The following is a 230,686-nucleotide window of genomic DNA, read 5'->3' as shown; positions in this document are numbered from 1 at the left end:
AGTCGCCCGAGCCGACGACCGGCCTCGGCGCACTCGGCGGCGCGGTCGCGGGCGGGCTTGTCGGCAATCAGATCGGCGGCGGACGCGGCAAGATCCTGACGACGATTGCCGGCGCTGTCGGCGGCGGGCTGGCGGGCAACGGCATCGAGCATGCGGTGCGCAAGCAGACGAGCTATCAGGTGCAGGTGCGCATGCAGGACGGCAGCTACCGCAACTTCGACTATCAGACGCAGCCGCCGGTCCAGGTCGGCGAACGCGTGCATGTTTCGGGCGACCAGCTTTCGGCTTCGTGAGCGTGACGCTTAGCGTTTGACGGGCTTTCCTCGCGCGTGCCGGCGCGTGAGGAAAGCGCGTGCAGAAACCAGGACGACCGGCACTGGCAAGCACGCACTAGTGGCATCGACGCGCACCCGCGGGCATGACCGGCACCCGCGGCCACGGTTTGTAGCGATCGGCACCCCCAGCATCATCGGGCACGCACCGGCCGCACCCCGCCCAAACCCCACCGCACACCCACCGCCGACGATACAAACCCTCCGCGCGCGTTATGATCGACCGTCACGCCCAAACGGCCCAAACGGCTGATCGCGCACGATGGAGCAAGCGTACGTCCACCTCCTGCACCTGCTGGCCGGTCATCCGGAATGGCTGCTCACGGTCGTATTTCTCGCGGCCTTTCTCGAGTCGGTTGCCGTCATCGGCACATTCGTTCCCGGCAGCACCGCGATGTTTCTCGCGGGCGCGCTCACAGGCACCGGCTCGCTGAGCCTCGGCTGGGTGCTCGCGTGGGCGATCGCGGGCGCCATCGCCGGCGACGGCCTCAGCTTCTGGATCGGCAGCCGCTACAAGAGCCGGATCGTCAAGCTCTGGCCGTTCTCCCGTCATCCCGAAGTGCTGGAAGCCGGTTACCGCTTCTTCGGCAAGCACGGCGCGAAGAGCGTCGTGCTCGCGCGCTTCGCCGGACCGTTGCGCGCAATCGTGCCGGTCGTCGCCGGCATGCTCGGCATGTCGCCCGTGCGCTTTTACGCGATGAACGTGCTGTCCGCGCTGCTGTGGGCGCCCGCGCATATCCTGCCGGGCGTCGTGTTCGGCGCGTCGGTGCTGCTTGCCGGCGCGGTGTCGTTCCGGCTCGTCGTGATTCTCGCGTTGCTCGTCGCGAGCATCTGGCTCAGCTATCGCGCGGCGGCTTTTCTGCTGTCGCACGCTCACGCATGGTCGAATGCAGCCGGCCGCCATCTGGGCAGTTGGGCTTGCCGTCATCCGGGGCCGGTCGGCCGCGTCGCGCGCAGACTGCTCGATCCCGAAGCGCCGGATGCGACCAGCATTCTCGCGGCGTCGCTGATCGTGCTGGTATGCGGCGCACTGTTCTTCGGCATCCTCGAAGACGTGATCAGCGGCGACCCGCTCACACACGTCGACCAGTCCGTCTATCGCTTCATGCAATCGGTGCGCACGCCGTGGGGCGACTCGCTGCTCGCCGGCCTCGCGACGCTCGGCAGCACCGGCACGCTCGCCGCGCTGATCGTCGCCGTCGCGCTGTGGATGGCATGGGAGCGGCGCTGGCGCACCGTGGGCTACTGGCTCGCGGCCGTGCTGTTTTCGCAGCTGCTGATCTTCGCGTTGCAACTCGCGATGCAACGCGCCGCGCCGAACGCGCTGATGACCGACGCCTACGTATTCCCGAGCAATCACGTGGCGGCGACCGTCATCGTATATGGCTTTCTTGCGTTCCTGCTCGCGCGGCGGGTCGGCATGCTCGAGGGTCTGGTCGTCGTCACCGCGAGCACGCTTGTCGTCATCGTCGTCGCGCTGGCGGGCGTGTACTTCGGCCGCTACTGGGTGTCGGACGCGATCGGCGGCGCGGCGCTCGCCTATGTGTGGGTGGCGATTGTCGCGCTCACCGCGATATTGCGGCATCCGCAGCCGCCGCCAGCGCGCCGCTGGATGCCGGCCGTCATGCTCGTGACGGTGCTCGTGAGCGTGGGCGTCCAGTCCGGCGTCGGCATGAGCGGCGCGCCGGCGGGCGGCCTGACGCTGGTGCCGACGCCGCTCACGCACGTGACGCAGCAACAATGGACGGATTCGGTGTGGAAGCAACTTCCCTGCTATCGCTCGGATATGGGCGGCGACCGCAAGGAGCCGCTCACGCTGCAATGGGTGTCCGACGGCGATACGCTGCGCCGGCAATTGCGCGAGCAGGGATGGATCGAGGGCACGACGCTCTCCGTGCATAGCCTGCTTTCGCTCGCCTCGCCCGATGTGCCCGCGACCGCGTTGCCCGTGTTGCCGAAGCTGAACAACGGCGTGCCGTCGTCGCTCGTGTTCATGCGTCCCGGCGACACGCGCAATCGACGCGACGTGCTGCGCTTCTGGCCGAGCGGCTATGCGGTCGATAACGGCACGTCCGCCGTGCCGCTGTGGATCGGGTCGATCGCGCATGAACGGTTGTCGCGTGCATCGTGGCCGCTTAATCTCGTGCGGGTCGACAGGCAGTTATCTCGGGACGAGACAGGCGTGAAGCTCAATGGTAAAGAAGGCGTCGCGGTACTAGCGACAGTGAGCTGCCGCGGCGTGCCCGTATCGCTGCTCGCCGCTGCGGGAGAATGATCGGCGTCAGGCCGCGCGGATGAGATGCGATGAAATGCGATGCGAGCCTGTCGCCCGTTGCCCGCTATCGCTATTGAACGGTGTAGCCCTTGCCTTGCATGCACGCGCCGTATGCATGCCAATAAGTCGTCATCGAAGATTGCTGCGACGCTGTAGCGGACTGCGCCTGCGCCGCATGCTGCTGACGGCTGCGCACTCCGCCGGCGAGCACGCCCGCGGTCGCGCCCACCGCGGCGCCGTGTCCCGCATCATTGCCGCTCACGTCCCCGACGATCGCACCCGCGGCCGCGCCTCGCGCCGCCCCTCTGACGCGCGCGCCGGTCGGGCCCGCTGGTGGCGCGGGCGTCTGCGCGACGACAGCCGGATCGATGCCGGTGCTTTGCTTCGCCCAGGCATAGCACGCGCCGTCATCCGACATCTGCTGCTGTTGGCTTTGTCCATGCGCGGGATAGGTTGCCGGTTTCTGGGCATAAGCAAGCGCGCTCGCGCTTGCCAGAATCAATGCGGCGAATCGCTTCATTTGAAACCTTCTAGTGAGGAACACTGACGGCTCATGCATCTGCTGAACGAGGGCAGTCTGCGAGGCGCACAGCTCAACGCATCTTACGTGGCAGGCTCGCGGCAGCCGAGAGCAATGCAGCTAAACGTGAACAGCTTTGCTTAACACCGTGCGCACCGATTCATGCGCTACGATTCTCTTCACCGAATGATTCTTCCAGCTTGGAAGATAGAAAAATCCATTAGCAAATGCAAGCCTATGCTTAGATATGCCTACGTTTTTTCGGACCTGCATTAACCTGTCCAAGTGCTAATTGAACACGGCGTGTCATAGATCATCCTTTCGCCAAGTTCAACCCGAATTTATTTGGCTCGAGCATTGCAATTCCATATGGAATAGAGCTAATAATCTCGCCATTGAAACGGGGATATACCGACACGAATGCCTGACACGCTTGCCGCACACGCCCATTCCATTCCCGCATTTCGCAGTCCAATGTTCGTCACGCCGTGCCCGTCGATTCATGTGCAAGCACGAGCGCACACCACGAGCCCGCCCTCATCCACATCACAACGAGACATGCAACTTCGACACACGGAGATTCCATCGTGAAACGCTCAAGCGCAATCCAGGGGGCAACGCTAATCGCGATTGCCATACTGGCCGGCTTGCCGGTCATGCTCGATGTCGCGACTCCCGCAGCCCACGCGCAAACCGCGGCGAAGATATCCAGTCAGCAACTCGATTCGCTGACTGCGCCGATCGCGCTCTATCCCGACGCATTGCTCGCCCAGGTGCTGATGGCCACGACCTTTCCGCAGGAAGTCACGTCTGCGGCGGCATGGTCGAAGGCGAATCCGAACAGCAAGGGCGACGACGCGGTCAGAGCCGTCGCCGCAGAACCGTGGGACCCGAGCGTGCAATCGCTGGTGGCGTTTCCACAGGTGCTCGCCACGATGGCGTCGAAGCCCGACTGGGTCGCGCAACTCGGCAACGCGTTTCTCGCGCAGCCGAACGACGTGATGGACTCCGTGCAACGTCTGCGCAAACAGGCGCAAACAGCCGGCAATCTGAAGACGACCGAACAGCAGAAGGTCATCGTCGAACAGAGCACGATTCAGATCGTGCCGGTCAATCCGCAGGTCGTTTATGTGCCGACGTATAACCCGACGGTGGTGTACGGCGTGTGGCCCTACCCTGCCTATCCGCCCGTGTATGTGCCGCCGCCGCCCGGCTATGCGGTCGCGAGCGGGCTCGCCGCGGGTCTCGCGTTCGGCGTGGGTATTGCGATCACGAGCGCGTTGTGGAGCGACGTCAACTGGAACAACCACAACGTCAACATCAATGTGAACCGATACAACAACATCAACGTGAACCGGCGCCTCGACGTGAACAGCAACACCACGCGATGGAATCGCGACACGACGTTCAACCGGAACGCATCGGCGAATATCGGCGGCGGCGTGCAGCGCGACGCTTACCGCGGGCGCGACGTCTCCACGTCACGCGCGCAAGCGCAGCAGGCGCTGCAGAACCGCACTGGTCAAAATCTCGGCGGCAGCGCGAGCGAGCGTCTGCAAGGCATTCAGCATGGCGGTATGAACGCCGGCAACATTCGCGCGAGCGCGCAGAACGTCAATCGCGACAACGCGCTGCGCGGCGCGGGCAACGGCCCGGCCGCACGGCAGGACATCGAGCGCGGCCAAGCGAGCCGCCAGGCGCAAGCCGGCTCGCACAACGGCCTCGGTGCAGGCGGTGGTGGACAGGAACGCGGCGGACTCGGCGCAGGCGGCGGCGGACAGGAGCGCGGCGGCCTCGGCGCAGGTGCCGGCGGACAGGAACGCGGCGGCTTCGGTGCAGGCGGCGGTGGACATGAACGCGGCGGCTTCGGCGCGGGCGGCGGTGGACAACGCCACCTCGGCCGGCAACGTTGAACGATACCCAGGAGCCGCTCATGAACCACATTCAATCGATTCGCGCTTGTCTCGCGAGATTCACCGCAGTGCCGCTGTCGCGCCATCTTGCTCACACGACGATTGCGATCTCGTCGCTACTCGTCTGCGCGGCACCGGCGCATGCGCAAGCCGTCTATCCGACACCGGAAGCCGCCGCCGATGCATTCGCCGACGCGCTCGCCATCAACGACCACGCGGCCATGCAGCACGTGCTCGGCCAGCACTACGACCGCTTCATTCCGTCGAAGGACGTCGGCGACGAGGACATCTACGAATTCCTGGGCGCGTGGGCCGCGGGCCATCGCATCGTCGACGACGCCGCGCCGCTTCATGGCCGCCCAAGCAAGCATCTGTCGGTCGGCACCGGCGGCTGGACGCTGCCGATTCCGCTCGTGCAGGCATCAAGCGGCTGGCGTTTCGATCCTGCGGCGGGCAGCGATGAAATCCTCACGCGCAGAATCGGCCGCAACGAACGCGCGGCGATCATGACGTCGCTTGCCTATCTCGATGCGCAGCGCGACTATCGCGCATCGGCCGGCCATTACGCGCAGCGCCTCCTCAGCACACCGGGTCAGCACGACGGCCTCTATTGGCCCACCGCTCCCGGCGAGGCGGAAAGTCCGCTCGGTCCACTCGCAGCCGCGATGCCGAACACGGGGTCGGTGAGCAAGGAGGGCTATCACGGTTATCGCTTTCGCATTCTGAGCGCGCAGGGTTCGCACGCGAAGGGCGGCGCGCTCGACTATGTGGAGAACGGCACGCTGACGAAGGGCTATGGCCTCGTTGCGTGGCCCGCCGAATACGGCAAGACGGGCGTGATGAGTTTCATCGTTAATCAGGATGGCCAGGTTTACCAAAAGAACCTCGGGCCGCAGTCGGCAAGAAAAGCGCCGGCGCTCCGATCGTTCGATCCTGATGCGTCGTGGGAACCCGTAGCGCCGTGAATGCCGATACCGACGCCGATGCCCGTATGAACGAAGAAAACCTGGTTGCCTGCCACGAGTGCGACGCGCTGTTCCGCAAGCGCCGGTTGCGCGGAAAGTCGTCCGCGCATTGCCTGCGCTGCGGCGCGATCCTGTATCGCGGCTTGTCGACGAACCTCGACGGCATTTGTGCGTTGACGCTCGCGTCGCTGTTCACGTTCGTGATCGCGCTCGGCACGCCGCTCCTCGAACTCGAAACGGGCGGCATTACCTCGCACACGAGCCTGTTCGGCGCACTCGTCGCGCTATGGAACGAGGACATGCAACTGGTCGCGGCAATGGTGTTCTGCTCGACGGTGCTGTTCCCGCTGACCGAACTGGCCGCGCTGCTATATGTGCTGACTTCCATTCGCCAGGGCTACGTGCCGCCGGGCTTTAATCGCGTGCTGCGCGCCATTCAGTTCGTGCGGCCTTGGGGCATGATCGAAGTATTCATGCTCGGCGTGCTGGTCACGATCGTAAAGATGGTGAGCCTCGCGCGCGTGGTTCCGGGCGCGGCGCTGTTCGCCTTCGGCGCGCTCACGTTGATGCTGGTGCTCGTCGTCATGTTCGATCCGCGCACGCTCTGGGACTTCGCAGACGACATCCGCGCGCGCCGCGCAGCGCAGCCAGGACGCACGCGCGGCAACTGGCTGCCGGTCGCCGCGCCGCGCGGTCCGTGGCACAAACACCGGGTCACGCGATGAACACACTCACCGCATCGAAAGCGGGGCTCCTCACCTGCCACGCATGCGGACGCGTCGCGCGACGCGCAACCGCTCACGCCGCTCACATCGCGCAGTCTTGCCCGCGTTGCGGCGCGACCCTGCATCGGCGCAATCCGAACAGCCTCGCACGCACGTGGGCGCTGCTGATTTCGGCCGCGATTCTGTATATCCCGGCCAATCTGCTGCCGGTCATGCATACGTCGTCGCTGGTCGGCTCGGAAGACGACACGATCATCAGCGGCGTCATCTATTTCTGGACCTCGGGGTCGTGGCCGCTAGCCATCGTCGTATTCGTCGCGAGCATTCTCGTGCCGATGCTCAAGCTCGGCGTGCTCGTGCTGCTCGCCGCAACTGCGCAACGCCGCTCGGCATGGCGTCCGATGGAGCGCGTGAAGCTGTTCCGGCTTGTCGAGCGCATCGGCCGCTGGTCGATGCTCGACGTGTTCGTGATCACGCTGACCGTCGCACTCGTGCGCTTCGAATCGTTTGCCGTCATCACCGCCGGGCCCGGCGCGCTCGCGTTCGGTTGCGTAGTGATCCTGACAATGTTGGCGTCGATGCAATTCGACCCGCGACTGATCTGGGACAACCTCGAAGGCGGCAGCCCGCCGATTTCCCGCCCCGTTACGGAGCCGCCTCATGAATAGCCCGCAAGGCCCCGCCGCGCCGCCCGATCTGCCGGACGCGCCCGATCCCGGCATCGAGCCGCGCCGCGGCTGGCTGCCCTCTCTCGTCTGGGTGGTGCCGCTGATCGCGGCGCTCATCGGCATCGCGCTCGTCGTGAAGTCGATCACCGAACGCGGCCCCGCGGTCACCATCAGTTTCAACAACGCGGAAGGTCTCGAGCCGGGCAAGACGCAGGTCAAGTACAAGGACGTCGTGATCGGCTCGGTGAAGAGCATCACGCTGTCGAAGGATCATTCGCAGGTGCAGGTGGCGGTGCAATTGAGCAACCAGGCCGACGACTTCGCGGTGAAGGACACGCGCTTCTGGGTGGTGCGTCCGCGAATCGGCGCGAGCGGCGTAACCGGCATCGGCACGCTGCTCTCGGGGGCATATATCGGCGTGGACGCGGGCCGCTCGAAAGAGGCGCGCAGCGAGTTCGTCGGGCTTGAGGCGCCTCCGCCCGTCACCGGCGATCAGAAAGGCCGGCGCTTCACGCTGCACGGCGATTCGCTCGGCTCGATCGACATTGGCTCGCCGATTTTTTACCGGCGCGTGCAGGTCGGCCAGGTGTACGGCCTTTCGCTCGACAAGGACGGCACGGGCGTGACGATGCAGGTATTCGTGGCGGCGCCGTACGATCAGTACGTCGGCACGAATTCGCGCTGGTGGCATGCAAGCGGCGTCAATGTGCGGCTCGATTCGAACGGCTTTGTCGTGAACACGCAGTCGCTTACGTCGATCCTGATCGGCGGTCTGTCGTTCCGCGCGCCGCCGGGTCAGACGCCGGGGCCGCAGGCCGCGGACTACTCGAGCTTCCATCTCGCGTCCGACGAAGCCGATGCAATGCGCGCGCCGGACACCACGCCGGTGCGTACCGTGATGAAGTTCAACCAGTCGCTGCGCGGATTGTCGGTGGGCGCGGTGGTCGACTTCCGCGGCATCGTGCTCGGCCAGGTCACGGACATCGGCGTCGACTACGATCCCAAGACGCGCAGCTTCACGATGCCCGTCACGCTGGAGCTGTATCCCGACCGGCTGAGGCGCCGGGTGCACGGCACGGAGGTCCCCAAAGCCGGGACGGTGGAAAATCAGCGGCTGCTGCAACATCTCGTCGAGCGCGGGCTGCGCGGACAATTGCGCACCGGCAACCTGCTGACGGGTCAGTTATATGTGGCGCTCGATATTTTCCCGAAGGCCGCGCCCGTGAGCTTTGATCCCGCGCGCGATCCGCTCGAACTGCCGACCATTCCCAATTCGCTCGACGCATTGCAAACGCAGGTCGCGGAGATAGCGAAGAAGCTGGAGCGCATGCCCTTCGATCAGATCGGCGTGAACCTGAACAACTCGCTGAAGAATGCCGACAAGCTATTCGCGCAGTTGAGCACCGAGATCATGCCGCAGGCGCGCGACACGCTCGCGGCAGCCAAACAGACTTTCGGTTCCGCGGAGGCCACGCTCAGGCAGGATTCGCCGGTGCAGGCCGACATGCATCAGGCGTTGCAGGAACTGACGCGCACGCTGCAATCGCTGAACGCGTTGGCCGATTATCTGGAGCGTCATCCGGAATCGCTCGTGCGCGGCAAATCGGAGGACAAGCCATGAGCCGCTATTCGCGTCGTCCGCTCGCCGGGTTTGCCGCGCTCGCGCCATGCGCGGCGTTGATGGCATCGGTGGCATCGGTGGCTCTCGTCGCACTCGGCGCGCTCAGTGCCTGTTCGTCGCCGCCGAGCCGCTTTTATACGCTCGCCGGCGGGCTCGCATCGAGCGAAGTGCGCAGCGCCGCGCCGCCTTTGCTGATGATCGACGTCGCGGCCGTCGACGTGCCCGCGCAAGTCGCGCGGTCGGCGCTCGTCGTGCAGACCAGCGCGACTCGCGTGGACGTGCTCGAGCAAGCCCGTTGGGCGTCGTTGCCCGCCGACGAAATCCGTCTCGCGCTCTCGCAGCAACTCGCGCAACAGCTCGATGCGATCGACGTCTCGCGTTCTCCGCGCCCGGCCGGCGTGTCGGTTTATCGCGTGAAATTGAGTGTGCAGCGCTTCGAATCGTGGCCGGGCTCGCATGCGCTGATCGACGCGGTGTGGAGCGTGCGGGCGTTGTCCGAGGAAGCGGTGCTGACGTGCCGCAGCGTCGTCAGCGAGCCGGTCGGCACGGGCAACGACGCGCTCGTGGCCGGCCATCGGCAAGCGCTTCAGCAGATTGCCGCCAATGTCGCCGACGGCATTCGCGCCCTCGACGCCGCGGCGCGTGCGCATCGCCTCCTGCGTGGGCAAGCCGCGCCACCTTGCCCCGCGCAGTGAAACCCTCAATTACAAACACCCTTCAGTATTCCGGCAGGCAGACGTAAACCAGATGTACGCCTCTTCTGGATACAGGAACGGAAATGAAAAACATGAAGGTCTCCACGCGCCTGCAAACCGGCTTCGGCCTGCTGACGGCGTTGCTTCTCGTGCTGGCCGGCATCGCGCTGTTCGGCTTGTCCGAGCTGAACGATAGTCTCGACGGCATTGCCCGCGTGAATAACGAGGAGACCCGTCTCGCGAACGAATTGCGCGCGTCGATTCAGGATCGCGCCATCGCGATACGCAACCTGGCGTTGATCACCGAGCCGCGCGACCTTGCCCAGGAAGCGGACCGCATCAAGAAGCAGGATCAGAATTATGCGGACGCCTACCAGCAACTCACTCGCCTGTTCGCGCAGGAGCCGGCCACGACTTCGGTGGAGCGCTCGCTGATCGAACAGCTCAAGCAGGACGAAGCCGCGGCGATGCCGCCGCTGCGCAAGGCGATGGATCTCGCACTGTCGCAGAACGCCGCGCTTGCGACGCAGGAGCTGCTGCAAAACGCGCGGCCGCCGCAGCGAGCATGGCTTGCCCGCGCGACGGAACTCGCGCGCGTCGAAGATGAGCAGAACAAGGAAGCGCAGCTCAGCGCCTTCGCGACCTACTCGACGGTCCGCACCATGATCTCGGTCATTGCCGCGATCGCATTCCTGCTGGGCGTCGCGACTGCCGCGCTCATCTCGCGCAGCATTCTGCGGCAGTTGGGCGGCGAGCCGCGCGCCGCGCAGGAAATGGCCGCGCAGATCGCAGAAGGCAACCTGACCGTGCGCGTGCAGGTTGCAGCCGGCGACCGGAGCAGTCTGATGGCATCGCTCGAAGCAATGCGCGAGAAGCTCACCACGATCGTGTCGGGCATCAAGACGTCGGCGGAATCGATCTCGGTGGCGGCCGGCGAGATCGCGCAAGGCAACCAGGACCTGTCGCAACGCACCGAGGAACAGGCCGCGTCGCTCCAGCAAACCGCGGCGAGCATGGAAGAGTTGACGTCGACGGTGCGCAATAACACCGATAACGCGCGTCAGGGCAGCACGCTCGCCGCGGCGGCTTCCACGACCGCGGCATCCGGCGGCGAAGTGGTTCACCAGGTCGTGTCGACCATGCGCGACATTTCATCGAGTTCGACGAAGGTGACCGAAATCATTTCGGTGATCGAAGCAATTGCATTTCAGACCAATATCCTCGCACTGAACGCAGCGGTCGAAGCCGCTCGGGCAGGCGAAGACGGCCGCGGCTTCGCGGTCGTCGCGGGCGAAGTCCGCACGCTCGCCCAGCGCAGTGCGACCGCGGCGAAGGAGATCAAGGAACTGATCGAAGCCTCCGCGTCGCATGTGGCGAGCGGCTCGCAACTCGTCGAAAACGCAGGTCAGACGATGAGCGAAGTCGTGCGCTCGGTGCAGCAGGTGACCGACATCATGGGCGAGATCGCGTCGGCGTCGTCGGAGCAAACGAAGGGCATCGAGCAGGTCAACGTGGCCGTCACGCAGATGGACGAAGTCACTCAGCAAAACGCGGCGCTCGTCGAGCAGGCAACCGCCGCCGCGCAGGCCATGGCGGATCAGGCCGAAAGCCTGCGCTCGGCGGTATCGGTTTTCCGGGTGGATGCGGCCGGGCATAGTGGGCAAGGGGCAATGCGCAGCGCTGTCGCGAGGTCCGCGCGCGGCGCCACGCCGCCGAAAAAGACGGCTGTGCCGGGGGCGAAGTCGAAGGCTATTAGCGCCACGGCGCGCAAGGCGTTGCCGGCGTCTTCCTCGTCGTCTTCATCGTCCTCGCACTTCAAGGAACGCGAACTCCAGACCGCCGGCGCGGAAAACTGGGAAACGTTCTAAGTCCGTCCCTTCCCGCAAGAACCGGCGCACGAGCGCCGGTTTTTTTCTTGCAGCAAGCCAGCGCACGCGCCATGTCGCGTGCGTCTTCGCCCTTGAGAAAAAATTCTCACCGCCCCCGATGGTGCACTGCAGTGTGATCTCCCGATTCGCGCGTGCTACAAACGTACCGTACGTTTCAGGCTTCGGAGACACGCGGTGCGGTGTAGCGCAGAATGTCTCCAGCACCCAGTTCGCGCTGAGTTCGCCCGGAGGCTCGTCATGCCCTACGTTCCGTCCACGAGACATATCGACCGCATATGCAACGTCATAGAAGGACGAACCCAGCGTCCGGGCGCAGACGGCAAACGGCTTGCCTCGTCGTATAGGCGCTCGCTCGAGCAATACCATCTCGATCCCGGCGCGACCGCCGGGCCGCGCATTCTGACGGTGCCCGAATTGCGCGACGTGCAGCATCGCGAGGAATCGTTTCTGCGCGCGTCGGGCCAGTGTTTGTCGCGGCTGCACGAGATGGTGCGCGAAGCGGACTACTGCGTGATGCTCACCGACGCGAAAGGCGTGACGATCGACTATCGCGTCGACAAGGACCGCCGCCACGACTTCAAGCGTGCGGGACTCTATCTCGGCTCATGCTGGTCCGAGAGCGAGGAAGGCACGTGCGGCGTCGCGACCGTGCTGCTCGACGCGGAGCCGATTACCGTTCATCGCAGCGATCATTTTCGCGCGGCCTTCACCACGCTCACGTGCAGCGCGTCGCCGATTTTCGGTTTGCACGGCGAACTGCTCGGCGTGCTCGATGCATCGGCCGTACGTTCGCCCGACGATCGCGAAAGCCAGCGGCTCGTCAATCACATCGTGCGGCAAAGCGCGCTGCTGATCGAGGACGCTTACTTCCTGAATGCCGCAACGGATTGCTGGGTACTGCTCGCGCACCGCAACCGCCATTACGTCGAGGCGCAGCCCGAGATTCTGATTGCCATCGACGCACGCGGCCACGCAGTCGCCGCGAACCGGCGCGCACGCGAATGTCTGCCGGCGCTCAATCAGTTGCCGCGCCATGTGTCGGAGATCTTCGACGTTCCGCCCGAGCGTCTGTTCGACGCCAAGACAAGCCGCGGTCTCGTATCGCTGAGGCTCAACGATACCGGCTCGCCGCTCTATGCGCGTGTGCGCGCACCGGCCGCCGCGCGAATCTCCCGACGCACGCACGCCGCATCGCCAGAAGCAAGCACCAACAACGCAAACACCGCGCCGCACGATATGCCGCTCATGTCGGAGAGCGAAGCGCTCGAGCGCAGGCGCATCGTCGACGCGATGAACGACGCCAAGTGGCGCACGGACCTGGCCGCGCAAGCACTCGGCATATCGCGCGCGACTTTGTATCGACGCATCGCGAAGCTGCATATTCTGCCGCCGCACAAGTGCTAGCGGCGCTGCACAGATTCCCTTAGCGGGCATAGAACCCGCGTTCTCTCTGAAGTTTGACTATCCGTTTCATATGGAGGAGCAACCATGTCTGAAAACACTGCAAATCAGGCTATATCCGCTGTGCTGGAAAGCCTCGAAGCCGCGCTCAAACGCGGCGACACACAAGCCGCCGTCGACCTGTTTCAGCCCGACTGCTACTGGCGCGATCTCGTCGCTTTCACCTGGAACATCAAGACGCTCGAAGGCCGCGAGCAAATCGCGGAAATGCTGAATACACAGTTGGCTGCAATCAAACCGTCCAGGCTGCGGCTTGCGGATAACGAGCCCGCAACGGAAGCGGACGGCGTCGCGCAAGGCTGGATCACGTTCGAAACCGGCGTCGCGCGCGGCACCGGCTTCATTCGACTTAAGCAAGGCCGCATCTGGACGCTGCTCACCACGATGGCCGAATTGAAGGGCCATGAAGAGCCCAAAGGGCCGCTTCGTCCGATGGGCGCCGAGCACGGCGCACGCCGCGATCGCACGAGCTGGAAAGAGCGGCGCGAGGCCGAGCTCGACACGCTTGGCACGGCGGAGCAACCGTATTGCCTGATTGTCGGCGGCGGGCAAGGTGGCATCGGACTCGGTGCGCGGCTGCGGCAACTCGGCGTGCCGACCATCATCGTCGATAAGAACGAAAGGCCGGGCGATGCATGGCGCAAGCGCTATAAAACGCTGTGTCTGCATGACCCGGTCTGGTACGACCATATGCCCTACTTGCCCTTCCCCGACAACTGGCCCGTCTTCACGCCGAAGGACAAGATCGGCGACTGGCTCGAGATGTACACGAAGGTCATGGAGCTGAACTACTGGGGATCGACCGTCTGCAAATCGGCGCGCTACGACGAAGCGAAAGGCGAATGGATCGTCGAAGTCGAGCGAGGCGGAGAGCCCATCACATTGCGCCCGAAGCAACTCGTGCTCGCGACCGGCATGTCCGGCAAGCCGAATATTCCGAGCTTCAAGGGCATGGATGTATTCAAGGGCGAGCAGCATCATTCGTCGCAGCATCCGGGGCCGGACGCGTATCACGGCAAGAAGGTCGTCGTGATCGGCGCGAACAATTCGGCTCACGACATCTGCGCGGCGCTGTGGGAAGCAGGCGTCGACGTGACGATGGTGCAGCGCTCGTCCACGCATATCGTGAAGTCCGATTCGCTAATGGAGTTGGCGCTCGGCGATCTCTATTCGGAACGCGCGGTGGCCGCAGGCATGACGACCGCGAAAGCGGATCTGACCTTCGCATCGATACCGTATGCGATGCTTCACGAGTTTCAGATCCCGGTTTTCAACGCGATTCGCGAGCGCGATGCGGAGTTCTATGCGCGCCTGGAAAAGAGCGGCTTCATGCTCGATTTCGGCGACGACGACTCCGGCCTTTTCATGAAGTACTTGCGGCGCGGTTCCGGCTATTACATCGATGTCGGCGCATCGCAACTCGTCGCCGACGGCAAGATCAAGCTGAAAAGCGGCGTCGATGTAGTCGAACTGAAAGAGCATTCGGTGCTGCTCAGCGACGGCAGCGAACTCGAAGCGGATCTCGTCGTGTACGCAACAGGCTATGGTTCGATGAACGGTTGGGCCGCGGATCTCATCTCACGCGAAGTGGCCGACAAAGTCGGCAAAGTGTGGGGCCTCGGCTCGAACACGACGAAAGATCCAGGGCCGTGGGAAGGCGAACAGCGCAACATGTGGAAGCCCACTCAGCAAGAAGCACTCTGGTTTCATGGCGGCAATCTGCATCAGTCGCGGCATTACTCGCAGTATCTGTCACTGCAACTCAAGGCTCGCATGGAAGGCATTCCGACACCCGTGTTCGGATTGCAGGAAGTGCATCATCTTTCGTAGATGTGAGAGCATGGCGGCCGGCTTCTGCTTCGAGCCGGCCGCTCTATGCACCCTCTCTATGCACTCATTTCCGTGAGAAGAAAGTCGACCAGCGCGCGTTGATGCGCATTGAGCACGCCGCCGGAGCTGACGAGCGCAAGCTCTGTCGGCGGCAAAGGCGGTAAGCCGTTGCATAAGCGATGCTCCGGCAGTACTGCGGTAGTGGGCAGAACCGAAATGCCCAATCCGGACGACACCGCGGCCTGAATGCCAGTGAGACTATGGCTTCCGAATGCAATGCGCCAGCGCAGATGCGCTTTGTCGAGACCGCGAATCGCGCGCTGCCGGTACACGCAGCCTTGCGGAAATAGCGCGAGAGGAATGGGTTCGTCGGAAGAAGGTTCCAGCGCTTGTGCATTCGCGCCCTGCACCCACACGAGCGACTCCGGCCACGACGCGAGACACTCGCCGCTTGCCGGCTCGCGCTTGATCAGCGCGATTTCTATTTCGCCATTCGCGAGCCTGCGCTGCAAATCGGCACTCATGCCGGCCACTGTTTCGAGCCTGACGCCTGGCCTCGTTTTGACAAAGCCCGACAGCATGGCCGACATGCGGCGCGCGTCGAAATCTTCCGGAACGCCTATGCGAAGCGGCGTGACCGCAACGTCGCTCGTCAACGCATCTTGTGCTTCCTGCGCCAGCGCGAGCAGCCGTCGCGCATATTGCGCGAGCAGTTCGCCATGCTCGGTTGGCGTCACCTGATTGCCGGTGCGGTCACGCATCAGCAGCGTGCGACCGACCAGTTCTTCCAGCCGCCGAACCTGTTGGCTCACCGTGGATTGCGTGCGATGCACGCGCTCGCCGGCACGCGTGAAGCTGCCTTCATCGACAACGCAGATGAGCGTATTCAACAGGTCAAGATCAAGCATGATGGACTCGCTTCGTTATTTGCAATGCAACTGACGTCGAGAGGTTAATTTAATTTTCCAATAAGTGTCAATGCGCCTAAGCTAAACGCCATTCACAGGTCCATCACTTCGGGAACACATTCCATGTCACTGCAAAACACCGCACGCCCGCGCTGGCTGACGTTCGACTGCTACGGCACACTGATCCAGTGGGACGAAGGCTTGCAAGCCGCGGTACGCGAGATTCTTCAGAGCAAGCGCGGTCATGACGTGGACCCCGCGAAGCTGCTCGCCGTCTACGACCGGCACGAACACGCACTCGAGCAGACTCCGCCTTATCGCACGTTTCGCGAAGTCGCGGGCACGGCGCTGCGTATTGCCCTCGCCGAATTCGGCTTGCCCGGCGACGAAAGCGACGAGCGCGACGAGCGCGACATACGTACTTTGACGGGCCGCATTTCCGCGATGCCGCCGTTTCCGGAAGTGGTCGACACATTGCGGCAACTCAAGCAGGATGGTTATAGCCTGTGCATCGTGTCGAATACCGACGACGACATCATTGCCGGCAACGTCGCGCAACTGGGCGGCTTTATCGACCGTGTGATCACTGCACAGCAAGCGGGCGCGTACAAACCGAACCGGCGGCTATTCGATTACGCGCATGAACAACTCGGCGTGACACGCGATGAAGTCGTGCATATCTGCGCGAGTCCGCATCTCGATCACGCGGCCGCGCGCGACATCGGCTTTCGCTGCGTATGGATCGACCGTGCGACTGGCCGCACGCTACTGCCCGATTACACGCCCGATGCAACACTGTCCACGCTCGACCAGGTGCCGGCTCTTTTTGCATCGCTCGGTTGGTGACTTTGAGGAACGACGAACATGGCGCATACGCTTTCATCCATTGGTTCGGCGAAATCGTCGACGACATTACGACTCGATTCCGACGCTGTCATGGAGGCCCGTATCGAACTAGCGGCATGCTTTCAACTAGCGGCGCAATACGGTTTTGAAGAGGGAATCTGCAACCATTTCTCGGCGGTCGTGCCCGGACACGACCATCTCTTCTTCGTCAATCCGTATGGCTATGCGTTCTCGGAGATCACTGCATCGCGGCTTCTAATCTGCGATTTCGACGGACATGTGGTGTCGGGTGAAGGAAAGCCCGAAGCAACGGCGTTTTATATTCACGCACGATTGCATCGGTTAAAGCCGCGCGTGAAGGCCGCTTTTCATACGCATATGCCGAACGCCACGGCGTTATGTTTGCTCGACGGTCCGCCGCTGTTGTGGCTCGGGCAAACGGCCCTGAAGTTCTACGGCCGCACCGCCGTCGATGAGAACTACAACGGCCTCGCGCTCGACGACTCGGAAGGCGACCGCATTGCCGCGACCATCGGCGACGCCGATATCCTGCTCCTCAAGAATCACGGCGTGATGGTGGCCGGCGAGAGTATTGCCGAAGCGTGGGATGATCTCTATTACCTGGAGCGTGCGGCTGAAGTCCAGTTAAAGGCAATGAGCAGTAATCGTCCGCTGAAACCCATACCGCACGAAGTGGCGCAGCGTACTTATGAACAGATGCGCGCCGGCGACAAGGAAAGCGCGCACGCGCATTTGCAAAGCGCAATGCGCGAATTGCGCAGGCACGGCATCGCATTCGATCAATAGAACTATTTGCGCGTTCGATGCGCGGCGGCGACTGCATCGAGTCCCGCCATCACGAAGCGAATAAAGTCCTCCACCAGCGCATTTTTGTCTTTTGCAACGGCGGGCAGCAACGCTGCCTGCATTTGCCTGGGCGCGATCATCAGCGCGATGCAGGGCAGCACGGCGAACATCAGCGCGCGCTGCACGGCCGGCTCTTGCGGATTCAATTGCAATACCTCGCCGATCAATCCGAGTAGAACCGTTGCCTTTGGCCGCACCGCCTTTTCAATCAGCGCAGGAATAGCGGGCGACGGGGACAGTACTTCGCGCAGCATCAGCATGAATCCCCACGGCGCGCCGCTGCTGGTCGACAGACCCACGAATCGCGAGATTACCGCTCGCAACTTGTCCCGCGCATCGCCCGGCCCTTCTGTCAGCGCGGACAATTCATCGAGACTCACGACCTGGCGATGCGCTTCGACGAGCGCCGCTTCGTATAGCGCTTCCCGACTGCCGAAGTGATAGTTCACGGACGCCATCGGCGTGCCCGCGCGCTCGCATATTTCCTTGCTGGTGGCATCGGCGAAACCGCGCGCGGCGAATACCTGCCCCGCAATATCGAGCAGATGCTGGCGTGTCGCCGCACCGTCGGGACGGCTCGCGCGATTGACCGGCCGAGGCTGCTTTCCCTGTTCCGTGCGGGATTTGCGCGCCGCCGTCGTGGGTGTTTTCGTTGCGCCTGCCTGCTTGGTCCGCTCTTTCTGCTTTGCAGGAGTCGTCGCTCGTTTCGTCGGCATGGGAAAGTGCAGGCTCCGGAAATAGTTTGAATTCGAATTCAAATTCGCATATATTCATTGTACTTCATCCGTGCGGACGACACCCCATGAGGAACTTCATTACCCGGCTCTGGCGGCCCGCATTGGCACTCTTTCTCGGCGTACTGCTTGCAGGATGCACGCAGCGCGACGAGAACGCCTACCAGGGCTATGCAGAGGGCGAATATGTGTACCTGGGCTCATCGCAGGCCGGCACGCTCACGCAGTTGCAGGTCGCGCGCGGTCAAACCGTAAAAGCGGGCGCGTCTCTTTTCGCACTGGATTCAGTGGACGAAACGGCCGCGCTGCGGCAGGCGCAGCAGCAACTCGCGGCGGCCCGCTCGCAACTCGCCGACATTCAAACCGGCAAGCGCGTACCCGAAGTCAACGTCAATCGCGCGCAACTCGCCGAGGCTGCGGCGAACGCGCGCAAGGCGGCGCTGCAACTCACTCGCGACGAAGCGCAGTACAGCGCGGGCGGCATTGCAAAAGCGCAGCTCGACGATTCGCGCGCGAATGCAGAGGCGACGTCGGCGCAAGTGCGGCAGCTTACGAATCAGGTGGAAGTAGCGCGTTTGCCGGGCCGCTCGCAACAAATCGCTGCGCAGCAGGCTCAGGTCGCGGCGGCCGAAGCGGTCGTCGCACAGGCGCAGTGGAAGCTCGATCAGAAGCGCGCGAGCGCGCCCGCCGACGGGCTCGTCTACGACACGCTCTATCGCCTCGGCGAGTGGGTGCCGGCCGGCAGTCCCGTTGTGCAATTGCTGCCGCCGCAGAACATCAAGGTGCGCTTTTTCGTGCCGGAAACGCGAGTCGGCGCACTGGCGCCGGGCCGCGAAGTGTCGATCCATTACGACGGATGCGCAGTGGATTTGACCGCGAAGATTACCTACGTTGCGAATAAAGCCGAGTACACGCCGCCGGTTATCTATAGCAACGAGAGCCGCGCGAAGCTCGTTTTCATGATCGAAGCACACACGTCGGTTGCAGATGCAACGAAGCTTCATCCGGGTCAGCCGGTGACGGTGGCGCTCAAATGAGTACACCCGCGCCAGAGTATGTGATCGACGTCCACGGCCTGAACAAGCATTTCGGCGACAAGCACGTGGTCAACGACGTTTCGTTGCAGGTCGCGCGCGGCGAGATCTTCGGCTTTCTCGGCCCTAACGGCAGCGGCAAGACGACGTCGATCCGTTTGATGTGCGGACTGCTGACGCCGGACTCGGGCACCGGCACATGTCTCGGCTACGACATCCGCAGCGAGAGTGCGCAGATCAAGCGCAATGTCGGCTATATGACGCAGCGCTTCTCGTATTGGGAAGATCTGACCATTCGCGAGAACCTCGAGTTCGTCGCGCGTATCTACCAGATGCGCAACCGTCGCGATGCCGTCGACAAATCGCTCGAATCGCTCGGACTGCAAAGCCGCGCGAATCAGCTCACAGGGTCGCTATCCGGAGGCTGGAAGCAACGCCTCGCGCTCGCAGCGTGCATGCTTCACGAGCCCAGACTGCTGTTGCTCGACGAGCCGACTGCGGGCGTCGATCCCACTGCGCGCCGCGATTTCTGGGAAGAACTCCACCGGCTCGCGGCGCGCGGCATTTCCGTCCTCGTCAGCACGCATTACATGGACGAAGCCGAACGCTGTCACAAACTCGCCTATATCGCGTATGGAAAGCTGCTCGCGCAAGGCACGTCGCGAGAGGTGATCGAGTCGCAGAACCTCGCTACATGGTCGATTCAAGGCGAGCATCTGAGCGAATTGTCCGAGAAGCTGCGCGAGATGCCTGGTGTCGATCAAACCGTCGTATTCGGCGCCGCGCTGCATGCCAGCGGGCGCGATCATGCGGCATTGGAACACGCGCTCAAACAGGCCACCGCGAACACGCGTTTGCGCATGGAGCCGATCGAAACCGGACTCGAAGACGTGTTCATCTATCTGATGAGTCATTCGCGAGATAACTTCGGAGCGCGATCGTGAGCACAGGTACGGGCTTTTCGTTGATGCGCTGGTGGAGCGTGGTGCTGAAGGAGTTCCTTCAATTGCGGCGCGACCGCGTCACGTTCGCGATGATCGTCGGCATACCGATCGTTCAGCTCGCGTTGTTCGGTTTCGCGATCAACACCGACCCGAAGCATCTGCCGACTGCCGTTATCGTTCACGACCAAAGCGAGTTCTCGCGCAGCTTCATCGCGGCGATGAGGAACTCCGCGTATTTCGACATCGTAGAAACGCTGCCCGACGAAGAAGCCGGACGCCGTGCGCTCGCCCAGGGCCGCGTGCAGTTCGTGCTGAACATACCGGTCGATTTCTCGAGGAAGCTGCTGCGCGGCGAGCACCCTTCACTGCTTGTCGAGGCTGACGCCACCGACCCGACCGCGACTCACACCGCCGTCGCCGCACTGCCCAATCTCGTACAGCCCGTCGCCGACAAGGACATCACCGGACCGCTCGCGCATCTCAACGGCACGCCAGGCGCTTTCGGCGTGCAAGTCCACAACCTGTACAACCCCGAAGGAATTACGCAGTACAACGTCGTTCCCGGGCTCATGGGCGTCATTCTCACCATGACGCTCGTGATGATGACCGGCCTCGCCGTCACGCGCGAACGCGAGCGCGGCACGATGGAAAATCTGCTCGCGACGCCAGTTCTTCCCGTCGAAGTGATGACCGGCAAGATCATTCCTTATGTGGCCATTGGCCTGATTCAGGCGTCGATCATACTGATCGCCACACGCTTCGTATTTCATGTGCCCTTTGTCGGCAGTCCCATCGCAATCTATCTGGCCGCGCTGCTGTTCATTGCCGCGAACCTGACTGTGGGCATTACGCTGTCCTCGCTTGCACAGAACCAGTTGCAGGCGATGCAACTGACCATGTTCTATTTTCTGCCGAACATTCTTCTGTCCGGCTTCATGTTCCCATTCGCGGGCATGCCGAAATGGGCACAGTTCATCGGCAACTTCTTGCCGTTGACGTATTTCAACCGGCTCATTCGCGGAATCATGCTCAAGGGCGACGGATGGGCGGATCTCTGGCCCTCAGTGTGGCCCATGGCTCTTTTCACCGCCGTTGTGATGGCGATTGCGCTGCGTTTTTATCGGCGCACACTCGACTAGGAAGAACGTTCATGAAAACACTTCTTGTTGTGTGCGCACTTTCTTTGACCGGCTGCGCGGTGGGGCCGGACTTTCACGCACCCGCCGCGCCCGACACTCCAAACTACACACAGCGCGCATTACCTGAGCAGACGACCTCGTCCGAAGGGCCAGCGGGAGCCGCACAGACGTTCAACGCGGCGCCTGGTCCCATACCTATGTGGTGGCGTCAATTCCAGTCCGACGCGCTAAACCGTCTCGTGGATGAAGCACTGCGCCACAATCCGACACTCGGTCAAGCGCGCGCAAGACTGATCGAGGCGCGCGAAAACTACACCGCGCTCGCGGGCGCAACGCAATTCCCGAGCATAGACGCAACGCTTTCCGGCTCAAGGCAGAAAGTCGATCCCGCTGCGTTCGGCATTCCGCACGTCGAGAGCCCCGGACCCTTCTCGCTGTTCAGCGCGTCGGTCAGCGTCTCTTACGTGTTTGATATTTTCGGCGGCAATCGGCGCGCGCTCGAGGCAAGCATGGCGCAAGTCGATTACGAGTCGTATGAACTCGATGCAGCGCGCTTGAGTCTCGCCGGCAATATCGTGGCTACCGCGGTGCGGCGCGCGTCGTTACAGCAGCAGATTGCGCTGACGCAACGCCTGGCCGACGCACAGGCGCATCAACTGTCGATCGTTGAAGCGCGCTTCGCCGCCGGCGGCGTATCGCAACTGGATGTGCACCGTCAGCGCACCCTGCTTGCACAGACACGCGCATCGTTGCCGCCGCTTGCAAGCCAGCTCGCGGCTGCGGATCATCAACTCGCCATTTTGCTGGGCAGAGTACCGTCGCAAGCGGATTTCGACGAACTCACTTTCGATGCGCTGCATTTGCCGCTGGATATTCCACTCGCTTTGCCGTCGACACTCGCCCGCGCGCGGCCCGATATAAAAGCGGCCGAGGCATTACTGCACGAGGCAAGCGCGAATGTGGGCGTCGCAACCGCCAACCTGTACCCGCAATTTTCATTGTCCGCGGGAATCGGCTCGGAGCGCACGCGGATCGGCGACATTGTGAATGGGCTGAACGTCTGGAATATCGGCCTGAACCTGACGCAACCGATCTTTCGCGGTGGAGAATTGCATGCGAAGAAACGCGCGGCAGAAGCCGCTTATGACGCCGCATTCGAGAACTATCGGCAAACGGTTCTCCAGGCATTGCAGCAGGTCGCCGATTCGCTGACCGCCGTGCAGAACGACGCCCGCGAGTTGCAGGCGCGCACCGAAGCCGCGCAGCAAGCGCAAGCCAGTCTGGACGTCGCCACTCGGCAATATGCTGCGGGTGGAATCAGTCAGCTCGCTCTTCTCGACGCGGAACGTGATTCGCTGCAAACGGCGATAGATCGAACCCAGGCTCAAGCAAACCGCTTTTCCGACACGGCTGCGTTGTTCCAGGCGCTCGGCAGCAATCTATGACGGCTCGCGCGGCGTGTGCGAACTACAGTTGGGCTTCAATAGCCGCCTTATCGATAATCGACCAGACCCGGCCAATTTTTTCTCCGCGGAATTCGTAGAAGACATTTTCGGTGAAGGTCACTTTTCTTCCATTGACTTCGAGACCGAGAAATGTTCCTTGCGGTGTGCAATTAAAGCGCAGCCGCGCCCCGACATAAGCCGGGTCGGCAACCAGCAGATCGATGTCGAAATGAAGGTCGGGAATCTCGCGAAAGTCTCTCTCGAGCATTGCGCGATAGCCTGCCGAGCCGATCTGCTTGTCGTTGTAATAGACATCGTCATGAACGAATTGCGGCAAGTTCTTCCAGTCCTGCCGGTTCAGACAGGCGATATAGCTTCGGTAGATGTCCGAGAGATCGGGTTCGGTCATGACAATCTTCCATTTTGGCTGTCGGGCAACGAGACGTGCTGCGCGCGAGGCATATGCATTGCTCATTCTATGCAATGCGGCGCGCCCCTGCGCCGCCCAACGGATTTATTCGCGACCATGAAACATACACTCTTGTTGATTGCAGCCAGCGCGACTGCGCTGAGCGTGGCGCTTACCGGTTGCAACCGCTCCGGTCCATCGTCGGATCAGGCGGGCGCGGCCGCCGTCAGCGGCGCCGCGCAGAGTGGGCCTGCCGTCTCCGCGCCCGCCACGGCAGCAAGCGACGCGCCTGCGGGCGCAAGCCAATAGCGGTTCTTTGCGCTTCCGCGCTGTGTGAAGTGAAGCTCGCGGCGTATGCAGTCTGCGTCGTGGGGAGGAATAGGCGTTGCTTAAACACTGCCTGTTGTCAGGCATTTCCCCCACTCGCATTGATACGGAGCACCTCATGAATGCAATCGTCCCGAACCAGCCCGATGTCGGTCAGCAAAGCCATGCAATTGCCGCCTACGAACTTGCAGCTAAAGCCGTTGCGGGCTTTGAAAAAGTTGTCGAGTTGAATGTGCAGACCGTCAAGACTTCTTTGTCCGAGCAACAGGCACTGGTCGATGCCGCGCTCTCATCCGGCTCTCTCAACCAGATGATCGATCTGCAGTTTCAGCAGGTTCCGGCAGCAATAAAAAAGACGTGCGCCTATTGGGGGCACGTCGAGGACATTGCAGTGGACACGCATAATGATCTTGTGGATGCTCTACAAGACAGCGTGCAAAGTTATCTGTCCACGTTCTTCTCGTTGCTCGATAGTGCAGCCTCGATTGGCATGGTCTCAACGGGCCGCACGAACGTCACAAGTCCTCTCGTGATCGAGCAGCCGCCGGCCCCTCAGAACGACCCCGTCGTGATCGTGGACAGTTCGGGCAACGTCGTATCGTCGAGCCCCCGAATGGATCTGCACTAACCGGGTCAGGCACCGCGCGCCGTTTCGATCAGTTCTTTCACACGGCGCGCGATACTCGTCAAAATGTTCTGGGACGAAGCCGGTTGTTGCTTGCGATGCGGCATGCGCTGCAAATCTTCCCAGTCGCTTTCCACAGCACGCGCGTGACTTTCCGGCGTGAAGGGCCACTCCATCGCGACTGCTCGCACCGGCGAGTCGCGCCGCCCTTCTCCCGAGCGCTCGACATACGCATTGATAGCCAATGCCTCCTGCTCCGCCGCCTCTTTTGAAGTTGCTGCGATAAAGTCGTCAGGTCCTTCAATATGGACGCACCACAATTGTTCGCTCACGCGACGTTCCTCGCCGGGTACAGTCATAAGGGACTGGCGTTCAGCAGTTCCCATTTCAGGTCGGAAAAGCATGGGCCCTGCGTCGCCTCACTGAATTTGACGTCGTTGTGCTCGCCATTCCACTCCATCACCTGGACTTTGCCGTCGCTGTCGACTGTGACGTCCCAGCCTATGCAGCGTGCAAAAGGCACCTTGCTATGGAGTTGTAGCACCGTATCGACACAATCGTTGAATGCGGGCATCTTCAGGCCGGCAAATCTGACTTTCGAATCGGGGTGTTCTTCCGTCGCGCCCCAATCGGTCAGGAAACCCTCGCGCGCAAGTTCTCCTGTGACGAGATCCACCGGCACGCAGATTTCGTCGTCAATCCTGATGTGGGTATGACGCGCTCTGCCAAGGCGCAAGAAAGCCGCACGAAGAGAAGTGCGGCCGAGATTGTCGACAGCCGTCGTCAGGCGCGCAAGGTCGCAACCGAGTTTGGAGCAAACGTGCTGAGAAGCGGATGCTGAACGATGAACTTCTGAATCACGCCATTGCCAAGCGATTTGATCAGGCCGCAGTCAAACGATTCCCGGTCGAAGAAATGAATACCTTTGCCTTGCGCCGAGCCGTCGAGCTTGAAAACGATCTTGTCGCATTCGCGGAAGACGACGTGCTCGATCTCCTGCTCGCGCACCACCAGATTGCGGTCCGTGAAGAAGAGACCGTTCGCGAAGTAGGCCAGGTCCGGGAACGCGTCACAGCCGAAGATAACCCGCGACATCGGCTTCAGATTGGAGATTCGTCCATAGCCGCCTTTCATGCTGGGCACAACCACGCCGCCGTAGTAGTTGTCGGGAATCCAGCCTTCCTTGAAGGTCCCGCTAAACGCCGCGTAGACACGCAGCCACGGCGCATACTTTGCGTCGCCAAACACGTCCCGCGCATAGGTGTCGGCGAGCTTCAGGTTGGCCGGATCGGGAGGACCGTATTTCTTCTGCAATAGCCGAAGAACCTGTCTCGCCTGTGCGCGATGAACCTGGTGGAACGTGTATTGCCCCACCTTCTTGATTGAACGTCTGACTACTTTCTCTACGCCGTGTAGTTTCATTGTCCCCTCGTGATCAGGTTCTTGTTGACCCACTCTCATACCGCACAATCAACGACTCGATCCGACGCGGGGATCAGTAAGCGTTAGGATGATGCAGTCCCTTGAAAATGGTCGCGCAAATGATCTTGACGTCGAGTGCGAACGACCAGTTTCGAAGGTAGTACAAATCGTGTGCGACCCGGCCTTCCATCTTTTCGATGCGATCGGTCTCTCCGCGAAAGCCATTGATTTGCGCCCAGCCGGTAATGCCTGGCTTGATCCGGTAACGGTGAATATAGCCGGAGACGATGCCCTGATACAGGTCGTCGTGTTCGAGCGCGTGCGGTCTCGGACCGACCACCGACATATCGCCGCGCAGCACGTTGAAGAACTGCGGCAATTCATCGAGGCTCGTGCGCCGCAGAAAACGCCCCACCCGCGTAATGCGCGGGTCGCCGCGCGTGGCCTGTTCGAGCACCCCCTGTTTCTGTTCATGCAGACGCATGCTGCGGAACTTGTAGATCATAAAGATGCGTCCGTCCGCGCCCTTGCGGCACTGTTTGAAGAACACCGGGCCGGGCGAACTCAGCTTGACCGCTATCGCACACGCAAGAAGAATCGGCGACACGGCAATCAATGCGAGCAGTGCAAAAACGCGATCGAACAATTCCTTTTCCACCATTGCATTCGGCGGCAATGGCGAAGCGGCGAGATTGATCGTCGGAAAGCCGAGCAACTCGGTCACGCTTCCATCGAAGAGCGCCAATGCGCGCACGTCCGGCATGAAGCGCACGTTAATCAGATCGTTGCGAAACTCATCGACCAGCTCGAGAATCGCGCGTTCTTCCGATAAAGGCAGCGCGAGCCACACTTCATCCACCTGCTGTTCGCGCACATACTTCGCAAAAGCCGCGCGCTGTTCGAACGTCGGCACGGAACTCGTCGTCTTGTTGACCGGGCGCAGGTTGTAGACGGCGCTCGCGCGAAAACCCGCTGCCGGCTCCCGTTCCATTTTGCGCAGGATCTCGTCGCAATGTTCTCCGCATGCCGCAATAGCCACCTTTTGCAGATCCAGGCCAGCGTGGCGAACGCGCCCGAGCAGAACGTGCGTCATTATCCGGCCAGCGATCATTGCGCCGCCCGCTATTCCCGTCCAGTACGCGAACCATAGGCGCGACACGAAGTCGATCCGATGCAACGAGAACATCAAAGCCAGCGCGCATGCCTGGACCAGCAGCCAGCCGAGCGCGACCTGACCGACGAGTACACGTTTCGAGCGGCCGCGCCACGACTGATAGACGCCTAATGCAGGAAACACCGCGAGCGAAAACGCCGCCGCGAAAGCGACGAATGCCAGATAAAAGTTGCGTTGCGCGAAATCGTCGAAGCGGATATGAGAGGCAGCGAATGCGCCGCCGAGGATCATCGCCACATCGAACATTCTGGCCAGCAGACCGGTAATCAATCGCATAGCAGCCCCCTCGAATACGCTCTGGTTCGCCACGACCGATTAACCCGCACGGCCATATTTGTCGTCGAACCGGACGATGTCGTCTTCGCCGAGATAGGCGCCGGACTGCACCTCGATGATCTGAAGCGGAACGCAACCTGGGTTCTCGAGACGATGCGTGACACCGAGTGGGATATACGTCGACTCGTTTTCGCCAAGCAGGAATTTTTCTTCTCCGCGTGTGACGAGCGCGGTGCCGCTCACCACAATCCAGTGCTCCGCGCGGTGATGATGCATCTGCAACGACAGGCGCGCGCCCGGCATTACCACGATGCGTTTAACCTGAAAGCGGTCGCCGTGATCGATCGAATCGTAAAAGCCCCACGGACGACGCACTTTGCGGTGCGCATCCGCTTCCGGCGAATTTTCGGCCTTGATGCGCGACACGAGTCCCTTGATGTCCTGCACATGCGAGCGGTCGGCCACCAGAACCGCGTCGTCCGTTTCGACGACGATCAGGTCGTTGGTGCCGACACATGCGACGAGCCGGCCGCCTTGCGAACGCGCATACGTTGCCGTCGCGCCTTCGAAAAGAACGCGTCCATTCGACGCGTTGCCGCACTCGTCCTTTTCCATTGCCTGCCACACGGCGTCCCATGAACCGAGGTCCGACCATCCCGCTTGCAGCGGCACGACGATCCCCGCGAATTGCGATTCGGGCTTGCCGAGATGTTCCATCACCGCGTAGTCGATCGAGTCCGACGGCGATTGCAGGAAGGCCTCGGCATCGGGAACGATGCAGCCGTCGTTGACTTTGGCGCCTTCGTAAGCGCGCACGCAGGCATCGTGAATTTGCGGCTGAAATTGCTTGATGACGGCAAGCCATACGGACGCACGCACGACGAACATGCCGCTATTCCACCAGTAATTGCCGGACTCGACATACTGCGCCGCAAGTTCGGGCGCCGGCTTTTCAACGAAACGTTCGATGCGGCGCGCGCCGTCGTTCAACGCAGCACCCAGGCGGATATAGCCGAAGCCCGTATCCGCGCCGGTGGGCGGAACGCCGAGCGTCGCGATTGCGCCTGCGTCGGCATGACGCGCAGCTATTTCGATTGCCTTATGAAGCGCATCGAGATCTGCAATAGCGTGGTCCGCGGGCATCGCGACGAGAATCACGTCGTTGCCGTCCGACGCTGCAGCCAGCGCAGCAAGCGTGAGTGCAGGAGCCGTATCGCGGCGGCCAGGTTCGACGACGACCCGTGCCTTCACGCCGCTTTCGCGCGCCTGCTCGCAGGTTGCAAAGTAATGTTCGGCACCGCACACAATCACCGGTTCTGGAGCGACCGCCCAGAGAGGACTGAAGTTATTCATGCGTCCCATCGTGGCCTGCAACAGCGTCTGATCGCCGATCACGTCGATAAGCTGCTTCGGGAACTGCTCGCGTGATACGGGCCATAGACGCGTGCCTGAGCCGCCTGCGAGAATCACCTGTGCGAGCGTGGTGCATTCCTGCGACGCGGCGCTTTGCGTCTCGTTGTCGTTCTCGTGTGCGGTTGCAAAAACTTTATCCATTTTTATTGCTCCTGGACGGGCAAGCCAAAGCGCGATTAATCGCATAAGCGCCGACGAAATACGCTGCACGTCGGCACTGCTCCGGTCTCACGTGTGATCAATAACGGGGTGTGGGCATCAACGGGCTCGGCGAGCCGTTCTGTCCGCGCAAAGCTAGGGATGCGCACCGAAGTTCTCGCACCAGGCGAGCGTTAGCGGCACACATATCGGCGTGGCGCCAGAAAGCCGATGCCACTCAAGCATGACTCGATGTGATCCATCATAGTCACCTCACGCTGCACCACAGCAATGGTGGCGCGTTCAGTTGAGGTTTTGGCCAGCCTCGTCGCATTAGCCCGCACATCGGCCACTGTGGCCTTTCTTATGGCCGCTGTGTGTGCGGTAGCGCGTGGAAATCAGTGCCTAGACGTGGTACCTTCGCGAGTACCTTCATGACAGATGGGCAGTTCGTTCATCGAGACGTAGGACCCCGATTCCGTTCAGGTGCACCGCCATCGTGGTGCACCGCACCTCCAACCAGGTTGTCTTCGCACGTAATGGCACTGTCATTGCAAGCTATGCGCCATTTGTTTTCCGGGAGTCGCAATGGCTTACATTTCGCTACTTGCGCTGTTTCTAACGGTTACGAATTTCGTGCCTCTCAGCGCGGTCGGCTTCGTGCCGATCTTCGTGTACGCGTGGCGCTTTTACGGTCGCCGCTATCCGGCGTTCATTACGCCGCTCACCGCGCTGACGGTCGTGATCGTCGTCTCGACGCTGCTCTACGATCCTCAGTCTTTTGCCGAATTCGATTTCTATCGGCGCGACGGTAACTTCTTCATTTCGTATGCTCCCATTTTTGCCGGTTGCCTGTACGCGCATCGTCTCGATCTGAACAAAGTACTTCGCGCGTTTTTTATTTTCGCGGTCGGCATCAATATCCCGCCGTACGCGGTGTACATCGTCAGCACCGGACTCCTCGGCATCTTCACGAATCCGGACAAAAGCTTCGGCAGCTACTTCATCGCGCGCAATGCGGCGGGCGGATTCTTCGCCATGCTGTTCTGCCTCGGCGTGGGCTGCTACCTGCAAAAGCGCAGCAAACTGCTGCTCGGGCTACTCGCGATGAACGCACTGATGCTGTTCTCCACGTATAGCCGCGGTTCGCTGCTCGGCGCGGCTGCGGTACTGCCGTACCTTTATTTCGGCCGCAAGCGCTGGCTGCTGGCTGCGTTGATGGGCGTGCTCATAGCAGGTTCGCTTGCAATGGCGTTCTATCACACAGACGCCACCGTCGACTACATGGGCTACCCGTTCAGTATCCACAACCAGGATGCGAAGGTCGCCAATCTGAACATCCGGTATGAGTGGCTGTGGCCGCGCGCGCTCGCCTATTTCGAGCAAAGTCCGATCGTGGGTATGGGCTTCGGTTCTTTCGACGATCACATCGGCAATGTGACTTCATACTTTCACCTGTTCGGTGCGCCGTCGAACGTCCTCGTCGAACATAGCGATTCGCACGCTCACAACTCGTACCTCAATTTCCTCGCGGAAACCGGTGTCGTCGGTCTTTTCCTGCTGCTGAGCTTCTTCTGGAGACTCGTTGATTGGAGCAAGCATGGAGCGGCTGCGGGCGCGCTCGTGGGAGGCGGTCAGAACTTCGCCGCCTTCCGGTTCGTCGAGATCTCTTCTATTTGCCTGCTGGTCATGGCGGCAACGGAACATCGCCTCGTGTCGCCTTCCAATGTCCTGATCCTCTCGCTCGTGATCTCGCTACTGCTGGCCTCGCAATCGGCCAATGCAATCTCGGCGGAATTCAATCGGCGGAACTCGCTGATTCGCTCGCGCGTCTGATAGTACCTGCGCCCACTCCGGTACAGCGGGAACACAAAGATCCCGCTGTAGAGAACCCAACAACAACGAGAACCCTATGTGGACTGTATTCACTAACATAGGCGATGCGGCCGTCACGTTGCCCGTGGCCGCTGTTTGCGCCTGCTGGATCGCATTATTCGACGTCAAGCTGGCCTGCCGGTGGATCGCGATGCTCGCAGCCGGCGTCGCTATTGTCGGCGCAAGCAAGATCTTCTATGCCGGCTGGGGCATATCGTTCCCGGCGTCTGATTTCCGCGTGATTAGCGGCCACGCGATGCTCTCCACCTCCGTGTGGATGGTGGCCCTCGCATTGCAGCTCAGATGGTGGCGTCTGCCGGCGTTTCTGGGTATTGCGGCCGGTCTGGTTATCGGTGCGTTGACTGGCGTGTCGCGCCTGATGGACCTTTCGCATTCCGTACCCGAAGTCATTTCAGGCTGGATTCTGGGCGCAATCGTCGCGCTGCTCTTCTTGCGAAAGGCGCTTTCCGTGGAGTTCGAACGCCCACGGCCCGCATGGTCGGCGGCGAGCTTTCTGTGCGTCTGCGTGCTCGCCTATGGGCATCAGGCGCCGCTTCAGCGCCTCATTGAAACGCGCTCGCCGCAAATACATAGCCATGCTCATTCGATCATGGCTCTCGCCGGCCGCGTCAAATACCGCATTCAGTCTTACGAGGGCATACTCGCAAGGTGACGCTCCTCTGCCGTGCGCTCGCGCACCAGGTAGGGGCGAAGCTGTTCGATCGAGCTGCGCAAAAGCCGCGCGTCGATAAAGTCCGTCAATGCGGTCTTGAAGTTCTCAGTGGAGAACCGCTCGGCATTCTGACGGCAATTCACCGGATCGAATAAAGAGGCATTGCGCTCGAAACGTGTCACCGCTTCGAGCAATGACTCCGCCGTCTGCTCGCCGAAGAAGACACCTGTGGGCTGCTCCAGAGGCAAGCCGATAACCGACTCGAGCGCACCGCCCCTGCCGAAAGCAATCACCGGCGTGCCGCAAGCCTGCGCTTCCACGACCGAAATACCGAAGTCCTCTTCCGCCGCGAAAACGAATGCGCGGGCGCGTCGCAAATGATCGACGAGTACTTCGAGAGGCTGGTGACCGAGTATCGTCACGTTCGGCCCCGCAGTCGCTTTGATCCGCTTCATTTCCGGGCCGTCGCCGATCACGACCAGCCGGCGCTCGGGTGTCTGCGAGAAGGCCCTCACGATCAGGTCGATGCGCTTATAAGGCACCATCCGCGAGGCCGTCACGTAGAAGTTTTCTTTCTGCGTGCACATCACCATGTTGTCGAGATCGACAGGCGGATAGATAACCGTCGCGTCGCGCTGATAAGCCTTCTTGATCCGCCGCGCGATGAAGTGCGAATTCGCCAGCAGATGATCCACGCCATTCGCCGAACGCGAATCCCAGCCGCGAATGTAGTGCAGCAGCGCGCGCGCCATGATCGACTTCACGCCCTTGTTCAGATGCGATTCGCGCAAGTACTGATGCTGCAGATCCCACGCATAGCGGATCGGCGAATGCACATAGCTGATGTGAATCTGATTGGGTCCGGTCAGTACACCCTTGGCCACCGCGTGCGAACTCGAAATGACCAGATCGTACGCGGACAGGTCCAGTTGCTCGATCGCAATCGGCATCAACGGGAGATAAGCTCTGTAGCGCTTGCGCGCAAACGGCATCTTCTGAATGAACGACGTGTTGACGGGTTTCCCTTTCACGCAATCGCGATCTTCGAGAAAGTCGACAATCGAAAAGACGTCCGCTTTCGGAAAGCATTCGATAATGTTCTTCAAAACCTTCTCTGCGCCGCCCGAAACCACCAGCCAATCGTGAACAATAGCGACTTTCACTTCTCTCTCCTGTGAGATGACGCGCCGGACGCTTCACCGGCGGCAATCCGTTTCACTTGTCTTTGGCCGCGCTTGTCTGGGCTCTTACACCCCACGCCAGCCCCAGCATTCCAGCGGCGCGCCGCGCGCCCGGCACCAGTCCGATCAGTTCGAGACGGACCATGATGACCAGCAGGATCACGGCGAGCGTTGCTTCACCGAATACACGAGCCATGGCCATGCCCATTGCTCCAAAGCGCGGCGCAAGAATCAGTGCCGCGGCCAGGTTGGCGAGGCCGGAGGCGAGCCCGGCAAACGCGAGCAGCCGGTCTTTCTTGCGCGGAACGAATACGTAAAACGCGACGAATTCGTTGAACGCGACGAACGGGAACATCCATGCGAAACATTGAAGAATGCGTGCGGCAGGCTCGAACTCGGCGCCGAGAATCAACGGCAACAGGAACGGCGACAACGTCATTGCGCCGCAGAATACGAGCAGTCCATAACCGAGCAGAAGCGCCGCGCCACGGCGCGTGGTCGCGTGCGCGCCCTCTTTGTCGCCGTGTGCGAGCTGCCGCGAAATAGTCGGCACGAATACCTGCGATGCCGGCCCCATCAGGCTCAGTGCAATGGTGGCGAAACGCTCTGCCGCGCCGAAATAGCCGACCTGAGCCGGCGTCGACAAGAGCGTCAATAGATAGGTGGACGACGCCGTCAATACAACGGAGCCTGACGAGTAGCAAAAGAGCATCGTCGAGCTGCGAATGAGCGGCATCACGCCTTCCACTTTCAGTCGGGGCAGTCCCAATTGCGACGTGGTGATGCCATACGAAATGATCGACGACGCCACGCCGGCAACCAGCAGACTCGCCAGCACCCATACGGAATCCTCGGGCTTTCTCACGAGGCTCAGCACCAGAACGAGGCTCACGGCAAAGCCGAATACCTCGATCATGATCGGCGTGCGAAAACGCTGACGGCCCTGGAATAGCCAGCCGAGATTCATTGCCGACACGATGCCGAGCAGCGTACCCAGCACGCCGATCAGCGGCCGCTCGGACAAGGTGGGCGAGCACATCGTCGCAATCAGACCGATGCTTCCGCCAATCACGGCGAGCATGAGCCGCGCGCTCACATGGAGCGAATAGATTGCATTGCACTCCTTCACCGAATGGGCTTTTCGCGACTTCCCGCATGCCGACGAAGGTGAAGCCGTAACTCACGAGCATCCAGATGACGTTCATGAGCGACATCGACGCGAGCACTCGCCCATACTCGGCGACGCCGAGAATTCTTCCGTAGAACGGCACCACGATGATGAGGTATACGTACCTCATCAGATATCCGCCGTAAACAAACGCAATGACGCTTGCGTTGTCTCGTCTTTCCATTCCGTTCTCCAAATGCCTGCTCCCGGGCTTAACGCTGCGCCATGCGCCGACGCGCAAGCGGGTTCGATATGTAGCGAACCACAAAGTCAGAAAGCGGCGAGTACGGCACGAGGCACAAGCCGGAAAGAACCACAGTTCCGAATTTCTTCTTCACACTCCAGAATGGATTGGCCAGGATCGCGTGGAAATAGCCCCGCGAATCGCGCATCATCCAGCGCCAGCGGTGCGCGAACGTCGCGCGATAGACGCTCGAGCAGAAGATCGCCTTCTCGTGGCCGAAATCATGAAACGTCGGCGACAACTCGATACCGAGACGCGACCGCGCGATGTTGCGCAGAATTGCCCAGCGCATACCCAACGCTTTGGGCGCCTTGGAAATCTGCTCGGAATTGGCGAACGACACCGTGCCGCCATCGGCGTTATGCACGCGATAGCCGCCGAGCGATTTGCGCAGCGTCGCGACGGGGCCGACGAGCGCGGCGCCATAGATCGCGAAGAAGTCGGCGCCGTAGCGATTGATGCCCGGTGCGGGAACCGGAAAGACCTGCTTGAGCGCACTCACCCGATACGCATTGCCCGAGGCGGGCGGCGACGGGTACAGCCAGCCCGCTTGCAACAGCTCTCCGCAATTGGGCGGCGGCTCGGTGTTCGGCACATAAGCGCCTGTCGTTGCGCCGTTTGCGTCCATCACGTCGAGCCTGAACTGCACCTTGGCCCACGCGCCGCTGGAGAAAAGCTTCATGACTTCCGATACGGCGCTCGGATACAGAATGTCGTCCGAATCGAGCAGGATCGCGTATTCCGTTTCGAGCGCGCTGATCGCATGGTTGTAGGCGGACACCTGGCCGCCGTTCTCCTGGAAAATCGCAGTGATGCGGCTGCCGTACTTCTCGATGATCGCGCGCGAGCCATCCGTCGAGCCGTCGTCGAGCACGACGACGCGCGTGCCGGGATAGTCCTGATTGAGCGCGGAGTCGATCGCGTCCGCTAAATAGCGTTCGTAGTTGTAGTTGCAGATGACAACTGTGACCTGGTTCATGGCATTCGACGCTGTCTGATGTTTCGGTGAATCGGAATGGCTACGCAAGGGAACGGACCGCGATATACGCAAGGTGGGTCGGCGGATCGTTTCCTGCACCGTTGACCCGATCGGGTACCTTGAAGCTCAATTGCAAACCGTCGTTACTCCAGGTGGTCGTCATCGCGTCCTGTGCACTTACTGTGCCCGTCAACGCATCTATGAACTCAACCTTTACTTCGCGCGACGCGGGTCGCTTGAGTCCCGCTACTGTCACCCTTCGCCAACCCGCCGACGCGCTCACCTGCAGCACGATGTCATTGCCCGAACGCAATCCGCTGCCCGAAGCGCCTGGACCAAATTGCAAAGAGTTCGACAAACTTGCCAGCGGCCCTGAAACAGTCTGATGAAGCACGATGAGGCTCCTGCCCGACACGTTGTAAGTACGTACCGGCGGCCCCCGATGAGTCAGACGGAATGGCTCATAGCCGTCCCAGTGATAGATCATTGAGACGTATTTGTTTGGATCGTCCCAGTTGTGATCGAGCGCCCACACCGCGAAGTCGAAGAAGTACTCCGGCAGGTAATGCGGGTCCTTCATATACGCATCGCCGATCTCGGTTTGCCAAATGCCTCTCGCCGGTCCGTTCTTCACATACCGCTGATACAGCTCGTCGAGATCGCGCACACCCAGGTAGTGAGTGTCGAGATAGTCGACCCAGTCCAGCATGCGTTCGTTCGATGCAGGACTTCTGTACTCGAGCCACTTACAGTAATTGGACAGACCGCCCTGATCGGGCCACCCGCCGTAGACGATATAGGCGTTGTACTTGCGGATAATGCGGGCAGCGGGCAGATGCACTCGCTCCACGTAATCCTGCATGGCACGCTCGTACGGCTTCTCGTGCTTGCCGTCCTTGCTGAAGGTCGGACCGTGCCAGAACGTCGCCTGCTGCGCGCCGCCAGACAACGTTCCGGCCGCCTCATTCCAGATCTGGAAGTAGCGCAGGTTGAACGGCGGAGCGGAGTACTTGCGCACGGCAGCCTCGACATAGCGCGTCCACGCGCCGACATCCATCGGCGCGGAATTGCTGTCGCCGGGAACAGTGGCGTTCCACGGCGCCGTATAGCCGAGCAACAGCAGCGACTTGATGCCGTTGCGATTGTTCAGAAGCAGCGCTGTCGGAAGATCGGCGTCGAATTGCGACCCGGTCTTGTCGACACGCATGGGTGCTCTCGGCGATTCCGGCTGCCCTGGGCCCACCGAATCGCGCCCCCATGTGATACCCATTTGACGCCACATTTCGACGTCACGGCTTGCGCCTGCCCACCCGTTCGCGCCGATCAGATCTGTGATCCGGCGACCACCGCTGCTGCCCGTTTGCGGCGCGGCGCTTCCTGACGGCGATGTCTTGCCGTACGCGAGCGGTATCGCGGCGCCAAGGAGGCCCGCAATGGTTCGCAACGCCCGACGTCTGCCGGCACTCTTTCGAATGCGATACATTGGCCTGCCTACCGACATGCGTTAGCTCGCCGACGCGCGGGCCGGCACGCCCGACAACCGAACGCCCGCCTGCCCCTTGAGGATTTCGAGCACCGTCTGCGCCGTCACATCCCAGCGGAATTCGCGCGCACGCGCGAATCCCATTGTCTTGTAGCGTTGGCGGAGTGCGTCGTCCGTCATCATGAGCGAGATCTTTTTGGCAATATCGTCTGCGGACGTGGCGTCGCAATACAGCGCCGCATCTCCGCACACCTCGGGTATCGACGTCCGCGAAGAAGCGACGACCGGACATCCGCAGTACATGGCCTCGAGCGGCGGCAAGCCGAATCCTTCGTACAGCGACGGAAACACCAGACAGCCCGCGTTTTCATAGAGCGCCTTGAGTTCGCCGTCGGTCACGAAACCGGCCCACACCACTTTCTCCGACTGCGGCTTTTCCTCAGCCAGTTCGCTGTTGAAAATGCGCGCATTCTTTCCGCCGACCACGACAAACTTCACATGGTCGAGATGGCCGAGCTTCTCAATTGCTTCCAGCACGCGTTGCAGGTTCTTGCGCGGATCGAGACTCCCGACCACTACGCAATACGCGTCCTTGACGAGACTCAGGCGGTGCAATACCGCGGGCTCCGACGTCACGCGGTCGAGGTGATCCGCTGCGGGATGCACGACTGCGACTCGCGACTCATCGATTTTCAGGTGATGGCAAATACGCGATCGGGAGAACTTCGACACGGTCAGAACCGTTGGCGCCATGCGCGGCAACATGAAAAAGCACAGGCGATACCACAGCAAGAACTTCTTCGAGAATCCGCCAGGTACGTCGTACACCGCCATGTCGTGAACCATGACGACCTGGCGGCGCTTGAACAGCGGACTCATGTTGCACAGATTCAGAAGCGTGACGCCTCTCGCGGCGATGGGCAGCGTGATCTGCTCCCATAGCGTGCCGCGCAGCCACGAAAAGCGCCGTTGCCATTTCAACAGCGCCCCCGGCTCTCTCGCATTGCGCGGGACGTAGATCTCCAGCTTCTCGCCTGCGGGAACCCGCATTTGCATCGCTCTCGTCAATTCATACGCGACTCTCTGAACACCCGTGACGGGTTGCGAAGTAAATTTCCCGTTAATTGCAAACGCCATCTGCTTCTCCGTTTTGCGAATTCATCGACGACAGTGGCAACTCGCTCACGTCCGGAGAGGTGCGCTGGTCGGATCGGCATCGCCGTAATCGCTGGCGTAGTTCGTCGCATATCCATAGGTGCGAGTACTGCGCCGAAGCGGAATGCCGTTGAACACAGCGCCTGCAATACGTCCCTCGGCGCGCTCCATCTTCTTGATCGTGTCTTCGATCTCTTCCTCGCTCTGCATGCCCGAGCGCAGAACCAGCAGCGATGCACCGGCTTCGCTTGCAATGATCGACGCGTCGGTGACTGCGAGGAACGGCGGCGTATCGAAGATCACCAGATCGAATTGCGCGCTGAGGCGTTCGAGTACTTCCTTGAAACGCGGCCTTGCGAGCAATGCGGCGGGGTTGTCCGGACGCGATCCGCATGAGAGGAACGACAAGCCTTCAATACCCGTGTGACGCAGCGCATTGCGTAGCGGCATCCGGTCGGAAAGCACTTCGGAAAGCCCGCCACGATTGCTCTGATTGAAGAGCGATGCGAGATGACCGCGGCGCATATCCGCATCGATAAGAAGAACGCGTGCGCCGATCTCTGCCTGCAAGGTCGCGATATTGGCCGCGACAAAGCTCTTCCCTGCCGACGGCGTCGGTCCAATCACCATCAGGATGTTGTTGCGTGCATGCGCCAGATCGCGCGCCAGCGAAGTGCGCACTGCTCGCAGCGCCTCGACGGAGTTATCGTTCGGAAAGCGTTCGGCCAGTACCCTGTTGCCGCCGGCCGCCACCTGTATTTCGGACGCACCGCCCGCCACCGGCTGCGGCAATCCGGCCCGCGCCGCGGCACCGGGCAATGACTTGGCGCCCGGACTGGTTCTGTCGAGCAACGACTGCTGCTGACTGAACAGGATCTCGCCGAACACCGGCACACTCATTCTGCGTTCGACATAACGCGGATCGGTAACGCCCGTCAGCACATGGCGGCGCATGAACACCAGCACGATGCCCGAGACGATGCCGAGTGCGAGACCGCCTGGCAGCACGAGAATCGGCTGAGGTTTCACCGGACGATGCGGCGTGATCGCCTGGTCGACGATATGCGCGCCGCCGGTAGTACTTGCACGACGCACCTGCAATTGCTCGGCCTTTTGCACCATGCCCAGATAGATCGTCTCCGCGACTTTCTGCGCGCGCAGAAGATCGACGCTCTGGCGCTCCGAAGCGGGCATACCGTTGAAGTGGCCGCTGAAATTCGCCTTCGCGCTATTGAGCTGCGCGAGTTGCGTGTCGACACTCTGCACCCAGCGGCTTTGCGGCGTATAGCGCTCGAGAAGCTGCGTGCGCTGCAATTGCAGTGTCGCGATCTGCCGGTCGATGTCGAGACCGCCTTGCAGGTAGGCTTGCGCCTCGGCCGTCGGCTGCATCGATTGCGAATTGGCGCGGAATGACTTAAGTGCTTCTTCCGCCTTTCTCAGGTCACCGAGCAGACGCGGAAGTTCTCCGTTGATGAACGCAAGCGTCGTCGTATCGTTGAGCTGGCGGCTCGCAATTGCCGTCGCCAGGTACTGTTGACCCAACGCATTGGCGACTTCCGCAGCCTTTGCCGCACTCTTGTCGGTGTACTCGATCTGCACAAGACCCGAGTCTTTCACTTTGTCGCCGACCTTGATGAGCGCGTCGAAACGCTTGATGGCGTCCACCGCGTTCCAGCGTACGACCGTGAACTCGGTGCCGGGTCGCGCGACCAGTGCATCGACGCGCATCGAAATGCCGTTGCTCGATACCGCCTTGCCGACCGTGCCCTGGAGGAATACCTGATCCTGCGGACCGCGCAACTCGTACGTGTTGTCGTCGCGGGCAACCAGCGTCATTTTTTCTTCTTCGAGATCTTTGGGAACGTCGAGCGCGCCGATCTTTACCTGCTCGCCTCCCCACGCGTATGACTTGAGTCCGAGCCAGGGCCGCGAGGGCTCGCCAGGCGTCGCGAACTTCTCCGCGATATCGCCGAGCAGCGGCAGCTTGCGCGGCGTCACGGAGACGTCGAAGCGGAAGCGCTGAATAACCGGTTCGAGCACCGAGCGGCTGCGGATCACGCCCATTTCCGTCACAGGAGACGGAGCTGGCGGAGGCATGTTCTCCTGATTCTGGAGTGCGAGGCCGAGTGCATTCGGTTCTGGCGGATCGACGCGAATGAGTACATCCGCGGAATAGATCGGCGACGCAATCAGCAAATAGGCGGCGGCCAGGCTGAAAACGACGACCGTTGTCAGCACGATCTCCCAGATATGGTCGCGCATGAGACGGAGCATGGCGCTCGCGCTAAGCTGTCCACGCTCTGTGCTGGCAGTGCCAGGGAGCGAATTCAGAGGATAGTAGTCCACCGGTTTGATCCTTCCATGTTTGATGGGCACAGTAATGAGTCGACACCGCCTTGGCTGCACCAACGGTCCACAGTCCAGAGCCGTCTCCGGCAGGAATGCGTATGGCGTAGCGCGACGCGTGGTCGAAGCTACGTCATGGTCTTGCCAAGCCAAGTGGCTGTCCACCTGCTTGAACGATCAAAGGCTGCACCGCCAACAGCACGGCTCGCCCCGTCTCCAGACTTCGAATCCCCCAATCTCCGGACAACGGCTTTACGCCGCGCACCGCGTTTTATTTGGTTCTACAAATGGTTCGCTTGTTCAATGAAGCGCTGAGCGAATCGTCGAGTCGCCAATACGCAGTCCGGCCCCGGACTTGCGTGAGCGTTGCCTCGTCGTACTTCTTCAGTGCACGGCACTTCGGGACACGGCAATAACTACACCTCAATGGAACCATCCACGCCAAAAGGTGAAGATATTGCGCATTGCTGGCATTCCATAGCGCCTACCGCGGCAACCGCTATTTCTGCAGATGTTGCAGTGAAGCATAGCGCTCGTGCGAATGAGTGGATCATTAGCGGCATAAATTCGGGTGCTAATGGCCGATTCCGCCGAAGCGATTTCCGCGCAACACCCCATCCAGAAAGTGTTGTAGCTATGTGCAATGGATGTAACAGAGTGATACGCGTTAGCCAATTTTCTGTCACTAACATTTAGTGACACTTCAGAGGGTTGATCGCGGCATTCAATGCACGTTGCGCCCCGAGCGGCCTTGTCGGACGGGCTTCTCGGGCGAAAGAGCACTGCGACCCTTATTAGCGGCTTCTGAATTATGCGAAGCAAATCTTGCTGCTTTTCACTGCCTTTTGTATGGCTTTATTTAGCCAGGCAAGGTAACAATTTCCCCAATCATCACTATTGCGCCAAAACACCATCGATTACCGGCCAGGTTCGCAAGGGTGATTTGAGTACGTTAATCTCGTCACGTAGACAGTGATTCACCCTGTTTGGAGAACTAAGCGTGACAACTTCCACCGACTTTCTTTCGTCGTATCTTGATACGCACCGCAGCGGCCCAAGAGTGGCGACACGGAAACCTGCAAAGCACATTGGACTACTGGTGTCGCAGGAATGCTCGATGGCGACTGCTGGAGCAATCGGCGACGCGTTCCGGCTCGCAAACGAATTGTCTGAAGGCGCGACCGACGACTCACCCTATCGTCTTTCAGTACTTTCTGAAAGCGGCGGGCTCGTGACCAGTTCCTCCGGCATTTCGATCTGGACCCAAAGCATCGAGCGCAATCGGCTCGGTGACTTCCATGCATTGTTTGTCGCGTGCCGCGACGCTGCGCGGGCACTGGAGTCGAATGACCGCCTGCTCTCATGGATAGCGCGCCAAGGCTCTATTGCGTCGTTCGACATTCAGCAAGGCGCGAACCTGGTGGTCATTTGCAAGGACCCGTTGCATTCCACCGTGCCGATCTTCCTGTTCGACGATGCGCCGACCACGACCCGTCCCAACAGCGCGACGCCGACCGATCTTGCGCTCGCGCAAATCGAACGCGACCTGAGTACCGAAGTCGCGCGGAAGATCGCCGACACGCTGCAAACCACCTACGTCGAGTCGGACAAATTCGAACTGGACGATGCGAGCATTACGACGACAACGGAGAAGATCCGCGAGTCGGCGCGGTGGATCAAGGAGAACTACAGCAATCCTATTTCCGTCGCGAAAGCCGCGGAGTGCGCGGCAATGAGCAAGCGCAACTATCAGCGCCGGTTCAAGTTCGAGTTCGGCATGACGCCCCTCGAGTACTTGCTGCGCACACGCTTCGAAGTCGTCCGCGCAATGCTGCGCAATACCGATCTGCCCGTCGACAAGATCGCGCGGCGTTGTGGAATGGGCGACGGCAATCGTCTCGGCCGCCTTTTCAAGGAACGCTATGGAATGTCTCCCACGCAATTCCGCGCGCAGCAGCGCCTGGAAGTCTCGGAACGATGCGTGGCGATCGACGATTGACGATTGACGGCTAATGCCAGTGTGAGCGGGAGCCGCGCCACTCATATATAGAGCGATAGCGCGCCGTCCCCGCTGGCCCTGGCCGGCTACGCACGCCGATTGAGCGTCGAGCCGCTATTCAAAAGGGACCGGACAATGACAACAACGAAGTCTGTACAGTTCTCCAACCAGGCCGATATGCCGGAGGACGCCGCGAGCCACCACTTGGCGCCGCGCAAGGAATCTCCGGCCAGAAGGCTAAAAGAAGCGGCCAAGTCGATGCTGCCGGCACCGATATTTCTGAGCCTGCTGCATCACAAGGAAATTGGCCGCTATCCGAACCTGCTGCGCCCCACTACGTTCAACGAAAAGATCCTGCAGAAAAGCCTGCGGCCCGACCCGTGGTTCGTCGAGCTGACCGACAAGCTGACGGTCCGCGAGTATGTTGCGAGGAAAATCGGCGAACAGCACGTCATACCGTTGCTGGCTACGCCCGACGTCTTCACGAAAGAAGTATTCGACGCGCTGCCTAATGCATTCGTCATGAAGGCCAACCACGGCAGCAGTTACGTCGAGGTGGTCACGGATAAATCGGCAACATCGTTCGAGAAACTGCGGGATCTCGCGAACTACTGGCTGTCGCTCGATTTCTACAAGATCGCGCGCGAAAGACACTATCGCCAGATCAAACCACGCATCTTCTTTGAGCAACTGCTGCTCGACGAAAGCGGCAAGATTCCTGCCGACTACAAACTGCACTGCTTTGGAGGAAGAAGCGGGCGCCCGATTATCTACATTCTGGTGATTTCGGACAGATTTGGCGGGAATACGCGGGGCGACGTCTATGACGTCGACTGGAATCATCTCGACATAGCGATTGGCTACTACAAACGCAGCCCGATACCGGCGCCGCGCCCCGAGAATCTGGAGGCCATTCTGCATGCGGCCACGAGACTTTGCGAAGACTTCGACTACGTTCGCGTCGATCTATACGCGCCGGATAACCGCGTTTATTTCGGGGAGCTAACTTTCACTCCGGGCGCGGGCGTTCTGCCTTTTACGCCAGACAAGATCGACTACGAGTGGGGGAAACTGGTGCCGCAGAGCTTCTGCCGCTGATATAAACCTGGCCTCGCCCCACGAGCGAGGCGAGAACCAGGTTCATTGCAACATCATCTTTAGACGTCGTTCAGGTGTCCGCGTGGCCGGACGTGAAGCTGGTGAACGCGTTGTACGGTGCGTCGATTGCCTTACCGTCGACCATTATGCCGTACGTGTTGTTTCCGCTATCCAGAACGTAGTACATGACCGACTGGATGTTGTGGGTCTTTCGGGCATTGTAGAACGCGGCGAGTCTGTCCGAGATGTAAGTCCCGCGATAGCTCTCCGACTTCTCCGGCCCGGTGTTCCACTCGGTGACAATCAGCGGCACGCCGTAGCGGGCCTTGCAATACGTGGCCAAGTCGAAGCCCGGTCCCGCACCGTCGGTGCCGACGTTGAACAGGTCGCCGTATACTTCGTAGTTGTGCCACGTCGTGACATCCCAACGCACCGTCGGATGGCCCCCGCTGCCGTCCGGCTGCCTGCCTTCCCATAGTGCATCCGAGGCGCCCACGTCCGCCACGCAGAAATTGATCCCGCACTTCGCGGACGGCTGCGCCGACTTCACGCCGTCGATCATTCCGCGCATGACACCGCGCATGATGGGCCAGTTCTGGTTGTTGAAGTCGCTCGCCTTCGAACCCGCGTACGTGAAGTCCACCACGGTCGCGTCCTGTCGCGTCAACTCGTTGCCGCACTCGTAAATCGTCACGCCATACGGCTTCAACGCGTTAGCGACGGTTGCGCCGACCGAATAACCGCGATTGTAGGCAACGGATTCACTGCCCATCAGGCCGCCCGATTCATACACGCCCTGGTCGATCAGCACGAGCAGCGTAAGTCCTGCCGACTGAAACGCTTGCGCAAGCTTGACGACCGCATTCAGATCTTTCGGATCGTCGGTCACGCCAACGCGATAGCTCGTGCAATTCATCCCCTTCAGAATCGACACGACCTGTTCCGGCGTATACGTGTAGTCAGCGTGTCCGTTCATACCGTAGAAGCTGCCCGGAATGGGCGCCACGTCGATACGCGGGTCGCTGCAGTGGAGCCATTTTTCGGGCACATCATCCGCGTTCACATAGAACTGACCGCCGGTGCCGCAATGCCATATCTTGCCGCCATACCAGAGCACGAGCGACACGCTATACGTATTGCCGACCGTCGAGCCGTTGCGGTAAATCACGCCGTTGACGAGCGTCCACACGTCGCCGTAACCGTCAATGATCGAAGCGGCTCCCGGCATCACCGTACCGTTTGCCGAGGCGTTCGCGGCCGAGACTTTCGCCATTGGACTCGCGGAGGCTTTTGCTGTTGAACCCGTGCTGCCGTCGCCGGAGCCACCGCCGCCGCACGCGCTGAGAAGATAGCTGCCGGCAAGGGCCGTCAAGCCGCCGAGGAATTGTCGTCGTTTCACCATGTTGTTTTTCCCACTGTCGAGAAAGTTCTCGATAAAAAATCAAAAGATGAGTTTGTGAAGTTCGGTAGAACCTGCGATTATTCAAAAAAACAATTGTTATTAATTCGTTGTGCTTATCTATGCACAATTGCATGCTGCGCCGTCGGCACTTTGCATAAGTGCGATCACATTGCCGGAGACAACGTGGAATAAATCGGTTGGCGGTAGAAAAAGCTCCGCCGATCGCAATGCGCTCAACGCCGCGATTCGTTAAGGGACCACCTGGAAACGCCACCTGCGAGACAGCTGTTACCGGTCACTCGCTCGGAAAGTTGTTCGCTTCTCCGTCGCGACCGGGGTAAATCGTACCCGGTAATGCTGGACAGGTCACACGGAAATCGGTGCTTTTGGGGCAAAAAGCAGGAATCTTTCCGAGAACTTCGCGTAACGCAAAAATTCCTGCTTTCAGATGATGATCGGAAGATTAGATGGACAGCGCCTTAGTGCATCCGACCCTAGGACAATTGTTCTCTTTTCCATGAGCTTGCAGTAAGACTTTCTTTCTAGCGCACAAGTGGTGCACGCCATAGGAAAAATTAACCATCATCAGACGAAAGCCGATCTAACAACGCACGCCGCCTACGCAACGACGGATGGAATTTTCCGCATTCAATCGTCCGACGAAATTTCCTTTCTCGTGGTTAACGCTATTCGAGCGCATTCAAGCGGGGAGAGAGTCGTCGGCAACGCACAAAAAACAACCCCCAGCGTTCGCAAACCGGGCAACAAGCGAGGCTCTCACCAAGCGAGATTAAAACCTCCCTCGCCAATAGAGATATAAGCACCTGACAGCATGCATTAATGGGTATTCGACCAATTAGCAGACCAGGACACCGCATCAAGAACACGACAACTGCGTTTAGTGCGTCAACACACGTACGCGCCGATCGCGCCGCTATAGTGTTGAGTGCCGTGCGCTAATCCCCTCACACCGACCCTTGTTTCTCTTGCGCCGCGGCTATCTGCACACTACCTTCGTTGTACATACTCTGGTGACTATCGGATAGTGTCCGCGAATCGATCCTGCAAACATGCTCTTGCGCCTCTGTCGGCGCTTGTATTCGGCGCTCTCGCCGGCTTTTCTTCTTGCGCACAGGCGCAGGAGTTCTCGCTACTGGCGGGTCCCCTTTTTAGTGCAGGCTCGAATACCTACTCGTGGAGCGCGACGTATCGCGAAGGTTTGGGGCGCTACGCAGCGTGGAGCTTTTCCTGGCTCAACGAGGGGCATCTGCCCAACCATCATCGTGACGGACAGGCGCTGCAAGCCTGGGGACGTATGCCGCTATGGAAGGATCGCCTCGAATTGTCGGCGGGCGCCGGGCCATACCGGTACTTCGACACCACCGCGGCAAGCGCCGGGGGCGATTATTCGAACACCCACGGCTGGGGCGTATTGGCTAGCCTGCGCGCCGCCTATTATTTCGACCGACGCTGGATTGCCCTCGCCCAACTGAATCATGTACATGCGTTCGGCGGTCCGAACACGACCGCACTGCTATTCGGCGTCGGTTATCAACTCGAGGCGTCCGGCGAGCCGGGCCCGCGCGAGCGACCCGTGCCGCGAAGCTCGAACGTGACGAGCAACGAGCTAACGGTCATGTTCGGCAAAACGATCCTCAACAGCAACGAGTCAGAATCGGCGAGTGCGGGAAGCCTTGAATACCGGCGCGGCTTATGGCGCTATGTCGACGTGAGCGCGTCATATCTGCACGAAGGCGGCCACATTCAATCGCGGCGCGACGGCGTCGCCGTGCAGTTGTGGGCAACGCGCGCATTCTTCGGCGACAGCCTCACGTTATCGGCGGGCGTCGGTCCTTATGTTGCGATCACGCAGACCGACAACCTTCCGCAAGACCGCACGGGCGACGGCCGCGTTTCCGCGCTCTTCGCCGTGTCGGCGAGCTATCGCTTCGGCTCCCGCTGGCTCGCCCGCGTGACGTGGAATCGCGTGGTCACCCGCTATAACCGCGACACGGATTTGATCGAGGGCGGCATCGGTGTGCGGTTTTAATCTCGCGCCATCGGGCACCGAGCACGCGCGAACGTAAGCGACATCCGCTGCTAGCCGCGGCGTTGCTGCTGCGGCACCTGCCGGCCCGCCCGCAGATTCATCCGTCGATCGCGAACTAACTGCCACGGCCGCAACGCATGCGCGAGCGAAGCAAAGCCGCTCCATACATGCACCAGCCGCGTGAACGGGAAGATCAGAAACACCGTCATGCCGAGCACCATATGCGCCTTGAAAACCCAGCTCACGCCGTCGAGCAGTTGCACCGCGCCTGACCTGAACGTCACGATGTGCTGCGCCCAGCCGGCGAGCCTGAGCATCGTACTGCCATCAAGATGTTGCGCGGACAACGGAATCGTGCCGAGCCCCAAAATCAGTTGCACCCACAACAACACAAGCAGAACAATGTCGCTGGTCTTCGACGTCGCGCGAATACGCGGATCGCCGAGACGGCGGCGCAGCAACAGCGTCACGCCGATCAGCGCGAGCAAGCCGGCAATTCCGCCGGATACCATCGCGACGATCTGCTTCGTGCCCGCGCTGATGAACGGCTCGTACACGAAGTGCGGCGTCAACATGCCGAAGAAGTGCCCGAATAGCAGGAACAGCACGCCGACATGAAACAGATTACTGCCGCAACGCAGCGTGCCGGAGCGCAGTAGCTGCGACGAATCGCTTTTCCACGTGTACTGGTCGCGGTCGTAGCGCAGCAGGCTGCCGACCAGGAATACCGTGACGCAGACATAGGGATAGATGCTGAAGAAGAGCGTGTCGATAGCAGTCATAGCAAGCCTTTCTTGGGCGCAGCAAAAGAAGTGGCGTCGCGCCTAACGAACTGAATGGTTTGGACATCGGGCACGTGATGCGGACCGGTTGACGAGCATCCGCCAAATGCGTCGGGCTCGCGCCATTCGTCATCGATCGCAGGTTCGGCAGGCGCTCGCGCAACGGCATCGGGCGGCTGCACCGGCTCGCCCGCGAGATCCAGCGTCGCCGCCACCGCTGCGGCATAGGGACTGTGCTGACCCACGAGCGCCGCATGAATCGATTGCAACAGATGCGCCATCTCGGCCAGGAACTCGCGCGCCGTATGCTGCGGCTGCATCGCGGCGAATTCGAGAACGACCGGCAGGTAATCCGGCAATTCATCGGCGGTGAGAAACATGCCTTGTTGTGCGTACGTTTGTTGCAGATCGATCAGCGCGGGACCGCGCTCGCGCGAATCGCCGTGCACATGTTCGAATAGATGAAGCGACGTTCGGCGTCCGCGATCGAATGTGTCGACGTAACGCGCTTCGGCTTCCAGCGCGTCGGCGTCTTGCAGAGTGTCGATCAGCGCGACGACGGCTTCACGGCTCTCGTCGGAAAGCGCCCGCTCTGATGACTGCAGCGCAACGCGCAGATCCGGCAAAGCCGCGCGCAGTTCAGCGCCGGGATAGTCCAGTAACGCCGCCAGCACGCGAGCGGCCACATGATGAGCGTCACTATTCATGTCGGCCCGTTTCATACCTGCTCCCTGATCGGAATGGTGCGTCTCTTCTTGCTGCCGAACAGGCTTGTCTCGCCAACGCCATCCGAACATCCGTTGCCGAATGAGAAGCCGCAACTACCCTTCAGGTCATAAAGGTTCTCCGCGTATTCACGATGCGTGCCCGGCACCACAAAGCGGTGCTCGTAGCTTGCGAGCGCCATGACGCGGTACATGTCTTCCACTTCGTCGCGGCTCAAGCCGACCTGCTCGAGCACGGCCAGATTCTCGCAGCCGTCGACATGCTTGCCGCGCTGATACGTGCGCATTGCCAGCATTCGTTCGAGTGCGCGGATCACCGGCGCTTCGTCTCCGGCAGTCAGCAGATTGGCAAGGTACTTGACCGGAATACGCAGTTGCGTGACGTCGGGTATTTCGCCGTTCGCGCTTATATGTCCTTCGCTTGCCGCGGTGGTGATCGGCGACAGAGGCGGCACGTACCAGACCATCGGCAGCGTGCGGTATTCCGGGTGCAAGGGCAACGCGACTTTCCACTCCATCGCCATCTTGTAGACGGGGCTTTTCTTCGCCGCTTCCAGCCATGCGTCGGGAATGCCGTCGGCGCGCGCCTGGGCAATTACGCGCGGATCGTGTGGATCGAGAAACACGTCGAGTTGCGCCTGATACAGGTCAGTCTCATGTTCTACCGACGCCGCCTTTTCAATTTCGTCCGCGTCGTATAACAGCACACCGAGATAACGAATGCGCCCGACGCAGGTTTCCGAACACACCGTTGGCTGACCGCTTTCAATTCGCGGATAGCAGAAGATGCACTTCTCCGCCTTGCCGGACTTCCAGTTGTAATAGATCTTCTTATACGGACATCCCGACACGCACATGCGCCATCCGCGGCATTTGTCCTGGTCGATCAATACGATGCCGTCTTCCTCGCGCTTATAAATTGAGCCCGAAGGACAACTCGCGACGCACGCCGGATTCAGGCAATGCTCACACAAGCGCGGCAAATACATCATGAAGGTGTTCTCGAACTGACCGTAGATGTCCTTCTGCACGTCGTCAAAGTTCTTGTCCTTACTGCGCTTCTCGAACTCGCCGCCGAGAATCTCCTCCCAGTTCGGCCCCCACTCGATCTTTTGCATCCGCTTGCCTGTCAGCAGGCTGCGCGGTCGCGCGACAGGCGGCGCCTTGCTTTCCGGCGCGGACTGCAAGTGCTCGTAGTCGAACGTGAACGGCTCGTAATAGTCGTCGATTTGCGGCAGATTTGGATTCGCAAAGAGCCGCGACAGCACCTTGAGCCGGCTGCCCTGCCGCGGTTCGATCGAACCGTCCGGATTGCGTTTCCAGCCGCCGTTCCATTTGTCCTGGTTCTCCCACTGCTTCGGATAGCCAATGCCCGGCTTCGTTTCCACGTTATTGAACCACGCGTATTCGACGCCCTCGCGGCTCGTCCAGACGTTCTTGCACGTCACCGAACACGTATGGCAGCCGATGCACTTGTCGAGGTTGAGCACCATGCCGATCTGTGCGCGAATTTTCATGTGCGATCTCCGTGTGTCGCGATAACCGGTTCGTCGTCGAGCCAGTCGACTTTTGCCATCTTGCGCACGACAACGAATTCGTCGCGATTCGTGCCGATGGTCCCGTAGTAGTTAAAGCCGTAGCTAAGCTGCGCATAGCCGCCGATCATATGCGTGGGCTTGAGCACAATGCGCGTGACCGAGTTGTGAATGCCGCCGCGTGTTCCGGTTATTTCAGAACCGGGTACATTCACGATCTTCTCCTGCGCGTGATACATCATCACCATGCCGGGATTCACGCGTTGACTCACTACCGCACGCGCGGCAATCGCGCCATTGATGTTGAACAGTTCGACCCAGTCGTTATCTTCGATGCCAGCCCTTTTAGCGTCGTCTTCGCTGAGCCAGATCACCGGGCCGCCGCGATTGAGCGTGAGCATGAGAAGGTTGTCGGCATACGTGCTGTGAATGCCCCATTTCTGATGCGGTGTAATGAAATTGAGCGCGATCTCCGTGTGCCCATTCGGCTTGCGGCCATGCATCGGCGACGCGGCTTTCAGGTCGACCGGCGGACGATAACTCACGAAGCTCTCGCCGAATTCGCGCATCCACGGATGATCCTGATAGAACTGCTGGCGGCCCGTCAGCGTGCGCCACGGAATCAGTTCATGCACGTTGGTATAGCCGGCCGTGTACGACACTTTCTCGCTTTCCACACCGCTCCACGTTGGCGAAGAAATGATCTTGCGCGGCTGCGCCTGAACATCGCGATAACGAATCTTCTCGTCCTCGCGATGCAGCGCGAGATGCGCATGATGGCGGCCTGTAATCTTCGAGAGCGCGTCCCACGCTTTCGCCGCGACATGGCCATTCGTTTCGGGCGCAAGCATCAGCACGACTTCGCATGCGTCAATATCGCTGTCGATCTTCACGAGTCCGCGCGTCGCGCCTTCTTCATTGACGGTGCCGTTGAGTTCGGCGAGTTGCGCGGTCTCCGTGCCGGTCTGCCACGCAATGCCCTTGCCGCCGTTGCCGAGCTTGTCCATCAGCGGGCCAAGAGCCGTGAAGCGGCGGTATACGTTCGGATAATCGCGTTCGACCACGCTCACCTGCGGCGCGGTCTTGCCGGGTACGAGTTCACACTCGCCGCGTTTCCAGTCGCGCACATCGTACGGTTGCGCGAGTTCGGCGGGCGTGTCGTGCATTAGCGGCGTGAGCACGACTTCTTTCTCGACGCCGAGATGACCGATGCAGACTTCGCTAAAAGCCTTTGCAAAGCCTTTATAGATCTCCCAGTCGCTGCGCGCCTGCCATGCCGGATCGACTGCGCTCGACAGCGGATGAATGAACGGATGCATGTCGCTCGTATTCAAATCGTTCTTTTCGTACCACGTCGCGGTCGGCAGCACGATGTCCGAATAGAGACACGTCGTGCTCATCCGGAAGTCGAGCGTGACGAGCAGATCGAGTTTGCCTTCCGGCGCCGTGTCGTGCCATGTGACTTCGCGCGGCTTTGCATCGTCCTCGCCGAGATCGCGGCCTTGCACGCCGTGAGTCGTGCCGAGCAGATGCTTGAGGAAGTACTCGTGCCCCTTGCCCGACGAGCCAAGCAAATTGGAACGCCACACGAACATGTTGCGCGGCCAGTTGTCCGGATGATCCGGGTCCTCGCAACTCATCTTCAGCGTGCCGTCTTTCAGCCTTCGCGCGACATAGGCTTTTGCATCGATGCCTGCTGCCTGTGCGTCGCGCGCCACCTGCAATGGATTGGTCTGCAATTGCGGCGCCGACGGCAACCAGCCCATGCGTTCGGCGCGCACGTTATAGTCGATTAACGAGCCGCCGTCGTGCGCGCGATCCGCGAGCGGCGAACGAATTTCTTCGACGCCGAGTTTTTCATAGCGCCATTGATCCGTATGCGCGTAGAAGAAGCTGGTGGAATTCATCTGCCGCGGCGGACGAATCCAGTCGAGTGCAAAAGCGAGCGGCGTCCAGCCCGTTTGTGGACGCAGCTTCTCCTGACCGACGTAGTGCGCCCAGCCCCCGCCGCTTTGACCGATGCAGCCGCACAGCATCAGCATGTTGATCACGCCGCGATAATTCATATCGCTGTGATACCAGTGATTCATTGCGGCGCCGATAATCACCATCGACTTACCCTGCGTCCGGTCCGCATTGTCCGCAAATTCGCGCGCCACTAAAATGGCCTGCTCGCGCGGCACGCCGGTTATGCGCTCCTGCCACGCAGGCGTATACGGCACGTCGTCGTTGTAATCGCGCGCGCCGCCGAAGCCGCGATTCACGCCGTAGTTAGCGGCCAACAGATCGAACACGGTGGCGACGAGTACTTCGCGGCGCTCGCCGTTCTTGCCGAGTGCAATGCGCGCGACCGGCACCTCGCGCACGAGTACATCGGCGTGTTTGCTTGCGGTGAAATGCGGCGTGTCGATGCCGCCGAAGTACGGAAAGCCGACCGTGACAACCTCATGCGCTTGCGCGCCGTCTTCCGCGACGGAGAGCTTCAGCTTCACTTCTGCGCCATGCCGCGCTTCTTTTGCTTCGAGATTCCAGCGCCCTGCGTCGCCGCGGCCTTCCGCGCCCCAGCGAAAGCCGATCGAACCATTCGGCAACACGAGCTTGCCGTCGACGTTGAACGCGACCGTCTTCCACTCGGGGTTATTGTCCTGGCCGAGCACGCCGTTGAAATCGTCGGCGCGGAGATAGCGGTCCGGCACCATGATGCGGCGGCCGTCGGCCAGCGTCTGCTCTTTTAGTTGCACGAGCAACGGTAGATCGGTATAGCGGCGCGCATAGTCGTCGAAGTACGCGCTGCGCCGCTCGAAATAGAACTCGCGCAGAATTACGTGGCCCATCGCCATCGCGAGCGCGGCGTCGGTGCCCTGGCGCGGGTGCATCCACAGGTCCGCCAGTTTGCTGACTTCCGCATAGTCGGGCGTGACCGCGACGGTCTTCGTGCCGCGATAGCGAACCTCGGTGAAGAAATGCGCGTCGGGCGTGCGCGTCTGCGGCACATTCGAGCCCCACGCAATGATGTAACTCGAGTGTACCAGTCAGCCGATTCCGGCACATCGGTCTGCTCGCCCCACGTTTGCGGACTCGAAGGCGGCAGATCGCAATACCAGTCGTAGAAACTCATGCAGACGCCGCCGATCAGACTCAAATAGCGGCTGCCCGCTGCATAGCTGACCATCGACATCGCCGGAATCGGCGAGAAGCCGATAATGCGATCCGCCCCATGCTTCCTGATCGTATAGACGTTGGCCGCGGCGACGATCTCATTCACTTCGTCCCAGCTAGCACGCACAAAACCACCGAGGCCGCGCTGACTCTGATAGTCGCGACGTTGCGCGTCGTTCTCCACCACCGCCGCCCATGCATCGACGGCACTCATCGCCACCGCACGCGCGGCGCGCCAATGCTTGAGCAGCCGCGCTCGCACGAGCGGATACTTGACGCGGTTCGCGCTATACAGATACCAGCTATAGCTCGCACCGCGCGCGCAGCCGCGCGGCTCGTGATTCGGCAGCTCGGCGCGCGTACGCGGATAATCGGTCTGCTGCGTTTCCCACGCGACGATGCCGCCTTTCACGTGAATCTTCCACGAGCATGAGCCTGTGCAATTCACGCCATGTGTCGAGCGCACCACCTTATCGTGCTCCCAGCGTGCGCGGTACGCGTCTTCCCACGTGCGGTCCTCTCCGGTCGTCACGCCGTGGCCTTGCGCGAAGCGTTGCTTGCGCTGCGAGAAGTATTTAAGTCTGTCGAGAAAGTGGCTCATTGTGTAGGTCCGTTTTCGATTAACACGGCATGCCCGCATTGCGCCGCGCGTAGAACCACCACGTAAGCACAATACACAGCAAATAGAAAACAACGAAGCAGTACAACGCGAGTTCCGGGCCGCCGGTCATCAGAATGGAACTGCCATAACTCTTCGGAATAAAGAACCCGCCGTACGCGCCGATTGCGCCTGCAAAACCAATTGCGGCCGCGCCTTCGGTACTGCCTTCACGTGTCGCATCGGCGAGCGCATTCGCATCGCCCGCGGGCACGCCACACAGGCGCAGATTCGAAAAGATCACCGGAATCATGCGGAACGTCGAACCGTTGCCGATGCCGGTCGTGAGAAAGAGCAGCAGGAACATCGCAAAGAAGCCTGTGAAGCTGCCATCGCGCGGACCCCAGGCGAGCGAGAACGACGAGCCGCCCGTCTTTGGCAGAAAGTACAGAACGCCGACGACCGCGAGCGCCATCACGACGAAATTCCACAGCGTCACGCGCGCGCCGCCGAGCCGGTCCGCGAGCCATCCGCCGAACGGCCTGATGAGTGCACCGACGAACGGCCCAAGCCATGCATACGTCAGCGGATTCACGCCGGGAAACTGGCTCTTGATAAGCAATGGAAAGCCGGCTCCATAGCCGATAAACGAGCCGAAGGTGCCGAGATACAGCGTGCACATCAGCCAGTTATGACGGCTTCTAAAAATGGTCGCCTGCGCAGCGAACGACGCCTTCACATCGGCGAGATCGTTCATTCCGAACCATGCGGCAAGCGTTGAAATGACGATACACGGTACCCAGATAAACGCCGCATTCTGCATCCACACTTGCGACGTGTGCCCGGCCTTGACGAGCGTCTGCGGCTCGCCGCCGAAGATGCCGAGCATGCCCGCCGTTACCACGAGCGGCGACAGGAATTGCACCGCCGACACGCCGAGATTGCCAAGCCCGCCATTCACGCCGAGCGCAGAACCTTTGCGTTCCTTCGGGAAAAAGAAACTGATGTTGGCCATGCTCGAACTGAAGTTGGCGCCGCCGAGGCCGCATAACAGCGCAAGCAGCAGCATCGTCGGATAGCTTGTCGTGTTGTCCTGCACCGCGAAGCCGATACCGATTGCGGGAATCAACAGCGACGCGGTGGAGATCGTGGTCCAGCGCCGCCCGCCGAATATCGGCACCATGAACGAATAGAAGATGCGCAACGTCGCGCCGGACAATGCGGGCGCGGCCGCGAGCCAGAACAGTTGATTGGTCGAATAATTAAATCCAAGCGACGGCAAGCTCACCGCCACCACGCTCCACATTTGCCAGATGACGAAGGCGAAAAAGAGCGCCGGCACCGATATCCATAGATTGAGCTTCGCGACGGCTTCGCCTTCGCGCCGCCAGAATGCTTTATCTTCGGGTGTCCAGATCTTCAGCGTGCGGCCGGCCCGCGCGCGTGCTGTCGAGATATTCATGATTCCGTTTCCGCAGGTTGAGAGCCGACAGTTCGCATAGGCTGTTCCGACGAGACGGGCGGAGTTGCCGCGAGTACGTCTTTCGTGCGAACTTCGGTGAAATACATCCAGATGAGCGAGACCCACACCACGCCGTAAAGCAGCATGAAGGCGCTCGAACGAATGCCGGTGAAGTCGACCAGCAGGCCGAAGAGAATCGGCAGCAGAAAGCCGCCCAGGCCGCCGGCGAGCCCGACGATGCCGGAAATCGTGCCGATGTTGTCCGGGTACTCGTCGCCGATGTACTTGAAGACGCTGGCCTTGCCGAACGCGAATGCGATGCCGAGTACGAACATCAGCACCGTGAAACCGATCACGTTGAGGCCGATGTCGAAGCCTTTAGCGCCGTTCACCGTGGTAATGATCAAATGCGTGCGCGGATAGCTGAGCAGGAACAGGCACACCCAGCTCACCCACATCACCCACCACGTCACGCGGTGCGCGCCATAACGGTCGGAGAGCCAGCCGCCCACCGCGCGCAGCACGCCGCCCGGCAGGGAGAAGCACGCGGCGAGCAGCGCCGCGACGCGAAGATCGAGACCATATTCGCCGACGTAGTACTGCACCATCCACAGAGACAGCGCAACGTAACCGCCGAATACGATGCTGTAGTACTGGCAGTACTTGAGCACCGTCGGGTCTTTCAACGCGCGCAACTGGTCGACGAAACGCACGTTCTGCGAGACCAGATGCGACGGGTCGCTGCTGCTGAGAATCCAGAACACCACGGCCGTGGCCAGCATGATTACCGCGTAGACCTGAGGGACCATCGCCCAGCCGAATGCGACGACGATTGCGGGCGCAACGAACTTGTTCACCGCCGCGCCGGAATTGCCCGCGCCGAAAACACCCATCGCGAGGCCGCGCTTCTCTGGCGGAAACCAGCGCGCCACGTAGGGCGTGCCGACCGAAAACGAGCCGCCCGCAAGGCCGACGAAGAGACCGATCACGAGTAGCTGCCAATAGGCGGTGGCATAGCTCATCAGCCAGATCGCGGGCGCCGTGGCGAGCATCAACGCGGTCATGACAATGCGGCCGCCATAGCGGTCGGTCCAGATGCCGAGCGGCACGCGCACCAGCGAACCGGTGAGCACCGGCAATGCGGCGAGCACGCCGAACTCGGTCTCGTTCAGATGCAGCGAACGGCGCAGCGGAATGCCCACGACGGCGAACATCATCCACACCATGAAGCACACCGTGAATGCGAGCGTGCTGGCGATCAGCACGGACAAGGCGCGCCGGCGAGATGGGCCGTCGGTTGCTGTCGATGTCTGTGTCATGAAACGAACTCCGCTTTTCATGACATCGACTTTGGACTCTCACCGCATTCGCGAACATCCTTCGAATGGAGGGTCTCAGCGCGGCAAAAGAACTACCGCGGACTAACTACTTTTAGGCAAGACGTAGTTCTTTCGAACTATGGGTGGAAGTTGATAGCGTTGAGTTGATGCTATGCAGCCGTAGGCCGACCGATTGCATTGACCGTTGCATACACCGCGGCCTGCACTCGCGAAGTCAGCTTCAGTTTGCGCAGAATGTGCTGGACGTGGATCTTGACCGTCGTTTCCGAAATGGCAAGCGCGCGAGCAATTTCCTTATTGCTCGCGCCGCGCGCGATGTAGGTGAGGATTTCCTGCTCGCGTATCGACAGCGCGGGCTCAGGCTCGGAGCCATGTTGCGCTTCGGGCTTGAGCGTTGCAGGATCATCATCGGTGATTGAACTGGCGTCGCCCTCGCCTGCGTTCGCCATCGCGCGATAGGCTTGCACCAGCTTGCCCGTCATCTCCGGGCTTACGACGGACTCGTCGCGCATGGTACGCACGATCGAATCCGCGAGCGCCTCGGCATCGACCGTTTTCAGCAGATAGCCGCGCGCGCCCGCGCGCAGCGCGGCGCCGAGGTCGCGCTCGTCCTCGCTAACAGTGAGCATCAGAATGCGCGCGTGAGGCGCGGCTTCACGCAGATCGTTCAGTGCGTCCACGCCGTTCACGCCCGGCAGATGATTGTCGAGCAGGATCACGTCGGGTTGCAGCTCGCTCGCGCGGCGTTGCGCTTCGCCTGCGTCGGCAGCTTCGCCGGCCACGCTAAAACGCGCGTCCTGGCCGAGCAGCGCGATCAGGCCACGCCGGAACAACGTGTGATCGTCGACGACGAGCAAGCGGATTGCAGTCATATCGTTCTGCCCTTGTAAACCGGTTGGTTAGTCCGCATACACGTGTCTCCGCGATGCTGCGGCAACGTCAACGTCACACAAGTGCCCTCGCCCGGCACCGATTCGACCACCACCCGCGCGCCGATGCGCGCGGCCCGCTCGCGCATGATGCGCATGCCGACATGCGTCTCGCCGAGCGTATCGCGTGCGGCATCGAAGCCCTGACCGTCGTCGCGTACCTCGAAGCTCCACGCCGGAGTCTGCTGCACCTCAAGCCACACTTCACGCGCGCGAGCATGTTTGCGCACGTTCGACAGCGCTTCCTGCAATACGTGCAGGACTTGCACCTTGACATCGGCGTCGAGCGGCAAGCCATGACCTTGCATCGACAAATGCGTAGTCAGTCCCGTTTGATGCTCGAACTTGCGCAACGTCGTTCGTAATGCGGGCTCCATGTCCTCTGCATTTCCGCGAGTGCGAAAGTGAACCAGCAGTTCGCGGACGTCGCCGGTACTCTCGCGCACGCCTGCATCGAGTTCGTCGACGATTCGTGCAACCGACGCATCCGTATGCGCGGGCAACGCATCGCGCAGCAATTGCACCTGGATTTTTAGGAACGCGAGCGACTGCGCGATCGAGTCGTGCAGTTCGCTCGCGAGCAACGCACGTTCGCCGGAAACCGCCGCTTCGCGCTCGAGCGCCGTGACGCGCAGGTTTTCCATTGCGGTTGCAAGGTGACTCGAGAGCGCGTCGAACAGATCGCGGTCTTGCGCGGACAACGCTATTTCGTCGCTGAAGAAGAGATCGATTTCGCCGAGCGGACGCTGATGCAAAATCACGGGCACCGACACGAGCGTCGCGTAACCGGCGCGCGCGCAGTGGCCGAGAATCGCTGCACCTTCGGCGAGAACCGGAATCACGCGCGCGCCCGGTTCGGTGCGCGGCTCGCCGCATAGACAGCTACGCGAGGTCAGGCACTGCTCGTCTTCGATCATGAAGCGCGGCAAGCCGTCGCTTCCCAATAGCAGATACCGTTCGTTGCCCTCGTCGGACCAGCGGATCGCGACCGAATCGGCTCCCGCAATGCCCCGCATGCGTCGCGCGAAACCGTGCGCCAATACGTCGAGCGTGCTGGCCTCAGCCGCGAACGCGCTGATTTCGTAGAGCGCCGCAAGCCGCGCGCGCTCGGTTTCGAGGCTTGCAGTCTTCTCGCTGACTTTTTGTTCAAGCTCCGCATAAAACTGCTGAAGATTGCGGGCCATGCGGTTAAAGCCGGCCGACAACTGACCGAACTCGTCGTGTGACGCGACTTGCACGCGCATCGAGAAATCGCCCTCCTCGATGCGAGCGAGGCCGCCGGTCAAACGCGACACGGGCTCGAGTACAAGCAGATGGCCGATGTACAGCAGCGCCCATGCACTGCCGATCGCCAGCACGAGCAGCGCAATCTGCACAACGTTGAGAATCGACGTCCAGCGCGCGAGTTGCGCTTCTATCGACGTGTCGAACGCGTCGATCATCTCGACGAAGGTGTTCGCTTCGCGCAGTACGTCGGTGGATGCGGACGATGGCGCGTCGCGCGCCTTCGCCGCATCGATCCAGATGGGCCGCAATGCCTGCCACTGCCGTTGCACGTTAGCAAAACGCGCGCGAGCTTCGTCGTTCCAAGGCACCGACAGCGGACGCGCCGGATCGCCGACGCGCAATAGTTCGAGACTCCTATCGAATTGCGTAGCCAACGCGTCGATGCGCTCGGGCGCTTCGCGCAACATCAGCGCCGCGCGATAAGTCTGCATGCGCATGCGGCCCGCTTCGTTGATGGCGGCCGCGCCGCCGTCCAGTTGCAACGTGATCCACAACGTCACGCCGATGGATGCCAGCGCAAGTGCAAGCAAGGTCGCGACGACGACCGCAAGCTTGGTGGTGAGCGGCCACGAAGAGACGGGGCGCACAAGGCTTCCGACGTCTACCCTATCGGGACATCATATTCATACTGACGTTATGCATGACCCACACCGTCCCGCCGATCAGGAACAGCGCAGCCAATGCCGTATAGGCCAATGCCATGACATTCCAGCGCTGCCCGGCTGACATGTCGATATGCAGAAAGAACACGAGATGCACGACAATCTGCACGAAGGCAAGAACGGAGAGCGCGATCATCGCGGTCTGCGCCGGGAAAGCGCCGTGCATGACAAGCCAGAAAGCAGCCGCGGTCAACACAACCGACAGTACGAAGCCGGCGAGATAACCGCGCAGACTGCCGTGACCTTGATCCACTGAAAGTGATTGCATGTGAGCCATTTACAGCACGCTCCCCAGATAGACGAACGAAAAGACGCAGATCCACACAATGTCGAGGAAGTGCCAGAAGAGACTTAAACACGCGAGACGTGTGAACTGGCGCTCCGACAATCCAGGGCCGCGTAAGATCTGCACCGCGAGCACTGCCATCCATACGAGACCCACGGTGACGTGCAAGCCGTGCGTGCCCACCAGTGTGAAGAACGCCGACAGGAACGCACTGCGGGCCGGCCCGGCGCCCTCGGCGATCAGATGCGAGAACTCGCGCATTTCCAGAGCGAGAAACGCAAGACCGAGCACGAACGTCACCGCGAGCCAGGCGAGTACCGCAGTGGATTTGCCGCGACGCGCGGCAAGCATCGCGAAGCCGTATGTGATGCTGCTCAACAGCAGCGCGGCGGTCTCGACCGCGACGCCGCCGATGTCGAACAGATCCTTGCCCGATGGGCCGCCCGCGAACTGATTCGACATCACGGCGAATACCGCGAAGAGCGAAGCGAACAGCACGCAATCGGTCATCAGATACAGCCAGAAGCCGAACACCGTGTCCGATGAACCGTGATTGCCGTGTCCGCCATCGAGCGAAACGGAGAGTGTATTGTTCGACATGAATCAGGCCTCCACAGCTTCCAGTTCGCGGTTATTCACCGGTGCGGCCGCAGGGCCACGCTTGCTTTCTATTTCCCGCACTTTTTCCGCGGGAATGTAATAGCCGTCGTTATCGCCGAAGCTGCGCACGATCAGCGTCGCGACGATTGCGAGCAGCGCGGCGACCGCCAGCCACGTGATATGCCAGACGCCGGCAAATCCGAGCACGAGGCTGAACATACCGATCAACAAACCGGCACTCGTATTCGACGGCATATGGATGTCGCGATACACCGGCGTTTTCGCGTGGCCGCTCGCGGTTTCCTTCATGTGCGTATAAGCGTCGAGCTCGTGCACTGTCGGAATGATCGCGAAGTTATAGACCGGCGGCGGCGATGACGTCGCCCATTCGAGCGTACGGCCGTCCCAGGGATCGCCCGTCATGTCGCGATACTCGGGCTTGTTGCGGTTCGCGACACTGACCCACACTTGGGCCACCTGAAACACGACGCCGATAGCGATCAACACGACGCCGCACGCGGCGGCAATCAGCCACGGATGCCACGCCGGATTGTCATAGTGATTCAGGCGCCGCGTCATGCCCATGAAACCGAGTACATAGAGCGGCATGAACGAAGCGTAGAACCCCACGAACCAGAACCAGAACGCGCACTTGCCGAGCTTCTCATTGAGCTTGAAACCGAACGCTTTCGGGAACCAGTAGTGGAAACCGGCCAGGTAACCGAACACCACGCCGCCGATGATCGCGTTATGAAAGTGGGCAATCAGAACGAGGCTGTTATGCAATACGAAGTCCACGCCGGGAATCGCCATCATCACGCCGGTCATGCCGCCGATCGTGAATGTAATCATGAAGCCGATCGTCCACAGAACCGGCGCGGAGAACTCCAGCCGTCCGCGATAAATCGTGAACAGCCAGTTGAATATTTTCACGCCAGTTGGAATGGCAATCACCATTGTCATGATGCCGAAAAACGCATTGACGTCCGCGCCGGAACCCATCGTGAAGAAGTGATGCAGCCACACGAGGAATGCGAGCACCATGATCGCGCAGGTTGCATAGACCATCGTCCGGTAACCGAATAGCGGCTTCTTCGAGAACGTCGCAATCACTTCCGAATAGATGCCGAATGCCGGCAGCACGAGGATATAGACTTCAGGATGTCCCCATGCCCAGATCAGATTCAGATACAGCATGGCGTTGCCGCCTGCTTCATTCGTGAAGAAGTGCATGCCCATGTAGCGGTCGAGGCCGAGTAGCGCGAGCGCCACCGTCAGGATCGGGAACGTGGCCATGATCAGCACGTTAGAGCACAGTGCGGTCCACGTGAATACGGGCATTTTCATCAGCGTCATGCCGGGCGCGCGCATCCGCACGATCGTCACGAAGAAGTTGATTGCCGTGATCAGCGTGCCGACGCCGGACAGTTGCAGACTCCATATGTAATAGTCGACGCCGACGCCAGGACTGAACTGCAACTCCGAGAGCGGCGGATACGCGAGCCAACCGACCTGCGCGAACTCACCGACCACGAGCGACAGATTCATCAGGATCGCGCTGATCGCGGTCATCCAGAAACTGAGCGAATTGAGGAACGGGAACGCGACGTCGCGCGCGCCGATTTGCAACGGCACGACGAGATTGAAGAGGCCGACCATTAACGCCATCGCCATGAAGAAGATCATGATGACGCCGTGCGCGGTGAAGATCTGATCGTAGTGATGCGGCGGCAGGTAGCCTGGCGAATGATAGGCGAGTGCAAGCTGCAGGCGCATCATGACTGCATCGACGAAACCGCGCACGAGCATCAGCACGGCAACGACGATGTACATCACGCCGATCTTCTTATGGTCGACGCTGGTCAGCCACTCGTGCCAGAGCCATTTCCATTTGTGAAGGCGGGTCAGTGTCGCGACTACCGCAAGCACCATGACGAGCATCAGTGCGCCCGCGCCCATGATGATGGGCTGATCGAACGGGATCGCGGAGAGTGTCAGATTTCCGAGCATGTGCTAACCCTTTGTGCGGCAATTGCTGTTTTGCGGATCAAGAACATTACCGTTGTTGTACTTCGCAATGATGTTGTTGAAGAGTCTCGAATCGACCGACGAGAAATAGCCGACCGGTTCCTTCTCGCTGGGTTTCGACACCGAGTTGTACTCGTTCATATCGAGCCGGCGCGGCGACGCTTTCGCTTTGTCGACCCATGCGTCGAACTGCGCGGGCGTGACAGCAAGCGTGCGGAACTTCATGTCCGAAAAGCCCTTGCCGCTGAAATTCGCGGAAATGCCGGCGTAATCGCCCGCGTGGTCGGCGATCAGATGCAGCCGCGTTTGCATGCCCGCCATTGCGTAGATCTGGCTTCCGAGTTGCGGAATGAAGAATGAATTCATCACCGAATCGGACGTGATTCTAAAATCGATCGGCGTACCCACGGGTACTGCAAGCTGATTGACCGACGCAACGCCGAGTTCGGGATAGATGAAGAGCCACTTCCAGTCGAGCGCGACGACTTCGACTTTGATCGGCTTGACCGCCGATTCGATCGGCCGGTAAGGGTCCAGTTCGTGCGTGGTGTTCCAGGTCAGAATGCCGAGGAACAGAATGATGAGCGTGGGTACGGTCCACACCACTGTTTCGATCGCGGTGGAGTGCGCCCACTTCGGTGCGTACGTCGCGTTGTGATTGCTCGCGCGATAACGCCAGGCAAACACGATGATCATGACGATCACCGGCACGACGACTAGCAGCATGGCCATTGTCGCCGTACTGATCAGCGACTTCTCCGCCATGCCGATACTGCCTTTCGGATCGAGCAGCTCGAGATTGCTGCACCCCGAAAGGCACGCGGAGAGCCCAGCCCCCAAGGGTATCAATACCCGTTCAAAGGTCTTTTTATTCACCATATCTGCTGATTTCCGTGGACCGATCTGAAACGCTACACAATGTTCTCGCCATGAAGACCAGACCACTACTTCATGCGCTGTGGAATTCTAAGAGTGCGGCGGGATCGGGAACATGATCCTGGACAAGCTACGTGCAGAGGTGGGGTGGGCGGGCGAGTTGGGCGGTGCTGGGGAGGGGGAAGGGAGTGGCCGAGGAACGCGATTGCGAGCAGAAAGCTCGCCGGGATCGCGACGGCGGCACTGACCTTCAAAGAGGTCACGCGCCAGGTTCATGAAGAAGCTCGACGCCGTGGCGCCTGCCTATCAGGCGGACGTGTTGCGCCTGATTTGGCTGCAGCAGGCGGAGACCGCGAAGCGGCGCGGCGCGTCACAAGAAACGTCCGCGAATCGCTGCACAGTCAACAGCCCGTCTTGCGGACATACCTGCCCCGTGCGGGCAACCGTCCCCAACGGCACACGCTCATCCTTTGCGCTTTTGGCGGGTGCAACGGGTAGTCCCGTTGCCGGATCGAGGTTCTTCTCACGGGCCAGTTTTGTGACCAGTTTTTCCGCGGGCTTCTGTGGTGGCTGAGCCGCGTCCTGCTCCTTCTGCCACTGGAACGTGCCGTCCCAAGGAGGCAGCTTCGCTGGCGGCAGCGGGACGATCTGGTCGATGTCTGGCACCTTTGGATTGCGGCCGTCGTTGTTGTTGAGGAATTCCCAGATCAATTCGTAGCGGCTTGACCGCTCGGAGTCCTTCTGCAATCCCACGTAATAAAGCGCGTCAGATGGCTCGGTATCGAATGCATTCTTTAAAAAGGATGCCGATTGAGTGTTTCCAGCCGCCACCCCTATCTGGAATGCCTCGATGGCATCTGGATATAGCTTGTTGGTTGATAAATCTATGCCAAGATAGTTCGCCGCTTTCCCATATTCCTGACCGGATGCACACTCCATCATCTGTCGCGAAATTTCCTGAGCCTTGTCCCGCGGTGAAAGCAGGTCTGCGACGTAATACTGTGCTTCAGGACTGCCAAGGTCAGCCGCCTTGCGGAAATACCGCAACGCCATTTCACTGTCCTGTTTCAACCCGTAGCCGATCTCCAGGTAATGCCCGATGTCGAAGTAGCCACCCGGTACGCCCTTCTGGACCAGCCGCGCGGCAAGGTCAACCGTTTCCTTCGGTGCATCGGGCGAATCGGCCAGCCCCTGTGAAACCAGCAGTTGCAGGTTGTGATTCGCCTTGTAGTGGCCCCAGGCCACTGCGATACGGTAATAACGCGCAACCGCGTTGAAATCCTTTGGTCCATCCTGCTTTTGCAGATAGCGACCGTAACTGAACAGTGCATCGGCTTGCTGATCGAGTGGCGGCAGATGGTCCACTTCGTGAACACAGGTGAATGCAAGGTTGGCGCGCACGGCGCTCATGTCGGGAAGCGAAGCTAACGTGTTCTCCTTATGGGTGCACGCACAGAGCACGGTTAACAGCAGAACAAGCAGGCGTCTCCGGGTCATGGCTCGGTCCGCATAGCTAGATGCAGTCCCATTTGCCCGGGGGCGAGTCTGGGGCAATGGATGAATAAACGGAGCGCACCAGTTACTCCGAGTAAAGCTCGAGCGAAATTTTCCATCTCACTACGCCTGGTCGATGTAAGCCTTGAGAGTCCATTCCCTGTCGCTCCGATACTTGCGCATGCCGAGCAGCCAGTCGAGACCAGGAATGGGACGGGGATCGTTCAGCGCGAGTTGTGGCATCGTCTCGCCTTTCCTGAAGCGGCGCGTCGCATCACAGGAAACGTCCGCGAATCGCTGCACAGTCCACAGCCCGTCTTGCGGACATACCTGCCCCGTGCGGGCAACCGTCCCCAACGGCACACGCTCATCCTTTGCGCTTTTGGCGGGTGCAACGGGTAGTCCCGTTGCCGGATCGAGGTTCTTCTCACGGGCCAGTTTTGTGACCAGCGCTTCGGCGGGCTTCTGTGGCGGCTCAGCCGCGTCCTGCTCCTTCTGCCACTGGAACGTGCCGTCCCAAGGAGGCAGCTTCGCTGGCGGCAGCGGGACGATCTGGTCGATGTCTGGCACCTTTGGATTGCGGCCATCGTTGGCGTCGATGAACTCACCGATTAGCTTGTAACGACGCGAACGCTCGGGATCTTTAGTTTGCCCGAGGTAATAGAGTTCGTCTGAGGGGGTGGTATCGAATCCATGTTGCAAAGCGAAGGCGGACTGTGTGTCACCTGCCGCCACTCCCTTCTGAAATGCAATAATGGCCTCCGAATATAGCTTGTCAGTTTTCAGATCTATGCCGAGATAGTTTGCAGCGTTGCCGTATCCCTGGTTTGTTGCACATCGCGTCATCTGTCGCGAAATTTCAGGAGCCTTGTCCCGCGGCGAAAGCAGGTCTGCGACGTAATACTGTGCTTCAGGACTGCCAAGGTCAGCCGCCTTGCGGAAATACCGCAACGCCATTTCACTGTCCTGTTTCAACCCGTAGCCGATCTCCAGGTAATGCCCGATGTCGAAGTAGCCACCCGGTACGCCCTGCTGGACCAGCTGCGCGGCAAGGTCAACCGTTTCCTTCGGTGCATCGGGCGAGTCGGCCAGCCCTTGCGAAACCAGCAGTTGCAGGTTGTGATTTGCCTTGTAGTGGCCCCAGGCCGCTGCGATACGGTAATAGCGCGCAACTGCATTGAAATCCTTTGGTCCATCCTGCTTTTGCACGTGGCGGCCGTAGCTGAACAGCGCATCGGCCCGCGGATCGAGCGGCGGTAGACGGTCCGCTTCGTGAACACAGGTGAATGCAAGGTTGGCGCGCACGGCGCTCATGTCGGGAAGAGAAGCCATCGGGTTGTCCTTATGGGTACAGGCACAAAGCAGAATGAATAGTGGAACAAGCAGATGCATCCGGTTCATGGGTCAGTCCGCATAGCTGCGGTCACTCGACGTGCGCATGAAGCCGACCAACGAGGCAATGGGTGCCAATCCACTTTTCTGATTTCTCGCATTCTGGTTGACGATATATGTCCACGCTTTAAACGCCGCATCCGGCGAATCCGATGCGCCATCCTTGAAGCCCTTGGTATGCAAATTCCACAGCCGCCTACGCAGTGGCTGCGTCACGGCCATGTTCTCGTGGCAGATGTTTAGTTCGCTGTCGGCTTCCATGCTGCGTATGTTGACGTTCGCCGAACCCAGTGTCATGAACACATCGTCCACCACCATCAGCTTCGCATGCACATACACATAGTCCCATTTCCCCGGGGGCGAGTCGGGGGCAACCAGCGTGCACACATGCACCTTCAGGCCGGGTATGTTGCCGGGCACCACCACCTGCGGTGGCGCTTTCATCTGCTTTTCCAGATCAGCCCGCTTTGCTTTTGCCTGCGTCAGCTTCTGTTGCGATTGCGCAAGGCTTTTCTCGCCCGCCGACGAATCGGCATAACCCGGAATCTGGTATGCGCCACTGATCTCCCGGCTCGCCTGGTTTTGCTGCTCTATCGCCGCCGCGTAATCCTGCTTCAATGCGGCTTGCCGTGCATCTTCGCGTTCGAGTGTCGCCACCCCCGGAAGCTGGTGTGCGCAGCCAAGCGAATCCAGCATCCGGTATGTATTGACTGTCCCAACGCCGATACCTTCGTCGTTGGAATTCGTTACTACGAACAGGTAGATCGACCCGTGTTTGCCCGCGTCCCGTCCGCCACACGTCTGAGCGGAAACAGCCTGCTTGATCTTCTCCGCCAGCGGCACATACCGGAAATACTGATTCTCGATGTAGATGAACTTTGTGGCGTTATTCGCCGCCTGAAGGTACAGCGCCTCAATGTCCTTCTTCCCCTTCTGCGACTGCGTGCGTACGATCTGCGCCATCACCGGGGTGTCGAAGTCGCGGCGCAACTTCAACTGCTTCGCCAGGGGCGCCCGCGTCTGGGTGAGTGTCTGGCCAGTGGCATCGTCCCACGCCTGGCAGAAGTTGAGGTTCAGGTATTCAAGGATGGGACCGCTTACGCGGCTCGACATGTCTTCCCGGGGGTGCTCGCCGTTACGCCCCATTCTCGGATGCATGCGTATATAGCTGTGATCGTCGCGATCCCAGTACGTGTCGAGCATGTTGTGTCCCATGACGAAGCCGACTGCCTGATCGGGCATTTCGTAGTCGACTAGCACCATCTTCTGGTGATGCGTCGGCTCTGTAGCGCCCATGGAGACGCTGTTCTGTGTCGTCGTGTATGCGCTTCGCCGAGAATCCTTGCCATGAAACGCCGTGCGGTATGCGATTTCGGCGCGATTAGTGAAACTGAAATCGCGCGTGGCGAATTCGATGCCTTCAAACGCTTCCTGCGTGGCCGCGAATGGCAACCGACGCATCAGACGCCCCTTTGTGACGTTGCTCAGGTTGGCCCGCCGATACCATTCCAGATCAAATTCGCGCTCAAAGTTCTTCTGGTAGTCCCGAGAAACCATCGACATGCCAGGCATCGACAGGAGCCAGTCCGGCATATATGGCTTGAGCATCGTCGCGACATTGTTCCCCGGCATATTGTTCTCGCTCCACTCTGCAACGTGCAAGTCGTCCATCCAGCAGAGCAATCGCACGCGAACACCATCCGCGCCTTTTCGCGCGAGTAGCTGCCCGATTGGCACCGTGTCGTTGCTGCCACGCCTGAAATACATCGATGGCTGGAAGCCCCAGCAGATGATATCGACACAGCGCTTCGCATTCAGGATCGCGTCATATATCGTTCCAAAGGCTTCTTCACCGTTCACCAACGGTCTGAATGTCGCCGTCGCCGGGTTGTATTCCGTCTTCTGCACAAACCACGGCAGCGTGATAGTCGCGCCTGCGGTGCAGGACAGCGCAATCGGTACGGTAATGGATGGTTGTTGTGTCACGATCAGAAGTCCGTATCAGGATTGAGCAGCTTGTTGTAACCGGTGCGGTGTTCCGCACGATCAACTGCCCCAGGCTGGCCTTCATGAAACGGAATGCCCCGATTGGCGAGCGCTCCGTTATCAGCGTTGCCCCGGTATTGCTCGGCCACGGCAATCGCGTAGCTCACGCCGTTTGCGAGCTTCAGCGTATATTGCCGAGTCGTGGGATGGTGATCGATTTGAAGCAGTCCGGTCTCATCGAATACACCGTGCTTCACCAGCGCGCCGCCAGCGAAAAGCTCGTAGGGCATGCCGGCCGGGATGACCGCTCTCGTCGCCGGAGATGCCGCTGTATTTACCGTCAGCGGCACGGTTGGCATACCGGCCAGCGACGGATGGTTCAGGTCCAGCGGCATGTTCAGCGACGCTTTCCCCTGCTTCTGGACCGTAATGGTCTTGATGAACAGATCGAGCGGGCCGCCCAGCGTGATGCTGCCGTCCTTCAACTGGATGAACGCGCCGCCTGACTCGAGCGTGAGTTCCTTCTTCGCACTGATGCGCACAGTGCCGTTGACGCTCGCCATCGTCAGGTCTTGTGCGGCCAGCAACGACATGGCATCGCTCTGTGCCTGAATTTCGACGGGGCCTTTGGCCGCAAAAATCTTGCTGCCGAGTTGCTGTGCGAACAGTGAGATGTTCTCGCCCGCTGCGACCGTGAAGCGCTTCAGCACGCTCCAGTCGGCGTTCTTGCCGGCCACCGTGCTGATATCGCCCTGCGCCGCGAACTGCACGCCACCACCCGCGACGATACCCGCCGACGCGGGCGTGCTCATCAGCAGTCCCGGCTTCTTCAGGCCGTCGAAATCCTCCTTCATCTGCCGCTGCGCATCGGTGTGGGCCGGCTCAGCTTTCGCGCTGGTGGCCGAACTGGCCAGCACCTTTGCAAGCTCCAGCGCGCTCTCAAGCTGCGCGATAGTTTCCTGCATGTCGAGCTGCTTGCCAGTGGCAGCAGGGCGGTCGTAAGTCGTGACCATCAGACCCTTGCCCGCGCGATTCACCCCATAACCCGATGACCTCAGTTCATAGCCTTCACCCCGGTATTCGAGCTTGCTGTTGACGAGATAACCGAGATTCAGTTGCGACTTGTCCGAGTGTTCCGTACTGAGCTTGATCCCTTCCTGGCCTGCCCAGTCCTCCATGCGCAGCTTGTTGTTCGCCTGCGTGCGGATCATGTTGCGCGAGAGCCAGCGCCGGTCGTTTGTGACGAGATCGCGCGCCTGGCTGTGGTGGTGGAACGCGATGATTTCGGGCTTGTCCGGATCGCCGTCCCGGCAGGTAATCACCGCTTCTGCATCGTCCAGCGCGGGGAAGTGCATGCCGGTTTGCAGCTTGCCCGCGAACGGCTTTGCCAGCCGCAGCGGTACGCTCTCGCCGCCATTCGGCCACGTTTCGAAATCGGAATCGAAACGGACCGTGTAGTGGCCGTTTTTATCGACGTATGCGTAGGTGTATTTGTCCGGGCTCGTCACACGCGCGCTGAGTGTGCCGGTCACTTTGGCCCAGGTTTGCGGCTCGAGCTTGAGCCGGAATCGACGGTCGGCGGGAATCGCCCGGTAGCTGTTCGTATAGGATGCATCGCGCGCGCCGCTATGCGTGACCTCGACGATCAGCTGGCCCTTGGGGGCATCGGGCAAGACGATGTCTGTTTCCAGCACATAGCCCGGTTGCAACGCCAGCAGATTGCTTTCACCTTCATAAACTACCTGCCAGGCGATGGCCGCTTCATGCCGCAATTGCGCTTCCCACTTCGCGCCCGCCTGGTCCAGATGGTGCGTGCCGTAGACGTAGGGCTGGCCGTAGGTCGTGGAATCGTCGGGCGCAACGTTGGACGTGTCGCGAAAACGCTCCCAGGCCTGATGCGGGTTGTAGTCCGCGACCGTGAACGATTGCGGCACGGTCACGGTATGCGTCTTTACCGCCGTTACCGCCTCGACGCCGCCCGCTTCGAGTCCCGCCGCTTCGCGGTAGGGCAGAATGCGTTGCGGACTTTCGTAAATGTAATGGTCGACGTCGTCGCCCACTACAACCTGGTCGCCGTATTCCGTTTCCACGATATAGAAGTACAGGCCCGCCTTCTCTGCGAGCATGTGCACATACGCAAGGTCGCTCATCTGGTGCTGCATGCGCAACAGATGCTTGCGGTACTGCCCGCGCAGACGGAACAGGAATTGATGTTCCCTCAGCCCGTGACCGCGAACGATCGCCGCGATAATCTCGGGCGTGCTCGCGTGCTGGAATATCCGGTTCCGGGTGACGGCCTCGAGCCGCCCGATGCGTGACTTCAGGACAACCTGATACTTGATGAAATCTTTCGTCGTTTGAACCGTCGAAAACCGCGCAATGAAGCCTGAGAATTTCCGGGGTGCACCGTCGTCCGGCACGATCGAAAATGACGCATCGCGGCTGAGGTATTCGGCGCGCGCGAGCGGCTGCGGGTGGGTCAACTCGATGCACACTTCGGTCGGTGCGCCCATCTTTTCGGTTACCGTGAATGACACGACCGAGAGCGCCGCCGCGCTGTCCGTGCCGGGCACGTCGAGAAAATACGCCTGGCGTCCCGTGACGCCCTGCCGTAATGGATCAAACTCTGCCACTCCCTGCCCCCTGAAAAGACCAGCGACGCAGCGTTCAGCTGCCAAACCCGTTAACTGACCATTTAAGTTCAATAAGGTCAACGAATTTAATTCGGGATAGGCGGGGAGCAACAAATCTTGACAGAAGTGCACGGCAAACTATTCGCGACGCACATTTCTGCGGTCATGCAGGGTATCAGTCGGGGGCGTGGCACGCGCAGCCATGCGCACAGCAAGGGAAGGTGGCGGCGTGTTTGATCCTTTCAGAAAAAATCATTCGGGCCGTGCGTGAACCTGCACGTAGCTTCGCGACCTCAGGATGAAGTCCACGCGTTTCGCCCGTCGTCATCGCCGTTTAGCAGCTCAGACAAGTCCGCGGGCTGAATTCGCTGCATCGCCTTTTCAGGCTTCTTGTCGCATCGCGGTCCTTCAGATCGCCCGGTTTGTGCGCCTTGCGTCAGTACCGCCTTACGAAGCAAAGCAACTCCCCTCCCCAGACGATCCTGTTTGCGACGGTCAGTCACGATAAAGACCAAGGATCCACCTTCCCACCTGAAATCACAAAGTGCTTCGCGTCCGATCCCGAAGCAAAGAACCGCCAGTCCTCCTCGTCCGATATTCCGTCAGTGGTGATCGAAATCCGGACATCTCCGGACAAGCCGATGCGCACCATGCCGTTATCCCCGACCTCAATCGTTTGAACCACGGTCGGCCCCTTGTCTACAACCAGGTCGCGGATGCGGTGCGTCATCTCGCGCGTACTCGTTTCAGAAGCCGCGAAATCACGATAGGCTGCCAGGACTGTCGCTCCTCGTTCGATTGTCCAGTCGCATTGAATATGTAGTGACCATGCGCCGACACGTTTTATAGTTTGGCGCTTTGTCGTTATTTCCCGGATCGGCCCGAACTGCAACGTAAGCATGTCCGCTGCGTGTCCCACGCCGCTGACGTTCAGCCCGACGAGGACCAAAAGGCGCTGCTTGATCTGTTCACGCGTATGAATCATCTGAGTCATTAACCACCAGAAAAACCCACTTCAACTACTACCACGCCGCACGACCTCAAACCCCACATCGGTCACCTTGCTCTGCCCCGACCCAGAAAGCCGATCAAGCAGGCACCGCGCGGCCGTGACTCCAATGCGCGTGCCATCGACATGCACCGAAGTAAGTTGCGGCGTCGTCTCCGTCGCGAACTCGAGATCGCCGAATCCGCAGATCGCCAATCGCGACGGCACGCTCAACCCCATTTGCCTCGCCGCGCTCAACGTGCCGATCGCGAGCAGATCCGAGCCGCAAAACACGGCGTCGATATCCGGCGCCTGCTCGATCAAACGAGGCAGCGCCGCCTTGCCGAGCGCCACCGAACTCGGCGGCGCGACGAGTACTTCGGCAATCCCGGATATGCCCGCCTGCGCGAGCCGCTCACGAAAACCGCGGCGACGGGCGAGCGCGCGTTCGTCGTTAGCGGACACGAGCCCTGGCTTGCGCACATTCCTTTGCAGAAAATGCTCGGCGACCGCGACGCCGATCTGGTAATGCGAAAAGCCGACCAGCATGTCGATCGGTCGATCGGTCATGTCCCACGTCTCGACAATCGGAATGCCGACGTTCGCAAGCCGCTCGCGCAGCGAATCGGTATGCGCGACGCCCGTCAGCAGCACGCCTTCGGGACGACGGCTCAGCACTGCGTCGAGCAAAACCTCTTCGCTCGAATCGTCGTAGCCGCTCAGCGCGAGCAGCACCTGGTAGCCGGCGCGCGACATGGTCTCGCTGAATACCTGAATGGTTTCGGAAAACAGCGAGTGCGCGATGGTCGGTACGATCGCCGCGATGAGCCGCGAGCGCGACGACGACAAGCCGCCCGCGAGCCGGTTCGGCACATAGCCGAGCTTTTGCACGACCTGCCGCACGCGTTCCAGCGTTTCCGGCGCGACCGTCTCGGGGCTGTTGAACACGCGCGACACCGTGATCGGCGCGACGCCCGCTTGCGCGGCGACATCGGTGATGCGCAAGCCCTTGGGACCGCCGCGCATGCGCCGGACGGGCGCCGCCGCGTCGGGCAACTCAGCGCCGGCGGCAGCGGGCGGTTCTTTATTCGGCATGGTGGCTGACAGGAGAAGATGGATCGCGCGCGTATTCTAAACCGCGCCCTATCGCAGACGGCTCGGGCACTCGCGCGACATGCATTGAGCGCTGCGCGTCGTGGCTTACTCAGTCACCGCGACCCCGCTTTGCGCGACACGGGCGCCTCGGTCGCGGCGCAAGATGAAAACCGTGACGATAGCGAATACGAGCAGACAGGTCGCGGGAATCATCATCGGCGCCTTCACGCTGCCCGTCGTTTGACGAACCCACGGCACGAGGTTCTGCGCGATGAAGCCGCCGATGTTGCCGAGCGAATTGATCGCGGCAATGCCGGCCGCGGCACGCGCGCCGAACAGGAATTTCGGCGGCAAGGTCCAGAAGCACGGAATCAGCAGATACATGCACGGCGCGCCGAAACACAGCGCGATAAAGCGCAGCGTGTTGGTCGGCAGAAACACGGCGCTCGCGAAACACATCACGCCGAGCAGTGCCGAAACCAGCATTGCGATCAGCGCGCGATTACCGGTGCCGCGCAATTTCGAAGGCAACCATGCAAGTACGATCGTCGCCATCAGCCACGGAATGATGTTGAGCAAACCGTTGGTCGTGTTGCTCACGCCGAAGCCCTTCACGAGCGTCGGCAACCAGTAGCTCACGCCGTAGACGGAAATGGACAGCATCATGTAGTAGAGCGCCATGCCGATCACGCGCGGCTCGGTCAACACGCTCAACAGCGAACCGTGCGTCGCGACGCTCGCCTTGATCTGCGCGCGCTCGGCATCGAGCGTGTTCGTGAGCCACTGCTTCTCGTCGGCGGAAAGAAATTTGGCTTCTTTCGGCGACGACGGCAACAGGAACAGCACCACCACCGTCAACAGCACCGACGGCAGCCCGGTGACGATGAACACGAGTTGCCAGCCGTCCAGCCCCGCGAGCCCGCCCTTGTCCAGCAGCCAGCCGCAAATCGGCGCGCCGACCATATTGCCGAGACTGCTGCCCACCGTGAAATAGCCGAGCATGCGCACGCGATGCCGCGACGGGAACCACAGCGTCAGATAATAGATCACGCCAGGATATAAACCCGCTTCCGATGCGCCGAGCAGAAAACGCAGCACGTAAAACATCGTCGCGTTCTGCGTGAAGGCGAGCAATATCGTCACCACGCCCCACGTCAACATGATGCGCGCCATCCAGCGCGGCGCGCCGTACTTGTGCAGCATCACATTGCTCGGCACTTCGAAAATCAGATAGCCGACGAAGAACAGCGACGCGCCCAGACCATACGCGACCTCGGAAAGTCCGAGGCTGCCGAGCATTTGCAGCTTCGCAAAGCTGATATTGGAGCGGTCGATATAGGCAACCAGATAAAGCAGCCCCAGCAGCGGCATCAAACGCAGGGCAAGGCGGTTGATCAGGCGCGATTCGGCGATGGCCGGTGTCATGGTGCTCACAACGTCTCCTACGGCCGCGTGTTTTGCGCGAGCCTGTTTCCTGCGATGGATCAATCAAGCGTCGTTCGATTCGGCGATGCAGATGCGGATGCAGATGCCATGCCGCTTACGGCCGTTGCGCACGCCATTGCGCGTACGCGGCCAGCGTTTCCTCGTTCGGCGGATAAGTGCCGCGCAATGGCCGCCCTTCTTCGATCCGCGCGGCGATGAATACTTCGAGCTGCTCCTGCTCGGCGGCATCGCGCGCGACATCGGCGGCCATTTCACGCGGCACGATCACCACGCCGTCCACGTCCGCGACGACGATGTCGCCCGGATACACCGCCACGCCGCCGCACGCGATCGGCACGTTCATATCGACCGCATGATGTTTCGCGAGATTGAGCGGCGCGCTCGCGCCCGCGCACCAGATCGGCAAGCCCAGCGCCGCGATGGTGCCGCTGTCGCGCACGGGTCCGTCCGACACCATGCCCGCGACGCCGCGCTTCGCAAGACGCAGCGCGAGAATCGAACCGACCGATGCCACCGATCGCTCGCCGCGGCAGTCCTGCACGAGCACGCTGCCGGCAGGCGCCGTTTCGACGGCCTTGCGCTGAGGATGATCCGGGTCCTGAAACACGCCGACGTGATCGAGGTCTTCGCGCGCCGGGATATTGCGCAGCGTGAACGCGGGACCCACGACATTCGGCGCGCCGGGCGCGGGCTTCACGAGCGGCGCGACGCCTTGCAAGAACACGTTGCGCAAGCCGCGCTTGAAGAGCTGCGTGGTCAAGGTGGCCGTGCTGACGTGCCTCAACTGTTCGAGCGTCGCTTCGCTCACGACGATTTCGGATGCGGTCATGAAGGACTCCGTTTGAATTAGTGGATCTCGGGTTCGCCGCGTTTCGCGTCCGGCGCGCTTTGTGCCGTGTCGTGCGAAGCCGCCGCCTTCAGCGGCTCTTCGAGAAAGTCGAAGTCGCAGCCTTTATTCGCCTGCAACACATGCAACTGATGCATCACGCCGAAGCCGCGCTCGAATGGCAGTTTCGGCGGCTGCCACGCTGCTTTGCGCGCGGCGAGTTCTTCGTCGGTGACATCGAGATGCAAACGCCGCGCGGCCACGTCGAGCTCGATCATGTCGCCGTCCTTCACGAGCGCAAGCGGGCCGCCGACGAACGACTCGGGCGCCACATGCAGCACGCACGCGCCGTAGCTCGTGCCGCTCATGCGCGCGTCCGAAATGCGCACCATGTCGCGCACGCCCTGCTTCAGGAGTTTTTGCGGAATCGGCAGTTGGCCCCATTCGGGCATGCCCGGCGCGCCGACCGGCCCCGCGTGCTGAAGGACGATCACCGAATCGGCGCTCACGTCGAGCTCTTCCATGTCGATGCGCGCCGCCATGTCCGTATAGTCCTTGAACACCACGGCGGGACCGCGATGCTTGAGCAGATGCACTTCCATCGCGGCCGGTTTGATCACCGCTCCGTCGGGGGCGAGATTGCCGGTCAGCACGGCGAGGCCGTCGCTTGCCACGACGGGATTGCTGCGTCGGCGGATCACGTCGTCGTTGAATATTTCGGCACCCGAAATGTTTTCTCCGAGCGTCGCGCCGTTGACCGTCAGTTGCGAGCCGTCTATCAGATCGCCCAGTTCCACCAGCAGCGCGCGCAAGCCGCCCGCGTAAAAGAAGTCTTCCATCAGGTACTGACCCGACGGCCGCAGATTGCCGATCACAGGCGTGATACGCGACAGTTCGTCGAAGCGCGCGGTCGTCAGGTCGATGCCGGCGCGACGCGCCACGGCCACCAGATGCACAATCGCATTGGTCGACCCCGACATCGCGAGCACGGTGGTGACGGCGTTATCGAATGATTTCGCGGTGAGAATGTCCGACGGCTTGAGGTCGGTCCACACCATCTCGACGATGCGCTGCCCGGTCAGCGACGCGAACTGCGCATGCCGCGAGTCGACGGCGGGAATCGACGAAAAGCCCGGCAGCGTGAGGCCGAGCGCTTCGGCCGCGCTCGTCATCGTCGAAGCAGTGCCCATCGTCATGCAATGGCCAGGCGAGCGCGCGATGCCGCTCTCGATGCCCTTCCACTCGTCCTCGGTGATGTTGCCCGCGCGCAGTTCGGCCCAGTATTTCCAGGTGTCCGAACCGCTGCCGAGCGTGCGGCCATTCCAGTTGCCGCGCAGCATCGGACCGGCCGGCAGAAAGATCGCCGGCAGGTTCATGCTGATCGCGCCCATCAGCAGGCCAGGCGTGGTCTTGTCGCAGCCGCCCATCAGCACGCAGCCGTCGAACGGATACGACTTCAGGATTTCCTCCGTCTCCATCGCGAGGAAATTGCGGTACAGCATCGTGGTCGGTTTCTGGAACGGCTCGGCCAAAGTCATTACCGGCATCTCGACCGGAAAGCCGCCGGCTTGCCAGATGCCGCGCTTCACTTCCTCGACGCGCTGCTTGAAATGCGTATGGCACGAGTTGATCTCGCTCCACGTATTGACGACGGCGATCACCGGCTTGCCCATGTAATCGGACGCGTGATAGCCCATTTGCGCCGTGCGCGAGCGATGACCGAACGAGCGAAGGTCATTCACGCCATACCAGCGATAACTGCGCAACTGCTCGGATGTTTTGCGGTTCGCCACTGATGTCTCCATGGTATCGCTACCATCCCGCCACAAGGCTTGGTCGCGGGACGGCGCTGTCGTGATAGACGCGATGGTAGCGATACCATCCGGCGCTGTCGCTCAGGGATATTACCGACGAGGCTCCTGCGTCCGCGATTGACGGCACGAGGCGATCGGACTAGCATTGTTCCATCCAACGATTATTGGTTCTATCTAATAGAACAAACACCGGAGCGAATCATGGCCCGCAGCAGCGAGACGGCGCGCACGCCGCAAGGCGTCACCTCAAGCGGCATCGACGTGCTGGACCGCGCGGCGTCGATCCTTTTTGCGTTTCGCCGCAATGACGAACCGCTCACGCTGACGCAGCTTTCCGAACGCACGGGGCTGTACAAGAGCACGCTGTCGCGGCTCGCGCAGGCGCTGTGTCATCACCAGCTTCTGATTCGCCGCGACGACGGGCGCTACTGGATCGGCTCGGCCGCGATGCACCTGAGCGCGGTCTATGAAGCCGGCTTCGATCTGCGCGACATCCTGCTGCCCGCGATGAAGGAATTGAGCGAGGAAACCGGCGAGGCCGTTTCGTTTCATGTGCGCGAGCGCGATCACCGCGTGTGCCTCTATCGCATCGCGTCGCGCCACTCGATCCGCGCCGAAGTGCAGCAAGGCGACACGCAACCGCTCGAACGCGGCGCGGGCGGCCGCGTGCTGCTCGCGTTCGCCGGCGAACCCGGCGAGCCGTACGAGACCGTGCGCTCGCGCTACGCGTATCTGTCGATGGGCGAACGCGACCGCGAAACCTCGGGCATATCGGCGCCCGTGTTCCGCGTCGGCCAGGAACTCGTCGGCGCGCTCGGCATCGTCGGACCCTCCGCGCGCATGGGCATGGAGGAGATGGAGCGCTATCGCCCGCGCCTGCTGGAATTCGCCGCGCGCGTGACGAAGGCGTTGGGCGGCGACGCGGAGCCTTTGCTCGCGGCGGCGTCGGCTACAGAAACCGCGTCGCGCTGACGCCACATCACACCGCATTTTAATTCGGACTACTTGCATGATCATCGACATTCACGGTCACTACACGACCGCACCGAAAGCGCTTGAAACATGGCGCAATCGCCAGATCGCCGCGCTCGGCAATCCCACTGACGCGCCCAGCCCGTCCGAACTGCAAATCAGCGACGACGAACTGCGCGAGTCAATCGAAACCAACCAGTTGCGTCTGATGCGCGAACGCGGCCTCGACCTCACCGTCTTCAGCCCGCGCGCGAGCTTCATGGCGCATCACATCGGCGACTTCAACGTGTCGAGCACATGGGCCGCGATCTGCAACGAACTGTGTTATCGCGTGAGCCAGTTGTTTCCCGAGAACTTCGTTCCGGCTGCGATGCTGCCGCAAAGCCCCGGCGTGGACGTCGCCACCTGCATTCCCGAACTCGTGAAGTGCGTTGAGCAGTACGGCAATGTCGCGATCAATCTGAACCCCGATCCATCGGGCGGACACTGGACGAGCCCGCCGCTCTCCGACCGCTACTGGTATCCGATCTACGAGAAGATGGTCGAGTACGACATTCCCGCGATGGTCCATGTCAGCACGAGTTGCAACGCCTGCTTTCACACCACCGGCGCACATTACCTGAACGCGGACACCACCGCGTTCATGCAATGCCTCACGTCCGATCTGTTCCGCGACTTCCCCACGCTCAGGTTCGTGATTCCTCACGGCGGCGGCGCAGTGCCCTATCACTGGGGACGTTTCCGCGGCCTTGCACAGGAAATGAAAAAGCCGCTGCTCGAAGAGCATTTGTTGAAGAACATTTTCTTCGACACCTGCGTCTATCACCAGCCGGGCATCGACCTGCTGACGAAAGTGATTCCCGTCGACAACATTCTCTTTGCCAGCGAAATGATCGGCGCGGTGCGCGGCATCGATCCGCAAACCGGCCACTATTTCGACGATACGAAGCGCTATGTCGAAGCGGCGGAGATGAATCCGCAACAGCGCGACAAGATCTATGAAGGCAACGCGCGGCGCGTCTATCCGCGCCTCGATGCCGCACTCAAAGCACAAGGACGTTGAACATGTTTGAACTCGGCGTGGTTTATCGCAACATCGCGCGCGCGGATAGCCGCGTCGCGGAAGGACTCGGCGCGCTCGGCAGCGCAACCGTTCACGAAGCCATGGGGCGCGTCGGCCTGATGAAGCCGTACATGCGCCCGATCTATACCGGCGGGCACGCATCGGGCACCGCCGTCACGGTGCTGCTGCATCCCGGCGACAACTGGATGCTGCACGTCGCGGCCGAACAGATTCAACCGGGCGATGTGGTCGTGGCCGCCGTCACCGCCGACTGCACCGACGGCTATTTCGGCGACCTGCTCGCAACGAGTTTCCAGGCGCGCGGCGCGCGGGCGCTCATCATCGATGCAGGCGTGCGCGACGTGACCGTGCTCACCGACATGGGCTTCCCTGTGTGGAGCAAGGCGATCTCGGCGAAGGGCACGATCAAGGCGACGCTCGGCTCGGTGAATATTCCGGTGGTCTGCGCGGGCGCACTGGTGACGCCGGGCGATGTGATCGTCGCCGATCACGACGGCGTGGCCGTGGTGCCGTCGGCGCAAGCGCAAGAGACGCTCGACAAGGCCAGCGCGCGCGAAGCAAACGAAGCGCAAAAGCGCGCGAAGCTCGCCTCCGGCGTGCTGGGCCTCGACATGTATCAGATGCGCGAGCCGTTGCGGCAACTGGGGCTGCGCTACATCGACTGAGTGTGAAGCGCGATGCCGATCGGTCAGGCCGCACGCCTCATCGTGCCGGCGTGACCGCGGACACCGCTGCGCGCACAAACGTGAGCAGCGGTTCGCTCGCCCACGTGCCGACCATCAGTTCAGGATCCTTCTGCAGCGCGTGACGGAATTTCATGTGCGTAGCGGGATCGTCGCCTGCGTAGCTGCGGAACAACTCGAGCCAACGCAAGGCCAGATCGCGGCCCTGCTGCGAATCGGGTGCGATGCCGGCGTCGATTGCATCGCGGACGTCCGCCATCAATTGCGGCCACTCCATCGCGCGAGTGCCGTAATGCGCGCGCATGAAACGCGTCTCCTCTGGCGTCAGGTAGCGCTCGTAGATCCGCATCTTCGTTTCGGAAAACGCGCGCAGCACGTAATCGCGCAAAGGTGTCGAGATGCCGAGCGTCGCCTGCATCGAAGGCTCGTTGTCGTGCATCACATTGAGTTTCGCGAGAAGCCGCGGGTCGCCGCCGGTATCGCGCACCAGCAGCGTCATCCAGCGAACCGACAGCGCGCGCGGCGTCTCTTCTTCAGGCGGCACGCCCGCGTCCATCTGCGCGCGGACTTCGGCAACCAGATCGGCCCACTCCGGGTCCGGCGCCTGTGTCTTGCGATACATCGGCAGGCGCGCCAGTTCGTCTTCGGTAAAGTATTTGTCGTACATGGTCATCAACTCCAACGTGGAAAGCCAGTCGGAGAGGTCGGGTTCGTTGCCCGCATGCAGCGTATCCTGCAGCGCTTGCAGCCGTTCGCGCAGCCGCGCCGCCTCTGCAATCTGCTGATCGAGCATCGCGATCTGCCGCGCGACGATTGTCGCAAGCGGTGCATCCGGCGCGCGCATATAGCCGCAGATGTCGGCAAGACTCAGGCCGAAACGGCGCAATGCCTGAATACGATGCAGCCGCGCGATGTCGCTGCGGTCGTACAGACGATAGCCGTTGCCGGCACGCGCTGAAGGTTTGAGCAGGCCAATCGCATCATAGTGATGAAGCGTGCGCACGGTCAGTCCGCTGCGCCTCGCCAGTTCTCCCACCTTCAATAACATTCGACCTCCCTCCGTTACACGCGTTAGAGACTAAGGCCTCACGCTACGTCAGGGTCAAGCGGTGTGTCTAGTGGGCGCGGGGCCGTCGATAGAAAAAGGGGAATGCGCCGCCATGCAATTGCGGCGCGTTGGCATCGTTCGGCGTCGCGCTCAATTGTCCGGATGACTCGCGACGGCGCTCACGAACGCGCTATACGTCTGATTGACCACCACGCCGTCGATCATCACGCCATACGTGGTGTTGCCGCTATCGAGCTCGTAGTACATCGTCGACTGGATGTTCTTTGTCTTTCTCGCCTGATAGTAGCTCGCGTAGCGTGCGCTGATGTAATCCGCGCGATAGGCCACCGTCTTTTCGGGTCCGGTATTCCACTCCGTCAGCAAAAACGGCTTGCCGTAGCGCGCTTTGCAGTAAGTCGGCAGATCGAAGCCGGGACCCGAACCGTCCGAACCGATGTCGAAGATGTCGCCGTAGATCTCGTAGTTGTGCCACGTCGTCATGTCCCAGCGCACGGTCGGGTAGCCGCTCGTGCCGTCCGGTTGCGTGCCGTCCCACAATGCGTCGGCGGCGCCGACGTCCGCGACGCAGAAGTTGATCCCGCATTTCGCCGCGGGCTGCGCGGACTTCACGCCATCCATCATGCCGCGCATCAGGCCGCGCATGATCGGCCAGTTCGCGTTGCTGAAGTCGACCGCCTTCGTGCCGGCATTGGTCGAGTCGAGAATGATCGCGGGATCGCGAGTCAATTCGTTGCCGCACTCGTACATGACCACGCCGTATGGCGCGAGCGCGCCGGCGACTGTCACGCCGCACGAATGCCCCCGCGCATAAGCCGCCGATTCGCTCGCGAGCAGCGCGCCGTTGGCGTCGCGCATGCCGATCTGGATCACCACGAACAGCGTGAGCCCCGCCGCCTGGAAAGCCTGCGCGAGTCTGACGACGGCCGTGAGTTCGGTGGGGTCGTCGGTGACGCCGACGCGATATGTCGAGCAGCCCATGTTCTGCATGATCGACACGACCTGCGCGGGCGTGTAGCGATAGTCGTAGTGTCCGTTGATGCCATGGAACATGCCGCTAGCGGCCGCCACCGGAATACGTGGATCGGCGCACGGCAGCCATTGGTCGATATCGTTGCACACGTAGAACTGCGCGCCCGCTGCGCGGCACCACAGCTTGCCGCCGTACCACAGCAGCAGCGACACGTTGGAGTTCACGCCGACCGCGGCGTTGTTGCGCAGAACGACGCCGTTCGCGACGGTCCAGATTGCGCCTACTCTATCGATGATGCGCGACGCGCCAGGAATCGTCGTGCCGTCGAGCGACGTGCCGCCGAGGCGCGGATCGGCGCACGCGTACCACGCCGAGCCGCTCCAGCCGTAGAACTGCCCACCCGTGCCCTGGTGATAGATCACGCCGCCGGACCACAGCAGCAAGGACACGCTGAACGTGTTGCCGGCCTTCGCGCCGTTGCGATAGACCGATCCGCCGACGACAGTCCACACCGCCGCCTGATTGTCGATGACCGATGCCGCGGGCGGAATCGCCGTGCCATCCGCCGACGCGAGCGCGGACCCGGATGCGTCGTTATTCGACGTATTCGACGCTCCGTTGTTGCCCTTCGATCCGCTCGACGTTGCGTTGCTCTGCGTGGCCCCGGTGCTGCCGGTCGCCGAGGTCGTGCCTGTGGTCCCTGTGGTGCCTGTAGTGCTTGTGGTTCCCGACGCCGCGCTCGTTGAACTGGACGTCGCGCTGGTCGTCACGCCCGCGCTCGTCCCCTTGCCGTCGCCGCCGCCACCGCCACCGCCGCCGCATGCGCTCAGCACATAACTGCCGCTGACAGCCGTCAGCAAGCCGAGAAACTCACGTCGTTTAACCATGGCAAGACAATCCAACGCCGGGGAGGCCCGGACAAAAATCGGTGAAATCAGAGATGGTTGCGGATGGGGAAAACAGCGCTGCCTTTATTCGTTCGCCATCCTGATCAATCGGCGTTGGGCACCGACGAGGCGATCGTCACGAATAATGGGGCGCGGTCAATTTTCCCGCCGGCTGCTCACTGCAACCCATGCCTGGATGTCGGCAGGAAACGGCCGCTTGCGTAGGGCTCACGCGAAAAAAATTTGAATCTCGCGTGAGCGCCCGCTGCGTGGGAACGATCTGCTTGCCGCAGATGTGAGGAGGAAGGAGAGAGGGAGGCGCTCCGGCTGGCACGCAGCCGGAGCGTATCGACTACGCGCGAACGATACCGCTGAACGGCTTCACCGCAGCCGCGCGGCCGAACAGCGCGCGCGCCGTGTGCTTCGGATCGAGACCGAGTGCTTCGCTCGCGGCACCGGCGATCAGCGCATCGAGCGAAGCGGTCGGCTTGAGGTCGCGAGCCTCATAGAGATCGCGAGGCGCGAGGCCGGGCCAGTCCGCGACGACACGGCCGCCCGCCACCGCGCCGCCCAGCACCATCGCCACCGAGCCCGTGCCGTGGTCGGTGCCTTCGGTGCCGTTCGCGGCCGCAGTCCTGCCGAACTCGGTCGCCACCAGCACGGTGGTTTTGCTCCACGCAGGACCCATGCCGTCGCGCAATGCCGCGAGCATCGTGTCCAGTGCTTTCAACTGATTGGCAAGACGCGCGTTCTGCGCGCTATGCGTGTCCCAGCCGCCGGTCTCGATCATCGCGATGCGCGGACCGTCGTCGCGTGCGAGAAATCCGGCCGCCAGTTTGCCGAGGCTCGCGGGGTCCTGGCGCGCGCCGGCGTCGCCCGCGAGTCCGCGTGCCGTCATCGCGGATTCCCACAAGGGGCGCAACTGCGCGTCGTCGTCATAGAGTTGCGAGACGCGCATCAGCAGATCGTCGGGCGCCGGCGGCAACGCGGACGGCGCGTACGACGTGACGGCCGCCGTGCCACGCAGCGCCATTGGCACGGTGGGCGCAAAGGCGATTGCCGTCTCGCGCGCGGCGGGCAGCAGCGCGGCAAGCCGGTTCAGCCAGCCGTCCTTCACCTGATACGGCGACGAGCTGCCGGTTTCGAGCACGTTCTGTCCGTCGAAATGCGAGCGGTCGCGATACGGCGACGCCACCGCGTGCACGAACAGCGCCTGACGGTCCGCGTACATCGTGGCCATCTGCGTGAGCGCGGGATGCAGCGCAAAGCTGCCGTCGAGCCGGTGAGCGCTCGACGGATCGATTGCGAGCGCGCCGCGCAACTTCGCATAGGCAGGTTCGGCGTAGGGCACGACGATGTTCAGGCCATCGGCCGCGCCGCGCTGAATCACGAACACGAAACGGCGCTCGCTGACCACATTCGCAAACGCGATGCGCGGCGACACGAGAATCGCGCCCGCGCCCGCAGCGGCGACTCGCAGAAATTGACGGCGTGAGGACATGGCGTTCATCTCCGTTGAAAGTCCGGTGAGACCAGCAAAAGCGCAATTGCCGTGGATGCGCTTTCGGCGCGCGCGATCGCCACCGCCCTCGGCGCGCCCAGCGATCCGGCGAGCAGCGCCTGGCCGAGCGAGCGCGCGTCGAGCCGGTCGCCGACGCGCGCCGCGAAGCGCTGTGCGACCTCGACGCGGCGCACGAGCGCATCGGGCGCGGCCCAGCTTGCGGCGACGTCGTCGTAACCGGCGGGCGAACCGGGACGCCATACGGGTTGACCAAGCTGCGTCAACAGAGGCGCGGCCCGCAGATTGCCGAGGTCTTGCCAGCCGAGCCCGCGCATCGACGAAATCGCCCATTCCCATGGCGTCTTGAACTTCACCGCGACGGGCGACCAGGCTTCGTGCATGTCGATCAATGTGCGGTACAGCGTCGGCAGATCGCCGCCGCTCGTCATGAACGCGCTCGCCAGCTTGCCGCTCGCAGCCGCGGGCGGAGTATCGGCGATGAAATGACGGGCCAGCTTGGCGCCGATGTGTTGCGCGGTCGCAGGCGCAGTCGCGAGGTCATGCAGGATCGCGAGCGCCTGGTCCTCGCCGCGCTGATCGTAGCGACGTCCCATGACGGTTCGCGCGCCGGGCTCGTGCAGCGCTTCGCGAAACACGAAGGTGCCGGGCGCGGCGGCAGTCGGCATGGACTGCGCGGGCGGTTTGCCCTGCATGCCGGCGTTGGCAGGATCGGTCGCCACGCTCCAACCCGTCAACGCGCGAGCAAATTCAGTAACGTCGTCCTGGCTATAGCCGCTGCGCGCGCCGAGCGTATGCAACTCCATGATTTCGCGCGCAAGGTTTTCATTGAGGCCGCGCTTGCGCTCGGGATTGCGCGCCGCCGCACGCAGCGCCGCCGTGCTGTCGGGCCCGACCGAACGCGTCTGGTCGAGGAACACCTGCATCGCCGGATGGCGCTCCACCGCCACCAGCATGTCCTCGAAACGGCCCAATACGTGCGGGCGAATCGCCTCCGCTTCGAACGAACCGGCGAGCGCGGCCACAGCGGGTTTTTCCGTCGATACCGCGAAATGGTTCGCCCAGAAATGAACCAGCCGCTCGATGAAAGGCGTCTGCGTGGTCAATGCGCTAAGCACGCGCGCATTCACCGAAGCGCGATACGTGTCGCGTATTTCGACATGCATCGCTTTCCGTTCGGCTTCCTTATCTTTTTTCACCGAGCTTTCCGATGCCGCTTGCTGGCCGCCTTGCGCGTTGCTTTGTTGCGGCGTGTTCCCATCGCCAGGCTTGCGCTGCCGTTGCTGACGCAACTGCATGCGCTGCTGTTCCAGTTCGCTCGACAAGTCAATCGAATCCGGCTGATCGGCCCAGGCAGCAGGCCTCGGCTCATAGTGCTCGAATTGCGCGAGCAGCCACGCCTTCGGGTCGGCGGGCGCTGGGTCGTCGGGGCGCGCGCCGAGGCCGAAACGGTTCAGCGCGATCGCAGCAGTCGTCAGATTGGATGAGGCAGTCATACCGCCCTCTCAGGCATTGAATAGTGCTTGAACGTTGCGCACGCATGCAATCCGTCGCCGCTCGCAAACATTTTTATTCGCTCGAAGGGGCGGCCGGCGATGCAGCGCTCGCCGGACCGGCGCCCTTCGCGCTTGTTTGCGGCTCGCGCCACTGTCCGCGCAAGCGCAGGCTGTCGGCGAACTCCACGCGCTCTTGCGGCGACAACGTCGCGGCGAAATCCGCGACACTGCTTTCCACTTTCGCACGCAGGCCGCTGTCGGCCTCACGCGTGCGAGCCAACGCAGCGTCGAGCGCCGCGCGATCCAGTTGCGGCGCGGCGAGCAGACGCAATACCTCGCGACGCGCTTCGCGCGCCTCGCGCGCAAGCTGCCGGCCGTCGCGGCGTCCATTCCTCAGGCTCTCGGCGAACGCCTTCTGCCGCTCCGCCGACAGCGTCTGTGCGGCAAAACGCAAGGCCCGCTGCTGCGCGGCGAGCGGCGCCGCGGCATCGCGCGCCGCATACCATCGATAAGCGCCGCCCGCGATCGCGCCAAGCAAAAACACATTGAGGACGAGCGACACTACGAGCACGACTTTCCATGACCGGCTGTTCATTCGCCGCTCCAGTCGGCGGACGATCCACCGAAACTCGACGTGAGATAAGAGGATTCATGCACAGGCGGCACCGCTTCCGTCAACACGAAAAACGACACCGCCAACGCGCCGGCCACGCCACCGAGCAGGCCGAGACCGACCGCAGCGCCCGACCACCACCACGCGCGCCGCTGTGGTGTCGCCCGCCGCGCGGGCCGCGCGGGCGCGCTTGCAACGATGCGCTGCTGCAATGAAGTGTCCGGCGGCGGGAGCCGATCCGTCGCGAGCCACGCATCGAGCCCGGCGGCTTCGGCTAGCCATGCTTGCGCCTGCTGACGATGCACACTCGCCCACGCCTGCGCCGCGGCTCGCTCCTGCGGCGGCCAACGCTGTGGATCGGCGCCATAGGCTTCGACGATCTGATGAAATCTTTCGGGCGTCATGACTTGTCCTTGCTAAGGCCGCTGCCGGCCAGTTGAGCGCGCAAATTGCGGCGTGCGCGAGCGAGCAGGCTTTCCAGCGCATCGACGGTGATGCCCATCAGCGCGGCCGCGTCGATGTTCGACATCTCCTGGTAATAGCAGAGCACCAGCGCCTCGCGTTGCCGCACCGGCAGTGCGGCGAGTGCTTCGCGCACGCGCTCGTCGCGAGCCCGCGCTTCGAGCCGCACGTCGGGCAGCGCGGCGGGATCGATGTCGTCGGGCAGTTCGTCGCGTACTTCTTCACGCCGGCCGCGCAGCCGGTCATAGCAAAGGTTCAGCGCGACACGATGAATCCACGTGTCGAATTTCGCCTCGCCTTCGCGCCAACGCGTCGCGTGTTTCCAGATTCGCACGAACACTTCCTGCGCGACGTCCTCCGCTTCCATGCGGTCGCCCAGCATGCGCATGGCCAACGCGAGCAGACGCGGCAGCTTGCGTGCGACGAGCGTGCGCACGGCGGCCGCATCGTGGCGGCCGACCTGCTCGAGCAACTCCGCGTCGGGGTCGCGTTCACTCAAGGCGCGGCGCTCCCGGCATACATGCGATGCAATTCACGTCGGCTTCAACTCTCATGTTCGTTGCGCGTGCAACGGTGGATCGATACGCACGGCAGCCGGGACCGCCACTGTTAATACACGACGACTGCCGGACGATAGTAGACCGGCCGCGCCGGATACACCACGCAGCCGGCCAGCGACGCCGCCAGCAGCATTATCACAAGCGTTTTCATGGCGATTGCCTCACTGGTTACGCGAAGCCGTTCAGGCCCAATGACCTTCGACCCAGCGCCAGTTCGGCCCGCGCTGCACCCAGTGTCCCGGCACCCAGTGATAGCCGACGCGCACCGCCTGCCAGTGACCGGGCACCCACACGTAGCGGCCGTGATGCCAACGCCAGCGGCCCTGATCCCACACGTAGCCCGCGCGAGGCGCCGGCACGACCTCGACGCGCGGCGGCGGCGGCGCGACCGGCGCGATGATCACGGCCTGCGCGAACGCGGGCGCGGAGCCGACGATGGCGCCACCGGCCAAAGCGGCGGCAAGCATGAAAGTCCCAAGGCTTTTTCTCGATGTCATGCTGGTTTCTCCCGTTCGATGTCGAAACATGCCGAAGCATGTCGAAGCACAACGCGGCTTCGTTTTTTCTTGAACGCACCAGCAGCGAAAAATCCGTCGCTGCGCTCGCACAAAAAAACGCGTCAGCGAAATGACAGATGACGTCAAGAAAACGTAGGGATTTAGCGCGCGGCAAACGCCTGCGCTCCGTTGCGTTCAGGCCCAATGATCTGCAAAAAGCGACACCATCACGGCACAAAGTGCTGTGATTATTACAGCGTGTCATCAAAGCGCACTGCTAAGCTGATTCAGCAGACTTCATCCGACGACGCGGATCGTGCAACGGCATCCGCGTTCCGCCGCGCGCGTATCGGACTGACACCGAGGAGGCACACATGTCATTTCGGTTAATACCCCGACCGGTTCAAGGCACTCTTCGGACAGGCATCGCCGCGCGGCATCGTTCAATTGCGCTCGCACTGTGGCTCGCCGGACTTATTCCGGCTTCCGTGGCGATAGCGGCGGGCGTGTTGCCGCAAGGCGGTCAGTATGTCGGCGGCCAGGGTTCGATCAACACCAGCGGCAACAACCTGATCGTCACGCAACCGGGCTCCACGCGCGGCGTGATCGACTGGAACAGCTTCTCGATCGGCAAGGGCAATGCCGTGATGTTTCAGAACGGCTCGGGCGCGACGCTCAATCGCGTGACGGGCGGTTCGCTCTCCGCGATCCTCGGCAAGCTAAGTGCAACGGGCGACGTTTATCTGATCAACCCGCAAGGTATCGTCGTCGGGCCGTCGGGTGTGATCAGCACCGGCGGACGTTTCCTGGCCTCCACACTCGACGTCTGCAATTGCGCGTTCATGAACGGCGGCGCGCTGGCATTCGCAGGCGACTCGAATGCGAGCGTCGTGAATCTCGGCAAGATCAGTTCGACGGGCGGCGACGTATTTCTCATCGCGCGCAACGCAGTAGTCAACGCGGGCACCGTCGAAGCGCCCAACGGAACCGCCGAACTCGGCGTCGGTGCCAACGTGTTGTTGCAGGATTCGTCGAGTGGCAAGCAGCTTTTCGTGCAAACCGGCAGCAAGGGTACGGTTGCGAACGCCGGAGCCTTGCGCGCCGCGCAGATTAATTTGCAAGCCGCGGACGGCAACGTCTACGCACTCGCGGGCGGCGGCACGCGCATACGCGCGACGGGCACGGCGACGCGCGACGGCCACGTGTGGCTTGTCGCCGATACGGGCAGCGTCGCGCAGCGCGGCACGATTGTCGCGTCCAACGCAGATGGCAGCGGCGGCACCGTCGACACGCACGCGCTTAATCTCTCATTCGGCCGCGACGCACGCGTGCTCGCATCGCAGTGGAACGTGACGTCCCCCGTATTCACGATCGACGCAGCCGCCGCGGGTGCGCTTCGCCGCAGTCTCGACGCGGGCACCTCCGTTAACGTGACCACGACAGGCGCAAACGGCGTATCCGGCGATCTGAGCGTCGCCTCGGGTCTGAACTGGAACGGCGCAGCCGCGCTGTCGCTTGCGGCTTATCACGATGTCTCGATTGCATCGGGCGTCACGCTGAAAAACTCGGGCTCCGGCAATCTGACGTTGCGCGCGGACGCGTCGGGCATCGACAACGGCGGCAGCATCGCGAACCACGGCACGCTCGACTGGTCCGCGAGCACCGGCATCGTCAGCGCGCTTTACGACATGACGGGCACCTACAGCCCCGGCACGGTGCTCACCAACAGCGCGTGGACCGCCGCGCCGTTCAGCGGACTGCTGACGCAGGCGACGGCCTACAAGCTCGTCAATTCGCTGAACGACTTGCAGCAGGTATCGGCGGATCTCGCCGGCAACTATGCGCTAGGCAAGGACATTGACGCGAGCGCCACGTCGGGCTTTCCACCGGCGTTCGCCTTTACTTCCATCGGCGACGGCGCCACGCCGTTCTCCGGTCAGTTCGACGGCATGGGTCACGCCATCAGCGGCCTTACCTTGTCGCGCACGGTGCTCGTTACGCCGGGTTCGATCACCGGCGGTCCTGACCAGCGCGCAGCAGGACTCTTCGGCGTGATCGGCACGACGGGTGTCGTGCGCAATGTCAATGTGAACGGAAACATTAGTGATCCGAACGATTATGGATCGTACGGGATACTGGCGGGATTCAACTACGGACTCGTCACCTACGTTCGAACCAGCGGATCGGCATCCGACTTTGGAGGCTACAGCTACGCGTCGAGTACGGGTGGCCTCGTCGGCTATAACTACGGCACGATCACGCGCTCGGGCAGCAGCGTCAATGTATTGGCCGAAGGCACACCGGGCGGTCTCGTGGGCATCAACGCGGGGACGATCAGGCAATCGTATGCGACCGGCGCGGTGACGGCGGAGGCGCATACCGGCGGCGGAGGCGGACTCGCAGGAAGCAACTCGGGCCTCATCTCGCAGTCGTATGCGACGGGTCAGGTCTCGTTCCAGCCGAACTATTGCGGCGGCGGCAACGGCACGGCCTGCACAGATGGCAGCGCCGCCCTGGTCCAACGAAACGACGGCACGATCGAGCAGTCGTTCGCGACCGGCCAGGTGATCCAGAGCATTCAGCCCGCGCTGGGCCCGCCCGCGCTCGGCGTCGCGAGCACCAACAACGGCACGATTGCGGGCGACGTCTACTGGGATACGCAGACCACTCACGCGACGCGCGACGTGTATAGCGGCACTGGCACATCGGCGGCGAAGGGATTGACCACTGCGGAAATGAGCGTGCCGTCGAGCTTCGGTCCCACTTACGACTTCAGCTCAACGGGCGTGTGGGCGATGCCGGCAGGCGCCACGCATCCGGTATTGCGCTGGCAGCTTGCGGAGTGAACAGAGCGCGGCCTTGCATCTCACGCTTGCAGGTAAGGCTCGCCAGTTACCGCAGCGTCATGGTCGATAACGGGAACGCGTCGTTCTTGCAGCGGTCGCGATAGCGCCCCGTCGTGCCCAATCCGGCGCAGATAGCTTCGGTCGAGTTCCGCGATATCGCGGCAACCGAGTAGTCCGAGCGCACGATCGATCTCCGTTTTGAGAATATCGATGGCGCGTTCGACGCCCGGCTGACCGCCCGCGCTCAAACCATAGGTCGTCGCGCGTCCGAGCAGCACCGCGTCGGCACCCAACGCGACCGCTTTCAGAATGTCGGTGCCGCGGCGGAATCCGCCGTCGAGCATCACGCAGAGCCTGCCGCCTGCCTGCTCGACGACCTCGGGCAATACATCCATCGCCGAGACCGCTCCGTCGAGTTGCCGGCCGCCGTGATTCGACAGCACGATACCGTCGACACCCGCACGCACCGCTTCGAGTGCATCGGCCGCGCCGAGCACGCCTTTCACGATCAGCCGATGCGGCCACAAATCGCGCAACCAGCGGATGTCGTCCCACGACAGCGACGGGTCCAGTTGCTGACCAAGCGTGATCGTCGCGCCCTTCACGCTGTTTTGCCCAGGCGGCAACAAGTCGCCGAGATTCGCGAAGCGCGGCATGCCGCTCGGCCACAACACGTTCGCCATCCAGCGCGGATGCCGCAGCACATCGAACTTGTTGCGCCAGTCGAGCTTCAGCGGCTCGACGTAATTGCGCAGATCCCATTCGCGTTTGCCGAACACCGCGCTGTCGGTCGTCACGACGAGCGCTTCGATGCCCGCGGCCTCCGAACGCTGCGCGAGCTTCGCAAGCGATTCGCGCGTGCGGTACATGTAGACCTGCATCCATATGCGGCCGCCCGCACGCCGCACGACGTCTTCGAGCGCGACGGTCGATACGTTGCTCAGTACAAACGGAATGCCGGCCGCCGCCGCCGCGCTCGCCATCTTGACGTCGCCTTCGCGATACATCAGTCCGCTATAGCCGGTCGGGCCGATCATGAACGGCGCGGCGCTGCGCTCGCCGAACAGCGTCACGCTCTGATTGCGCTTTTCGACGTTCACGAGCGTGCGCGGCAGAAAAGCGAGTTCGCGGAACACATCGCGATTGCGGCGCAGCGTCGCCTCGTCTTCGGAACCGCCCTCCACATACTCGAAACAGAAATTCGGCAAGCGCCGGCGCGCCATCGCGCGCAGATCGTCGATGCCATGCGCACGCTTCACGTCGCGGCCTGCATAAAGGCGGCGTTCCAATTCAGTGTCTCCTATCAGCGATTCATGTGGCTATCGGGCTTCAATCGGGTTTCAGTTTGCGTAACGTGCGGGTTCGCGTCACGTCACCACGCCGACTTGCCACGGCACGAATTCGCTTTGCCCGTAGCCATGCAATTCGCTTTTCGTGCGCGTGCCGGACGCGCAATCGAGCATCATCTGGAAGATCGCTTCACCCAGTTCGTCGATGCTCGCGCTGCCGTCGATCACGCCGCCGCAGTTGAGGTCGATGTCGTCCGCCTGACGCTCCCACAGCGTGTTGTTCGTCGCAAACTTCAGCGACGGCGACGGCGCGCAGCCATACGCGGAGCCGCGCCCCGTCGTGAAGCAGATCACGTTCGCACCGGACGCAACCTGGCCCGTCGCTGAGACCGGATCGTAGCCCGGCGAATCCATGAACACGAGACCTTTTGCGGCGACCGGCTGCGCGTATTCGTAGACGTCGACGAGATTCGTCGTGCCGCCCTTCGCGACCGCGCCGAGCGATTTTTCGAGGATCGTCGTGAGGCCGCCCGCCTTGTTGCCGGCCGACGGATTGTTGTCGAGCGCGCCGCCGTTGCGCGCGCAGTAGTCCTGCCACCACGCGATTCGCGCAAGCAGCTTCTCGCCCACAGCGGGGCTCACCGCGCGGCGCGTGAGCAGATGCTCGGCGCCATAGATCTCCGGCGTCTCCGAGAGGATCGCGGTGCCGCCATGCCGCACGACGCGATCGACCGCGGCGCCAAGCGCGGGATTCGCGGAGATGCCCGAGTAACCGTCCGAGCCGCCGCACTGCAAGCCGATGCTGAGATGCGAAGCCGGCACGGGCACACGCTGGATGCGGTTCGCGTCGGCGAGCATTTCCTGCACCATCGCGATGCCGCGCTCGATCGTCTTGCGCGTGCCGCCGCTGTCCTGGATCGTAAAGCTGCGCAGCTTGAGGTCGCTGCTGCCGAGACCGCCGGCCTCGAGCACGCCGTCGATCTGGTTCGTTTCGCAGCCGAGCCCGACGAACAGCACCGACGCGAAGTTCGGATGCACCGCATAGCCCGCGAGCGTGCGGCGCAGAATGCGGATGCCTTCGCCCTGCGTGTCGATGCCGCAGCCGAGGCCGTGCGTCAGCGCGATCACGCCGTCGACGTTCGGATAATCGGCGAGTGCATCGGGATGCACGTCGCGGCGGAAATGATCGGCGATCGCGCGCGCGACCGTCGCCGAGCAATTCACACTCGTCAGGATGCCGATGTAATTGCGCGTCGCAATGCGCCCGTCGCCGCGACGGATGCCCATGAAGTGCGCGGGTTCCTTCACATAAGCGGTCGGGTTGTGCATCGACGCCGAACACATGCTCGCGCGCGAACTCGGACATGCCGAGGTTTTGCACATGAACGTGCTGGCCGCGCGCAATCGCTTCGCGCGCGACGCCGATGATCTGGTTATAGCGCTTGACCGGCTCGCCTTTCGCGATGTCGCGCGTCGCGATCTTGTGGCCGGGCGGTATCAAACCGGTGACCACCAGTTGCTCCGCGTCGATGCGCGTGCCCGGCAGTAGCTGGCGAGTCGCGATGATGACGTCGTCGCCCGGATGCAGACGGATGATCGCGGACGCAACGCTGGCTTGAGTCGACATGAGAAGCCTCGAAAGCAGAATGAATCGGACGGGTCAGACAGTGGAACTCACGCGCTCGCGCTCGTCGTCGCGAGCCGGCTCGATCGACAACGGCTCGATGCGGCCCACGATGACGAGATAGCTGAACGCACCGAGAAAACAGAAACCGCCTGCCACCACGAGCGGAATCGTGAACGAGCCCTTCGTGAGCGCGACCATCGCGCCGGTGAACGTGGTGATGACGATGCCCGCCAGGTTCGACGCGAAGTTCTGAATGCCGCCGATCGACGCGACATGGCCCGGCGTCGGCGCAACGTCGCCTGGCAGCGACCAGATGCTCGCTGCGGCGAACGCGAGGCTGCCGTACGCGATGCCGAAGAACGCGAGCATCAGATACACGTTCTCCGTGAACGCCGACAGCGTGATCACCGACGACAACAGCATGCCGCCGACCATGCACGTCTTGCGCGCCGCGGTCAGGCTCCAGCCGCGCCGGAACAGCGCGTCGGACACATAGCCGCCGAGCCAGCCGCCGGGAATCGCGATCAACGCCGGAATCATGCCGAGCGTGCCGAGCGATTTCAGCGAAAAGCCGCGCGTCTGCACGAGATAGCTCGGAAACCACGTGATGAAGAAATAGATCACGAAGTTCAGGCAGAAGAAGCCGAGCATCATGCCCCACAGCGTGCGGTGGCGAAACAGCGACGCCCACGTGACCTTTTGCTGGCCGCTCGTTTGCGCCGCGCGCGTGGCGTCGTGCGCGCCGTCCAGATCGTCTTGCGACGGGTTGCGATAAATCACGAACCAGCCCGCGATCCACACCGCGCCGAGCAGGCCGGTTAGCACGAAGGCCGCTTTCCAGCCGAGCGCGCTGATGATGAGCGCGACGACCGGAATCGACAGCGCGGAGCCGACGCGCGAACCGCTGTCGAAGATGCTCGTCGCGATGGCGCGCTCACGCGGATGAAACCATTGGCTGACGAGCTTCGCGCACGACGGATACGCACCCGCCTCGCCCACGCCGAGCAGCAGCCGGCAGCCGAACATGCCCGCGACGCTGGTGGTCACCGCGGTCGCGGCGGTAAACAACGACCACCAGCCGACTGCGAGCGGCAACGCAATGCGCGCGCCGACGCGATCGACGAACCAGCCGAACGGCATCTGCATCAACGCGTAGGTCCAGAAAAAGCCGCTCAGAATGAAGCCCATTTCGGCGGGGCCGATGCCCAGCGCCTTTTCGATTTGCGGCGCGGCGACCGCGAGATTCGCACGGTCGATGTAGTTAACGGCGATCGCGAGAAAGCATAGAAAGATCACAACCCAACGCATTTTTTTCATGAAACTGTCTCCTCCTGGGCTGATAGTCAGGTGTTCAGATGATCGGGCGACGTTGCGAGCGCCGCGCGCAGACGCGGCTGCTTCAACTGCAAACGCAGTTCATGCGCCAGATCGATCACCGGTTGAAAGCGGCGTTGCTTCTTCTGCTCGTGATTGCGGGCGATGTCCGCGAGACGATGATCGAGGAACGGATTTTCGAAGCGCTCGCGCACGTCGTCGAGATACGCGCGTGCGTCGTCGCCCTGGCCGAGCGCGTCGAAAACGGGCAGCACCTCGTCGCGCCATAGCGATTCGAGGTCCGCACGCAGCGCCGGATCGCGCATCGCGTGCAATGTGTTTTCCTGCGGATCGCGCGCGTCGACTTTCCAGCGTTCCGCGAGCCACGTGTGGCCGAGATTGAGCAGCAACAGCTTCAGACGCTCGTAGTGCGGCAGATCGTCGGTGACGATCATCGCTTCGTGCTCGCACGGCAGCACCATGCCGTCCTGGCGCTCGATCGCCCACAGTGCGTACGGCTCGGCATAGGCGCCGACCGGCCGGATCGGCTCCGACACGATGCGGTCCACCAGCGAGTTCACCCACACGCAAGTCTCTTCGATATAGCGGATGAATTCGGCCTCGGCATTCCAGCTACGCGCGATGTCGGCGACGAGCGCACGCAGCGTCTCGCCGTTGCGCGATACGAGTTCGCAAGGCAGCAGCGTCAGCGGCGCGGCGCCTGCGTTGAAGCGCGCGTGCAGCAGCACCACGAGCTTCGCCGCGAAGCCGCGCGGCACGCTGGCGTCGCGGCGCAGCAGCTCGGCGGTATCGTCGGAGAAACACTCGTAGCCGCGGTCGCCGGTGTTCGAGATCACGACGCGCGCATCGCGCGCGAAGCGCTCCACCACCGTCGGCCAATCCGTGTTGGCGTTCAATGCTTCGCTGATCGCACGGCAACGCGTCGTCGTATCGATCACTGCTTCGCGGCGCACGCCGCGGATACGCACGTCGTACTCGCCCTGCGCGCGCAATGCGTCGATACGCGCGAGACTTTCCGGATTCGCCGTGGTCTGCACGACGGTCACATGGCCGAGCGCGCGCCCTGCGTCGAGCGCTTCGGACACGAACAGATCCGCATGCGCCTGCAAAAATCGGCTTGTGCCGAATTGAAGAATCGGGTTGGCCATTGTTGGTTACTCCAGGCTCGGCACGCGAGCAGCACGTTAACGACGCGCGCGTCCGGTTTGAGTTTTTAGTGAGTGTGGAAATTCTTCGGCAAAGAGCGCGGCGCAGCGACGCCCGCAGGTTGCATCGCTTCCGGCCTTACCACTTTGCGAAAAATAACGGTAAACTGGCTCACTGGTCAAGCCAATTTGCCGGCTCCCTGGGAAAACCCCGAGCTTCGTCCCGAGCCGCGATTTGCGCCGCTGGCGCTTCGCTCTACAATCGGCGTTCGCCTTACCGGGCTTGATGAAGCTCCACCGCCAGGAAACGTTTTGTGACCACCAGAGCTGCCGACACTCGCCGTCTCTATCTCCAGATCGCGGAAAAGCTGCGCGACCTGATCGCCCAGCCGGACTTCGCGCCGAATGGCCGCTTGCCGCCCGAACGCGCGCTGGCCGAGACGCTCGGCGTGTCGCGGCCGTCGGTGCGCGAAGCGCTCGTTGCGCTGGAGCTCGAAGGGCTCGTCGAAATTCGCATGGGCTCCGGCGTCTATCTGTGCGCGGCGCCGCCCGCGAAAAAAGGCGCGGCGCTTTCACAGGCCGAGCTCGGCGACAGCCTGCTCGACATCATGGGGGCGCGCTGCGTGATCGAAGGCGCGATCGTCGCGAGCGTCGCGCCGTTGTGCAAACCGAAGGACCTCAAGGCGCTGCGTGCGATCTACAAGGAGATGGAGCACGAAGTGGAGGCCGGCAGAATCCCCGTGACGGCCGACCGCGCCTTCCATCTCGCCATCGCGCAGATGTCGGGCAACGAAGTGCTCGTGCGCACCGTCAGTTCGCTATTCGACGCGCGGCATAGTCCGCTGTCGGAAAAGCTGCGCGGCCACTTCGAAAACGAAACGACGTGGCGCGCGGTGCCCGACGAGCATCGCGCGATTCTCGAAGCGCTTGAAGCGCGCGATGCGATCCAGGCGCAAGCGGCGATGTTGCGGCATTTGAAGCTGTCGTTGGAGCGGGTGATTGCGGGTGGGCAGCGCAATAGCTAGCGTGTGAAACGGGGGCGCTGGGTTGAGCGTATCGGTAGTGCTGGCGCATGGCTTGCTCGCGATGAACGCACTAATGCAACCCATAGGAGCACACGATGACGAACACACCATCGAACGACGACGATGATCGGGGCAACCCTTCGAAATCTACCGGGGCTTCCGGCGGCGGCTCATTCGGCAATCAGCGCGGCGCGCCGGTGACCGGCGGCTCGCCCGACAATGGCGAGCGAGGCGATGGCGATGTTCATCCGTCGCGTAATGATGAGGCGCCGGCCGGGCGCGAAAGCGAGATCCCGACGCAACGCGATACCGGGCACGATACTGAACGCCGGTAATGCGAGCCCTCGGTGAACGAAAGCGCCGTCGGCCTGAATGCAACCATTCGGACCCACCATGACTGAGCCTCGTCTGACATGCCTTGACCAGAACGAATGGGAAAACTGGTTGACGCAAAACGGCGACACGTCGACCGGAATATGGCTGCGCCTTGCCAAAAAGGGAGCCGGGCAGCCAACCTTGACTTACGAAGAGGCGCTGGAGAGCGCTCTTTGTCATGGCTGGATCGACGGCCAAAAACAGGCTGAAAGTGAAGAATACTGGTTGCAACGCTTCACGCGACGATCGGCAAAAAGTATCTGGTCGAAGCTCAACAAAGAGCGGGCCGAAGCGCTGATCGCCGCAGGCAGAATGCTTCCTTCGGGCATGCGGGAAGTCGAGAAAGCCAAAGAGGATGGCCGCTGGGAAGCTGCGTATACGTCGGCCAGCAACTCAGTCGTACCGGACGACCTGCAGGCCGCACTCGCTGCGAATCCCAAGGCCAGCGCCTTCTTTGCGACGCTGAATGGACGAAACCGCTACGCCATCCTGTTTCGGATACAGAACGCCAAAAAACCTGCAACACGAATGCGAAAGATCGAGGAGTTCATCGGCATGCTGAATCGCGGCGAAACCATTCATCCGTAGTCGCGAAGATCGGGACGCGGCGGACACCTGCCAATCAACGATCAACGCAGTTAAACGTTGCTGCGTTCGTCGTCGCCATACCCTTCGAGCATTTGCTGAAACACGTCTGCGTCGCCCATCTGGCCACCCTTGAGCATTAGCTCGACGCCGTCCAGTTCGGCACTGTCGGCATGCACGCGGCACACGGTCACTCCGGCCGGCAGCGGAGCAAGATACGACAGGCCCCATGCGCCCAAGGTCCGCACAGCGATGCTCGAGGTGTCTCCGCCAGCTATGCCGACGCGCTGCAATTTCACTGCGCCAAGCACGTGGTGCAGCAATGACGCACACGCGTGCGCAAGTTGCGGCAGCGCGCCCTGCGTTTCGTACGCGTTCGACCGGCGCCGCGCCGTGAAGGCCAACACATTACTTCCATCGCGCAACGCATCGGCGATTGCGGCCACTTGCGCCATTAGATAGCCGTGTGCCGATTCGCCCGTCATCTGCAGGGGGTCCAGTTCAATGTGGCGATAGGAATGCGCGGCGCGGATCTGCACCTCGGTCAACGGCGACAGACTGCCGGCCAGCACGAATACCGGACCGCGTGCACGAGCCAACCGCTCGCGCTGTGGCACTGCTTCACTGGCCGCCGATTGGCCGAGCGCCGACGCATACGCCTGCGCCACGCTGCTCGCGCCTACCGCAAGCAGCGGCGCGGCACTTCTCACCTGATGCATCAGCAAGCGCCCAATCGCGTGAAGATGCGAATCGTCGAGCACGTCGAACAGCACTGCATCGGGCCGCAAAGCGAGCCGGCCTTGCAGTTCGCTCCGAAGCGCGGTGTCGCCTGCCGCGTAGCAGCGCCAGTCGATGTACTGCACGTTATCCACGCCCTGCCGCCGCAGATGCACGCGCAAATCCGCCTCGTCCATCGGCGTAACGGGATGCCGGCTCATGGTCGGATGACGATCGATCCGATAGATGGACGACTTGTCATCGTCAGCACCCCCCGCTGCATACAACTCACCAAACACGCAATAGCGCCGCAGATTGGGCTGTCCGCCAATCACTGCAACAAGCGGATTCGCGCAATAGTCGCGCAACGTGCGGATCGCCACGCCGATGCTGCCCGTTTGCGGCGCGCTATCGAAAGTCGAGCAGACCTTGTAGTGCATCACGCGCACGCCGAGTTCGGCAAACGCCTGACCGACATTTGTGAGTTCGACCCGCTGCTCATCCGGCGACATCGTACGCGCGGCTCCCGCCACGCCAATCGCATCGAGCGGGCCGAGCTTTCGCAGACGCGCTGCGTCCGGTGGCGCTAACAGCAGCATGGTGCGCAAGCCGGCGCGTGCGAGATGCGCGAGCGTATCGGTCGCGCCGGTGAAATCGTCGCCGTAAAACGCGTATTGCGGGCCGCCGCCGGCCTCGCCGCTACGGCTGTGGTCGTCGTGTGAACTCACTTGCGGCCGCCGAAAAACTCGAGCGCGCGCCGCAGTTCCGGCATGCGCTCCGCGTAGACCGGCACGGGCGTGCGCGCCTCTACCGCGGCCCATGCCTGCCGCACACTCATCACACCGGCTGCGGGGCCATCGGGATGCGCGAGAATGCCGCCGCCCGACATGAACAACAGGTCGGTGGATCGCACTGCATCGAACGTCGCTTGCGCAGTGCCTGCCCACTGTCCCGAAGAAAACGCCGGCAATACCGTGTCATCGCAGCCTGCGGCGAGCGGCGTCGCGCAGTCGCGTGCGGACTCGATGACTTCGTCGTCGCTTTGCGCGAACTTGCCGGCGAGGCCGTGTACATGCATATGATCGACGCCCGCCAGACGCCACAGCGTCTGATAAGCCTGAAACGATATGCCGAGCGACGGATCGCGCGACATCATGCCGTAGCCGTTGCGATGCGCGTGCAGCACCAATGGCGTGGCGCGACGCAGCGTCTGAATAGCGGAAAAGCCGCACCAGTTGATGCTTGCCATCACACACGTGCCGCCCTCGCGCTCCACCAGTTCCGCGTGACGACGCATCGCGTCGAGGTCGTCGGTGATATTGAAGGCGACCATGACCGTGCGGCCGCTGCGTTCCCGATAGCGGCGCACTTCGGACATGACCGCGCGCACGCGTTCCGCGAGCGGCGCATGCGCGGGGTTCGCACTTACTTCGTCATCCTTGATAAAATCGACGCCTGCTTCGCACAGATCGCGTACCAGTGCCGCGGTTTCTTCAGCACTCAGGCCCACGTTCGGTTTGATGATGGTGCCGATCAGCGGCCCGCCGGTTACTTGCGTCAGCGCACGCGTACCCTGCACGCCATGACGCGGAGTTTCAAAGCGCGCACGATAAGACGCCGGCAAACGCAGCGACAATAAGCGCATGCCGGTGACTTCGCCGAGGTCGTACAAATTGCCTGCGACGGTCGCGGCAAGCGTCGGCAAGTTAGCGCCAATATTGGCAAGCGGAAAAGACAGCGTAACGCGCGCGCGCCGCCACGGCCCTCGCGCGCCCTGTCGGGCAAGCCATGAGCTATGAAGACTCGGCTGCGCCGCGGGTTCCATCTCGTCGATGCGCAGCACGCTCGCGCGGCTTCGCGCGCGCAGTGCGTCGGTTTCGTTCGCCACGCGCACGAAAGTGCCGCTCGACTGCTCGCCCGCCATGATCTCAGCGACGCGCGTGGGATCGAGCGGCGTCTCGATCAGATAATCGGCTTCGAGCGAATCGCGATCGCCGCCATGCGGCTGCTGTGCGTCGGTCATAGCGCGTTCAGATCAGGAAAGCGGCGCACCGGCTCACGGCCGTCCCAATCGCGTGAGGCTGCGTAGATCATGTCGAAGAGCTTGCCCTTTGGACCCGCAATCTCCGAGAGCTCAATCACCGTTCCCGGATGATTCTCCGTGTCGAAGTAAACAAAGCGGCCGTTGCGGCCGACTTCGCCGCTCATCGCAACCTTGAAGCCTTGCTGCTGCAAACGCGCGAGGTCGGCGTCGAACGAAGTGGTCCAGTAAGCGTTGTGCTGAAGCCCTGTATTGCCAGCGGTGAGAAAATCGCGGTACATGGAGGGCGCCTCGTTCCTTGTCTGAATCAGTTCGACCTGAAGCGGTCCGGAGTTCGCCAGCGCAACGGAGTTATGGACTTCGTATGATTGCCCGCGATAAGTGTAGTTTTCAATGGGCACACGTTCGTTGTAAAACCACGGTCCCACACCGAGCACGCGGCTCCAGTAATCCATCGCGGCTTCGATATCGCGCACCACGTACCCCGCTTGACGAATCTCGCCAAAGAAACGACTCATGAAAATCTCCCCACGCAGCAAATATTGATAGACGAGCGACTCCCCGGCGCGGCAAAAATGCAGCGCCCGAAGGTCGAACGGATAGACAGCAGTTAGAGAAAGCCGGTTGAGATCCAGGGTATCGCGGCAACGACAATCAGCCCTACGATCAACGCCCCCATATAGCCGACGATAGGACGGATGCCCGCATCGGGACTGACCTTGCTGATCGCGCACGCGGAGTAGTAGCCGACGCCGAACGGCGGCGAAAAGAGACCCACACCCATCGAGAGAATCACCACGATCGCGTAGTGAACTTCATGCACGCCCGCAAGCCGCGCGATTGGAAACAGCAATGGACCGAACAGCACGATCGCCGGAATGCCTTCGAGCACGCTGCCGAGCATCACGAACACGACGATCGACACGGCCAGAAAACCGTATGCGCCGCCGGGCATTGCACCCATCCATTGCGCCAGGTCCTGCGAGAAACCCGATTGCGTGAGGGCCCATGCCATTGCAGTGGCGCAGCCGATAATGAACAGAATCGCGCCCGACAAAGTGGCTGCATCGACAAGCATGCGGGGAAGCCGTCGCCACTCGAAACGGCGATAGATGAGGAGGCCGATCAGCATCGAGTAGGCGATGCCGATGGTCGACACTTCCGTAGCGGTCGCGATGCCCTCGACCACCGCGGCCCGGATGACGAACGGCAACGCCAGCGCGGGCAGCGACACAATAAAGAGCCGGCCTATCTGCCGCTTGCTGAAGCGCTGCGTGCCGCTCAAATCCTCCTTCCGATAGCGCCACCACACGACGACGCACAGAACGAGCGCGAGCACGGCGCCCGGCAACATCCCCGCAGTAAAGAGCGCGGAAATGGAAAGCCCGGTGACGGAGCCAATCGTAATCAGCACGATGCTCGGCGGAATGGTTTCGCTTTGCGCGCCGGTGGTGGCAAGCAGGGCGACGAGGTCGCCCTCGGACGCGCCGCGCTTTTTCATCTCGGGAAACAATACGGGCGCGATGGCCGCCATATCGGCCACTTTGGAACCGGAGATGCCGGACACGAGATACATCGCACCGATCAGCACAAACGACAGCCCGCCGCGCACATGACCGACAAGGCTCGCGAGGAACTGGATCATCGCGCGCGCCATGCCTGTCATCTCGATCAGCAACCCGAGAAAGACGAACAGCGGCACCGCCAGCAGCACGAGATGCGACATGCCTTCGTCCATGCGCCCCACGACCACTTCCAGCGGAGTGTAGGTCGAAAGGCCGAGATAGCCGAACGTGGCGAGTGCGAACGAAAAGCCGATTGGCACGCCGGAGAAGATGCCGATTGCAACCACGCCCACAAAGAAGATGATCAGATTCGCCTTGCCGAGCGTCTGGAACCACGGTCCTGCCCACATCGCCGCTGCGCCGAAAAGCGCCGCGATCACCAGAGCGATAAGGACGTCGCGCATGCGGCAAGTCTGTGCAAGCCGCATCACGCCGACGACCAGCATCAGCGCGGCGCCAATCGGCAATGCAAACGCACGCCACGCATTGCTGATCTGCAAAGCAGGCGTGACGATGGCCGCTTCGCCGGATGCGTAGTTATAGGCGGGCGCAACGAGCAGCGCCAGCAATGCGACCGACGCCGCAATGGCCAGCGTATCGACAAAAGCGCGACGCTCCGCCGATAACCGGCTGACGAGCGCGGTCATACGCATGTGTTCGCCGCGTCGCAATGCGAGTACGGCGCCTAGCATCGCGAGCCAAAGGAACAGGATGCCGGCCAGTTCATCCGACCACACCAGAGGTTGATGCAACGCGTAGCGCGATACCACGCCCGCGAGCATCACCACGATTTCCACAGCAAGCAGCAGCGCCGCGCACACTTCGACGACCGAAATCAGGCCGCGGTCGAGCGCCTTCAGCCAGCGGCGCGGCGTGCTCACCGTCGGCAACGGCACAGTGGCCTGCGCCGCGTTCAATACGTGATTCGACATGCTGCCATCTCCTCGCGGCCGTGCGCCGCGCGTCGTCCGATGCTTGCCCGCGCGGTGTTGCATCAGGCCAGTTTGCCGACCGATTGCTCGAGCAGGTCCCACGCCTCATTGCCGAACTTGCCTTTCCATTGCGCGTAGAAACCCGCTTGACGCAGCGCCGCGCGAAACGAATCAGGCGCGGGCCGGTTGATCGCAAGGCCCTTGCTTTGCAGATCGGCGACCGCCGCGTCGTTGAGCTTGCGCACATCGTCGCGCTGCTTCAGCGCGCACTGATTGAACGCGTCGCTCGCAATGCCTTGAAGGTCTTTCGGCAGACGCTGCCATGCGCGCGGATTCAGTACGAACCAGTAGCCGTCCCACATGTGATTCGTCAGTGAGCAGTACTTCTGCACTTCGTAGAGCTTTGCGACCTGCACGATAGGCAGCGGATTTTCCTGCGCATCGACAATATGTGTTTGCAGCGACGAATACACTTCGCTGAATTGCAAACTGGTCGGTGCGGCGCCGAGCCCCTTGAACATGTCGATGCTGAGCGGGCTCACCGGCACACGAATCTTCAGTCCGCGCATGGTCTGCGCGCTCGTGATCGGTCCGTTGCTGGTGGTCGTCTGACGAAAGCCGTTGTCCCACATCTTTTCAAACGACTCCAGTCCGGCCTTCTGCATCGCCGCGCGCACATAAGCGCCGAGCTTGCCGTCCATCGCGGCCCACACCTGGTTGTAGTCGTTGAACGCAAAGCCGACGGCGTTGATCGCAACCGACGGCGCGAGCGTCGATACGACGAGTGCGGAGGGCGTGAACATCTCAATGCCGCCGCTGCGCACCTGCGCGAGCATGTCCGTATCGCCGCCGAGCTGGTTGTTCGGGAAGATACGGATCTCCATGCGCCCCTTCGACGCCTCGCGGATCTGATTGGCCGCCTCCTGCGCCCGAACGTTCAATGGATGAGTCAGCGGCAGGTTATTGCCGTACTTGAACACGAACTCCGGGCCGGATGCAGCACGCACGATCGCCGGAAAGCCGAGCGCGCCGGCCATCGGCGCGGCGGCTGCGGCACGCAGCAATGCGCGTCTCGCGAGGTTGGTCATTTGAGTGTCTCCTTGCTTATAATTGATGTGACTGACGAATCCATCAAAAAACATCATCACCTGCTGGCAACGCTCCGACTTCCGATCGACTGCGTTGATCTGTCGTGTGATAGCTGCAAGACTAGGCGTGCGCGGCAATCGCTGTCAAACCGCGAACCTGATGGTTTTTGATGGACTTCCAATCTGCGAAGGACGGTTATGGCCGATCCGGTTAACCTCATCACCGCCGCACGTGCCCGCATTCCGGACATCGCGCGCGCTGCGGGCGTCTCCACTGCCACGGTGGACCGTGTGCTCAACCGGCGCGAAGGCGTGCGCGCCGTCACCGCACGGCGTGTGCTGGAGGCGGCCGCGCAACTCGGCTATCTGCTCACACAGGAAGCGCCTGCTGCGGCCGCTTCCAGACCCATGCGCATCGCGTTTCTGCTGCCCGCCGGCACGAATCGCTATCTGCATATGCTGGGCGACTATATCGACTTCGCGCACGATCAATGGAATGCGCTCGACATGAAGTGCCGCGTGCATTACGTCGAAAGTTTCAACCCTAAAGAACTGGCCGACCGTCTGCTGCATTACGGACAACGCGCGGATGGCGTTGTATTCATGGCGCTCGAGCATCCTGTGGTGCGCGATGCAGTCAATGCGCTGGCCGACCAGGGCGTGCCCGCGATCACGCTCATTTCGGATCTGTCGAATGCGCGGCGTCTCGCTTACGTGGGCATCGACAATCGTTCGGCGGGACGCACCGCGGCACTGTTGCTCGGTCGTTTCATGGGTCCTCGGCCGAGCGGAAAGATCGCAATGCTAGCGGGCAGCCTCAACTATCGCGGACATGAAGAACGCGAGATCGGCTTTCTTCATCTGATCGAATCCACCTTTCCGCAAGTGCGCGTTATCGGACTGCGCGAAGGACAGGACGATAGCGAGCGCAACTATATGCAGACGCGCAGGCTGCTCGAGCAGCATCCGGACCTCGCCGGCATTTACAACAGTGGCGGCGGATCGGATGGCGTGGCGCGCGCAATCGTCGAAGCGCGCTCGGAACAGAAGATTCTTTTCGTCGGGCATGGGCTGACGCCGGACACGCGAGCCTTGCTAATCGACGGGACCATGGACGCGTTGATCACGCAGACTCCGCAGGCCATGGTTGGAAACTGTCTGCGTATTTTCCGCAACGTGCGCGACAAGCGCGATGCGATGAGCGACGTGAAGCCGGTGCAGTTCAGCATCGTGCTGCGCGAGAATCTGCCCTGATAGGCGGCCCTCATCCATTCCCCCACCCCCAGTAGTGCCTCAACGCATATCGTCAAAATCCGATATATACTTCGTCCAGTAGCGATGCAGACGTAAGGCAACGCGACGCATCAACGCGCCGCGCGCCTGCTCATTGAAACCGCATGACGGTAGTTGACGAATGAAACGAACCCCCATCGCGCCGGACATGGACGCGATACACAAGGCGCTCGCCAATCCGGTGCGGCGCGAGATTCTTGGCTGGCTGCGCGAGCCGCATGCGCACTTCGCCGATCAGGAACTCCCGCTCGATCACGGCGTATGCGCAGGCAAGATCGACGCGCGCTGCGGGCTCTCGCAGTCCACCGTGTCGGCCCATCTCGCCGCGTTACAGCGCGCGGGACTGGTCACGTCGAAACGTGTGGGGCAATGGGTGTTCTTCAAACGCAACGAGGCCGTTATTCAGGCGTTTCTCGAGCATATGAACTCGAAGCTCTGAGTCGTCCCGCATCGCCGCTTTCCGTCACTTTCTTGTTGTCACGCAACTCTTTTCGGCAAGGCGTCCGCGCCTCCGCCAAAGGTGAATATTTATGCCGACTCTTTTCGATCCGCTGCAAATTGGCGACCTCACGCTGTCGAACCGCATCATCATGGCGCCGCTCACGCGTCAGCGCGCGGAGGAAATCCGCGTGCCGAACGCGCTGATGGCGAAGTACTACGCCGAGCGCGCAACGGCAGGGCTCATTATCAGCGAAGCCACTTCCGTCACGCCGCAGGGCGTGGGTTATGCCGACACGCCGGGCATCTGGTCGCAGGAACAGGTAGAAGGCTGGAAGCTCGTCACGCAGGCCGTGCACGCTGCCGGCGGCAAGATCTTCCTGCAACTGTGGCACGTGGGCCGCATTTCCGATCCGCTGTTCCTGAACGGCGAGTTGCCGGTTGCGCCGAGCGCGATTGCCGCGAAAGGCCACGTGAGCCTCGTGCGCCCCGAGCGTCCGTATGTGACGCCGCGCGCACTCGAACTCGATGAAATCGCGGGCATCGTTCAGGCCTTCCGCAAAGGCGCGGAAAACGCGAAAGCCGCGGGCTTCGACGGCGTTGAAGTGCACGGCGCGAACGGCTATCTGCTCGACCAGTTCCTGCAGGACAGCACCAATCAGCGTACCGACGCCTACGGCGGCCCGATCGAAAATCGCGCGCGTCTGCTGCTCGAAGTCACCGACGCCTGCATCGACGTGTGGGGCGCACAGCGCGTGGGCGTGCATCTCGCGCCGCGCCGCGACTCGCACGACATGGGCGATTCGAATGCCGCGGCAACCTTCGGCTATGTGGCCCGCGAACTCGGCAAGCGCAAGATCGCATTCATCGCCGCGCGCGAAGCGTTGGGCGAAGATCGCCTTGGCCCGCAGTTGAAGAAGGAATTCGGCGGCCCGTACATCGCGAACGAAAAGTTCACGAAGGAAACCGCGCAGCAAGTACTCGACGCAGGCGAAGCCGACGCAGTGGCCTGGGGCCAGTTGTTCATCGCGAATCCCGACCTCGTGCGCCGCTTTGCGACGAACGCGCCGTTGAACAAGCCGGACCCGGCTACGTATTACGCTCGTGGCGAGACGGGTTATGTGGATTATCCGGCGCTGGAGACTGTGGAATAAGCGGTGGAATAAGCGGTAAAGCAAGAAGATTCGCTGCTGCAGACATGTAGCAAAGAGCGGCGGGTGTCATCGGAGGATGTGCAAAACTCCGGCGACGCCCGCCGCTTTTTTGCTCTGCGTCGCGCAAAGCGTGCACGTCAAAAACCGCATCAACCAAGATCGCGTCGCATGAAAACGCGCTTCGATTCATCAAGCCCTCGCGCAATATGCGCATCGCGCCGCGCAATCAGCGCGTCATCAAGCTCGGCTTCTTCGATATCGCGGAAGCCGAGTCGCCGGTAATACGGCGCATTCCACGGCACGTCGCGATACGTCGACAAAACAAGCTGCATGAGCCCGCGCGAACGCCCCAGCTGCACGATTTCTTCGATCAACGCCGCGCCGATGCGCCGCCCCGCATGCGAGGTCAATACGTCGAGTTCCTGAATGTAGATGCGCGCCGGTTGCGGCTCGAACATCAGGAATCCGGCGCGCGTTCCATCGCTATCCACCGCGACGATAATCTCCTGCGCCGCAATCTTGCGCTCGACAACAGAGAGGCTCATCGGCGGCGCATCCGCGATGCCGGTCATGCCGACGCTCGCGAAGCGCGCGCCCGCTTCGAATTCGATCGCGCGAATGGTTTCTGCATCGTCCGCTTTTGCAAAACGGAAACTGACGCCGGCGGGTTGTTGCATGTGAATCGGAACAGAACCGGCGCGGTTAATCTCAGGCTCGTTACGCATATCCCGCTATATCCAGCCTTCGATTTTCAAGCCGCTCACGCGCTCCGCTTCTTCGCGCGAAACGGCGCGCACGGTCTGCCCGAAACTCCAGATATGTCCTTCCGGATCGCGCGCCGCATAAACACGGTCGCCATAAAACTGATCCGCCGGTTCGCGCGTAATGACAGCGCCCTCGGCCCGCGCGCGGGCGCAATGTTCGTCGATGCCTTCGCTTAGTTGCACGTGCACCGACTGCGTATTCTTCCCGCCGACCGATACAGGACTCACGGAGTCTTCCGACCATTCGCGGCTAATCATCACGTAGCTATCGCCGAAACGCATTTCCGAATGAGCGAGTTGCCCGGCGTCGTCGGTAATCACCATTTGCCGCTTGAAGCCGAAAGCCCGCTCGAGCCACTCGAGCGCGGCGAACGGGTCCTGGTAATAGACGGCCGCGCCCAATGACGGCCGATGCGTCGATTCACTCATGACAAGTCCCTTGCAAACCGGAGCCCGAGCGCGGCGCTCCTGCAATTTAACTGACACGACGACGCGTTATTGACTCCCGGAGGCCGCGGACGCCGCGCTGCCCGATTGGCCCGAAGCACCGGCCGCCGCCGTATCGCTCGCGCGTTTCGCGGCGTCGCTCTCACCGCTCGTTCCATTCGCGCCCGCCGAATTGCTCATCACACCGCTGCTGGCGGAACTCGTGGTGTCCTTGTTCGCGTCGTCGACCTTCTTGCAGCCGGACGCGCCCATTGCCAACGCGGCAATCGATACGGCCAGCAACGCGCCTTTCAGATTCGAATGCATGGTAGCACCGTTCGGTTCGCCGTCGCGCAAGGCACGGCTTGGGTTAGTCGATGTCAGCCACGCGCAGCATCGCTCATGCCCGCACGTATGCGCGACAGGTCGCACGCGACCGCGGCAAGCGGCTTGCTGGGAAGCTAGTCTCGCCCGCAAATCTGGCGATGCCACTAAAAGGAGAACCGATCATGCTGCTCAGCGACGAAGAACTTGCGCGCCTCGAAGGCGTTGCGCCTTTTCTCGAGAGCGAGGCAAAGACGTCGCTCAACTTTGCGCCTGACTACGAAGTGACGGCTGAATTCGCGGCACATCTGCAGCCGGGCCTGCGCATTCGCGCGGCCAACCAGGACTCAGGCGATGCCGACGCGCCGCCTTATCCGCTCAACCTGTTCGTCGGCTTGCCGCTCGACGAATTGCGCGAACTCATCGAAGCCAAAGACAGCGCACGCGGTGCAATGATCGCGCGCTTCGGCGCGTCGTTCACGCCGCGTCTGTTGCGTGCAATCGAAACCGAGACGCCGGGCGCGACCAATCTCGATGCGGGCGTGCAGAACGAGGCGGGCACGCTGTCGGTGATGCTTGCGGAGCTTTCGCAAACATGACGCAACGCGAACCGCTGCTGCTTGTAGTTCGTTCCGTCGCTTGCAGATTTGACAGCGGCCGCGGCCTTGCATGCCGCGGCCGCACGACATCACTCGTTGCCCACGCCCTTCGAGACTTCCGCCGGACTGCCGTACTCCTGTTCCGGCAAACGTTCGAGCGCGTCGAGCACTTCGTCGTCGGCGCCGTTGCCTTTTGCGGTGTCCAGCAGACTCGCCTTGTCGGCGGGATATGAGGCGCCTTTCAGCGCCTTCTGGACATCGATGAATTTGCGAATCGGACCGCCGTTGGAACTGGTCGAATTGCTATTGGACGCCATATGCATCTCCTTGAGGTTCGTCATCGGGTGGCAGACGATGCAGCATCGCGCGTTCCTCGCGCGCGCTCGCACGTCGCGTGGCAGCGTCGCATGCAAACGCACTCTTTCGCCGTGTCAGGAATGAATCTGGCTGCAGCCATCTATAGGGCCGCCGCGGTACGGGCGGCCCGGTTTCTTCTTCTCAAGCAAGCAAGCAAAGGATCTTGCCGTGAGCACTGCGGACCGCGAAGCCATTCTTGTCAACCAGCAAGCGATTCTGGCGCGATTCGGCGAGCTTGCGTTGCGTTCCGACGATCTCGACGAGATCCTCACCGAGGCGTGCCGGCTCGTGGCCGAAGCGCTGCAAACCGACATGGCGAAGGTGATGGAACTACAGAAGGACCGCGTCACGCTCGTCGTGCGCGCGGGAGTCGGCTGGCCGCCAGGCGTCGTCGGCGAGGCCAGGGCGCGCGCCGAGCGCGGCTCGTCCGAAGGCTATGCGCTGCAAACCGGCAAGCCCGCGATCTCGCCCGACATCGCCAATGAAAAGCGCTTCCGCTACTCGCAGTTCATCGTGGATGCGGGCGTGAAGGCGCTGATCAATGTCGTGATTCTTGGCGGAAAAGACCGGCCCGCGTATGGCGTGCTGCAGGTGGACAGCCGCAAGCCGCGTGACTTTAGCGACGTGGACACCGAGTTCCTGCGCTCGTACGCGAACCTGCTTGCCGCCGCCGTCGAACGGCTTCGCATCGCCGCCGAAACGCGCAAGCACGCGACCTCGCTGCGCGAAAGCGAAGAGCGTTACCGCATGCTGGCGACGCAGATTCCGCAACTGGTCTTCACCTGCACGAGCACGGGCGAGCGCACGTGGGACAGCCCGCAATGGACCGAATACAGCGGACTGCCGGAGAAGAACAGCCGCGGTCTCGGATGGCTCGATGCGATTCATCCCGAGGACCGCGACGCGACCATGGCGGCATGGACTTCGAGTGAGGCGCAAGGCGAATATGCGGTCGCGCATCGCATCCGTCGCGCGGACGGCGCGTACCGCTGGTTTCAGACGCACGCGAGGCCGGTGCGCCCCGAAGGACGCACGGTGACGTGGCTCGGCACATCGACGGATATCGAGGACCAGGCTCGCATACGCGAAGCGCTGGAACGCAGCGGCGAGGAACTCGAAAGACGCGTGTACGAGCGCACGGCCGAATTGCAGCAGGCACTCGACACGCTGCATGTGGAAGCGCGCGAACGTTCGCGTGCGGAAGAACGTCTGCGTCACAGCGAAAAGCTGAAGGCGATCGGCCAGCTCACAGGCGGCATCGCGCACGACTTCAACAACATGCTGCAAGCGATCATGAGTTGTCTCGGCCTGATTCGCGTGCGCATGCAACAAGGCCGCCCAAGCGACGTCGTCACGCTTGTCGAGCGCGCGGAAAAAGGCGCGGTGCGCGCCGCGACTCTCACGCACCGTCTGCTCGCGTTCGCTCGCCAGCAAACGCTCGAGCCGCGGCTCGTCAGCCTCGACGCGATCGCGCACGACATGGAGGACATGATCCGCCGCGTGGTCGGCGCGAGCATCAACGTCGAGCTGAAACTCGGCGACGGCGTGTGGCTCGTGCAATGCGACCCGAACCAGATGGAAAGCGCGCTCGTGAACCTGTGCGTGAATGCGCGCGACGCGATGCCGGACGGCGGCTGGCTCACCATCAGCACGAGCGAAGTGATCCTGAACGAAGCCGAGGTGGCCGACTTCGAGGACGCGCTGCCCGGACGCTACTGCTGCATCGCGGTATCCGACACGGGCACCGGCATGTCGCAAAAGATCATGGAGCACGCGTTCGAGCCGTTCTTCACGACGAAGCCTTCGGGCCAGGGCGTCGGTCTCGGCCTGAGCCAGATATACGGCTTCGTCAGACAGTCCGGCGGAATCGTGCAGATGCAGACTGCGGTCGGCAAAGGGACGACGGTGCGCCTCTACATGCCGGCCTCGGTGCAACGCGAGGATGTCGAAGAGCACAGCACTGGCCCCGGCAAAACCATCATGCTCGTCGAGGACGAAGAGATCGTCCGCGAAGTTACCGCCGAGCAATTGAGGGAACAGGGCTATCGCGTACTCGAGGCCGACAGCGGAGCCGCGGCGCTGCGGCTGCTGCATGCGGGCGCGCGTTTCGATCTGCTGATCAGCGACGTCGCCCTGCCCGGCGCGCTGAACGGCCGCCAGGTCGCCGAGTCGGTGAGACAGCGCTATTCGCGGATGCCCGTGATACTCGTCACAGGCTATGCGCCGGGCGATACACCGTCCGATATGGAAGTGATCAGAAAGCCCTTCTCTCCCGAAGTACTCGCCGCGCGCGTGCGCGCTAAACTGGAGCAATCGCAAGCCGGCGTCGACTAAACGACGCAGTCGCCCCGCGCGGCGATCGGCACTTAAATTTTTCGTCTCGCAGATCGACACCCATGCCAGTTTATGACTACCAGTGCGCCGAATGCGGCAACTTCGAAACGGCGCGCCGCATTGCCGAGCGCGATGAACCCGCGCCCTGCCCGCAGTGCGGAAACGCTGCCGCGCGCGTGGTGATCGGCGCACCGTCGCTCGGCGGCGGCTCAGCCGATTCGAGCGACGACGCGGGCAGTTACGGCATGCGCCATCGCGGCGGCTGCTCGTGCTGCTGAAGCATTTTTTCGTATTACCGGAAGCTGCTTGCGCGAACCCGGCACGAACTGTGCTGCGCGTTCGATAGAATCATTCCGGGAGAAATAACATGAGACCAGCAGAAGCGCGCTCCAGCTCGGACAGCATCAACACTATTCCGCCGACCTCGAGCCCCGCGTACGCATCGCGCAATCCGGTCACGCGCGCATTCGACGTGTTCGCCAGTTCAGTCACGCGGATCGCGGGTTCGCCCATCGCATTCGGCCTCGCGCTCATCACGATAGTCGTTTGGGCCGTCACGGGACCGGTCTTTCATTTTTCCGACGCGTGGCAACTGGTCATTAACACGGGCACCACGATCATCACGTTCCTGATGGTCTTTCTGATCCAGCAAAGCCAGAACAAGGACAGCGTCGCGATGCATCTCAAACTTAACGAATTGCTCGCGTCGCATCGGGCGGCGAACAACCAGTTGATCGGTATCGAAGACGCTTCCGAAGACGATCTGCGGCGGCTCGCGGCCGCGTACCTGCGGCTGGCAAGCCGCGTCGGCGCGCATGGCAGGGAGAGCGTCGATGTGGATGCGTGTGTGGAGAAAACCGCGGCGGAGAAGGCTCGGAACGAGGGGAACAACGAAGCGAAAAGCGAAGCAAAAACCGAAGCCAAGGAAAGCGAACGCGCCTGATCCCGCGCCTCACGCCTGCAATCTCATGCGCGGCCTCGCACGCCGCGCGCCCCGCTTCGCTTCACGCATTCACGGCTCCGGGTTCAGCAAATCCGCCGCGACCAGTTCCGCGCCCTTGCGCGCGGCAGCCTCGCGCGCTTCCAGCGCGGTCTCGAATGGACCGATCATCGGCGCGCCGTCGTAAGGGAAAATCACGCGGTCATCCGTCGTCCTCACGACCTTCAGGTCGCCGGTGAACGTGCCGGTCGCCGTGCGTCGATACGTCGGGTAGATCCTGTAATCGCTCGCGGTGGTGGGCGCACCGTCGGGCGATGCGAAGTCCCGCAGCGAGCTATTGCGAAAGTGCAGCTTCCTTCTCACCATCTCAATCCCTGCAATTGCTATCGTCGACTGGTTAGGGGCCTTGTAAAAAATCACATGGCGATGGCGCATACGCGGACACGGCGCGCATCCAATGCGCGCCGCGCTCTGTCGTCACACGGGCTGCCGGCGTGTCAAAAGCGAACGCCGGCAAGCCTGCTACAGCGAATCAGGGCTGACGTTGTCCGCCCTGGTGCTGCGGCGTCTTCTGCTGGTTCTGCTGTTGCTGGCCGCTCTGCTTGCCCGCATTCTTCGGATTACCAGGTTGTGTATTGGATTGCTTCGGATCGCTCATCTCTGCTCCTTGGTTTGCGAAAGTAGTGGCCGGAGGCACCGGCGTTCTGCACTGCATGCTTTACGCGACTATTCAGGGCTTTCCTCCTCATACTCGGTACGCACGCCCTTAGGCAGCCACGGTTCCTTGCGGCGGCACCACAGTTCGTAAGTAGGTTCGTAAAGCCCGACGTTATCGAACGCGCCGAGCGGCACGTCCAGTTCATCGCTTCCCAGATATTCCATGAAGGCCACCGACCCGCACATCGGGCAAAAGTATCGGCGTCCTTCCGCCGAACTTTGCCAGGTCTGCACGGGACCGGTGAACTCGACAGCGTCGCGGGCGAACATCGCATAGGCGCCGAATGCGCTGCCGTGAACGCGGCGGCACGTCATGCAGTGACACAGCGATACGCGCCGCGGTTGAGCCGTGACGCGAAATCGCACCGCTCCGCATGCGCATCCGCCTGTCTGTTCAGCTTGTCCGCTTTGTGTGGGTTCACTGTCTTGCGTGCCCATGCTGTCGCCTCCGGTCCGAGGTTGCGGTGTCGTCGTGTCGAGCGCCATTCGCGCGCCATTCGGCGCGTTACTTGTCGCTCTTCTTCGGAATCTTTGCGCCCGATTTGCGGGCCTGGTTCAACGCAATGGCGACCGCCTGCTTACGCGGCTTGCCATGTTTCGTTTCGGTCTTGATGTTGTGCGAGACGGTTTCTTTGGATGTTCCTCTTTTCAGCGGCATGATCTTCTCCCGTCAGTTGACGCGTTGATCGGAACGCAGCGGGCCGGCTGGCCGGCCTCGGCTGCCATTACAGCTACGACTCAAACTACCATTCAAACGCAGCACGCCACGTGCCACATGGCGTGCTGCGCGAGGTCGGCGTCGACGGAGCGCGGGCTTGCCGCTTCGCGCGGCTCCATCGGCGGGAAGCAGGCGTTACTGCTCCGAGACGCCCTTCTTCGACGCCAGTTGCTGGGCGCGCTGGTAGTGCTCCTTGATGGTCGGCAGCGCCTTTTGCGCGGCCTGCTTGAGCTTCGCGTTCTGCCCGTCGGCAATTTCCTTTTCGAAAGCCGCGATCGTCTTCTTGTGGCCTTCAAGACCGAGCTTCTGGATATAAGCCTGATCGAATTCCTTGCCCTTGAGCGGCTTGAGCGCGTCGAGCACGCTCGTGTCGGAATTGTCCTTCGGCACTTCGACGCCGTGCGGTGCAGCCATCTTCAGTTGGACCGTCAACTTCGTGTGGTCGAGCATCATGTGATGCGCGAACGACTTCACGTCCTTGTCGCTGGAGTTGCTGGTCGCGAGTTTTGAAGCGTCGATTTCCGTCGACGAAGACATCGAGGCGGCCTGAACGAAGTCTTTGTCCACCTGCGAGAGCGGATTCGCGGCGGTGGTGGAAGCGGCTTCTGTCTGCGCGTTAGCAGCGACCGGAACCAGGCTGAAACAACCGCACGCTAGTGCAATTACTGTCATCTTCTTCATGCGTTTCCTCACTTGTTCGAACGGGGTAGCCAGGGTGGCGCAATGTTCGTTGCGACACCGGTAGGCCAGCAACCCGCATGCCGCGGCGCGTCAAGCAGACGAATTTTTCGCGGCCTGCCACGCGAACGCCGGACCAACGCATCGCACCGCTCGGGACCGTGCCTTGCTGATTGCACTTGCCTTCCAACCAACCGAGGGAGAACGCAATGGCAACCAAACCGAACGACCCGAACGAATCCAACGAGTCCACGCAAAACGATTCCGGCGAAGGAACATTCGAAACCGATGTGTCGGAAACCGGCGAAGACGGCACCACTGTCCGGCAAGCGGAAGTGAAGGAAAGTGACTTGTCGGAAGTGAAAAAAGACCAGTCGTAAAGCGTGTCGCGATGGCCGCGTGCGCGCTTATCGCGGACGCGGCCACAACCCAACCTGATGACAAGATTGCCTGTGAGAATCGCTCAAGTCGCACCTCTCTACGAAAGCGTTCCGCCTTTCGCCTACGGCGCCACCGAGCGCGTGGTGTCCTACCTGACTGAAGAACTCGTTCGACGAGGCCACGAACTCACGCTATTCGCCACGGCGGATTCGCGCACCGCCGCGCGGCTCGTGCCGATCTGCGAGCGGGGACTATGGCGCGATAGCGCCGTCTGGGACACGCTCACGCATCATGTGCGGCAGCTCGCGCGCGTCGCGGATCTCGCGCATGAATTCGACGTCGTGCATTTTCACGGCGATCCGCTGCACTTTCCGCTCGCGCGGTCGCTGCCATGCAAGTCGCTCACCACATTGCACGGGCAATTGCTGCCGGTGGATCACGGACCTCTGTTTCGCGAATTCGCGTCGGCGCCGCTGGTGTCGATCTCCGACGATCAGCGCAAGCCCGTGCCTTTCGCCAATTGGCAAGCGACCATCCATCACGGCCTGCCGCGCGACGAATTCGAATTCGAGCCGCGTGCGGGCTCATATCTGCTCTTTCTTGGCCGCATCATGCCCGGCAAGCGGCCCGATCTCGCCGTCGAAATTGCAAGGCGCGCGGGACTGCCGTTGAAGATGGCCGGCAAGGTTCACCCCGGCGAGCGCGAGTACTTCACGGAGCAAATCGAGCCGCTGCTCGAACGTTCGCGCGACTTCACCGACTATCTCGGCGAAGTCGGCGGAACATTGCGCAAGGAACTGATCGCGAATGCGCGCGCGCTGATCTTTCCGGTCGAATGGGCCGAGCCGTTCGGCATGGTGATGATCGAGGCGATGGCATGCGGCACGCCGGTCATTGCATTCGGACGCGGCGCGGTGCCCGAGGTGCTGGAGCACGGCGTCAGCGGCTTTATCGTCGATAACGTGGAAGAGGCCGTGCAGGCAGTGGCGCGCATCGGCGAACTGGATCGCGCGCAATGCCGCCGCGCTTTCGACGCGCGCTTCACGGCCGCGCGCATGGCCGACGACTATCTGCGCGTGTACGAGCGCATCGTCGCGGGCTCGCGCGCGGCCGTGCCGGCGTCGGACAGCGATGCCGACGCACAGCAGGTATGCGGTTAGCCGCGTCGCGGACACAAACCGCGGCCCTAACGCACGGGCCGCGGCATTGCCATTAGCCGACGTTCACCTCAATCCGCCGTGGCCGCGCTTCTTCGCGCCGCGGAATGACGAGCTTCAGCACGCCATCCTGCAGGTTCGCTTCGATCTTCGACGTGTCGAATTCCGGACTCAGCGTGAACGAGCGCGAGAAATGCGGCGCGCGGATTTCCGCGTGTTGCAGACGCAAGCCGGCGCGCGTCGGCACGCTCGCTTCCGCTTCGATATGCAGATTGCCGTCGTGCACGCGCACTTCCAGCTTCTCTTTCGACACACCCGGCAGATCCGCCCACAGCGTCACGCCATGCGCGTTCTCGATCACGTCGACGGGCGGCGTGAGCGTCGTGCGCGGCTCAGCCGGTTCGCGCTCGCCGCGCGCGACGGGCTGCTGCTCCTTCTGAACTACATCGGTCGTATCGTTCATGATTCCCTCCATCATCGGTATCGGTGAGATCACTGAATGGCGATTGCGCGAGGCTTGGACGATTCGCGCTTGCCGACGCTGATCGACAGGCAGCCGTTCGTATAGCGGGCTTCCACCTTGTCGGGATCGGCCTGCTGCGGCAATTCGATCACGCGGCGAAATGACCCGGTGAAACGCTCCTGCGCGTATTGACGGGTCGACTCGTCCGCCTCCGGCGCGATGGATTTGCGCTCGCCGGCAATCGTCAGCAAGCCCTTGTCGATCGACACGTCGAGTTGCGACGGATCGATGCCCGGCGCGAACGCGACGATCTCAATCGAGTCGTCGGTGGTGCCGATATTGATTTGCGGAAAAGCCGCGAGGCGGCTCGAGCGGATGCTCGAAGGAAAACCGCCGAACAGCGCCGACATCTGCTGCTGCAGACGGTCGAACTGGCTGAACAGGTCGGTCGCGAAGTAAAGGTCGCTCATGATCGTTTCCTCCTCGGTAGTACCGGGGCGAGGAGAGGACGGCACTGCACACTGCACTCCGCCTGCCCGCAGCCCCTGACAGACAAATCGAACACGCAGCGCATTGCAGAAACGGCGCGTCTGCATGATCGCAACTCACTGAACGACTTCTAAAATAAATCCGCGCGCAACGATTTCAAGACCCTTCACGCAAATTTCCGGGCTTGAAAAATAGCGGCGCAGCCACATAGTTGTGCGAGATCAAAAAGTGTCGGAGAAAAGGCATGGAATTCGATTCAGACTGGCTCACTCTTGGACGTCACCGCGTGTGCCTGCGCTCGCCAAGAGGGTTTCCCACCGAGGGAATGCGAACCGCCGTCGACGTGATACGGATCGCGATAGAGAACAACATGAGCGCCCGCGCGCGCCTCGTGGATGTTGCGGTGCGAGAAGAGAAAACCTACGACGTCTCGGTCGGAACGACCTTCGCGGAAGACCGGTTATGCGCTCCGCAACTGGAAGCCGCGATTGCCACCGTGCTCGGCTTGCTGCCCTCGCAAGTGCGCATCTTCGTGACCGTCGTGACGCAAGAAGAAGTGGACCTGCACTTCGGCGTGTACGAGCGGATGCTGGCCGAAAAAATCAGCGGATTGCCGCCGATCCGGCGCGGCACAGAAGACGCTCTACGCGATATGCGCAGCCAGTCGCGCGTCGACGCGTCGCCGGTAGACAGAAGCTAGGTCCGGTGGCCGCTAGAGACCAGCCTTAAGATTTCCTTCAGCATCGCGCGATAAATTCAAACGATAGATTCAAAGCAACGTCTGTCACCACGCGATACCGGCGAGCCAGCCTCGCCGTACATCAATAAAAATAGTGAGAGAACCCATGCCGAAGGCAAAAACAGCCGGCGCCGCCGCGGCGAATGCACGTCTTGCGTACGTGCTCGAACTCGCGCGCGGGTCTTCGCATATCAGCAGCACATTGAGTCGCGAAAGCGAACGGCGCGCGATTGCGGAAACGCTGACCGAGTTCTGCCAACTGTACGGCGAAAAGGAAGCGGCCGTCTTCCAGAAGCTCCTCGCAGACGAACTGCGGCAACGCGGCAAACGCGACGCCGCCGCCGCGGTCGCTCAGTTCCGATTCGCGTGCAATACCTTTGGACGCTGACAGGTCGCGTGCGGTCCTGCTAGTCGTCGAAACCGCGCAGCATCGCGCTCAATTCGTCGATGCTATACGGCTTGCGAAGCGCTCCCCAGCGAAACGGCAACGTGTCGACCGCGGGCATCTCGTGGCCGGACGCAAAAATAACCCGTAGCGTGGGCCGCAATTGCGTGGCGCGTTGCGCCAACTCGAGCCCCGGCATGACAGGCATCGACAGATCGGTGATGAGCACGTCGAATGGTTGCGCTTCAAGCAGGCGCAACGCCTCTTGCGGCGAACCGGTGACAACCGGATCGTGGCCGACGAGCTTCAGCAATTCGCCGATGGCCTCGGACGTGTCGATGTCGTCGTCGACCAGCAGCAGGCGCAGACTCGTCTCGCCGCCGGCCGGCTGCTGCGTTTCGTGGCCGCGGCTGCTGCTATTGCTGTTGCTAGTGCTGTTCATGTGCGCATTGCTAACGCTGTTGGTATTGGTGTTGGTAGTGCGCACGAGCGGCGCAACGCCGAGTATCTGCCGGATCTTGTACGCCAGTTGTTCGCGGCTATACGGCTTGCTCAGCAACTCGACGCCGGGGTCGAGCCGCCCGCCGTGCACAATCGCGTTTTGCGTATAGCCCGATGTAAACAGCACCTTCAGACGCGGCAACATCTGCACTGCCTGCGCGACCATCGCCGGACTGCGCAGCGGGCCGGGCATCACCACGTCGGTAAACAGCAGGTCGATGTGCACGCCGCTGCGCACCACGGCGAGAGCCTGCTCGGCCTCGTTCGCCTTCAGCACGCTGTAGCCCAGACCGGAGAGCGTATCGACCACAGTGGATTGCACGTCCTTGTCGTCTTCCACGACGAGGATCGTCTCCGTTCCGCCGAGCAGCGTGACCGGCTGCGAAACCGGCGCCTCGACCGCTTCTTCCATCGAACGCGGCAGATAGATCTTGACCGTCGTGCCGTGTCCGACCTCGCTGTAAATCCGGATGTGACCGCCGCTCTGCTTCACGAAGCCGTAGGCCATGCTCAGACCCAGGCCCGTGCCCTCGCCTTCCGGCTTGGTCGTGAAGAACGGATCGAACGCGCGCTGCACGACTTCGGGCGGCATGCCCGTGCCGCTATCGGTCACGGCGAGCATCACGTACTGGCCTGCGGGCACGTCGGGAAAACCCGCGACGTAATGGTCGTCGAGCATCGCGTTCGACACTTCCATGGTCAGCTTGCCGCCCTCCTTCATCGCGTCGCGCGCATTGATCGCGAGATTGAGGATCACGTTCTCCATTTGATGCACGTCGACGAGCGTATTCCACAGGCCGCCCGCCACCACGGTTTCGATCTCGACGGTTTCGCCGAGCGCGCGGCGCAGCAGGTCGTCCATGCCGCGAATCGCGGAAGCGAGATTGATCACGATCGGCCGCAACGGCTGCTGACGCCCGAACGCGAGCAGTTGCGACGCGAGCTTCGCGCCGCGCTCCACGGCGTCGATCGCCTTGTCGAGACGCTCACGGGTCCAGCCGTCGCGCTTATGGCGGCTTTCCAGCAGTTCGAGGTTGCCGCGCAAAATCTGCATGACATTGTTGAAGTCGTGCGCGACGCCGCCCGTCAGCTTGCCGATGGCTTCCATCTTCTGCGACTGCACGAGTGCGACGCGGGTCTCTTCGAGCAAACGCGTCGCTTCCATTCGCTCGGTGATGTCGCGCGTGATCTTCGCGAAGCCGACCAGCGTGCCGTTGTGGCGAATCGCGTCGATCACCACATGCGCCCAGAAACGCGAGCCGTTCTTGCGCACGCGCCAGCCTTCCGATTCGAAGCGGCCGTCGCGGGCGGCGGCTTCCAGGCCGCGCTGCGGCAGTCCGCGCGCGGCATCTTCCGGTGTATAGAAGCGCGAAAAATGCGAGCCGATGATCTCATTCGCCGCATAGCCCTTGATGCGATGCGCGCCCGAATTCCAGTTCGTCACGCGGCCTTCCGGCGACAGCATGAAGATCGCGTAGTCCGTCACGCCGTCGACGAGCAGCCGGAAACGCCGCTCGCTTTCGAGCACCGCGTCATGCACCGCTTTCTTGTCGGTCATATCGCGCACGATCTCGCCGAAGCCGAGCAGCGCGCCGTCGGACGAACGCAGCGCGGTCAGAACGACGCTCGCCCAGAACGCCTTGCCGTCCTTGCGTAGCCGCCAGCTTTCACCCTCGAAGCGGCCTTCGCGGCGCGCCGTGGCGAGCGCCGTTTGCGGCAGACCTTTGGCGCGCTGCTCGGCGCTATAGAAGATGTCGAGCGGCTGACCGATCACTTCTTCTTCGCTATAGCCGTGAATGGCTTCTCCGCCCGGATTCCACGAGCGAATGCGGCCGTCTTCCGACAGGCCGATCACCGCATAGTCGCGCAAAGACTGAAGCCATATATTCGCCCAGTTCTGAACGATGTCATCCGGCTCGTATGCATGCGCCATCAAGCTGCTCCTGGACAATAGGCCGAGGACCTGGTCTGCGATTCAATGCGCCGGCGACGGCGCACCCCGTGTTCTTGTACTGGTTTTCTGTTCTTTCGCACATAAAGCAGCGGCAAGCCGGGGCTCTGCGGCCTCATGCGCATCGCAACATTTTATTAGCGAACGCCGGCGATATGAAGCGCTCTCGCCGCTCATTAAGTAAGACGGGCGCGACTTCTGTAAGCGTTTGAAAGCGCCGCCGGCGCGGCCTCGCGCGAGGTACAGCGATTGCTAGCCAGTCGCAAACGTCCCCACCATCACGCCACCTCGCGCAAGCATGCACACAGGCCAAGCATCTCGACGCCGGCTGGACAACCCTGCTGGAAAGCGGCGGCATGCCTCGTGGCTGCTGCGGATCGCCGCGCTTTGCTGCTGCAGCGCAACGTCGAATGCACGGGCCACGCCCGCCCATGATGCGCTCAGCCCGGCAGGCGTGCAGGCGTCGCACATCTTCACGCTCTGGACGCTGACGCTCACGGTCTGCTCGCTCGTTTTCGCGGCCGTGCTGATCGCGCTGCTCGTCGCAATGGCGCGCGCGCCGCGCGTGAGCCGCGATGCCAGCCCCGACCTGGGCCCGCTTGAGCGTCCGGAGAAACGCGTGCGCCGCGTGGTGGGCGCGGCGTCGATTGCGTCGGTTGTGCTGTTGTTCGGCCTGCTGGTCGCCGACATCGCGACCGACCGCGCGCTGTCGCGATTGCCCGTCGCGGACGCCGTCCATCTGGAGATGACCGGGCACCAGTGGTGGTGGGAAGCGCGTTACGCGGACGACACGCGCGGCGGCGGATTCGCCGTCGCCAACGAATTGCACATTCCGGTGGGACGGCCCGTCGTGATCTCGCTGAAGGCCGACGACGTGATCCATACGTTCTGGGTGCCGAACTTGCACGGCAAGAAGGACATGATACCGGGCCGCGAATCGACGATCGAATTCCGGGCGGACCGCGCCGGCACCTACCGCGGCCAGTGCGCCGAATTCTGCGGCCTCGAACATGCGTTGATGGCGTTCACCGTGGTCGCCGAGCCGCCCGCCCAGTACGACGCGTGGCTCGCGCGTCAGCGGGCGCCCGCGCCGCAGTCGGCCAACGCATTGCAGGCACAGGGCGAGCGCCTCTTCACGACCGGCAACTGCGCGGGCTGCCACACCGTGCGCGGCACCTCCGCGCACGGCGTGCTCGGGCCCGACCTCACGCACGTCATGAGCCGCCCGATGCTCGGCGCCGGCACGTTCGAAAACACGCCGGCCAACCTGGCATCGTGGATCAGGGCGCCCGGCAGCATGAAGCCCGGCACGACGATGCCGGCGAGCCAGTTATCCGCGCAGGATCTCGATGCCCTTGTAGCATGGATGAGAACCCTTCAATGAGCGAACGTCATTCCACTTCCGCGCGCCCGATCGAGCATCTGGTGGACGGCCCCGCTGCCGGACCGCAGATCACCGAGGCACTCGCGCGCACCTGGAGCGATCCGCCCGGCTGGCTCGGCCGGCTATCGGCGATCAATCACAAGACCGTGGCGCGGCGCTTCGTCATCACCACGTTCGTGTTCTTCCTGCTTGCCGGCCTGCTCGCGCTTGCGATGCGCCTGCAACTCGCGCGGCCCGGCAATCGCCTCGTCGGCCCGGAGCTGTACAACCAGCTCTTCACGATTCACGGCACGACGATGATGTTTCTGTTCGCCGTGCCGGTCATGCAGGCCGTCGCCGGCTGGCTCGTACCGTTGATGATCGGCGCGCGCAGCGTCGCCTTTCCGCGGATGAACGCCTACGCGTACTGGGTCTTCCTGTTCGGCGGCGCGACGCTGTATGTAGCGTTTCTGCTCGGCGCCGGCCCCGACGCCGGCTGGTTCAGTTACGTGCCGCTCGCCGGACCCGACTATTCGACCGGCAAAGGCGTCGACATCTGGGCGCAGATGATCACCTTCACCGAGCTTTCCGGCCTGCTCGAAGCGGTGGTGCTCATCACCACCATCTTCAAGATGCGCGCGCCGGGCATGTCGCTCAACCGCATGCCGCTTTTCGTGTGGGCCACGCTGATCACGCAATTCATGGTGCTGTTCGCGATGCCGGCGGTGATGCTGAGCAGTACCGCGCTGATTCTGGACCGTCTCGTCGGCACGCATTTCTATAACGCGGCGCGCGGCGGCGACGTCTTGTTGTGGCAGCACCTGTTCTGGTTCTTCGGCCATCCCGAGGTGTACCTGATCTTTATTCCGCCGCTCGGCTTTCTATCGTCGATCATTCCGACGTTCGCGCGCCGCCCCATTTTCGGCTATCCGGCGATGGTGCTGGCGCTCATCACCACCGCGTTTCTCGCGTTCGGGCTGTGGGTGCATCACATGTTCGCGACGAGCATTCCCGCGCTCGGCAAGAGCTTTTTTACCGCGGCGAGCCTGATGATCGCCATTCCCTCCGGCGTGCAGATCTTCTGCTGGATCGCGACGCTCTGGACAGGACGCGTCAATCTGAAGACGCCCCTGTGGTTCGCGCTCGGCTTCTTCTTCATTCTCGTACTCGGCGGAATGACGGGCGTGATGCTTGGTTCGGTCTCGCTCGATCTGCAGGTGCACGACACGTACTTCGTCGTCGCGCACCTGCATTACGTGCTGCTTGGCGGCGCGGTGTTTCCGCTATTCGGCGCGTTCTATTACTGGTTTCCGAAAGCGACCGGCCGAATGCTGAACGAGACGCTCGGACGCCTGCAATTCTGGCTCTTTTTTATCGGCTTTAACGTCACGTTCTTTCCGATGCACATCCTCGGTCTGCACGGCATGCCGCGGCGCGTGTGGACGTATCCGCATGCAATGGGCTGGGACGGCCTGAACATGACGGCAACGATCGGCGCGATAACGATCGCAGTGAGCGTACTGATTTTTATCGTCAATGTGCTCCGTAGCTATCGGCATGGTGCAATTGCGGGCGCCGATCCGTGGGGCGCGGGCACGCTCGAGTGGAGCACCGCGAGCCCGCCGCCGCCGCATAATTTCGACGCGTTGCCGGTGGTTCACGGACGCGATCCGCTGTGGGAACCAGGCGCTCAGCCGACGCATGTCAGCGGACTCGCGGCGGAGTCGCGCGAAGTGCTGTCCACCACTGCACTCGATGCATTGCCCGACCTGCGCTTGCTGTTTCCGTCGCCGTCGATCTGGCCGTTTATCAGCGCGGTGGCGACCACGGTGCTCTTCATCGGCTCGATCTTTTCGCCGTGGGCCGTGGTGTGGGGCTCGGTGCCCGTGATCGTCGCGATGATCGGCTGGTTCTGGCCGAATCGCGGGCAAAACCGGCGCGCGCTTCAGTTGGAGCAACGGCCATGACGGAACTGCGCAAGGTGCCCGGCAATGCGGCGTTGGACCAACAGGGCGCCGCGCCTGCGTTGATGCTGGACGTGCGTCATTTGCCGAGCTTCGGCTTCGGACACCGCAGCCTGATGTGGTGGGGCACCGTGTGCCTGATGCTGATCGAAGGCACGGTCTTCGCCATCGCGGCAATGGCGTACTTCTATCTGCGCAGCCTCACCGCGCACTGGCCGCTCGACGCGGCGCCGCCCGCGCTGCTGTGGGGCAGCGTGAACACGGCGGTACTGTTGCTGAGCATGTGGCCGAATCAACTCGCGAAGCGCGCCGCCGACTGCGAGCAGCGCGGCCGCGCGCGGCTGTGGCTCGCGGTGTGTCTGCTGTTCGCCGTCGTGTTCCTCGTGATTCGCGGCTTCGAATTCGCGGCGCTCAACGTGAGCTGGTATGCGAACGCGTATGGCTCCGTCGTGTGGCTGCTGCTCGGTCTGCACACCACTCACCTGATTACCGACGCCGTCGACACCGCGGTCCTCGCCGTGCTGTTATTCACCGGACCATTCGAAGGAAAGCGTTTCGTCGATGTCAGCGAGAACGCGCTGTACTGGTACTTCGTCGTACTGAGCTGGTTGCCGATCTATGCGGTGATCTATCTTGCTCCCCGCTTGTGATGGAGGTTGCCATGCGAACCTGGCTCGCGCTCCTTGGTGCGCCCTCCGCGGTACTCGCCGCGCTGAGCGCCGACTATGCGCTCGTCACGCCCTCGTGCGCGTGGCGCACGCTCTTGCCCTTGGGCAGCGTGACCGGCAGCGCGCTGCTGTTCTCGATCGTCGCCACGCTGCTTGCGTGGCATCGCTGGCGCGAGGCCGGCATGGTTGCGCCGGCGAGCGCGCCGGCCCTGCCTGCGCGGCCCGCGATGATGGCTTGCGCGGCCACATGGGTCGGCATGCTTTCGACGCTCGCGCTCGTCGCAATGTGGATACCGCAATGGCTTATTTCTCCGTGCGTGCAATGAACAATCCGCTCCGTTGTCTGCTTGCCTGCGCCGCGCTCTGCGCTTCTGCCGAGGTAAAAGCGCATGTGCTGAGCGCTGTCGAACGCAGTGCGCCGCCTGTGCTGCGCTGGACGTTCGAGCCGTGGGTCGTCGCATTGCTGATCGCGAGTCTTGCTTTGTATGTGGCCGGCTATCGGCGTCTGCGCGCGCGCAGCAAACGCGGCCGCGAGGTTCGCGCGCGTCAGCTAGGCGCATTCGTGCTCGGATGGCTCATGCTCGTCGCCGCGCTCGATTCGCCACTCGATGCGTTGAGCGCCGCGCTCTTCTCCGCGCACATGGTTCAGCACGAATTGATGATGATCGTCGCCGCGCCGCTGCTCGTGCTCAGCAGGCCGCTCGCGGTATGGCTATGGGCCTTTCCTCCCGCCGCGCGTCACCGGATAGCGGCGGCGGTTCGCACGCCGCCGTTGCGCGCACTCTGGCGAACGCTGTGCGCGCCGGCCGTCGCGTGGATGCTGCATGCCGCCGCGTTGTGGGCCTGGCATATGCCGCGTCTGTTCGAAGCGGCGCTTGCGTCCTCCGCTATTCACACGCTTCAACATGCGAGTTTTCTGCTGAGCGCACTATTGTTCTGGTGGGTCGTTTTCGGCGAAGGCACGCGACGCGATCAGAGCGGCTATGCGATGCTGTCGCTCTTCACGACGATGGTTCACACCGGCGCGCTCGGCGCATTGCTCACGCTCGCGCCGGGACTTTGGTATCCCGCGTATATCGAGCCCACGTCGGCGCTCGGTTTCGATCCGTTGCAGGATCAACAACTCGGCGGGCTCGTGATGTGGGTGCCCGGCGGCCTCGCCTATCTGATCGCGGCGCTTGCGACCGGCGCGCGTTGGCTGATGCATCGCGCGCCCGCGACGCTGATGCCGAACGCGCTGCCCGCACACAGAGACAGCAATTCATGATGCGGCGCTTCACCTATAGGGCGCTGGGCGCTGCCGCGATGCTGTGCGTGCTTGGCGTGCTGTATGTCTCGCCGCAACAGCGCGCATGCGCGCAGCAATCGCAAGCCGCGGACGCCGCGCTCGTCGCGCTCGTCGCGCGCGGCGACTATCTCGCGAAAGCATCCGACTGCGCGGGATGCCATACCGCAGTCGGCGGACCAGCGTACGGCGGCGGCCTCGGATTGACCTCCCCCTTCGGCACGATCGTCAGCAGCAATATCTCGCCGGACAAGCGCTATGGGATCGGCGCATTCAGCTATGAAGACTTCGCGCGCTCCGTGCGAGAAGGCGTGTCGCCAGGCAATAAGCGCCTCTATCCCGCCATGCCGTATGCGTCGTTTTCCAAAATGTCCGACGACGACATGCGCGCGCTTTACGCGTATTTCATGCATGGCGTGAAGCCGGTTCCCGAACCTGCGCCGCCGACGAAAGTACCGTTCCCCTTCAATCAGCGCTGGGTGCTGTATTTTTGGCAACAGCTTTTCGCTCCGAAAGAACCGTATCGGCCGAAGCCGGGACGCGACGCGCAATGGAATCGCGGCGCGTTTCTCGTGCAAGGCCCTGGCCATTGCGGCGCATGCCACACGCCTCGCGGCCTGGGCTTCCAGGAACGCGGCTACGACGAAACGTCGTCTACTTATCTGAGTGGTGGAGTCAACGACAACTGGTTTGCGCCGAATCTCACTGGCGATCCCGGCTCGGGGCTCGGGCGCATCGGCGAAAAAGATCTCGCCGCGTTTCTGAAGACGGGCCACGGTGCGGGTCTCGCGGCATTCGGCTCGATGGTCGAGCAGGTCGAAGACAGCACGCAGTATCTGACGGACGACGACGCGCTCGCGATGGCGCACTATCTGAAATCGCTGCCCGCGCAAAAGCCTTCCGGACGCTACGATCCGCATGCTCAGCCCGACTTGCCGACGCGCAACGGCAATCGCGTCGATGCGCCGCAATCGGTCGGCGCACGCGTCTATGTTTCGTTCTGCGCACAATGTCACGGCGCGGAAGGCACCGGCGTGCCGAATGTGTTTCCGCGCCTCGCGGGCAATCCGTCGGTGATCACCGAAGACACGACGTCGCTGATCCGCTTGATGGTGGAAGGCGGCAACAGTCCCGCGACGATCGGCGGGCCGCCGCGCCAGGCCATGCCTGGTTTCGCTCAAACGCTCACGAACGCGCAAATGGCAAGCGTGCTTTCATGGATTCGCAGTTCATGGGGCAACGACGCGCGGCCCGTCACTGCGAACGACATTCAATCGCTACGCAAAAAATTGCATAAGTAGCGCGGCGTGTGTCGTGCCGCGCGATGCCGTCGAGTTTCTGACGCGTCACGCGTCGCGCATCGTTTCCTTGCGCTGATTGTCGGGCGCCTGCCCGCCGAGGCGCTTTTCGTAGCAGCATGCGTCGGCCTTGCCCACATACGGTCCATACGGCGCAATGCGCTGGAAACCATGCTTTTCATAGAAGTCGATGGCGCGGCGATTGTTCAGGTGCGTGCCGAGCCACAGCGCCTGATAACCGAGTTGCGCCGCTTCTTTCTCGAGTCGCGCGAGGATTGCACTGCCCACGCCATCGGCGCCCGGACGCGCATACAGGCGCTTGATTTCGGCGATATGCTCGCCCAGCGGACGAAATGCGCCGCAGCCAAGCGGAGTCGCCGAATCGCTTCGCGCCACCAGAAAGCGCGAGCAATCGAGCGTCACGTCGCGAATGGAAAAGCGGTTCTGTCCGCTGTCGCCGGTGAACACGGCGAGCGTCGCACTCAGTTCGTCGAGCAGCGTCTGTGCGTCCATCGAGGCGGGGTCCTCGCGATTGATAACGATTGTGGGAAACATCATGGGCGTCGCCTCCTTTACCGTCGCGTGTGGTTGCGCCCAACAGAAACAGCAATCGCTGTACCGATCTGCGAAGCGACGCGCCGATGCTTCCGCGGCCTCGGCAAAAAAAATGGCCCGCCAACTGGCGGGCCGAACCGAACAAACAACTATGGCGTCCCGGTGAAGGGACCATCGTGTGGAGCAATCCGCGTGCCGCTTCGAGTACCTGCACGCGCAACGGGTATCGCACTTGCTTGCAGAGAAGTGATCGGTCCATGCCCTGAATGAGAGAGGACAAAAATGAATATTCCCCGCAGCGTGGTTGGATTTCTGTCGTCGCGCGGTCTCGTGATCGCGACCGCCGAATCGTGTACCGGCGGTCTGATTGCATCGCTGATCGCAGACGTGCCGGGCAGCGGCGCGTGCCTCGACATGGGATTCGTCGTCTATTCGCCATCGGGCAAATGCGGTGTGCTCAACGTGCAGGCGCAGACGATCGAAGAGCACGGCCTGACCAGCGAGGAAGTCGCCCGCGAGATGGCCACCGGCGTGCTTGCGCTCGAAGCGTGCTCGGCGCATATTGCCGTTGCCAATACGGGAATTGCAGGGCCGCCGCCGAAAGGCACGGATCTCGCGCCGGGCACGCAATGCTTCGCGTGGCGCTACAAGCGCCGCGACGGCGAATACATGTTCAGCGAGACTCGCGTGTTCGACGGCGACCGTACGACCATCAGGCAGAACGCCGCGCTTTATGCACTGTCGCGGATCGAGCATTATTTCAATCAGTTGCCGAACGCGAGGCGCCGCGGACCATGACGCGATCATTTTTCAATCTCTACAGTCACGATTTCGCGCGTGTCGCGGTCGCGGTTCCTGTGTGCCGCGTCGCCGACCCGCAATTCAACGCCCAGGAAACGCTGCGGCTCGCGCGGGAAGCCGCGCAAAAGTGTGCGTTGCTCGTGGTGTTTCCCGAGTTGGGCATCTCCGCTTATACATGCGACGACCTCTTCCATCAGCGCGCGTTGCTCGATGCATGCGAAGCGGCAATCGGCGACATCGTTGCGGCGTCCACGAACATTCCCGCGGTACTCGTGATCGGCGCACCGCTGAAGATCGAGCATAAGCTCTTTAATTGCGCACTGGTCATTTCAAACGGCAAGCTATGCGGCGTCGTGCCGAAGAGTTATTTGCCGAACTATGGCGAGTTTTACGAGGCAAGGCAGTTCAGCGCAGCGGAGAATGCATCGTCCACCGAAGTAATGTTGTGCGGACAGCAGGCGCCGTTTAGCGCATCGCTGCTATTCGACGTTCCCGGCGCGCCGCTCTTTCGCTTTCACATTGAAATATGCGAGGACGTATGGGTTCCCGTGCCGCCTTCGTCGTTCGCCGCGCTGGCGGGCGCGACCGTGCTCGTGAACCTGTCTGCGTCGAACATCGTGATCGGCAAGTCGGGCTATCGTCATCAACTGGTTGGGCAGCAATCCGCGCGATGCCTGTCCGCGTATCTGTATTCGTCGGCGGGGCGCGGCGAATCCACCACCGACCTTGCATGGGACGGCCAGGCGCTGATCTACGAAAACGGCGAACTGCTGGCGGAATCCGAGCGTTTTCTCGATACGTCGCACATCATTTTCGGCGACGTCGATCTCGAACGGCTGTCGCGCGAACGAATGCGGCAGACGACGTTCGGCCAATCGACGCGCCGCCATGCAGACGAAGTCCGCAAATTCCAGGTGGTCAGCGTGCCGGCTTCGCTGCCGGACGCAGAGCATCTTCCGCTCATGCGCGCGATTAACCGCTTCCCTTATGTGCCGTCCAATCCCGCGACGCGCGACGAACGCTGCGCCGAGGTGTACAACATACAGGTGCAGGGACTGCTTCAGCGGCTCGGCGCGGCCAACATTTCGAAAGTCGTGATCGGCGTTTCGGGCGGGCTCGATTCGACTCAGGCACTGCTCGTCTGCGCGAAAGCGATGGACAGGTTGAAACTGCCGCGTTCGCATATCCTCGGCTATACGATGCCGGGCTTTGCGACCAGCAGCCGCACGCTCCAGCAGGCGAAAGATCTGATGCAGGCCGTGGGCTGCTCGATGCAGGAAATCGACATACGTCCAAGCTGCATGCAAATGCTGAAGGACCTGAATCATCCATTCGCGACCGGCGAAGAACAGTACGACGTCACATTCGAAAACGTTCAGGCCGGCGAGCGCACCAGCCATCTTTTCAGGCTCGCCAATTTTCATCACGCCATCGTGATTGGCACCGGCGATCTCAGCGAACTGGCGCTCGGATGGTGCACGTATGGCGTCGGCGATCACATGTCGCACTACAGCGTGAATGCGAGCGTGCCGAAGACGCTCATCACACATCTTGTCCGTTGGGTCGCGGAATCGGGTCAGGTAGGCGACGCGGGTTCGCGCGTGCTCGAACAGATTCTCGCGACCGAGATCAGCCCGGAACTGGTGCCCGGAAAAGTCGAGAAGGTGATCGATCAGAAAACCGAAAGCACTATCGGTCCATATGAATTGCAGGACTTCAACCTGTACTATCTGTTGCGTTTCGGCTTTGCTCCGTCGAAAGTGGCGTTTCTCTCGCAAAGCGCGTGGGCCGACCGGGAGCATGGCGTCTGGCCTGCGGGCCGGAATGTCGCGCGCAATCAGTACACGCTGGCCGACATTAAACGCAATCTGGCCATTTTCGCCGAGCGCTTTTTTCACACGAGTCAGTTCAAGCGCTCGTGCATTCCCAATGCACCCAAAGTCGGCTCCGGCGGTTCACTGTCGCCACGCGGCGATTGGCGCGCGCCGAGCGATAGCGAGGCAACCGTCTGGCTGCGGGACATAGAAACAATTCCGGACTAACCTGGCTAACACGGGGTTGCAGGTACGGAGAATGCGGTATGTCGCGCATCCGCGAGCGCCCGCATGCCGATGTTGCGCATGCCGACAATCCCCAATACCGACGCCTGGCGCCGCGTCATTCTGGAGAACTGCCATGCCCGATAGCAATTCCTCGATGTCGCCCACCATCACCTCAATGATCCGGCTGGATCATATGCATGTACTCACCGCGTTCCATCGCTATCATCCGGACACCGCGTGGTGGCGCAAGCGCGCAATTGTGAATTCAGTGTGTGCCGCGCTTGAAATTCACGCGCAGTTGGAAGAAGAGATCTTTTACCCGGCGCTGGGCGGCGTACTCAGCGAAGATCAGACGCTCGAAAAGAGCCGCCCGGAACACGACGAAATGCGCGCGACGATTGCGAAGCTGCGCGCGACCGGTCCCGAGGACGCAGCCTACGACGGCCTCTTTCAGCAACTGATGCGCGAAGTCATGCACCATGTGGCCGATGAGGAAACTGTACTGCTGCCCACCGCCGAACGCGCGTTGAAGGACGAGCTGCGTTCGCTTGGCGCGAAGATGACGCGCCGCAGACTCCAGCTTCTCGGCGAACGTCCGCGCGAAATCGCGGTGAATACGGCGGGCACGTTCCCGGTCGCCACTTTCTTGCTTGGCTCGTTGCTCGTGATCGGCGCGACGCATTGCTTGCCGAAATCGCGCAGAACTCGGTACGCGGATTAAGTGCCGATTAAGCGCTGATTACGCACTTACGATCAGCCGGGCTGTAGGAAGCCCGGCTGATTTGTCACGCCGAAACCTGCACGCCCGGCTTATCCACAATCCTCACCGGAATCGACTTCGCCCCTGGCACCTTGCTCTCCTCCGCGTAATGCCACAGCGGCAATAGCGGATTGCACTCGGGGTAATAGCCGGCGATACAGCCGCGCGGAATGTCGTACGCCTTCACGGCAAAACCGCTTACGCGCCGGTCAAAGCCGTCGTCGGCGATGGTCTGCAAGCCGATTTTGTCGCCTTCGGAAAGACCGCTCGCCGCGATATCGTCCGGATTCATCAGCACAACCATGCGGCTGCCTTGCACGCCGCGAAAGCGGTCGTCGAGACCGTAGATCGTCGTATTGAACTGGCTGTCGGAGCGCAGGGTCATGAGCCGCAGCGCGTCCGGTTCACGCTCGGGCATGTCGGGATCTTCGCCTAGCGCCTTGGGCACGAGGAACTCCGCCTTGCCGCTCTTTGTTTTCCATTGCCGCTGGCTTGCCGGCAAAGGTTTGTGAAATCCGCCGGGCGTCCACATGCGCTGATTGAAATCGTGGAAGATCTCCGGGTACGTCTTCGCTATTTCGTCGCGCACCACCGAGTAATCGTCTCGCCACGCATCCCAATCGACGTTGAAACGCGTCCCCAGCGTCGCTTTTGCGATGCCGGCGACAATGTACGGCTCCGAGCGAATGTTCTCACTTGCTGGCTCGGCCACGCCATGCGAGCCATGCATGCAGGCGGTGCTGTCTTCCATCGAAACAGCTTGCTCGCCGCTCGCCTGCCGGTCGATTTCAATGCGGCTCAGGCACGGCAGAATGTACGAAATCTCGCCGTGCACAAGATGGCTGCGGTTGAGCTTCGTCGCAACGTTCACGTTCAGACGCAAACCGCGCCATGCGGGTTCAATGCGCAAACGGTCGGGTACTGAACGCACGAGATTGCCGCCGAGATTGAACACGCCTTTAACCTCGCCTTTAAGCATTGCCTCGAATGCCTCGACGGTATTCAAGCCTTTTTTGCGCGGCGGTTCGAACGAGAACTGACTGGCCAGTTTGTCGAGCGGCGCGAGTTCCGGTTTCTCCGTGATGCCAACGGTGCGCTGCCCCTGCACGTTCGAGTGTCCGCGCACCGGAGAAGGCCCGGCACCCGGCTTGCCGATATTACCGCGCAGAAAGAGCAGGTTGCACACCATGCGCACGTTCTGCACACCGAGTCGGTGCTGCGTGAGTCCCATGCCGTAGTGAATCATCACGGCATTGGCTTTCATGTACTCGTTTGCCGCAGCTTCTATCGCCTCGCGCGGCAAGCCGCTCACTTTCTCGATGTCCGCCCACGACGCCTCGCGCGCATAGTTCGCGAATGCTTCATAGCCGGTTGTGTGCTCGCGAATGAAATCGACGTCGATGACGCGCGGTCGCGCCTGTTCGATGGCGAGATCGTCGGCCTCAATCACCGCCTTGCAGATGCCGAGAATCGCCGCGGTATCGCCGCCCGTCTTGAGCTGATGATATTGCGTGCTGATCTGCGTGTTGTCGGGCGTCAGCATCTGCACCGGCGATTGCGGATTAGCAAAGCGCACGAGGCCCGGCTCTCGAAGCGGATTGAACGTGATGATAGGTACGCCGCGTTTGCGCGCATCCTGTAACTGGTGAAGCATGCGCGGACTATTGGTGCCGACATTCTGGCCGAAGAAGAACATCAGATCGGTCTTCTCGAAGTCCTCGAGCGTAATCGTGCCGACGCCTACGCCGATCGCTTCCTTCAAGCCGACGCTGGTGCTCTCGTGACACATGTTCGAGCTGTCCGGCAGATTGTTGGTCCCATACATGCGCGCGAAAAGCTGGTACATGTATGAGGTTTCCAGCGATGCACGGCCCGACGCGTAAAAGACCACGCTGTCCGGATCGAGCTGATTCAGTTCGCGGCCAATTTCGTCGAATGCCTGTTGCCATTCGACCTGCACGTACTTGTCGGTGGCGGGATCGTAGCGCAACGGCGCGGTGAGCCGCCCGGCTTCCTCCAGATCATGATCGTGCCATGACAACAGTTCAGTTACGGTGTGAAGCTGAAAGAACTCGGGCGTCATTCGCTTCGATGTGAGGTCCCACGCCGTCGCCTTCGCACCGCTTTCGCAAAACTCGAACACGTGCGGGTCGGCAGGTTTCGCCCACGAACAGCTTACGCACATGAAGCCGTCCGGTTTGTTCTGCTTGCGCAGCGCTGCGCTGTCTTTAACGCTCACATGCTCCTGCGCCAGGATCGTCGTGACCGCTTTCAACGACCCCCAGCCGCCGGACGCATACGGGTAGTCTCGTGTGGTATCGCTCTCTTTCATCATCGTCTCCGCGCGATCGTCAATGTACAGGCGGTGAGCAAAGCATGTACCCGTGCCGCGCAATGAGCACTGCTGCTGACAATAGGGTTACAAGCCGGGTTACAAGGCGGGTTACACGACGCGTTACAAATCACTACCGCGTGCCCGTTCGCACTGCCGCATCCATTCAAGCAATCGGGTCACGTATTTGCTACCCTGCATGAGCGCTTGCCGGGCGATTGCCCGTTCGTCGATGTCCGCTCACGTCCCTTACTCGAGGTTCCGCGATGCCACCCTCGGTTGACGCTCTCTTTCTCGCCCGCGCGCAATTCGGCTTCACCATCGCCTTTCACATCATTTTTCCGGCGATGTCCATTGGGCTCGCCAGCTATCTCGCGGTTCTCGAAGGGGCGTGGCTCGTCACCGGCAAGCCGGTCTATCTGGCCGTATTTCGCTACTGGCTGACGATTTTCGCCGTGGTGTTCGGCGTGGGTGTGGTGTCGGGCCTCGTCATGTCGTATGAGTTCGGCACCAACTGGGCGGGCTTTGCGTATCGTGCCGGTCCTGTAGTAGGCCCGCTGATGGGCTACGAAGTACTCACCGCATTCTTTCTCGAATCCGGCTTTCTCGGCGTGATGCTGTTCGGCATGAAGCGCGTCGGACCCAGACTGCATTTTCTCGCCACGGCGCTCGTGGCGATCGGCACGTTGATGAGCGCGTCCTGGATTCTGGCCGTCAATTCATGGATGCAAACGCCGCAGGGCTTCACGATGGTGGACGGCCGCTTTTTTCCCGCGGATTGGCTCAGCATCATCTTTAATCCGTCGTTCCCCTATCGGCTCGTGCATATGGTGCTTGCCGCGTATTTAAGCGTGGCATTCATCGTGGGCGCGGTGGGTGCATGGCACCTGCTGCGCGATTCGAGCAACGAGCCGGCGCGCCTGATGGCTTCGATGGCGTTATGGATGGCGTGCATCGTCGCGCCGATCCAGATCGTCGCCGGCGACCAGCACGGCGTCAATACGCTCAAGCATCAGCCCGCGAAGATCGCCGCACTCGAAGGCGACTGGGAATCGAAACCGGGCCAGCCGCTCATATTGTTCGGCATGCCAAACATGAAGACGGAAACAACCGATTACGCCGTCGAGATTCCGCACCTCGGCGCACTGATTCTCACGCATACATGGAACGGCTCGATTAAAGGTTTGAAGGAGTTTGCGCCGGCGGACCGTCCGTTTTCACCTCTTATTTTCTGGACTTTTCGCATCATGGTCGGACTCGGCGTGCTGATGGCGCTGACCGGCTTTGCGAGTCTCGCATTGCGGGCGCGGCATTCGCTTTATCGCGCGCGCTGGCTGCACCGGCTCATGGTCGCGATGGGACCTTCCGGCCTGATCGCGCTGTTGTGCGGCTGGACCGTGACCGAAGTCGGCCGTCAGCCTTACACCGTGTATGGCCACTTGCGTACCGTCGACAGCGTATCGCCCATCGCCGCGCCCGGCGTTGCAACATCGCTCGCGGCTTTCGGCGTGGTCTATCTGATCGTATTCGGCGCGGCAATGGTGTTCCTGTTGCGGCTCATGGCGAGGCCGCCGTCGCTCGCCACCGAAGGGCCCGCGAAGGACAAGCCGCATCGCAGCGCGGGCATCACGCCGGGCCCCGCGCAACGGCAACCAGCATCGGCCTCTAGCGATAACGCTCTTTCACAGGACCCACGCCATGACAGCCGCCACGATTGATCTGCCGCTCATATGGGCCGCGATTCTCGCGTTTGCCGTGCTTGCGTACGTGCTGCTCGACGGCTTCGATCTGGGCGTGGGCATTCTGTTCGCCGTCGAGCGCAATCGGGAAGACCGCGACCTGATGGTCAATTCCATTGCGCCGGTATGGGACGGCAACGAGACATGGCTCGTACTCGGCGGCGGCGGACTGTTTGCCGTTTTTCCGCTCGCCTATTCGATCATTCTGCCCGCGCTCTATCCGCCGATCATCGCAATGCTGCTCGCACTCGTCTTTCGCGGCGTGGCTTTCGAATTCCGTTTTCGCGCAACGGGCTCGGGGCGCATGTGGTGGGACGTCGCCTTCTTTTCCGGCTCCGTCATGGCTGCTTTATGCCAGGGCCTCGTGCTCGGCGGACTGCTTCAGGGCATCCACGTCGAAGGCGTTTCGTATTCCGGCGGCTGGTGGGACTGGCTCACGGGCTTCACCGTGTTGTGCGGACTCGCGGTGATCGTCGGCTATGCGCTGCTCGGTTCTTGCTGGCTCATTTGGCGCACCGAAGGTCCACTGCATGAACGCTGCCGGCGCTACGCGCGCAGCATGGCCGTGGCGGTACTCGCGCTCATCGTGGTGGTCACGCTATGGACGCCGATGCTGCAAGGCTCACTCGCCGAGCGCTGGTTCCGCTGGCCGGCGATTGCATTCACGGCTCCAGTGCCGATCTTGCTGGTTCTTCTCGCGGCCGGCTTCTGGCGCAGTCTGTCGGCGCGCAGGCATGTACTGCCCTTGCTGTTTGCCTATGGCATTTTCATTCTTTGCTATGCGGGACTTCTCATCAGCCTCTATCCCAATCTTGTGCCGCCCGCCATTTCTTTCCGCGATGCCGCTGCGCCGCACTCGAGCCTGCTATTTCTTCTGGTAGGCGCTGCGATTACCGTACCGATGATTCTCGGCTACACCGTCTACGCGTATTCCGTCTTCAAAGGCAAAATGCGCCCCGGCGAGGGATACCACTGACATGTGGCGACGATTCGCATGGTTCGTCGGTTTATGGATGCTGGGCGTCGCCACGGTAGGTCTAATAGCAGGCGTATTGAAAGTTATATTACGCGCGGCTACGCATTAACTCTTTCGTGGAACGGGTTCTTCAATTGTGCCCGGTGAAATGTTTGCTCGCCGACGCGTAACGTTTTCAAATTTTTTGTCGATAGTCGCGCGTTGCGAATGCGTATTGCGTACTGCGTACTGCGTATTGCGCCGGCGAATACGAGGGAGTTCTTCCTCGTATTCGCCGGCGCTCTGGTCTTCAATGCAAACCCTTGATTACGGCAGCGTGTACGCAATCACATAGTCGCCCTGCTTCGTGCCGAGCGAGCCGTGGCCGCCCGCGGTGACGAGCACATACTGCTTGCCGTTGCTGTCCGCGTAAGTCATCGGCGTGGCCTGGCCGCCTGCGGGCAAGCGCGCCTCCCACAAGCGCTCGCCGTTACGCACGTCATAGGCGCGCAAGTAGTAGTCGAGCGTACCCGAGAGGAACGCGACGCCGCCGGCGGTCGTCACCATGCCGCCGAGACTCGGCACGCCGAGCGGCATCGGAATCGGCAAAGGCGCGCTATCGCGGATCGTACCGTTCTTGTGCTCCCACACAATGTTGTTGGTGCGCAGATCGACGCCCGCGACATAACCCCACGGCGGCGCCTGGCACGGAATGCCGAGCGGCGAAAGAAATGCGTTGATCTCGAATCCATACGGCGTGCCGCGAGCGAGCTTGATGCCGCTCGTTTCACTGCCCTTCTTTTCGCCGTTATCCGACGGAATCTGCGAACGCGGTATCAGCTTCGAAGTAAAGGCCATGTAACTCGGATTCGCGATGAGTATTTGCCGCACCGGGTCCACCGCGACACCGCCCCAATCGAATACACCGAAATTGCCCGGAAATACGAGCGATCCCTGTTCCGAAGGCGGCGTAAACATGCCGTCGTAACGCAGCGATTTGAATTTCACGCGGCACCACAACTGATCGAAAGGATTAGTGCCCCACATGTCGCGTTCGCGCACTTTCGGCGGCTTGAAGTTAAGTGCGGAGAACGGCTGCGTCGGCGATGTGTGGTCGCCCGACGCGGCGCCTTGCGGCACGGGTTCTTCTGTAATAGGCACGATAGGCTTGCCGGTCTCGCGGTTCAGCACATAAATGCTGCCCTGTTTCGTCGATGCAATTAGCGCAGGCTGCACGCCGCCTGCCGTCTGCAAATCGATTAGCGAAGGTTGGCCGCCGACGTCCATATCCCACAGGTCATGGTGCGTGAATTGATAGTTCCAGCGCATCTTGCCGGTTGCGAGGTCGAGTGCAACCACGCCTGCTGCCACTTTCTCGGAAGCCGGCGTGCGCAATCCGCCCCATTGGTCCGGCGTCTGATTGCCGAGCGGCAGATAGACCATGCCGAGCTTCTCGTCGACGCTGAACACCGACCACATATTCGGCGAATTGCGAACGTACGTCTGGTTGGGGCCAACGGGCTGCGTCGCGTCCGGATTGCCCGCGTCCCAGTTCCACACGAGATGGCCGTCATGCACGTCGAATGCACGCGTGACGCCGGAGGGTTCGTTGGTCGATTCGTTATCGGTGACGTGGCCGCTAATAATCACGAGATCGCGCGTGACCGCCGGCGGCGATGTCGAGTAATAACCGCCCGGTGTGAACGGGCCGATGTTCGTGCGCAGGTCGATCTGACCGTTATTGCCGAAGTGCGTGCACGGTTGTCCCGTGTCCGCATTGAGCGCGATGAGGCGCGCGTCGGCGGTCGGCAGGAAGATGCGGCGCGGGCATTCGGCGCTGGCTGCGGCGTTGGTGCTGGCGTTGGCTGTCTGCTGCGTGGCGGCGGCAGTATCGCTCGCAGTCGTCGCAGCCGATGCGGATTGCGTAGTGTCAGCCGCCGCGGAAGCCGCGTTCGGCGATTCGGTGCTTGCCGATGCGGCGTCGGCCGCAGGCGTCGATGCAGCCGCGCCGGAAGATGCATTCGCAGTCACGCTTGCAGTCGCGCCCGAAGCCGCAGCCGCATTCGAGGCCACACTTGAAGCCACATTCTCACCAGCGCCCGGCGCCGAAGCCCCCGCTGCATTTTCCGCGGCCCCGGTCGTTGCATTCGCCGAATACATCGCGTCGTCGTGATACGACACGCCGCGGCATGTCATATGTTCCCAATGCTTGAAACCGACGGGACTCTGGATATGCGGATCGTAGCGCCACAGTTCTTTGCCCGACGCGGGATCGAGTGCAATCACGATACTGTGCGGCGTGCAGAGGAACAACTTGTTGCCTACCTTGATCGGCGTATTTTCATCGGTCGTTTCAGTCGGGTCGCCCGGACCCGGCTTGTCGCCGGTCTGGAATTGCCAGGCGACCTTCAATTGCCGCGCATTTTCAGGGGTGATCTGCGTAAGCGGCGAATAGCGCTGACCGAACGGCGAGCCGCCATAGTCGGTCCAGTCGCCGGCCTGCCGGTTCGCATCGCCGGCAAGCGTCGTGCTCGGCGCCGCGGCGGTGGAGGCCAGCGTGCCGGGGCGATCGTACGGATGATTGAATGCGGTGCCGATGCCAAGCAGCACCGTCACGATCACGGCCGCAGCCAACGGCACCACGCCCTCGCGATGCGCGGCCGGCGGCCCGAACACCAGTTTGCCCGCGACGGGCGGCAACAGCAGCCACAACGCGAGCACCAGCCACACCCACAAACGCGGCAGCAATTGCCAGAAATCGAAGCGTGCTTCCGTGACCGCCCAGATGGTCGAACCGAATAGAACGAGCGCGAACAACCAGAGCGCCGACCGCCGGCGAATGAACAGCAGCACACCGGTCAGCGCGATCGCAATGCCCGTTATGACGTAATACCAGGAGCCGCCAAGCGTGACCAGCGGGACTCCGCCCGCGGCTAACGCCAAACCGATAATGATAAATACGATACCAGGGACCGCGAGCGCGGGGGGAAACCGATGCGGCTTCGACATGTTCGCCACCTCTACAGACAATGATTCAAATTGAATTGCAACAATAGCCCACCCATGCAGGCTCGGAAGACGCTGCCCTGCGAGTAGCATTTGTGGTTCCCGGACGCTTGCCGGGAAGGCATAGTGCATGCTTTGTAAGGTCGCCCTTTCTTGCCCGATATGTGATGAAGCAGCGAGCCACCATACTCTGTCTACGCGCCAATAGCATCCTCCTCGTCGCGAGATCGAATGGAAGATGGGCGCTGCCCGGCGGCCGATGCAAGCCTGGCGAATCGGTCGCGGCAGCGGCCATTCGCGAACTTCTGGAAGAAACGCAACTGACCGATCTCGCGCTTCACTACATCTTCGAATTCTGGGGCGCGCGCACTCGCCACTATGTATTCGCCGCGCGTATTCCCGATGACATCGAGCCTGTTCCGGGCCGAGAGATCAGTCGATGCCGCTGGGTTCGCGCGAAAGACATCCATTCCGCATGGGTGAGCGTATCGACGCGCGGAATCGTTCAGGTACTGCTCGGCGAAGGCAGTCCTGTGGGCCCCGCGCGAAGGTCGAGCCCGTTGCGTGTTTTCTGAGCGCCGCATTTGACGCGCGTGGCACAAGCGTTGCATCGCAAAGCTTGTCGCCTATTCACTCACGGAGTTTCAAATGGCAGGAGATAACTCGTTCAAGCCCGGCGAAATCGTCAAGACGTCCGGCATCTATGCAGTCGTTCATGACGACGGCAAGGGAACATTCGAAGTGACCTGCGTAGAGGGAGAACATTTTCCGCCGACACGCAGCGGCAAAGGCGCCCACTTCGAACTCAAATACGCGGCCACTCATGCGCATCGTCACGGCGAGCTGAAAGGCAGCGAAGCGCGACAGGCTGTTTAAAGAACCCAAACCACTGAACTCGCGCGCGCTATCGGCCAGGAGGCGAGACCGGTGCCCAAAGCTTCCGCCACACCATTCGCTCTCGCCGAGCGCGCGATCATCAGTCTGTATGACGGCGGCGTACTGTCGCCCGCCGTCCTCGAACGGCTTATCGCGTCGTTCGCCACGGCGAATCCCGACTGGGACACCGAGCCGACAGAGCGCTCCGTGGATGGACGCTCGCTTCACGAAGTCGTCGCTCTGACCATGCTGCCGGGCGAATCGCTGCGGGCGGCGCGCAAGTCGTTCATGTCCATCATCGAACATATTGCGGGCGCGCCGAAAACGAAAAAGACAAGCCGTGCAGCGAGCAAAGTCAAAGAAGAAGTCGAGGAAGAAGAGCCGGCAGAAGAAGACGACGAAGACAGCGCCGAACTCGCGAGGCAATTATCCGGCGGTACACGCGGTACGCGCGGTACACGCGGCACGTCGTCTAACGGGCGACGCGGCTCCGCGAAGAGCGAAGACACCGACACGTCCGCACGCAAGCCTGCTGGAAGGGCCGCATTCAATCCGCTCGTGAATGCCGCGGCGCCGCGCAAGAGCAAAAGCTGACTGTTGGCAGAGAGCCGCCCGCCAACGGGCACAATGCTTGCGATGCTTCGCTCAGACATGCCGCCACGCGGCGGCGTCCAACATGGAGAGCGACATGCCGGAACAACAACCAACCCCCAACACCGACGACGCACTGGAATTACTGATCGCGGACCATCGCGCGGTCGAAAAGCTTTTCACCGCATTCAAGCAGGCCAAAGAGGACGATCTCGAAGCGAAAGCCACCCTCGCCCAACGCGCGTGTGAAGAACTGACCATTCACACCATCATCGAGGAAGAACTTCTTTATCCCGCCGCGGGTAAAGCGCTTCCGTCAAGCGATGTCGTCGATGTCGAGGAAGCCTACGTCGAGCACTTTCTCGTGAAGACGCTAATCAGCAAATTCGAAACGCTGAAGGCGGGCGATAAGGGCTTCGACGCGACCTTCAAGGTGATGAGCGAAATGGTGCAACATCACGTCGAGGAAGAAGAGAACGAGCTATTCCCCGAATTGCGCAAGGCCAATCTCGACGTCAAGGGGCTCGGCCAGAAGATCGCGAAGCGCAAGACGGAGTTGCAAGGCAAACTCGACCAGGTAGGAAGCCGCGCTGTGGGCGATAAAACCTGATACAGGTTCCGCGCCGCGCGGTGTGTTGCTGGACGTTGCCATAAAAAATCCCGCCCTGAAACGGGCGGGATTTCGCTCGTCATTCGACGCGAACTGCCTTACTTACCGCTGCTTACTTCTGCTGCTTTGCCTTCTCGTTGCCGGCGCGCTCCGCGAATTCGGTGAGCTTCAGATCCGTAGCCTTTTCTTCTTCCAGCGTTTCCTTCAGCAGATTAACCGCCTCGGTAAAGCCCAACTGCTTGCCGATCGCGCAGAGACTGCCGTACGACGCGATTTCGTAGTGCTCCACCTTCTGCGCGGCCGCGACGAGACCCGCGTCGAGCACCGGTCCTCTTTCGATTTCGTCGATGAGTTCCTGGCCTTCTTCGATCAGCCCTTCCATCGCGACGCACTTCATTCTTTTCAACTTCACGCCACAACTTTCTACAACCTTGTCGATTCTTTCCACCTGTCCCTGCGTTTCCTCCAGGTGAACCTTGAATGCCTCGCTCAATTGCGGATCGGACGCAGCGCGCGAGAGCTTCGCCAGTGCTTTGGTCAGTTGCTTCTCGGCGCTGTAGATATCCGACAGCATGTGAACGAACAGATCATCGACAGTCTTTCGCTGTGTCATATGCAACTCCCAAGGTAGTGGTTAGGAGCCCTGCATCGCGCAACGGGTGTGCCTGGCGAAGCGGACGGGCATGTGATTGACCGTAGCGCGTCGCATTCGCACCAGGTACGGCGCATGCGCAGGCAAGCGTGCAGTCCAACGTTTCCCAACCATACTCAACGGAGAAGCCAATGTTCGTTCACAACAAGCGACTTCAATACACCGTGCGTGTCGCCGCCCCTAATCCGGGCCTCGCCAATCTGATGCTCGAGCAATTCGGCGGGCCCCAGGGCGAGTTGGCAGCCGCGTGCCGGTACTTCACCCAGGCCGTCGCTGAAGACGATCCGGGCCGCAAGGATTTGCTGTTCGACATCGCCACGGAAGAGTTGAGCCACCTCGAAGTGATCGGCTCGATCGTCGCCATGTTGAACAAGGGTGCGAAAGGCCAACTGGCCGAAGGCGTCGAGCAGGAAGCGGAGTTGTATCGTTCGCTGACGGGCGGCGGCAACGACTCGCACACGACCGCGCTGCTGTACGGTGGCGGGCCTCCGCTGACGAACTCCGCGGGCGTGCCGTGGACGGCCGCGTATATCGACACGATCGGCGAGCCGACCGCCGACCTGCGCTCGAACATCGCTGCGGAAGCGCGCGCGAAGATCGTCTATGAGCGGCTGCTGAATATCACCGACGATCCGGGCATCAAGGACGCACTCGGCTTTCTGATGACGCGCGAAATCGCTCACCAGAAGTCGTTCGAAAAAGCGCTGCATTCTATCCAGCCGAACTTCCCGCAGGGCAAGCTGCCGGGCGTTCCAGAATTTACAAACGTGTACTACAACATGTCCTCGGGCGAAGGCGACGCACGCGGTCCATGGAACGAAGGGCCGGAATGGGAGTTCGTGGAAGCGCCGCAACCGGCGGTGGACGGCGGCGACGGTTTGCCGTCGGTGAACGTGACGCAAGCGGACGTCGAAGTACTCGGCGCGCTGGCTTCGCGAACCGCTTCGGACACTGCGACCGATCCGGTGACGGGAGCAGATCTTGGATCGGGTAAGCAGCCGGGTTGAGTTCCGATCCGCCATTTGAGAAGTCGCTTGTAATAAGAAAAATGCCGCGGAGCGAGTCGCGCTTCGCGGCATTTGAACGTCACTAACGAACCAACGCTTCGTTTCGCTAGCGCACCGTCGCAACGTGCGTTTTCACCTTGATTGACGATGCGTTGTCGAATGGCGGCTGCGGAACGAAACTGCTGATCACGTCCCGCTCGAACACGAGGCAGCACGTCGAACCGCCGTACTGGAAAAAGCCTATTTCGTCGCCCTTTGAAACCCGCTGACCCGGCAGTGCTTCGATGATGCACGACGACACATCGGCCATACCGACGAATACGCAGCCCACCTGGCCAATGGCCGGATCGTCGCTTTCGATCACGATGATTGCCCGTGCCGCCAGCGCGGTAATGTACCCCTGCGAATCGTTAAGACCGCCGGGATCGCGGCCTTCCGCATCGGCGTCCGAGTAATAGGTGCCGTCCAGTGCATAAGCTTTTTTAATGACGCCCGCGATCGGCGCATGCCAGCGGTGGTAATCGAATGCACTGAGAAAGCACTGGTAAATGGAACCGCCGACAAAACGCTGCGCAAGCTCCCGCTGGCCGGCCGAAAAGATGTCCAGCAGTGAATAAGGCTGCGCCTTGATCCAGAAACTGTCGGTGAGTTTGACGTCTCTCTGGATGTTATACGGAGCCGCCTCGCAGGGACTGACAATGATCTTGTCGTTATCCGGCTGATCCACTGGCCGCTCGCCCTCGCGAAAGCGGCGCGTGAAGAAGTCGTTCCATGAAGAGAAGCCCCAATACGGCTTGTCCGGATCACACACGAACTGCGAAAGGTTGATCTTCTCGTCGGCCTCGGGCGAGAACCATCCGTTCGGGGGCGACGTATTCAGATGCTCGCGCGAATGCGGTCCGCTCAGGAATCCGCACCAGCAATCAAGCACATGCTTGATCTGCTGATTGAACGCAGGGTCGCGAAACAGCGCATAACCGGAGGGCATGCACATCGGCCAATCGAGTACCGCATTCAACGGGCAGTGAATCAGGCTCTTTTCGCTGAACGGCGGCGCATAAGTCATCAGATAGTCGATGATGACCATCAACTCTTCTATCGACGAATAGCCGAGTACATAGCCCTTATCGCGCGCCTGATTGATAGCCCGCGTCATATCCATGCGAAGAACCGGATCCCCGTCGAGGAGCGCGGCGAGCTGTTCGACCGCTGCCGTGCGCGGCGCATGCGCCGCACGGGCGCGAGCTTTTTCCGCGAGGTCGGTGCGGTATTGCGCGAGTTGCTCCTCATTGCTCGGCAGCCACCCACCGAGCCGGCGCCGTTCGTCCGCTTCCTTGTCTGTCATGCTTACCCTTCCCTATTGCGTTAAACGTTGATGAAACACTGCGACGACGGGCGCCTATTTCGCGCGCGGCGTTTGCAACGTGTCGTCGGGCTGCTTATATCCGTTGCGTATTTGCTCGACGCGCTCGGCGACCGCCTGCGCCACATTCACGACTTCCTGCTGCATAGCCTCGTCGCGATCGAGGGCCGCGTGGCTCGTCGCATAAGGCTCGTAATAGCCGATAAAGCGGTCGAGCCGCGACTTCGGACCGGCTTCTATCAGTCCCATCCAGTCGAGCCAATCGCTCAGCGCACGGCGCGATCCTTCGATACCGGCAACATCGCCATGTACTACGAGGCCATAAGCCCTGCCCGCCAGATGCTTGGGATAGTCCCAGCCGGCAAGCTCGATTTTCTTCGCCTCCTCGGGCGTCTTGCCGTGCGTCGAGGTGGGATCGGGATTGCCGCCGTCCGCGCAAACGAGGCGATCCATTAGCAGCTTGAGCGGGCTCGCGACCTGATACCAATAGACAGGCGTGACGAAAATCACGCCATGCGCGGCCGCAAAGCGCTCGTAAATCTCGTTCATCCAGTCGTTCACGAGACCGAGCGAATGATTCGGATAGCAACTGCATGGCCAGTGGCACAGCGGCATCGCCGTCGAGACACAGCCTTTGCAGGGATGAATATGGAGATCGCGATCGGAATTCAGGCGCGACAGATCGAGGAAGTCGACGTCGAACGCTCGCCGCTCGAGCGCGCCTTGCGCGATTTTCCCGAGGCGGAAGCTCTTCGACATTTCGCTGGGGCACGTATAGTCGTTTCGCGACGAGGCATTCACGATGAGCACGCGCGAACGGCCAGCCGGGTCGCGCTGCCGGACTTGCGCGGCCTTGATGCGCTCGCTCGCCGCGCGCCATTCGACGGACAGTTCGTAGTCGGGATCGGCATAGCCCGCGCCGGCCTTCGCCGTTATCGGCGATTTACGCGCGTGCGAATAGGCGTCCCACGCTATCGCTTCGAGCCGCGCGAGCGCCTCGTCTTCCGCGCGGAATGCGGGGTCGTAGAAGCGCGCCATGAAACGTTCGCGAAAGACTTCGCGCGGCAGCTTCTCCGTGATCTGCCCGCGGCGGACTTCGACGGGCACCGCCGCTATCGACGGGTTCTTTGCTTCGCTCACGTGGTCTCATGCAAAAAACGGTACGACGACCAAGCGAGCAACTAGCATTCCCGGATGCGATCGCGGCCACGACGTAGCGGAACCAGGCCTGGCATTTGCTTCTGAATGCGCTGCCCCGCTCCTGACAACTTACATCAAAGAATGATGCAATCACGCGCCCGCCTACTCGTCGTTTCTCCGCATCTGGACGATGCCGTATTGAGCTGTGGACTGCTGCTGACAGCGAGCCCGTCCGCCATTGTCTGCACCGTTTTCACTGCGCCGCCAGGCGAGAACATGTCGACCGACTGGGATCGGCAATCGGGATTCAAAGACGCGTTCGAAGCAATGCAAGCGCGCAAACAGGAGGACGCCCATGCTCTGGAAATGCTGGGCGCCCGGCCCGTCCATCTTCCGTTTTGCGACGCGCAATACCTTCACACTCCGTCGCGCGACGAACTGACCGAAGCACTGCGCCACACGCTCCATGCGTATCAACCCGAAAACGTCATGGTCCCGCTCGGCCTCTTTCACTCCGATCACACACTGGTATCGGATGCCTGTCTTTCGTTAATCGCCGGGATGGGCGACACGGTATTCCACACCTACGAAGAGATTCCGTATCGACGAATGGAACACGCGGTTCCCGATCGCATTGAAGAACTGACGAAGCGCGGTTACCTGCTGAGTCCCGCCGACGACCTCGCCGCGACCGCGCGCCAATCCGTTTCGCATGAACAGATGAAGCGCGAAGCGATTGCCGCGTATGCGAGCCAACTACGCGCATTCGGCCCTGATGCCGAAACCACGCTCTATTGCGAGGAAAAGTACTGGCGACTGCAACGAGCATGAAGAAAAATCGCAGGCCAAACCTGAAGCCAGTTGAAAGCGAACGGCACATCGTTTGCTTGAAGCGGGAATCGCCCCGTCAAGAAGAAAGAACAGCATGGATAAAAAACCGCTTTCCCGGCGCATTTCGGTAGTCGTTCTGACACACAACCGCGCCGCCGAGCTTGTGGCCACCCTCGAGCGCTTACTCGCCCTTCCAGAAAATCCGCCCATCTTTGTGGCGGATAACGGCTCGAATGACAATACCGTCGCGCTGGTGAGGACGCTCTTTCCGACCGTATGCATCATCGAATGCGGAGGAAATCTCGGCGCAGCCGGGCGTAATCGCGCCGCCGAGTGCGTCGGCACCGACTATGTCGCGTTCTGCGACGACGACACCTGGTGGGAGCCGGGCTCGCTCGAACGCGCGGTGCAACTGCTCGACGCGTGGCCCAACGTGGGTGTATTGAGCGGGCGCGTCGTGGTGGGCGAAGACAGGATCACGGACCCCATGTGCTCGGTGATGCGCGCGAGTCCGCTCGGCAGCGAGGGACTGCCGGGGCCCGCGTTAATCGGCTACATGGCGGGCGCGTGCGTATTTCGCACGTCGCTTTTCCGCGAGTTGGGCGGCTACGAGCCGCGTCTTTTCATCGGCGGAGAAGAAGAACTTGTCGCGCTCGATGTGCTCGCGTCCGGGCACGCGATTGTCTATTGCGATCAACTGACGGTGCATCATCATCCGTCGCCGGCGCGCGATAGTACTTTGCGGCGGCGCACACTCGCGCGTAATGCCGCGTGGGTCGCATGGCTGCGCCTGCCGTGGCCGGAAGCGTGCCGCGCAACAGCGCAGGCGCTCGCCACGTTCTCGCGCGAAGGCACGCTCGCGCGCGATGGCCTCGCACTGCTGCGCGGTCTCGCGTGGGCATTGAAAAACCGCAAGCCCGTACCGCCTAACGTACTGAACCTGCGCGAACGCGTGCACATCGGCGAACGGCAGATGGCCGCGCCCGCGCCAAGCACTCGCGCGAAGGCTACGGTTGGCAAAGCCGACGCAAGCACGTGATCTGAATCGCTTGATCCACGCGAGCGCACCGAAAAGTTGCTACGCGCCAGTGCGCGCGGTCGCCATCGCAAGGTTGCGAATCTCGCCGATCAGCTTCTGCGGTGCGACGGGTTTAGTCAAATGTGCCTGAAAACCCGCCATTTTCGCGCGCATGCGGTCCTCGGCCTGCGCGTAGCCGGTCAGTGCGATGGCCGGCACGCGGTCCTGCAACGGCAACTGACGGTCGGCTTCCAGCCGCCGCAAACGGCGCAGCACCTCATAGCCGTCTTCATCGGCGAGCACGATGTCGCATAGCAACGCATGCGGCCATTGCGTGGTCGCGGTCTGCGCGAACCAGTCCAATGCCTCCTTGCCCGACGACGCCGTACGCACACGCGCGCCGCTCGCCGTGAGCACCGCTTCGAGCGCGTCGAGCGCATCTTCCTGATCGTCGATCGCCATCACGAAGAGACCTTCGAGCGGCGCTGCGCCGTCGGCATCGGCAATGGGCGCCGCCGCCTGAGTACTCGATTCGGCATCGGCCACGGGACGCAGCGGCAGCATCGCCACATACGCGAGCCGCCCGTTGAGCGGCATCAGCGTGAAGCTGCCGCCGGCAGCGGACAGCGCTTCTTCCATATGACGCGCCGCTGCCTGCGACAATTCGGCGGGCTTCTCGCTCATGCCGAGCACCGTCACCCAGACCTGATTGTTATGCCGCTCGACGCGCAACTCGATGCGCTGCCCGGGCCTCGCGTGCTCGATCTCGTTGCGGCACAAATCGGCGATCAGCGGTTGCAGCACGCTCGGGTCGCCCGTCACCCGCAGATCGTTGTCGCTGATCTGCGGGTACAAGGTCACCCGCCGCGCCGCGATTTCGTCGTGCAGCGCATCGATCACGCCGGCCATCAGCGCGGCGAGACTGACCGATTGCGCGGTGAGCTTGCGCTGCGCGTGCTCGAGTTCGCCCTGCTGCCATTGCAGCGACCACATCTTCGCGTAGACGCCGTCGCGCGCGAGCAGTTCGCGATGCGTGCCCTGCTCGACCACGCGGCCATGCTCCATCACGAGAATCCAGTCGGCGTCGACCACGGTCGAGAGCCGGTGCGCGATCACGATCGACGTGCGGCCTTGCGCGAGGCGCGTCAACTCGGTTTGTATCGCGCGCTCCGAACGCGTGTCGAGCGCGGACGTTGCTTCATCGAACACGATGATGCGCGGGTCCTTCAGAATCGCGCGCGCAATCGCAATGCGCTGCCGCTCGCCGCCGGAGAGCCGCACGCCGCGCTCGCCCACGCGCGTGTCGTAATGATCCGGCAATCGTTCGATGAATTCGTCGAGTTGCGCCGCGCGCGCCGCCCGCACCACGTCCGCACGCGTGGCGGAAGGCCGCCCATACGCGATGTTGTATGCGATCGTCTCGTTGAACAGAACCGTGTCCTGGGGCACGATGCCGATCGCCTCGCGCAGACTCTTCTGCGTGACCTGGCCGATGTCCTGTCCGTCGATGCGTATCGTGCCGCTCGTCGGCTGATAAAGGCGAAACAGCAGCTTCACGAGCGTCGATTTTCCGGAGCCGCTTCCACCCACTATCGCGAGCGTCTTGCCAGGATACGCATGAAAGTCGACGTCGCGCAGAATCTGCCGCGCCGCGTCGTAGCCGAAGTCCACATGCTCGAACGAGATCTGCCCCGCGCTCACGATCAGCGGTTTCGCGGCCGGCTCGTCAATATCCTCGCCGACACGCCCACGCGCGGCGAGTATCTCGAACATGCGCTCGACATTCACCATCGCGTCGTTGGTCTCGCGAAACACGAAGCCGAGCGTGTTGAGCGGCATGCAGATCTGGATGATGTACGCATTCACCAGAATCAGATCGCCGACGCTCATGCTCCCCGCCACCACATGCTGCGCCGCGAGCAACATGATCGCGCCGATGCCGAACGCAATCACCGCGCTCTGGCCGACATGCAACGCGGTCAGCGCACGCTGGTTCGCCGTTCTCGCGTGCACCCACTTGTCGAGCACGGCTGAAAGGCGCTGCGTTTCGGTGTCCTCGGTGGCGAAGTATTTGACGGTGTCGTAATTGAGCAGACTGTCCACAAGCCGGCCATCGGACTGCGCCTCGAGCGCATTCACCGCGCGCTGGAACGCGACGCGCCGCCGCGTGAAGATGAACGTATAGACCGCATAGCAGACGAAGGTCGCGGCAATCGCGATCATGAACTCGCGCGCGTAGTTGTGAACCATGATCGCGACAATCGTGACGATTTCGAACGCGGTCGGCACGATCGTAAAGAGCGCTACGCCAAGCAGAAAACCGATGCCGTCAGCGCCCTTCTGCACATCGCGCACGATTGCGCCCGTCTCGCGCTTCGTATGAAAGCGCGCACTCATGCGGTGCAGATGCGCGAAGGTCCGCTCGGTGAATGCGGCGACCGTGCGCTGCGTCACGATGCTGAACACCACGTCGCGCGCTTCGTTCAACGCGTCGCCGAGAAAACGCAGCAACGCATACGTCAATACGAGAAACACCGGAAAGAACGCCTGCGCGACCGGGTGCCCCAATTCGTCGACGACATGCTTGAGCACGAGCGGTATCAGCACGGTCGCGAGCTTTGCCGAGATCATCAGCAGCAACGCGGCGAGCGTCTGGTTGCGGTAGCGCCAGACCGCGCGCGTCAGGTCGGCGGCAATGCGGCGGGTCAACTGGGAACGGGGCAGCGTGGCGGGGTTCGGCATGAGGTCCCTGAGAGAGCCGCCGCAGCAACGACGCTGCAACGGGCATTAGATTCCACTATGCGGATTCACAAAGCGGCGCGACGAAAAACGCGGCATGTCGAGTCGCGCGCCGAGGCCAGTGACGAGCAAACGATGCGCCCGCCGTCGGACAAAACTTAGCACACGCGAGACCGGGACGACAGGCGCGATTCTTCTTGCATCGCAGAGAAAAAAATTCGCGCTTCTCCAGGAAGTACTACTCGAAATTACATGACGGGTTGTAGAAAAAGGGAACGCCACACCGCTTCCCTCCCGCGAAAAAGGGAACGCTACAGCGCTTCTCCGCACCCACTGTCGGATCAACGTTTCTTGCGCGCCTTGCCGCGCATAGGCACACCACATGCTGGGGCCGGGTAACAGCGTCGTATCGGCGGAAATTGCATAACAGTGCTCAGCAAACCGCGCGATGCCCGCCCTGCTAATGCCTATCTCGCGAAGGAATGTCAATGAAGATCGCCCTCATCAGTGAACACGCCTCGCCCCTCGCCGTCGCCGGAGGCGTCGACAGCGGAGGACAAAACATTTACGTCGCGAACGTCGCGCGTGAACTCACGGAGATGGGCCATCAAGTGGATGTGTTCACGCGGCGCGACCGCGCGCTGCTGCCGCTCATCTCCGACATGGACGGCGTGCGCGTGATCCACGTGCCGGCAGGGCCGCCGATGCAGTTGCCGAAAGAACGGCTGCTGCCGTTCATGGACGAGTTCGCCGCGTTCCTGATCGAGTTCTTCCGCGGCGAGAAGACGCCGTATGACGTGATGCACGCGAACTTCTTCATGTCGGGCCTCGCGGCATTGAAAGTGAAAGCGGCGCTCGGCGTGCCGCTCGTCACGACGTTCCATGCACTCGGCCGCGTGCGCCGGATACATCAGGGCGCGAACGACGGCTTTCCCGATGAACGCTTCGCGATCGAAGACGACCTCGTCGCGCAGTCCGACGTGGTAATCGCCGAATGCCCGCAGGACGAAGCCGACCTGATCGAGCATTACCGGGCCGACCCCGCGCGCATTCAGACTGTGCCGTGCGGCTTCGACGCCGACGAGTTTCATCCGATGGACCGCGCCACTGCCCGCGAAGCACTCGGCTGGCAGCAGGATCAGTTCACCGTGCTGCAACTCGGACGCCTCGTGGAGCGCAAGGGCATCGACAACGTCGTGCGTGGCGTCGGCGTGCTGAAGCAAGCCTTCAGCGCGTCGGCCGAGCTGTACATCGTGGGCGGCAATTCGGATGCGCCGAATGAAAAGGCCACGCCGGAAATCGCGCGCTTGCGCGGCATCGCGCGCGACTGCGGCGTCGCCGGCCAGACTCACTTCGTCGGGCGGCGCGGGCGCGCGCAATTGCGCTACTTCTATAGCGCCGCCGACGTCTTCGTGACGACGCCGTGGTACGAGCCGTTCGGTATCACGCCGGTCGAAGCGATGGCGTGCGGCACGCCGGGTGATCGGCGCGGACGTCGGCGGAATCCGCTATTCGGTGGCGGACGGCATCACCGGGTTCCTTGTGCCGCCGCGCGATCCGGCTGCGCTGGCCGCGCGTCTCGACCAGTTGCGGCGCGATCCCGCGCTCGCTCGCCGGATGGGCGAAGCGGGCCTTGAACGCGCACGCAAGGAGTTCACGTGGCGCGGCGTGGGCGAAGCCCTCGCGCAAATCTATATGCGCACCGCGCGGCTCGTGCCGGCAAAGACCGCGGAAGAAGAACGCGTGGAGGTTCGCGTGCGCGCGGCGGCCGGCGCGTCGTTCCGCTAGAACGCCGCGCGTCGTCGCAGCGCTATCAGCGCAGCCAGTTTCGTCGAGCCGGGGCGGACGCACTGTCCGCTTCCGGCAAATCGCTTACGTTTTCGGCACCGCCATCATCATGCTGCAACCCGCTGTGTTTCTCGACAAGGACGGCACGCTGCTCGACGACGTGCCGTACAACATCGACCCTTCGCTGATGCGCCTCGCACCCGGCGCGCGCGAAGCGTTGACGCTGCTCGCGAGCCAGCCGTTCGCGCTGTTCGTGATCAGCAATCAGTCGGGCGTCGCGCTCGGCAAGTTTCAGCGCGCGGCGTTAAAAGAGGTGGAAGCCGAACTCGCGCGCATGTTCAGCGAATGCGGCGCGACGCTCGCCGGCGCTTACTGGTGCCCGCATCATCCGGACGGCACGGTCGCGCCCTACGCGACCGCCTGCGATTGCCGCAAGCCTGCGCCCGGACTGCTGCTGCGCGCGGCGCGCGAGCATCGGCTGGATCTCGCGCGAAGCTGGTTCATCGGCGACATTCTCGACGACGTGGAAGCGGGCAATCGCGCCGGATGCCGCACGATTCTGCTCGACAACGGCCACGAGACCGAGTGGATAGAAGGACCGCAGCGCGTGCCCGGCGCGCGCGCCGCTGATTTATACGAAGCTGCGCAGATTGTCGTGCGCAGCGTCGAAGCGGTATCGCGGCCCGCGCCCGGCCGGCGAGGAAACCGCTCGATGAACGCGCCGCTTCTCATCGCCCAGCCGACACTCGCGCACGCTCGCGTGCCCGACAGTCCGCAGCTCGCGCATTGGGGCGAGGACATCAAGCGGATTCTGTGCGTGCGGCTCGACAACCTCGGCGATGTGCTGATGACCACGCCCGCGCTGCACGCGTTGCGCGAGTCGGGCCCCGGCCGTCATATCACGCTGCTCGGCTCGCGCAGCGGCGCCGCGCTCGCGCCGTATCTGGACGATGTCGACGACGTGATCGAATACGAAGCGCCGTGGGTCGCGAATCCAGCCGCGAGTTCGCGCTCGCTCGCCGACGATCAGCGCATGCAGGAGCGCTTGCGGCACGGCGGCTTTGACGCGGCCGTGATCTTCACCGTCTACAGTCAGAGTCCGTTGCCCGCTGCGATGCTGTGTTATCTCGCGGGCATTCCGCGGCGGCTCGCGCATTGCCGCGAGAATCCCTATGCGTTGCTCAGCGACTGGCTGCGCGAACCGGAGCCGCAGCAGCGCACGCGTCATGAGGTGGAGCGGCAACTCGACCTCGTGCGCCAGGTCGGCGCACAAGCGCCCGATACGCGGATGCGCTTCGCTGTGCGGGAGTCGGATAGGCGCGCGCTTGCGAAGCAGCTTGCGGCGCGTGGCGTGCATAGTGACGCGAAAAGCCGCGCAAATGGCAGCACCCAGCACCGCGCCCCGTGGATCGTATTGCACCCAGGCGCAACGGCCGCATCGCGCCGCTATCCGCCGGAGCGCTTCGGCCAGGTGGCCACGCGCCTCGCCACGGAAACCGGCGCACCTATTCTGATCACCGGCAGCGCGAGCGAGCGCCCGTTGGTCGATGCAGTGATCGCGGCGGCCGCGCCTCGCGTTCGCGCGCAACTGCACGATATGAGCGGCGCACTGTCGCTCGGCGAACTCGCGGCGCTGATCGAGCGCGCCAGCGTGCTGGTGTCGAATAACAGCGGACCGGTCCATCTTGCGTCCGCGCTTGCCACGCCCGTCGTCGATCTTTACGCGCTGACGAATCCGCAGCACACGCCGTGGCAGACGCCGCATCGCGTGCTGTTTCGCGATGTCGAATGCCGCTGGTGTTATCGCAGCGAGTGTCCGCAACATCATCACGCGTGTCTGCTCGGCGTGACGCCCGGCGAAGTCGTGACAGCCGCGCTGGAGTTGCGCGCCGAAGCGCAGTCACACGCGCCGTCTGCGCGCCGTGCTTCCGACAACCCACCCAATGCCCACCACGAAAGCGACGCGGCACAGCCGCTCGCCAAACAACCGGTGGCGCCCTGACACCCACTTCTACTGCGAACGCCCATGTATACACTCGGAATCAATGCCGTCTATCACGACAGCGCCGCAGCCATCCTGCGTGACGGCGTGGTGCTCGCCGCCGCCGAAGACGAACGCTTCACGCACGTCAAACATGCGAAGCGTCCGGTGCCGTTCTCGACCTGGCAACTGCCCTTCGATGCCATCGACTACTGCCTGAAAGCCGCCGGCATCACGCTTGCCGACGTCGATCACGTTGCGTATTCGTACGACCCGAGCCTGTTCGGCGGCATGCCGAAGCAGCCGGGCGCGACCATCGAACTGCCGTTCGATCCGGCCAACACGCGCCTCACGGACCCGTCCGCATCGCCGTGGGACCCGCTCTTTCTCAGCTATATCGCGAACGCCAAGGGTCAGTTGCTCGACGGTGCGCCGCATCATCTGCGCAAGCGTTTTCAGGGCGTGGACCGCAACAACGGCTTCAAGTGGCATTTTGTCGAGCATCACCTCGCACACGAAGCGAGCGCGTTTCTCGCGGCGCCTTACGACGACACCGCCGTGCTCACGATGGACGGCCGCGGCGAAGGCGTGACGACCAGCATGGGCCAGTTCGTCGACGGCGAATATACGCGGCTCAAACAGGTCGAGTTGCCGCACTCGCTCGGCCTGCTCTATGAAGCCGTGACCGACTGGCTCGGCTTTCTGCATTCGTCGGACGAGTACAAGGTGATGGCGCTCGCGTCGTACGGCAAGCCCGAATATGTCGATGTGTTCCGCGACATCGTGCGCTATCGCGGCGACGGCAGCTATACGGTCGACGCGCCGCGCCTCGTCAAGCGCTTTGGACCGGCGCGCGAACGCGGCGGCCCGCTTGAGCAGCGCCACTTCGACATCGCGCATTCGTTGCAGCGCGTGCTCGAGGAAACGGTGCTGCAACTCGCCGGCTGGCTGCATGAGAAGACCGGCTTGCGCAAGCTCAGCATGGCGGGCGGCGTGGCGTTGAACTGCGTGATGAATTCGAAGCTGCGCGACGCGGGCCCGTTCGACGACGTATGGGTGCAACCCGCCGCGGGCGATGCGGGCACCGCGCTCGGCGCGGCGCTGTGGATCGACTATCGCGAACGCAGCGAGCGCGGCGACCGCAAGCGTCACTGGACGATGGACCATGCGTACCTCGGCCCCGAGTATCCCGAAGAGGAAATCGAACAGTTTCTGAAATGGTCGAAGGTGCCCTATCGGCGGCTTGACGACATTGCCGGCGAAACCGCCGACCTGCTCGCGAGCGGCAAGGTGATCGGCTGGTATCAGGGCCGCACGGAATTCGGTCCGCGCGCGCTCGGCGCACGGTCGATTCTCGCGTCGCCCGTCGATCCGCACATGCAGGCGAAGCTCAACGAGATCAAGGACCGCGAGGACTTCCGGCCGGTCGCGCCGGTCGTCATGGAAGAGCATGCAAGCGAATGGTTCGTGAACGGCAAGGTCGCGCCGTTCATGCTGTTCGTGTTCGACGTGCACGCCGACAAGGCCGCGCGCATTCCGGCCGTGCGCCATGTTGACGGCACCGCGCGCGTGCAGACCGTGAACCGTTCGCAGCATCCGCTCTATTACGATCTGCTCGCCGCATTCAACCAACGCACCGGCGTGCCGATTCTCGTCAACACGTCGTTCAATACGCGCGGTGAGCCGATGGTGAATTCGCCGCGCGACGCGGTGGAGTCGTTCTGGACCTCGCCGCTCGACGCGCTCGTGATCGGCCCGTTTCTCGTCGAGAAAGCGAGGGATAGCGCATGAGTCCATCCGCTACGGGACCGATGGACGTAACAGGCGGCTTCAGTCGTTCGCATGACGAGGCGGAGCCGATCGCCGCGGGCTATCCGGGTGCGCTGCTCGCGCACCTCGATGTGTCCGTGGTGGTGCCGACTTACCGGCGGCCCGACATGCTGGCGGCGTGCCTTCGCGCGCTGACCGAGCAGGACTTTCCTGTCGACCGCTATGAAATCGTGGTCTGCGACGACGGCCCCGACGAAGCGACGCGCGCCTGCGTCGCTCACATTGCGGCCGAGCAGGCGAAGCGCGGGCTCACGGTGCGCTATGTGCCGGTCACCCGCACGCAAGGTCCGGCCGGCGCGCGCAATGCGGGCTGGCAGCAGGCGCGCTCGCCGGTGATCGCCTTCACCGACGACGACACGCTGCCCGATCCGCATTGGCTGCAAGAAGGGCTCGCGGCGATTCGCCAGGGCGCGGCGGCCGCCGCGGGCAGAATCGTCGTGCCGCTGCCCGCCGTGCCGACCGACTACGAAGCCGATGCAAGCGGACTCGAACGCGCCGAATTCGCAACCGCCAATGTATTCGTCGCCCGGAGCTTTCTGACGATGACGGGCGGCTTCGACGAACGGTTTACATCAGCGTGGCGCGAGGACTCCGACCTGCAGTTCGCGCTGCTGCAAGCGGGCGGCAAGATCGTGCGCGCGAACGAGGCGGTCGTCGTGCATCCCGTGCGGCCGGCGCGTTGGGGAGTCAGCATTTCGCAGCAAAAGAAAAGCCAGTTCGACGCGCTGCTGTACAAGAAGCACCCCGAACTGTTCAAGGCGCGGATTCGCTCGTCGCCTCCTTTTCTCTATTACCTGATTCTGTGCGCCGCATTGGCCGCGCTGATCGGCGTCGTGCTCGGAGACACGACCACCATGACGCTCGGCTTTGTCGCATGGCTCGCGCTGACGGCCTACTTCTGCGCGATACGCCTGCGCGGACGGGACCGCGGTTTGCGGCACATCGCCGAAATGGCGTGGACGTCGATCCCGATCCCGTTCCTCTCGATCTACTGGCGGCTTTACGGCGCCGTACGTTACAAGGTGCTCTTTCTATGAATGCAGGCCCGTTCATCGCGTCACTCGCACCGCGGCGCATCGCCGTTTTTCGTGCGCTGCAACTCGGCGACATGCTCTGCGCGGTGCCGGCTTTGCGGGCACTGCGCGCGGCTGCGCCGCACGCGCATATCGCGCTGATCGGTCTGCCGTGGGCGCAATCGTTTGTCGAGCGTTATGCGGATCTGGTCGACGAACTGATCGTTTTTCCGGGCGCCGAAGGCTTTCCCGAGCAGCGCGAATCGAACGACGGCCTGCCCGCGTTTTATGAACGGATGCGCGCGCAACGTTTCGATCTCGCGATCCAGTTGCACGGCAGCGGCGGCATCGCGAACGATCTGCTGCTTCAGTTCGGCGCGCGCGCTTATGCAGGCTTCGTGCAGCCGGACGAGCCGCCGCGCGATGGCGTGTTCATCGGCTGGCCCGACGATTTGCCGGAGCCCGAGCGCTATCTTGCGTTGATGAGCGCGCTAGGCGCCGACACCACCGAGCGGCACTTGTCGTTTCCGCTGAGCGATCGCGATGGCGATGAATACGCGTCGCTCGTCGCCGCACACGGTATCGAAGCGCAGCGTCTGGTGCTGGTTCATCCCGGTGCGCAATTGCCCTCGCGCCGCTGGCCCGCCGCGCGTTTCGCCGAAGTCGCGGACCGTCTCGCCGCCGACGGCTGGCAAATCGCGATCACGGGAACCGCGGCTGAAGCGTCGCTTACCGGCGAGGTGCTCGGCGCCATGACCGCGCCCGCGTTGCACCTGGCCGGCGCGACGTCGCTCGGCGGATTGGCGGCGCTCGTCGCGCATGCGCGGCTCGTCGTCTGCAACGACACGGGCATTTCGCATATCGCCGCGGCTGTCGCGACCGCGTCGGTGGTGATTGCATCGGGCAGCGACACACGGCGCTGGGCGCCGCTCGATCACGCGCGGCATCGCGTGCTCGCCGACTATCCGCCGTGCCGTCCGTGCATGTTCCGCGAGTGCCCGTACGGCCATCCTTGCGCGCTGAATATCGGCGTCGAGCGCGTGGTCGAGACGGCCCGCGCGCAACTGGCCGAGGTTCACGGCGCCCGTCCCGCCGGTCCGTACGCGTTGCATACACAGACCGGAAGCGGGCCCTTCGAGGAGTTGCATCATGCTGCGTAACTGCCGCCGTCTGCGTGTGCTGACATGGCACGTCCACGGCAACTATCTGTACTACCTGACTCAGGCGCCGCACGACTTCTATCTGGTGACGAAGCCGGGCCATCCGCCCGGCTATGCAGGCAAGGTCGGCGTTCTGCCGTGGGGCGACAACGTCCACGAAATCAATGCGGACGACGTGCCCGATCAGGAATTCGACGTGATCCTGTATCAGCACAAAACGCACTGGGAATACGACCGCGAGCACGTGTTGAGCGAGGCGCAACGGCGCCTGCCGCGCGTCTATATCGAGCACGATCCGCCGCAGGAAAACCCGTTCCAGCAATGGCATTGGGTCGACGATCCGGACACGCTGCTGGTCCATGTCACCCACTTCAACCGGCTGATGTGGGATTGCGGCGTGACCCCGACGCGCGTGATCGAACACGGCGTGGTGGTGCCGGAAGGCGTGCGCTACAGCGGCGAACTGGAACGCGGCATTGTCGTCGTCAATCATCTGGCGCAGCGCGGAAGGCGGCTTGGCGCCGACGTGTTCGCCGATCTGCGCACGCGTGTGCCGCTCGATCTCGTCGGCATGGATGCCGAGCGGCTGGATGGTATCGGCGAAGTCGGCAATCTGGATCTCGCCGCGTTCAGCGCGCGCTATCGCTTCTTCTTCAATCCGATTCGCTGGACAAGCCTCGGTCTCGCGATTGTCGAGGCAATGACGATCGGCATGCCGATCGTCGGCCTCGCGACCACCGAACTCGCGACGGTGATTCGCAACGGCGAAAACGGCTTCGTGCATACGGATGTGAATGCGCTCGAAGACGCGATGCACGAGTTGCTGCGCGACCCGGCGGAAGCACGGCGTCTGGGCGAAGGCGCGCGGCGCACTGCGCTCGAGCGCTTCCACATAGACCGTTTCGCGCAGGACTGGCACGAAGCGTTGCTGCACGTTACCGCATGAGCGGCGCGTCTTGACACCTTCGCCGAATCATCATAAGGACGACGCAACATGAAAGAACTTACCCGCAAGCGGATTCTCGTCACAGGCGGCGCCGGCTTTCTCGGCTCGCACCTGTGCGAGCGGCTCGTGACGCAGGGCCATGACGTGCTGTGCGTGGACAACTTCTATACCGGCACGAAGGACAACATTGCGCATCTGCTGGACTGCCCGAATTTCGAGCTGATGCGTCACGACGTGACATTTCCGCTTTATGTCGAAGTCGACCAGATCTACAACCTCGCGTGTCCCGCATCGCCGATTCATTATCAGCATGATCCGGTGCAAACCACCAAGACGAGCGTGCACGGCGCGATCAACATGCTGGGCCTCGCGAAGCGCGTGAAGGCGAGGATTTTTCAGGCGTCGACGAGCGAAGTGTATGGCGATGCCCTCGTGCATCCGCAGAAAGAAGACTACTGGGGCCATGTAAATCCGATCGGCCCGCGCTCGTGCTACGACGAAGGCAAGCGCTGCGCCGAAACGCTTTTCATGGACTACCGGCGCCAGCATGGCCTGTCGATCCGCATCGCGCGAATCTTCAATACGTATGGGCCGCGCATGCATCCCGCCGATGGCCGTGTGGTGTCGAACTTCATGATGCAGGCGCTGCGCGGCGAGCCGATCACGCTCTATGGCGACGGCTCGCAAACGCGCTCGTTCTGTTACGTGGACGACATGATCGACGCGTTTATCCGCCTGATGAATTCCGCCGACGACCCAGGCGGTCCGGTCAATCTCGGCAATCCGCACGAAGTCAGCATGCGCGAGATCGCGCAACGGATCGTCGCGATCACGGGATCGAATTCGCCGCTCGAATTGCATCCGTTGCCGACCGACGATCCGTGGCATCGGCAGCCGGATATTTCGCGCGCGCGCGAGTTGCTCGGCTGGCAACCGCAAACCTCGCTCGACGACGGTCTGCAACACACCGCGCGTTACTTCCGCGCGCGAATCCAGGCGAGTTCGGAAGCGGGTTCAGAGGCGAGTTCGGAAGCGGGCGCGCCAAGCGCGCCCGCGGCTCAGCGTCCGGCCCTCACATAGCTCGCGAGAAAGGTGCGCGTGCTGCCGTCGGGGAATTGCACGGCCACCTGTTCGCCGCTCGCGAGCGCGACCTCGCCTGCGCCGTAACGCGGCACGCGTACTGCATCGCCTGGCGCCCAGACGCGCGGTTTGGCCGGGTCGCTTCTCTTACGCGGCGCTTCCTTGTCCGCTGACGTTGCGCCCCGCAACGATGACGTCCGGCGCGACGTCGATTTGCGGCGGACGCACGCAGTTATCGCACACGCCGCAGCGCTCGACGGCGGGCGTGTCGCCGTAATAGTCGAGGATCGCGCGCCAGCGGCACTGGCCGGTTTGCGCATAGTCGATCATTGCCTGCAGCGTTTCCCTGTCATGCGCGCTCATCTGCTCGAATTGCGCCGCGGCTTTCGCGATGGTGTCACGCGTGGATTCACGGGCCGATTCGCGCGCATCCTCATGCGTTCGCAGACGATAACGGCGCTGCCGGTCGCGGCCGGCCACGCGCGCGTCGACCAGCATGTTCAGCGCGACTTCGAGCTTGCCTGCGCCGACATCGGGCAACGCATCCTTCAGCGCCTTGAGCGTCACACCCTTCGGTTCTTCGCCGATACGCGCCGCCAGCGTGTCATACACGCGTTGCGCCAGTTCGACGCTCGGGTAGCGTCCTGCAAGAAAGAACTGCTGGATGCGCTTGTCGTTCAGGTCGAACAGCAGCACGCAATCGGCAGGCTCTCCATCGCGGCCCGCGCGGCCTGTCTCCTGATAGTAGGCATCGAGGCTGCCCGGTATCTGGTAATGAATCACGAAGCGTATGTCCGCTTTGTCGATGCCCATGCCGAACGCGTTCGTCGCGATCATCAAGCGGGTCGCGCCCGACATGAACTGCTCCTGCGCTTCTTCGCGCGCGGCCGCCGACATTCGGCCGTGATAGCGCGACACCGATTCGCCGGCTTCCGTCAGCCAGCCGTAAATGCGGTCGACGTCGCGCACGGTGGCCGCATACACGATGCCGGCGCCGCCGAGCGATCCGATCAGCTTCGACAGTTGCTCGCGCTTCGCGGCCATCGCGCGCGCGGCGCCGTCCTTGCCGCCCGCCGTGCTCACCTGCACAACGCGATAACGCAGATTCTCGCGATACGTGCCCGTGCGAACCACAAGCGGGTCGCGCAGCGCGAGCGAATGCACGATGTCGTCGATCACGCGCTGCGTCGCCGTTGCGGTCAACGCGAGCACGGGCGGCTGCCCGAGCGCCTTCACCGCCGCGGCGATCTCCAGAAACGCGGGACGGAAATCGTGTCCCCAATGCGACACGCAATGCGCCTCGTCGACGACCACGAGGCCGACGCGATTTTCCGGGCGCGCGCGCAACGTCTCGATGAACGCCGGCTGCGCGAGACGCTCGGGCGTCACGAACACAATGCCGCTGTCGCCCGCTGCAATGCGTTGCAGCGCCTCGCGCTCGGCGCGGCTTTTCAACGTGCTGTTCACCAGCGTGCAGTCGATGCCGGCCGCGAGCAGCTTGTCCGCCTGGTCCTTCATCAACGCGATCAGCGGCGACACGACGAGCGTCGTGCCTTCGAGATGCAGCGCGGGTAACTGGTAGCACAGCGATTTGCCCGCGCCGGTGGGCATCGTCGCAAGCGTGTCGCGATGTTGCAATACGCTGCGGATAATGTCCTCCTGCCCCGCGCGCAAACGCGCGATGCCGAACATGTCGCGCATGGTCTTGCGCATGCTGCGAAGCCGTTGGTCGACTGTCATGGTTATGAAGAAGCGTCCTTGCAGGCGTTGCCGCCCGCGGTGAGGTGAAGGATGAATTGCCGCTCGTTTTCGGCGACCTGCGGTGCACGGTTGCAGTGCCTTTTAGCCGCCGAGCAATTAGCGTGCAGCACCCTTTCTTCTATGCGTTGCGGCGAGCGCGCCGCGGGTATCGCGTTTGCTCGATTCCCGATGTGCATCGACGAATGCGTGAACCCAACCGAAAGGAGAAAGCGATGAATCAGGAACCGTCCGATCCCGTCGAACGCGCGGACCAGCGGCGTGAAGAACTCGGCGATGGCGATGTGAAAGTGAATCCCGACGGCAAAGTCGAACAGCGTCCGCATGGAAGCATGGACGCCACGCTACTTGCGAAGGACAAGGATCATCCGTCGGAAGGGCCGTACACGCCCGAGCACGATCACGTCGATCCGGATCTCGAACCCGGCGGCGCGAAAGGGCATCCGACCAGTAAGGATGATTTGTCCGCGTGAATTGGCGCGGCAGTAAGCAATAAATAGAGTCAGGCGGCCAGCATCACGCCGCCGGACAGCCGGCCGGGCGAAGCGTACCGCCGCACTGCCGGTACGCTTCCCGCACTCACTTACTCATGCGCCGTTCGTCGCGCTACCCGTGCGTCCAGCATTCGCCTGCGTCGCTGACTGACCGTTGCGCGTGTACGGCGCGAGCGCATCGGGCGCGCGCATGTCGCGTGGCGTTTCGAAGTCCGCGAGCGCGGCGCCGCGCATTTCCTCCGCCGACTTCGCAAAGCCCGTGCGATCGCTGTAGTCGACCGACGGCAAACGCGGCGCGGCGGCCGCGCTTTTCGCCGCATATACATCGAGCGCGGTGACGCATGCGACGTTGACGGCCGCGACGGTCGCGCGTTGCCGGTCGCGCGCGCTCCACTTGTTCGACGACAGCGCCAGCGTGCCGAGATCGAGCGCATCGCCGCCGACACGCGCCCACAAAAACGGCCGCGGATTGCGCGACGCAAGAATGCCGACGCCGCACGCAAGCTCGCGCAATCCATAGAAACGCACTGCCCCCGGTCCCGCATTCACACCGGCGGCGCGCGCCATCATGCGCGGCGCAACCAGTTCCGCGATGCCCAGCGCAATGCTGAACCACGCCAGACCGCGCGCGACGGAATCCGGCTGCGGCAGCTTTTCCTTCAGCGCGCGAACGCCCTCCTGCTTCGACTCGTTACGTGAATCCATTTGCATCACCTTCGTGTGTTGGGCCGCGATCGATCGACGCGGCTCAGGTAGTCAAAAAGTGCAGCACGCTTTGCATGGTCAATGGAAAACAACGGCATGAACATCAAGGCTTCAGCACGACCTTGATGCAGCCGTCTTCCTTGTCGCGAAACGTCTTGTACATGCGCGGGCCTTCATCGAGCGAGACCGTATGCGTGATTACGAACGACGGATCGATCTGCCCTTGCTGGATTCGCCGCAACAGGTCGTGGGTCCAGCGGTTGACGTGCGTTTGTCCCATGCGCCATGTGAGGCCCTTGTTCATCGACGCACCGAACGGAATCTTGTCGAGCAGCCCGCCGTACACGCCGGGCACCGACAACGTGCCGGCAGGACGGCAAACGTAGATCATTTCGCGCAGCACATGCGGTCGATCGGTTTCGAGCATCACGGCCTGCTTCGCGCGGTCGTACATGGAGTCGAGCGAGCGCGTGGCGTGCGATTCCATGCCCACGGCGTCGATACATTTTTCGGGGCCTTTGCCGCCCGTCAGTTCCTTCAATCGCTCGAGCACGCTCTCGGCCTTGAAGTCGATCGTGACCGCGCCGCCCGCGCGCGCCATCGAAAGACGCTCGGGCACGCAGTCGATTGCGATCACCTGTTTGGCGCCAAGCAGCACGGCGCTGCGGATCGCCATTTGCCCGACCGGACCCGCGCCCCAGATCGCAACCGTGTCGGTCGGTTCAATATCGCATTGCACTGCCGCTTGCCAGCCGGTCGGAAAGATGTCGCCGAGAAAAAGCACCTGCTCGTCGGTGAGGCCGTCCGGAATCTTGACGTGCGTTTTGTCCGCGAAGGGCACGCGCACGAACTCCGCCTGGCCACCGGGATAACCGCCCGTCAGATGCGTGTAGCCGAAGAGGCCCGCTGTGGTGTGGCCGAACATCTTGTCGGCGATGTCCTTGTTGCGGTTCGTGCGCTCGCACACCGAGAAGTTGCCGCGCCGGCACTGATCGCATTCGCCGCAAATGATCGTGAACGGTACGACGATGCGGTCGCCGACCTTCAGCGCCGTGTTTTCCTTGCCGACTTCGACGACCTCGCCCATGAATTCGTGGCCCATGATGTCGCCGGATTCCATGCCGGGCATGAAGCCGTCGTACAGATGCAGATCGGAGCCGCATATCGCGCAACTCGACACCTTGATGATCGCGTCGCGCGGATGTTCGATCTTCGGATCGGGCACGGTGTCGCACCGGATGTCTTTCTTGCCATGCCAGCTAAGCGCCTTCATAAAGTCCTCCACACTGTAGGGTTCATCGGCTCGCGGCTGCATTGCCCACATGGGCGCCTTGCGAACATTGCGACATTGCGCATGAAACGCGCCGCGCGCTGCGTCACGCGATAGTTGCTACATCGCGCGTGTAAATTCGCGGCGCGGACATCGCAGCGCCGCACCGTGCGCTAGTGTTGAAACACGCTTCGCGCAGACCTGGTGAGCCATGCCATCACGCTCGTTCGCGCGAGCGTTCCGATCGCCTTGCGCGGTCCGAGCAGCGCCGCGGCGACACCGGCCGCGAGCAGGAGCGCCACGTACGGCGTGTCGGCGAGCGAGCTCATGACGTTGACGGCCGGCAAGCCGCCCTTGATTGGATGACGCGACGGTGTGCGCAGCGCGAGATTCGCGGACAGCAACTGCGCGCGCGACATGGCCATGCGCTCGAGAATGATCACGCGATGTTGCTGATGCCGAAGCGGATCGTGTTTCATTTCAGGGCATCCTTCAGGGCTTCGAGGTCGCTCGACATTTCGTCGCGCAGAACGTGCAACGGCTCGGCGGGCTTTTGCGTCTTCATCATCGCGAAGGTCGCAATGGAGATGAGGAGCCACGCCGCCGCGACGCCCCATGCGACTGCGACCACGTACGGCGTATTCCACGCCGAAACGATGATGGCCACGCATAGAAACGAGAGGGTGAACATGGCGGCGACTGCCAGCACGACCATCGCGATGACCTCGCGTACGAGCCGCGCTTTGGCCTCGTCGAGCTCCAGCGCCAGAAGCTCGGCGTAGTCGACTGCCCGACTGGAACAGAAGCGCGCCACGTTGCGCCACTGGCTGACTCTGCTATGTATCGACATCGTGTATCTCCCGCCGCAATGCCGTCACGCGCGCTCGCCGCCGGATGTGCCGGGCGGCGAGCGCTTCATCGCAACGATGCAATCGACTCTGTGCCAACCGTGTCTTACGACCGTTTCTAACGGTAATCCCTGTCGTCGCGGTAATCGCGTGCGGTCGACGAGCGCAGCGCGCCGAGTATGAAGCCCGCCGCCACCGCAATCGCGAGTGCGGTGAACGGCCGCTCGGTGGTCGTCTCGCGCACGACGTCGGTGAGATCGGCCCATACCTGTTGAGCCTTGCCGCTCAACTCGCGCGCGGTGCCGGCCATTTGCGTGCCGGTGTCGCCGAGCATGTCGCCCGCCGTCTGCTCGAGCTTGCCGCCGATTTCCTTTACCGTGCCTTCCACTTTTCCTGTTTCCATGTCTGCTCTCCGTGGTTTGTGCGCACAAGCGCGCACTGCGCTGCCGCGCTGCCGGAGCTCCGGCATGCGTTGCCGTCACGCCGCAAGAAGCAGGCCGCGTGAACGGATCTTCGACACTCGACGGATAGCGGCGCGCTCGCGCGGCGAATCGCATCGGCGCGCGACGGAGAACAATGGAGAAGAGAGCGAGGAATGAAGAAGTAAAAGCGGAGAAGCAGAAGCGGCGCAGTCAGCGCGAGCATGACGGACGCATTGGACGCGCGCCGTCACGCGAACGCGCTGGCGCATCGTGGAGAAATCGTGGACAAAAGCCTCACGAACTCGCGGCTACATTGATGTATGCACTCGCGCAACCAGGGCAGTTCACGAGGCGCGACTATGCATGCGAGCCGCGCGGGTTGAAACCGCGCGTGAATAAACCGCTAACGACAGGGTTAACCCGGCGGCAATGCGCCGTTGAGTATGCGCTGCAAGGTGTCGATCTTGCGAAGATGCACGCCCCATAGCTGGCCGGCGTCCTTGATACGGCGCAGCCGATCGTGCCAGTAGCTGAGTGGAAATGCCGAGTTCTCGCGCGCACTCGCATGCGAGCGCAGCAGCACATGTTCGATATGGGCGAGATCGCGTTCGATCATCGCCTGTCGCATGGAGCCGAGCGCTCCGTTGGAGAAGGTCTGTCGCATGGAAGTAGCAGGCGGCGGTAAAAGCACCCAACTAGCAAAGCGCGTGCCGCGGGACCGCGATTAACCGGTCCAATCCCGCCGAAATCCATGCGGGGCGCGCTATTCCTCTTTAGCAAGCAGGCGCCGCGACCTCGCTTTCTTGCGTCAACGAGTCGTAGAAAAACGCCTTCGTCCATGCCCCTTTTTACAATCGACGCCTGCGCGAAAGAACAGCGCGCGCGCCGCAATGCGCCCCGTCGCAAGCCGCCTTCTGATTCAAGCTTCCCCGCCGCGAGCCGATAACAAAAAGGTGACGATCCATTTTTGAGGAGCGTTCTCCAGATCAATTCGGCTGTCATGGCTCCCATTACGCGCGCTTCCTATTCCGCTTGCTATTCCCTCACGCACCGCCTGGTCGTTTATTCGGTCGCCGGCCTGGCGACGCTTTGTTCGCCGGCCGCTTTCGCCGACAACGAGCCGGCCGCGAGCGGGACGTCGGTCTCGGACACGGCCGAGCTGGCTGCGATGCCACTGGAGGCGCTGATGCAGGTCACGGTGAACACCGCGTCGCGTTTCGATCAGTCCGTCACCGACGCGCCGGCTGCGGTCGTCGTGCTCACCGCCGAGGACATCCGTGAGTTCGGCTGGCGCACGCTCGCCGATGCGCTCGCGTCGCTGCCAGGTCTCTATGTGACGAACGATCGCTCGTACCAATACCTCGGTGCGCGCGGCTTCCAGCGCCCCGGCGATTACAACAGCCGGTTCCTGCTGCTGATCGACGGCATTCGCACGAACGACGGTGTGTACGGTCAGGCGCCGATCGGCTCGGACTTTCCGCTCGACATGGACCTCGTCAAGCGCATCGAGTACGTGCCGGGTCCAGGTTCGTCGATGTACGGCGCGAACGCGCTGTTCGGCGTCATCAACGTCATCACGAAGAGCGGCAGCGATCTGGCCGGCGCGGAAGCCGCGGTCGCGGCGGGCAGCTTCGGCGAAAAGAAGGCGCGTGCATCATACGGCTGGCATGGCGCGCATGGGGCCGACATTCTGCTGTCGGCAACCGCATATGGACGAAACGGAGAGGACTTGTATTACCCGGAATTCGACACGCCGGATCAGAACCACGGCGTTGCGCACCGGCTCGACTACGACCGCGCACAGGACTTTCTCGCGCGCGCCGCTTATGGCGATTTCCGGTTCAGCTTCATCTACGGAAATCGCACCAAGGGTATTCCCGATGCGCCATACGGCGCCGTGTTCAACGCGCCGTTCAGCGTGTCGGACACGCATAGCTATGCGGATCTCACGTATCAGCATGCGTTGTCCGATGGCGTGATGCTGGCATCGCAGCTTTACTGGGGCCGCTACGATTACCGGATGCCGGCGATCGACGGTCCCGCGCCGTACGTGGTGAACATCGATGGAAGCCACGCGCTGTGGTACGGCGCCGACGTGCACGCGACCATCTCGTCGCTTGCGAAACATCGCATCGTGGTCGGCGCCGACTTCGCGAGAGACGCGCGCCTTAACCAGTACAACTACAACGTCGACCCCTACTCGCAAATGCTCGACGACCATCACAGCGGCAATCGCGCCGGCGTCTATGTCGAAGACGAAATCACGCTGCCCTGGAACTTCACGCTGAACGCGGGCTTGCGTTACGACCAGCAGACGTCCGCGGGCGGCAACCTGAGCCCGCGTATCGGACTCATCTACAAGCTGACTCCACGCGATACGTTCAAGCTGCTATACGGTCAGGCCTATCGCGCGCCGAACGCGTATGAAATGTACTACGCGATAAGCGGCCCGGATGGCCAGTTGGGAAACCGGTCATTGAAGGCGGAGCACATCGCGACCACCGAACTCGTCTATGAAAGAGCGCTGTTCACGACGGCGCGCGCAACGCTTTCGCTGTTCCAGTACGACGCGCGCGATCTGATCAGCCAGACGCTCGATGAATCATCCGGGCTCTTCATTTTTCGCAACGTAAGCCGCGCGAGCGCGCGCGGCGCCGAACTCGCCTATGAACAGCGCGTCGCGGGCGCGCGCGTGCGCGCGAGCTATTCCTACCAGATAGCTCACGACTCGAACACCGGCGCTTCGCTGCAAAACTCGCCGCGCCATCTCGGCAAGCTCAATCTCGCCGTGCCGTTCTTCGCCAACGCATTGATGACCGGACTCGAGGTGCAATGCACGTCGTCCCGTCTCGCCGCGGCCGGCGACGCCGGCGGCTTCTGCCTTGCGAACCTGACGCTCAGTTCGCGCCGCCTGGTTCGCGGGGCCGATCTGTCGTTCTCCATTTATAACCTGACCGATAAACGATACGCCGACCCAGTGGGCCCCGGCTTTACACAGGAGACAGTTGCGCAGCAAGGCCGGACTTTCCTCTTCAAGGCCGTCTACGGGTTCTGACATGGATCGCGTTCGCATCCAGATCATTGCGGCGTCCCTGATATTTGCGTCGCCGGTCATTGTGCAGACCTCCGTCGACGCGCAAGTGGACTTGCCGGCGCTCGAGGCCGCCTACATCTTCAACTTCGCGCAGTTTACGGACTGGCCCGCGGGCCGTCCTGTCGACAACGTACTGTCGATCTGCGTGGACCCGGAGAGCCCGCTCGGCCAGGCGCTCGCGCGACTCGACGGCAAGCACGGCGGCAAACAGGCGTGGCGGGTTCGTCCGTTGCCGCGCGGGGAGAAAGTTGGCGATTGCCAGCTCGCGGTACTGACGGCGAGCACGGCATTGAGCGCGGCAGTCAAGGCGCTGCTCGCTTCGGACGCACCCGTGGTGATCGTCAGCGAAGCGGACACGGCCGACCAGGGATGGGTGATCCGCCTCGTGCGCGAAGGCGATCACCTGAAGTTCGACATCAACGTTACCGAGGCGTCACGCCGGCGCATCACGCTCAGTTCGAAACTTATGCGGCTTGCAAGGACAGTGCTATGAAAAGTTTCCCGGTCTTGCGCCGGTTTGCATGGCCGCGCGAACACGTCAACCTCGTCGGCGTGATGATTGCGCTGCTGATTTCCAGCGTCGTGCTGCTGGTCTATCAGGCGCTTTCGCTGCGCACGTCGTTGACCAACGACGTCAGCATGCAGGCGTCCGTGCTCGCGGAAAATCTGACTGCATCCGCGATGTTCGGCGACCGCGACGCCACCGCCGAAGTGCTCGGCTCGCTGCGCAAGGTGCCGCATGTCGAAAGCGCGACCGTCTATACGCCCGACGGCGAACTGTTCGTGCGCTATACGCGCCCCGGCCTGAGCCGCAGCGAATCGGAAGAAGGCACGCTCGCCAATGTCGGCAGTTCGCCGCGTCTTTCGCTGGAAGATATTTTCGTCGCGGCGCCGATTATTCATAACGGTCAACTGCTCGGCAGCATCGTGATCGTCGCGACCACCGAAGCGATAAAAATGCAGCTTGCGCAATACGGCTGCTTTCTCGTCGGCGCTTCGCTGTGTTCGGTGTGGATCGCCTCGCTCGTGATGCGGCGCATGCGCGAGCGCGTGTCGCGCGCGGAAAAGGACCTGGAATATCTTGCATCGACGGACCCGCTCACGGACCTGCCCAACCGCCGCGCGTTCTACGACGAACTGAAAGCGCGCCTGCATAAAGCGCACGCGGCCGACAAACGCGTCGCGCTGATGATGGTCGATCTCGACAACTTCAAGATCGTCAACGACACGCTGGGTCATGGCGCCGGCGACGAACTGCTCAAGCAGGTCGCCGACGCGTTGCGCAATGTCGTGCGGCCTAACGATCTGGTGAGCCGAATCGGCGGCGACGAATTCGCCGTGGTCATCGGACCGGACGCGAGCCGCGTTCGCGCACGCGCGACCGCGGGCCGCATCGCGCGCAACCTGTCGCGCCCGTTCATTCTGCACGGCAGCGACTCGGTGGTGACGGCAAGCGTGGGCTTCAGCGTCTATCCGGAAGACACCGGCGAAATGGCGGAACTGGTGAGCAATGCCGACATCGCGCTTTATTCCGCGAAAAGCAGGGGCAAGAGCATTGCCGTCGAGTTTCAGAGCGAGATGACAGCGGAGGCGCAGCGGCGCGCGCGCATCGAGGCGGAACTGCGCAAGGCCGTCGATCAGGACGGCTTGCAGATCGTCTATCAGCCGCAGTTCGACTGCCTGTCGGGACGGCTGCTCGGTGCGGAAGCGCTGGTGCGTTGGACCCATCCTTCGGAAGGCCCTATTTCTCCGGCTGAATTCGTGCCGATCGCGGAGAACAGCGATCTGATCGTGTCGCTCGGCCGCTGGGTGTTGTGGCGCGCATGCCGCGACGCGGCGAACTGGAATGCCGGCCGCAATGCGGGCGTGCATGTGGCCGTGAACATTTCGGCGCGGCAATTGCGAGCCGAGGGCTTCACGAACGAAGTGTGCGACGCGCTCGAAAAAAGCGGCCTGCCCGCTTCGCTGCTCGAACTCGAACTCACCGAAAGTCAATTGATGTCCAATATGTCGGTGGGCATTCAGGCGATGCAGGAACTGCGCGCGGCCGGTGTGCGCCTCTCGCTCGACGATTTCGGCACCGGTTACTCGTCGCTGTCGTATCTACAATCTTTTCCGGTGCACAGCATCAAGATCGACCGCAGCTTTATCTGCCCATTGCCGAATGGCGGTCAGCCTATCGTCACCGCAATCATTTCGATGGCGCATAGTTTCGGGCTGCTGGTCGTCGCGGAAGGCGTCGAATATCCGGCGCAACTCGAATGGCTGTGCGATGCGCATTGCGATGTCGTTCAAGGCTTTTTGACCGGCCACCCGATGTCGCTCGAACAACTGCTCGCCATCATTCGCATGGAAGAAGACAGAGGGGAACATAAGCGCGTCGGCCGCCGCTCGCCGCTGCGGCCGCGAGCGCAACGGGCGCCTACCGCCTGAAGGTCCGCTTCAAAGCCCGCTTGACCCTCGCGATATATGAAGGTAACCTGCACAGGTAACCTTCATATATGGTTCCGGCACGCATGGCCAAAAACGATCCGCCGCTCGACACCGACTCGCTTCACGTATTGGCCGAAGACCTGCGCGTGCTGACCGGCAAGCTGCGCCGCCGTCTGCGCGAAGAAGCACACCTCGGCGACTTCACGCCTTCGCAAATACAGGTACTCGGCTTGCTCGAGCGCGAGGGCCCGGCAACGGTTACCGAACTCGCGCGCGCGCACGGCATGCGCCCGCAATCCATGGGCGAGACGCTTTCGGTTCTGAAAGCCGCGGGCCTCGTGAGCGGCGCGCCCGACCCGAACGACGGCCGGCAAACCGTGCTCACTCTCACGCCGGCCTTTCGCAAGAAGATCAAGGCAAGCCGCGCCGCGCGTGAAGACTGGCTCTTTCGCACGATCCAGACGCGCTTTTCAGCGGCCGAGCAAAAGCAGCTTGCCACCGGCGTCGAATTGCTCAAACGCCTGATCGACTCGTAATCCGTCAACCTCACCGCAAGAGGAATACGTATGGCACTGACTACACTCGATGCAAAACCCGCGCTCGTCGTGATCGATTTGCAGCAAGGCATCGTGGCGATGCCCACGGCTCATCCCGCCGCGCAAGTCGTCACGCACGCGGCCGCTTTAGCCGAAGCATTTCGCCGCCACGGCCTGCCGGTCGTGCTCGTCAACGTGGCGGGCGGCGCACCTGGGCGCGCGGAGCAGTCGCGCCCCACCGGCAACTTTCCGCCGGGATTCACCGACCTCATGCCCGAACTGAACCCGCAAGCGTCGGATCATCTCGTCACGAAACAGACGTGGGGCGCGTTTACGAATACAGACCTCGAAGCGTATCTGCGCGAGCAAGGCGTGACACAGATCGTGTTGGCGGGCATCTCCACGAGCATCGGCATTGAATCCACCGCGCGGTTCGCACACGAGCTCGGCTTCAACATCGCCTTTGCCGTCGACGCGATGACCGACCTGCATCTCGACGCCCACACGAATAGCCTGACGCGAATCTTCCCGCGGCTCGGCGAAACCGGCACGACGCAGCAGGTACTCGCCATGCTGGAACAAACGCGCGCATGAGCATGAGCTTGATCATGCGCCGCAAGCCCAACCTCAGTCACGCGCCTGTGCGCAAGGAGCCGCAGTGAGCAGCACATTCCGTTCGCTGCGCAACTTCAATTACCGGATGTGGGCGAGCGGCGCGATCGTGTCGAACGTCGGCACATGGATGCAGCGCACGGCGCAGGACTGGCTCGTGCTCACGGAACTCACGCAGCACAATGCGACGTCCGTGGGTATCGTGATGTCGCTGCAGTTCGGGCCGCAAATGCTGCTGTTGCCGCTCACCGGCTACGCGGCGGATCACTTCGACCGCCGCAAGCTGCTGTTCTTCACGCAGGCAGCGATGGGCAGCCTCGCGCTCGGCCTCGGCCTGCTCACCATCACGGGCCTCGTGCAACTGTGGCAGGTCTACGTTTTCGCGGGACTGCTCGGCTGCGTGACCGCGTTCGATTCGCCCGCGCGTCAAACCTTCGTGTCGGATCTCGTCGGCGAAAGCGATCTGTCGAATGCGGTCGCGCTCAATTCGACCTCGTTCAATGCGGCGCGAATGATCGGGCCGGCAGTGGCCGGCTTGCTGATTGCATCGGTCGGAACGGGTTGGGTGTTTCTGATCAACTCGCTCTCTTTCATTGCCGTGCTCGGCGCATTGCGCATGCTGCGCGTACGCGAGCTGCATGCGAAGCCGCTCGCGGTTCGCTCGCGCGGCAGCTTCGTGGAAGGCTTTAAATATGTGTGGAAGCGCCCCGATCTGAAGGCCGCGCTTTTAATGCAGTTCCTGATCGGCACGTTCGGACTCAACTTCCCGATCTTCATTTCGACGATGTCGGTCAGCGCATTCCATGCAGGCGCCGGCGAATACGGCGTGCTCAGTTCGACGATGGCGGTGGGTTCCGTCACCGGCGCGCTGCTGGCCGCGCGCCGCGCGCAACCGCGCATGGCGTTGCTGCTGGGCGCGGCGGCGATCTTCGGCGTGGGCTGCACGGTTGCTTCGTTGATGCCGAACTATGTGCTCTTCGGCATTGCGCTCGCGTTCATCGGCGTGTCGACGCAAACCTTCAATACGTCCACCAACAGCCTCGTGCAACTCTCCACGGAACCTGCGATGCGCGGCCGCGTGATCGCGATTCTGCTCGCTATCGCGCTGGGCGGCACGCCGCTTGGCGCGCCCGTCGTCGGCTGGGTCGCGGATCGTTTCGGTCCGCGCTGGGCGCTCGGCGTGGGCGCGGCGTCGGGCTTCGCGGCCGCGCTGGTGGGCCTCATGTATCTCGTCCGATACCGCAGTCTGCGCGTGTTTTTCGACGCGGGGCGCCTTCGCTACAGCATCGACGAGCCGCGCCAGGCGCCGCCTTATGTGAGTCCCGCCATCGCCGTGCAAAATGCGGTGCTCGATGAGGCGGAAGAAGAGTCGTCGTCGGGTGTGTGAAGTGTGAAGTGTGAAATGTGAAGAGGCCATGAAAAAAGCCGCGGCTCGAGTTTGAGCCGCGGCTTTGTTATTAGGCTTGTTGCGCTTGTTTCGCTTGTCGCGCCTCGTGCTTCTACCGCGAATTACTTTGCAACAGGCATCGTGAATTCCGCGCCCTTCGCGATGCTGTCGGGCCAACGCTGCATGATGCTCTTGTAGCGCGTATAGAAGCGCACGCCCTCTTCGCCGTACGCATGGTGATCGCCGAACAGCGACCGCTTCCAGCCGCCAAACGAATGCCATGCCATCGGCACCGGAATGGGCACATTGATGCCGACCATGCCGACCTGAATCTGCCGGCCGAACGCGCGCGCGACGCCGCCGTCGGACGTGAAGAGCGACACGCCGTTGCCGAATTCATGTGCGTTGATCAGTTCTACCGCACTCGCGAAATCGGGCACACGTACCACCGCCAGCACCGGGCCGAAGATCTCTTCCTTGTAGATCTTCATTTGCGTGCCGACGTTGTCGAACAACGTTCCGCCGATGAAGAAGCCCTCTTCTTTCGCGACCGCATGCGTGCGGCCATCGACGATCAGCGTAGCGCCCTCTTCCACGCCGGATGCGATATAGCCCGCCACTTTCGCCTTGTGCTCGGCGGTCACGAGCGGGCCCATTTCGGCGTCGAGGTTCTCACCGTTCTTGATGACGAGCGACTTCACGCGCGGCACGAGCTTTTCGATCAGCCTGTCGGCGACATTGCCCACGGCCACCGCCACTGAAATCGCCATGCAGCGCTCGCCGGCCGAGCCATAGGCCGCGCCGATGAGCGCATCCACGGCCTGATCGAGATCGGCGTCGGGCATCACGACGAGGTGATTCTTCGCGCCGCCGAGAGCCTGCACGCGCTTGCCGCGCTTCGATGCTTCGCCGTGAATGTATTCCGCGATCGGCGTCGAGCCCACAAAAGACAGCGCCGCCACATCGGGATGCTCGATCAATGCGTCGACGGCGACCTTGTCGCCGTTCACCACATTGAATACGCCATCGGGCAAGCCGGCTTCCTTCAACAACTCGGCAATGCGCAACGACGCCGACGGATCGCGCTCGGACGGCTTCAGCACGAACGTGTTGCCGCAAGCGAGCGCGACCGGGAACATCCACATCGGCACCATCACAGGAAAATTGAACGGCGTGATGCCGGCCACGACGCCGAGCGGCTGACGCAAATTCCAGTTGTCGATGCCGCCGCCGATCTGATCGGTGAAATCGGTCTTCAACAGGTTCGGAATGCCGCACGCGAATTCGACGACTTCGATGCCGCGCACCACTTCGCCTTGCGCGTCCGTGAACACCTTGCCGTGCTCGCGCGTGATGAGCATCGCGAGTTCGTCGTGATGCCTGTTGAGCAGTTCCTTGAACCTGAACAGAATGCGTGCGCGCTTGAGCGGCGCGGTTTCGCTCCATGCCGCAAACGCCGCCTTGGCCGATTTAACCGCGGCATCCACTTCCTCGACCGATGCAAGCGCGACCGAGCCCGTCACCTTGCCGGTCGCGGGATTGAATACGTCCTTGAAACGGCCGCTGCCGGGCGCAACCAGCGCGCCGCCGATGTAATGACCGATCTGCTGCACTGACAGCCGGTCTTGCTCGTTTACTGCGTTCATGTCGTACCTCACGTTCGGAAATGGGCCGCGGTGTGTGAACCGGGCAGGCAGGCGGATTCGAGACCCGCCAACTGTATCGACGTGAAGCGGGTAATTCCCTATACAGCAAAACAGAACCGCGCCTCACTGTATTGTTTTTTGCGCCGCAACTGTATTGGATAGACGGGACTATGCAGGGGATGTGCGGACGTGTGACGCGTTGCAGCATCCCGCTACAAACGCGCTGCATCGCCGTGTAAGTCCTGGCTTGCATAGTTCGTGAGCCGGACGCCAAATCACAAAACCGCACGACAGGTCACGCATTTCGGTGAGGAGGCGCGACATGGCAACGAACGCATCGGCGAGTGGCCGCAAGCATCGCGGACAGGCTGGCAAGGCAACGGCCAGCGGCTGGATCGGCTCGGCACTCGAGTACTACGATTTCTTCATCTACGCGCAGGCAGCGGCGCTCATCTTCCCGCAGTTGTTCTTTCCATCCGGTAATCCAAAGATCGCGATCGTCGCGTCGCTCGCGACGTATGGCGTCGGTTACGTCGCGCGGCCAATCGGCGCATTCGTACTCGGCCATTGGGGCGACACGCACGGCCGCAAGAACGTGCTGCTGCTCTGCATGTTCCTGATGGGCTTTTCGACAATGGCAGTCGGCCTGCTGCCTACTTATCACCATGTCGGGCTGCTCGCGCCCACGCTGCTCGTCGTGCTGCGTTTGATTCAAGGCTTCGCGGTGGCCGGAGAAATCTCGGGCGCGAGTTCGATGATTCTCGAACATGCGCCATTCGGACGACGCGGCTATTACGCGAGCTTCACGCTGCAAGGCGTGCAGGCCGGACAGATTCTTGCGGCCGCCGTGTTCCTGCCGCTCGCCTATTACATGGAAGAAAGCTCGTTCAATTCGTGGGGCTGGCGCATTCCGTTTCTGCTTAGCGCGCTCGTGCTGGTGGCCGGCTACATCATCCGCCGCGAGGTCGAAGAAACACCCGCTTTCGCGAAAGAAGACGCGAGCGGCGGCGTGCCGAAGTCGCCGATTGCGGAAGCGTTCCGCTATAACTGGCAGGACATGCTGCGCGTGGTCGGCTGCTCGCTGATGAATGTGATTCCCGTAGTCGCGACGATCTTCGGCGCGGCGTATGCGGTGCAGGCCGCGTACGGCATCGGCTTTTCGAAGAGCGTGTACCTGTGGATACCCGTGATCGGCAATATTGTCGCCGTGCTCGTGATTCCATTTGTGGGCAATCTGTCGGACCGGATCGGCCGGCGTCTGCCGATCATCGTCGGCGCGCTCGGCGCGGGGCTGCTCTCGTTCGGCTACCTGTACGCGATCAGCATTCATAATGTCGCGCTCGCGATGGTGATGTCGATCCTCATGTGGGGCGTGGTCTACCAGGGCTATAACGCGACTTTCCCGAGCTTCTATCCCGAGCTTTTTCCGACGCGCTCGCGCGTCTCCGCGATGGCGATCGGACAGAACATCGGCACCACGATTACCGCATTGCTGCCCGCGTTGTTCGCTTATGTCGCGCCGCCGGGATCGCACAACGTTCCGGTCACGATCGGCGCGATCACCTTCGGCATAACGATCATCGCGGCAGTGACCGCGTGGAGCGCGCGCGAGAACTACCGCGTCAGATTGAGCGATCTCGGCCAACCCGGCGCAGTGCCGCTCGACAAGACGAGCTATGACCAGTTGAGAGCCGAAACGTTGGCTGCGTCGAAAAAGGCGGTTGCTTCATAGCACTCGGCAGCATCGCGTATTGCGGCTCAGCGCCACTGCGCAGTGAGTTCGTTCGCGAGGACCATCTTCTCGCGGACGCGTTCGATAAACGCTGCGTCGATGCCGCTTTGTGCCTTCAGGAATTTGAGCTCCGCCGAATGAACCACGCGCATCGCGCCGCCATCTATTCCGCCGATACGCGCGGCGCTGCGGCGCGTTTCTTCCACGAGATCACGCGCGCTGCTGAAGTCCGGTGACAGGCCGCTTTGCGCTTCAAAGTCGGCTTGCAAACCGGCCGCATGCTCGCGCGACTGCCCGAGAAGATCCATGTCGACGAGCAGGTCGACGCCTTCTCCCATTCGGCACGCGCAAAGCACCCACAGCGCGACAAACGCGCGATACGCGTTATTGCCTTCCGCGCTGCGTGCATAGTGTTCGCACGCGATTGCGTAGGCGTCGTCGGAAGCGGGCACAGCGGGCGGCAGTTTAACGTCGCACAAGTCGATGATCTGTTTGACCAACGGTTCCGCGCGATTCAACCCGAGTACGCGAAACGGCGCGGCCACAAAAAACGGATTGCGCCACTGTTGATTCAGCAGCCAGCCCGAAGCAAACTGCGACGCGGGATTGCGCAGCACGCCGACGTGCATCGCATCCGGAAACGCCTGTCTGAGCCACGGCAATCTTCCTGACGAACGACAGAACTTGAACACCGGCACACTGCTCTGCTTTTGCGCGTACTCGCAAAGGCTGCGCAAATACGCCGCCAGCGCGGGGAATTCCGCGTCCGGAACATCGCCGAAACGGTCGATGCCGAATGTTCTCCGGTATCCGCTCACACCGCGCACACTTTCCTGCAGGAACGGCCGGTATTCGTCGAAATACGGCGCATCGAGCGGCGGATGTCCCGACGTCAGCGTCGGGCGGCTCGCGGACACGTCGGCGAGACTCAGATCGGCGAGCACGTTGCTAAGCGGCTCGTAATATCCCGTCGCGCCGTTGAGCGCGCGAAGACGGGACCACACCCAGGTGCCGCCGCTGCGCCAGCCGGTATGCAGAAATATGGCCTTCATTCGTCTTCTTCCTCGAGACCCGCAAGCAGATCGTCGACGGCGCGATAGACCCGTTCGACAATCTCCGGTCCCACCTTGCGCTCCAACTCGCGGTATTGCGCCTCCAGTTCCTTCGAGATCACACGCACGAGTTCGACGCTCGTATCGGTGAGCGAAACCAGCACGCGCCGCTGATCTTCCGCGAAACGCTCTTTCGTTATCAGCTCCATGCTCTCCATACGCGCGAGCACGCCCGCCATGCTCGGACTCGAGATCGTGCAGATGTCGGAGATATGACGCGGCTCCATCGGGCCGTGCTCATTGAGCGCGCGAATCACGCGCCATTGCTGCTCGGTCAAACCGTGCGCCGTGATCAATGGACGAAAGCGCTCCATCATTTTTTCCCTGGCGCGCAGCAGCAGCATCGGCAGGTTGCGGTGCAAAACTCGTGTGGAAGCAGACGAAGACATAGTGGGCGATGAATGAAAGCAGCCGTCGAAACTTAAGGGAAAACCCGCGATCAGCCGACTGGCTATTGACCCCGGATCATATCAAGCGCAATACTACTAACATGTTAGTGTTTATGTCGAGTCTCCATTCAGAGGCCTAGCCAGTTCATGTTTGCACTTGCCGATTATCTGTTGCACCCGGAAGGCGACGCGTTGCCTCGCGATGTCGATGCGCAAACCGCGGCGGCGCTGCTCGCGCGCGGCATGGCATGCCGGCCGCCTGTGAGCGGCGCAGTCTACGGCACGTTGCTCAACGACCGTGCCGCGCTCGATGCGCTCGGCGATGCGATGCATGCCGCGCCGTACAAGGCGCCGCCGAAAGCGCCGGTTCTTTATTTGAAGCCGCGCAATACGCACGCGGGGCATCGGGCGAAAGTCATCGTGCCGGACGATGAGTTGGGCATCGCGCTCGGCGTCGAGTTAGGCGCATCGCTTGGCATCGTGATCGGGCGCACTGCGACGCGCGTCAGCGCGGAGCGCGCGTTCGACTATATCGCGGGCTACACGCTCGTGGCCGATCTCAGCGTACCGCATGCGAGCGTATATCGGCCGTCGGTGCGATTCCGGGCGCGCGACGGTTTTTGCGTGATCGGACCGGCGCTCGTTGCAGCGCGGCACGTTGCGAATCCCGACGAACTCGCCATTACGGTTGCGCTCAACGGTGCGCATGTGTTCACGGCGAGCACGGCGTCGTCGGTGCGCTATGTGGCGCAATTGCTCGCGGATGTCACCGACTTCATGACGCTCGCGCCAGGCGACGTCATCACGACAGGTGTGCGGCACGGCTCGCCCGTCGCGCATCGCGGCGACGAGGCGATGCTGTCAATCGGCGCGCTGCCGCCGCTTCACGTCTCGTTTGTCGGCGCAACTCAACACGACGGAGAACAGTCATGATGCGCGGCCGCGTGGCCTATGCAGGCGCAATTCACGAAGCCTATCCGCACGCGAAAGGCGTGCAGCTTGCGGACGGACGTATATGCGGCGAAGAGCAGGTCGTCTGGCTCGCGCCTGTCGAAGTCGGCACGATCTTCGCACTCGGACTGAACTACGCCGAGCATGCGAAAGAATTGCAGTTCAACAAGCAGGAAGAGCCGCTGGTGTTCCTGAAGGGACCGGGCACGGTGCTCGGTCATCGCGGCTTCACTCGCCGCCCTGCCGATGTGGCCTTCATGCACTACGAGTGCGAACTCGCTGTGGTGATCGGGCAAACCGCGCGCAACGTACAACGCGAACATGCGATGCAGCACGTGGCCGGCTACATGATCGCCAACGACTACGCGATCCGCGACTACCTCGAAAACTATTATCGCCCCAACCTGCGCGTAAAGAATCGCGACGGCGCGACGATACTCGGCCCGTGGTTCGTCGACGCCGCCGATATCGACGACGTCACGCAACTGGAATTGCGCACGTTCGTCAACGGCACGCTGCAACAACGCGGCAACACGCGCGATCTCGTGACCGACATTCCCGCGCTGATCGAATACCTCAGCGGCTTCATGACGCTCGCGCCGGGCGACGTGATTCTGACCGGCACACCGGAAGGCATCGTCAATGTGAATGCCGGCGACGAAGTGGTGTGCGAGATCGACGGTCTGGGCCGCCTCGTCAACACGATTGCATCCGATGCCGATTTTGGCCGCGCGTGATCGGCAGCATAAAGAATAGGGACAACGCAATGCGAATCGAACATCTGATCGACGGCAAGACAGCCGGCGCGAAAGACTACTTTGAAACGGTCAACCCGGCGACGCAGGAAGTACTCGCCGAAGTGGCGCGCGGCGGCGAGGAAGAAGTGCATGCCGCCGTGCGGGCCGCGAAAGAAGCCTTTCCCGCATGGGCGAGCAAGCCCGCCGCCGAACGCGCGAAACTGATCCGCAAGCTCGGCGAGTTGATCGCGAAGAACGTACCGGATATTTCGGAAGCCGAAACAAACGATACCGGCCAGACGATTTCGCAAACGCGCAAGCAACTCGTGCCGCGCGCGGCGGACAACTTCAGCTATTTCGCCGAGATGTGCACGCGCGTCGACGGCCATACCTATCCGACCGACACGCATCTAAATTACACGCTGTTCCATCCGGTCGGTGTGTGCGCGCTGATTTCGCCGTGGAATGTGCCGTTCATGACAGCCACGTGGAAAGTCGCGCCCTGCCTTGCGTTCGGCAATACGGCGGTGCTCAAGATGAGCGAGTTGTCGCCGCTGACCGCGTCGATGCTCGGCAATCTCGCGCTGGAGGCCGGCATTCCGGCCGGCGTGCTGAACGTCGTGCACGGCTTCGGCAAGGAAACCGGCGAGCCGCTCGTCGCGCATCCGGACGTGCACGCAGTGTCGTTCACCGGATCGACCGCGACAGGTAACCGGATCGTGCAGACCGCGGGGCTCAAGAAGTTCTCGATGGAACTCGGCGGCAAATCGCCATTCGTTATTTTCGACGACGCCGATTTCGAACGCGCGCTCGACGCCGCTATTTTCATGATCTTCTCGAACAACGGCGAACGCTGTACTGCGGGCTCGCGCATTCTCGTGCAGAAGTCGATTTACGCGAAGTTTGCGGAGCGCTTTATCGAGCGCGCGAAGCGCCTCACGGTAGGCGATCCGCTTGCCGACAGCACGATCATTGGGCCGATGATCAGCCAGGGGCATCTGGCCAAAGTGCGCAGCTATATTGAACTCGGCCCGAAAGAAGGTGCGACGCTGGCGTGCGGCGGCCTCGATACGCCTGATTTGCCCGAGGCCATGCGCAAAGGCAACTTCGTAATGCCCACGGTTTTCGTCGATGTCGACAATCGCATGCGTATCGCGCAGGAAGAGATCTTCGGCCCGGTCGCGTGCCTGATTCCATTCGACGACGAAGCCGACGCGATCCGGCTCGCGAACGACATCTCGTACGGTCTCTCGAGCTATATCTGGACCGAGAACACCGGGCGCGCGCATCGCGTCGCGGCTGCCGTCGAAGCCGGCATGTGCTTCGTCAACAGCCAGAACGTGCGCGATTTGCGGCAACCGTTCGGCGGCACCAAGGCGTCAGGTGTGGGACGCGAAGGCGGCACGTGGAGCTACGAAGTATTCCTCGAACCGAAGAACGTGTGCGTGTCGCTCGGCTCGCATCACATTCCGCGCTGGGGCGTCTGACACGCCGGACAATTTCACGCGAGGCCCGCAAGGTCTCGCGGCACAGAAGAGGAGACCGCGATGGGCAAGCTCGCGCTGGCAGCAAAAGTGACACACGTGCCGTCGTTATATCTGTCCGAACTCGACGGTCCGCATAAGGGTTGCCGTCAGCCCGCCATCCACGGCCATCATGAAATCGGCCGGCGTTGCCGCGAATTGGGCGTGGATACGATTGTCGTGTTCGACGTGCATTGGCTCGTCAATAGCGAGTACCACATCAATTGCGCGCCGAAATTCGAAGGCGTCTACACGAGCAACGAACTGCCGCATTTCATCAAGAACATGCCGTATGCGTATCCCGGCAATGTGGAACTCGGCAATCTGATCGCCGAAGCCGCGAACGAAATCGGCGTGAAAAGCCGCGCGCATAGCGAAACCACGCTTGAGCTCGAATACGGCACGCTCGTGCCGATGCGCTATATGAACAGCGATCAGCATTTCAAAACCGTGTCGGTCGCAGGCTGGTGTATGTGGCACCAATTGGAAACGAGTGCGCGCTTCGGGCTCGCGGTACGCAAGGCAATTGAAGAGCGCTACGACGGCACGGTTGCGATTCTCGCGAGCGGGTCGCTGAGTCATCACTTTGCGGACAACGGCACCGCCGAGCAGTTCATGCACAAAGTGTGGAGCCCCTTTCTCGAACAGATGGACCGCCGGGTTGTCGAGCTCTGGCAAGCCGGTGACTGGAAAACCTTTTGCGACATGCTGCCGCTCTACAACGAAAAATGCTGGGGCGAAGGCGGCATGCACGACACGGCAATGCTGCTTGGCGCGCTAGGCTGGGACCGCTATGACGGCAAGGTGGAAGTGATTACGCCGTATTTCGGCAGTTCGGGAACCGGGCAGATCAATGCGATCTTTCCGGTTACGCCGCTGCCCGCCTGAATCGAAACGGAGGAGTTATCGTGCCGCATCTGACACTGGAATACAGCGCCAATCTCGCCGATGGAGAAAGTATCGGCCGCTTGTGCAATACGCTCGCTGAATGTCTCGCCGCGCAGCGCGATCAGGAGAAGAGCGTTTATCCAATCGGCGGCATTCGCGTGCGCGCGCTGCGTTGCGAGCACTATTGCATTGCCGATGGACGCGCGGATGCAGCGTTTCTACACGCGAACCTGAAGATTGCCGCAGGCCGCTCCGACGCGATAAAGAAAGCAACCGGCGATGCGTTGTTCGAAACGATCAAGCAGCACTTCGCCAATGAGTTTGAAAAGAGCGGGCTCGCGTTGTCGCTGGAAATCAACGAGTTCAGCGAAGCCGGCACGTGGAAACACAACAACCTGCATGCGCGGCTCAAAGCGCAGTAGCGAGCCGGCACACACTCATAGCGGCTCAATAGAGAACCATCATGCTAGACCAACAAACTATTCGCGAACTCGCGGCGCAGCTCGATCATGCGGAGAAGACGCGCACGCAATTGCGCCACTTTTCCGCGGCGTATCCGCAGATGACGGTCGAAGACGGTTACGCGATTCAGCGCGAATGGGTGAAGCTCAAGCTCGCCGAAGGCCATGTAATCAAAGGACGCAAGATCGGCCTCACGTCGCGCGCAATGCAACGCTCTTCGCAGATCGACGAACCCGATTACGCGCCGCTGCTCGACAGCATGTTTATCGAAAACGGCCAGGACATTCGCGCGGATCGCTTCATTGCGCCGCGTGTCGAAGTGGAACTGGCGTTCGTGCTGAGCAAGCCGCTCAAGGGCCCGGGCATCACGCTATTCGATGTGCTCGACGCCACCGCGTACGTCACGCCCGCCGTTGAAATCATCGACGCGCGCATCGAGCAGTTCGACCGCGACACGCGCGCGCCGCGCAAGGTGTACGACACGATTTCCGACTTCGCGGCCAATGCGGGCATCGTGCTCGGCGGGCGTCCGGTGCGTCCGCTCGATGTCGATCTTCGCTGGGTCGGCGCGCTGCTGTATAAAAACGGCGCTGTCGAAGAAAGCGGACTCGCGGCCGCAGTGCTCAACCATCCCGCCACGGGCGTCGCGTGGCTCGCGAACAAGATTGCTCCGTACGACGAAATGCTCAACGCAAACGACGTGATTCTGAGCGGCTCGTTCACGAGCCCGATCGCCGCGAAGGCGGGCGACACCTTTCACGTCGACTATGGTCCGCTCGGCGGAATTGGTTTGAACTTCATTTGAGTGCGCACATGTCCTTGCCGCAAAACACATTCAAACGCGCACTGCGCGAAGGCACGCCGCAATTCGGCTTGTGGGCCGCGCTCGCCGATGCCTACGTGACCGAGTTGCTCGCCACCGCCGGGTTCGACTGGCTGCTGATCGACAACGAACACGCGCCGAACGACGTGCGCAGCACGCTCGCGCAATTGCAGGCGGTGGCCGCGTACGCATCGCATCCGGTCGTGCGGCCGGTGCGCAGCGACAGCGCGCTGATCAAGCAGTTGCTCGACATCGGCGCGCAGACTTTGCTTCTGCCGATGATCGACACCGCCGAACAGGCCGCCGATGCCGTCGCGGCCACGCGCTATCCGCCGCACGGCATTCGCGGCGTGGGCAGCGCATTGGCGCGCGCGTCGCGCTGGAACCGCGTGCCCGATTACCTGAACCGCGCCGCCGACGAACTGTGTGTGATCGTGCAAGTGGAGACCGTGCAAGGCATGGACAATCTGCCGGCGATTGCAGCGGTCGACGGCGTCGACGGCGTGTTTTTCGGTCCTTCGGATCTGAGCGCGTCGATGGGTCTGCTCGGCAAGCCGGGCGATAGAAGCGTGCGCGAAGCGATTCGCGGCGGCATAGAAACCGTGCGGCGTGCGGGCAAGGCCGCAGGTGTGCTCGCGCCGGATCGCGCGATCGCCGATGAATATCTTGCAGCAGGCGCGACGTTTGTTGCCGTTGGAACGGATACGGGGTTGTTGAGCCGCGCGGCGGCGGATCTGGCCGCGTCGTATAAAGGCCAAGCTCAGACGGATGCGGCCGTGAAAGGCGGGTACTAAAAGCGAGCGAGCGGCCGACGATCTAAACGCCGCTCACTCCCCCGCCGGCCAGGGCAACCCTTGCGCCGACCAATCCAACTCCACCCCGATCACCGAGCGCTCATCCGCGAACTGCGCCGCAAGCGTCACTGCAATACAGGGCCGTCCACTCGCGAGCGAAAGATAAGGATTACTGGCAATCGCCACGCCCGGCAGCAGCACGGCATTGCGATAATACGGCCGATGATCCCACCGCGCATCGCGCGGATTGGCCACCGGATGCAGCGACGCGCCTTCCATGCTCCACGCCGGCCCCGGCACTTCAGGACCGACCTGTCGACCCGAATCGTCGAGAACAAAGCAGCTCACGCAACGCTCGAACGACGCAAGAGCAGCGAACGCGCGCTCCATCGCGGCCCCCGCGTGCAGCGCGTCCGCGGCCTCGCGCAGCGCGAGGCGATACGGCTCCACCACAGACTCGAACAACGCGTGCTGATGCGCGCGGCCTTGCGCGATCACATCGAAAGCATCGTCGATTCGCAGATGCACCGAGCCTGGCGACGCGATCTCCGGCGCGGGCCGCCCGAGCAGATAACCTTGCGCGAAGTCCACATTCGACTCAACCGCGAGTATCAGTTCCTCGGTCGTCTCCACGCCCTCCACCACGACTAGCATGCCCGCCTGATGCAGCAGCGACACGAGCTTCGGCAAGATCGGCTGCTCGGTGCCGTGCCCGGTCGCGCGTATCAGTTCGCCGTCGAGCTTGACGATGTCCGGACGGATGCGCAGCAGCCGGTCGAGGTTCGATTGACCGGCGCCGAAATCGTCGACGGCAATCAGGAAACCGTGCTCGCGGTACAACGCCGCCGCGCGCGACATCTCGTCGACGCTGCCGCCGTGCGACTCCAGAATCTCGAGGATCACCTGCTCCGGCGCGAGCCCCACTCTGCGCACGATCCCGGTCAGTTCATCGGCATAGCCCTCGGCGACGAAAGTGGCCGGCAGAATGTTGAGGAAAAGCCAGCCGTCCGAGGGCAGCGACGCGCGCGCGTTCGCCAGATGCACGGCATGACTCGCGCGGTCGAGCACCCCTTCGTCGTTGGCGGGCTTGCGCGCGAACAGCACCGCGGGCGGCAGCAAGGTGCCGTCGTCGAGTTCGCCGCGCAACAGCGCCTCGAAGCCGACCTGCTTCTGATGCGACAAACTGAAGAGCGGCTGAAAGTGCGAGGTCAGGTAATAGTCTTCCCATTTATGCCGCGAGCCGGCCGCGCCCGCTGTGCCGCAGGCGTCCTCGATCAGCAGTTGCAGCGGCGCGTCCGGCACCGGCCGCTCGGCGCACACGCGATTCCTGCCGGATTGCTTCGCGCGCAGCAACGCTTCGTCGGCGCGATCGAGCAGGACCATGATGTTTTCGTCGCCGCGATGCTCGGCCACGCCGAAGCTCGCGGTCAGATGACCGTCCGGGCGTTCGAGCGCGGCAATCGCGCCGCGCAGCCGCTCGGCAAGCCGCAGCGCGCCGGCAAGTCCATCGCAGGACAGCACCGCGAATTCCTCGCCGCCGATCCGGCTCACACTGTCGCCGCGCGTGGTTTGCTCGAGCAGAACCTGGGCGACCTGGCGCAACGCGAGGTCGCCCACCGCATGACCGAACCTGTCGTTGAGCGACTTGAAATTGTCGATGTCGAGAAAAATTGCGCTGGCCTCGCCGCCCCGCGCGAGTTCGGCGAGGCGCCGCTCCGCCTGCGCGACAAACGCACGGCGGTTTTGCAGGCCGGTCAGCGGATCGGTCGCGGCCAGTTGCGCGAGCTGATCCTCGAGCAGAAAGTGATTGCGCCGGAACCCGTAAAAACCGAAATGAAAGACGACGGCGGTCGGCATGCCGATCGCGGCGATCCACATCCACACGACCACGTCGACGTCGGCCGTGTGCGGCGCAGACGGCAACAAGCCGATCGCCGCCGCATAGAAAAGCGCGCTGCCGACCACGAAATGCGTCGGCGTCAGCCACAGCGGCGCGGCGCAAACCGGGATCACGACCATCGCCGGCAAGGTCCATAGCAACGGCTGCTGCACGCCCGCTACGTTCAGCGCGAGACCGGCGACGAGCGTCAGCGAGAAGGCCACGCCGATCGCGCCGAACGTCCACGTCGACTTCGCGTGCGGAATGGCCAGCACCAGCAAGGCCAGCACGAGCGCGCAGCCGAGCCGGTACGCGAGCGGCTCGGCGGGTCCGGCGACGAGGCCGCGCGCCGCCACCAGACAGAGGAACGCGACGACTGTGAACGCCATCGTCACCGTCGAAAGCGGGCGCTGATGTTCAAGCGAGCGCTGGTGAAAGCGCTGGCGCAGGCCGGCATCGGCGGAGTGCTGCGGCGAGGTCAGGAGCATAGGAAGGGCTAGCAGGCGGGTCCGGTCACTCTACCGATGTATATCGGCAATCATCGGACGAATATTTAGCCCTTCGTGAAAAAAACCGCGCTTCAGCCTTCGCCAGCGCCCGTTGCGTATTTGCGGCAATGCTCGAGATAGCCGGCCGCGTGAGTGCTGACCAGTTGGACGATGCTCTTCCAGAGCCAGCCGGGCGCATCCAGCGTTTTCGAGCGGTTCTTGCGCAACTCGGCCAGCCATGCCTTGCGTTCGGCGAGGTCCATCTGCCGCGCGTGCGCCTTGCCGACCACGAGCGCGAGAAAGCGCGCCGCCCTGGTCGCTTCGTCGCGGGTCAGTTGCTCGATGGTCAGCTTCATGTCCTGCGGCAGCAGTTCGCGCAACACGACGGGGCGGTCCGTGAGGCGCGCGGGCCTCATTCGTTCGCCGAGCGATGGCGACAGATGCCGCGCGCCTTCCACCACGCGCTCGGCGTGATCGCGCGGCATTCTCACCCCCGAGCAGCGCGGCGCCGCGGCCTGCGCGGCTTCCTTGATGTCGACGAGGCACAGGTCGTCGCCGTCGGCCGCGGCGCCGTCGATGTCGAGCAGCACCGCGTAGCGCAACCTTCCGAGCGAGCTGCAGCCCTTGACCCAGTACGCGGCGTCGAGCACCTGGACTTGCGCGTCGGCGCCCGCGCCGCGCAATGCGGTCGCGAGCGCGGGCGATCGACCTCGTCCTGCACAGCTTGTCGATCTCGCGCCGCTCGGTTTTATCGAGCGGCCAGAAACGCGAACCCAATGGAATATACGGCTCGGCGTCGTCGATACGCTCTTCGGCGAGATGACGCCACGTACGATGGATCGCCTCCTTCATCACGACGCGTACCGCCTCGGGCTTTTCCGCGTGAATGTCGGCCTCGCCCGCGGTTTCGTCGAAGGCGCGTTCGTAGCCGTCGGCGAGCGCTTCCATCATGTGCACGATCGTCACGCCGGGCAGATCGGAGCCGCGCGCGGCCGTCGCAAGCGAGAGCCCGAGGCGGATCAGATCGTGCGCGGGATTGCCGATCACCGTCTGATCGAAGTCGCGCATCTGGATCTCGACGCGCCCGTAGGCATCCGCGACCGGCCCGATGTTGCCGGTATGGCAATCGCCGCAAATCCACACCGCCGGACCTTCGGGCAGCGCGTGGCCCTCGATGCCGTCGAGCCACTCATAGAACCGGCTCGTGCTGCCGCGCACATACGCATGCGCCGAGCGCGCCATTCTCGCGTTGCGGCGCGCGGTCAGGAGCGGCTGCCGGCCGTCGGCGCGAGGCATTTTCCTGGAACGCTTGCTGGGAGATTTCTTCGCCAGCTTGCTGGTTGCGACGGGCTTCTTCGGCATCGTACGGTCCGCTCTTATCGATCTGCGAAGCCGGCGACATTCGCCGTCGCCAGCGCTCGCGGCGCGCATTCGTCGCGCGCGCGTGCACTCGACATCCAGCAGAAAACGAGCCTATCGCATGAAGGATTCTGTAAGGACGCGCAGCACAACAACGACCATCGCGCGAACGATGAACCGCCGCAAAAGCAAACACGTAAAGGCTCGCTTCGACAGAAATGCGCATGCGCTTATTGCCGCTTTCGAATGCGCGCGCGAGCGGCGCAGGTAAAACTTGCTAGCGTTTAAGGTGCGCGCGCAACTAAACGGCATGCGCGGCGTATCGGCCCTTTACGCGGAGAATGTGAAACGGCAGACTGGACACCCACCTCATTAACGCGATCTCGTGGAGCGACGCATGCCCTTTCCGGCACAAGATCATGGCTGTACAGGCTGGAGCGGCGAAATGGCGCGGCGCATCAGTGAATTCGACTGGGCGGCGACCGGCGTCGGCGCGATCGCGGACTGGCCGCGCAGCCTCACCGCCACGGTGCAGTTGCTGCTCGCTTCGCCGGTGCCGCTCGTGCTGCTGTGGGGCCGCTCCGGCTACATGATCTACAACGACGCCTACGCGGTTTTCGCGGGCGGACGGCATCCGTATCTGCTGGGATGCCCAGTCGAAACAGGCTGGCCCGAAGTCGCCGAATTCAATCGCCACGTCATGACTACGTGCCTCGCGGGCGGCACGCTCTCGTATCGCGACAAGGAACTCGTGCTGCTCCGCGAAGGCAAGCCCGAGGACGTGTGGATGGACCTGTACTACAGCCCCGTCGCCGACGACAGCGGCGCGCCCGCGGGCGTGCTGGCGGTCGTCGTCGAAACGACTGGGCGCGTGCTGACCGAGCGCTGGCGGCAACGCGCCGAAGCGGAGCTGCACGAGACCAACGAACGTCTGCAACTCGCGCTCAATACAGGCGCCGTGCTCGGCACTTGCGTCGTCGACATGCAGACCGGAAAAATCACCGGCGACGAGCGCTTTGCCCGCACGTTTTCGTTCTCCGTCGAAGAAGCTGCGCGAGGCGTCGACCACAGCGCCGCCGCCCGAATGATTCATCCAGACGATCAGTCGCTACTCGAACGCCTGAGCGCGGATGCGCTGCAAGAAGGCAAGCCGTTTCGCGCCGAGTACCGGATTCGCCGCCCTGACGGCGACTATGTGTGGGTGCAGGCGAACGGCCAGTGCGAGTTCGACGAACATGGACAGCCGACCCGCTTGCCGGCTGTGCTGATCGATATTCACGAACGCAAGATCGCCGAACAGTCGCTGCGCCAGTTGACCGAGACGCTCGAACAGCGCGTGGCCGACGCAGTCGCCGCGCGCGCGCTCGCCGAAGAACAACTGCGCCAGGCGCAGAAAATGGAAGCGATCGGCAGTCTCACCGGCGGCGTCGCGCACGACTTCAACAACGTGCTGCAAGTGATCAACGGCAACCTGCAGATGATGGCCGCCGACGCGAGCGGCAATCCGGCCACGCTGCGCCGTTTGTCGGCAGCGACCGACGCGGTGAAGCGCGGCGCGAAACTCGCCGCGCATCTGCTTGCGTTCGCGCGGCGCCAGCCGCTCTCGCCCACTGTGCTGAACCCGCGCCGCCTGCTTGCCGGCATGAGCGAGATGCTGCATCGCGCGCTCGGCGAAACCATGCGGATCGAAACCGTATTGAGCGACCATTTGTGGCACGTACAGGTCGATCGCAACCAGTTGGAAAACGCGCTGCTCAATCTCGCCATCAATGCACGCGACGCGATGAAGGCCGACGGCACGCTCACCGTGCGCGCCGCGAACCGCGTGCTGGACGCAGCGTTTTGCAGCGACAAGCCGGAGCTTTCGCCGGGCGAATACGTGGTGTTTTCCGTCACCGATACCGGCGCGGGCATGCCGCCCGACGTGCTCGAGCATGCGTTCGAACCGTTCTTTACGACCAAGCCTCACGGTCATGGCACGGGCCTGGGTCTCAGCATGGTGTTCGGCTTCGTGAGGCAGAGCGGCGGGCATACGCTGATCGAAAGCGAGTTGGGGCGCGGCACGACGGTATCGCTGTTTTTCCCGCGCTGCTGCGAGCCCGAAACGGCCGAAGCCGCCGATGAAACCAGTGCGCCAGTGGGCGGCGGCGAAACGGTCCTCGTGGTCGAGGACGATGCCGACGTGCGGCTGACCGCCGTCGAAATGCTGGTACAGCTCGGTTATAAAGTGCTGACGGCGTCGAGCGGCGACGCGGCGCTCGAATTCATCGACAGCGATGTGCCGATCGACCTGCTGTTCACCGACGTCGTCATGCCCGGCAAGATCAAAAGCGTCGAGTTGGCGCGGCGTGCCGCGGCCCGCTCGCCGTCGGTGCCGACGCTGTTCACGTCGGGCTACACGCGCGATGAAATCGTCCACCACGGCAAGCTCGACGCGGGCATCACGCTGCTGTCCAAGCCCTACCGCCGCGACGATCTCGCGCGCAAGGTGCGCGGCGTGCTGCGCGCCGCCGCCGGCGGAGCTGGCGGCACGGCGGCTGTCGGCAAGATGACGGATCGCGAAATCGCCGCTTGTGTGCCGAGCGTTGCGTATGATCCGGCGAGTGGCGATGCGTCGGGCGTCGCTACGTCGGGCGTCGCTACGTCGGGCGTCGCTACGTCGGGCGTCGATGCGCCGGGCCTCGCCACGCCGTTGACTCCAACACCCAAGGCAGCCGCAAACGAGAGCGAGTCCGCATCCAGCGACGCGCCCGCGCGCTCGCCGGCTCATGTGCTGCTGGTCGAGGACGACGCCGATTCGCGCGAGGCGCTAAGCTGCCTGCTCGGCGCGCTCGGGCTCGATTGCACGTCGGTCGGCAGCGCCGAAGAAGCGCTGCCGCTGCTGCCGGCGCAGCGCTACGACATTCTGTTCACCGACATCACGCTGCCCGGCATGTCGGGCGACAACCTCGCGCGCGCCGTGTTGCGCGAGCAGCCGGACGTGCAGGTGCTGCTGGTGTCCGGCTATGGCGCACAGGCGCCGATCGGCGAGCGCATCCCCGGCGCGCGACTGCTCGGCAAGCCGTTCGACCTCGCGCAACTGCGGCGCGAACTGGCGCAATGGGTCAATCCGATCGAAGCGGCATCGTAACGCCGGCACGGCCACGCAAGCGATGAGCTTTTAGCCCCATGCCGCGGAATGCGGCATATATTGGTTTATATCGATGCAAGCACACACGGCGCGAAGTGCGCGACACCTGCGCGCCCTGGTATGATGCCGGGCACGCCTGTTCCGCTATCGAATGGGCGCCTTGCGAATGGGCGCCTTGCCCTCCGCCGCTTTTTGTCACGAGAGTCATCATGCCCGCTCAACACGACCCCGCCGCCAGCCCGAGTCCCGCGAAGGCGACGCGCAAAGAGCTGTCCATTACGGTGCGCAATCTTCTGATGGTGGCCGTCGGTGTCATCGTGTTCGCGGCGGTCGCGGGCGTGGTGCTGTACGAGCCGATTGCTTACGGCGACGCCATTCCGAACTTCGGCATCATTCTGATGCTCACGGTACCGGTGATTGCGGGCGTGGCGTTTCGCGTGGGGCTGGATGCGTGGCTAGATAGGCAGTAAGCGTCTTCGCGACGTGAGTTAGCCACGCACTGCCAGTGGCAGTAGCCCATTCCTTCGGCAACATAACCGCAACTTCTAATCGAGCTCGCTCGCGCGGTTAGATTCCGCGCGTTGCGTCACCTCCTTGCGCCATCTCGTTGCGTCACCTCGTTGCGCCATCTCAATGCGCCGTTCCAGCGCGCAGATCAGACTTCCCAATCCGAGCTTCCCGCCGCACTCCGGTTGTCCTGAAGAATCGGGGAACGCCACTTGCTCGTACGTTATCGCCGTCCACCTTTTTTGTCGCCTCTTATCGGATACGTCAGATGAGCTACCAGAACCTGGACAACGAGATCGCCCATCTCGAGCGGGTGTTCGGGCGGATCTCGGTGAATGACGCGATTCCGCTTTCGTACTGGGACAGTCGCTTGCGGATGCTGGCGAATGCGCCGCTCGTGCCCGCGCAACAGGCGCGGCTCGCGCGGCTCGAAGCCACGCTTGCCGCGCTGCGGGAGCCCGAGGAAGCGGTCTGCGAAGCGCCCGGCCCGCGCCCGAAGGATGCCCGCTGATGACCGATGCCACGCGCGAAGAGCAACGGCAGTCATCCGCCGAATCGACGGAATCCGCCGGCAACGACGTCCCGCGAGCCCAGGACGCCGGCGCCGATTCCCCGCATCTGAACGAGGGCGAGCAGGATCAGGCGGCGCATCACACCGCCCCGCACGCGCTCGTGCTGCATGAGATCGTCCGTGAGGAGGGCGAAGCCGCGCTCGAGCGGACCATTGGCGCGCTGATCTGGTCGTCGCTCGCGGCCGGGCTTTCAATGGGCTTTTCGTTTCTCACGCAAGCGGTGCTCGAAGCCGGACTGCCGGATACGTCATGGCGTCATCTGGTGTCGAGCTTCGGTTACTCGATGGGTTTCGTGCTCGTCATCATGGGACGGCAGCAGCTTTTCACCGAAAGTACGCTCACCGTCGTGCTGCCCGTCTTGACGCGGCGCGATCCGAAGACGCTGCTCAAAGCCATGCGCCTATGGGCCATCGTGCTCTTCTTCAACCTCGTGAGCACATGGATTTTCGCCGCGATGCTGCGCATTCCCGATGTGTTCGCGCCCGCCGTGGTGCAGGCATTCGGCGAGGTGTCGCGCGCCGCCGTCGGTTCCGAACACATGCTGCCGACGATGGTGAAAGCGGTTTTCGCGGGCTGGCTGATTGCGTTGATGGTGTGGCTATTGCCGAGCGCGCGTTCGGGCCGCCTGCTGACGGTGCTGCTGATTACCTATGTGGTGGCCGTGAGCCATCTGTCGCATATCATCGCCGGATCGACGGAAGTGGCGTATGCGTTTTTCAGCGGCGACGCGAGCCTGCGCGATTATTTTCTGCGCTTCCTCGTGCCGACGCTCGTGGGTAATACCGTGGGCGGAATGTCATTGGTCGCGCTGCTGAATCACGCGGCGATCGCGCCGGAAATCAACGGTCATCGCTGACGTATGAAAGCGGCGGCGCCGTGATCCACGGCGCGTCAGCCGATCAGAATGCGTGCGCCGAGCGCGAGCACCAGCGCCGGCAGCATCACCACGACGCCCACCTTCAGGAACTTCATGAAGCTCACGTCCTCGCCTTCGCGACGAATCGCGTTGAGCCACAGGATGGTCGCGAGCGAGCCGGTGATCGACATGTTGGGCCCGAGATCGACGCCGATCAGCAGCGCGTCGATCACGCGCTCGGGACTATGCGCCTGCATCACCGTCGAACTCGCGATCAGGCCGGCCGGCAAATTGTTCATCAAGTTGCTGCCGATCGCGATCGCCATGCCGGCCCAGCCTGCCGTGCTCGCTTCGTTGTGCGCGGCGCCCTCCTGTGTCAACGCGGCCAGCATGCGGATCACGCCGGTATGGTCCAGCATTTCGACGAGCACGAAGAGCGCGGCCACGAGCGGCAGCACGCTCCACGATATTTCGCGGATCATCGGCAACGGCGATTTGCGCTCCTGGATCAACACGACGATTGCGGTCAACGCACCGAGTATTGCCGTGGGCAAGCCCAACGGAATATCGAACGCCGATACGGCCAGCAGCACGACGGCCGTCACCGCGATGCCCGCGAGCGCAACGCGTCCACTCGACGAGAGCCGCAGCGGCTCGAGATTCGCCTCGCAGATGCCGGCAAGCGCATCGCGCTGCGTCCAGCGCAGCAGCGCATACGTTGCGCCGATCGACAGCAACGACGGCAACGCGAAGCGCATCAGCCACGGCCCAAGCGCGGGCGTGTGGTTGCCGTACAGCACGATGTTGGCCGGGTTCGAGATCGGCAGAACGAAGCTCGCTGCGTTGGCAACGAACGCGCAGACGAAGAGCAGCGGCAACGGATCGGTCTTCGCTTTCTTCGCGGCGGCAAACACCGCGGGCGTGAGCACGACCGCGGTGGCGTCGTTCGAAAGAAAGGCGGTGATCACCACGCCGACCAGATAGACCAGCATGAAGAGCTTGCGCGGCGAGCCTTGCGCATGATTCACGGCGAGCACGGCGACCCAGTCGAACAGCCCTTCGCGGCGGCCGACTTCGGAGAGCAGCATCATGCCGAACAGAAACAGATAGACGTCGGTGCCCTTGCCGACGGCTTCCATCGCGAGATGAAGCGGCAGCAGCCCGAGCGAGACCAGCAGCACCGCGCCCGCCACCGCCCACACTGCCTCGGGCCATTTGAAAGGCCGCGTGATAACGCCGGCTGTAGCGAAGGCGGCGATGCCCCATGAAAGGAAAATCGAAGTCAAAACTAACGTCCTGAATGATGGTTGTACGTGGGCCGTGCCCGGTGCGCAGGATAACCCAACTCGGTTCGGCCTCCGCCGTTCGTCGGTCCTCGTTGCAACGTGCAGGCCCGGACGGCATTAACGTCATCCGTAGAACGATGTGTTCTCTCGCATCCGGCTATTCGGTTCTTCTTGACATCCCTATCATTCGCAGTCAGCGCGGCAACGGCTTGCTCGCCGATTCGCTACGGACTGTTGGCAATCAAATTCCCCACTGTGTGCAATGAACGCGCATGGGTTCGATAGGATGCGTACCACCATGAAAACGATACTTCATCACTCCATCCTGGCGGGCGCCGCCGCGCTTTCGCTGTTCGGCGCGAGCGTCGCGCATGCCGACGTCGACACCAGCAAAAGCACCGTGATCGCGACGACGAAACAGATGAACGTGCCCGTCGACGGCAAGTTCAGGAAGTTTTCGGCGCAGCTATCGTTCGATCCGGCGAAGCCGACGGCGGGCAGCGCGAACGTGTCGATCGACACCGGCAGCTACGACCTCGGCGCCGACGACTACAACAAGCAGGCGCAAGGCAAGGAGTGGTTCGACAGCGCCGCTTACCCGGCCGCTACCTTTGTTTCCAGCGCGATCGCGCCGGCGGGCGGCAATCAGTACAAGATCACCGGCAAGCTGACCATCAAGGGCAAATCGCAGACGGTGGTCGTGCCGGTCACCATTGCAAGCCAGGGCTCGACGCAAACCTTCGACGGTTCATTGCCGATCAAGCGCTCGCAGTTCGACGTCGGCACCGGCGAATGGAAAGACACGTCCGTCGTCGCCGACGAAGTCGTCATCAAGTTCCATCTCGTCGCCTCGAAGAAGTAATTAGAAACCCGAAGCAAATCATCAAAGCGCCGTAGCGCTTTTCAAAACCTGGAGAACATCTTGAAGAAGCAATTCCTGCTCGCCGCCGGCGCTCTCGCCGCCGCCCTGTCGTTCAACGCAATGGCCGCCGACACGTATCAGCTCGATCCGACGCACACGGCCCCGAGCTTCGAAGCCGATCACTTCGGCGGCGTGTCGATCTGGCGCGGCAAGTTCAAGAAAAGCACCGGCACCGTCGTGCTCGATCGCGCGGCGAAAACCGGCACGGTCGATGTGACCATCGACATGAGTGCGGTGGACATCGGCAACGACAAGCTCGACGCGGAACTGGTCGGCGAGAAGTTCTTCGACGTCGCGAAGTATCCGAGCGCGACCTACAAGGGCACGCAAATCCGCTTTGAAGGCGATAAGCCGGTGGAAGTGATCGGCACGCTGACGATGCACGGCGTGACCAAGCCCGTGAACCTGAAGATCGAGTCGTTCAAGTGCTTCGTGAACCCGATGCTCAAGCGCGAAGTGTGCGGCACGGAATCGACGGCGACGTTCAACCGCGACGATTTCGGCGTCGACTTCGGCAAGACGTACGGCTTCAAGATGCAGACCACGCTGCATATCCAGGCTGAAGGGATCAAGCAGTAAGCCTCGTTATGGCGGGCGCCGCTGCGCGCCCGCTATAGTCGCTACTTACGCGGCATTATTTCCGCTTTCCCGACGACGCCGGACTTGAGCCGGAAGAGCCGCCGAAATCGCCCGCTTTTCATGCATTTGAACTGCGCGCGCAAATCGTAAAGTCCCCGCATGCAATTGATTTTTTGTCGGGAGACAAGCGGTGGTGCAGGTGAAAAGGCAGGTAAAAAATGCGGCTCTCGCCGCGGTTGCGGCGATGGCGGGGTTGGTCGCATTGACACCAATACGGCGCACGCGCAGGAGATTTATGTGCACGGCGGCACGCTCGGCGGCGGCATCGGCGCTGCGTTGCCGCTCAATTCATGGACGGGCGTGCATGCGGAATTCGAAGGCCTCGGCTTCTCGCATTCGGTCAACGTCAATGAAAACGAGTACGACGGTCACCTGAAGCTGCTGCAAGGCGGCCTCTATCTCGACGTGTTCCCTTTCCGCTCGAGCGGTTTTCGCCTGACGGCCGGTGCGCTCATCAACGACGACGAACTCTCGGCGCACGCCGTGCCGAATGCGCAAGGCAACTACAAGATCGGCGACGACTATGTGCCGGCAGTCGGCCCCGCGCCGTCGGCCACGGTCACGCTGCCGCGCGTGATGCCTTATGTCGGCATCGGCTACGGTCACAAGCCGGTCTCGAAGGGCTTCGGTCTCACTTTCGATGTCGGCGTCGCCTATGGCCGTCCGCGCACGCACTACAACGTGCCCGCGATTTATTCGATGTTCACGACGCAAGCGAATATCGATGAGCAGGAACAGAAGATTAATGACAAGGTCGAGCGGTATAAGTTGTATCCGGTGGTGCAGTTGGGGGTGAGTTATCGGTTCTAGACCGCACTCGCCGGCACTCCCAACGCCGACCAAGGTACTATTACGCGTACCTTCCGTTTCCGCCCTCCATGAGTTCAGCAAGCCGCCGTATCGCGCATCTCGACATGGACGCGTTCTACGCGTCCGTCGAGCTATTGCGCTATCCGGAATTGCGCGGCAAGGCGGTCGTGATAGGCGGCGGCCGCAACAGCGCGCCTGAAACGCTCGAAGACGGCAGCCGCCGTTTTGCGAAGCTGCGCGATTACGCGGGGCGCGGCGTGGTCACCACGTCCACTTACGAAGCCCGCGCGCTCGGCGTATTTTCCGCGATGGGCATGATGAAGGCGGCCGTGCTCGCGCCCGACGCGATCCTGCTGCCCACCGACTTCGACTCCTACCGTCATTACTCGCGGCTCTTCAAGGCCGCAGTAGCAACGTTCACCGATCGCATCGAAGATCGCGGCATCGACGAAATCTATATCGATCTCACGGAGTTGCCGGGCGAGCCGCGCGACATCGCCGCGCGCATCAAGCAGGCGGTCAATGAAGCCACCGGCCTCACGTGCTCGATCTGCGTGGCGCCGAACAAGCTGCTCGCGAAGATCGGCTCGGAACTCGACAAGCCGGACGGGCTCACGATTCTCACGCCCGAAGACGTGCCGCTGCGCGTGTGGCCGCTGCCTGTGCGCAAGGTCAACGGCATTGGCCCGAAGGCGGCGGAAAAACTGACGGCGCTCGGCATCGCCACGGTCGGCGATCTGGCGGCGGCGGACGCGGGTCTGTTGCAGGATCACTTCGGGCACAGCTACTCGGCGTGGCTCACGCGCGTCGCGCGAGGCGAGGACGAGCGGCCGGTCGTGGTCGAATCGGAACCGAAGTCGATGAGCCGCGAAACCACCTTCGAGCGCGATCTGCATCCGCGTCACGATCGGCCCGCGCTGTCCAGTTCGTTCACCGGCTTATGCGTGCGGGTCGCGGAAGACCTCGTGCGCAAGGGCTATGTGGGCAAAACGGTCGGCATCAAATTGCGCTACGACGATTTCCGCACGGTCACGCGCGACCTGACGCTCGAGACGCCCACCGCCGACGCCGCGGAAATACGCCGCGCGGCCACCGAATGTCTGCGCCGGGTCGAATTGAACCGCAAGCTGCGCCTACTCGGCGTGCGCGTGAGCGCACTGAGCCTCGCGAGCGCGCAGCCGCCGCAGCGGCGTCTACCGGTTCAGGCGGACTTGCCCTTCACGAGCGACGAATAGGAAGCCGGCGAGGAAGCCGGCGCCGACGCACTGCCCGCGTTCGCCGCGGCATTGGCCGCCACGTTCGCACGCGCGGGCGGCGTGACGCTTTCCACACGCGACGCCGCAATCGAAAACGCAAACGTGTTGACGCCGTTCGCGCTCTGCACCGACACGCTGCCACGATGCATCTCCGCAATCGCCTTCACGATCGCGAGACCGAGGCCGTGATTCTCGCGACTATTCGTGCGCGACGCTTCCACGCGATAAAAACGGTCGAACAGATGTTCGAGCACCGCGGGCTCGATCGGCTCGCCGGGATTCGCGACTTCGATCCGCACCTGCTCGCCTTCACGCACGATCCTGACGCCGATCGCGGCGCCCGGCTGGCAGTGTTGAATCGCGTTCATCAACAGATTCGTGCAGGCGCGGCCGAACAGCGAGCGGTTCACCTGAGCGACGGCATCGCCATCGAGGCGCGCATGCACGCGGGCTTCTTCGAGCGGAATCTCGAGAAACTCCAGCGTATGCGCGACTTCGGCCGCGAGCGACACTTCCATGAGACCGGTCGCGCGCTCGCCCTGATCGGCGCGCGCGAGAAACAGCATGTCGTTGATGATCGCGCGCATGCGTTCGAATTCCTCGAGATTCGATTGCAGCGTGTGACGCAGATCGTCGACGGAACGATTGCGGGTTAATGCGACTTCGGTCTGGCCGATCAGAATGGTCACGGGCGTACGCAGTTCGTGCGCGACGTCCGCATTGAACGACTCGAGCCGGCAATAGGCGCCGTCGAGCCGCTCCAGCGCGCCGTTAAACGAATTCGCGAGGTCGTTCAACTCGTGCGGTAACGACGCGGTGTTCAACCGTTGCGAGCGATTGTTCGGACTGACGGCGGACGCATCGCGCGTGAGACGCGTCAACGGCGCGAGGCCGATGCGTGTCACCGAGTAACTGAGTAGCAGCACCGCGAGACTGCCGAGCGCCGACAGCGCGGCGAGCGCGAAGCCGAACACGCGCATCGTGCGAATGTTCGGCAAGTAGCTCGATGCGACCTGCAACTGCATCGGCGGACGCGTCGAATAGCCGGGAATGGAGACGGTGGTGGTGAGCATGTCGTCGCCGCCGCCCGCCGGTTTGACGCGCGCGTAGCCGCCGGGCCAGCTCTTCACGATCGTCCCTTCGATCGGTTTGCCGTAGTTGTAGGACGGCTCGATGCTCGTGACCGCGTACACGGTGCTGCGGTCATGCGGCGTCATGTCGGTGAGCTTTTCGCGCGACATGCGCCATTTGTCAGGCGTCATCCCGTGATTGCAGATCAGCCGCGCGATTTGCGCGCGGTCGTCGAGCGACTCGCGCAAATGGCTTTCGAGCTGCGAGCGCAACACCGCAAAAAGCCCCGCGCCGATGACCGTAAATACGAACAGCGCGACGAGCGCGAACATCAGGGCGAGGCGTCGCGCGATGGAACGGTTCATGACGGCTCCCCGTCTTCGTGCAGTTCGCGCGCTTCGCGCACTTCGAGTACATAGCCCATGCCGCGCACGGTATGCAGCAGCTTCGACGGAAACGGGCCGTCGAGCTTCGCGCGCAAACGCTTGATCGCCGTCTCGACCACATTGGTATGACTGTCGAAGTTGACGTCCCACACAAGCTCGGTGATGGCCGTCTTCGACAGAATATCGCCTTGCCTGCGGGCTAAAACGCTCAGTAGCTGGAATTCTTTCGCGGTCAGGTCGAGCCGTACGCCGTCACGCGTTGCGCGCCGCCCGATCAGATCGACAAACAGATCGCCGACGGAAATCAGCGTGGATTCCTGCGAACGCGTGCGGCGCGCCAACGCATGCAGACGCTCGACGAGTTCGAGAAAGGAGAATGGTTTGGTGAGGTAGTCGTCCGCGCCTTCGCGCAAACCGCGCACGCGGTCGTTCACGTGATCGCGCGCGGTCAGCATGATGACCGGCGTGGACTTGCGCATGCGCAGCGCCTTCAGCACGCTAAAGCCGTCGCGCTTGGGCAGCATGACATCGAGCACGATCACGTCGTAATCGAACTCGGTCGCCAGATACGTGCCCTCCTCGCCGTCGAGCGCGACGTCCACGACCCAGCCCTGCTCCGTCAAACCGGAGCGCAGATAGTCCACGACCTTGTGCTCGTCTTCAACGATCAGCAACTTCATGCGCGTCCCCTAGTGTCTGCATTATACGAAACGCCCTGCATTGCCTGTTCAGCGTGCTTGCTCGCTTGTTGCGCCACGCGACACCGCGCATTACTGCGCAGCGGCGCGCGTTTGCGCGTCATGTTGCGCGGCGCCCGCGTCCGCGCCCGCGAGCGCGGGGTCCGCGTCCCAGCCGCCGCCCAGCGCCTTCACGAGCGCGACGGACAACGTCATCTGCTGCCCGCGAATCTGCGCGTCCTGGCGCTTGCTGTTAAGCAGCGACTGCTGCGCGGTGATCACGTTCAGATAAGCGACGAGGCCGCCGGAATAGCGGTCGTTCGCGAGCCCGAGCAGGCGCTCCGAATCCGCGACCGCTTCTTCCGATTGCTTCGCCGCGCCGTCGAGCACGGCAAGACCCGTGATGCCGTCCTGCACCTGCTGGAACGCGTTGAGCACCGTCTGCCGATAGTTGGCCTCGGTCGCCTTGTAGCCTTCGCTCGCGAACTGCACGTTGGCCGCGCGCCGGCCGCCGTCGAACAGCACCTGGCCCGCAGCGGCGCCGAGCGTCCACATCAGCGTCGGCGCGCTCAGCAGACTCGCGAACTGCGTGCTTTCCCAACCGATGCCCGGCGTCAGCGTGAGGCTCGGAAAAAACGCGGCTTTAGCGACGCCGATCTGCGCATTGGCCGCCGCCATCGCGCGCTCGGCGGAGGCGATATCGGGCCGGCGTTGCAGCAGATCGCTCGGCACGCCGAGCGCGATGGCCGGCACCGGAAAGCTCAACACTTTCGGTTCGATCGCGAATTGCGGCGCGGGCACGCCGACGAGCGCGGCAATCGCGTGCTCGTATTGCGCGCGCTGGTTCAACAGCAATTGCGCCTGCACACGCGTGGTATCGAGCAGCGACTTCTGCTGCAATACGTCGAGGCCCGACACTGCGCCGAGGTCGTGTTCGGCGTTCACGTAGTCGAGCGCTTTCTGTTGAAGCTTCACCGATTGATTCAGCACGTCGATCTCGGTGTCGAGTTCGCGCAGCGAGAAGTAATCGGTCGCGACCTCGGTGGTCAGCACGAGCCGCGCGTTGGCGAGATCGTCCGCCGACTGTTCCGCGGATGCCGCCGCGCCTTCCACCTGACGACGTATGCGGCCGAACAGGTCCGTGTCGTAGTTGATCGTCGGGCCGAGTTGCAGATTGTTTTGCACCGTCGACATGGTCGGCAGCGCGTAGTTGGTGCGCGGCCTGTCCGCCGAAATGCGAAAGCGCGACGCGGATGCCGCGAGGTCCACTTCGGGAACCTGCTGCGCGCGCGTATTGGCCAACGTCGCTTTGGCCTGCTCATAGTGCGCGCTGGCGGCGACGAGCGTCTGGTTCTGCGCGAGCGCCTGCGTTTCGAGCGAGGCGAGCGTGGCGTCGCGATAGACGTTCCACCAGTCCGGATCCATCGGCGCATGCGAAGGCGCCGCGACGCGCCAGTATGAATCCGTGTTCCATGCAGGCGGCACCTCGGCCTGCGGGCGCTTGTAGTCCGGTCCAACGGTACAGGCAGCAAGCATGACCGCGCTCGCCACAACAGCCGTCATCGCCCCCGCGGCTGCAAAACCGCTCACTGCGCGGCTCGCGCGTTGCGGCTTCACGACGCCTCCTTCCCGCTCTTTTGCGGCTGCGCGATCTCAACATGATCGCCGTCCGCAATCGAATCGCTCGGGTTGATGACGACTCTATCGTTCCCGTTGATGCCGCTTTCTATCTCGAGCGTCTGGCCGAGATCCTGCGCGATCACGATCTTGCGCAACTGCACGTTGCCCTTCGCATCGACGACGGCAAGCCGCGGACCTTCGGCGCGAAACAGCAATGCATTGCCAGGCACCATCCATTCCGCGCGCGCCACCGAAGGCAGCGCGACCTGCACATACGCGCCCGGACGCAGCGTGTTGTCCGGATTCGGCAACGTCACCTCGACTTGCAGCGAGCGAGTGGGCACGTCGATCGCGCCGGAAATGTGCGTGACGCTGCCATGAAACTGTTGACCGGGCAGCTCGGCCTGCGTGACGACCACCTTCTGTCCGACCGATACGTTCTGCGCATACGCCTGCGGCAATTGCACATAGACGCGCAGCGGGTCCGACTGCGCAAGCGCGAACAACGCGCGGCTCGTGCCGCTGCCGGCGTCGATCAGATCGCCGACATCGACATTGCGCTGCGTGACCACACCGGCAAACGGCGCGACGATCCGTTTGAACGATTCGAGCTGACGCAAGCGCTGCACGTTCGCATCGGCGGCGGCGAGGTTGGCGACGCTCTGCGCGTACGTGCTTTGCCGCTCGTCGAGTTCCTGCTGCGAGACCGCATCGCGTTGACGAAGCTGCTGCCAGCGTTCGAGCGAGCTCTTTGCAAGCGCGAGGCTCGAACTGATCTGCTGACGCTGCGCCGAGGCCTGCGCAAGCTCCTGATCGATCTCGGGCGTATCGAGTTCCGCGAGCAATTGGCCCTGCTTCACGCGCGTGCCGATGTCCGCATACCAGCGCAGCAGATAGCCGGTCGAGCGCGCATAGATCGGCGATTCGACGCTGCCGCGCAGCGTGCCCGGCAAGGTCGTCGCGCCGCCGCTTTCGGCCGGCGTCGGGCTCACAACGTTCACGTATTGCGTGGCGTTCTGCTTCGTCGTCTGCTCGACGGCGCGGTTTTGCATCAGGTTCGCGATCACCGTGCGCAACGCGCCGAGCGCGAGCAACGCGAGCACGATGAAGATGGCGATCTTCGCGCGCTTCCATTCGCGATTACGCGGCGGCAATGCGTGGCCGCTTTCCGTCTCGCGCGACGGAATCGCCAGCGATGCATGAGTTTTTTCGGTCATCTCAGTTGGCCATCTCGGTTAGCTAGCTCCGTGAGTTGAGTAGCCGGTTTCTTGACGTTTTCCACGATTCGCTGTTCACGCTCAGGCTTTAGGCCGGCTCGCCGGCACTACCGCTTTCGCCTGCGCTGTTGCCGTCGTCTTCATGGTCGTTGCGATGACGACGCGCGAGGCGCGTATGAATGCCCGCGAACACGAGCGGCACGAAAAACAGCGTGGACACCGTTGCAAACAGCAATCCGCCGATCACCGCGCGGCCGAGCGGCGCGTTCTGCTCGGCGCCTTCGCCGAGACCGAGCGCCATCGGAATCATGCCGATGATCATCGCGAACGCCGTCATCAGCACCGGACGAATGCGGCTCGCTCCCGCTTCGAGCGCGGCGGTCAGCGGCGGCGCGCCGGCCGACAGGCGCTGACGCGCGAACGCGACCATCAGAATGCTGTTGGCGGTGGCAACGCCCATCGTCATGATCGCACCGGTCAGCGCAGGCACGCTCAGATGCGTGCCCGTCAGAAACAGCATCCAGACGATGCCGGCCAGCGCCGCGGGCAAAGCGCTCACGATGATGAGCGGATCGACCCACGACTGGAAATTCACCACGATCAGCAGATAGACGAGCACGATCGCCATCGCCACGCCGAGACCGAGACCCAGGTACGAAGTGCGCATGGTCTGTACCTGGCCGCGCACCGTGATCTGACTGCCGCGCGGCAGCGTCGCGCGCGCTTTCTCGACGAGCTTGTCGACCTGGTTCGCGACGCTGCCCAGGTCGCGCTTGTCGACGCTCACATAGAGGTCGATCACCGGCCGGATGTTGTAATGCGTGACGACCGCGAACTGGTTTTGCGGTGATACGCGCACCAGATTGCCGAGCAGTTGCGTCGGCCCCGTTGACGATGCCGAGACCGGCGTGCGCAACAGATCGTCGATGGAAGAAATGCGGTACTGCGGCGTTTGCACCGCCACGTTGTACTCGACGCCGTTGCGGTCGTTGTACCAGAAGCCCGGCGACGTCTGCGAGCTTCCCGATAGCGAAACGAGCAGGTTTTGCGCGACATTGCTCGCGGTGAGATTGAGCTGCTGCAAACGCGTGCGGTCCATTTGCAGGTTGATCGCGGGTTCGTCGAGCTTTTGCTGAATGTGCGTATCAACCGTGCCGGGAATCAGGCGCACTTCTTTCAACAGCTTGCGCGCGACGTCGAAATTGCCTTGCTGGTCCGCGCCGGCAATCTGCACGTCGACGGCGGCGGGCAACCCGAAGTTGAGAATCTGCGTGACGATGTCGGCCGGCTGGAAGAAGAATTCGACGCCCGGAAAACGCTGCGGCAGCATCGCGCGCAGTTTGTCCACGTAGACTTGCGTCGGCTCGTGGCCTTCCTTCAACGCGATCTGGATTTCGCCGTCGAGCGTGCCGATCGTGCCTGCATTGCTGTATGAAAGATTGATACCGCTATACGGCAGGCCGAGATTATCGAGGATCGTGCCGAGTTCGTTCGCGGGCACGACTTCGCGGATCACCTTCTCGACTTCGTCGGCAAGACGCGCGGTTTCCTCGATGCGCGTGCCGGTCGGCGCGCGCATATGCAGGCGGATATTGCCCGCGTCGACGCTCGGGAAAAAGTCTTCGCCGAGCACGAATGCGAGTCCCATCGAGACCACGCAGAAGCCGAGAAATATGCTGCCGAAGCGGCGGCGGCGCACGAGCAGGCTGCTGAGAATCACAATGTACGCGGCGCGCATGCGCTCGAAGCCGTTGTCGAAACGCCGGTAAATGCGCTGAAAAAGACCCGGTTTTGCAGCGGCTTTCGGTTTGTGCGCGTGGCCCATCAGCAGCATGGCAAGCGTCGGCACGAGCGTGCGCGACAGAATGTACGACGCCAGCATCGCGAACACAACGGCTTCAGCGAGCGGCACGAACAGGTAGCGCGCCACGCCGGTGAGGAAGAACATCGGCACGAACACGATGCAGATGCACAGCGTGGAGACGAGCGCGGGAATCGCGATTTCGCCGGCGCCTTCGAGAATCGCATCGTGCAGATTGGTGCCCATATGCAGATGCCGTTCGATATTTTCGATCGTCACCGTCGCATCGTCGACGAGAATGCCCACCGCGAGCGCGAGGCCGCCAAGCGTCATGATGTTGATGGTCTGCCCGAGCGCATGCAGTGCGATCAGCGACGAGAGAATCGACAGAGGAATCGAAATCGCGATGATGCAGGTGCTGCGCCAGTTGCCGAGGAACAAGAGAATCATCGCGGCCGTGAGCGCGGCGGCCACCACCGCTTCGTGCACCACGCCCTGCACCGCCGCCTTCACAAATACCGACTGGTCGAACAGCGCCGTGATGTTCAGATCCGGCGGCAATGCCGCGCGCGCCGCCGGCAGCAAACCGTGCAACGTATTGACGATCGACAGCGTCGATGCACTGCCGTTTTTCAGCACCGAAATCAGCACGCCGCGATGACCGTCTTGCCGCACGATATTCGTTTGCGGCGAGAAACCGTCGCGCACGTGAGCGACTTCTCGCAGATAGGTCGTCGCGCCGTTCACCGTGCGCACCGGAATGTCGTTGAGACCTTCCAGCGTCGACGGCGAGCCGTTCATGTTGATCGTGTATTCCTTAGGTCCGATCTTTGCCGTGCCTGTCGGCAGAATCAGGTTTTGCGCGTTGAACGCGCTGACCACATCGAGCGGCGTCAGACCTTTGGCGAGCAACGCGCGCGTATTGAGGTCGACGGAAATCAGCCGCGATTTGCCGCCATACGGATAAGGCACGGCCGCGCCGGGAATCGTCACGAGTTGGGGCCGCAGGAAGTTCAGCGCGGTGTCGTTGAGTTGCTGCTCGGAGAGCTTCGTGCTCGACAGGCCGAGTTGAATCACCGGAATGCTGGACGCCGAGTAGCTGATCACGAGCGGCGGCGTGGCGCCCGGCGGCATCTGCTTGAGCTGCGCCTGCTCGACGGCCACGGTCTGCGCGATGGCGGTCTGGATGTTCGCATTCGGCTGCAGAAACACCTTGAGGATCGTGATGCCCGCGAGCGAATTCGACTCGATATGCTCGATGTCGTTGACGGTCGTCGTGAGACTGCGCTCGTTCACCGAGGCGATGCGGTGCGCCATGTCCTCCGCGGACAAGCCGTTGTACGTCCAGATGATGCTGACGACCGGGATGTTGATTTCCGGCAGCACGTCGACCGGCGTGGTGAACAGCACAAAAGGCGTCGCCAGCACAATCAGAATGGCCATCACGATGAACGTGTATGGCCGCTTAAGCGCAACGTTGACAATCCACATGAAACGCGCCTGAAGAAGTGCAGGTCACTGCGGCTGAGCAGCGGGAGGTGGGCGAACTGGCGCTATGCTAGATCGCCTGGACCAACACCTGCATGGCGCCAAAATGGCGGAATTGTCAGGAAGCTTATCGTAAGGAAAAAGCGTTGACGGGCGGCCCTTTTGCAAAATCGGGCCGCACTTTTATTTCAGTTTGCCTACGCGCTCTTCATGTTTTCACTCGCGCGCTCTGCTTGCTCTACTTGGCGAACAGCGACGACATATCGGCGAACGCCTTGAATTCGAGCGCATTGCCCGACGGATCGAGGAAGAACATCGTGGCCTGTTCGCCGACTTCGCCCTTGAAGCGCACATGCGGCTCGATGATGAAGTCGATGCCCGCCGCTTGCAGCTTGTCCGCGGCGGCCTGCCATTGCTCCATCGAAAGCACGGCGCCGAAGTGACGCACCGGCACCGCGTCGCCGTCGACCTTGCTCGTCTGGCGATGCCCCGCTTCTTCCGGCGCGAGATGCGCGACGATCTGGTGCCCGTAGAAATTGAAATCGACCCATTGATCCGAGCTGCGGCCTTCGGGGCAACCCAGCAATTCGCCATAGAACTCGCGCGCGGCGGCGATGCTATGGACGGGAAACGCGAGATGGAACGGCGGCAAGGTGGTGTGCGTAACGCTCATGATGTGGAACTCGCTGTAGATGATGCGATGGACGATGGAGATTGACTCGTCAAGTTTAACCACAAGCAAAAGTGATCGGAAACGATATATATTTGAGCTGACCATCACCAGAATCGATCAGTTGAAACATGCTTGCAGAACTTAGAACCTTGATTGCCGTTAGCCAGTACGGCACGTTTTCCGCTGCGGGCGCGCGGATCGGGCTCACGCAGTCGGCTGTCAGCGCGCAGATGCAGCGGCTCGAAGAGGAACTCGGGTTTGCTCTGTTCGACCGCACGGGCCGCTCCGCGATACTCAACGACGCCGGCCGCGAAACGCTCACGCTCGCCGAGGAAATCATCGCGCTCTATGCGCGGCTTTCCGAACGCGGCGCGGTCGCGGCGGAAAGCGGCATGCTGCGCGTGGGCGCGATTGCATCGGCGCAAGTGTCGTTTCTCGCGGACGCGCTCGCGCGTTTTCGCGACGACCGTCCGGGCTGGCGCATTCGTGTCGTGCCCGGCGTATCGCTGAATCTGCTCGGACAGGTGGACTCGGGCGAACTCGATCTCGCCGTCATCATCAAGCCGCCGTTTGCGCTGCCTTCGGAACTCGAATGGCGCACGCTCGTCACCGAGCCGTTTGTGCTGCTCGTGCCCAAAGCGCTCGCGCGCGGCAAGCGCGGGTGGCGCGAACTGCTCAAGAGCGAACCGTTTATCCGCTACGACCGCAGTTCGTTCGGCGGGCGGCTCGTCGACCGTTTTCTGCGGCGTTCGCGGCTGAACGTGCACGACGTGCTGGAACTGGACGAGTTGCAGGCGATCGCGCAGATGGTCGCGCGCGGCATCGGCATCGCGCTGATTCCCGACACGGCGGGCCTCGGCAAGTGGCCTGCGGGCGTCGCCGCGTTGTCGCTCGAGGACGCGACGTTTCATCGCGAGATCGGGCTCGTGCAGCGTCCGCGGCATAGCCGGCAAGCGGTGGCGGATGCACTCGCCGATTGCATCGGGACCGCGGCGCAGGGATAACAACGCTGCGCGGCTCGCGCGCAATTGTGCCGATCAGCGCTTCATCAACTGTATCTGTGCGGTCGATGCAGCAGCGCGCAAAATCGTGATTCCTCTGGCCGCCCGCGAGTCTTAACTGATGACGCCCACCGCTTTCCTCACCGCCGATGTCCTGATCGCCTACAGCGCGTACTTCGTCGGCACGGCAAGCCCCGGTCCGAGCAATCTCGCGATCATGTCGCTTGCGATGAGCGCGGGCCGCCGTTCGGCGCTCACGTTTGCGCTCGGCGTGGTGTCCGGATCGTTCTTCTGGGCGCTGCTGGCGTCGCTCGGTTTGTCGGCGTTGCTCGCCACGTATTCGGAATGCCTCGTCGCGATCAAGATTGCGGGCGGCGTCTATCTGCTTTGGCTCGGCTTCAAGTCGGCGCGCTCCGCGTTGGCGCCCGCCGCGTTGCCCGCTGGCGACGCGCGACAGAACGAACCGCTCAAGCGGCTCTATCTGCGCGGCCTGTTGCTGCATCTCACCAATCCGAAAGCGATTCTCGTGTGGATGTCGATCGTTTCGCTCGCGATGTCGCCGGCGGGCGGCGCGCATACCGCGCCGGTGGTGCTCGGCTGCATGGCTATCGGCGTGTCGGTGTTCAGCAGCTATGCGCTGCTGTTTTCGACGGCATCCGCGCGGCGCGTGTATCTGGCGATCCGGCGCTGGCTCGACGGCTCGCTCGCGATCATGTTCGGCATTGCGGGCTTCAAACTGCTGACGTCGAAAAGCTGAGGCGCGTTATTTGTCGGCGGGCTCTTCAACGCCTGCCGCGCGCAGCGCTTCATGCAAGGTGCCGAAAATGCAGCTTGCGTCGACGATCGGCGTGATGCCGTGCCGATCCATGTCGGAGCGCAAATAGCGGTTCACGCGCGCAAAAATCACGTGGATGCCGCTACGCTTTAACGCAGTGCATAGCTCGCCGACCGAGCGCGCCGCCGAATAATCGAGGTCGGTAATTGCGCTTGCATCGATCACGAACCAGCGCACCTTCGTCGGCGCATGGTCGATCAGGCGCCGCGTATCGTCGACGAAAAAGTGGTCGTTCGCATAGAACAGGTCGGCGCCGAAGCGATAAACGATCAGCCCCGGCGCGGTCTGTCGGCCGGGAACCGCGGGCACCGGCACCCACATGCCGTCGTCGCCGGGCTCGAGAATCATCGTATGCGGACGGTAGCTGTGGCGCACGTGCCGCAGCAGCGACACGGCGACCGCAATCAGAATGCCGTGCTCGACGCCGATCAGCACGACGGCCGCAGCCGTGAACACCGCGAGCGCGACTTCGCCCGGACTTTCGCGGCGAATCGCAAACAGCGTCTTGAGATCCACGAGTCCGACGGCGATCGTGAATACGATGCTGGCCAGAATGCAGCGCGGCAAATACTGCAAAAAGCGGCTGAAAAACAGCAGCACCACGACGACCACCGCCGCGAACACGATCTGCGCGAACTGGCTGCGCGTGCCGGCGCGATCGGCCATTGCCGTCTGCGTCGGGCTGCCGTTCACGACGAACGCGCCTGAAAATGCTGCGGCTGCGTTGGCCGCCGCGATGCCCAAAAGATCCGCGTTCGTGTCGGCCACCTGATGATGCCGCTCGGCAAATACGCGGCTCGCCGCCGCGCTTTGCGCGACGATCATCACGAAGCAGGAAGCGGCGACCGGCACGAGATCGAGCGTCTCTTGCCATGTCACAGACGGCATGCGAAGCGGCGGCAGCCCGCCCGCGACCGGACCGAGCACGGCGATGCCGTGCGCAGCGAAACCGTAGACATCGCTCGCCACGATTCCCCCGACGACGGCGATCAACGGCATCGGCACGCGCGGCCGCATGCGTTTGAAAAACAGCACGGACGCGACAACCAGCACCGAAACGGCCAGCGTCGGCCTGTTCAGTTGCCCCCACTCGCGCACGACTAGAACCAGTTGATCCACGCTGCGCGACGCGTGACCGGGCAAGCCGAGCATATCGCCCAGCATCGCAATGCCGACTTGCACGCCGACGCCCGCCAAAAAGCCGACCAGCACCGTGCGCGACAGGAAATCGGCGAGAAAGCCGAGCCGGAAAATGCGCGCGACGAACAGGAGCGCGGCGGTCAGCAATGCGACCATCGCGGCGAGCGACGCGTATTCCGCGCTCGAAACGGGCGCCATGCTCGCGAGGCGGCTTGCGAAGATGGTGGCGGTAGCGGAATCGGCGGCGACGACGAGTTGCCGCGACGCGCCGAAGAACGCGAACGCGATAAGCGGCAGAAAGACGGTGTAAAGCCCGGTAACGGCAGGCATGCCGGCAATGCGCGCATAGCCGAGCACTTGAGGAATATCCATCGACGCAAGCTGGACGCCCGCGAGCGTGTCGCGCATCGCCGCCACGCGGTTCAATGGAAGCACGCCCTTGAGCATGCCCGCGCGCGCCGTCCAATTCGCCAGAAAATCTCGCATACGCGATGCCGCCCCAGAGCCAGGTTATCGCGCATCGTGCCGCGACCCGGCACTGGAAAGCAAGGCCCGTGGACAAATTGCCAACGGCTAATGCTAATAGCTAGTAGAAAACAGCTAATGGCTAACCGGGCCGGCAACGGAACTCACTTGCCGGCTTTGCTCGAACCCGCGACGTTGAAAATCAACGCTTGAAGTGGCCTGTCCGCGGATCGACATGCCGCGCAAAACCGAAAAGCGCCGCAATGCAGATTGGACAGGCGATGAAGAAAACGGCCAACATCTCGCACCCCGTAACCATTTTTTGTTAGTACAAGTCTACGCGATAAGCCGGTGAATTAAATGAGGGAAAACAGCAAATCACTGTTGCCGACTATTACACCATTGTCAGGTAGCGGCGCTTTTTAGGCCCTGAAATAGGGCGTAAAACCGATGAACGTCGGATGAGCTGATCGGCGGGCAAGCGTTTGTTTGAAACCGCAAACGTTTCCGCCGCACTACCCTTTGAACGCGCCGCGATCGTAAGCCTCGCAATACGCTTTCCAGTCCGCCGCGACTTGCGCCGCGCATTGCGTCGCGAGTTCGATCAACGGCGCCTGCCAGTCGGTGCGATTGCCGAACGCGATCAACTCATCCGCGATTGACGACTTCTGCCGCCCGCCGCTGCGCAAATGCGCCCATGCGCTCAGTTCCGCCATGCTGACGACGACGCCCTCCAGCCTCGGCAGTTTGCCGTCCCAGTCCTTCAACGCGACGCGGTCTTCCGAAGGCTGCAAACTGCGCAGCACATACGAGCGCTCATTGAAATCGACCGCGTGCAAAAACGCCTGCGACACCGCCTGATTGCGCCGCTGAATCTCGACGACGCGCTCCGCCTCGCTTCGCCATGCGGGCTGCGGCGTGCGCATATGCGGTACGACTGAAGAAGGCAGCGCTTCTTTAAGGTCGATCAGATAGTTGCCGTCCGGCGAGCCCTTGCCTTCGACGAGAATCACATAACGGTCCACGCCGAGGCTTCCTGTACCCGCGATCCGGCGTGCAACGTCGAGCACGCGATAAAAGCCCGGATCGGTCTCGCCGGTAGCGAACCGCTGCATGAACTGCGTGATTGCGGCACGTCGCTCATCGCTCACCGGCAGCGCTTTCTTGCCGTCCACCTTGAGCGTGCGCGTCTTGCCCTTGAGCGTCGTGCGGCGGTCCAGATGCGCGGCGCGCGTGCGGCTCGCCAATCCATCGAACAGATCGCGCACCATGCCGGACGATGTCTCGCGTTCGACCCAGCGCGCCTTGCCGAGCGCGAGCGCCGCGCCATATGCGTGCACGGCCGTATGACACAGCGCGAGCGCCTGCGCGCGGCTCAGCTTGAGGTCGGCGGCGCCGACCAGCACGCTCGTCAGCAAACGCACGAGTTCGTACAGATTCGGCGCGAGGCACGCTTCATCAAAGTCGTTGTTGTCGAAATAGACGAGGCGGGTTATCGGCCTTGTAGCTGCCGAAATTTTCGAGGTGCATGTCGCCGCAAATCCAGACGGGCGGCGCATCGTCGAGTAACGCCTGTTGCGGCAGGCGCTCATAAAACAGATGACATGTACCGCGCAAAAACACGAAAGGCGACGCACACATCGCCTTGTATTTCATGGCCAGCCGTTCGGGATCGCGCCCGGCGTTAAAGCGCGCGATAGTCTCTGCGATGTCGATCATCTGGTTTCCTTGCAAGCAGCGTCGCGCGTGGTCCTCATCCAGCTATGCCGTCGGCGCGCCGAACTTCTTACGATACGCTCCGGGACTCGTGAGCGCGATGCGCCTGAAGTGCCGGCGCAACGATTCCTCGGAGCCGAAGCCGGCGAGTTCCGCGACGCGCGCCATCGGCAGCGCGCCCTGCGCTTCGAGCAACTCACGCGCGATGGCCACGCGCTCGCGCACCAGCCATTCGTACGGGGCCATCCCCGTCGCGTCATGAAACTGGCGTTGCAGCGTGCGCGGACTCATCGCCGCGCGTTCGGCGAGCGAGCGCAGCGTGTGCGGCAACGCGGGATGACCGCGCACCCAGTCCATCAGCCGCGTGAGGCGTCCGCTTTCGTCGTGCGGCACCGGGCGCGGCACGAATTGCGCCTGGCCGCCCTCGCGATGCGGCGCGACCACGAGCCGCTGCGCGACCCGGTTCGCGACCGCGCTGCCATGATCGCGCCGCACGAGATGCAGCAACATGTCGAGCCCCGCCGCCGATCCCGCCGACGTGATGATCTGCTTCTCGTCGACATAGAGCGCGTCCGGCTGCACGCGCAGATGCGGATAGCGCTCCTGCAATTTCGCGGCATAACGCCAGTGCGTCGTGACGGTCTTGCCGTCGAGCACGCCCGCGGCGGCCAGCACGAACACGCCAGAACAGATCGAACAGAGGCGCGCGCCGCGGCGATGCGCGGCGCGGATTTTCTTGAGCAACGGCTCGGGCGGCAGTTCATCCACATGACGCCAGCCGGGTATCACGATGGTGTCGGCGCGATCTAGGAGCCTCAGCGTGTACGGCGCGGCGATCGTGATGCCGCCCGCCGCGCGGATCGGACCGGGCTCCGCTGCGCAGACCGCGAAGCGATACCAGTCCACGCCGAGTTCCGGGCGTTCGAGCGCGAACAGTTCGGTCACGCAGCCGAATTCGAAGGTGCAAAGCCGGTCATAGGCCAGCGCGACGACAAGATGATTGTGCATGGCGTGATGTTACCGCTCCGCCCGCGAACGCGGCTGCTTCAATGCGCGCTTTCAGGCGGCCGCGGCCGCATTCAGTTCGAAGCCCTCGTCGAGCCAGCCGGTCACGCCGCCGATCATGACTTTTACCGGACGCCCGAGTTGCGCGAGCCGCATCGCACCACGCGTCGCGCCGTTGCAATGCGGGCCCGCGCAGTAGGTCACGAACAACGTCTCGGGCGGATAGCCGGCGAGCTTCGACGCCACGATCTTGCCGTGCGGCAAATTCAGCGCGCCGGGCACGTGGCCGCGCGCGAACAACGCGGGACTGCGGACGTCGAGCAACACGAAGTCGGCGGTGTTCGGGCCGTGTGCCATCGCCGAGTGCACATCGGCACAATCGGTTTCGAAGGCGAGCGACGCGCTGTAATGCGCGAACGCAGCGGCGCTGTCGGCGGCGGGTACGGCGGATACTTCGGACATGTCTGGCTCCTTCGCGTGTTTGAATGGAGACGATTATCCTGACGCGGCCGATCAGGCGACAGTGGCCATATCGACAACTTCCGGCAACATCACGCCACGGCCATTGCATCACGGTTCGTCGATTGGGCGCGCCGCATCCGGTCAGCTTGCAACCTCCGCTGTGATCGCTGGCGAACTGATCGCGGCTCCGGCTCTCGATCTAATTGCGTGCACGGCTCCTACAAAAACTCGGGGCAGCCACGCTTTGCGATCAAGCGTATGCTGGGTTCCACTTCTATATATAAGAGACCTGCTCGTTGCCGTGCCGCAGTGCACGAACGAGTCGTTCAGCGGGCTGTTCCGCAACTGGAGGATGACATGCTGGTTGGCGTACCCAAGGAAATAAAGAACCACGAATATCGGGTGGGACTGACGCCGTCGTCGGTCCGCGAAATGGTGGCGCACGGTCACACCGTCACGGTCGAACAGGGCGCGGGAAGCGGCATCGGCGCATCGGACGCCGTCTATGAAAAAGCCGGCGCGACGATCGTCCCACGCGCGGAAGATGTATTCGCCGCGGCCGAGATGATCGTCAAGGTGAAGGAGCCGCAAGCCGGCGAACGCGCCATGCTTCGCGAAGGCCAGATTCTTTTCACGTACCTGCACCTCGCGCCCGACCCGCAACAATGCGCCGATCTGATCAGGAGCAAGGCCGTCTGCATCGCCTATGAAACGGTCACGCAGGCCGCCGGCGGCTTGCCGCTCCTTGCGCCGATGTCGGAAGTCGCGGGCCGCATGTCGATCCAGGCGGGCGCGTATTGCCTCGAGCGCGCGCATGGCGGCAAGGGCATCCTGCTGGGCGGCGTCGCGGGCGTGCCGTCGGCGAAAATCGTGATTCTGGGCGCGGGCGTGGTCGGCTCGAATGCGGCGCAGATCGCGGTGGGAACGGGCGCGCAGGTCGTCGTGATCGACCGCAATCTCGACGCACTGCGGCGCATCGACCGGCTGCTCGGCGCGCGCGTCATGACGGTGTTTTCAAACCAGGACAACGTCGAAAAGCATGTTCTCGAAGCCGATCTCGTGATCGGCGGCGTGCTGATCCCCGGCGCGGCCGCGCCGAAACTCGTGACCAAGGCGATGGTTGAAGCGATGCAGCCCGGCTCCGCAATCGTCGACGTGGCGATCGATCAAGGCGGTTGCTGCGAGACCGCGAGGCCGACCACGCACGCGGACCCGACGTACATGGTCGGCGACGTGGTTCACTACTGCGTCGCCAACATGCCGGGCGGTGTGCCGCGCACGTCGACCTACGCGCTGAACAACGCGACGCTGCCTTTCGCGCTGCAGATCGCCGACAAGGGCTGGCGCAAGGCGTTGCAGGACAACGCGCATCTGCGCAATGGCCTGAACGTCGCGTTTGGCAAGGTGACGTGCAAGGAAGTGGCCGAAGCGCTCGACTACACGTGGGAAGCGCCGGAATCCGTCATGACGATGTGAGGCGGCGGCTGAGGGCTGCTGCCGGCGGCTTAGCATGACGCCGGCAGCGGTTGAATTGCTCCGTGGCTCTCGTTGCCGATACCGCCGGCAACGGGAGCGGCTCGCTCGCCGCGGCGCGCGATGTCACGACGCCGCGTCAAACACGCGTGATCCAACATAAACACGCGGCTGTGCGCCATCACGGTCCATCTACCGCTTACTCGACATGCACCTTCACATGCTCCGGCCGCCCCGCTGCATAACCGAACCACGCCGCCACCACGCAAACACCCGCGCACAGCGCAGCCAGGCTGTACAGCGAGCCGGTTGCATGCAACAGCGATCCGGCGATGAACGGTCCGCATGACGCGATCAGATAGCCGATTCCCTGCGCCATGCTCGACAGTTGCGCGGCGACATGCGAGTCGTACGAACGCAATCCGATGACGGTCAGCGCGAGTGTGAACGACGCGCCCTGCGCGATGCCGAGCAGCAAAGCGAACATCCACATGATCGGGAAAGGCCCGAAGAAGCAGCCCATCAGACCGAGGCCGGTCAACAGCAGCGCAGCCACGTTCACCACGCGCTGATCCCGCAGACGCACAAGCAGGAACGGCAGCAGCAACGACGCCACCGCCTGCGTGACGACGCTCAGCGAGAGCATGAACCCGGCATCGACGGCGCTCATGCCGCGCGTGCGAAGCACCGTCGGCAGCCAGCCGAACACGATATACGCCAGCGACGATTGCGAACCCATGAACAGCGTGACCTTCCACGCGAGCGGATCGCGCCACAAGCCGCGCACGACGTGCACGCGTCTTCCCGCATGCACGGCTTTGGCAGGCAGATTCACGCCCCACACGAGCGTCGCCAGTGCCACAGGCAACGACCACAGCGCCAATGCCCACGCCCACGCGTTGCCGCCCGCGCCGTCGAACAGATGCGCGATGGCATTGGCCGCCGGCACCGTGGTAGCGGCTGCCGCAGCGGCGCCCGCGCACATCGCGGCGCTGTAGACTCCGGTCATCAGCGCGACGTGATGCGGGAAATCGCGCTTGACCACGCCCGGTATCAGCACATTCATCAAACCGATCGCAAAGCAGGCCACGATCTGGCCGACATACAGCACCTGCCATGCGGGAACCACACGCAATGCGGTGCCGATAGTCAGCAGCATCAACAAAGCCAGCAACGCGCGTTCGCTGCCGAGGCGCCGCACGAGCATCGGTGCAAGCGGGCCGAATAGACCGAAGCATAACGACGGCAACGTGGTCAGCACGCTTGCGCCGGTGCGCGACAGGTTCGTCGCCCGCACTGCTTCGAGCAGTATCGGACCGACGCTCGTGATCGGCGTGCGCAGCGAAAAAGCGATCAGCGCGAGGCTCGCGGCGAGCGCGATGCTGCGAGCGCGCGAATCGTGCGGAGGAGCGTCCGCGACCGGCCGCGCGGTGCCACGGCGTTCAGTCGATGCAGTTGCAGCGTCTGCCGCCGCACGCTGGGAATGATCGGAAGGGTTGGGGGCGGTCATCAATGAGGCGGTTGTGGGGTTGCCTGCCATTGTATTCGGCAAAGCGCTGGGCAGCGGGCATCCGGCATCCGCCATACCGCAGATAAGGCATTAGGTATCGACGCGCGACGGCGCCCGGCAGCGCACGCGCAAGGCCAGCCGCGGCAATCGCTAACATATTGAAAATTAATTAAATAAACGCGCCGAATGGTCGATAACTAGTTCAGCCGCTTTTCCATCGCGGTTGGACTTCACATGCAGAGCTCATACAATCCCTGGCTGGTGGCAATGTCGTTTGTCGTGGCGACGCTTTCGTCGTACACGGCACTCGATCTGACCGCCCGCATCTCTTCGTGCTGGCGTCGCCGCGGCTGCGGCACGTCTGGCGTATGGGCGGCGCGGCGGCGCTCGGCGTCGGCATCTGGTCGATGCACTTCGTGGCCATGCTCGCGTTTTCCCTACCGATTCCGCTCGGCTACGATTTCGCGGAGACCGCTTATTCGCTCGCGCTCGCCATCGGCGCGTCATATCTGGCGCTCTGTCTGACCACGCGCGCGCGGCTGACGGTCGCGCGCCTGATGGGCGGCGGCGCGTTCATGGGCCTCGGCATCGCCGGCATGCACTATAGCGGCATGGCCGCGTTGCGCATGTCGCCCGCCATTAGCTATCGGCCCGTGTGGTTCGCCGCCTCGCTCGCGATTGCGATAGGCGCGTCCACCGCGGCGCTGTGGATGGCGCGCGCCCTCAGCAACGACGACGAACAGTATGTGCTGCGCAAACGCTGCGGCGCGGCGCTCGTGATGGCGATTGCGATCAGCGGCATGCACTACGCTGCGATGGCCGCCGCCGACTTCGCGCCGGGCGCGATCTGCGGCGCGGCGGCCGGGGTGAATGCCGCGTGGCTCGCGACGTCGGTGATTCTTTTCACGTTCGCGATTCTCGTCGTGACGTTGCTGCTGTCGCGTTTCGACGCGCGCACGAGTTTCCTCGTCGGCGCGTTATCGAAGCTCAACGGACAGATCGTGCGCCTTGCCACGCTCGACACGCTGACGGGCCTGCCGAACCGCGCCACGCTGACCGAGCGCATCGAGCGGGCGATTCATGCGGCGCGCCGTCAACGGTCGCTGTTCGCGATCCTCTTCATGGATCTCGACGGCTTCAAGACGATCAACGATTCGCTCGGCCACTCAGCGGGCGATCAGGTGCTGTCCGCGTTCGCACAGCGTCTGCTCGTCTGCGTGCGCGCGGGCGATACGGTCGCGCGCCTCGGCGGCGACGAATTCGTCGTGCTGTCCGAGAACCTGGCGTCGCGCGACGACGCCGCCACGCTCGCGGAAGGCGTGCTCGAACGCATGCGGCACGACACGTGGGCCGATTCGCAGCCGCTGCAGGTGATGCCGAGCATCGGCATTGCGTTGTTTCCCGAGGACGGCGATACCGTCGACACGCTGCTCAAGCACGCGGACGCCGCGATGTACGAAGCGAAGCGCGCCGGGCGCAGCACGTATCGGTTCTTCGAACGGAGCATGAACGAAGCGGCGATGCGCACGCTGCAGATTCAGAACGCGTTGCGCGACGCGCTTGCCGAACACCATTTCACGCTGCATTTCCAGCCGAAATTCGACGGCAGCAGCGAGTCGCTCGCGGGCGCGGAAGCGCTGATCCGGTTGCACGATCCGCAACTCGGCACGCTCGCGCCGCTCGAATTTATTCCGATCGCCGAACGTTCGGGGCAGATCGTGCAGATCGGCTACTGGGTATTGCGCGAGGCATGCCGGCAAATCAGGCGCTGGATCGCGCAAGGCCTGCCGCCGATCAAGGTGGCCATCAATCTGTCGCCGCGCCAGTTATTGCAGGCCGATCTCGTGCCGACCATGCTCGAGATCGTGAAGACGGAAGGCGTGAAGTGCGATCAGATCATGTTCGAGATTACCGAAACGGTCGCGATGCAGGACGCGCCCCGCACCATCGACATGCTTCGCGAGTTCCAGGCAAGCGGCTTTGAAATCGCCATCGACGATTTCGGCACCGGTTATTCGAGCCTCGCGTATCTGCAGCGTTTTCGCGTGAAGCAACTGAAGATCGACCGCTTCTTCACGAACGGTCTCGACGCGCACGGCCCGGAAGGCAGCGCGATCGTTTCGGCGATCATCGCGCTTGCGCATTCGCTGGAAATGGATGTGGTCGCGGAAGGCGTCGAAACCGAGTCGCAAATGCACATGCTAAAGGCGATGCGCTGCGATGAAATGCAAGGCTTCCTGCTCGGCAAGCCGTTGACCGGCGAAGCCTTCGGCGATCTGCTGCGAGGACGGACAATGACCGCCGACGCCTGCTGATTCGACACGCGGGGGAATGCGCGTGAAATGCGTAGCCCGATCCGACGATAAACAATAAAAGCTGCACAGGTGCTGGAGACTTCATGAGATTCGATGTAGCGACGTTTACCGCGTTGTGGCTAATCACGTTTCTGTGCTGCGCACTGATCGCTACCGTGCTTGCGCGGATGTTCGCGCAAGTGAGCGCGTTCCGCTTCTGGGCCGCCGCTTTTTATCTGCTCGCGACCGCTTCCGCATGCTTCGCGTTGCATCTGACATGGCGTACGGATCTGCTGCTCTTTGCAACCGCGGCGCTCGCGCTGCAAAGCCGCATCCTGCTCTGGGCCGGCACGCGCAAATTGTTCGGTGTCCCGGTTTCGTGGCGCACCGCGATTGTCGTGATCGGCGCATTCTGCGTGTTGTATGGCGGGGCGTTGTTGCTCAAGCTGCCCATGCTGCCGCGCGCCGTTCTGCTCGCGCTGTTCTTTGCGCCCTATCGCGCCGCCACGCTCTATGAGGTGTGCCGCCGACGTCGTCCGCAACTCGGTCTTGCGCGGACCATCGTCGCGATCGGCGCTGCCATCGCGACGCTCAGTGCGATCGTGCCGCTCATGCTGGTGCTGCTCGACCGCGCGAATCTCGCGTTGCTGCTCGGTAATCCGCAGACCACGTCGGCGGTCTACGCGGTCGTGTTCGCGGGCGACGTGCTGCTCGCGAGCGGGCTCATGGTGCTGGCGTTCAAGCTGCTGATTCTCGAACGCGACATGCTCGCGACGCTCGATCGCAGCGCCAGTCAACGGCTCGCCGTCGTGCGAAATATGCGGGGCATGACGGGCTCGAATGCCGCTCACGATTATCTGCCGGGCGCCGACGAACCCACGCAACGCTGCCCGCTGCCAGGCGCGGTGTGAACTTCAGCACCTCATTGCACCACGTCATTACGCTTCGTTGAGCGCCATCGAGTTCGATTCGCGTCCGGCGTCGAGCATCGACGTGAGCGGTGTCGGCGCATTGCCTCCATCGCGCCGCGTGAGCTTGCCGTCCACCGACGCGCCGCAATCCATGCGCAATTGCTGATAGTAGATGTTGCCCGTCACATGCGCGTTGGCCTGCAACTCGACGAAGTGATCCGCTATCACGTCGCCGACAATCTTGCCGTTGACCACCACGTCGTAGCCATGCACGTTGCCTTCGATCGAACCGCGGTCGCTCAGCACGAGCAGCGTCTGGCCGCCGGGCTCGCCGCTGACATTGCCCTTCACGTGGCCGTCGAGACGCAGGCCGTTGGTGAACTGAAGATCGCCGACGATGCGCACGTCGTGTGCAATCAAGGTGGCAAGCTTGGTTTGCTGAATGCCTGCGGCTTTTTTCTTGCTGAACATACGGACTCCGGAAAAAAATGGGTGACGCGAATCACGCGCGGCGGCGCGCCTAGCGTCGCGGCGCTGCCCTGCTCTGGCCGCGCAGGAACTGCAACTGGTCGTTGAGCCGCGCGACTTCCGCAGCGGCGCTGTCCGCCGTTTTCTGCACCGACGCGCGCGCGGCCGACTCTTGCGCCAACGCGAGGCGCGCACGAGCCAGTTCGGTCTCCTCGGCGCTTTTATCGACGGGAACCGGCAGGCATTGCCTGAGCGGCAGACCGGCGCGCCAGGCGTCGGCGGCGATCACCGCGGCCGCGCCGGCCAGCGCGCTCAGCGCGCAGACAAGCGTCCACACGACGATGCGAACGCGCAGCGGGCGCACGGGTGCGAGTGCATAAGCGCCATGCGCCACACGGCTTGCGTCGCGGGAAAGAAAGCGGTCAGCCATGAGAAGGAGGCGCGAAAAGCGCGAGGTAAGCCGCGGGATCGACGGGTGCGCCGTTGACCAGCACTTCGAAATGCAGATGCGGGCCGGTCGAGCGTCCGGTCGAGCCGACATCGGCAATGTATTGGCGCGGCAGCACGAGGTCGCCGACATGCACGACGATGCGCGACGCGTGGCCGTAACGGGTCATCAATCCGTTGCCGTGATCGATCTCGACGGCATTGCCATAACCCGACTTCTCGCCTGCGAAGACCACCCGGCCACCCGCGGCGGCGAGAATCGGCGTGCCTGTTTTCGCGACCAGATCGAGGCCCGGATGAAAACTCAGCCGATGTGTGAAGGGATCGGTGCGGTTGCCGAACGGCGAACCGAAACGCGCGCCGTCGGCGGGCATGCGGCCGGGGAACGCGGCGTACGCGACCGCGTGTGCCGCCGTCTGCTGCTCGAGCGCGCCGAGCGTCGCGGCGATGCAATTGAGTTGCTCGCCGGTGCGCTCGGCGTCGAGCCGCGCGCCGAGGTATCGCGGCGCGTCGACGCAGCGTCGTGGCGGCAACGAAGGGCCGCCCTCGCCTTCGCTGTCGGTGGCCGATGAATCGCCGCTCGACGCGGGCAGCGTGGGAGAAGCGGCGGGAGAAGTGCCAGGCGAGGCGCCAGGCGAGGCAACGGGCGCGAGCGGCGCTGGGCGCGGCGTATTCAGACGGGTTTCGAAGTCACGCAACGCACCCACTTGCGCAGTGAGGCGCGCAATGCGCGGCTCGATCTGCGCGACCGACGCGTTGAGCTTGCCGAGCTGGTCGATTGCGTAATCGCGCTCGATGCGGTTCGCGCTTTGCATGCCGGAGACGCCGCGCGCGGACCAGTACTTGCCGATCGCAATGCCGGCCGCGAGCGCGAGCACGGCAGCGGCAAGCGCGGCGCCGAGCGCGAGCGCCGTCGCCGAACGGCGCGTGATCAGTCCCACGGAGCCGCTGGAGAGCCGGTCGCGCGCGCGAAACACGAACGCCATCAGCACGCTCCCCGGCGCGAGCGGCATGCAGCTCGCCGCGCATGGCGCGTGAGCGGCATATTCAGGACAAACACGAATCGGACGAACTCGACTGACTGCATGCGGCATCCGCCGGACGGATGCCGGCGGCGATAATCGATAGAGGGCGCCGATTATCGCCTCATCGCCGAAAGTAGCATCTCAAATATTAGGGGCGCATCTCGCCGCGCATCTCGCCGCGCATCTCGCCGCGCATCTCGCCGCGCATCTCGCCGCGTGGTTTGCCGCGTGGTTTGCTGCGTGGTTTGCCGCTCCGCTCACGCGCGCTCCAACGCGGCGAGACGTTGCGCCAGAATTCCGCTCGCACGCGTCATCGGCAGACGAAGTTCGTCGCGGATCAGCCCTTGCAGCGCGAGCGATGCCTTCACCGGCGCAGGATTCGGTTCGGCGAACAACGCGTGAATCAACGGCACGAGCGTGTGAAAAATGCGCCGCGCTTCGTCGAGCGCGCCTGCCGCGAGCGCGCGATACAGCGCGACGAAGCGTTCCGTGCGCACATGCGCCGACGCCGCAATCGCGCCGCTGCCGCCCATGCACAGCGTGTTGAACATCTGCAGGTCTTCGCCCGCGAGCACCTGCAAGCGGCCGTCGCGAATCAGCGCGAGCGTGGTGTCGAGGGAACCGGCGCAATCCTTCACCGCCTGAATCCGCGGATGCCCGGCGAGCGCGAGCAATGTGTCGAGTTCAAGCCGCACGCCGGTTCGCTGGGGAATGTCGTACAGCACGACCGGCTTGTCGCTGGCATCGGCAAGCGCGATGAAATGACTGACGATGCCGGCCTGCGACGGCCTCACGTAATACGGCGCGGCCATCAGCACGCCGGCGATCGGCAGCGAATTTAGCTCTTGAATGCGCTCGCGCATGCTCGCGGTGTTGTTGCCCGATACGCCGACGACCACGGGCAACGGCGCATCGTGCGCCGCTTCCAGAATGGTCGCCAGCACCGCGTCCTGTTCCGCGGCGTCGAGCGCGGCCGGCTCGCCCGTCGTGCCGAGCGCCACAATCCCCGCGACATCCGCGTCGGCATAGCGGCGCACGAGCGCACGCAACGCGGCGTGATCGACCGCGCCGTCGGCGAAAGGCGTGATCAGCGGAATCCAGATACCCGAAAAAATAGACATGTCTTTCCTCTTGCGTCGATGAGCGACCGTATCGATTCCGGCAGCGTGCGAAGGAGAAAGACAGGAAGGACCGCCGAAGCGCGTGATCCGCTGTTCCGTCGCATCTGACGGAACAGCGTGCTCCGGTCAGATGAGCGGCTGTTTTTTGGCTTTGGCGCTGAACTCCGGGCTGCATTGCTCGACGCGCGGCGCGTTCGAGAGCGAGCGGCGCGCGCGGCGCGCGGCCGCCGCGTCTGCGAAGGCAGAACGAAGCGCGGTCGACGGGCAGAGTCGGAGAAGTTGGCCGGAGAGCATGAAGCGCAGTGTAACCGCGCCGCGCGCAGCTTGGCAAAGCGCATCTTGAAATTGCTTGACTTCTATCGCGGGCAAATTAATATACGCATCGCGTATATCCGGCGCAACCACTCAGATAGACAGGTGCCTTCATGAGCGTCCCGCAGCAAGCCTTCCTCCGCGACGCCATGCGGCGTCTGAACATGACGCGCGAGACCTTCGCAGGCCGCATCGGCGTGTCGCGAAGAGCGCTGGATACGTGGCTTCTGCCGGACGACTCGCAGGAATCGCGCGCGATGCCGGAGATCGTCGAGCGTTTCGTGTCCGAGATCGTCTTGCATGGCGAGCCGGGCGAAAAGTATACGCAGAGCGTAGATTCGCAATCGCTCGCGAGCCAGATGCTGTGGGAGGGCAAGCCGCAGTTGCTGTCGGTCGATCAGTTCTCGCGCGACTCGGTGGAAGCGCTGTTTCGCGTCGCCGACATCATGCAGCCCATCGCGCGGCGTCGAAAAATCTCGCGCGTGCTGGAAGGCGCGGTGCTCGGCAATCTGTTCTTCGAGGCCAGCACGCGAACCCGCGTGAGCTTCGGCGCGGCCTTCTGCCGGCTCGGCGGTTCCGTCTGCGACACGACCGGCTTCACGTTTTCGTCGATGGCCAAGGGCGAGTCGATCTACGACACGAGCCGCGTGATGAGCGGCTACGTCGACGCGCTGGTGATCCGCCATCCCGAGCAGGGATCGGTGGCGGAATTCGCGCGCGCGACCAACGTGCCGGTGATCAACGGCGGCGACGGCCCCGGCGAACATCCGAGCCAGGCGCTGCTCGACCTCTACACCATTCAGCGCGAATTCTCGCGGCTCGGCAAGATTGTCGACGGCGCGCATATCGCGCTTGTCGGCGACCTCAAATATGGGCGCACCGTGCACTCGCTCGTCAAGCTGCTGGCGCTCTATCGCGGCATCAAGTTCACGCTGATCTCGCCGCCCATGCTGGAAATGCCGGGCTATATCATCGAGCAGATTTCGCGCAACGGGCATGTGATCGAACAGACTCACGATCTGCCGAGCGGGCTGCGCGGCGCCGACGTGGTGTACGCGACGCGCATTCAGAAAGAACGCTTTACCGACGAATCGTTCGAAGGCTACACGCCCGACTTTCAGATCAACCAGGCGCTGGTGGACAGCGTGTGCGGCACCGATACGCTGATCATGCACCCGCTGCCGCGCGACAGCCGGCCGGGCGCGAACGACCTGAGCGTGGACCTGAATCACGATTCGCGGCTTGCGATTTTCCGGCAGACCGATAACGGCATCCCGGTGCGGATGGCGATATTCGCGGTGCTGCTCGGCGTCGAAAAACTGGTTCAGCATTCGATGCGCGACGCGGCCTGGCGCCCGCCCGCGTATCTCGGCCCGGACGATGCGGTGTTTCATGGCATCGACTGAAGCAGCCTCGGTAATTTAGTTCGGTTACCGAAATAAATCGCGGCAGTGCTGCGGCAACACATCAAGCTATCGCGCTGCTGCCGTTGCGTCTGAAACCGGCCGCGAAGAACTGCACCTGGTACTGCACTGCATTCGCCCAGTACTTCCACGTATGGCCGCCGGGCCGCTCGGCATATCGATGCGGCACGCCAAGCTCGACGAGCCGCGCATGCAGCATCCGGTTCGAGTGCACGAGCGAATCGTTCGTGCCGCAGTCGATCATCAGCGCCATGTGCGCGCTCGCGAAGCTGCGCGCGTGTTCGACAATCGCCTCGCTGTTCCAGAAGTCCGCGTGCCGCGCCGGATCGCCGAACACCTGATCGATGCCCGGCTCGTCCTCGCAACCGCGCGGATCGACCGCGCCGCTCATGCTGCCGGCCGCGCCGAATTCGTCCGGCCGGTCGAGCGCGATATGCAGCGCGCCGAATCCACCCATGCTCAAGCCGGTGATCGCGCGCGCGTCTTTGGTTGCAATCGTGCGGAAATGCATGTCGATGTAGGCAACGACTTCGGTGCCGACATAAGTGGCGTAACGGCTACCCGCATCGACGGGACTGTCGATGTACCAGCTTTCGCGCCCGCCGTCCGGCATCACGAGTATCACGCCGTAGCGGTCGGCGAGTCTGCCGATAGGCGAATTGGCGGTCCAGTCGGTGTAGTCGCCGCCCGAGCCGTGCAACAGATACACAACCGGGAAGCGGTCGGCCGCGTTGCTGCGCGCATAGCGGTCGGGCAACACGACTGTCGCTTCGAGAGACTTGTGCATGGCCGCGCTCGGGATCGTCACGACACGGGACTGGAACGCCCATGCGGGAGCGGCGGCAAGCAGCATCGCGATCAGCCAGACAAGACGTGCTGTACTCATATTCGTCGCTCTCCCTTCTACATGTGCGGACAACACAGTCGATGCAGCAGGCGGCTCTGCATGCGGGGCGGCAAATTCCAGCGACGACTCTAGCAACGGCGACTTACAGCCAAATTTCAACGAACCCTACGATTCGCCTCACTCCATGCGCGACGCATGCGTGGCGAACATGCGCGCGCGATCCCGCTATTTGACATGCACGCTCAGGCCCTCGCGGCCCGGCGCGATGTCGTCCTTCAGCGTCAACTCGGGAATCTGATAATCGCCGCCGTTCTGCGGACGGAACGGTATCGGCGCGGTATTCCAGAGATTGTCCAGACGCTTGCCGAGCGCATCGCGTGCTTCAAGATATTTTTCTTCGTCGATGCGGCTCGTGCGATACACGACGAACGGCGGCAGCACGTCGAAGCCGGGGTAATAGAGAATGCCGTGCTGGATCGGGAACAACACATCGTCGATGGGACCATTGATGCCGCGCGGACTGTAGTGCGATTCCCAGCCGCCCGTGGTGACGACGAGCATCGCGCGCTTGCCGGCTAACATGCCTTCGCCGTAGCGGTCGCCCCAGCGCGCATCGGAATGCTCGCCCACGCCGTACGCGAAACCATAGGCGTAGACGCGCTCCACCCAGCCCTTCATGATCGCGGGCATCGAGAACCACCACAGCGGGAATTGAAAAATGACCGCATCGGCCCATTTCAGCTTCGCCTGTTCCGCGGCGATGTCCGGGCTTTGCAGTCCATTCTCGAATGCATGCTTCGACGCGCGCGACGGATCGAAGCGTTCGCCCGTTGCAGGCGCGAGGCTATCGGCTGCATCGAGTGGCGCCTTCCAGTTCATCGCATACAGATCGGAGACCTGAACCGCGTGCCCCGCTTCCTGCAGGCGCTTGACGGAGAAGTCCTTCAGCGATCCATTCAACGACCGCGGTTCAGGATGAGCATAAACAATCAGAACGTTCATTTTGCGTTGCCTTGATTCATGTGGGAATGCACCCACGATAGTGGCCGTCGCGGTATATTGGAAATGAATTACTGATATGACAGGTATAGCCGTGAATAATCTGCGCAAGCTCGACCTGAATCTGCTCGTCACGCTCGACGTACTGCTCGCGGAACTCAACGTGACGCGCGCGGCGGAGCGGCTGAATTTCTCGCAGCCGTCAGTAAGCGTGCATCTCGCGAAACTCCGCGATGTGCTCGGCGATCCGCTGCTGCTGCCGGGGCCGCGAGGCATGCGCGCCACCGCGCGCGCCGAGGCGCTGCGCGAGCCGTTGCGGCAGGCGCTCGAAGCATTGGAGCAAGCGGTCGCGCCCGCGCGTCCTTTCGACCCGGCGCAGGCGACGCAAACCTGGCGCATTGCCGCGACGGACTACGCCGAGTCGACCATCGTTCTCCCGGCGTTGCAAGGGCTGCGCAAAGCAGCGCCCGGCACGCGGCTCGCGGTCGTCGAAGCGGTGCCGCCGCGTATTGCGAAGCAGGCGGAACAAGGCGAGATCGACCTCGGCTTTCATACCAGCGAAGACGCGCCCGCCGGCTTGCGGCGGCGCGTGCTGTTTGCCGAGCGTTATGTGCTGGCCGGACGCGCGGATCATCCGCGTCTCAAACGGCGGCCCACGTTGGCGCAGTTTTCGAAGCTCGAGCACGTGATCGTGTCGCCGGACGGCGGCGGCTTTGCCGGCGTCACGGACCAGGTTCTGGCCCGCGCCGGTCTCACGCGCAGAGTCGTGCTTTCCGTTCCGCACTTTCTGTTCATGATCTCCGCGCTCGCGAACAGCGACCTCGTGGCGATGGTGCCCGCGCGGCTCGTCCGCGATAACGCTGCGTTACGCGTGGTCGAGTCGCCCGTCGAAGTCCCCGGCTATGAAATGGCGATGCTGTGGCATGAGCGCTCGCATCGCGATCCGGCCCATCAGTGGTTGCGCGCGCATATCGCCGGTTCGGTTTGATGAAGCGTCATGCGCTGACTAGCTCTGGCCGTCAACGTGACCATTGCCGCGGCCGATCGCATCCAGCTTCGCGAGAATCTCGCCGCTCAGTGTGAGGCTGGCCGCCGCCAGGTTCTCGCGTAGATGCGCGACCGACGAGGTGCCCGGAATCAACAGAATGTTGGGCGCGCGCTGCAGCAGCCAGGCGAGCGCCACTCGCATCGGCGTCGCCCCGATGGTTTGCGCGATGTCCGTCAAAGCCGACGACTGGATCGGCGTAAAGCCGCCCAGCGGGAAAAACGGCACATAAGCGATGCCTTTATCCGCGAGTTGATCGATCAGCGCGTCGTCGGTGCGGTGCACGAGGTTGTAGTGGTTCTGCACGCAGACAATCTTCGCGATGCGCTGCGCCTCGGCCACTTGCGCCGGCGTCGCGTTGCTCAGGCCGATGTGGCGAATCAAACCGCGCTGCTGAAGCTCGGCGAGCGCGGTGATCTGCTTTTCGATCGACCCCTTCGCTCGGCGCGTGCACGTCGCCCATCAGCCGCATGTTGACCACTTCGAGCGCGTCGAGCCCGAGGTTGCGCAGATTGTCCTGCACGCCGCGCTCCAGATCCTGCGGCTCCTGCGCCGCCAGCCACGCGCCGTCGCTGCCGCGCACCGCGCCCAGCTTCGTGACGATCACGAGATCGGCGGGATACGGATGCAGCGCCTCGCGAATGAGCTGGTTGGTGATATGCGGGCCATAAAAATCGCTGGTGTCGATGTGATTCACGCCTTGCGCCACCGCCTCGCGCAGCACGGCAAGCGCGGCGTCGCGATCCTTCGGCGGGCCGAACACGCCCGGTCCCGCGAGCTGCATTGCGCCATAGCCCATGCGCCGGATCTGGCGGCCGGCGAACGGAAAGGTATCGGTGATTTCGAGGTTCGGCATCAGGCTCTCCTTGCTGGTAGTTGAAGCGCAGTATGGCCGGGATTGCACCGTTTAATAAAGCGGGCTAACGTGCACGGGTCGTGCAAAAAAACGAACAATCAAAAACGAACCATCGCCATGGAATTAAACGACCTGACCGCGTTCATCTCGGTCGCACGCGCGGGCGGTTTTCGCGACGCGGCGCGCAGCAGCGGCGTTTCCGCGTCGAGCCTGAGCGTCGCCGTGCGCCGGCTCGAAACAAAGCTCGGCTTGCGTCTGCTGAACCGTACGACGCGCAGCGTCGCGCCGACCGAAGCAGGCGTGCGTCTGCTGGAAAAGCTGACGCCGCTTTTCAGCGAAATGGAAGCGGCACTCGACGTGCTCAATGGCTTTCGCGAGCAGCCGAGCGGCACGCTCAAACTGAACGTGCCCGCGAGCGCCGCGCGCATTCTGCTGCCCGATATCATCGCGCCGTTTCTGAAAGCGTATCCGGACATACGCGTCGAAGTGTTCGTCGAAGACGGCTTTGTCGACGTGCTTTCGATCGGCTGCGATGCCGGCATCCGTTACGACGAACGGCTCGAGCAGGACATGATCGCCGTGCCCATCGGTCCACGCGTGCAGCGCTTTGCGACGGCTGCCGCGCCGGACTACCTCGCGCTTCGCGGACGCCCGCAACATCCGCGCGAGCTGCTTTCGCACGCTTGCCTGCGCGGCCAGTTTGCCGGCGGCGCGATGCCAACCTGGTACTTCGAGCGCGACGGCGAAGTGGTGCAACTGAATCCGTCCGGGCCGCTGCTCGTGCGGCCGGGCGCAGCAATGGACCTGCTGATCAACTCGGCCGTCGCGGGCGTCGGCGTGATCCATCTGTTCGAACCCATGCTTCGGCCGCATCTCGACAGCGGCGCGCTCGAACCGATTCTCGAACCGTGGTGGCAGCGCTTTTCCGGACCTTTTCTGTATTATCCCGGCCACCGTCATGTGCCAGCGCCGCTGCGCGCATTCGTCGATTTTCTGAGGGACCGCAACGCATGACGTGACCGGCACGCAATTTCGACGCCACGCCGCCGATTTGCGGTGATAATGGGCTGCCGCCATTGCAGCGACGCACTTCCCAAAACCTGATCGACCGCGCCATCATGAACGACAAACGCGTTAGCCCGCTGCGCAACTTCGCCGGTTTCATTCGCGCCGAGCGGCTCCGACTAACAGAGCAATGGATGAACGCGGTTTTCGGCGACGCCGACCTCGTGGAAGCCGACAAGCTCACGTATCAGCAACTCGCCGACCATCTGCCGGAAATTCTCGAAGGCTTGTGCGCGGCGCTCGATATTGAAGACTTGGAAAGCGTCGAACCGGCCATCGAACGCGATGCCCGAAAGCACGGCCTGGTGCGCTGGCGCCAGGGCTATCGCATCGAAGAACTCGTGCGGGAACTCGACCTTTTCCACCAGGTTCTCGCCGATGCACTCGAAGACTACGCGTCGCGCGACGGCACATTCACGCGCCGGCATGAGCGGCGCGCGCGCCGCATGATCGCCGAAACGCTGAGCGTGGTCACGCTCACGTCGATCAGGGAAGTGGTCAGCGAACGCGACCGCGCAAGATCGACGAATACACCGGGCGGCTCGAACGCGCCAATCACGAACTCACGCTGAAGCAACGGCTCGTCGGCGAATTGTACGAGTCGCGCATGCACATCACGCGCAGCGTGGTTCACGATCTGCGCAACTTCCTGAACGCGTTTTCGATGGCGCTGCAACTGATCGCCCGCGCGCCCGCGAAAGCCGACACCGCGCTGACTCTGGCGAACCGGCAGGCAGAGGACATGAAGGCGCTCGTCGAGCAGATGGTCGAGTACTCGGTGATACTCGGCGACGGCGCGCCGTTGACGCCCGAACAGGTCGATCTGCATGAACTCTTCGAGGAACTGGTCGCGTCGTCGCGGCCGTCCATCGAGGCAAAGGGGCTGACGCTGCGCTCGGCATTCGATCCGGCGCTGCCCGCCGTGACGTCGAACCGTTTGAAGCTCAAGCAGATCGCCGTGAATCTGCTTACCAACGCGATCAAGTACACGCAATCAGGACAGGTCGAGTTGCACTTTGCGATGGCCGGTCCGGAGCATTGGTCGATTCGCGTGTCCGATACCGGCGTGGGCATCGCGCCCGCCGATGCGGATCGCGTCTTCCACGAATTCGAGCGCGCGGCGGACGACGACATTCCCGGCACGGGGCTCGGACTCGCCATCGTGAAGGAACTGTGCCGCGTGCTGGGCGGACACATCGAGTTCGTGTCGCGCGAGGGCGTGGGCACGACGTTCACGA

General features: G+C 62.5%; 193 protein-coding genes and 12 pseudogenes (2 of these 205 cut by a window edge). 101 read left to right on the top strand and 104 right to left on the bottom strand.

Annotation, left to right across the window (positions count from 1 at the left end; translation table 11 throughout):
* Together ABIE53_RS26240 and ABIE53_RS26235 are read left to right on the top strand one after the other, a co-directional pair.
* Positions 1-293, top strand: partial view of a glycine zipper 2TM domain-containing protein gene (locus tag ABIE53_RS26240; RefSeq protein WP_192699254.1) — the 3' portion only. It extends 460 nt beyond the left edge of the window; 293 of the gene's 753 nt are visible here — the last part of the coding sequence; the start codon falls outside the window, past its left edge; the stop codon is at positions 291-293.
* Between the two features lie 301 nt (positions 294-594).
* Complete coding sequence (locus ABIE53_RS26235; protein ID WP_192699255.1) at positions 595-2,607, top strand: bifunctional DedA family/phosphatase PAP2 family protein; 2,013 nt, start codon at positions 595-597, stop codon at positions 2,605-2,607.
* 70 nt (positions 2,608-2,677) lie between these two features.
* Here the strand turns inward: ABIE53_RS26235 and ABIE53_RS26230 are convergent, their stop codons facing one another.
* Positions 2,678-3,127, bottom strand: a complete 450-nt coding sequence (locus ABIE53_RS26230; protein ID WP_006052065.1) for a glycine zipper domain-containing protein — start codon at positions 3,125-3,127, stop codon at positions 2,678-2,680.
* 587 nt (positions 3,128-3,714) lie between these two features.
* On the opposite strand from ABIE53_RS26230, the gene ABIE53_RS26225 reads away from it, so the two are divergent.
* The 9 genes from ABIE53_RS26225 (at position 3,715) to ABIE53_RS26185 (ending at position 14,894) form a co-directional block, all read left to right on the top strand.
* Complete coding sequence (locus ABIE53_RS26225; RefSeq protein ID WP_192699256.1) at positions 3,715-5,040, top strand: DUF3300 domain-containing protein; 1,326 nt, start codon at positions 3,715-3,717, stop codon at positions 5,038-5,040.
* A 20-nt stretch (positions 5,041-5,060) separates the two neighbouring features.
* Positions 5,061-6,005 (top strand): DUF2950 domain-containing protein, encoded by a 945-nt coding sequence (locus ABIE53_RS26220; protein ID WP_192699257.1) that lies wholly within the window; start codon positions 5,061-5,063, stop codon positions 6,003-6,005.
* A 26-nt stretch (positions 6,006-6,031) separates the two neighbouring features.
* Positions 6,032-6,730, top strand: a complete 699-nt coding sequence (locus ABIE53_RS26215) for a paraquat-inducible protein A (RefSeq protein ID WP_029966112.1) — start codon at positions 6,032-6,034, stop codon at positions 6,728-6,730.
* Positions 6,727-7,398, top strand: a complete 672-nt coding sequence (locus ABIE53_RS26210; protein WP_192699258.1) for a paraquat-inducible protein A — start codon at positions 6,727-6,729, stop codon at positions 7,396-7,398. The genes ABIE53_RS26215 and ABIE53_RS26210 overlap by 4 nt, the downstream gene beginning before the upstream one ends.
* Positions 7,391-9,019: a PqiB family protein gene (locus ABIE53_RS26205; protein ID WP_192699259.1), complete on the top strand. Its 1,629-nt coding sequence runs from the start codon at positions 7,391-7,393 to the stop codon at positions 9,017-9,019. The genes ABIE53_RS26210 and ABIE53_RS26205 overlap by 8 nt, the downstream gene beginning before the upstream one ends.
* The gene (locus ABIE53_RS26200; protein ID WP_192699260.1) at positions 9,016-9,714 is read left to right on the top strand and encodes a PqiC family protein; all 699 of its coding nucleotides are present in this window, start codon (positions 9,016-9,018) and stop codon (positions 9,712-9,714) included. The genes ABIE53_RS26205 and ABIE53_RS26200 overlap by 4 nt, the downstream gene beginning before the upstream one ends.
* Before the next feature lie 83 nt (positions 9,715-9,797).
* Entirely contained in the window at positions 9,798-11,582 is a 1,785-nt protein-coding gene (locus ABIE53_RS26195) for a methyl-accepting chemotaxis protein (RefSeq protein ID WP_192699261.1), read from the top strand.
* A gap of 258 nt (positions 11,583-11,840) precedes the next feature.
* A complete protein-coding gene (locus ABIE53_RS26190) occupies positions 11,841-13,007 on the top strand; it encodes a sigma-54-dependent Fis family transcriptional regulator (RefSeq protein WP_053859404.1) in 1,167 nt (388 codons plus the stop codon).
* Between the two features lie 84 nt (positions 13,008-13,091).
* Positions 13,092-14,894: an NAD(P)/FAD-dependent oxidoreductase gene (locus ABIE53_RS26185; protein WP_006052056.1), complete on the top strand. Its 1,803-nt coding sequence runs from the start codon at positions 13,092-13,094 to the stop codon at positions 14,892-14,894.
* A 56-nt stretch (positions 14,895-14,950) separates the two neighbouring features.
* Here the strand turns inward: ABIE53_RS26185 and ABIE53_RS26180 are convergent, their stop codons facing one another.
* Positions 14,951-15,802, bottom strand: a complete 852-nt coding sequence (locus ABIE53_RS26180) for a LysR substrate-binding domain-containing protein (protein WP_006052055.1) — start codon at positions 15,800-15,802, stop codon at positions 14,951-14,953.
* 123 nt (positions 15,803-15,925) lie between these two features.
* On the opposite strand from ABIE53_RS26180, the gene ABIE53_RS26175 reads away from it, so the two are divergent.
* Both ABIE53_RS26175 and ABIE53_RS26170 read left to right on the top strand, forming a co-directional pair.
* A complete protein-coding gene (locus ABIE53_RS26175; protein WP_006052054.1) occupies positions 15,926-16,648 on the top strand; it encodes a haloacid dehalogenase type II in 723 nt (240 codons plus the stop codon).
* A gap of 18 nt (positions 16,649-16,666) precedes the next feature.
* Positions 16,667-17,455 carry an aldolase gene (locus ABIE53_RS26170; RefSeq protein ID WP_192699262.1) on the top strand — a complete coding sequence of 263 codons (789 nt, stop codon included), beginning with the start codon at positions 16,667-16,669 and terminating at the stop codon, positions 17,453-17,455.
* Between the two features lie 2 nt (positions 17,456-17,457).
* Here the strand turns inward: ABIE53_RS26170 and ABIE53_RS26165 are convergent, their stop codons facing one another.
* Positions 17,458-18,231, bottom strand: a complete 774-nt coding sequence (locus ABIE53_RS26165; RefSeq protein ID WP_006052052.1) for a TetR/AcrR family transcriptional regulator — start codon at positions 18,229-18,231, stop codon at positions 17,458-17,460.
* A gap of 86 nt (positions 18,232-18,317) precedes the next feature.
* Between ABIE53_RS26165 and ABIE53_RS26160 the strand changes: the two genes are divergently transcribed.
* Genes ABIE53_RS26160 through ABIE53_RS26145 form a run of 4 tightly spaced genes read left to right on the top strand, consistent with a single transcriptional unit; the run spans position 18,318 to position 22,811 of the window.
* Entirely contained in the window at positions 18,318-19,286 is a 969-nt protein-coding gene (locus ABIE53_RS26160; RefSeq protein ID WP_192699263.1) for an HlyD family secretion protein, read from the top strand.
* Complete coding sequence (locus ABIE53_RS26155) at positions 19,283-20,227, top strand: ABC transporter ATP-binding protein (protein WP_006052050.1); 945 nt, start codon at positions 19,283-19,285, stop codon at positions 20,225-20,227. The genes ABIE53_RS26160 and ABIE53_RS26155 overlap by 4 nt, the downstream gene beginning before the upstream one ends.
* Positions 20,228-20,250: 23 nt before the next feature.
* A complete protein-coding gene (locus ABIE53_RS26150) occupies positions 20,251-21,366 on the top strand; it encodes an ABC transporter permease (RefSeq protein WP_044021901.1) in 1,116 nt (371 codons plus the stop codon).
* An 11-nt stretch (positions 21,367-21,377) separates the two neighbouring features.
* A complete protein-coding gene (locus ABIE53_RS26145; RefSeq protein ID WP_192699264.1) occupies positions 21,378-22,811 on the top strand; it encodes an efflux transporter outer membrane subunit in 1,434 nt (477 codons plus the stop codon).
* Positions 22,812-22,833: 22 nt separating this feature from the next.
* On the opposite strand, the gene ABIE53_RS26140 is transcribed toward ABIE53_RS26145, so the two are convergent.
* Positions 22,834-23,220: an ester cyclase gene (locus ABIE53_RS26140; RefSeq protein ID WP_006052047.1), complete on the bottom strand. Its 387-nt coding sequence runs from the start codon at positions 23,218-23,220 to the stop codon at positions 22,834-22,836.
* A 117-nt stretch (positions 23,221-23,337) separates the two neighbouring features.
* Between ABIE53_RS26140 and ABIE53_RS26135 the strand changes: the two genes are divergently transcribed.
* Together ABIE53_RS26135 and ABIE53_RS26130 are read left to right on the top strand one after the other, a co-directional pair.
* Entirely contained in the window at positions 23,338-23,529 is a 192-nt protein-coding gene (locus tag ABIE53_RS26135) for a hypothetical protein (protein ID WP_029966135.1), read from the top strand.
* Positions 23,530-23,665: 136 nt separating this feature from the next.
* Complete coding sequence (locus ABIE53_RS26130) at positions 23,666-24,175, top strand: phasin family protein (RefSeq protein ID WP_006052046.1); 510 nt, start codon at positions 23,666-23,668, stop codon at positions 24,173-24,175.
* Between the two features lie 5 nt (positions 24,176-24,180).
* Here ABIE53_RS26130 and ABIE53_RS26125 read toward each other — a convergent pair whose 3' ends face one another.
* The 4 genes and pseudogenes from ABIE53_RS26125 to ABIE53_RS26110 form a co-directional block, all read right to left on the bottom strand.
* Positions 24,181-24,531, bottom strand: a complete 351-nt coding sequence (locus ABIE53_RS26125; RefSeq protein ID WP_006052045.1) for a hypothetical protein — start codon at positions 24,529-24,531, stop codon at positions 24,181-24,183.
* Positions 24,528-25,555: pseudogene (locus ABIE53_RS26120) on the bottom strand (sugar-transfer associated ATP-grasp domain-containing protein). The gene ABIE53_RS26125 and the pseudogene ABIE53_RS26120 overlap by 4 nt, the downstream one beginning before the upstream one ends.
* A gap of 112 nt (positions 25,556-25,667) precedes the next feature.
* The gene (locus ABIE53_RS26115; protein ID WP_006052043.1) at positions 25,668-27,044 is read right to left on the bottom strand and encodes an undecaprenyl-phosphate glucose phosphotransferase; all 1,377 of its coding nucleotides are present in this window, start codon (positions 27,042-27,044) and stop codon (positions 25,668-25,670) included.
* Positions 27,045-27,083: 39 nt separating this feature from the next.
* A complete protein-coding gene (locus ABIE53_RS26110; protein ID WP_029966141.1) occupies positions 27,084-28,598 on the bottom strand; it encodes a mannose-1-phosphate guanylyltransferase/mannose-6-phosphate isomerase in 1,515 nt (504 codons plus the stop codon).
* 585 nt (positions 28,599-29,183) lie between these two features.
* Between ABIE53_RS26110 and ABIE53_RS26105 the strand changes: the two genes are divergently transcribed.
* The gene (locus tag ABIE53_RS26105) at positions 29,184-30,431 is read left to right on the top strand and encodes an O-antigen ligase family protein (RefSeq protein ID WP_006052040.1); all 1,248 of its coding nucleotides are present in this window, start codon (positions 29,184-29,186) and stop codon (positions 30,429-30,431) included.
* 76 nt (positions 30,432-30,507) lie between these two features.
* Positions 30,508-31,143, top strand: coding sequence for a phosphatase PAP2 family protein (locus tag ABIE53_RS26100; RefSeq protein WP_006052039.1), 636 nt, complete (start codon positions 30,508-30,510; stop codon positions 31,141-31,143).
* Here the strand turns inward: ABIE53_RS26100 and ABIE53_RS26095 are convergent.
* The 6 genes and pseudogenes from ABIE53_RS26095 to ABIE53_RS26070 all read right to left on the bottom strand — a co-directional run bounded on the left by ABIE53_RS26095 (position 31,119) and on the right by ABIE53_RS26070 (position 39,627).
* Entirely contained in the window at positions 31,119-32,306 is a 1,188-nt protein-coding gene (locus ABIE53_RS26095) for a glycosyltransferase family 4 protein (protein WP_006052038.1), read from the bottom strand. The two genes, ABIE53_RS26100 and ABIE53_RS26095, sit on opposite strands and share 25 nt — an antisense overlap.
* A gap of 52 nt (positions 32,307-32,358) precedes the next feature.
* A pseudogene (locus ABIE53_RS26090) lies at positions 32,359-33,676 on the bottom strand (lipopolysaccharide biosynthesis protein).
* Between the two features lie 28 nt (positions 33,677-33,704).
* The gene (locus tag ABIE53_RS26085; protein WP_053859418.1) at positions 33,705-34,715 is read right to left on the bottom strand and encodes a glycosyltransferase family 2 protein; all 1,011 of its coding nucleotides are present in this window, start codon (positions 34,713-34,715) and stop codon (positions 33,705-33,707) included.
* 40 nt (positions 34,716-34,755) lie between these two features.
* Positions 34,756-36,198: a hypothetical protein gene (locus ABIE53_RS26080; protein ID WP_082367102.1), complete on the bottom strand. Its 1,443-nt coding sequence runs from the start codon at positions 36,196-36,198 to the stop codon at positions 34,756-34,758.
* Positions 36,199-36,219: 21 nt separating this feature from the next.
* Complete coding sequence (locus tag ABIE53_RS26075) at positions 36,220-37,335, bottom strand: glycosyltransferase family 4 protein (protein ID WP_192699265.1); 1,116 nt, start codon at positions 37,333-37,335, stop codon at positions 36,220-36,222.
* Between the two features lie 45 nt (positions 37,336-37,380).
* Positions 37,381-39,627, bottom strand: a complete 2,247-nt coding sequence (locus ABIE53_RS26070; protein ID WP_035569443.1) for a polysaccharide biosynthesis tyrosine autokinase — start codon at positions 39,625-39,627, stop codon at positions 37,381-37,383.
* Positions 39,628-40,816: 1,189 nt separating this feature from the next.
* Between ABIE53_RS26070 and ABIE53_RS26065 the strand changes: the two genes are divergently transcribed.
* Positions 40,817-41,698, top strand: a complete 882-nt coding sequence (locus tag ABIE53_RS26065; RefSeq protein WP_192699266.1) for a GlxA family transcriptional regulator — start codon at positions 40,817-40,819, stop codon at positions 41,696-41,698.
* 135 nt (positions 41,699-41,833) lie between these two features.
* On the top strand, positions 41,834-42,796 hold the full coding sequence (locus tag ABIE53_RS26060) for an ATP-grasp fold amidoligase family protein (RefSeq protein WP_192699267.1): 963 nt from the start codon (positions 41,834-41,836) through the stop codon (positions 42,794-42,796).
* A gap of 70 nt (positions 42,797-42,866) precedes the next feature.
* Here ABIE53_RS26060 and ABIE53_RS26055 read toward each other — a convergent pair whose 3' ends face one another.
* Positions 42,867-44,198, bottom strand: a complete 1,332-nt coding sequence (locus tag ABIE53_RS26055) for a hypothetical protein (RefSeq protein ID WP_114157006.1) — start codon at positions 44,196-44,198, stop codon at positions 42,867-42,869.
* 1,084 nt (positions 44,199-45,282) lie between these two features.
* Here ABIE53_RS26055 and ABIE53_RS26050 point away from each other — a divergent pair.
* The gene (locus tag ABIE53_RS26050; RefSeq protein ID WP_374710207.1) at positions 45,283-46,248 is read left to right on the top strand and encodes a hypothetical protein; all 966 of its coding nucleotides are present in this window, start codon (positions 45,283-45,285) and stop codon (positions 46,246-46,248) included.
* 50 nt (positions 46,249-46,298) lie between these two features.
* Here ABIE53_RS26050 and narI read toward each other — a convergent pair whose 3' ends face one another.
* From narI to araD, 21 genes and pseudogenes are all read right to left on the bottom strand, one after another.
* Positions 46,299-47,030 carry a respiratory nitrate reductase subunit gamma gene (narI, locus tag ABIE53_RS26045; protein ID WP_192699269.1) on the bottom strand — a complete coding sequence of 244 codons (732 nt, stop codon included), beginning with the start codon at positions 47,028-47,030 and terminating at the stop codon, positions 46,299-46,301.
* A complete protein-coding gene (gene narJ / locus ABIE53_RS26040; protein WP_192699270.1) occupies positions 47,027-47,752 on the bottom strand; it encodes a nitrate reductase molybdenum cofactor assembly chaperone in 726 nt (241 codons plus the stop codon). The genes narI and narJ overlap by 4 nt, the downstream gene beginning before the upstream one ends.
* Positions 47,749-49,272, bottom strand: a complete 1,524-nt coding sequence (narH, locus tag ABIE53_RS26035) for a nitrate reductase subunit beta (protein WP_192699271.1) — start codon at positions 49,270-49,272, stop codon at positions 47,749-47,751. Before narH ends, narJ begins: the two co-directional genes overlap by 4 nt.
* Positions 49,269-53,050: pseudogene (locus ABIE53_RS26030) on the bottom strand (nitrate reductase subunit alpha). Before ABIE53_RS26030 ends, narH begins: the two are co-directional and overlap by 4 nt.
* 19 nt (positions 53,051-53,069) lie before the next feature.
* Entirely contained in the window at positions 53,070-54,509 is a 1,440-nt protein-coding gene (locus tag ABIE53_RS26025) for a NarK family nitrate/nitrite MFS transporter (protein WP_192699272.1), read from the bottom strand.
* Positions 54,506-55,828, bottom strand: coding sequence for an MFS transporter (locus tag ABIE53_RS26020; protein WP_192699273.1), 1,323 nt, complete (start codon positions 55,826-55,828; stop codon positions 54,506-54,508). The genes ABIE53_RS26025 and ABIE53_RS26020 overlap by 4 nt, the downstream gene beginning before the upstream one ends.
* Positions 55,829-55,998: 170 nt before the next feature.
* Positions 55,999-56,721: a response regulator gene (locus ABIE53_RS26015; protein WP_192699274.1), complete on the bottom strand. Its 723-nt coding sequence runs from the start codon at positions 56,719-56,721 to the stop codon at positions 55,999-56,001.
* Positions 56,718-58,652 carry a type IV pili methyl-accepting chemotaxis transducer N-terminal domain-containing protein gene (locus ABIE53_RS26010; protein WP_192699275.1) on the bottom strand — a complete coding sequence of 645 codons (1,935 nt, stop codon included), beginning with the start codon at positions 58,650-58,652 and terminating at the stop codon, positions 56,718-56,720. Before ABIE53_RS26010 ends, ABIE53_RS26015 begins: the two co-directional genes overlap by 4 nt.
* 19 nt (positions 58,653-58,671) lie before the next feature.
* The gene (gene cyoD / locus ABIE53_RS26005) at positions 58,672-59,004 is read right to left on the bottom strand and encodes a cytochrome o ubiquinol oxidase subunit IV (RefSeq protein ID WP_192699276.1); all 333 of its coding nucleotides are present in this window, start codon (positions 59,002-59,004) and stop codon (positions 58,672-58,674) included.
* Entirely contained in the window at positions 59,005-59,613 is a 609-nt protein-coding gene (cyoC, locus tag ABIE53_RS26000; RefSeq protein ID WP_192699277.1) for a cytochrome o ubiquinol oxidase subunit III, read from the bottom strand.
* A gap of 3 nt (positions 59,614-59,616) precedes the next feature.
* Positions 59,617-61,623, bottom strand: coding sequence for a cytochrome o ubiquinol oxidase subunit I (gene cyoB / locus ABIE53_RS25995; protein ID WP_192699278.1), 2,007 nt, complete (start codon positions 61,621-61,623; stop codon positions 59,617-59,619).
* 3 nt (positions 61,624-61,626) lie between these two features.
* On the bottom strand, positions 61,627-62,520 hold the full coding sequence (gene cyoA / locus ABIE53_RS25990; RefSeq protein ID WP_192699279.1) for a ubiquinol oxidase subunit II: 894 nt from the start codon (positions 62,518-62,520) through the stop codon (positions 61,627-61,629).
* Between the two features lie 351 nt (positions 62,521-62,871).
* Positions 62,872-64,014, bottom strand: a pseudogene (locus tag ABIE53_RS25985) (SEL1-like repeat protein); the annotation flags it as partial.
* Between the two features lie 120 nt (positions 64,015-64,134).
* The gene (locus ABIE53_RS25980; RefSeq protein WP_502922742.1) at positions 64,135-65,412 is read right to left on the bottom strand and encodes an SEL1-like repeat protein; all 1,278 of its coding nucleotides are present in this window, start codon (positions 65,410-65,412) and stop codon (positions 64,135-64,137) included.
* Between the two features lie 3 nt (positions 65,413-65,415).
* On the bottom strand, positions 65,416-67,389 hold the full coding sequence (locus ABIE53_RS25975) for a phospholipase D-like domain-containing protein (protein WP_192699282.1): 1,974 nt from the start codon (positions 67,387-67,389) through the stop codon (positions 65,416-65,418).
* A 2-nt stretch (positions 67,390-67,391) separates the two neighbouring features.
* A complete protein-coding gene (locus tag ABIE53_RS25970) occupies positions 67,392-69,902 on the bottom strand; it encodes a type VI secretion system Vgr family protein (RefSeq protein ID WP_310074876.1) in 2,511 nt (836 codons plus the stop codon).
* 619 nt (positions 69,903-70,521) lie between these two features.
* Positions 70,522-71,016 (bottom strand): hypothetical protein, encoded by a 495-nt coding sequence (locus ABIE53_RS25965; protein ID WP_310074671.1) that lies wholly within the window; start codon positions 71,014-71,016, stop codon positions 70,522-70,524.
* A 21-nt stretch (positions 71,017-71,037) separates the two neighbouring features.
* The gene (locus ABIE53_RS25960; RefSeq protein WP_192699283.1) at positions 71,038-72,105 is read right to left on the bottom strand and encodes a LacI family DNA-binding transcriptional regulator; all 1,068 of its coding nucleotides are present in this window, start codon (positions 72,103-72,105) and stop codon (positions 71,038-71,040) included.
* 105 nt (positions 72,106-72,210) lie between these two features.
* Positions 72,211-73,539: an MFS transporter gene (locus ABIE53_RS25955; protein ID WP_107708785.1), complete on the bottom strand. Its 1,329-nt coding sequence runs from the start codon at positions 73,537-73,539 to the stop codon at positions 72,211-72,213.
* Positions 73,540-73,645: 106 nt separating this feature from the next.
* On the bottom strand, positions 73,646-74,380 hold the full coding sequence (locus tag ABIE53_RS25950) for a ribonuclease activity regulator RraA (protein WP_029966172.1): 735 nt from the start codon (positions 74,378-74,380) through the stop codon (positions 73,646-73,648).
* Positions 74,381-74,397: 17 nt separating this feature from the next.
* A complete protein-coding gene (gene araD / locus ABIE53_RS25945) occupies positions 74,398-76,182 on the bottom strand; it encodes an L-arabinonate dehydratase (RefSeq protein ID WP_192699284.1) in 1,785 nt (594 codons plus the stop codon).
* 210 nt (positions 76,183-76,392) lie between these two features.
* Here araD and ABIE53_RS25940 point away from each other — a divergent pair, with 210 nt between their 5' ends.
* From ABIE53_RS25940 to ligK, 3 genes are read left to right on the top strand one after another with little or no spacing between them, the layout of a single operon-like run.
* A complete protein-coding gene (locus ABIE53_RS25940; protein ID WP_192699285.1) occupies positions 76,393-77,163 on the top strand; it encodes an IclR family transcriptional regulator in 771 nt (256 codons plus the stop codon).
* A gap of 37 nt (positions 77,164-77,200) precedes the next feature.
* A complete protein-coding gene (locus ABIE53_RS25935; protein ID WP_107708791.1) occupies positions 77,201-78,226 on the top strand; it encodes an amidohydrolase family protein in 1,026 nt (341 codons plus the stop codon).
* A gap of 2 nt (positions 78,227-78,228) precedes the next feature.
* Positions 78,229-78,912 carry a 4-carboxy-4-hydroxy-2-oxoadipate aldolase/oxaloacetate decarboxylase gene (ligK, locus tag ABIE53_RS25930; protein WP_192699286.1) on the top strand — a complete coding sequence of 228 codons (684 nt, stop codon included), beginning with the start codon at positions 78,229-78,231 and terminating at the stop codon, positions 78,910-78,912.
* A gap of 37 nt (positions 78,913-78,949) precedes the next feature.
* Here ligK and ABIE53_RS25925 read toward each other — a convergent pair whose 3' ends face one another.
* The 8 genes from ABIE53_RS25925 to ABIE53_RS25890 all read right to left on the bottom strand — a co-directional run bounded on the left by ABIE53_RS25925 (position 78,950) and on the right by ABIE53_RS25890 (position 87,003).
* Entirely contained in the window at positions 78,950-79,978 is a 1,029-nt protein-coding gene (locus ABIE53_RS25925; RefSeq protein ID WP_192699287.1) for a MerR family transcriptional regulator, read from the bottom strand.
* Between the two features lie 150 nt (positions 79,979-80,128).
* Positions 80,129-81,856 (bottom strand): hypothetical protein, encoded by a 1,728-nt coding sequence (locus ABIE53_RS25920; RefSeq protein ID WP_192699288.1) that lies wholly within the window; start codon positions 81,854-81,856, stop codon positions 80,129-80,131.
* Positions 81,857-82,208: 352 nt separating this feature from the next.
* Entirely contained in the window at positions 82,209-83,357 is a 1,149-nt protein-coding gene (locus ABIE53_RS25915; protein WP_192699289.1) for a DUF1501 domain-containing protein, read from the bottom strand.
* 5 nt (positions 83,358-83,362) lie between these two features.
* Positions 83,363-84,871, bottom strand: coding sequence for a DUF1800 domain-containing protein (locus tag ABIE53_RS25910; protein ID WP_192699290.1), 1,509 nt, complete (start codon positions 84,869-84,871; stop codon positions 83,363-83,365).
* Between the two features lie 73 nt (positions 84,872-84,944).
* The gene (locus ABIE53_RS25905) at positions 84,945-85,466 is read right to left on the bottom strand and encodes a periplasmic heavy metal sensor (RefSeq protein ID WP_053859439.1); all 522 of its coding nucleotides are present in this window, start codon (positions 85,464-85,466) and stop codon (positions 84,945-84,947) included.
* Positions 85,463-85,888: a hypothetical protein gene (locus tag ABIE53_RS25900; RefSeq protein WP_192699291.1), complete on the bottom strand. Its 426-nt coding sequence runs from the start codon at positions 85,886-85,888 to the stop codon at positions 85,463-85,465. The genes ABIE53_RS25905 and ABIE53_RS25900 overlap by 4 nt, the downstream gene beginning before the upstream one ends.
* Positions 85,885-86,445 (bottom strand): RNA polymerase sigma factor, encoded by a 561-nt coding sequence (locus ABIE53_RS25895; protein WP_114156987.1) that lies wholly within the window; start codon positions 86,443-86,445, stop codon positions 85,885-85,887. Before ABIE53_RS25895 ends, ABIE53_RS25900 begins: the two co-directional genes overlap by 4 nt.
* A gap of 243 nt (positions 86,446-86,688) precedes the next feature.
* Positions 86,689-87,003, bottom strand: coding sequence for a YXWGXW repeat-containing protein (locus ABIE53_RS25890; RefSeq protein ID WP_192699292.1), 315 nt, complete (start codon positions 87,001-87,003; stop codon positions 86,689-86,691).
* Between the two features lie 374 nt (positions 87,004-87,377).
* On the opposite strand from ABIE53_RS25890, the gene ABIE53_RS25885 reads away from it, so the two are divergent.
* The gene (locus ABIE53_RS25885) at positions 87,378-89,849 is read left to right on the top strand and encodes a two-partner secretion domain-containing protein (protein ID WP_192699293.1); all 2,472 of its coding nucleotides are present in this window, start codon (positions 87,378-87,380) and stop codon (positions 89,847-89,849) included.
* 20 nt (positions 89,850-89,869) lie between these two features.
* Here the strand turns inward: ABIE53_RS25885 and ABIE53_RS25880 are convergent, their stop codons facing one another.
* From ABIE53_RS25880 to ABIE53_RS25865, 4 genes and pseudogenes are all read right to left on the bottom strand, one after another.
* A complete protein-coding gene (locus tag ABIE53_RS25880) occupies positions 89,870-91,138 on the bottom strand; it encodes an alpha-hydroxy acid oxidase (RefSeq protein ID WP_310074658.1) in 1,269 nt (422 codons plus the stop codon).
* A gap of 78 nt (positions 91,139-91,216) precedes the next feature.
* A pseudogene (locus ABIE53_RS25875) lies at positions 91,217-92,765 on the bottom strand (UxaA family hydrolase).
* Positions 92,766-92,798: 33 nt separating this feature from the next.
* Positions 92,799-94,082, bottom strand: a complete 1,284-nt coding sequence (locus ABIE53_RS25870) for an MFS transporter (protein ID WP_006049403.1) — start codon at positions 94,080-94,082, stop codon at positions 92,799-92,801.
* Positions 94,083-94,108: 26 nt separating this feature from the next.
* Positions 94,109-95,248, bottom strand: coding sequence for a mannitol dehydrogenase family protein (locus ABIE53_RS25865; RefSeq protein WP_192699294.1), 1,140 nt, complete (start codon positions 95,246-95,248; stop codon positions 94,109-94,111).
* Positions 95,249-95,559: 311 nt separating this feature from the next.
* On the opposite strand from ABIE53_RS25865, the gene ABIE53_RS25860 reads away from it, so the two are divergent.
* The 3 genes from ABIE53_RS25860 (at position 95,560) to ABIE53_RS25850 (ending at position 97,233) form a co-directional block, all read left to right on the top strand.
* Positions 95,560-96,270, top strand: coding sequence for a FadR/GntR family transcriptional regulator (locus ABIE53_RS25860; RefSeq protein ID WP_006049401.1), 711 nt, complete (start codon positions 95,560-95,562; stop codon positions 96,268-96,270).
* A 95-nt stretch (positions 96,271-96,365) separates the two neighbouring features.
* Positions 96,366-96,605, top strand: coding sequence for a hypothetical protein (locus ABIE53_RS25855; protein WP_053859444.1), 240 nt, complete (start codon positions 96,366-96,368; stop codon positions 96,603-96,605).
* Positions 96,606-96,663: 58 nt separating this feature from the next.
* The gene (locus tag ABIE53_RS25850) at positions 96,664-97,233 is read left to right on the top strand and encodes a YdeI/OmpD-associated family protein (protein WP_006049399.1); all 570 of its coding nucleotides are present in this window, start codon (positions 96,664-96,666) and stop codon (positions 97,231-97,233) included.
* 50 nt (positions 97,234-97,283) lie between these two features.
* On the opposite strand, the gene ABIE53_RS25845 is transcribed toward ABIE53_RS25850, so the two are convergent.
* From ABIE53_RS25845 to ABIE53_RS25825, 5 genes are all read right to left on the bottom strand, one after another.
* Positions 97,284-98,675 carry a four-carbon acid sugar kinase family protein gene (locus tag ABIE53_RS25845; protein WP_192699295.1) on the bottom strand — a complete coding sequence of 464 codons (1,392 nt, stop codon included), beginning with the start codon at positions 98,673-98,675 and terminating at the stop codon, positions 97,284-97,286.
* Positions 98,672-99,970, bottom strand: coding sequence for a ribulose-bisphosphate carboxylase large subunit family protein (locus tag ABIE53_RS25840; protein WP_053859447.1), 1,299 nt, complete (start codon positions 99,968-99,970; stop codon positions 98,672-98,674). Before ABIE53_RS25840 ends, ABIE53_RS25845 begins: the two co-directional genes overlap by 4 nt.
* Positions 99,967-100,506, bottom strand: coding sequence for a VOC family protein (locus ABIE53_RS25835; protein ID WP_053859448.1), 540 nt, complete (start codon positions 100,504-100,506; stop codon positions 99,967-99,969). The genes ABIE53_RS25840 and ABIE53_RS25835 overlap by 4 nt, the downstream gene beginning before the upstream one ends.
* Positions 100,507-100,598: 92 nt before the next feature.
* Positions 100,599-102,485: a TRAP transporter large permease gene (locus ABIE53_RS25830; RefSeq protein WP_192699296.1), complete on the bottom strand. Its 1,887-nt coding sequence runs from the start codon at positions 102,483-102,485 to the stop codon at positions 100,599-100,601.
* Between the two features lie 62 nt (positions 102,486-102,547).
* On the bottom strand, positions 102,548-103,573 hold the full coding sequence (locus ABIE53_RS25825; RefSeq protein WP_006049393.1) for a TRAP transporter substrate-binding protein: 1,026 nt from the start codon (positions 103,571-103,573) through the stop codon (positions 102,548-102,550).
* A gap of 198 nt (positions 103,574-103,771) precedes the next feature.
* On the opposite strand from ABIE53_RS25825, the gene ABIE53_RS25820 reads away from it, so the two are divergent.
* From ABIE53_RS25820 to ABIE53_RS25810, 3 genes are all read left to right on the top strand, one after another.
* Positions 103,772-104,827, top strand: a complete 1,056-nt coding sequence (locus tag ABIE53_RS25820) for a LacI family DNA-binding transcriptional regulator (RefSeq protein WP_053859449.1) — start codon at positions 103,772-103,774, stop codon at positions 104,825-104,827.
* Positions 104,828-104,987: 160 nt separating this feature from the next.
* The gene (locus ABIE53_RS25815) at positions 104,988-105,305 is read left to right on the top strand and encodes an ArsR/SmtB family transcription factor (RefSeq protein ID WP_053859450.1); all 318 of its coding nucleotides are present in this window, start codon (positions 104,988-104,990) and stop codon (positions 105,303-105,305) included.
* Between the two features lie 91 nt (positions 105,306-105,396).
* A complete protein-coding gene (locus ABIE53_RS25810) occupies positions 105,397-106,458 on the top strand; it encodes an alkene reductase (RefSeq protein ID WP_006049390.1) in 1,062 nt (353 codons plus the stop codon).
* A gap of 149 nt (positions 106,459-106,607) precedes the next feature.
* Here the strand turns inward: ABIE53_RS25810 and ABIE53_RS25805 are convergent, their stop codons facing one another.
* From ABIE53_RS25805 to ABIE53_RS25795, 3 genes are all read right to left on the bottom strand, one after another.
* Positions 106,608-107,135, bottom strand: coding sequence for a GNAT family N-acetyltransferase (locus tag ABIE53_RS25805; RefSeq protein WP_192699297.1), 528 nt, complete (start codon positions 107,133-107,135; stop codon positions 106,608-106,610).
* Positions 107,136-107,189: 54 nt separating this feature from the next.
* Positions 107,190-107,651, bottom strand: a complete 462-nt coding sequence (locus tag ABIE53_RS25800; RefSeq protein WP_006049388.1) for a VOC family protein — start codon at positions 107,649-107,651, stop codon at positions 107,190-107,192.
* Between the two features lie 66 nt (positions 107,652-107,717).
* Positions 107,718-107,975 carry a hypothetical protein gene (locus tag ABIE53_RS25795; RefSeq protein WP_006049387.1) on the bottom strand — a complete coding sequence of 86 codons (258 nt, stop codon included), beginning with the start codon at positions 107,973-107,975 and terminating at the stop codon, positions 107,718-107,720.
* A gap of 182 nt (positions 107,976-108,157) precedes the next feature.
* Between ABIE53_RS25795 and ABIE53_RS25790 the strand changes: the two genes are divergently transcribed.
* Positions 108,158-108,571, top strand: a complete 414-nt coding sequence (locus ABIE53_RS25790) for a hypothetical protein (RefSeq protein WP_192699298.1) — start codon at positions 108,158-108,160, stop codon at positions 108,569-108,571.
* Between the two features lie 89 nt (positions 108,572-108,660).
* Here the strand turns inward: ABIE53_RS25790 and ABIE53_RS25785 are convergent, their stop codons facing one another.
* Complete coding sequence (locus ABIE53_RS25785) at positions 108,661-108,888, bottom strand: DUF2795 domain-containing protein (protein ID WP_006049385.1); 228 nt, start codon at positions 108,886-108,888, stop codon at positions 108,661-108,663.
* A gap of 208 nt (positions 108,889-109,096) precedes the next feature.
* On the opposite strand from ABIE53_RS25785, the gene ABIE53_RS25780 reads away from it, so the two are divergent.
* The 3 genes from ABIE53_RS25780 (at position 109,097) to ABIE53_RS25770 (ending at position 112,205) form a co-directional block, all read left to right on the top strand.
* Positions 109,097-111,262, top strand: coding sequence for a response regulator (locus tag ABIE53_RS25780; protein ID WP_029966218.1), 2,166 nt, complete (start codon positions 109,097-109,099; stop codon positions 111,260-111,262).
* A 62-nt stretch (positions 111,263-111,324) separates the two neighbouring features.
* Positions 111,325-111,540, top strand: coding sequence for an FmdB family zinc ribbon protein (locus ABIE53_RS25775; protein ID WP_114156979.1), 216 nt, complete (start codon positions 111,325-111,327; stop codon positions 111,538-111,540).
* Positions 111,541-111,629: 89 nt separating this feature from the next.
* Positions 111,630-112,205, top strand: a complete 576-nt coding sequence (locus ABIE53_RS25770; RefSeq protein ID WP_006049382.1) for a low affinity iron permease family protein — start codon at positions 111,630-111,632, stop codon at positions 112,203-112,205.
* A 69-nt stretch (positions 112,206-112,274) separates the two neighbouring features.
* Here the strand turns inward: ABIE53_RS25770 and ABIE53_RS25765 are convergent, their stop codons facing one another.
* The 5 genes from ABIE53_RS25765 to ABIE53_RS25745 form a co-directional block, all read right to left on the bottom strand.
* Positions 112,275-112,568, bottom strand: coding sequence for a DUF6723 family protein (locus ABIE53_RS25765; RefSeq protein ID WP_029966222.1), 294 nt, complete (start codon positions 112,566-112,568; stop codon positions 112,275-112,277).
* 166 nt (positions 112,569-112,734) lie between these two features.
* Positions 112,735-112,860, bottom strand: a complete 126-nt coding sequence (locus ABIE53_RS25760; protein ID WP_006049380.1) for a hypothetical protein — start codon at positions 112,858-112,860, stop codon at positions 112,735-112,737.
* A 68-nt stretch (positions 112,861-112,928) separates the two neighbouring features.
* Complete coding sequence (locus ABIE53_RS25755; RefSeq protein WP_192699299.1) at positions 112,929-113,357, bottom strand: GFA family protein; 429 nt, start codon at positions 113,355-113,357, stop codon at positions 112,929-112,931.
* A 67-nt stretch (positions 113,358-113,424) separates the two neighbouring features.
* Positions 113,425-113,577, bottom strand: a complete 153-nt coding sequence (locus tag ABIE53_RS25750; protein WP_006049378.1) for a DUF6496 domain-containing protein — start codon at positions 113,575-113,577, stop codon at positions 113,425-113,427.
* A 195-nt stretch (positions 113,578-113,772) separates the two neighbouring features.
* Positions 113,773-114,318 (bottom strand): DUF4142 domain-containing protein, encoded by a 546-nt coding sequence (locus tag ABIE53_RS25745; protein ID WP_029966227.1) that lies wholly within the window; start codon positions 114,316-114,318, stop codon positions 113,773-113,775.
* Positions 114,319-114,524: 206 nt separating this feature from the next.
* Here ABIE53_RS25745 and ABIE53_RS25740 point away from each other — a divergent pair, with 206 nt between their 5' ends.
* Both ABIE53_RS25740 and ABIE53_RS25735 read left to right on the top strand, forming a co-directional pair.
* Positions 114,525-114,695: a hypothetical protein gene (locus ABIE53_RS25740; RefSeq protein WP_006049376.1), complete on the top strand. Its 171-nt coding sequence runs from the start codon at positions 114,525-114,527 to the stop codon at positions 114,693-114,695.
* A 72-nt stretch (positions 114,696-114,767) separates the two neighbouring features.
* Positions 114,768-115,856: a glycosyltransferase family 4 protein gene (locus ABIE53_RS25735; RefSeq protein ID WP_192699300.1), complete on the top strand. Its 1,089-nt coding sequence runs from the start codon at positions 114,768-114,770 to the stop codon at positions 115,854-115,856.
* A 52-nt stretch (positions 115,857-115,908) separates the two neighbouring features.
* Here ABIE53_RS25735 and ABIE53_RS25730 read toward each other — a convergent pair whose 3' ends face one another.
* Together ABIE53_RS25730 and ABIE53_RS25725 are read right to left on the bottom strand one after the other, a co-directional pair.
* Positions 115,909-116,316 (bottom strand): Hsp20/alpha crystallin family protein, encoded by a 408-nt coding sequence (locus ABIE53_RS25730; protein WP_006049374.1) that lies wholly within the window; start codon positions 116,314-116,316, stop codon positions 115,909-115,911.
* A gap of 29 nt (positions 116,317-116,345) precedes the next feature.
* Complete coding sequence (locus ABIE53_RS25725; RefSeq protein ID WP_006049373.1) at positions 116,346-116,786, bottom strand: Hsp20/alpha crystallin family protein; 441 nt, start codon at positions 116,784-116,786, stop codon at positions 116,346-116,348.
* 263 nt (positions 116,787-117,049) lie between these two features.
* Here ABIE53_RS25725 and ABIE53_RS25720 point away from each other — a divergent pair, with 263 nt between their 5' ends.
* Together ABIE53_RS25720 and ABIE53_RS25715 are read left to right on the top strand one after the other, a co-directional pair.
* On the top strand, positions 117,050-117,505 hold the full coding sequence (locus ABIE53_RS25720; RefSeq protein WP_053859454.1) for a hypothetical protein: 456 nt from the start codon (positions 117,050-117,052) through the stop codon (positions 117,503-117,505).
* A 145-nt stretch (positions 117,506-117,650) separates the two neighbouring features.
* Positions 117,651-117,932 carry a hypothetical protein gene (locus ABIE53_RS25715; RefSeq protein WP_006049371.1) on the top strand — a complete coding sequence of 94 codons (282 nt, stop codon included), beginning with the start codon at positions 117,651-117,653 and terminating at the stop codon, positions 117,930-117,932.
* A 19-nt stretch (positions 117,933-117,951) separates the two neighbouring features.
* Here the strand turns inward: ABIE53_RS25715 and ABIE53_RS25710 are convergent, their stop codons facing one another.
* A complete protein-coding gene (locus ABIE53_RS25710) occupies positions 117,952-120,363 on the bottom strand; it encodes a hybrid sensor histidine kinase/response regulator (protein WP_192699301.1) in 2,412 nt (803 codons plus the stop codon).
* 316 nt (positions 120,364-120,679) lie between these two features.
* On the opposite strand from ABIE53_RS25710, the gene coxB reads away from it, so the two are divergent.
* The 6 genes from coxB to ABIE53_RS25680 are packed head-to-tail and all read left to right on the top strand — an operon-like array spanning position 120,680 to position 126,962.
* A complete protein-coding gene (gene coxB, locus ABIE53_RS25705) occupies positions 120,680-121,765 on the top strand; it encodes a cytochrome c oxidase subunit II (protein ID WP_192699302.1) in 1,086 nt (361 codons plus the stop codon).
* Positions 121,762-123,711, top strand: coding sequence for a cytochrome c oxidase subunit I (gene ctaD, locus ABIE53_RS25700; RefSeq protein WP_192699303.1), 1,950 nt, complete (start codon positions 121,762-121,764; stop codon positions 123,709-123,711). The genes coxB and ctaD overlap by 4 nt, the downstream gene beginning before the upstream one ends.
* Positions 123,708-124,358 (top strand): cytochrome c oxidase subunit 3, encoded by a 651-nt coding sequence (locus ABIE53_RS25695; protein ID WP_006049367.1) that lies wholly within the window; start codon positions 123,708-123,710, stop codon positions 124,356-124,358. The genes ctaD and ABIE53_RS25695 overlap by 4 nt, the downstream gene beginning before the upstream one ends.
* 11 nt (positions 124,359-124,369) lie before the next feature.
* The gene (locus ABIE53_RS25690) at positions 124,370-124,702 is read left to right on the top strand and encodes a hypothetical protein (RefSeq protein WP_006049366.1); all 333 of its coding nucleotides are present in this window, start codon (positions 124,370-124,372) and stop codon (positions 124,700-124,702) included.
* A complete protein-coding gene (locus ABIE53_RS25685; protein ID WP_192699304.1) occupies positions 124,675-125,643 on the top strand; it encodes a cytochrome c oxidase assembly protein in 969 nt (322 codons plus the stop codon). Before ABIE53_RS25690 ends, ABIE53_RS25685 begins: the two co-directional genes overlap by 28 nt.
* Positions 125,640-126,962 carry a cytochrome c gene (locus ABIE53_RS25680; RefSeq protein ID WP_192699305.1) on the top strand — a complete coding sequence of 441 codons (1,323 nt, stop codon included), beginning with the start codon at positions 125,640-125,642 and terminating at the stop codon, positions 126,960-126,962. Before ABIE53_RS25685 ends, ABIE53_RS25680 begins: the two co-directional genes overlap by 4 nt.
* 45 nt (positions 126,963-127,007) lie before the next feature.
* On the opposite strand, the gene ABIE53_RS25675 is transcribed toward ABIE53_RS25680, so the two are convergent.
* Positions 127,008-127,517: a GNAT family N-acetyltransferase gene (locus ABIE53_RS25675; protein WP_006049363.1), complete on the bottom strand. Its 510-nt coding sequence runs from the start codon at positions 127,515-127,517 to the stop codon at positions 127,008-127,010.
* Between the two features lie 279 nt (positions 127,518-127,796).
* On the opposite strand from ABIE53_RS25675, the gene ABIE53_RS25670 reads away from it, so the two are divergent.
* From ABIE53_RS25670 to ABIE53_RS25660, 3 genes are all read left to right on the top strand, one after another.
* Complete coding sequence (locus ABIE53_RS25670; protein ID WP_006049362.1) at positions 127,797-128,312, top strand: CinA family protein; 516 nt, start codon at positions 127,797-127,799, stop codon at positions 128,310-128,312.
* The gene (locus tag ABIE53_RS25665; RefSeq protein ID WP_006049361.1) at positions 128,309-130,357 is read left to right on the top strand and encodes an NAD(+) synthase; all 2,049 of its coding nucleotides are present in this window, start codon (positions 128,309-128,311) and stop codon (positions 130,355-130,357) included. The genes ABIE53_RS25670 and ABIE53_RS25665 overlap by 4 nt, the downstream gene beginning before the upstream one ends.
* A 133-nt stretch (positions 130,358-130,490) precedes the next feature.
* Positions 130,491-131,078 (top strand): hemerythrin domain-containing protein, encoded by a 588-nt coding sequence (locus tag ABIE53_RS25660; protein WP_006049360.1) that lies wholly within the window; start codon positions 130,491-130,493, stop codon positions 131,076-131,078.
* Between the two features lie 64 nt (positions 131,079-131,142).
* Here the strand turns inward: ABIE53_RS25660 and ABIE53_RS25655 are convergent, their stop codons facing one another.
* On the bottom strand, positions 131,143-133,449 hold the full coding sequence (locus ABIE53_RS25655; RefSeq protein WP_192699306.1) for an FdhF/YdeP family oxidoreductase: 2,307 nt from the start codon (positions 133,447-133,449) through the stop codon (positions 131,143-131,145).
* 266 nt (positions 133,450-133,715) lie between these two features.
* On the opposite strand from ABIE53_RS25655, the gene ABIE53_RS25650 reads away from it, so the two are divergent.
* Complete coding sequence (locus ABIE53_RS25650) at positions 133,716-135,167, top strand: cytochrome ubiquinol oxidase subunit I (RefSeq protein ID WP_192699307.1); 1,452 nt, start codon at positions 133,716-133,718, stop codon at positions 135,165-135,167.
* Entirely contained in the window at positions 135,148-136,164 is a 1,017-nt protein-coding gene (cydB, locus tag ABIE53_RS25645; RefSeq protein WP_192699308.1) for a cytochrome d ubiquinol oxidase subunit II, read from the top strand. Before ABIE53_RS25650 ends, cydB begins: the two co-directional genes overlap by 20 nt.
* A gap of 306 nt (positions 136,165-136,470) precedes the next feature.
* On the opposite strand, the gene ABIE53_RS25640 is transcribed toward cydB, so the two are convergent.
* A complete protein-coding gene (locus ABIE53_RS25640; RefSeq protein ID WP_053859464.1) occupies positions 136,471-139,152 on the bottom strand; it encodes a glucose/quinate/shikimate family membrane-bound PQQ-dependent dehydrogenase in 2,682 nt (893 codons plus the stop codon).
* A 164-nt stretch (positions 139,153-139,316) separates the two neighbouring features.
* Here ABIE53_RS25640 and ABIE53_RS25635 point away from each other — a divergent pair, with 164 nt between their 5' ends.
* The 4 genes from ABIE53_RS25635 to ABIE53_RS25620 all read left to right on the top strand — a co-directional run bounded on the left by ABIE53_RS25635 (position 139,317) and on the right by ABIE53_RS25620 (position 141,226).
* On the top strand, positions 139,317-139,724 hold the full coding sequence (locus tag ABIE53_RS25635) for an NUDIX hydrolase (RefSeq protein ID WP_044021019.1): 408 nt from the start codon (positions 139,317-139,319) through the stop codon (positions 139,722-139,724).
* 73 nt (positions 139,725-139,797) lie between these two features.
* Positions 139,798-140,025, top strand: coding sequence for a hypothetical protein (locus tag ABIE53_RS25630; protein WP_006049355.1), 228 nt, complete (start codon positions 139,798-139,800; stop codon positions 140,023-140,025).
* Between the two features lie 51 nt (positions 140,026-140,076).
* Positions 140,077-140,619: a hypothetical protein gene (locus ABIE53_RS25625; protein ID WP_192699309.1), complete on the top strand. Its 543-nt coding sequence runs from the start codon at positions 140,077-140,079 to the stop codon at positions 140,617-140,619.
* Between the two features lie 94 nt (positions 140,620-140,713).
* Positions 140,714-141,226: a hemerythrin domain-containing protein gene (locus ABIE53_RS25620; RefSeq protein ID WP_029966258.1), complete on the top strand. Its 513-nt coding sequence runs from the start codon at positions 140,714-140,716 to the stop codon at positions 141,224-141,226.
* A gap of 112 nt (positions 141,227-141,338) precedes the next feature.
* On the opposite strand, the gene ABIE53_RS25615 is transcribed toward ABIE53_RS25620, so the two are convergent.
* Positions 141,339-141,839: a YciE/YciF ferroxidase family protein gene (locus tag ABIE53_RS25615; RefSeq protein ID WP_006049352.1), complete on the bottom strand. Its 501-nt coding sequence runs from the start codon at positions 141,837-141,839 to the stop codon at positions 141,339-141,341.
* Between the two features lie 170 nt (positions 141,840-142,009).
* On the opposite strand from ABIE53_RS25615, the gene ABIE53_RS25610 reads away from it, so the two are divergent.
* Complete coding sequence (locus ABIE53_RS25610) at positions 142,010-142,885, top strand: manganese catalase family protein (RefSeq protein ID WP_006049351.1); 876 nt, start codon at positions 142,010-142,012, stop codon at positions 142,883-142,885.
* A 106-nt stretch (positions 142,886-142,991) separates the two neighbouring features.
* Here the strand turns inward: ABIE53_RS25610 and ABIE53_RS25605 are convergent, their stop codons facing one another.
* Together ABIE53_RS25605 and ABIE53_RS25600 are read right to left on the bottom strand one after the other, a co-directional pair.
* Positions 142,992-144,230 (bottom strand): phosphatidylserine decarboxylase family protein, encoded by a 1,239-nt coding sequence (locus ABIE53_RS25605; protein ID WP_192699310.1) that lies wholly within the window; start codon positions 144,228-144,230, stop codon positions 142,992-142,994.
* A gap of 54 nt (positions 144,231-144,284) precedes the next feature.
* Positions 144,285-145,316, bottom strand: coding sequence for a flavodoxin family protein (locus tag ABIE53_RS25600; protein WP_192699465.1), 1,032 nt, complete (start codon positions 145,314-145,316; stop codon positions 144,285-144,287).
* A gap of 177 nt (positions 145,317-145,493) precedes the next feature.
* Here ABIE53_RS25600 and ABIE53_RS25595 point away from each other — a divergent pair, with 177 nt between their 5' ends.
* Positions 145,494-146,219: a PIG-L deacetylase family protein gene (locus ABIE53_RS25595; RefSeq protein WP_310074631.1), complete on the top strand. Its 726-nt coding sequence runs from the start codon at positions 145,494-145,496 to the stop codon at positions 146,217-146,219.
* Between the two features lie 94 nt (positions 146,220-146,313).
* Positions 146,314-147,258: a glycosyltransferase family 2 protein gene (locus ABIE53_RS25590; RefSeq protein ID WP_192699312.1), complete on the top strand. Its 945-nt coding sequence runs from the start codon at positions 146,314-146,316 to the stop codon at positions 147,256-147,258.
* A gap of 39 nt (positions 147,259-147,297) precedes the next feature.
* On the opposite strand, the gene ABIE53_RS25585 is transcribed toward ABIE53_RS25590, so the two are convergent.
* Complete coding sequence (locus ABIE53_RS25585; protein ID WP_192699313.1) at positions 147,298-149,979, bottom strand: ATP-binding cassette domain-containing protein; 2,682 nt, start codon at positions 149,977-149,979, stop codon at positions 147,298-147,300.
* Between the two features lie 479 nt (positions 149,980-150,458).
* Between ABIE53_RS25585 and ABIE53_RS25580 the strand changes: the two genes are divergently transcribed.
* The 9 genes and pseudogenes from ABIE53_RS25580 (at position 150,459) to ABIE53_RS25545 (ending at position 159,774) form a co-directional block, all read left to right on the top strand.
* The gene (locus tag ABIE53_RS25580; protein WP_502922748.1) at positions 150,459-151,613 is read left to right on the top strand and encodes a glycosyltransferase; all 1,155 of its coding nucleotides are present in this window, start codon (positions 150,459-150,461) and stop codon (positions 151,611-151,613) included.
* Positions 151,504-151,764 carry a hypothetical protein gene (locus ABIE53_RS32015; RefSeq protein ID WP_502922747.1) on the top strand — a complete coding sequence of 87 codons (261 nt, stop codon included), beginning with the start codon at positions 151,504-151,506 and terminating at the stop codon, positions 151,762-151,764. Before ABIE53_RS25580 ends, ABIE53_RS32015 begins: the two co-directional genes overlap by 110 nt.
* A 109-nt stretch (positions 151,765-151,873) precedes the next feature.
* A pseudogene (locus ABIE53_RS25575) lies at positions 151,874-152,480 on the top strand (D-glycero-alpha-D-manno-heptose-1,7-bisphosphate 7-phosphatase).
* The gene (gene waaF, locus ABIE53_RS25570) at positions 152,477-153,766 is read left to right on the top strand and encodes a lipopolysaccharide heptosyltransferase II (RefSeq protein WP_192699314.1); all 1,290 of its coding nucleotides are present in this window, start codon (positions 152,477-152,479) and stop codon (positions 153,764-153,766) included. Before ABIE53_RS25575 ends, waaF begins: the two are co-directional and overlap by 4 nt.
* A 24-nt stretch (positions 153,767-153,790) precedes the next feature.
* Positions 153,791-155,536, top strand: a complete 1,746-nt coding sequence (locus ABIE53_RS25565) for a carbamoyltransferase family protein (protein ID WP_029966275.1) — start codon at positions 153,791-153,793, stop codon at positions 155,534-155,536.
* Positions 155,533-156,612 carry a glycosyltransferase family 2 protein gene (locus tag ABIE53_RS25560; RefSeq protein WP_192699315.1) on the top strand — a complete coding sequence of 360 codons (1,080 nt, stop codon included), beginning with the start codon at positions 155,533-155,535 and terminating at the stop codon, positions 156,610-156,612. The genes ABIE53_RS25565 and ABIE53_RS25560 overlap by 4 nt, the downstream gene beginning before the upstream one ends.
* Positions 156,609-157,748, top strand: coding sequence for a glycosyltransferase family 9 protein (locus ABIE53_RS25555; protein ID WP_192699316.1), 1,140 nt, complete (start codon positions 156,609-156,611; stop codon positions 157,746-157,748). The genes ABIE53_RS25560 and ABIE53_RS25555 overlap by 4 nt, the downstream gene beginning before the upstream one ends.
* Positions 157,738-158,694 (top strand): glycosyltransferase family 4 protein, encoded by a 957-nt coding sequence (locus tag ABIE53_RS25550; protein ID WP_053859476.1) that lies wholly within the window; start codon positions 157,738-157,740, stop codon positions 158,692-158,694. The genes ABIE53_RS25555 and ABIE53_RS25550 overlap by 11 nt, the downstream gene beginning before the upstream one ends.
* 48 nt (positions 158,695-158,742) lie before the next feature.
* On the top strand, positions 158,743-159,774 hold the full coding sequence (locus ABIE53_RS25545) for a UDP-glucuronic acid decarboxylase family protein (protein WP_192699317.1): 1,032 nt from the start codon (positions 158,743-158,745) through the stop codon (positions 159,772-159,774).
* Here ABIE53_RS25545 and ABIE53_RS25540 read toward each other — a convergent pair.
* Positions 159,753-161,514, bottom strand: a pseudogene (locus tag ABIE53_RS25540) (RecQ family ATP-dependent DNA helicase). The gene ABIE53_RS25545 and the pseudogene ABIE53_RS25540 overlap by 22 nt on opposite strands.
* Before the next feature lie 233 nt (positions 161,515-161,747).
* Here ABIE53_RS25540 and ABIE53_RS25535 point away from each other — a divergent pair.
* On the top strand, positions 161,748-162,005 hold the full coding sequence (locus tag ABIE53_RS25535) for a hypothetical protein (protein ID WP_029966284.1): 258 nt from the start codon (positions 161,748-161,750) through the stop codon (positions 162,003-162,005).
* Positions 162,006-162,119: 114 nt separating this feature from the next.
* On the opposite strand, the gene ABIE53_RS25530 is transcribed toward ABIE53_RS25535, so the two are convergent.
* The 6 genes from ABIE53_RS25530 to ABIE53_RS25505 all read right to left on the bottom strand — a co-directional run bounded on the left by ABIE53_RS25530 (position 162,120) and on the right by ABIE53_RS25505 (position 165,899).
* Complete coding sequence (locus tag ABIE53_RS25530) at positions 162,120-162,731, bottom strand: hypothetical protein (RefSeq protein WP_192699319.1); 612 nt, start codon at positions 162,729-162,731, stop codon at positions 162,120-162,122.
* A 103-nt stretch (positions 162,732-162,834) separates the two neighbouring features.
* Positions 162,835-164,004, bottom strand: coding sequence for a zinc-dependent alcohol dehydrogenase (locus tag ABIE53_RS25525; protein ID WP_192699320.1), 1,170 nt, complete (start codon positions 164,002-164,004; stop codon positions 162,835-162,837).
* 170 nt (positions 164,005-164,174) lie between these two features.
* The gene (locus ABIE53_RS25520) at positions 164,175-164,480 is read right to left on the bottom strand and encodes a hypothetical protein (protein WP_006049333.1); all 306 of its coding nucleotides are present in this window, start codon (positions 164,478-164,480) and stop codon (positions 164,175-164,177) included.
* A complete protein-coding gene (locus ABIE53_RS25515; protein WP_006049332.1) occupies positions 164,477-164,851 on the bottom strand; it encodes a phage holin family protein in 375 nt (124 codons plus the stop codon). Before ABIE53_RS25515 ends, ABIE53_RS25520 begins: the two co-directional genes overlap by 4 nt.
* A gap of 116 nt (positions 164,852-164,967) precedes the next feature.
* Complete coding sequence (locus ABIE53_RS25510) at positions 164,968-165,252, bottom strand: CsbD family protein (RefSeq protein ID WP_006049331.1); 285 nt, start codon at positions 165,250-165,252, stop codon at positions 164,968-164,970.
* Between the two features lie 434 nt (positions 165,253-165,686).
* Positions 165,687-165,899 (bottom strand): hypothetical protein, encoded by a 213-nt coding sequence (locus tag ABIE53_RS25505; protein ID WP_006049330.1) that lies wholly within the window; start codon positions 165,897-165,899, stop codon positions 165,687-165,689.
* Between the two features lie 372 nt (positions 165,900-166,271).
* Between ABIE53_RS25505 and ABIE53_RS25500 the strand changes: the two genes are divergently transcribed.
* The 6 genes from ABIE53_RS25500 (at position 166,272) to ABIE53_RS25465 (ending at position 173,333) form a co-directional block, all read left to right on the top strand.
* Positions 166,272-168,326 carry a TonB-dependent receptor plug domain-containing protein gene (locus ABIE53_RS25500; protein WP_053859480.1) on the top strand — a complete coding sequence of 685 codons (2,055 nt, stop codon included), beginning with the start codon at positions 166,272-166,274 and terminating at the stop codon, positions 168,324-168,326.
* Between the two features lies 1 nt (position 168,327).
* Positions 168,328-168,858, top strand: coding sequence for a YfiR family protein (locus tag ABIE53_RS25495; RefSeq protein WP_006049328.1), 531 nt, complete (start codon positions 168,328-168,330; stop codon positions 168,856-168,858).
* Positions 168,855-170,798: a putative bifunctional diguanylate cyclase/phosphodiesterase gene (locus ABIE53_RS32010; RefSeq protein ID WP_192699321.1), complete on the top strand. Its 1,944-nt coding sequence runs from the start codon at positions 168,855-168,857 to the stop codon at positions 170,796-170,798. The genes ABIE53_RS25495 and ABIE53_RS32010 overlap by 4 nt, the downstream gene beginning before the upstream one ends.
* An 83-nt stretch (positions 170,799-170,881) precedes the next feature.
* Positions 170,882-171,334 carry a MarR family winged helix-turn-helix transcriptional regulator gene (locus ABIE53_RS25475; RefSeq protein WP_006049326.1) on the top strand — a complete coding sequence of 151 codons (453 nt, stop codon included), beginning with the start codon at positions 170,882-170,884 and terminating at the stop codon, positions 171,332-171,334.
* 30 nt (positions 171,335-171,364) lie between these two features.
* On the top strand, positions 171,365-171,928 hold the full coding sequence (locus ABIE53_RS25470; protein WP_192699322.1) for an isochorismatase family protein: 564 nt from the start codon (positions 171,365-171,367) through the stop codon (positions 171,926-171,928).
* Between the two features lie 64 nt (positions 171,929-171,992).
* Entirely contained in the window at positions 171,993-173,333 is a 1,341-nt protein-coding gene (locus ABIE53_RS25465) for an MFS transporter (RefSeq protein ID WP_006049324.1), read from the top strand.
* Positions 173,334-173,455: 122 nt separating this feature from the next.
* Here ABIE53_RS25465 and ABIE53_RS25460 read toward each other — a convergent pair whose 3' ends face one another.
* Positions 173,456-174,979 (bottom strand): CoA-acylating methylmalonate-semialdehyde dehydrogenase, encoded by a 1,524-nt coding sequence (locus tag ABIE53_RS25460; RefSeq protein WP_053859483.1) that lies wholly within the window; start codon positions 174,977-174,979, stop codon positions 173,456-173,458.
* A gap of 322 nt (positions 174,980-175,301) precedes the next feature.
* Here ABIE53_RS25460 and ABIE53_RS25455 point away from each other — a divergent pair, with 322 nt between their 5' ends.
* Complete coding sequence (locus ABIE53_RS25455; RefSeq protein ID WP_029966295.1) at positions 175,302-176,711, top strand: MFS transporter; 1,410 nt, start codon at positions 175,302-175,304, stop codon at positions 176,709-176,711.
* A 26-nt stretch (positions 176,712-176,737) separates the two neighbouring features.
* Here ABIE53_RS25455 and ABIE53_RS25450 read toward each other — a convergent pair whose 3' ends face one another.
* Together ABIE53_RS25450 and hpaR are read right to left on the bottom strand one after the other, a co-directional pair.
* The gene (locus ABIE53_RS25450) at positions 176,738-177,763 is read right to left on the bottom strand and encodes a hypothetical protein (protein WP_192699323.1); all 1,026 of its coding nucleotides are present in this window, start codon (positions 177,761-177,763) and stop codon (positions 176,738-176,740) included.
* Positions 177,760-178,167 (bottom strand): homoprotocatechuate degradation operon regulator HpaR, encoded by a 408-nt coding sequence (gene hpaR, locus ABIE53_RS25445; protein WP_006049320.1) that lies wholly within the window; start codon positions 178,165-178,167, stop codon positions 177,760-177,762. The genes ABIE53_RS25450 and hpaR overlap by 4 nt, the downstream gene beginning before the upstream one ends.
* A 192-nt stretch (positions 178,168-178,359) precedes the next feature.
* On the opposite strand from hpaR, the gene ABIE53_RS25440 reads away from it, so the two are divergent.
* The 7 genes from ABIE53_RS25440 to hpaI are packed head-to-tail and all read left to right on the top strand — an operon-like array spanning position 178,360 to position 184,390.
* Positions 178,360-179,145, top strand: coding sequence for a fumarylacetoacetate hydrolase family protein (locus tag ABIE53_RS25440; protein WP_192699324.1), 786 nt, complete (start codon positions 178,360-178,362; stop codon positions 179,143-179,145).
* Entirely contained in the window at positions 179,142-179,900 is a 759-nt protein-coding gene (locus ABIE53_RS25435; RefSeq protein WP_192699325.1) for a fumarylacetoacetate hydrolase family protein, read from the top strand. The genes ABIE53_RS25440 and ABIE53_RS25435 overlap by 4 nt, the downstream gene beginning before the upstream one ends.
* 29 nt (positions 179,901-179,929) lie before the next feature.
* Positions 179,930-181,387 carry a 5-carboxymethyl-2-hydroxymuconate semialdehyde dehydrogenase gene (hpaE, locus tag ABIE53_RS25430; RefSeq protein WP_053859487.1) on the top strand — a complete coding sequence of 486 codons (1,458 nt, stop codon included), beginning with the start codon at positions 179,930-179,932 and terminating at the stop codon, positions 181,385-181,387.
* Between the two features lie 60 nt (positions 181,388-181,447).
* Complete coding sequence (gene hpaD / locus ABIE53_RS25425; RefSeq protein ID WP_192699326.1) at positions 181,448-182,311, top strand: 3,4-dihydroxyphenylacetate 2,3-dioxygenase; 864 nt, start codon at positions 181,448-181,450, stop codon at positions 182,309-182,311.
* Positions 182,312-182,331: 20 nt separating this feature from the next.
* The gene (locus tag ABIE53_RS25420; protein WP_192699327.1) at positions 182,332-182,733 is read left to right on the top strand and encodes a 5-carboxymethyl-2-hydroxymuconate Delta-isomerase; all 402 of its coding nucleotides are present in this window, start codon (positions 182,332-182,334) and stop codon (positions 182,731-182,733) included.
* A gap of 41 nt (positions 182,734-182,774) precedes the next feature.
* Positions 182,775-183,578, top strand: coding sequence for a 2-oxo-hept-4-ene-1,7-dioate hydratase (gene hpaH / locus ABIE53_RS25415; RefSeq protein WP_107708899.1), 804 nt, complete (start codon positions 182,775-182,777; stop codon positions 183,576-183,578).
* Between the two features lie 8 nt (positions 183,579-183,586).
* On the top strand, positions 183,587-184,390 hold the full coding sequence (hpaI, locus tag ABIE53_RS25410; protein ID WP_107708901.1) for a 4-hydroxy-2-oxoheptanedioate aldolase: 804 nt from the start codon (positions 183,587-183,589) through the stop codon (positions 184,388-184,390).
* 33 nt (positions 184,391-184,423) lie between these two features.
* Here hpaI and ABIE53_RS25405 read toward each other — a convergent pair whose 3' ends face one another.
* Positions 184,424-186,757 (bottom strand): bifunctional diguanylate cyclase/phosphodiesterase, encoded by a 2,334-nt coding sequence (locus ABIE53_RS25405; RefSeq protein WP_192699328.1) that lies wholly within the window; start codon positions 186,755-186,757, stop codon positions 184,424-184,426.
* Positions 186,758-186,849: 92 nt separating this feature from the next.
* Positions 186,850-188,119 (bottom strand): annotated as a pseudogene (locus ABIE53_RS25400) (DUF2252 domain-containing protein).
* Positions 188,120-188,513: 394 nt separating this feature from the next.
* On the opposite strand from ABIE53_RS25400, the gene ABIE53_RS25395 reads away from it, so the two are divergent.
* From ABIE53_RS25395 to ABIE53_RS25370, 4 genes are all read left to right on the top strand, one after another.
* The gene (locus tag ABIE53_RS25395; RefSeq protein ID WP_192699330.1) at positions 188,514-191,246 is read left to right on the top strand and encodes a response regulator; all 2,733 of its coding nucleotides are present in this window, start codon (positions 188,514-188,516) and stop codon (positions 191,244-191,246) included.
* 209 nt (positions 191,247-191,455) lie between these two features.
* Positions 191,456-191,716: a hypothetical protein gene (locus tag ABIE53_RS25380; RefSeq protein ID WP_029966318.1), complete on the top strand. Its 261-nt coding sequence runs from the start codon at positions 191,456-191,458 to the stop codon at positions 191,714-191,716.
* A 305-nt stretch (positions 191,717-192,021) separates the two neighbouring features.
* Entirely contained in the window at positions 192,022-192,264 is a 243-nt protein-coding gene (locus ABIE53_RS25375) for a hypothetical protein (protein ID WP_029966321.1), read from the top strand.
* Positions 192,264-193,181 (top strand): formate/nitrite transporter family protein, encoded by a 918-nt coding sequence (locus tag ABIE53_RS25370; protein ID WP_006049307.1) that lies wholly within the window; start codon positions 192,264-192,266, stop codon positions 193,179-193,181. The genes ABIE53_RS25375 and ABIE53_RS25370 overlap by 1 nt, the downstream gene beginning before the upstream one ends.
* 35 nt (positions 193,182-193,216) lie before the next feature.
* On the opposite strand, the gene ABIE53_RS25365 is transcribed toward ABIE53_RS25370, so the two are convergent.
* Complete coding sequence (locus ABIE53_RS25365; RefSeq protein WP_192699331.1) at positions 193,217-194,467, bottom strand: arsenic transporter; 1,251 nt, start codon at positions 194,465-194,467, stop codon at positions 193,217-193,219.
* A gap of 298 nt (positions 194,468-194,765) precedes the next feature.
* On the opposite strand from ABIE53_RS25365, the gene ABIE53_RS25360 reads away from it, so the two are divergent.
* The 4 genes from ABIE53_RS25360 to dinB all read left to right on the top strand — a co-directional run bounded on the left by ABIE53_RS25360 (position 194,766) and on the right by dinB (position 198,073).
* On the top strand, positions 194,766-195,329 hold the full coding sequence (locus tag ABIE53_RS25360; RefSeq protein ID WP_006049305.1) for a YceI family protein: 564 nt from the start codon (positions 194,766-194,768) through the stop codon (positions 195,327-195,329).
* A 60-nt stretch (positions 195,330-195,389) separates the two neighbouring features.
* Positions 195,390-195,968 (top strand): YceI family protein, encoded by a 579-nt coding sequence (locus ABIE53_RS25355; RefSeq protein ID WP_192699332.1) that lies wholly within the window; start codon positions 195,390-195,392, stop codon positions 195,966-195,968.
* A 297-nt stretch (positions 195,969-196,265) separates the two neighbouring features.
* A complete protein-coding gene (locus tag ABIE53_RS25350; protein ID WP_310074601.1) occupies positions 196,266-196,838 on the top strand; it encodes a hypothetical protein in 573 nt (190 codons plus the stop codon).
* A gap of 68 nt (positions 196,839-196,906) precedes the next feature.
* Positions 196,907-198,073: a DNA polymerase IV gene (dinB, locus tag ABIE53_RS25345; RefSeq protein WP_044021003.1), complete on the top strand. Its 1,167-nt coding sequence runs from the start codon at positions 196,907-196,909 to the stop codon at positions 198,071-198,073.
* On the opposite strand, the gene ABIE53_RS25340 is transcribed toward dinB, so the two are convergent.
* The 6 genes from ABIE53_RS25340 to ABIE53_RS25315 all read right to left on the bottom strand — a co-directional run bounded on the left by ABIE53_RS25340 (position 198,040) and on the right by ABIE53_RS25315 (position 207,027).
* Positions 198,040-199,530, bottom strand: coding sequence for a heavy metal sensor histidine kinase (locus ABIE53_RS25340; RefSeq protein WP_192699333.1), 1,491 nt, complete (start codon positions 199,528-199,530; stop codon positions 198,040-198,042). The two genes, dinB and ABIE53_RS25340, sit on opposite strands and share 34 nt — an antisense overlap.
* Positions 199,527-200,231 carry a heavy metal response regulator transcription factor gene (locus tag ABIE53_RS25335; RefSeq protein WP_006049300.1) on the bottom strand — a complete coding sequence of 235 codons (705 nt, stop codon included), beginning with the start codon at positions 200,229-200,231 and terminating at the stop codon, positions 199,527-199,529. The genes ABIE53_RS25340 and ABIE53_RS25335 overlap by 4 nt, the downstream gene beginning before the upstream one ends.
* 90 nt (positions 200,232-200,321) lie before the next feature.
* A complete protein-coding gene (locus ABIE53_RS25330) occupies positions 200,322-201,791 on the bottom strand; it encodes an efflux transporter outer membrane subunit (RefSeq protein ID WP_192699466.1) in 1,470 nt (489 codons plus the stop codon).
* A gap of 50 nt (positions 201,792-201,841) precedes the next feature.
* Complete coding sequence (locus ABIE53_RS25325) at positions 201,842-203,065, bottom strand: efflux RND transporter periplasmic adaptor subunit (RefSeq protein ID WP_192699334.1); 1,224 nt, start codon at positions 203,063-203,065, stop codon at positions 201,842-201,844.
* Positions 203,066-203,153: 88 nt separating this feature from the next.
* Positions 203,154-206,357 (bottom strand): efflux RND transporter permease subunit, encoded by a 3,204-nt coding sequence (locus ABIE53_RS25320; RefSeq protein ID WP_006049297.1) that lies wholly within the window; start codon positions 206,355-206,357, stop codon positions 203,154-203,156.
* 235 nt (positions 206,358-206,592) lie between these two features.
* A complete protein-coding gene (locus ABIE53_RS25315) occupies positions 206,593-207,027 on the bottom strand; it encodes a VOC family protein (protein ID WP_029966336.1) in 435 nt (144 codons plus the stop codon).
* Positions 207,028-207,155: 128 nt separating this feature from the next.
* Here ABIE53_RS25315 and ABIE53_RS25310 point away from each other — a divergent pair, with 128 nt between their 5' ends.
* Together ABIE53_RS25310 and ABIE53_RS25305 are read left to right on the top strand one after the other, a co-directional pair.
* Positions 207,156-208,031: a LysR family transcriptional regulator gene (locus ABIE53_RS25310; protein WP_114156941.1), complete on the top strand. Its 876-nt coding sequence runs from the start codon at positions 207,156-207,158 to the stop codon at positions 208,029-208,031.
* Between the two features lie 118 nt (positions 208,032-208,149).
* On the top strand, positions 208,150-208,785 hold the full coding sequence (locus ABIE53_RS25305; RefSeq protein WP_006049294.1) for a LysE family translocator: 636 nt from the start codon (positions 208,150-208,152) through the stop codon (positions 208,783-208,785).
* 6 nt (positions 208,786-208,791) lie between these two features.
* Here the strand turns inward: ABIE53_RS25305 and ABIE53_RS25300 are convergent, their stop codons facing one another.
* The 4 genes and pseudogenes from ABIE53_RS25300 to ABIE53_RS25285 all read right to left on the bottom strand — a co-directional run bounded on the left by ABIE53_RS25300 (position 208,792) and on the right by ABIE53_RS25285 (position 213,651).
* Positions 208,792-210,489: a SulP family inorganic anion transporter gene (locus ABIE53_RS25300; RefSeq protein WP_192699335.1), complete on the bottom strand. Its 1,698-nt coding sequence runs from the start codon at positions 210,487-210,489 to the stop codon at positions 208,792-208,794.
* 494 nt (positions 210,490-210,983) lie between these two features.
* Positions 210,984-212,187 (bottom strand): annotated as a pseudogene (locus ABIE53_RS25295) (DUF2252 domain-containing protein).
* 42 nt (positions 212,188-212,229) lie between these two features.
* Entirely contained in the window at positions 212,230-213,192 is a 963-nt protein-coding gene (gene ftrA, locus ABIE53_RS25290) for a transcriptional regulator FtrA (RefSeq protein WP_006049291.1), read from the bottom strand.
* A gap of 51 nt (positions 213,193-213,243) precedes the next feature.
* Positions 213,244-213,651, bottom strand: coding sequence for a rhodanese-like domain-containing protein (locus tag ABIE53_RS25285; RefSeq protein ID WP_192699337.1), 408 nt, complete (start codon positions 213,649-213,651; stop codon positions 213,244-213,246).
* Positions 213,652-214,008: 357 nt separating this feature from the next.
* Between ABIE53_RS25285 and ald the strand changes: the two genes are divergently transcribed.
* The gene (gene ald / locus ABIE53_RS25280) at positions 214,009-215,127 is read left to right on the top strand and encodes an alanine dehydrogenase (RefSeq protein WP_006049289.1); all 1,119 of its coding nucleotides are present in this window, start codon (positions 214,009-214,011) and stop codon (positions 215,125-215,127) included.
* A 196-nt stretch (positions 215,128-215,323) separates the two neighbouring features.
* Here the strand turns inward: ald and ABIE53_RS25275 are convergent, their stop codons facing one another.
* A complete protein-coding gene (locus tag ABIE53_RS25275) occupies positions 215,324-216,634 on the bottom strand; it encodes an MFS transporter (protein ID WP_307258826.1) in 1,311 nt (436 codons plus the stop codon).
* Between the two features lie 234 nt (positions 216,635-216,868).
* Here ABIE53_RS25275 and ABIE53_RS25270 point away from each other — a divergent pair.
* Positions 216,869-218,949: pseudogene (locus ABIE53_RS25270) on the top strand (putative bifunctional diguanylate cyclase/phosphodiesterase).
* Between the two features lie 83 nt (positions 218,950-219,032).
* Positions 219,033-219,839 (top strand): hypothetical protein, encoded by an 807-nt coding sequence (locus ABIE53_RS25265; protein ID WP_114156935.1) that lies wholly within the window; start codon positions 219,033-219,035, stop codon positions 219,837-219,839.
* 27 nt (positions 219,840-219,866) lie between these two features.
* Here the strand turns inward: ABIE53_RS25265 and ABIE53_RS25260 are convergent, their stop codons facing one another.
* The 5 genes from ABIE53_RS25260 to ABIE53_RS25240 form a co-directional block, all read right to left on the bottom strand.
* The gene (locus ABIE53_RS25260; protein WP_006049285.1) at positions 219,867-220,310 is read right to left on the bottom strand and encodes a bactofilin family protein; all 444 of its coding nucleotides are present in this window, start codon (positions 220,308-220,310) and stop codon (positions 219,867-219,869) included.
* A 49-nt stretch (positions 220,311-220,359) separates the two neighbouring features.
* Complete coding sequence (locus ABIE53_RS25255) at positions 220,360-220,737, bottom strand: hypothetical protein (protein WP_006049284.1); 378 nt, start codon at positions 220,735-220,737, stop codon at positions 220,360-220,362.
* Positions 220,730-221,740: a M23 family metallopeptidase gene (locus tag ABIE53_RS25250; protein ID WP_192699467.1), complete on the bottom strand. Its 1,011-nt coding sequence runs from the start codon at positions 221,738-221,740 to the stop codon at positions 220,730-220,732. The genes ABIE53_RS25255 and ABIE53_RS25250 overlap by 8 nt, the downstream gene beginning before the upstream one ends.
* Before the next feature lie 296 nt (positions 221,741-222,036).
* Positions 222,037-222,900: a 4-hydroxy-tetrahydrodipicolinate synthase gene (gene dapA / locus ABIE53_RS25245; protein ID WP_192699338.1), complete on the bottom strand. Its 864-nt coding sequence runs from the start codon at positions 222,898-222,900 to the stop codon at positions 222,037-222,039.
* 126 nt (positions 222,901-223,026) lie between these two features.
* Positions 223,027-223,305, bottom strand: coding sequence for a hypothetical protein (locus ABIE53_RS25240; RefSeq protein WP_192699339.1), 279 nt, complete (start codon positions 223,303-223,305; stop codon positions 223,027-223,029).
* Between the two features lie 20 nt (positions 223,306-223,325).
* Here ABIE53_RS25240 and ABIE53_RS25235 point away from each other — a divergent pair, with 20 nt between their 5' ends.
* The gene (locus ABIE53_RS25235) at positions 223,326-224,618 is read left to right on the top strand and encodes an aspartate carbamoyltransferase (RefSeq protein WP_006049281.1); all 1,293 of its coding nucleotides are present in this window, start codon (positions 223,326-223,328) and stop codon (positions 224,616-224,618) included.
* A gap of 61 nt (positions 224,619-224,679) precedes the next feature.
* On the opposite strand, the gene ABIE53_RS25230 is transcribed toward ABIE53_RS25235, so the two are convergent.
* Together ABIE53_RS25230 and ABIE53_RS25225 are read right to left on the bottom strand one after the other, a co-directional pair.
* Positions 224,680-225,522: an alpha/beta hydrolase gene (locus ABIE53_RS25230; RefSeq protein WP_192699340.1), complete on the bottom strand. Its 843-nt coding sequence runs from the start codon at positions 225,520-225,522 to the stop codon at positions 224,680-224,682.
* A gap of 186 nt (positions 225,523-225,708) precedes the next feature.
* Complete coding sequence (locus ABIE53_RS25225; RefSeq protein WP_192699341.1) at positions 225,709-226,485, bottom strand: NAD(P)H-dependent oxidoreductase; 777 nt, start codon at positions 226,483-226,485, stop codon at positions 225,709-225,711.
* A gap of 76 nt (positions 226,486-226,561) precedes the next feature.
* Here ABIE53_RS25225 and ABIE53_RS25220 point away from each other — a divergent pair, with 76 nt between their 5' ends.
* A complete protein-coding gene (locus ABIE53_RS25220) occupies positions 226,562-227,470 on the top strand; it encodes a LysR family transcriptional regulator (protein ID WP_192699342.1) in 909 nt (302 codons plus the stop codon).
* 18 nt (positions 227,471-227,488) lie between these two features.
* Here ABIE53_RS25220 and ABIE53_RS25215 read toward each other — a convergent pair.
* Positions 227,489-228,383, bottom strand: a pseudogene (locus ABIE53_RS25215) (aldo/keto reductase family oxidoreductase).
* A gap of 117 nt (positions 228,384-228,500) precedes the next feature.
* On the opposite strand from ABIE53_RS25215, the gene ABIE53_RS25210 reads away from it, so the two are divergent.
* Both ABIE53_RS25210 and ABIE53_RS25205 read left to right on the top strand, forming a co-directional pair.
* Positions 228,501-229,397 (top strand): LysR family transcriptional regulator, encoded by an 897-nt coding sequence (locus ABIE53_RS25210; RefSeq protein ID WP_053859511.1) that lies wholly within the window; start codon positions 228,501-228,503, stop codon positions 229,395-229,397.
* Between the two features lie 104 nt (positions 229,398-229,501).
* Positions 229,502-230,686 (top strand): annotated as a pseudogene (locus ABIE53_RS25205) (sensor histidine kinase); it runs 44 nt beyond the window's last position.

It is taken from the genome of Paraburkholderia sp. OAS925, assembly GCF_040543975.1.
Taxonomy (GTDB): domain Bacteria; phylum Pseudomonadota; class Gammaproteobacteria; order Burkholderiales; family Burkholderiaceae; genus Paraburkholderia; species Paraburkholderia graminis.
Note: the sequence above shows the minus strand (reverse complement) of the source record. Positions and strands in the feature narration are given on the sequence as shown.

What these genes read in the sequence shown, in the direction of transcription:
- ABIE53_RS26235 (WP_192699255.1), top strand. Translation starts at nt 595, where the DNA reads ATGGAGCAAGCGTACGTCCACCTCCTGCACCTGCTGGCCGGTCATCCG.
- ABIE53_RS26230 (WP_006052065.1), bottom strand. Translation starts at nt 3,127, where the DNA reads ATGAAGCGATTCGCCGCATTGATTCTGGCAAGCGCGAGCGCGCTTGCT.
- ABIE53_RS26220 (WP_192699257.1), top strand. Translation starts at nt 5,061, where the DNA reads ATGAACCACATTCAATCGATTCGCGCTTGTCTCGCGAGATTCACCGCA.
- ABIE53_RS26215 (WP_029966112.1), top strand. Translation starts at nt 6,032, where the DNA reads ATGAACGAAGAAAACCTGGTTGCCTGCCACGAGTGCGACGCGCTGTTC.
- ABIE53_RS26210 (WP_192699258.1), top strand. Translation starts at nt 6,727, where the DNA reads ATGAACACACTCACCGCATCGAAAGCGGGGCTCCTCACCTGCCACGCA.
- ABIE53_RS26205 (WP_192699259.1), top strand. Translation starts at nt 7,391, where the DNA reads ATGAATAGCCCGCAAGGCCCCGCCGCGCCGCCCGATCTGCCGGACGCG.
- ABIE53_RS26200 (WP_192699260.1), top strand. Translation starts at nt 9,016, where the DNA reads ATGAGCCGCTATTCGCGTCGTCCGCTCGCCGGGTTTGCCGCGCTCGCG.
- ABIE53_RS26195 (WP_192699261.1), top strand. Translation starts at nt 9,798, where the DNA reads ATGAAAAACATGAAGGTCTCCACGCGCCTGCAAACCGGCTTCGGCCTG.
- ABIE53_RS26190 (WP_053859404.1), top strand. Translation starts at nt 11,841, where the DNA reads ATGCCCTACGTTCCGTCCACGAGACATATCGACCGCATATGCAACGTC.
- ABIE53_RS26185 (WP_006052056.1), top strand. Translation starts at nt 13,092, where the DNA reads ATGTCTGAAAACACTGCAAATCAGGCTATATCCGCTGTGCTGGAAAGC.
- ABIE53_RS26180 (WP_006052055.1), bottom strand. Translation starts at nt 15,802, where the DNA reads ATGCTTGATCTTGACCTGTTGAATACGCTCATCTGCGTTGTCGATGAA.
- ABIE53_RS26175 (WP_006052054.1), top strand. Translation starts at nt 15,926, where the DNA reads ATGTCACTGCAAAACACCGCACGCCCGCGCTGGCTGACGTTCGACTGC.
- ABIE53_RS26170 (WP_192699262.1), top strand. Translation starts at nt 16,667, where the DNA reads ATGGCGCATACGCTTTCATCCATTGGTTCGGCGAAATCGTCGACGACA.
- ABIE53_RS26165 (WP_006052052.1), bottom strand. Translation starts at nt 18,231, where the DNA reads ATGCCGACGAAACGAGCGACGACTCCTGCAAAGCAGAAAGAGCGGACC.
- ABIE53_RS26160 (WP_192699263.1), top strand. Translation starts at nt 18,318, where the DNA reads ATGAGGAACTTCATTACCCGGCTCTGGCGGCCCGCATTGGCACTCTTT.
- ABIE53_RS26155 (WP_006052050.1), top strand. Translation starts at nt 19,283, where the DNA reads ATGAGTACACCCGCGCCAGAGTATGTGATCGACGTCCACGGCCTGAAC.
- ABIE53_RS26150 (WP_044021901.1), top strand. Translation starts at nt 20,251, where the DNA reads ATGCGCTGGTGGAGCGTGGTGCTGAAGGAGTTCCTTCAATTGCGGCGC.
- ABIE53_RS26145 (WP_192699264.1), top strand. Translation starts at nt 21,378, where the DNA reads ATGAAAACACTTCTTGTTGTGTGCGCACTTTCTTTGACCGGCTGCGCG.
- ABIE53_RS26140 (WP_006052047.1), bottom strand. Translation starts at nt 23,220, where the DNA reads ATGACCGAACCCGATCTCTCGGACATCTACCGAAGCTATATCGCCTGT.
- ABIE53_RS26135 (WP_029966135.1), top strand. Translation starts at nt 23,338, where the DNA reads ATGAAACATACACTCTTGTTGATTGCAGCCAGCGCGACTGCGCTGAGC.
- ABIE53_RS26130 (WP_006052046.1), top strand. Translation starts at nt 23,666, where the DNA reads ATGAATGCAATCGTCCCGAACCAGCCCGATGTCGGTCAGCAAAGCCAT.
- ABIE53_RS26125 (WP_006052045.1), bottom strand. Translation starts at nt 24,531, where the DNA reads ATGACTGTACCCGGCGAGGAACGTCGCGTGAGCGAACAATTGTGGTGC.
- ABIE53_RS26115 (WP_006052043.1), bottom strand. Translation starts at nt 27,044, where the DNA reads ATGCGATTGATTACCGGTCTGCTGGCCAGAATGTTCGATGTGGCGATG.
- ABIE53_RS26110 (WP_029966141.1), bottom strand. Translation starts at nt 28,598, where the DNA reads ATGGATAAAGTTTTTGCAACCGCACACGAGAACGACAACGAGACGCAA.
- ABIE53_RS26105 (WP_006052040.1), top strand. Translation starts at nt 29,184, where the DNA reads ATGGCTTACATTTCGCTACTTGCGCTGTTTCTAACGGTTACGAATTTC.
- ABIE53_RS26100 (WP_006052039.1), top strand. Translation starts at nt 30,508, where the DNA reads ATGTGGACTGTATTCACTAACATAGGCGATGCGGCCGTCACGTTGCCC.
- ABIE53_RS26085 (WP_053859418.1), bottom strand. Translation starts at nt 34,715, where the DNA reads ATGAACCAGGTCACAGTTGTCATCTGCAACTACAACTACGAACGCTAT.
- ABIE53_RS26080 (WP_082367102.1), bottom strand. Translation starts at nt 36,198, where the DNA reads ATGTATCGCATTCGAAAGAGTGCCGGCAGACGTCGGGCGTTGCGAACC.
- ABIE53_RS26075 (WP_192699265.1), bottom strand. Translation starts at nt 37,335, where the DNA reads ATGGCGTTTGCAATTAACGGGAAATTTACTTCGCAACCCGTCACGGGT.
- ABIE53_RS26070 (WP_035569443.1), bottom strand. Translation starts at nt 39,627, where the DNA reads ATGCTCCGTCTCATGCGCGACCATATCTGGGAGATCGTGCTGACAACG.
- ABIE53_RS26065 (WP_192699266.1), top strand. Translation starts at nt 40,817, where the DNA reads ATGGCGACTGCTGGAGCAATCGGCGACGCGTTCCGGCTCGCAAACGAA.
- ABIE53_RS26060 (WP_192699267.1), top strand. Translation starts at nt 41,834, where the DNA reads ATGACAACAACGAAGTCTGTACAGTTCTCCAACCAGGCCGATATGCCG.
- ABIE53_RS26055 (WP_114157006.1), bottom strand. Translation starts at nt 44,198, where the DNA reads ATGGTGAAACGACGACAATTCCTCGGCGGCTTGACGGCCCTTGCCGGC.
- narI (WP_192699269.1), bottom strand. Translation starts at nt 47,030, where the DNA reads ATGACTGCTATCGACACGCTCTTCTTCAGCATCTATCCCTATGTCTGC.
- narJ (WP_192699270.1), bottom strand. Translation starts at nt 47,752, where the DNA reads ATGAAACGGGCCGACATGAATAGTGACGCTCATCATGTGGCCGCTCGC.
- narH (WP_192699271.1), bottom strand. Translation starts at nt 49,272, where the DNA reads ATGAAAATTCGCGCACAGATCGGCATGGTGCTCAACCTCGACAAGTGC.
- ABIE53_RS26025 (WP_192699272.1), bottom strand. Translation starts at nt 54,509, where the DNA reads ATGAATATCTCGACAGCACGCGCGCGGGCCGGCCGCACGCTGAAGATC.
- ABIE53_RS26020 (WP_192699273.1), bottom strand. Translation starts at nt 55,828, where the DNA reads ATGACACAGACATCGACAGCAACCGACGGCCCATCTCGCCGGCGCGCC.
- ABIE53_RS26015 (WP_192699274.1), bottom strand. Translation starts at nt 56,721, where the DNA reads ATGACTGCAATCCGCTTGCTCGTCGTCGACGATCACACGTTGTTCCGG.
- cyoD (WP_192699276.1), bottom strand. Translation starts at nt 59,004, where the DNA reads ATGGCTCACATGCAATCACTTTCAGTGGATCAAGGTCACGGCAGTCTG.
- cyoC (WP_192699277.1), bottom strand. Translation starts at nt 59,613, where the DNA reads ATGTCGAACAATACACTCTCCGTTTCGCTCGATGGCGGACACGGCAAT.
- cyoB (WP_192699278.1), bottom strand. Translation starts at nt 61,623, where the DNA reads ATGCTCGGAAATCTGACACTCTCCGCGATCCCGTTCGATCAGCCCATC.
- cyoA (WP_192699279.1), bottom strand. Translation starts at nt 62,520, where the DNA reads ATGGTGAATAAAAAGACCTTTGAACGGGTATTGATACCCTTGGGGGCT.
- ABIE53_RS25980 (WP_502922742.1), bottom strand. Translation starts at nt 65,412, where the DNA reads ATGAACCGGATGCATCTGCTTGTTCCACTATTCATTCTGCTTTGTGCC.
- ABIE53_RS25970 (WP_310074876.1), bottom strand. Translation starts at nt 69,902, where the DNA reads ATGGGCGCACCGACCGAAGTGTGCATCGAGTTGACCCACCCGCAGCCG.
- ABIE53_RS25965 (WP_310074671.1), bottom strand. Translation starts at nt 71,016, where the DNA reads ATGACTCAGATGATTCATACGCGTGAACAGATCAAGCAGCGCCTTTTG.
- ABIE53_RS25960 (WP_192699283.1), bottom strand. Translation starts at nt 72,105, where the DNA reads ATGCCGAATAAAGAACCGCCCGCTGCCGCCGGCGCTGAGTTGCCCGAC.
- ABIE53_RS25950 (WP_029966172.1), bottom strand. Translation starts at nt 74,380, where the DNA reads ATGACCGCATCCGAAATCGTCGTGAGCGAAGCGACGCTCGAACAGTTG.
- araD (WP_192699284.1), bottom strand. Translation starts at nt 76,182, where the DNA reads ATGGAGACATCAGTGGCGAACCGCAAAACATCCGAGCAGTTGCGCAGT.
- ABIE53_RS25940 (WP_192699285.1), top strand. Translation starts at nt 76,393, where the DNA reads ATGGCCCGCAGCAGCGAGACGGCGCGCACGCCGCAAGGCGTCACCTCA.
- ABIE53_RS25935 (WP_107708791.1), top strand. Translation starts at nt 77,201, where the DNA reads ATGATCATCGACATTCACGGTCACTACACGACCGCACCGAAAGCGCTT.
- ligK (WP_192699286.1), top strand. Translation starts at nt 78,229, where the DNA reads ATGTTTGAACTCGGCGTGGTTTATCGCAACATCGCGCGCGCGGATAGC.
- ABIE53_RS25925 (WP_192699287.1), bottom strand. Translation starts at nt 79,978, where the DNA reads ATGTTATTGAAGGTGGGAGAACTGGCGAGGCGCAGCGGACTGACCGTG.
- ABIE53_RS25920 (WP_192699288.1), bottom strand. Translation starts at nt 81,856, where the DNA reads ATGGTTAAACGACGTGAGTTTCTCGGCTTGCTGACGGCTGTCAGCGGC.
- ABIE53_RS25915 (WP_192699289.1), bottom strand. Translation starts at nt 83,357, where the DNA reads ATGTCCTCACGCCGTCAATTTCTGCGAGTCGCCGCTGCGGGCGCGGGC.
- ABIE53_RS25910 (WP_192699290.1), bottom strand. Translation starts at nt 84,871, where the DNA reads ATGACTGCCTCATCCAATCTGACGACTGCTGCGATCGCGCTGAACCGT.
- ABIE53_RS25905 (WP_053859439.1), bottom strand. Translation starts at nt 85,466, where the DNA reads ATGAACAGCCGGTCATGGAAAGTCGTGCTCGTAGTGTCGCTCGTCCTC.
- ABIE53_RS25900 (WP_192699291.1), bottom strand. Translation starts at nt 85,888, where the DNA reads ATGACGCCCGAAAGATTTCATCAGATCGTCGAAGCCTATGGCGCCGAT.
- ABIE53_RS25890 (WP_192699292.1), bottom strand. Translation starts at nt 87,003, where the DNA reads ATGACATCGAGAAAAAGCCTTGGGACTTTCATGCTTGCCGCCGCTTTG.
- ABIE53_RS25885 (WP_192699293.1), top strand. Translation starts at nt 87,378, where the DNA reads ATGTCATTTCGGTTAATACCCCGACCGGTTCAAGGCACTCTTCGGACA.
- ABIE53_RS25870 (WP_006049403.1), bottom strand. Translation starts at nt 94,082, where the DNA reads ATGAAAAAAATGCGTTGGGTTGTGATCTTTCTATGCTTTCTCGCGATC.
- ABIE53_RS25865 (WP_192699294.1), bottom strand. Translation starts at nt 95,248, where the DNA reads ATGGCCAACCCGATTCTTCAATTCGGCACAAGCCGATTTTTGCAGGCG.
- ABIE53_RS25855 (WP_053859444.1), top strand. Translation starts at nt 96,366, where the DNA reads ATGACGAACACACCATCGAACGACGACGATGATCGGGGCAACCCTTCG.
- ABIE53_RS25850 (WP_006049399.1), top strand. Translation starts at nt 96,664, where the DNA reads ATGACTGAGCCTCGTCTGACATGCCTTGACCAGAACGAATGGGAAAAC.
- ABIE53_RS25840 (WP_053859447.1), bottom strand. Translation starts at nt 99,970, where the DNA reads ATGACCGACGCACAGCAGCCGCATGGCGGCGATCGCGATTCGCTCGAA.
- ABIE53_RS25835 (WP_053859448.1), bottom strand. Translation starts at nt 100,506, where the DNA reads ATGAGTCGTTTCTTTGGCGAGATTCGTCAAGCGGGGTACGTGGTGCGC.
- ABIE53_RS25830 (WP_192699296.1), bottom strand. Translation starts at nt 102,485, where the DNA reads ATGTCGAATCACGTATTGAACGCGGCGCAGGCCACTGTGCCGTTGCCG.
- ABIE53_RS25825 (WP_006049393.1), bottom strand. Translation starts at nt 103,573, where the DNA reads ATGACCAACCTCGCGAGACGCGCATTGCTGCGTGCCGCAGCCGCCGCG.
- ABIE53_RS25820 (WP_053859449.1), top strand. Translation starts at nt 103,772, where the DNA reads ATGGCCGATCCGGTTAACCTCATCACCGCCGCACGTGCCCGCATTCCG.
- ABIE53_RS25815 (WP_053859450.1), top strand. Translation starts at nt 104,988, where the DNA reads ATGAAACGAACCCCCATCGCGCCGGACATGGACGCGATACACAAGGCG.
- ABIE53_RS25810 (WP_006049390.1), top strand. Translation starts at nt 105,397, where the DNA reads ATGCCGACTCTTTTCGATCCGCTGCAAATTGGCGACCTCACGCTGTCG.
- ABIE53_RS25805 (WP_192699297.1), bottom strand. Translation starts at nt 107,135, where the DNA reads ATGCAACAACCCGCCGGCGTCAGTTTCCGTTTTGCAAAAGCGGACGAT.
- ABIE53_RS25800 (WP_006049388.1), bottom strand. Translation starts at nt 107,651, where the DNA reads ATGAGTGAATCGACGCATCGGCCGTCATTGGGCGCGGCCGTCTATTAC.
- ABIE53_RS25795 (WP_006049387.1), bottom strand. Translation starts at nt 107,975, where the DNA reads ATGCATTCGAATCTGAAAGGCGCGTTGCTGGCCGTATCGATTGCCGCG.
- ABIE53_RS25790 (WP_192699298.1), top strand. Translation starts at nt 108,158, where the DNA reads ATGCTGCTCAGCGACGAAGAACTTGCGCGCCTCGAAGGCGTTGCGCCT.
- ABIE53_RS25785 (WP_006049385.1), bottom strand. Translation starts at nt 108,888, where the DNA reads ATGGCGTCCAATAGCAATTCGACCAGTTCCAACGGCGGTCCGATTCGC.
- ABIE53_RS25775 (WP_114156979.1), top strand. Translation starts at nt 111,325, where the DNA reads ATGCCAGTTTATGACTACCAGTGCGCCGAATGCGGCAACTTCGAAACG.
- ABIE53_RS25770 (WP_006049382.1), top strand. Translation starts at nt 111,630, where the DNA reads ATGAGACCAGCAGAAGCGCGCTCCAGCTCGGACAGCATCAACACTATT.
- ABIE53_RS25765 (WP_029966222.1), bottom strand. Translation starts at nt 112,568, where the DNA reads ATGGTGAGAAGGAAGCTGCACTTTCGCAATAGCTCGCTGCGGGACTTC.
- ABIE53_RS25760 (WP_006049380.1), bottom strand. Translation starts at nt 112,860, where the DNA reads ATGAGCGATCCGAAGCAATCCAATACACAACCTGGTAATCCGAAGAAT.
- ABIE53_RS25755 (WP_192699299.1), bottom strand. Translation starts at nt 113,357, where the DNA reads ATGGGCACGCAAGACAGTGAACCCACACAAAGCGGACAAGCTGAACAG.
- ABIE53_RS25750 (WP_006049378.1), bottom strand. Translation starts at nt 113,577, where the DNA reads ATGCCGCTGAAAAGAGGAACATCCAAAGAAACCGTCTCGCACAACATC.
- ABIE53_RS25745 (WP_029966227.1), bottom strand. Translation starts at nt 114,318, where the DNA reads ATGAAGAAGATGACAGTAATTGCACTAGCGTGCGGTTGTTTCAGCCTG.
- ABIE53_RS25740 (WP_006049376.1), top strand. Translation starts at nt 114,525, where the DNA reads ATGGCAACCAAACCGAACGACCCGAACGAATCCAACGAGTCCACGCAA.
- ABIE53_RS25730 (WP_006049374.1), bottom strand. Translation starts at nt 116,316, where the DNA reads ATGAACGATACGACCGATGTAGTTCAGAAGGAGCAGCAGCCCGTCGCG.
- ABIE53_RS25725 (WP_006049373.1), bottom strand. Translation starts at nt 116,786, where the DNA reads ATGAGCGACCTTTACTTCGCGACCGACCTGTTCAGCCAGTTCGACCGT.
- ABIE53_RS25720 (WP_053859454.1), top strand. Translation starts at nt 117,050, where the DNA reads ATGGAATTCGATTCAGACTGGCTCACTCTTGGACGTCACCGCGTGTGC.
- ABIE53_RS25715 (WP_006049371.1), top strand. Translation starts at nt 117,651, where the DNA reads ATGCCGAAGGCAAAAACAGCCGGCGCCGCCGCGGCGAATGCACGTCTT.
- ABIE53_RS25710 (WP_192699301.1), bottom strand. Translation starts at nt 120,363, where the DNA reads ATGGCGCATGCATACGAGCCGGATGACATCGTTCAGAACTGGGCGAAT.
- coxB (WP_192699302.1), top strand. Translation starts at nt 120,680, where the DNA reads ATGCACACAGGCCAAGCATCTCGACGCCGGCTGGACAACCCTGCTGGA.
- ctaD (WP_192699303.1), top strand. Translation starts at nt 121,762, where the DNA reads ATGAGCGAACGTCATTCCACTTCCGCGCGCCCGATCGAGCATCTGGTG.
- ABIE53_RS25695 (WP_006049367.1), top strand. Translation starts at nt 123,708, where the DNA reads ATGACGGAACTGCGCAAGGTGCCCGGCAATGCGGCGTTGGACCAACAG.
- ABIE53_RS25690 (WP_006049366.1), top strand. Translation starts at nt 124,370, where the DNA reads ATGCGAACCTGGCTCGCGCTCCTTGGTGCGCCCTCCGCGGTACTCGCC.
- ABIE53_RS25685 (WP_192699304.1), top strand. Translation starts at nt 124,675, where the DNA reads ATGGCTTATTTCTCCGTGCGTGCAATGAACAATCCGCTCCGTTGTCTG.
- ABIE53_RS25680 (WP_192699305.1), top strand. Translation starts at nt 125,640, where the DNA reads ATGATGCGGCGCTTCACCTATAGGGCGCTGGGCGCTGCCGCGATGCTG.
- ABIE53_RS25675 (WP_006049363.1), bottom strand. Translation starts at nt 127,517, where the DNA reads ATGATGTTTCCCACAATCGTTATCAATCGCGAGGACCCCGCCTCGATG.
- ABIE53_RS25670 (WP_006049362.1), top strand. Translation starts at nt 127,797, where the DNA reads ATGAATATTCCCCGCAGCGTGGTTGGATTTCTGTCGTCGCGCGGTCTC.
- ABIE53_RS25665 (WP_006049361.1), top strand. Translation starts at nt 128,309, where the DNA reads ATGACGCGATCATTTTTCAATCTCTACAGTCACGATTTCGCGCGTGTC.
- ABIE53_RS25660 (WP_006049360.1), top strand. Translation starts at nt 130,491, where the DNA reads ATGCCCGATAGCAATTCCTCGATGTCGCCCACCATCACCTCAATGATC.
- ABIE53_RS25655 (WP_192699306.1), bottom strand. Translation starts at nt 133,449, where the DNA reads ATGAAAGAGAGCGATACCACACGAGACTACCCGTATGCGTCCGGCGGC.
- ABIE53_RS25650 (WP_192699307.1), top strand. Translation starts at nt 133,716, where the DNA reads ATGCCACCCTCGGTTGACGCTCTCTTTCTCGCCCGCGCGCAATTCGGC.
- cydB (WP_192699308.1), top strand. Translation starts at nt 135,148, where the DNA reads ATGACAGCCGCCACGATTGATCTGCCGCTCATATGGGCCGCGATTCTC.
- ABIE53_RS25640 (WP_053859464.1), bottom strand. Translation starts at nt 139,152, where the DNA reads ATGTCGAAGCCGCATCGGTTTCCCCCCGCGCTCGCGGTCCCTGGTATC.
- ABIE53_RS25635 (WP_044021019.1), top strand. Translation starts at nt 139,317, where the DNA reads ATGAAGCAGCGAGCCACCATACTCTGTCTACGCGCCAATAGCATCCTC.
- ABIE53_RS25630 (WP_006049355.1), top strand. Translation starts at nt 139,798, where the DNA reads ATGGCAGGAGATAACTCGTTCAAGCCCGGCGAAATCGTCAAGACGTCC.
- ABIE53_RS25620 (WP_029966258.1), top strand. Translation starts at nt 140,714, where the DNA reads ATGCCGGAACAACAACCAACCCCCAACACCGACGACGCACTGGAATTA.
- ABIE53_RS25615 (WP_006049352.1), bottom strand. Translation starts at nt 141,839, where the DNA reads ATGACACAGCGAAAGACTGTCGATGATCTGTTCGTTCACATGCTGTCG.
- ABIE53_RS25610 (WP_006049351.1), top strand. Translation starts at nt 142,010, where the DNA reads ATGTTCGTTCACAACAAGCGACTTCAATACACCGTGCGTGTCGCCGCC.
- ABIE53_RS25605 (WP_192699310.1), bottom strand. Translation starts at nt 144,230, where the DNA reads ATGACAGACAAGGAAGCGGACGAACGGCGCCGGCTCGGTGGGTGGCTG.
- ABIE53_RS25595 (WP_310074631.1), top strand. Translation starts at nt 145,494, where the DNA reads ATGCGCTGCCCCGCTCCTGACAACTTACATCAAAGAATGATGCAATCA.
- ABIE53_RS25590 (WP_192699312.1), top strand. Translation starts at nt 146,314, where the DNA reads ATGGATAAAAAACCGCTTTCCCGGCGCATTTCGGTAGTCGTTCTGACA.
- ABIE53_RS25585 (WP_192699313.1), bottom strand. Translation starts at nt 149,979, where the DNA reads ATGCCGAACCCCGCCACGCTGCCCCGTTCCCAGTTGACCCGCCGCATT.
- ABIE53_RS25580 (WP_502922748.1), top strand. Translation starts at nt 150,459, where the DNA reads ATGTCAATGAAGATCGCCCTCATCAGTGAACACGCCTCGCCCCTCGCC.
- waaF (WP_192699314.1), top strand. Translation starts at nt 152,477, where the DNA reads ATGAACGCGCCGCTTCTCATCGCCCAGCCGACACTCGCGCACGCTCGC.
- ABIE53_RS25565 (WP_029966275.1), top strand. Translation starts at nt 153,791, where the DNA reads ATGTATACACTCGGAATCAATGCCGTCTATCACGACAGCGCCGCAGCC.
- ABIE53_RS25560 (WP_192699315.1), top strand. Translation starts at nt 155,533, where the DNA reads ATGAGTCCATCCGCTACGGGACCGATGGACGTAACAGGCGGCTTCAGT.
- ABIE53_RS25555 (WP_192699316.1), top strand. Translation starts at nt 156,609, where the DNA reads ATGAATGCAGGCCCGTTCATCGCGTCACTCGCACCGCGGCGCATCGCC.
- ABIE53_RS25550 (WP_053859476.1), top strand. Translation starts at nt 157,738, where the DNA reads ATGCTGCGTAACTGCCGCCGTCTGCGTGTGCTGACATGGCACGTCCAC.
- ABIE53_RS25545 (WP_192699317.1), top strand. Translation starts at nt 158,743, where the DNA reads ATGAAAGAACTTACCCGCAAGCGGATTCTCGTCACAGGCGGCGCCGGC.
- ABIE53_RS25535 (WP_029966284.1), top strand. Translation starts at nt 161,748, where the DNA reads ATGAATCAGGAACCGTCCGATCCCGTCGAACGCGCGGACCAGCGGCGT.
- ABIE53_RS25530 (WP_192699319.1), bottom strand. Translation starts at nt 162,731, where the DNA reads ATGGATTCACGTAACGAGTCGAAGCAGGAGGGCGTTCGCGCGCTGAAG.
- ABIE53_RS25525 (WP_192699320.1), bottom strand. Translation starts at nt 164,004, where the DNA reads ATGAAGGCGCTTAGCTGGCATGGCAAGAAAGACATCCGGTGCGACACC.
- ABIE53_RS25520 (WP_006049333.1), bottom strand. Translation starts at nt 164,480, where the DNA reads ATGAAACACGATCCGCTTCGGCATCAGCAACATCGCGTGATCATTCTC.
- ABIE53_RS25515 (WP_006049332.1), bottom strand. Translation starts at nt 164,851, where the DNA reads ATGTCGATACATAGCAGAGTCAGCCAGTGGCGCAACGTGGCGCGCTTC.
- ABIE53_RS25510 (WP_006049331.1), bottom strand. Translation starts at nt 165,252, where the DNA reads ATGGAAACAGGAAAAGTGGAAGGCACGGTAAAGGAAATCGGCGGCAAG.
- ABIE53_RS25505 (WP_006049330.1), bottom strand. Translation starts at nt 165,899, where the DNA reads ATGCGACAGGCGATGATCGAACGCGATCTCGCCCATATCGAACATGTG.
- ABIE53_RS25500 (WP_053859480.1), top strand. Translation starts at nt 166,272, where the DNA reads ATGGCTCCCATTACGCGCGCTTCCTATTCCGCTTGCTATTCCCTCACG.
- ABIE53_RS25495 (WP_006049328.1), top strand. Translation starts at nt 168,328, where the DNA reads ATGGATCGCGTTCGCATCCAGATCATTGCGGCGTCCCTGATATTTGCG.
- ABIE53_RS32010 (WP_192699321.1), top strand. Translation starts at nt 168,855, where the DNA reads ATGAAAAGTTTCCCGGTCTTGCGCCGGTTTGCATGGCCGCGCGAACAC.
- ABIE53_RS25475 (WP_006049326.1), top strand. Translation starts at nt 170,882, where the DNA reads ATGGCCAAAAACGATCCGCCGCTCGACACCGACTCGCTTCACGTATTG.
- ABIE53_RS25470 (WP_192699322.1), top strand. Translation starts at nt 171,365, where the DNA reads ATGGCACTGACTACACTCGATGCAAAACCCGCGCTCGTCGTGATCGAT.
- ABIE53_RS25460 (WP_053859483.1), bottom strand. Translation starts at nt 174,979, where the DNA reads ATGAACGCAGTAAACGAGCAAGACCGGCTGTCAGTGCAGCAGATCGGT.
- ABIE53_RS25455 (WP_029966295.1), top strand. Translation starts at nt 175,302, where the DNA reads ATGGCAACGAACGCATCGGCGAGTGGCCGCAAGCATCGCGGACAGGCT.
- ABIE53_RS25450 (WP_192699323.1), bottom strand. Translation starts at nt 177,763, where the DNA reads ATGAAGGCCATATTTCTGCATACCGGCTGGCGCAGCGGCGGCACCTGG.
- hpaR (WP_006049320.1), bottom strand. Translation starts at nt 178,167, where the DNA reads ATGCTGCTGCTGCGCGCCAGGGAAAAAATGATGGAGCGCTTTCGTCCA.
- ABIE53_RS25440 (WP_192699324.1), top strand. Translation starts at nt 178,360, where the DNA reads ATGTTTGCACTTGCCGATTATCTGTTGCACCCGGAAGGCGACGCGTTG.
- ABIE53_RS25435 (WP_192699325.1), top strand. Translation starts at nt 179,142, where the DNA reads ATGATGCGCGGCCGCGTGGCCTATGCAGGCGCAATTCACGAAGCCTAT.
- hpaE (WP_053859487.1), top strand. Translation starts at nt 179,930, where the DNA reads ATGCGAATCGAACATCTGATCGACGGCAAGACAGCCGGCGCGAAAGAC.
- hpaD (WP_192699326.1), top strand. Translation starts at nt 181,448, where the DNA reads ATGGGCAAGCTCGCGCTGGCAGCAAAAGTGACACACGTGCCGTCGTTA.
- hpaH (WP_107708899.1), top strand. Translation starts at nt 182,775, where the DNA reads ATGCTAGACCAACAAACTATTCGCGAACTCGCGGCGCAGCTCGATCAT.
- hpaI (WP_107708901.1), top strand. Translation starts at nt 183,587, where the DNA reads ATGTCCTTGCCGCAAAACACATTCAAACGCGCACTGCGCGAAGGCACG.
- ABIE53_RS25405 (WP_192699328.1), bottom strand. Translation starts at nt 186,757, where the DNA reads ATGCTCCTGACCTCGCCGCAGCACTCCGCCGATGCCGGCCTGCGCCAG.
- ABIE53_RS25395 (WP_192699330.1), top strand. Translation starts at nt 188,514, where the DNA reads ATGCCCTTTCCGGCACAAGATCATGGCTGTACAGGCTGGAGCGGCGAA.
- ABIE53_RS25380 (WP_029966318.1), top strand. Translation starts at nt 191,456, where the DNA reads ATGCCCGCTCAACACGACCCCGCCGCCAGCCCGAGTCCCGCGAAGGCG.
- ABIE53_RS25375 (WP_029966321.1), top strand. Translation starts at nt 192,022, where the DNA reads ATGAGCTACCAGAACCTGGACAACGAGATCGCCCATCTCGAGCGGGTG.
- ABIE53_RS25370 (WP_006049307.1), top strand. Translation starts at nt 192,264, where the DNA reads ATGACCGATGCCACGCGCGAAGAGCAACGGCAGTCATCCGCCGAATCG.
- ABIE53_RS25360 (WP_006049305.1), top strand. Translation starts at nt 194,766, where the DNA reads ATGAAAACGATACTTCATCACTCCATCCTGGCGGGCGCCGCCGCGCTT.
- dinB (WP_044021003.1), top strand. Translation starts at nt 196,907, where the DNA reads ATGAGTTCAGCAAGCCGCCGTATCGCGCATCTCGACATGGACGCGTTC.
- ABIE53_RS25340 (WP_192699333.1), bottom strand. Translation starts at nt 199,530, where the DNA reads ATGAACCGTTCCATCGCGCGACGCCTCGCCCTGATGTTCGCGCTCGTC.
- ABIE53_RS25335 (WP_006049300.1), bottom strand. Translation starts at nt 200,231, where the DNA reads ATGAAGTTGCTGATCGTTGAAGACGAGCACAAGGTCGTGGACTATCTG.
- ABIE53_RS25330 (WP_192699466.1), bottom strand. Translation starts at nt 201,791, where the DNA reads ATGACGGCTGTTGTGGCGAGCGCGGTCATGCTTGCTGCCTGTACCGTT.
- ABIE53_RS25325 (WP_192699334.1), bottom strand. Translation starts at nt 203,065, where the DNA reads ATGACCGAAAAAACTCATGCATCGCTGGCGATTCCGTCGCGCGAGACG.
- ABIE53_RS25320 (WP_006049297.1), bottom strand. Translation starts at nt 206,357, where the DNA reads ATGTGGATTGTCAACGTTGCGCTTAAGCGGCCATACACGTTCATCGTG.
- ABIE53_RS25315 (WP_029966336.1), bottom strand. Translation starts at nt 207,027, where the DNA reads ATGAGCGTTACGCACACCACCTTGCCGCCGTTCCATCTCGCGTTTCCC.
- ABIE53_RS25310 (WP_114156941.1), top strand. Translation starts at nt 207,156, where the DNA reads ATGCTTGCAGAACTTAGAACCTTGATTGCCGTTAGCCAGTACGGCACG.
- ABIE53_RS25305 (WP_006049294.1), top strand. Translation starts at nt 208,150, where the DNA reads ATGACGCCCACCGCTTTCCTCACCGCCGATGTCCTGATCGCCTACAGC.
- ABIE53_RS25300 (WP_192699335.1), bottom strand. Translation starts at nt 210,489, where the DNA reads ATGCGAGATTTTCTGGCGAATTGGACGGCGCGCGCGGGCATGCTCAAG.
- ftrA (WP_006049291.1), bottom strand. Translation starts at nt 213,192, where the DNA reads ATGCACAATCATCTTGTCGTCGCGCTGGCCTATGACCGGCTTTGCACC.
- ABIE53_RS25285 (WP_192699337.1), bottom strand. Translation starts at nt 213,651, where the DNA reads ATGTCCGAAGTATCCGCCGTACCCGCCGCCGACAGCGCCGCTGCGTTC.
- ald (WP_006049289.1), top strand. Translation starts at nt 214,009, where the DNA reads ATGCTGGTTGGCGTACCCAAGGAAATAAAGAACCACGAATATCGGGTG.
- ABIE53_RS25275 (WP_307258826.1), bottom strand. Translation starts at nt 216,634, where the DNA reads ATGACCGCCCCCAACCCTTCCGATCATTCCCAGCGTGCGGCGGCAGAC.
- ABIE53_RS25265 (WP_114156935.1), top strand. Translation starts at nt 219,033, where the DNA reads ATGAGATTCGATGTAGCGACGTTTACCGCGTTGTGGCTAATCACGTTT.
- ABIE53_RS25260 (WP_006049285.1), bottom strand. Translation starts at nt 220,310, where the DNA reads ATGTTCAGCAAGAAAAAAGCCGCAGGCATTCAGCAAACCAAGCTTGCC.
- ABIE53_RS25255 (WP_006049284.1), bottom strand. Translation starts at nt 220,737, where the DNA reads ATGGCTGACCGCTTTCTTTCCCGCGACGCAAGCCGTGTGGCGCATGGC.
- ABIE53_RS25250 (WP_192699467.1), bottom strand. Translation starts at nt 221,740, where the DNA reads ATGGCGTTCGTGTTTCGCGCGCGCGACCGGCTCTCCAGCGGCTCCGTG.
- dapA (WP_192699338.1), bottom strand. Translation starts at nt 222,900, where the DNA reads ATGTCTATTTTTTCGGGTATCTGGATTCCGCTGATCACGCCTTTCGCC.
- ABIE53_RS25235 (WP_006049281.1), top strand. Translation starts at nt 223,326, where the DNA reads ATGAGCGTCCCGCAGCAAGCCTTCCTCCGCGACGCCATGCGGCGTCTG.
- ABIE53_RS25230 (WP_192699340.1), bottom strand. Translation starts at nt 225,522, where the DNA reads ATGAGTACAGCACGTCTTGTCTGGCTGATCGCGATGCTGCTTGCCGCC.
- ABIE53_RS25225 (WP_192699341.1), bottom strand. Translation starts at nt 226,485, where the DNA reads ATGAACGTTCTGATTGTTTATGCTCATCCTGAACCGCGGTCGTTGAAT.
- ABIE53_RS25220 (WP_192699342.1), top strand. Translation starts at nt 226,562, where the DNA reads ATGACAGGTATAGCCGTGAATAATCTGCGCAAGCTCGACCTGAATCTG.
- ABIE53_RS25210 (WP_053859511.1), top strand. Translation starts at nt 228,501, where the DNA reads ATGGAATTAAACGACCTGACCGCGTTCATCTCGGTCGCACGCGCGGGC.